The 227,241-nt window shown below is 48.3% G+C and carries 221 protein-coding genes, 1 tRNA gene, 13 pseudogenes, 1 CRISPR repeat array, 1 riboswitch and 1 other annotated feature (2 of these 238 running past the window's edge); of the genes and pseudogenes, 86 read left to right on the forward strand and 149 right to left on the reverse strand.

What is annotated here, in order from left to right; all coding sequences use genetic code 11:
• Positions 1 to 106, reverse strand: partial view of an RNA-guided endonuclease InsQ/TnpB family protein gene (locus LJ046_RS06435; RefSeq protein ID WP_072557718.1) — the 5' portion only. The gene continues 1,307 nt to the left of window position 1, outside the view; only the first 106 of its 1,413 coding nucleotides appear in the window; its start codon is at positions 104 to 106; its stop codon lies off the left edge, out of view.
• A gap of 66 nt (positions 107 to 172) precedes the next feature.
• Here LJ046_RS06435 and tnpA point away from each other — a divergent pair, with 66 nt between their 5' ends.
• From tnpA to LJ046_RS06460, 6 genes and pseudogenes are all read left to right on the forward strand, one after another.
• Positions 173 to 634 (forward strand): IS200/IS605 family transposase, encoded by a 462-nt coding sequence (gene tnpA / locus LJ046_RS06440; RefSeq protein ID WP_003611707.1) that lies wholly within the window; start codon positions 173 to 175, stop codon positions 632 to 634.
• 368 nt (positions 635 to 1,002) lie between these two features.
• Positions 1,003 to 1,320 (forward strand): hypothetical protein, encoded by a 318-nt coding sequence (locus tag LJ046_RS10405; RefSeq protein WP_002878427.1) that lies wholly within the window; start codon positions 1,003 to 1,005, stop codon positions 1,318 to 1,320.
• Positions 1,321 to 1,341: 21 nt separating this feature from the next.
• Positions 1,342 to 1,737 (forward strand): annotated as a pseudogene (locus tag LJ046_RS06450) (GGDEF domain-containing protein); the annotation flags it as partial.
• Positions 1,738 to 1,822: 85 nt separating this feature from the next.
• Positions 1,823 to 1,993 (forward strand): hypothetical protein, encoded by a 171-nt coding sequence (locus LJ046_RS10190; RefSeq protein WP_002878430.1) that lies wholly within the window; start codon positions 1,823 to 1,825, stop codon positions 1,991 to 1,993.
• A gap of 364 nt (positions 1,994 to 2,357) precedes the next feature.
• On the forward strand, positions 2,358 to 2,513 hold the full coding sequence (locus tag LJ046_RS10020) for a hypothetical protein (RefSeq protein WP_196767764.1): 156 nt from the start codon (positions 2,358 to 2,360) through the stop codon (positions 2,511 to 2,513).
• A 15-nt stretch (positions 2,514 to 2,528) separates the two neighbouring features.
• Positions 2,529 to 3,071: a hypothetical protein gene (locus LJ046_RS06460; protein WP_002878432.1), complete on the forward strand. Its 543-nt coding sequence runs from the start codon at positions 2,529 to 2,531 to the stop codon at positions 3,069 to 3,071.
• Between the two features lie 12 nt (positions 3,072 to 3,083).
• On the opposite strand, the gene LJ046_RS06465 is transcribed toward LJ046_RS06460, so the two are convergent.
• A complete protein-coding gene (locus LJ046_RS06465) occupies positions 3,084 to 3,599 on the reverse strand; it encodes a P-loop NTPase family protein (RefSeq protein WP_002878433.1) in 516 nt (171 codons plus the stop codon).
• A 299-nt stretch (positions 3,600 to 3,898) separates the two neighbouring features.
• Between LJ046_RS06465 and LJ046_RS06470 the strand changes: the two genes are divergently transcribed.
• The 8 genes from LJ046_RS06470 to LJ046_RS06500 all read left to right on the forward strand — a co-directional run bounded on the left by LJ046_RS06470 (position 3,899) and on the right by LJ046_RS06500 (position 10,524).
• Entirely contained in the window at positions 3,899 to 4,153 is a 255-nt protein-coding gene (locus LJ046_RS06470; protein ID WP_133281429.1) for a G5 domain-containing protein, read from the forward strand.
• 187 nt (positions 4,154 to 4,340) lie between these two features.
• Positions 4,341 to 5,375 carry a zinc-dependent alcohol dehydrogenase family protein gene (locus LJ046_RS06475; RefSeq protein ID WP_002878436.1) on the forward strand — a complete coding sequence of 345 codons (1,035 nt, stop codon included), beginning with the start codon at positions 4,341 to 4,343 and terminating at the stop codon, positions 5,373 to 5,375.
• A gap of 229 nt (positions 5,376 to 5,604) precedes the next feature.
• Positions 5,605 to 6,360 (forward strand): FAD-binding protein, encoded by a 756-nt coding sequence (locus tag LJ046_RS06480; protein WP_002878437.1) that lies wholly within the window; start codon positions 5,605 to 5,607, stop codon positions 6,358 to 6,360.
• A gap of 20 nt (positions 6,361 to 6,380) precedes the next feature.
• On the forward strand, positions 6,381 to 6,578 hold the full coding sequence (locus LJ046_RS06485) for a YSIRK-type signal peptide-containing protein (RefSeq protein ID WP_002878440.1): 198 nt from the start codon (positions 6,381 to 6,383) through the stop codon (positions 6,576 to 6,578).
• A 336-nt stretch (positions 6,579 to 6,914) separates the two neighbouring features.
• The gene (locus LJ046_RS06490; RefSeq protein ID WP_002878441.1) at positions 6,915 to 7,634 is read left to right on the forward strand and encodes an HAD family hydrolase; all 720 of its coding nucleotides are present in this window, start codon (positions 6,915 to 6,917) and stop codon (positions 7,632 to 7,634) included.
• A gap of 1 nt (position 7,635) precedes the next feature.
• Positions 7,636 to 7,902 carry a GNAT family N-acetyltransferase gene (locus LJ046_RS06495; RefSeq protein WP_002878445.1) on the forward strand — a complete coding sequence of 89 codons (267 nt, stop codon included), beginning with the start codon at positions 7,636 to 7,638 and terminating at the stop codon, positions 7,900 to 7,902.
• A gap of 100 nt (positions 7,903 to 8,002) precedes the next feature.
• The gene (locus LJ046_RS10410; protein ID WP_002878447.1) at positions 8,003 to 8,239 is read left to right on the forward strand and encodes a hypothetical protein; all 237 of its coding nucleotides are present in this window, start codon (positions 8,003 to 8,005) and stop codon (positions 8,237 to 8,239) included.
• A complete protein-coding gene (locus LJ046_RS06500) occupies positions 8,239 to 10,524 on the forward strand; it encodes a YfhO family protein (protein WP_002878450.1) in 2,286 nt (761 codons plus the stop codon). Before LJ046_RS10410 ends, LJ046_RS06500 begins: the two co-directional genes overlap by 1 nt.
• A gap of 127 nt (positions 10,525 to 10,651) precedes the next feature.
• On the opposite strand, the gene LJ046_RS10415 is transcribed toward LJ046_RS06500, so the two are convergent.
• Together LJ046_RS10415 and LJ046_RS06515 are read right to left on the reverse strand one after the other, a co-directional pair.
• Positions 10,652 to 11,272: an NAD(P)H-dependent flavin oxidoreductase gene (locus tag LJ046_RS10415; protein ID WP_002878451.1), complete on the reverse strand. Its 621-nt coding sequence runs from the start codon at positions 11,270 to 11,272 to the stop codon at positions 10,652 to 10,654.
• Positions 11,273 to 12,141: 869 nt separating this feature from the next.
• A complete protein-coding gene (locus LJ046_RS06515) occupies positions 12,142 to 12,600 on the reverse strand; it encodes a hypothetical protein (RefSeq protein WP_231127989.1) in 459 nt (152 codons plus the stop codon).
• 24 nt (positions 12,601 to 12,624) lie between these two features.
• On the opposite strand from LJ046_RS06515, the pseudogene LJ046_RS06520 reads away from it, so the two are divergent.
• Positions 12,625 to 12,777: pseudogene (locus LJ046_RS06520) on the forward strand (NAD(P)-binding domain-containing protein); the annotation flags it as partial.
• Between the two features lie 122 nt (positions 12,778 to 12,899).
• On the opposite strand, the gene LJ046_RS06525 reads toward LJ046_RS06520, so the two are convergent.
• From LJ046_RS06525 to LJ046_RS10420, 5 genes are all read right to left on the reverse strand, one after another.
• Positions 12,900 to 13,343 (reverse strand): DUF1751 domain-containing protein, encoded by a 444-nt coding sequence (locus LJ046_RS06525; protein WP_002878456.1) that lies wholly within the window; start codon positions 13,341 to 13,343, stop codon positions 12,900 to 12,902.
• Positions 13,344 to 13,389: 46 nt separating this feature from the next.
• Positions 13,390 to 13,962 carry an MATE family efflux transporter gene (locus tag LJ046_RS06530; protein ID WP_057709464.1) on the reverse strand — a complete coding sequence of 191 codons (573 nt, stop codon included), beginning with the start codon at positions 13,960 to 13,962 and terminating at the stop codon, positions 13,390 to 13,392.
• A 37-nt stretch (positions 13,963 to 13,999) separates the two neighbouring features.
• On the reverse strand, positions 14,000 to 14,248 hold the full coding sequence (locus LJ046_RS06535) for an MATE family efflux transporter (RefSeq protein ID WP_035176576.1): 249 nt from the start codon (positions 14,246 to 14,248) through the stop codon (positions 14,000 to 14,002).
• Positions 14,249 to 14,305: 57 nt separating this feature from the next.
• Positions 14,306 to 14,728 carry an ABC transporter ATP-binding protein gene (locus LJ046_RS06540; RefSeq protein WP_231127991.1) on the reverse strand — a complete coding sequence of 141 codons (423 nt, stop codon included), beginning with the start codon at positions 14,726 to 14,728 and terminating at the stop codon, positions 14,306 to 14,308.
• Positions 14,729 to 14,981: 253 nt separating this feature from the next.
• A complete protein-coding gene (locus LJ046_RS10420) occupies positions 14,982 to 15,245 on the reverse strand; it encodes a hypothetical protein (protein WP_002878459.1) in 264 nt (87 codons plus the stop codon).
• 54 nt (positions 15,246 to 15,299) lie between these two features.
• Here LJ046_RS10420 and LJ046_RS06550 point away from each other — a divergent pair, with 54 nt between their 5' ends.
• Positions 15,300 to 15,608, forward strand: a complete 309-nt coding sequence (locus LJ046_RS06550) for a rhodanese-like domain-containing protein (protein ID WP_002878461.1) — start codon at positions 15,300 to 15,302, stop codon at positions 15,606 to 15,608.
• Between the two features lie 84 nt (positions 15,609 to 15,692).
• Here LJ046_RS06550 and LJ046_RS06555 read toward each other — a convergent pair whose 3' ends face one another.
• The 3 genes from LJ046_RS06555 to LJ046_RS06565 are packed head-to-tail and all read right to left on the reverse strand — an operon-like array spanning position 15,693 to position 19,638.
• Positions 15,693 to 17,450 carry an ABC transporter ATP-binding protein gene (locus LJ046_RS06555; protein WP_002878462.1) on the reverse strand — a complete coding sequence of 586 codons (1,758 nt, stop codon included), beginning with the start codon at positions 17,448 to 17,450 and terminating at the stop codon, positions 15,693 to 15,695.
• Complete coding sequence (locus LJ046_RS06560; RefSeq protein WP_002878463.1) at positions 17,450 to 19,177, reverse strand: ABC transporter ATP-binding protein; 1,728 nt, start codon at positions 19,175 to 19,177, stop codon at positions 17,450 to 17,452. The genes LJ046_RS06555 and LJ046_RS06560 overlap by 1 nt, the downstream gene beginning before the upstream one ends.
• On the reverse strand, positions 19,177 to 19,638 hold the full coding sequence (locus LJ046_RS06565; protein WP_002878465.1) for a MarR family winged helix-turn-helix transcriptional regulator: 462 nt from the start codon (positions 19,636 to 19,638) through the stop codon (positions 19,177 to 19,179). Before LJ046_RS06565 ends, LJ046_RS06560 begins: the two co-directional genes overlap by 1 nt.
• A 186-nt stretch (positions 19,639 to 19,824) precedes the next feature.
• Between LJ046_RS06565 and LJ046_RS06570 the strand changes: the two genes are divergently transcribed.
• The 3 genes and pseudogenes from LJ046_RS06570 to LJ046_RS10425 all read left to right on the forward strand — a co-directional run.
• Positions 19,825 to 20,775: a 2-hydroxyacid dehydrogenase gene (locus tag LJ046_RS06570; protein ID WP_002878466.1), complete on the forward strand. Its 951-nt coding sequence runs from the start codon at positions 19,825 to 19,827 to the stop codon at positions 20,773 to 20,775.
• A gap of 81 nt (positions 20,776 to 20,856) precedes the next feature.
• Positions 20,857 to 21,117: pseudogene (locus LJ046_RS10645) on the forward strand (IS3 family transposase); the annotation flags it as partial.
• Positions 21,116 to 21,301 (forward strand): annotated as a pseudogene (locus LJ046_RS10425) (IS3 family transposase); the annotation flags it as partial. The pseudogenes LJ046_RS10645 and LJ046_RS10425, both read left to right, overlap by 2 nt.
• Before the next feature lie 81 nt (positions 21,302 to 21,382).
• Here the strand turns inward: LJ046_RS10425 and pgeF are convergent.
• Positions 21,383 to 22,141 carry a peptidoglycan editing factor PgeF gene (gene pgeF, locus LJ046_RS06585; RefSeq protein ID WP_002876977.1) on the reverse strand — a complete coding sequence of 253 codons (759 nt, stop codon included), beginning with the start codon at positions 22,139 to 22,141 and terminating at the stop codon, positions 21,383 to 21,385.
• A gap of 9 nt (positions 22,142 to 22,150) precedes the next feature.
• Positions 22,151 to 23,173: a Gfo/Idh/MocA family oxidoreductase gene (locus LJ046_RS06590; protein ID WP_035176431.1), complete on the reverse strand. Its 1,023-nt coding sequence runs from the start codon at positions 23,171 to 23,173 to the stop codon at positions 22,151 to 22,153.
• 163 nt (positions 23,174 to 23,336) lie between these two features.
• Between LJ046_RS06590 and LJ046_RS06595 the strand changes: the two genes are divergently transcribed.
• From LJ046_RS06595 to LJ046_RS06625, 7 genes are all read left to right on the forward strand, one after another.
• Entirely contained in the window at positions 23,337 to 24,356 is a 1,020-nt protein-coding gene (locus tag LJ046_RS06595) for an alpha-hydroxy-acid oxidizing protein (RefSeq protein ID WP_002876975.1), read from the forward strand.
• Between the two features lie 151 nt (positions 24,357 to 24,507).
• Positions 24,508 to 24,741, forward strand: a complete 234-nt coding sequence (locus LJ046_RS10430) for a Fic family protein (RefSeq protein WP_072557721.1) — start codon at positions 24,508 to 24,510, stop codon at positions 24,739 to 24,741.
• A gap of 194 nt (positions 24,742 to 24,935) precedes the next feature.
• Positions 24,936 to 25,067 (forward strand): hypothetical protein, encoded by a 132-nt coding sequence (locus LJ046_RS10710; RefSeq protein ID WP_418287612.1) that lies wholly within the window; start codon positions 24,936 to 24,938, stop codon positions 25,065 to 25,067.
• A gap of 163 nt (positions 25,068 to 25,230) precedes the next feature.
• The gene (locus LJ046_RS06605) at positions 25,231 to 25,905 is read left to right on the forward strand and encodes a hypothetical protein (RefSeq protein WP_002876973.1); all 675 of its coding nucleotides are present in this window, start codon (positions 25,231 to 25,233) and stop codon (positions 25,903 to 25,905) included.
• A gap of 13 nt (positions 25,906 to 25,918) precedes the next feature.
• On the forward strand, positions 25,919 to 26,275 hold the full coding sequence (locus LJ046_RS06610) for a hypothetical protein (protein ID WP_002876972.1): 357 nt from the start codon (positions 25,919 to 25,921) through the stop codon (positions 26,273 to 26,275).
• 211 nt (positions 26,276 to 26,486) lie between these two features.
• A complete protein-coding gene (locus LJ046_RS06615; RefSeq protein WP_002876970.1) occupies positions 26,487 to 27,011 on the forward strand; it encodes a hypothetical protein in 525 nt (174 codons plus the stop codon).
• A gap of 278 nt (positions 27,012 to 27,289) precedes the next feature.
• Positions 27,290 to 28,201 carry a DNA/RNA non-specific endonuclease gene (locus tag LJ046_RS06625; protein ID WP_002876967.1) on the forward strand — a complete coding sequence of 304 codons (912 nt, stop codon included), beginning with the start codon at positions 27,290 to 27,292 and terminating at the stop codon, positions 28,199 to 28,201.
• A 60-nt stretch (positions 28,202 to 28,261) separates the two neighbouring features.
• On the opposite strand, the pseudogene LJ046_RS10435 reads toward LJ046_RS06625, so the two are convergent.
• A pseudogene (locus LJ046_RS10435) lies at positions 28,262 to 29,149 on the reverse strand (ISL3 family transposase).
• Between the two features lie 148 nt (positions 29,150 to 29,297).
• Here LJ046_RS10435 and LJ046_RS06640 point away from each other — a divergent pair.
• From LJ046_RS06640 to LJ046_RS06710, 14 genes and pseudogenes are all read left to right on the forward strand, one after another.
• Positions 29,298 to 29,495 carry a hypothetical protein gene (locus LJ046_RS06640; protein WP_002876961.1) on the forward strand — a complete coding sequence of 66 codons (198 nt, stop codon included), beginning with the start codon at positions 29,298 to 29,300 and terminating at the stop codon, positions 29,493 to 29,495.
• 11 nt (positions 29,496 to 29,506) lie between these two features.
• Positions 29,507 to 30,745, forward strand: coding sequence for a DNA-methyltransferase (locus tag LJ046_RS06645; RefSeq protein ID WP_002876960.1), 1,239 nt, complete (start codon positions 29,507 to 29,509; stop codon positions 30,743 to 30,745).
• Position 30,746: 1 nt separating this feature from the next.
• On the forward strand, positions 30,747 to 31,295 hold the full coding sequence (locus LJ046_RS06650) for a hypothetical protein (protein ID WP_002876957.1): 549 nt from the start codon (positions 30,747 to 30,749) through the stop codon (positions 31,293 to 31,295).
• Positions 31,282 to 33,420, forward strand: coding sequence for a DEAD/DEAH box helicase family protein (locus LJ046_RS06655; protein WP_002876952.1), 2,139 nt, complete (start codon positions 31,282 to 31,284; stop codon positions 33,418 to 33,420). The genes LJ046_RS06650 and LJ046_RS06655 overlap by 14 nt, the downstream gene beginning before the upstream one ends.
• Positions 33,398 to 33,601, forward strand: a complete 204-nt coding sequence (locus LJ046_RS06660; RefSeq protein WP_002876951.1) for a DNA modification system-associated small protein — start codon at positions 33,398 to 33,400, stop codon at positions 33,599 to 33,601. Before LJ046_RS06655 ends, LJ046_RS06660 begins: the two co-directional genes overlap by 23 nt.
• Before the next feature lies 1 nt (position 33,602).
• Positions 33,603 to 35,597 carry an AAA family ATPase gene (locus tag LJ046_RS06665; protein ID WP_002876950.1) on the forward strand — a complete coding sequence of 665 codons (1,995 nt, stop codon included), beginning with the start codon at positions 33,603 to 33,605 and terminating at the stop codon, positions 35,595 to 35,597.
• A gap of 10 nt (positions 35,598 to 35,607) precedes the next feature.
• Complete coding sequence (locus LJ046_RS06670) at positions 35,608 to 35,985, forward strand: hypothetical protein (protein WP_002876949.1); 378 nt, start codon at positions 35,608 to 35,610, stop codon at positions 35,983 to 35,985.
• Between the two features lie 12 nt (positions 35,986 to 35,997).
• A complete protein-coding gene (locus LJ046_RS06675) occupies positions 35,998 to 37,683 on the forward strand; it encodes a sigma-70 family RNA polymerase sigma factor (RefSeq protein WP_002876947.1) in 1,686 nt (561 codons plus the stop codon).
• Positions 37,684 to 37,837: 154 nt separating this feature from the next.
• Positions 37,838 to 38,035 carry a hypothetical protein gene (locus tag LJ046_RS06680; protein WP_002876946.1) on the forward strand — a complete coding sequence of 66 codons (198 nt, stop codon included), beginning with the start codon at positions 37,838 to 37,840 and terminating at the stop codon, positions 38,033 to 38,035.
• A complete protein-coding gene (locus tag LJ046_RS06685) occupies positions 38,035 to 38,511 on the forward strand; it encodes an N-6 DNA methylase (protein WP_002876944.1) in 477 nt (158 codons plus the stop codon). Before LJ046_RS06680 ends, LJ046_RS06685 begins: the two co-directional genes overlap by 1 nt.
• 512 nt (positions 38,512 to 39,023) lie before the next feature.
• Positions 39,024 to 39,329: pseudogene (gene cas2, locus LJ046_RS06690) on the forward strand (CRISPR-associated endonuclease Cas2).
• Between the two features lie 153 nt (positions 39,330 to 39,482).
• Positions 39,483 to 39,976: direct repeats of the CRISPR family, unit length 36 nt; unit sequence GCTAAAAACTTATCTCCGCTAAAAGGAGACGAGAAC.
• Between the two features lie 570 nt (positions 39,977 to 40,546).
• Positions 40,547 to 41,206, forward strand: a complete 660-nt coding sequence (locus tag LJ046_RS06700) for a DUF3232 domain-containing protein (RefSeq protein WP_002880268.1) — start codon at positions 40,547 to 40,549, stop codon at positions 41,204 to 41,206.
• A 301-nt stretch (positions 41,207 to 41,507) separates the two neighbouring features.
• On the forward strand, positions 41,508 to 41,840 hold the full coding sequence (locus LJ046_RS10440) for a hypothetical protein (protein WP_002880269.1): 333 nt from the start codon (positions 41,508 to 41,510) through the stop codon (positions 41,838 to 41,840).
• 60 nt (positions 41,841 to 41,900) lie between these two features.
• Positions 41,901 to 42,752 (forward strand): Fic family protein, encoded by an 852-nt coding sequence (locus LJ046_RS06710; protein ID WP_002880270.1) that lies wholly within the window; start codon positions 41,901 to 41,903, stop codon positions 42,750 to 42,752.
• 57 nt (positions 42,753 to 42,809) lie between these two features.
• On the opposite strand, the gene LJ046_RS06715 is transcribed toward LJ046_RS06710, so the two are convergent.
• On the reverse strand, positions 42,810 to 43,160 hold the full coding sequence (locus LJ046_RS06715; protein WP_002880272.1) for a P-loop NTPase family protein: 351 nt from the start codon (positions 43,158 to 43,160) through the stop codon (positions 42,810 to 42,812).
• 189 nt (positions 43,161 to 43,349) lie between these two features.
• Between LJ046_RS06715 and LJ046_RS06720 the strand changes: the two genes are divergently transcribed.
• Positions 43,350 to 44,051 carry a TIGR00266 family protein gene (locus LJ046_RS06720; protein ID WP_002880274.1) on the forward strand — a complete coding sequence of 234 codons (702 nt, stop codon included), beginning with the start codon at positions 43,350 to 43,352 and terminating at the stop codon, positions 44,049 to 44,051.
• A gap of 53 nt (positions 44,052 to 44,104) precedes the next feature.
• Here the strand turns inward: LJ046_RS06720 and LJ046_RS10030 are convergent.
• Positions 44,105 to 44,554, reverse strand: a pseudogene (locus LJ046_RS10030) (alpha/beta hydrolase family protein); the annotation flags it as partial.
• A gap of 75 nt (positions 44,555 to 44,629) precedes the next feature.
• On the opposite strand from LJ046_RS10030, the gene LJ046_RS06730 reads away from it, so the two are divergent.
• A complete protein-coding gene (locus tag LJ046_RS06730; protein WP_002880277.1) occupies positions 44,630 to 45,379 on the forward strand; it encodes a class I SAM-dependent methyltransferase in 750 nt (249 codons plus the stop codon).
• Between the two features lie 61 nt (positions 45,380 to 45,440).
• Here LJ046_RS06730 and LJ046_RS06735 read toward each other — a convergent pair.
• The 3 genes and pseudogenes from LJ046_RS06735 to LJ046_RS06745 form a co-directional block, all read right to left on the reverse strand.
• Positions 45,441 to 45,773, reverse strand: a pseudogene (locus LJ046_RS06735) (ATP-binding cassette domain-containing protein); the annotation flags it as partial.
• 102 nt (positions 45,774 to 45,875) lie between these two features.
• Positions 45,876 to 49,076 carry a carbamoyl-phosphate synthase large subunit gene (carB, locus tag LJ046_RS06740; RefSeq protein WP_002880280.1) on the reverse strand — a complete coding sequence of 1,067 codons (3,201 nt, stop codon included), beginning with the start codon at positions 49,074 to 49,076 and terminating at the stop codon, positions 45,876 to 45,878.
• Positions 49,069 to 50,145, reverse strand: a complete 1,077-nt coding sequence (locus LJ046_RS06745) for a carbamoyl phosphate synthase small subunit (RefSeq protein ID WP_002880281.1) — start codon at positions 50,143 to 50,145, stop codon at positions 49,069 to 49,071. Before LJ046_RS06745 ends, carB begins: the two co-directional genes overlap by 8 nt.
• A gap of 388 nt (positions 50,146 to 50,533) precedes the next feature.
• Between LJ046_RS06745 and LJ046_RS10195 the strand changes: the two genes are divergently transcribed.
• Positions 50,534 to 50,692, forward strand: coding sequence for a hypothetical protein (locus LJ046_RS10195; protein WP_002880282.1), 159 nt, complete (start codon positions 50,534 to 50,536; stop codon positions 50,690 to 50,692).
• Between the two features lie 81 nt (positions 50,693 to 50,773).
• Here LJ046_RS10195 and LJ046_RS06750 read toward each other — a convergent pair whose 3' ends face one another.
• A complete protein-coding gene (locus LJ046_RS06750; protein WP_231127993.1) occupies positions 50,774 to 50,965 on the reverse strand; it encodes a hypothetical protein in 192 nt (63 codons plus the stop codon).
• 284 nt (positions 50,966 to 51,249) lie between these two features.
• Here LJ046_RS06750 and LJ046_RS06755 point away from each other — a divergent pair, with 284 nt between their 5' ends.
• Positions 51,250 to 51,891 (forward strand): tyrosine-type recombinase/integrase, encoded by a 642-nt coding sequence (locus LJ046_RS06755; RefSeq protein WP_002880287.1) that lies wholly within the window; start codon positions 51,250 to 51,252, stop codon positions 51,889 to 51,891.
• Between the two features lie 191 nt (positions 51,892 to 52,082).
• On the opposite strand, the gene LJ046_RS06760 is transcribed toward LJ046_RS06755, so the two are convergent.
• Positions 52,083 to 52,553, reverse strand: a complete 471-nt coding sequence (locus LJ046_RS06760) for a GNAT family N-acetyltransferase (protein ID WP_002880289.1) — start codon at positions 52,551 to 52,553, stop codon at positions 52,083 to 52,085.
• 304 nt (positions 52,554 to 52,857) lie between these two features.
• On the opposite strand from LJ046_RS06760, the gene LJ046_RS06765 reads away from it, so the two are divergent.
• The 8 genes from LJ046_RS06765 (at position 52,858) to LJ046_RS06800 (ending at position 60,468) form a co-directional block, all read left to right on the forward strand.
• On the forward strand, positions 52,858 to 53,772 hold the full coding sequence (locus LJ046_RS06765) for an ABC transporter ATP-binding protein (protein WP_002880291.1): 915 nt from the start codon (positions 52,858 to 52,860) through the stop codon (positions 53,770 to 53,772).
• The gene (locus LJ046_RS06770; protein ID WP_035176908.1) at positions 53,769 to 54,629 is read left to right on the forward strand and encodes an ABC transporter permease; all 861 of its coding nucleotides are present in this window, start codon (positions 53,769 to 53,771) and stop codon (positions 54,627 to 54,629) included. The genes LJ046_RS06765 and LJ046_RS06770 overlap by 4 nt, the downstream gene beginning before the upstream one ends.
• 167 nt (positions 54,630 to 54,796) lie before the next feature.
• Positions 54,797 to 56,164: a Rib/alpha-like domain-containing protein gene (locus LJ046_RS06775; RefSeq protein WP_002880293.1), complete on the forward strand. Its 1,368-nt coding sequence runs from the start codon at positions 54,797 to 54,799 to the stop codon at positions 56,162 to 56,164.
• 116 nt (positions 56,165 to 56,280) lie between these two features.
• Complete coding sequence (locus LJ046_RS06780; protein WP_002880296.1) at positions 56,281 to 56,709, forward strand: hypothetical protein; 429 nt, start codon at positions 56,281 to 56,283, stop codon at positions 56,707 to 56,709.
• 12 nt (positions 56,710 to 56,721) lie between these two features.
• A complete protein-coding gene (locus tag LJ046_RS06785) occupies positions 56,722 to 57,120 on the forward strand; it encodes an arsenate reductase ArsC (protein ID WP_002880299.1) in 399 nt (132 codons plus the stop codon).
• A gap of 228 nt (positions 57,121 to 57,348) precedes the next feature.
• The gene (locus LJ046_RS06790) at positions 57,349 to 57,657 is read left to right on the forward strand and encodes a hypothetical protein (protein ID WP_231127995.1); all 309 of its coding nucleotides are present in this window, start codon (positions 57,349 to 57,351) and stop codon (positions 57,655 to 57,657) included.
• A 161-nt stretch (positions 57,658 to 57,818) separates the two neighbouring features.
• Positions 57,819 to 58,571 carry an ABC transporter ATP-binding protein gene (locus LJ046_RS06795; RefSeq protein ID WP_002880304.1) on the forward strand — a complete coding sequence of 251 codons (753 nt, stop codon included), beginning with the start codon at positions 57,819 to 57,821 and terminating at the stop codon, positions 58,569 to 58,571.
• 22 nt (positions 58,572 to 58,593) lie between these two features.
• A complete protein-coding gene (locus tag LJ046_RS06800) occupies positions 58,594 to 60,468 on the forward strand; it encodes an FtsX-like permease family protein (RefSeq protein ID WP_002880306.1) in 1,875 nt (624 codons plus the stop codon).
• Between the two features lie 135 nt (positions 60,469 to 60,603).
• On the opposite strand, the gene LJ046_RS06805 is transcribed toward LJ046_RS06800, so the two are convergent.
• Positions 60,604 to 60,975 (reverse strand): LysR substrate-binding domain-containing protein, encoded by a 372-nt coding sequence (locus LJ046_RS06805; protein WP_231127997.1) that lies wholly within the window; start codon positions 60,973 to 60,975, stop codon positions 60,604 to 60,606.
• A 37-nt stretch (positions 60,976 to 61,012) separates the two neighbouring features.
• Here LJ046_RS06805 and LJ046_RS06810 point away from each other — a divergent pair, with 37 nt between their 5' ends.
• Together LJ046_RS06810 and LJ046_RS06820 are read left to right on the forward strand one after the other, a co-directional pair.
• The gene (locus LJ046_RS06810; protein ID WP_002880309.1) at positions 61,013 to 62,482 is read left to right on the forward strand and encodes an FAD-dependent oxidoreductase; all 1,470 of its coding nucleotides are present in this window, start codon (positions 61,013 to 61,015) and stop codon (positions 62,480 to 62,482) included.
• Positions 62,483 to 62,966: 484 nt separating this feature from the next.
• A pseudogene (locus LJ046_RS06820) lies at positions 62,967 to 63,197 on the forward strand (diacylglycerol kinase family protein); the annotation flags it as partial.
• Positions 63,198 to 63,892: 695 nt separating this feature from the next.
• On the opposite strand, the gene LJ046_RS06830 reads toward LJ046_RS06820, so the two are convergent.
• The 8 genes from LJ046_RS06830 to dapD form a co-directional block, all read right to left on the reverse strand.
• Entirely contained in the window at positions 63,893 to 64,450 is a 558-nt protein-coding gene (locus LJ046_RS06830; RefSeq protein WP_002880314.1) for a GNAT family N-acetyltransferase, read from the reverse strand.
• Between the two features lie 225 nt (positions 64,451 to 64,675).
• Positions 64,676 to 65,212, reverse strand: a complete 537-nt coding sequence (locus LJ046_RS06835; RefSeq protein WP_002880315.1) for an SLAP domain-containing protein — start codon at positions 65,210 to 65,212, stop codon at positions 64,676 to 64,678.
• 31 nt (positions 65,213 to 65,243) lie between these two features.
• Positions 65,244 to 65,831, reverse strand: coding sequence for a peptidylprolyl isomerase (locus tag LJ046_RS06840; RefSeq protein WP_002880316.1), 588 nt, complete (start codon positions 65,829 to 65,831; stop codon positions 65,244 to 65,246).
• A 116-nt stretch (positions 65,832 to 65,947) separates the two neighbouring features.
• The gene (locus LJ046_RS06845; RefSeq protein WP_035176934.1) at positions 65,948 to 67,129 is read right to left on the reverse strand and encodes an aminotransferase class I/II-fold pyridoxal phosphate-dependent enzyme; all 1,182 of its coding nucleotides are present in this window, start codon (positions 67,127 to 67,129) and stop codon (positions 65,948 to 65,950) included.
• 37 nt (positions 67,130 to 67,166) lie between these two features.
• A complete protein-coding gene (gene dapB, locus LJ046_RS06850; protein WP_002880319.1) occupies positions 67,167 to 67,946 on the reverse strand; it encodes a 4-hydroxy-tetrahydrodipicolinate reductase in 780 nt (259 codons plus the stop codon).
• A gap of 1 nt (position 67,947) precedes the next feature.
• On the reverse strand, positions 67,948 to 68,877 hold the full coding sequence (dapA, locus tag LJ046_RS06855) for a 4-hydroxy-tetrahydrodipicolinate synthase (RefSeq protein WP_002880320.1): 930 nt from the start codon (positions 68,875 to 68,877) through the stop codon (positions 67,948 to 67,950).
• A 22-nt stretch (positions 68,878 to 68,899) separates the two neighbouring features.
• Positions 68,900 to 70,054, reverse strand: a complete 1,155-nt coding sequence (locus LJ046_RS06860; protein ID WP_002880321.1) for an N-acetyldiaminopimelate deacetylase — start codon at positions 70,052 to 70,054, stop codon at positions 68,900 to 68,902.
• Between the two features lie 60 nt (positions 70,055 to 70,114).
• Positions 70,115 to 70,828: a 2,3,4,5-tetrahydropyridine-2,6-dicarboxylate N-acetyltransferase gene (dapD, locus tag LJ046_RS06865; RefSeq protein ID WP_002880323.1), complete on the reverse strand. Its 714-nt coding sequence runs from the start codon at positions 70,826 to 70,828 to the stop codon at positions 70,115 to 70,117.
• A 115-nt stretch (positions 70,829 to 70,943) separates the two neighbouring features.
• Positions 70,944 to 71,120, reverse strand: a riboswitch (Lysine riboswitch).
• Positions 71,121 to 71,340: 220 nt separating this feature from the next.
• On the opposite strand from dapD, the gene LJ046_RS06870 reads away from it, so the two are divergent.
• Together LJ046_RS06870 and dapF are read left to right on the forward strand one after the other, a co-directional pair.
• On the forward strand, positions 71,341 to 72,714 hold the full coding sequence (locus LJ046_RS06870) for an aspartate kinase (protein WP_002880324.1): 1,374 nt from the start codon (positions 71,341 to 71,343) through the stop codon (positions 72,712 to 72,714).
• A 1-nt stretch (position 72,715) separates the two neighbouring features.
• Positions 72,716 to 73,702 (forward strand): diaminopimelate epimerase, encoded by a 987-nt coding sequence (gene dapF / locus LJ046_RS06875; protein ID WP_002880328.1) that lies wholly within the window; start codon positions 72,716 to 72,718, stop codon positions 73,700 to 73,702.
• A 46-nt stretch (positions 73,703 to 73,748) separates the two neighbouring features.
• Here the strand turns inward: dapF and LJ046_RS06880 are convergent, their stop codons facing one another.
• From LJ046_RS06880 to pcp, 18 genes are all read right to left on the reverse strand, one after another.
• Positions 73,749 to 75,017: a hypothetical protein gene (locus LJ046_RS06880; protein ID WP_002880330.1), complete on the reverse strand. Its 1,269-nt coding sequence runs from the start codon at positions 75,015 to 75,017 to the stop codon at positions 73,749 to 73,751.
• A 58-nt stretch (positions 75,018 to 75,075) separates the two neighbouring features.
• On the reverse strand, positions 75,076 to 75,276 hold the full coding sequence (locus LJ046_RS06885; protein WP_002880333.1) for a hypothetical protein: 201 nt from the start codon (positions 75,274 to 75,276) through the stop codon (positions 75,076 to 75,078).
• A 347-nt stretch (positions 75,277 to 75,623) separates the two neighbouring features.
• Entirely contained in the window at positions 75,624 to 76,955 is a 1,332-nt protein-coding gene (locus LJ046_RS06890) for a dihydrolipoyl dehydrogenase family protein (RefSeq protein WP_002880338.1), read from the reverse strand.
• A gap of 127 nt (positions 76,956 to 77,082) precedes the next feature.
• Complete coding sequence (locus tag LJ046_RS06895) at positions 77,083 to 77,517, reverse strand: DUF3021 domain-containing protein (RefSeq protein WP_002880340.1); 435 nt, start codon at positions 77,515 to 77,517, stop codon at positions 77,083 to 77,085.
• A gap of 12 nt (positions 77,518 to 77,529) precedes the next feature.
• Complete coding sequence (locus LJ046_RS06900) at positions 77,530 to 77,970, reverse strand: LytTR family DNA-binding domain-containing protein (protein WP_035176936.1); 441 nt, start codon at positions 77,968 to 77,970, stop codon at positions 77,530 to 77,532.
• Positions 77,971 to 78,114: 144 nt separating this feature from the next.
• Positions 78,115 to 78,771, reverse strand: a complete 657-nt coding sequence (locus tag LJ046_RS06905) for a 3'-5' exonuclease (RefSeq protein ID WP_002880344.1) — start codon at positions 78,769 to 78,771, stop codon at positions 78,115 to 78,117.
• Between the two features lie 4 nt (positions 78,772 to 78,775).
• The gene (locus LJ046_RS06910; protein WP_002880347.1) at positions 78,776 to 79,093 is read right to left on the reverse strand and encodes a hypothetical protein; all 318 of its coding nucleotides are present in this window, start codon (positions 79,091 to 79,093) and stop codon (positions 78,776 to 78,778) included.
• A gap of 8 nt (positions 79,094 to 79,101) precedes the next feature.
• Positions 79,102 to 79,875, reverse strand: a complete 774-nt coding sequence (locus LJ046_RS06915; protein WP_002880350.1) for a YdcF family protein — start codon at positions 79,873 to 79,875, stop codon at positions 79,102 to 79,104.
• Positions 79,868 to 80,440, reverse strand: a complete 573-nt coding sequence (locus tag LJ046_RS06920) for a GNAT family N-acetyltransferase (RefSeq protein WP_002880352.1) — start codon at positions 80,438 to 80,440, stop codon at positions 79,868 to 79,870. The genes LJ046_RS06915 and LJ046_RS06920 overlap by 8 nt, the downstream gene beginning before the upstream one ends.
• A gap of 128 nt (positions 80,441 to 80,568) precedes the next feature.
• Positions 80,569 to 81,111, reverse strand: a complete 543-nt coding sequence (locus tag LJ046_RS06925; protein WP_072557726.1) for a methylase — start codon at positions 81,109 to 81,111, stop codon at positions 80,569 to 80,571.
• 20 nt (positions 81,112 to 81,131) lie between these two features.
• Entirely contained in the window at positions 81,132 to 81,281 is a 150-nt protein-coding gene (locus tag LJ046_RS10200; protein WP_002880356.1) for a hypothetical protein, read from the reverse strand.
• 67 nt (positions 81,282 to 81,348) lie between these two features.
• Positions 81,349 to 81,543, reverse strand: a complete 195-nt coding sequence (locus tag LJ046_RS06930) for a hypothetical protein (RefSeq protein WP_002880363.1) — start codon at positions 81,541 to 81,543, stop codon at positions 81,349 to 81,351.
• A 46-nt stretch (positions 81,544 to 81,589) separates the two neighbouring features.
• The gene (locus LJ046_RS06935; RefSeq protein WP_035176917.1) at positions 81,590 to 82,438 is read right to left on the reverse strand and encodes an LD-carboxypeptidase; all 849 of its coding nucleotides are present in this window, start codon (positions 82,436 to 82,438) and stop codon (positions 81,590 to 81,592) included.
• Positions 82,439 to 82,480: 42 nt separating this feature from the next.
• The gene (locus LJ046_RS06940) at positions 82,481 to 83,905 is read right to left on the reverse strand and encodes an RsmB/NOP family class I SAM-dependent RNA methyltransferase (RefSeq protein WP_002880366.1); all 1,425 of its coding nucleotides are present in this window, start codon (positions 83,903 to 83,905) and stop codon (positions 82,481 to 82,483) included.
• Complete coding sequence (locus LJ046_RS06945) at positions 83,898 to 84,872, reverse strand: hypothetical protein (protein ID WP_002880368.1); 975 nt, start codon at positions 84,870 to 84,872, stop codon at positions 83,898 to 83,900. The genes LJ046_RS06940 and LJ046_RS06945 overlap by 8 nt, the downstream gene beginning before the upstream one ends.
• A complete protein-coding gene (locus LJ046_RS06950) occupies positions 84,872 to 85,612 on the reverse strand; it encodes a hypothetical protein (RefSeq protein WP_002880370.1) in 741 nt (246 codons plus the stop codon). Before LJ046_RS06950 ends, LJ046_RS06945 begins: the two co-directional genes overlap by 1 nt.
• Positions 85,613 to 85,722: 110 nt before the next feature.
• A complete protein-coding gene (locus LJ046_RS06955) occupies positions 85,723 to 85,920 on the reverse strand; it encodes a hypothetical protein (protein WP_002880372.1) in 198 nt (65 codons plus the stop codon).
• 147 nt (positions 85,921 to 86,067) lie between these two features.
• The gene (gene pcp / locus LJ046_RS06960) at positions 86,068 to 86,679 is read right to left on the reverse strand and encodes a pyroglutamyl-peptidase I (RefSeq protein WP_002880374.1); all 612 of its coding nucleotides are present in this window, start codon (positions 86,677 to 86,679) and stop codon (positions 86,068 to 86,070) included.
• A 101-nt stretch (positions 86,680 to 86,780) separates the two neighbouring features.
• Between pcp and LJ046_RS06965 the strand changes: the two genes are divergently transcribed.
• The gene (locus LJ046_RS06965; protein WP_002880376.1) at positions 86,781 to 87,533 is read left to right on the forward strand and encodes a PrsW family intramembrane metalloprotease; all 753 of its coding nucleotides are present in this window, start codon (positions 86,781 to 86,783) and stop codon (positions 87,531 to 87,533) included.
• Positions 87,534 to 87,605: 72 nt separating this feature from the next.
• On the opposite strand, the gene LJ046_RS06970 is transcribed toward LJ046_RS06965, so the two are convergent.
• The 4 genes from LJ046_RS06970 to LJ046_RS06985 all read right to left on the reverse strand — a co-directional run bounded on the left by LJ046_RS06970 (position 87,606) and on the right by LJ046_RS06985 (position 92,654).
• On the reverse strand, positions 87,606 to 88,517 hold the full coding sequence (locus tag LJ046_RS06970) for a homoserine O-succinyltransferase (protein WP_035176921.1): 912 nt from the start codon (positions 88,515 to 88,517) through the stop codon (positions 87,606 to 87,608).
• Positions 88,518 to 88,675: 158 nt separating this feature from the next.
• Positions 88,676 to 90,106 (reverse strand): NADP-dependent glyceraldehyde-3-phosphate dehydrogenase, encoded by a 1,431-nt coding sequence (locus LJ046_RS06975; protein WP_002880378.1) that lies wholly within the window; start codon positions 90,104 to 90,106, stop codon positions 88,676 to 88,678.
• Between the two features lie 100 nt (positions 90,107 to 90,206).
• Positions 90,207 to 91,727 (reverse strand): ABC transporter permease/substrate-binding protein, encoded by a 1,521-nt coding sequence (locus LJ046_RS06980; RefSeq protein WP_035176923.1) that lies wholly within the window; start codon positions 91,725 to 91,727, stop codon positions 90,207 to 90,209.
• A 3-nt stretch (positions 91,728 to 91,730) separates the two neighbouring features.
• On the reverse strand, positions 91,731 to 92,654 hold the full coding sequence (locus LJ046_RS06985) for an ATP-binding cassette domain-containing protein (RefSeq protein WP_002880384.1): 924 nt from the start codon (positions 92,652 to 92,654) through the stop codon (positions 91,731 to 91,733).
• Positions 92,655 to 92,983: 329 nt separating this feature from the next.
• On the opposite strand from LJ046_RS06985, the gene LJ046_RS06990 reads away from it, so the two are divergent.
• Positions 92,984 to 93,442 (forward strand): Rrf2 family transcriptional regulator, encoded by a 459-nt coding sequence (locus LJ046_RS06990; RefSeq protein WP_002880387.1) that lies wholly within the window; start codon positions 92,984 to 92,986, stop codon positions 93,440 to 93,442.
• A gap of 27 nt (positions 93,443 to 93,469) precedes the next feature.
• Positions 93,470 to 94,329 (forward strand): annotated as a pseudogene (locus LJ046_RS06995) (SDR family oxidoreductase).
• 335 nt (positions 94,330 to 94,664) lie between these two features.
• Here LJ046_RS06995 and LJ046_RS10445 read toward each other — a convergent pair.
• Positions 94,665 to 95,807, reverse strand: coding sequence for a hypothetical protein (locus LJ046_RS10445; RefSeq protein ID WP_231127999.1), 1,143 nt, complete (start codon positions 95,805 to 95,807; stop codon positions 94,665 to 94,667).
• 386 nt (positions 95,808 to 96,193) lie between these two features.
• On the opposite strand from LJ046_RS10445, the gene LJ046_RS07005 reads away from it, so the two are divergent.
• Both LJ046_RS07005 and LJ046_RS10035 read left to right on the forward strand, forming a co-directional pair.
• The gene (locus LJ046_RS07005; RefSeq protein ID WP_002878394.1) at positions 96,194 to 96,415 is read left to right on the forward strand and encodes a helix-turn-helix domain-containing protein; all 222 of its coding nucleotides are present in this window, start codon (positions 96,194 to 96,196) and stop codon (positions 96,413 to 96,415) included.
• Between the two features lie 384 nt (positions 96,416 to 96,799).
• Positions 96,800 to 97,072, forward strand: a pseudogene (locus tag LJ046_RS10035) (IS110 family transposase); the annotation flags it as partial.
• Positions 97,073 to 97,419: 347 nt separating this feature from the next.
• Here the strand turns inward: LJ046_RS10035 and LJ046_RS07020 are convergent.
• The 3 genes and pseudogenes from LJ046_RS07020 to LJ046_RS07030 all read right to left on the reverse strand — a co-directional run bounded on the left by LJ046_RS07020 (position 97,420) and on the right by LJ046_RS07030 (position 104,656).
• Positions 97,420 to 103,128: pseudogene (locus LJ046_RS07020) on the reverse strand (S8 family serine peptidase).
• A gap of 450 nt (positions 103,129 to 103,578) precedes the next feature.
• Positions 103,579 to 104,082, reverse strand: coding sequence for a GNAT family N-acetyltransferase (locus LJ046_RS07025; RefSeq protein WP_002878402.1), 504 nt, complete (start codon positions 104,080 to 104,082; stop codon positions 103,579 to 103,581).
• 73 nt (positions 104,083 to 104,155) lie between these two features.
• Complete coding sequence (locus LJ046_RS07030; RefSeq protein ID WP_002878403.1) at positions 104,156 to 104,656, reverse strand: hypothetical protein; 501 nt, start codon at positions 104,654 to 104,656, stop codon at positions 104,156 to 104,158.
• A gap of 435 nt (positions 104,657 to 105,091) precedes the next feature.
• Between LJ046_RS07030 and LJ046_RS07035 the strand changes: the two genes are divergently transcribed.
• The 3 genes from LJ046_RS07035 to asnS all read left to right on the forward strand — a co-directional run bounded on the left by LJ046_RS07035 (position 105,092) and on the right by asnS (position 108,462).
• Positions 105,092 to 105,706 carry a DedA family protein gene (locus LJ046_RS07035; RefSeq protein WP_002878404.1) on the forward strand — a complete coding sequence of 205 codons (615 nt, stop codon included), beginning with the start codon at positions 105,092 to 105,094 and terminating at the stop codon, positions 105,704 to 105,706.
• Between the two features lie 63 nt (positions 105,707 to 105,769).
• Positions 105,770 to 106,001, forward strand: a binding site (T-box leader).
• Positions 106,002 to 106,071: 70 nt separating this feature from the next.
• The gene (gene asnA, locus LJ046_RS07040) at positions 106,072 to 107,088 is read left to right on the forward strand and encodes an aspartate--ammonia ligase (protein ID WP_002878405.1); all 1,017 of its coding nucleotides are present in this window, start codon (positions 106,072 to 106,074) and stop codon (positions 107,086 to 107,088) included.
• A 75-nt stretch (positions 107,089 to 107,163) separates the two neighbouring features.
• Positions 107,164 to 108,462, forward strand: coding sequence for an asparagine--tRNA ligase (gene asnS, locus LJ046_RS07045; protein ID WP_002878408.1), 1,299 nt, complete (start codon positions 107,164 to 107,166; stop codon positions 108,460 to 108,462).
• Positions 108,463 to 108,525: 63 nt separating this feature from the next.
• On the opposite strand, the gene LJ046_RS07050 is transcribed toward asnS, so the two are convergent.
• Positions 108,526 to 109,116 (reverse strand): sugar O-acetyltransferase, encoded by a 591-nt coding sequence (locus tag LJ046_RS07050; RefSeq protein ID WP_002878600.1) that lies wholly within the window; start codon positions 109,114 to 109,116, stop codon positions 108,526 to 108,528.
• Positions 109,117 to 109,451: 335 nt separating this feature from the next.
• Between LJ046_RS07050 and LJ046_RS07055 the strand changes: the two genes are divergently transcribed.
• From LJ046_RS07055 to LJ046_RS07065, 3 genes are all read left to right on the forward strand, one after another.
• Complete coding sequence (locus LJ046_RS07055; RefSeq protein ID WP_002878601.1) at positions 109,452 to 110,288, forward strand: site-specific integrase; 837 nt, start codon at positions 109,452 to 109,454, stop codon at positions 110,286 to 110,288.
• Between the two features lie 43 nt (positions 110,289 to 110,331).
• Positions 110,332 to 110,898: a signal peptidase I gene (lepB, locus tag LJ046_RS07060; RefSeq protein ID WP_002878602.1), complete on the forward strand. Its 567-nt coding sequence runs from the start codon at positions 110,332 to 110,334 to the stop codon at positions 110,896 to 110,898.
• 69 nt (positions 110,899 to 110,967) lie between these two features.
• Positions 110,968 to 111,159: an LBP_cg2779 family protein gene (locus tag LJ046_RS07065; RefSeq protein WP_002878604.1), complete on the forward strand. Its 192-nt coding sequence runs from the start codon at positions 110,968 to 110,970 to the stop codon at positions 111,157 to 111,159.
• Positions 111,160 to 111,545: 386 nt separating this feature from the next.
• Here the strand turns inward: LJ046_RS07065 and pepT are convergent, their stop codons facing one another.
• Genes pepT through LJ046_RS07080 form a run of 3 tightly spaced genes read right to left on the reverse strand, consistent with a single transcriptional unit; the run spans position 111,546 to position 114,310 of the window.
• On the reverse strand, positions 111,546 to 112,784 hold the full coding sequence (gene pepT, locus LJ046_RS07070; RefSeq protein ID WP_002878607.1) for a peptidase T: 1,239 nt from the start codon (positions 112,782 to 112,784) through the stop codon (positions 111,546 to 111,548).
• A gap of 43 nt (positions 112,785 to 112,827) precedes the next feature.
• Complete coding sequence (locus tag LJ046_RS07075) at positions 112,828 to 113,625, reverse strand: Nif3-like dinuclear metal center hexameric protein (RefSeq protein WP_002878608.1); 798 nt, start codon at positions 113,623 to 113,625, stop codon at positions 112,828 to 112,830.
• The gene (locus LJ046_RS07080; RefSeq protein WP_002878610.1) at positions 113,618 to 114,310 is read right to left on the reverse strand and encodes a tRNA (adenine(22)-N(1))-methyltransferase; all 693 of its coding nucleotides are present in this window, start codon (positions 114,308 to 114,310) and stop codon (positions 113,618 to 113,620) included. Before LJ046_RS07080 ends, LJ046_RS07075 begins: the two co-directional genes overlap by 8 nt.
• A 144-nt stretch (positions 114,311 to 114,454) precedes the next feature.
• On the opposite strand from LJ046_RS07080, the gene LJ046_RS07085 reads away from it, so the two are divergent.
• Together LJ046_RS07085 and LJ046_RS07090 are read left to right on the forward strand one after the other, a co-directional pair.
• Complete coding sequence (locus LJ046_RS07085) at positions 114,455 to 114,895, forward strand: 8-oxo-dGTP diphosphatase (RefSeq protein ID WP_002878612.1); 441 nt, start codon at positions 114,455 to 114,457, stop codon at positions 114,893 to 114,895.
• Positions 114,895 to 115,701 (forward strand): M23 family metallopeptidase, encoded by an 807-nt coding sequence (locus tag LJ046_RS07090; protein ID WP_002878613.1) that lies wholly within the window; start codon positions 114,895 to 114,897, stop codon positions 115,699 to 115,701. Before LJ046_RS07085 ends, LJ046_RS07090 begins: the two co-directional genes overlap by 1 nt.
• Positions 115,702 to 115,746: 45 nt before the next feature.
• Here LJ046_RS07090 and LJ046_RS07095 read toward each other — a convergent pair whose 3' ends face one another.
• From LJ046_RS07095 to LJ046_RS07120, 7 genes are all read right to left on the reverse strand, one after another.
• Positions 115,747 to 116,028: a methylated-DNA--[protein]-cysteine S-methyltransferase gene (locus LJ046_RS07095; protein WP_418287613.1), complete on the reverse strand. Its 282-nt coding sequence runs from the start codon at positions 116,026 to 116,028 to the stop codon at positions 115,747 to 115,749.
• Positions 115,928 to 116,146, reverse strand: coding sequence for an Ada metal-binding domain-containing protein (locus LJ046_RS10715; protein WP_418287609.1), 219 nt, complete (start codon positions 116,144 to 116,146; stop codon positions 115,928 to 115,930). The genes LJ046_RS07095 and LJ046_RS10715 overlap by 101 nt, the downstream gene beginning before the upstream one ends.
• 105 nt (positions 116,147 to 116,251) lie before the next feature.
• On the reverse strand, positions 116,252 to 117,751 hold the full coding sequence (locus LJ046_RS07100) for an FAD-dependent oxidoreductase (RefSeq protein ID WP_002878615.1): 1,500 nt from the start codon (positions 117,749 to 117,751) through the stop codon (positions 116,252 to 116,254).
• Positions 117,752 to 118,014: 263 nt separating this feature from the next.
• Entirely contained in the window at positions 118,015 to 119,799 is a 1,785-nt protein-coding gene (locus tag LJ046_RS07105) for a DUF2075 domain-containing protein (protein WP_002878617.1), read from the reverse strand.
• Between the two features lie 143 nt (positions 119,800 to 119,942).
• Positions 119,943 to 120,365, reverse strand: coding sequence for a BRCT domain-containing protein (locus LJ046_RS07110; protein WP_133281423.1), 423 nt, complete (start codon positions 120,363 to 120,365; stop codon positions 119,943 to 119,945).
• A gap of 150 nt (positions 120,366 to 120,515) precedes the next feature.
• The gene (locus tag LJ046_RS07115; RefSeq protein WP_002878619.1) at positions 120,516 to 121,352 is read right to left on the reverse strand and encodes an alpha/beta hydrolase; all 837 of its coding nucleotides are present in this window, start codon (positions 121,350 to 121,352) and stop codon (positions 120,516 to 120,518) included.
• Positions 121,353 to 121,481: 129 nt separating this feature from the next.
• Complete coding sequence (locus LJ046_RS07120; RefSeq protein ID WP_002878620.1) at positions 121,482 to 123,377, reverse strand: alpha/beta hydrolase family protein; 1,896 nt, start codon at positions 123,375 to 123,377, stop codon at positions 121,482 to 121,484.
• Between the two features lie 167 nt (positions 123,378 to 123,544).
• Here LJ046_RS07120 and LJ046_RS07125 point away from each other — a divergent pair, with 167 nt between their 5' ends.
• Positions 123,545 to 124,438 (forward strand): alpha/beta hydrolase, encoded by an 894-nt coding sequence (locus tag LJ046_RS07125; protein ID WP_002878621.1) that lies wholly within the window; start codon positions 123,545 to 123,547, stop codon positions 124,436 to 124,438.
• A gap of 56 nt (positions 124,439 to 124,494) precedes the next feature.
• Here the strand turns inward: LJ046_RS07125 and LJ046_RS07130 are convergent, their stop codons facing one another.
• The 3 genes from LJ046_RS07130 to LJ046_RS07140 are packed head-to-tail and all read right to left on the reverse strand — an operon-like array spanning position 124,495 to position 125,661.
• On the reverse strand, positions 124,495 to 124,986 hold the full coding sequence (locus tag LJ046_RS07130) for a diguanylate cyclase (RefSeq protein ID WP_231128004.1): 492 nt from the start codon (positions 124,984 to 124,986) through the stop codon (positions 124,495 to 124,497).
• A 3-nt stretch (positions 124,987 to 124,989) separates the two neighbouring features.
• Positions 124,990 to 125,274, reverse strand: coding sequence for a GGDEF domain-containing protein (locus LJ046_RS07135; protein ID WP_080638357.1), 285 nt, complete (start codon positions 125,272 to 125,274; stop codon positions 124,990 to 124,992).
• A gap of 60 nt (positions 125,275 to 125,334) precedes the next feature.
• Positions 125,335 to 125,661 carry a heavy metal-binding domain-containing protein gene (locus tag LJ046_RS07140; protein WP_002878625.1) on the reverse strand — a complete coding sequence of 109 codons (327 nt, stop codon included), beginning with the start codon at positions 125,659 to 125,661 and terminating at the stop codon, positions 125,335 to 125,337.
• 233 nt (positions 125,662 to 125,894) lie between these two features.
• On the opposite strand from LJ046_RS07140, the gene LJ046_RS07145 reads away from it, so the two are divergent.
• Together LJ046_RS07145 and LJ046_RS07150 are read left to right on the forward strand one after the other, a co-directional pair.
• Positions 125,895 to 126,923, forward strand: coding sequence for an IS30 family transposase (locus LJ046_RS07145; RefSeq protein ID WP_072557729.1), 1,029 nt, complete (start codon positions 125,895 to 125,897; stop codon positions 126,921 to 126,923).
• A 133-nt stretch (positions 126,924 to 127,056) separates the two neighbouring features.
• A complete protein-coding gene (locus LJ046_RS07150; RefSeq protein WP_002880154.1) occupies positions 127,057 to 128,502 on the forward strand; it encodes a 6-phospho-beta-glucosidase in 1,446 nt (481 codons plus the stop codon).
• A 242-nt stretch (positions 128,503 to 128,744) separates the two neighbouring features.
• Here the strand turns inward: LJ046_RS07150 and LJ046_RS07155 are convergent, their stop codons facing one another.
• The 12 genes from LJ046_RS07155 to rpsU form a co-directional block, all read right to left on the reverse strand.
• On the reverse strand, positions 128,745 to 129,881 hold the full coding sequence (locus LJ046_RS07155) for a sigma-70 family RNA polymerase sigma factor (RefSeq protein ID WP_002880156.1): 1,137 nt from the start codon (positions 129,879 to 129,881) through the stop codon (positions 128,745 to 128,747).
• Between the two features lie 35 nt (positions 129,882 to 129,916).
• Positions 129,917 to 131,038: an RNA polymerase sigma factor RpoD gene (rpoD, locus tag LJ046_RS07160; RefSeq protein WP_002880157.1), complete on the reverse strand. Its 1,122-nt coding sequence runs from the start codon at positions 131,036 to 131,038 to the stop codon at positions 129,917 to 129,919.
• A 41-nt stretch (positions 131,039 to 131,079) separates the two neighbouring features.
• The gene (gene rpoD, locus LJ046_RS07165; RefSeq protein WP_002880158.1) at positions 131,080 to 132,198 is read right to left on the reverse strand and encodes an RNA polymerase sigma factor RpoD; all 1,119 of its coding nucleotides are present in this window, start codon (positions 132,196 to 132,198) and stop codon (positions 131,080 to 131,082) included.
• Positions 132,170 to 134,008, reverse strand: a complete 1,839-nt coding sequence (gene dnaG, locus LJ046_RS07170; RefSeq protein ID WP_002880159.1) for a DNA primase — start codon at positions 134,006 to 134,008, stop codon at positions 132,170 to 132,172. The genes rpoD (LJ046_RS07165) and dnaG overlap by 29 nt, the downstream gene beginning before the upstream one ends.
• A 31-nt stretch (positions 134,009 to 134,039) precedes the next feature.
• Entirely contained in the window at positions 134,040 to 136,106 is a 2,067-nt protein-coding gene (gene glyS / locus LJ046_RS07175) for a glycine--tRNA ligase subunit beta (protein WP_002880160.1), read from the reverse strand.
• Entirely contained in the window at positions 136,099 to 137,010 is a 912-nt protein-coding gene (gene glyQ, locus LJ046_RS07180; RefSeq protein ID WP_002880161.1) for a glycine--tRNA ligase subunit alpha, read from the reverse strand. The genes glyS and glyQ overlap by 8 nt, the downstream gene beginning before the upstream one ends.
• 263 nt (positions 137,011 to 137,273) lie before the next feature.
• Positions 137,274 to 138,023, reverse strand: coding sequence for a DNA repair protein RecO (gene recO / locus LJ046_RS07185; protein WP_002880162.1), 750 nt, complete (start codon positions 138,021 to 138,023; stop codon positions 137,274 to 137,276).
• A complete protein-coding gene (gene era, locus LJ046_RS07190) occupies positions 138,023 to 138,928 on the reverse strand; it encodes a GTPase Era (RefSeq protein WP_002880163.1) in 906 nt (301 codons plus the stop codon). Before era ends, recO begins: the two co-directional genes overlap by 1 nt.
• The gene (cdd, locus tag LJ046_RS07195) at positions 138,912 to 139,331 is read right to left on the reverse strand and encodes a cytidine deaminase (protein WP_002880164.1); all 420 of its coding nucleotides are present in this window, start codon (positions 139,329 to 139,331) and stop codon (positions 138,912 to 138,914) included. Before cdd ends, era begins: the two co-directional genes overlap by 17 nt.
• Before the next feature lies 1 nt (position 139,332).
• The gene (gene ybeY / locus LJ046_RS07200; RefSeq protein ID WP_002880169.1) at positions 139,333 to 139,857 is read right to left on the reverse strand and encodes an rRNA maturation RNase YbeY; all 525 of its coding nucleotides are present in this window, start codon (positions 139,855 to 139,857) and stop codon (positions 139,333 to 139,335) included.
• Positions 139,857 to 140,804, reverse strand: a complete 948-nt coding sequence (locus LJ046_RS07205; protein WP_002880170.1) for a PhoH family protein — start codon at positions 140,802 to 140,804, stop codon at positions 139,857 to 139,859. Before LJ046_RS07205 ends, ybeY begins: the two co-directional genes overlap by 1 nt.
• A 153-nt stretch (positions 140,805 to 140,957) precedes the next feature.
• Positions 140,958 to 141,134: a 30S ribosomal protein S21 gene (rpsU, locus tag LJ046_RS07210; protein ID WP_002880182.1), complete on the reverse strand. Its 177-nt coding sequence runs from the start codon at positions 141,132 to 141,134 to the stop codon at positions 140,958 to 140,960.
• 168 nt (positions 141,135 to 141,302) lie between these two features.
• Between rpsU and LJ046_RS07215 the strand changes: the two genes are divergently transcribed.
• On the forward strand, positions 141,303 to 142,160 hold the full coding sequence (locus LJ046_RS07215; protein WP_002880184.1) for a pyruvate, water dikinase regulatory protein: 858 nt from the start codon (positions 141,303 to 141,305) through the stop codon (positions 142,158 to 142,160).
• A gap of 59 nt (positions 142,161 to 142,219) precedes the next feature.
• On the opposite strand, the gene LJ046_RS07220 is transcribed toward LJ046_RS07215, so the two are convergent.
• From LJ046_RS07220 to LJ046_RS07310, 19 genes and pseudogenes are all read right to left on the reverse strand, one after another.
• Complete coding sequence (locus LJ046_RS07220) at positions 142,220 to 142,489, reverse strand: hypothetical protein (RefSeq protein WP_002880185.1); 270 nt, start codon at positions 142,487 to 142,489, stop codon at positions 142,220 to 142,222.
• A gap of 66 nt (positions 142,490 to 142,555) precedes the next feature.
• Entirely contained in the window at positions 142,556 to 143,440 is an 885-nt protein-coding gene (locus LJ046_RS07225) for a YitT family protein (protein ID WP_002880186.1), read from the reverse strand.
• A 222-nt stretch (positions 143,441 to 143,662) separates the two neighbouring features.
• Positions 143,663 to 144,562: pseudogene (locus LJ046_RS07230) on the reverse strand (IS66 family transposase); the annotation flags it as partial.
• Between the two features lie 48 nt (positions 144,563 to 144,610).
• Complete coding sequence (locus LJ046_RS07235; RefSeq protein ID WP_002880187.1) at positions 144,611 to 145,795, reverse strand: aminotransferase class I/II-fold pyridoxal phosphate-dependent enzyme; 1,185 nt, start codon at positions 145,793 to 145,795, stop codon at positions 144,611 to 144,613.
• Between the two features lie 182 nt (positions 145,796 to 145,977).
• Positions 145,978 to 147,288, reverse strand: coding sequence for a diaminopimelate decarboxylase (gene lysA, locus LJ046_RS07240; RefSeq protein WP_002880188.1), 1,311 nt, complete (start codon positions 147,286 to 147,288; stop codon positions 145,978 to 145,980).
• A gap of 158 nt (positions 147,289 to 147,446) precedes the next feature.
• A tRNA-Gln gene (locus LJ046_RS07245) sits at positions 147,447 to 147,518 on the reverse strand.
• Between the two features lie 127 nt (positions 147,519 to 147,645).
• Complete coding sequence (locus LJ046_RS07250) at positions 147,646 to 148,380, reverse strand: hypothetical protein (protein ID WP_002880189.1); 735 nt, start codon at positions 148,378 to 148,380, stop codon at positions 147,646 to 147,648.
• A gap of 149 nt (positions 148,381 to 148,529) precedes the next feature.
• Positions 148,530 to 148,694, reverse strand: a complete 165-nt coding sequence (locus tag LJ046_RS10045; protein ID WP_002880190.1) for a hypothetical protein — start codon at positions 148,692 to 148,694, stop codon at positions 148,530 to 148,532.
• A 585-nt stretch (positions 148,695 to 149,279) separates the two neighbouring features.
• Positions 149,280 to 150,176, reverse strand: coding sequence for an aldose 1-epimerase family protein (locus LJ046_RS07260; protein ID WP_002880191.1), 897 nt, complete (start codon positions 150,174 to 150,176; stop codon positions 149,280 to 149,282).
• Between the two features lie 85 nt (positions 150,177 to 150,261).
• A complete protein-coding gene (hslU, locus tag LJ046_RS07265) occupies positions 150,262 to 151,656 on the reverse strand; it encodes an ATP-dependent protease ATPase subunit HslU (protein WP_002880193.1) in 1,395 nt (464 codons plus the stop codon).
• Positions 151,657 to 151,658: 2 nt separating this feature from the next.
• Entirely contained in the window at positions 151,659 to 152,192 is a 534-nt protein-coding gene (hslV, locus tag LJ046_RS07270) for an ATP-dependent protease subunit HslV (RefSeq protein ID WP_002880194.1), read from the reverse strand.
• A 108-nt stretch (positions 152,193 to 152,300) separates the two neighbouring features.
• The gene (xerC, locus tag LJ046_RS07275) at positions 152,301 to 153,188 is read right to left on the reverse strand and encodes a tyrosine recombinase XerC (protein ID WP_002880195.1); all 888 of its coding nucleotides are present in this window, start codon (positions 153,186 to 153,188) and stop codon (positions 152,301 to 152,303) included.
• Positions 153,188 to 154,507: a methylenetetrahydrofolate--tRNA-(uracil(54)-C(5))-methyltransferase (FADH(2)-oxidizing) TrmFO gene (trmFO, locus tag LJ046_RS07280; protein ID WP_002880196.1), complete on the reverse strand. Its 1,320-nt coding sequence runs from the start codon at positions 154,505 to 154,507 to the stop codon at positions 153,188 to 153,190. Before trmFO ends, xerC begins: the two co-directional genes overlap by 1 nt.
• A 131-nt stretch (positions 154,508 to 154,638) precedes the next feature.
• Complete coding sequence (topA, locus tag LJ046_RS07285) at positions 154,639 to 156,813, reverse strand: type I DNA topoisomerase (RefSeq protein WP_002880197.1); 2,175 nt, start codon at positions 156,811 to 156,813, stop codon at positions 154,639 to 154,641.
• Positions 156,814 to 156,939: 126 nt separating this feature from the next.
• On the reverse strand, positions 156,940 to 157,779 hold the full coding sequence (gene dprA, locus LJ046_RS07290) for a DNA-processing protein DprA (protein ID WP_002880198.1): 840 nt from the start codon (positions 157,777 to 157,779) through the stop codon (positions 156,940 to 156,942).
• A 97-nt stretch (positions 157,780 to 157,876) separates the two neighbouring features.
• Positions 157,877 to 158,647, reverse strand: coding sequence for a ribonuclease HII (locus LJ046_RS07295; protein ID WP_002880199.1), 771 nt, complete (start codon positions 158,645 to 158,647; stop codon positions 157,877 to 157,879).
• Positions 158,637 to 159,494 carry a ribosome biogenesis GTPase YlqF gene (gene ylqF / locus LJ046_RS07300; protein ID WP_002880200.1) on the reverse strand — a complete coding sequence of 286 codons (858 nt, stop codon included), beginning with the start codon at positions 159,492 to 159,494 and terminating at the stop codon, positions 158,637 to 158,639. The genes LJ046_RS07295 and ylqF overlap by 11 nt, the downstream gene beginning before the upstream one ends.
• Positions 159,495 to 159,568: 74 nt before the next feature.
• Positions 159,569 to 159,799 (reverse strand): YozE family protein, encoded by a 231-nt coding sequence (locus LJ046_RS07305; RefSeq protein WP_002880201.1) that lies wholly within the window; start codon positions 159,797 to 159,799, stop codon positions 159,569 to 159,571.
• A gap of 3 nt (positions 159,800 to 159,802) precedes the next feature.
• Entirely contained in the window at positions 159,803 to 160,648 is an 846-nt protein-coding gene (locus LJ046_RS07310) for a DegV family protein (protein WP_002880203.1), read from the reverse strand.
• Positions 160,649 to 160,783: 135 nt separating this feature from the next.
• On the opposite strand from LJ046_RS07310, the gene trhA reads away from it, so the two are divergent.
• Positions 160,784 to 161,446, forward strand: a complete 663-nt coding sequence (gene trhA / locus LJ046_RS07315) for a PAQR family membrane homeostasis protein TrhA (protein WP_002880205.1) — start codon at positions 160,784 to 160,786, stop codon at positions 161,444 to 161,446.
• 25 nt (positions 161,447 to 161,471) lie between these two features.
• Here trhA and LJ046_RS07320 read toward each other — a convergent pair whose 3' ends face one another.
• Positions 161,472 to 162,662 carry a CCA tRNA nucleotidyltransferase gene (locus tag LJ046_RS07320; RefSeq protein WP_002880206.1) on the reverse strand — a complete coding sequence of 397 codons (1,191 nt, stop codon included), beginning with the start codon at positions 162,660 to 162,662 and terminating at the stop codon, positions 161,472 to 161,474.
• Between the two features lie 72 nt (positions 162,663 to 162,734).
• Here LJ046_RS07320 and LJ046_RS07325 point away from each other — a divergent pair, with 72 nt between their 5' ends.
• Positions 162,735 to 163,634, forward strand: a complete 900-nt coding sequence (locus LJ046_RS07325) for a YitT family protein (RefSeq protein WP_002880207.1) — start codon at positions 162,735 to 162,737, stop codon at positions 163,632 to 163,634.
• A gap of 34 nt (positions 163,635 to 163,668) precedes the next feature.
• Here LJ046_RS07325 and LJ046_RS07330 read toward each other — a convergent pair whose 3' ends face one another.
• The 6 genes from LJ046_RS07330 to LJ046_RS10205 all read right to left on the reverse strand — a co-directional run bounded on the left by LJ046_RS07330 (position 163,669) and on the right by LJ046_RS10205 (position 167,413).
• Positions 163,669 to 163,914: a hypothetical protein gene (locus LJ046_RS07330; protein ID WP_002880208.1), complete on the reverse strand. Its 246-nt coding sequence runs from the start codon at positions 163,912 to 163,914 to the stop codon at positions 163,669 to 163,671.
• Positions 163,915 to 164,079 (reverse strand): hypothetical protein, encoded by a 165-nt coding sequence (locus LJ046_RS10450; protein WP_013439714.1) that lies wholly within the window; start codon positions 164,077 to 164,079, stop codon positions 163,915 to 163,917.
• Between the two features lie 715 nt (positions 164,080 to 164,794).
• The gene (locus tag LJ046_RS07340) at positions 164,795 to 166,345 is read right to left on the reverse strand and encodes an RNA-guided endonuclease TnpB family protein (RefSeq protein WP_072557731.1); all 1,551 of its coding nucleotides are present in this window, start codon (positions 166,343 to 166,345) and stop codon (positions 164,795 to 164,797) included.
• Positions 166,317 to 166,976: an IS607 family transposase gene (locus LJ046_RS07345; RefSeq protein ID WP_072557732.1), complete on the reverse strand. Its 660-nt coding sequence runs from the start codon at positions 166,974 to 166,976 to the stop codon at positions 166,317 to 166,319. The genes LJ046_RS07340 and LJ046_RS07345 overlap by 29 nt, the downstream gene beginning before the upstream one ends.
• A gap of 80 nt (positions 166,977 to 167,056) precedes the next feature.
• Positions 167,057 to 167,242: a hypothetical protein gene (locus LJ046_RS07350; protein ID WP_002879946.1), complete on the reverse strand. Its 186-nt coding sequence runs from the start codon at positions 167,240 to 167,242 to the stop codon at positions 167,057 to 167,059.
• Positions 167,243 to 167,272: 30 nt separating this feature from the next.
• Complete coding sequence (locus tag LJ046_RS10205; protein ID WP_002879945.1) at positions 167,273 to 167,413, reverse strand: hypothetical protein; 141 nt, start codon at positions 167,411 to 167,413, stop codon at positions 167,273 to 167,275.
• Positions 167,414 to 167,606: 193 nt separating this feature from the next.
• On the opposite strand from LJ046_RS10205, the gene LJ046_RS07355 reads away from it, so the two are divergent.
• The gene (locus tag LJ046_RS07355; RefSeq protein ID WP_002878880.1) at positions 167,607 to 168,656 is read left to right on the forward strand and encodes an IS30-like element ISL7 family transposase; all 1,050 of its coding nucleotides are present in this window, start codon (positions 167,607 to 167,609) and stop codon (positions 168,654 to 168,656) included.
• Between the two features lie 175 nt (positions 168,657 to 168,831).
• On the opposite strand, the gene LJ046_RS07360 is transcribed toward LJ046_RS07355, so the two are convergent.
• From LJ046_RS07360 to LJ046_RS07370, 3 genes are all read right to left on the reverse strand, one after another.
• Positions 168,832 to 170,604, reverse strand: coding sequence for an ABC transporter ATP-binding protein (locus LJ046_RS07360; RefSeq protein WP_002879606.1), 1,773 nt, complete (start codon positions 170,602 to 170,604; stop codon positions 168,832 to 168,834).
• Positions 170,601 to 172,343, reverse strand: coding sequence for an ABC transporter ATP-binding protein (locus LJ046_RS07365; protein WP_002879605.1), 1,743 nt, complete (start codon positions 172,341 to 172,343; stop codon positions 170,601 to 170,603). The genes LJ046_RS07360 and LJ046_RS07365 overlap by 4 nt, the downstream gene beginning before the upstream one ends.
• Before the next feature lie 315 nt (positions 172,344 to 172,658).
• A complete protein-coding gene (locus tag LJ046_RS07370) occupies positions 172,659 to 173,708 on the reverse strand; it encodes an IS30-like element ISL7 family transposase (protein WP_072557716.1) in 1,050 nt (349 codons plus the stop codon).
• 281 nt (positions 173,709 to 173,989) lie between these two features.
• Here LJ046_RS07370 and LJ046_RS07375 point away from each other — a divergent pair, with 281 nt between their 5' ends.
• A complete protein-coding gene (locus LJ046_RS07375; protein ID WP_002879857.1) occupies positions 173,990 to 174,892 on the forward strand; it encodes a LysR family transcriptional regulator in 903 nt (300 codons plus the stop codon).
• A 69-nt stretch (positions 174,893 to 174,961) separates the two neighbouring features.
• Here the strand turns inward: LJ046_RS07375 and LJ046_RS07380 are convergent, their stop codons facing one another.
• Positions 174,962 to 175,759 carry a hypothetical protein gene (locus LJ046_RS07380; protein ID WP_002879858.1) on the reverse strand — a complete coding sequence of 266 codons (798 nt, stop codon included), beginning with the start codon at positions 175,757 to 175,759 and terminating at the stop codon, positions 174,962 to 174,964.
• Positions 175,760 to 176,031: 272 nt separating this feature from the next.
• On the opposite strand from LJ046_RS07380, the gene LJ046_RS07385 reads away from it, so the two are divergent.
• Positions 176,032 to 176,619, forward strand: coding sequence for a phosphatase PAP2 family protein (locus tag LJ046_RS07385; RefSeq protein ID WP_002879859.1), 588 nt, complete (start codon positions 176,032 to 176,034; stop codon positions 176,617 to 176,619).
• Between the two features lie 96 nt (positions 176,620 to 176,715).
• Here LJ046_RS07385 and LJ046_RS07390 read toward each other — a convergent pair whose 3' ends face one another.
• The gene (locus LJ046_RS07390) at positions 176,716 to 177,552 is read right to left on the reverse strand and encodes a DegV family protein (protein ID WP_002879860.1); all 837 of its coding nucleotides are present in this window, start codon (positions 177,550 to 177,552) and stop codon (positions 176,716 to 176,718) included.
• A 306-nt stretch (positions 177,553 to 177,858) separates the two neighbouring features.
• Here LJ046_RS07390 and eno point away from each other — a divergent pair, with 306 nt between their 5' ends.
• Positions 177,859 to 179,136 carry a phosphopyruvate hydratase gene (eno, locus tag LJ046_RS07395; RefSeq protein ID WP_002879863.1) on the forward strand — a complete coding sequence of 426 codons (1,278 nt, stop codon included), beginning with the start codon at positions 177,859 to 177,861 and terminating at the stop codon, positions 179,134 to 179,136.
• A 72-nt stretch (positions 179,137 to 179,208) separates the two neighbouring features.
• Complete coding sequence (locus LJ046_RS10590) at positions 179,209 to 179,343, forward strand: hypothetical protein (RefSeq protein WP_002879865.1); 135 nt, start codon at positions 179,209 to 179,211, stop codon at positions 179,341 to 179,343.
• Positions 179,344 to 179,392: 49 nt separating this feature from the next.
• On the opposite strand, the gene LJ046_RS07400 is transcribed toward LJ046_RS10590, so the two are convergent.
• On the reverse strand, positions 179,393 to 180,001 hold the full coding sequence (locus tag LJ046_RS07400; protein ID WP_002879869.1) for a DUF4230 domain-containing protein: 609 nt from the start codon (positions 179,999 to 180,001) through the stop codon (positions 179,393 to 179,395).
• Between the two features lie 509 nt (positions 180,002 to 180,510).
• Here LJ046_RS07400 and LJ046_RS07405 point away from each other — a divergent pair.
• Positions 180,511 to 181,251 (forward strand): amino acid ABC transporter ATP-binding protein, encoded by a 741-nt coding sequence (locus LJ046_RS07405; protein WP_002879870.1) that lies wholly within the window; start codon positions 180,511 to 180,513, stop codon positions 181,249 to 181,251.
• A gap of 24 nt (positions 181,252 to 181,275) precedes the next feature.
• Positions 181,276 to 182,778, forward strand: coding sequence for an ABC transporter substrate-binding protein/permease (locus LJ046_RS07410; RefSeq protein WP_002879872.1), 1,503 nt, complete (start codon positions 181,276 to 181,278; stop codon positions 182,776 to 182,778).
• Positions 182,779 to 182,825: 47 nt separating this feature from the next.
• On the opposite strand, the gene LJ046_RS07415 is transcribed toward LJ046_RS07410, so the two are convergent.
• Positions 182,826 to 183,680, reverse strand: coding sequence for a LysR family transcriptional regulator (locus LJ046_RS07415; protein ID WP_002879873.1), 855 nt, complete (start codon positions 183,678 to 183,680; stop codon positions 182,826 to 182,828).
• 177 nt (positions 183,681 to 183,857) lie between these two features.
• Between LJ046_RS07415 and LJ046_RS07420 the strand changes: the two genes are divergently transcribed.
• Together LJ046_RS07420 and LJ046_RS07425 are read left to right on the forward strand one after the other, a co-directional pair.
• Positions 183,858 to 186,116, forward strand: a complete 2,259-nt coding sequence (locus LJ046_RS07420; RefSeq protein WP_002879875.1) for an HAD-IC family P-type ATPase — start codon at positions 183,858 to 183,860, stop codon at positions 186,114 to 186,116.
• Positions 186,117 to 186,176: 60 nt separating this feature from the next.
• On the forward strand, positions 186,177 to 187,124 hold the full coding sequence (locus LJ046_RS07425) for an LCP family protein (RefSeq protein ID WP_002879876.1): 948 nt from the start codon (positions 186,177 to 186,179) through the stop codon (positions 187,122 to 187,124).
• Positions 187,125 to 187,228: 104 nt separating this feature from the next.
• On the opposite strand, the gene LJ046_RS07430 is transcribed toward LJ046_RS07425, so the two are convergent.
• The 4 genes from LJ046_RS07430 to LJ046_RS07445 form a co-directional block, all read right to left on the reverse strand.
• Complete coding sequence (locus LJ046_RS07430; RefSeq protein WP_002878880.1) at positions 187,229 to 188,278, reverse strand: IS30-like element ISL7 family transposase; 1,050 nt, start codon at positions 188,276 to 188,278, stop codon at positions 187,229 to 187,231.
• A 206-nt stretch (positions 188,279 to 188,484) separates the two neighbouring features.
• Positions 188,485 to 189,618, reverse strand: coding sequence for an AI-2E family transporter (locus tag LJ046_RS07435; protein ID WP_002876676.1), 1,134 nt, complete (start codon positions 189,616 to 189,618; stop codon positions 188,485 to 188,487).
• Positions 189,619 to 189,733: 115 nt separating this feature from the next.
• A complete protein-coding gene (locus tag LJ046_RS07440; protein WP_002876681.1) occupies positions 189,734 to 190,759 on the reverse strand; it encodes a branched-chain amino acid aminotransferase in 1,026 nt (341 codons plus the stop codon).
• 201 nt (positions 190,760 to 190,960) lie between these two features.
• Entirely contained in the window at positions 190,961 to 191,848 is an 888-nt protein-coding gene (locus LJ046_RS07445) for a cation diffusion facilitator family transporter (protein ID WP_035176395.1), read from the reverse strand.
• 111 nt (positions 191,849 to 191,959) lie between these two features.
• Between LJ046_RS07445 and LJ046_RS07450 the strand changes: the two genes are divergently transcribed.
• Positions 191,960 to 192,262: an ArsR/SmtB family transcription factor gene (locus tag LJ046_RS07450; RefSeq protein ID WP_002876684.1), complete on the forward strand. Its 303-nt coding sequence runs from the start codon at positions 191,960 to 191,962 to the stop codon at positions 192,260 to 192,262.
• 78 nt (positions 192,263 to 192,340) lie between these two features.
• Here the strand turns inward: LJ046_RS07450 and LJ046_RS07455 are convergent, their stop codons facing one another.
• The 26 genes from LJ046_RS07455 to LJ046_RS07580 form a co-directional block, all read right to left on the reverse strand.
• Positions 192,341 to 192,868: an adenine phosphoribosyltransferase gene (locus LJ046_RS07455; protein ID WP_002876685.1), complete on the reverse strand. Its 528-nt coding sequence runs from the start codon at positions 192,866 to 192,868 to the stop codon at positions 192,341 to 192,343.
• The gene (gene recJ, locus LJ046_RS07460) at positions 192,858 to 195,134 is read right to left on the reverse strand and encodes a single-stranded-DNA-specific exonuclease RecJ (protein WP_002876688.1); all 2,277 of its coding nucleotides are present in this window, start codon (positions 195,132 to 195,134) and stop codon (positions 192,858 to 192,860) included. The genes LJ046_RS07455 and recJ overlap by 11 nt, the downstream gene beginning before the upstream one ends.
• Positions 195,131 to 195,832, reverse strand: a complete 702-nt coding sequence (locus tag LJ046_RS07465) for a class A sortase (RefSeq protein WP_002876694.1) — start codon at positions 195,830 to 195,832, stop codon at positions 195,131 to 195,133. The genes recJ and LJ046_RS07465 overlap by 4 nt, the downstream gene beginning before the upstream one ends.
• Complete coding sequence (lepA, locus tag LJ046_RS07470; RefSeq protein ID WP_002876696.1) at positions 195,813 to 197,651, reverse strand: translation elongation factor 4; 1,839 nt, start codon at positions 197,649 to 197,651, stop codon at positions 195,813 to 195,815. Before lepA ends, LJ046_RS07465 begins: the two co-directional genes overlap by 20 nt.
• 121 nt (positions 197,652 to 197,772) lie before the next feature.
• Positions 197,773 to 198,912: a molecular chaperone DnaJ gene (gene dnaJ, locus LJ046_RS07475; protein WP_002876700.1), complete on the reverse strand. Its 1,140-nt coding sequence runs from the start codon at positions 198,910 to 198,912 to the stop codon at positions 197,773 to 197,775.
• Between the two features lie 82 nt (positions 198,913 to 198,994).
• Complete coding sequence (dnaK, locus tag LJ046_RS07480; protein ID WP_002876703.1) at positions 198,995 to 200,839, reverse strand: molecular chaperone DnaK; 1,845 nt, start codon at positions 200,837 to 200,839, stop codon at positions 198,995 to 198,997.
• Positions 200,840 to 200,898: 59 nt separating this feature from the next.
• Positions 200,899 to 201,516: a nucleotide exchange factor GrpE gene (gene grpE, locus LJ046_RS07485; protein ID WP_002876705.1), complete on the reverse strand. Its 618-nt coding sequence runs from the start codon at positions 201,514 to 201,516 to the stop codon at positions 200,899 to 200,901.
• An 11-nt stretch (positions 201,517 to 201,527) separates the two neighbouring features.
• Positions 201,528 to 202,571 (reverse strand): heat-inducible transcriptional repressor HrcA, encoded by a 1,044-nt coding sequence (gene hrcA, locus LJ046_RS07490; protein ID WP_002876708.1) that lies wholly within the window; start codon positions 202,569 to 202,571, stop codon positions 201,528 to 201,530.
• A 140-nt stretch (positions 202,572 to 202,711) separates the two neighbouring features.
• Positions 202,712 to 203,653: a riboflavin biosynthesis protein RibF gene (ribF, locus tag LJ046_RS07495; protein ID WP_002876710.1), complete on the reverse strand. Its 942-nt coding sequence runs from the start codon at positions 203,651 to 203,653 to the stop codon at positions 202,712 to 202,714.
• A 14-nt stretch (positions 203,654 to 203,667) separates the two neighbouring features.
• Entirely contained in the window at positions 203,668 to 204,564 is an 897-nt protein-coding gene (gene truB, locus LJ046_RS07500) for a tRNA pseudouridine(55) synthase TruB (protein WP_002876711.1), read from the reverse strand.
• 50 nt (positions 204,565 to 204,614) lie between these two features.
• Entirely contained in the window at positions 204,615 to 204,977 is a 363-nt protein-coding gene (locus LJ046_RS07505; protein WP_002876717.1) for a ribosome-binding factor A, read from the reverse strand.
• 12 nt (positions 204,978 to 204,989) lie between these two features.
• The gene (gene infB / locus LJ046_RS07510; RefSeq protein WP_002876719.1) at positions 204,990 to 207,467 is read right to left on the reverse strand and encodes a translation initiation factor IF-2; all 2,478 of its coding nucleotides are present in this window, start codon (positions 207,465 to 207,467) and stop codon (positions 204,990 to 204,992) included.
• 4 nt (positions 207,468 to 207,471) lie between these two features.
• Positions 207,472 to 207,756: a L7Ae/L30e/S12e/Gadd45 family ribosomal protein gene (locus LJ046_RS07515; protein ID WP_002876720.1), complete on the reverse strand. Its 285-nt coding sequence runs from the start codon at positions 207,754 to 207,756 to the stop codon at positions 207,472 to 207,474.
• Positions 207,757 to 207,782: 26 nt separating this feature from the next.
• Positions 207,783 to 208,082: an RNase P modulator RnpM gene (rnpM, locus tag LJ046_RS07520; protein ID WP_002876722.1), complete on the reverse strand. Its 300-nt coding sequence runs from the start codon at positions 208,080 to 208,082 to the stop codon at positions 207,783 to 207,785.
• A gap of 9 nt (positions 208,083 to 208,091) precedes the next feature.
• A complete protein-coding gene (nusA, locus tag LJ046_RS07525; RefSeq protein WP_002876724.1) occupies positions 208,092 to 209,243 on the reverse strand; it encodes a transcription termination factor NusA in 1,152 nt (383 codons plus the stop codon).
• Between the two features lie 19 nt (positions 209,244 to 209,262).
• On the reverse strand, positions 209,263 to 209,739 hold the full coding sequence (gene rimP / locus LJ046_RS07530) for a ribosome maturation factor RimP (RefSeq protein WP_002876725.1): 477 nt from the start codon (positions 209,737 to 209,739) through the stop codon (positions 209,263 to 209,265).
• Between the two features lie 108 nt (positions 209,740 to 209,847).
• The gene (locus tag LJ046_RS07535) at positions 209,848 to 214,185 is read right to left on the reverse strand and encodes a PolC-type DNA polymerase III (protein WP_002876727.1); all 4,338 of its coding nucleotides are present in this window, start codon (positions 214,183 to 214,185) and stop codon (positions 209,848 to 209,850) included.
• A 12-nt stretch (positions 214,186 to 214,197) separates the two neighbouring features.
• The gene (locus tag LJ046_RS07540; protein ID WP_002876730.1) at positions 214,198 to 215,895 is read right to left on the reverse strand and encodes a proline--tRNA ligase; all 1,698 of its coding nucleotides are present in this window, start codon (positions 215,893 to 215,895) and stop codon (positions 214,198 to 214,200) included.
• A gap of 39 nt (positions 215,896 to 215,934) precedes the next feature.
• Positions 215,935 to 217,182 (reverse strand): RIP metalloprotease RseP, encoded by a 1,248-nt coding sequence (gene rseP / locus LJ046_RS07545; protein ID WP_002876732.1) that lies wholly within the window; start codon positions 217,180 to 217,182, stop codon positions 215,935 to 215,937.
• Positions 217,183 to 217,191: 9 nt separating this feature from the next.
• Positions 217,192 to 217,989 (reverse strand): phosphatidate cytidylyltransferase, encoded by a 798-nt coding sequence (locus LJ046_RS07550; protein ID WP_002876734.1) that lies wholly within the window; start codon positions 217,987 to 217,989, stop codon positions 217,192 to 217,194.
• A gap of 5 nt (positions 217,990 to 217,994) precedes the next feature.
• Positions 217,995 to 218,726 carry an undecaprenyl pyrophosphate synthase gene (locus tag LJ046_RS07555; protein WP_035176398.1) on the reverse strand — a complete coding sequence of 244 codons (732 nt, stop codon included), beginning with the start codon at positions 218,724 to 218,726 and terminating at the stop codon, positions 217,995 to 217,997.
• 2 nt (positions 218,727 to 218,728) lie between these two features.
• Positions 218,729 to 219,286 (reverse strand): ribosome recycling factor, encoded by a 558-nt coding sequence (frr, locus tag LJ046_RS07560; protein WP_002876738.1) that lies wholly within the window; start codon positions 219,284 to 219,286, stop codon positions 218,729 to 218,731.
• Positions 219,286 to 220,011 (reverse strand): UMP kinase, encoded by a 726-nt coding sequence (pyrH, locus tag LJ046_RS07565; RefSeq protein ID WP_002876740.1) that lies wholly within the window; start codon positions 220,009 to 220,011, stop codon positions 219,286 to 219,288. Before pyrH ends, frr begins: the two co-directional genes overlap by 1 nt.
• Before the next feature lie 149 nt (positions 220,012 to 220,160).
• On the reverse strand, positions 220,161 to 221,189 hold the full coding sequence (tsf, locus tag LJ046_RS07570) for a translation elongation factor Ts (RefSeq protein ID WP_002876741.1): 1,029 nt from the start codon (positions 221,187 to 221,189) through the stop codon (positions 220,161 to 220,163).
• 62 nt (positions 221,190 to 221,251) lie between these two features.
• Positions 221,252 to 222,013, reverse strand: a complete 762-nt coding sequence (gene rpsB, locus LJ046_RS07575) for a 30S ribosomal protein S2 (RefSeq protein WP_002876742.1) — start codon at positions 222,011 to 222,013, stop codon at positions 221,252 to 221,254.
• A gap of 163 nt (positions 222,014 to 222,176) precedes the next feature.
• Positions 222,177 to 223,187 (reverse strand): GIY-YIG nuclease family protein, encoded by a 1,011-nt coding sequence (locus LJ046_RS07580; protein ID WP_002876745.1) that lies wholly within the window; start codon positions 223,185 to 223,187, stop codon positions 222,177 to 222,179.
• Positions 223,188 to 223,257: 70 nt separating this feature from the next.
• Here LJ046_RS07580 and LJ046_RS07585 point away from each other — a divergent pair, with 70 nt between their 5' ends.
• Positions 223,258 to 223,872, forward strand: a complete 615-nt coding sequence (locus LJ046_RS07585) for a lysophospholipid acyltransferase family protein (protein WP_002876751.1) — start codon at positions 223,258 to 223,260, stop codon at positions 223,870 to 223,872.
• 80 nt (positions 223,873 to 223,952) lie between these two features.
• Here LJ046_RS07585 and LJ046_RS07590 read toward each other — a convergent pair whose 3' ends face one another.
• The 3 genes in view from LJ046_RS07590 to LJ046_RS07600 are tightly spaced (each overlapping or abutting the next) and all read right to left on the reverse strand, a layout consistent with a single transcriptional unit that may run on beyond the window.
• Entirely contained in the window at positions 223,953 to 224,939 is a 987-nt protein-coding gene (locus tag LJ046_RS07590; protein WP_002876756.1) for an aspartate-semialdehyde dehydrogenase, read from the reverse strand.
• A complete protein-coding gene (locus LJ046_RS07595) occupies positions 224,940 to 226,154 on the reverse strand; it encodes an amino acid kinase family protein (protein ID WP_002876758.1) in 1,215 nt (404 codons plus the stop codon). It lies immediately after the preceding gene.
• On the reverse strand, positions 226,147 to 227,241 hold the 3' portion of the coding sequence (locus LJ046_RS07600; protein WP_002876761.1) for a homoserine dehydrogenase. 54 nt of this gene lie beyond the right edge of the window; 1,095 of the gene's 1,149 nt are visible here — the last part of the coding sequence; the start codon falls outside the window, past its right edge; it ends in the stop codon at positions 226,147 to 226,149. Before LJ046_RS07600 ends, LJ046_RS07595 begins: the two co-directional genes overlap by 8 nt.

Below are 227,241 nucleotides of genomic sequence, written 5' to 3' on the forward strand. Positions count from 1 at the left end.
ACAAAGCATTCTGAGTTTTCAACGCTTTCTCATGCTGGATTTTTTGCTTGTCAGTCAGCAACACATGGTATTGTCTGGTAAATCCATACTTTTCTTCATTAGACACAGATGCACACCTTCTTTCGTCCTACTTTATGCTATAATTATACAACAAAGAAAGGTGGCATACACTATGATCGTCCATGAAAGAGGCTGCGTTTATAACTTCAATTTCCATCTAGTTTTCGTGACCAAGTACCGGAAAGAAGTCTTTGATAGCCCAGAAAAGGTTGAAGAAATGAAAGGGCTGCTCCAAAAAAGAGCGGATATGTCGGACATCCAGATCCAGGAAATGGAAGTAATGCCCGATCACGTTCACATGCTTATTTCATTTTCGCCAAAACAGAGGCCCGTAGACGTAGTTAAAGGGCTGAAAGGCTGGACAGCCCGGAAATGGTTCGAGCTGCACCCGGAAACTAAGCAGATGCTGTGGGGCGGCCACCTCTGGTCACCAAGCTATTTTATGAGCACCTTAGGTGACATGAGCAAAGAAGTCGTTAAAAATTACATTGCATCTCAGTACACGGCAGCCATGAAAAAACAGCAGAATGGCAAGTATGGCGAGTTGGAAAGAAAGAGAAGAAAGAGAAACTAAAAAACGCCCCAATGGGGCGTTTTTGCGTGCTTAACTCATGTCTAAAGACACGAGTTTGCGCACACCTTTTAATCAATTTAATTGAGTGGACTTCGGTCATGTTGGATGGCGTCTCGGGCCAATACAGAATATGGTTGGTAATCAACAAGTTTTTAAACTACAGGTTAAAACCATTTCTAGGCTACTTCGTTATTCATATTTGGGTGCGGCATTCAAAGTATGACCGCCTGCTGGCAGTATTGCTGCCGGGGAATGTTCTCTTCCAGCTTGCGTCAATTGCTACCGGCTAGACCTTTTCGATTGACAAGAATAGCCACTATCATCAAGGCCGTTATTACTACGTTTATTTCATTATCTGCATTATCGTGATGTTCGCGATTGTATCTGCCTATCACCAGTTTGAGCAAAAGACTTTCAGCGGCGACCGCCTCTTTATGTTCTATACCTTTTTCGTGGTTTTTCTGGGGATCGTGATCCAGGAAGTGAGCGGGGGAGCTTTGCGGACGACATCATTGACGATTGCGATCGGGATGTGCTTTTTGCTGAACCGCTTCAACAATTTTACCCAGAAGGTCAGCGATTTGAAGATCAGCCGGGACAATGTCGTGATGCGGACGGATATTATGACGGGGATGCAGAACCGCTATGCCTATGATGAGAAGCTGGGCGAGATGCTGACGCTGTAAGGCGGGAAGGAGTTTTTAGCTTTTTCCATTGACATCAACGGTTTAAAAGAGATGAATGACAACCGGGGCCACCTGGCCAGGGATGACTTGACCCGGGAAGTTGCCGCGATTATCAGGGATATTTTAGGCAAAAGCGGAGAATGCTACCGGATTGGGGGAGACGAGTTCGCCGCTATTATACCCGGCGACAGCCAGCAAGGGTCGAAATTAAAGCAGCAGCTAGAAATAGAGGCAGTCAAGTGCCGGATCAATACCGGGCAGAATATCAGTTTTTCTATTGGCCATGCCGACAGGGAATCTCATCCCCAGGCCAGTCTGGAGGGCCTCATGCAACTGGCTGACCAGCAAATGTACCAGGAGAAGGGGAGTATTACAGCCGTCCGGGCAACAACCGGCGGGGCAGAAAGCAGCCGGTAAAAAGCAAGAAGGTTGACAGTCCGCGCCTGCTTGGGTTACCTTAAACTTGTATTTAGGGGATAGAGGACAAGTTGGGGTAACTATTATGTTTACGATTTCGTTTTTGATTTTACTGATATTTTTAACTATTGTGGCCGTGCCGGTGGCGATCGCCGCTTTTCTGCTCAAGGTCTCATTTAAGATCCTGGGCTGGCTAATCGGCATCTGCTTTATTTTGGCCTTGCTGATCAGTTTGCTATTGATTAGCGTGATGTAGGAGAAACGCTTCCTGGAGACCCGGGAGGCATTTTTTGATGGAAAAGGAGATGACAATGAAAGTTTGGATGAGAGTTAGGCGCGACAAGGAAATGAATTCTGGATGTGCCGCACAGTATTAATATCGCTACAGCAATGTATGGCTTCCGGGAATTAGGCGCGGAGATCGTACCATATCACTTTATAGACGAAATTGAGGAAAAAATTGGCATAAAGGACATAGTGCTGGACTATATTGAGCGATGCCAATGGGTGTTTAAAGAATTCGGCCATCCAACTTATATGGACTGCTATCCGGAAATATTAAAGCCGTTTTTAAAGAGAAAGATTTGGCGACCTATGCTTTTGCCAGAATGAAGAAGCTCATGGAAGAAGAGTTTCCGAGCTTTGAAGATGACGATTATGCGCATATGGCCTCGGTACAGATTACTGTTTTGGCAGATATGTTGCAGAGCGGGATTTTGAGTTACAACGATTTGTATCAAGAGACGTTGGAAGTAATCGAACAATTGCTTGGGTAGGAAGAAGGAAAAGCAATGATTTTGATGGACAGTCTGGATGAACTGTATGAGATTGTTGACAAGACGACTAAAGAAGATGAGCTGGTCAACGACTTTACTAAAGTACGGGTTGACGTTGCCCAAGCAAGGAATAAGCTACATTTGCTCCAGGATTTGATGGAATCGAAGAATTTGTCTGAAGAAGAAGCAATGAAGGCATTAGGATACACGCCAGCTTCGCTAGAAAGATGCAAACAGGTAATTGCTGATTTAGGGCAATTAAAGGAAACAGACGATAAATTTAGCGATAAAAAGTTGAGCAAGGAAGAAATGGTTTCTGTTTTGGATTCAATCATGACCATGGGCGGAGGGGATGACTTGCAAGAAGCCATTGAAGAACTCTCTAATGAAGATCCAAATAGCAGCACAAGCATGAATGAAGTATTTACCCAACATACAGCAAAAAGAATTGCCAAAGCAAAGGCAGAGCAAAATAAGCATGCAGTTGAGTATCTGATGCTGTCCATGAATCTCAATAAGGATCAAGCAGAAGCCGCATTAGGACTGGATGCTGAATAAGTTGATTTGTTGCTAGTCTTTTAGATTTTGCAGATATCCGTTAAGTTGCTGCTGATTACAGAGAACGACCACTTTGCTGGGATATTCGTTCTGGACTCGGACATATCGGTCTTGGATATTTTTTGATCGGCCATCCCAAAGAATCCACTTGATGAAGTCAAAATCCAATTTTTCATCGCAACCTACTGCCATATCAGGCCGGGTCTTTCCTTTGTAAGTACGATAGCGGTTGATGCAGCGAAGCAGGCAGTCTTTTCTACTGAATAAGAGTTGGATAATGATGTCCGCTTCAATGATTCCGCGTTCATAGCTGAGTTTGTTGTAGTTTCCATCGATGACCCAGCCGCTAGGATTATCGTTAAGAAAAGTTTGGACGATCTTGCCTTGTTCTTCCGTTGATCTCGTTTTCCAGTTTGGCAAAAATTGGACGCTATCCAAGTGAAGAGCGGGAACTTGGTACAATTCACCTAACTTGCGGGATAGAGTTGACTTTCCAGAGCCACTGTAACCCATTACTGCGATCTTCATGATGTGTTCCTTTTGGTATTCTTTTGATGTTATTCAATATTATATCAATTTAGCTACACAGTAGCTAAATTATACCCATGGATCATCAAACTTTCTTTAGTTTTCTAGATGATTTGTATAGGACTCGAACTAAAAACTAGTGGAGCAATGCGAATGTATTGGGTCTATGGGCCGGACAAGAAGTCCATAACAATTATTGGGTTAGAACCTCACCCGGAAGATAAGAAAAGCGGTGCATATTCTCGAATTCCACTATCAGACCTACCTACGGTCTCACGGTAGATGAGATCCAAAGAAAGATTGATCAAGTAGTTTCTGTTGGTACTAAGTCGGAAGTTGAATACAAAGTTACGCCTTATAAAACGATTCAGAAGTATGATCCTAACCTGCCAAAGGGGACTACGATAGTTACAGGCGGGGAAAATGGCTCAACTAAAAGTATCACGCCTTACTATTTAGATGAAAAAACGGGATATGTCCAAGCAGGTGCTGAACTCGAGGTTAAAAATCCGGTTGATAAGGTCATTGTCATCGGAACCAAGGAAAGCAACTAAACTGTAGTTTAATCAAACTCCATACTAACAAACGGCATCCAGCTCATGGGATGCGGTTTTGCGATCTAAGGGACTATAGATTTCACGTATACCAATATACAAGCTAAGTATTCGCCAAAATTATAGCTAAGGGCTACAATAATCATTAAAGAACGTCAGCGGTTTTTTATACAGAAAGCGAGAAAAAATGAAAGCAGCATATTTCGTAAAAAAGGGCCTGGTTGAAGCCCGGGAAGTTGAAGATGCAACACTTGAACAAGACACCGACGCGGTTATCCGCGTAATTAGAGCTTGCGTCTGCGGATCAGACCTGTGGTGGTTCAGAGGCATTTCTGACCGGCCGGAAGGTACGGTTGGCCATGAAGCCATCGGGATCGTAGAAGCAGTCGGTGACAAGGTTGATAATGTCAAGGTCGGCGATTTCGTTATCGCTCCGTTCACCCACGGCTGCATGAAGTGCAAGATCTGCAAGGCTGGTTTTGACGGCAACTGTCCAAACGTGGAAGTTGGCGGCAACAAGGGTTACCAATCTGAAAAGCTGCGTTTTAAGAATGCCAGCGCCTTGGTAAAAATCCCTGGCCAGCCAAGCGACTACACTAAAGAGCAATTGAATGACCTGTTGACTTTGTCAGACGTTATGGCAACTGGCTACCATGCTGCGGCTAGCGCGGAAGTTAAGCCGGGGGATGCAGTAGCAGTTATCGGTGACGGCGCGGTTGGTTTGTGTGGGGTTATCGCGGCTAAGCTGCTCGGTGCTGAAAAGATCATTCTGCTTAGCCACCACGAAGACCGGGCAGCCTTGGGCAAGGAATTCGGTGCAACTGACATCGTCAGTGAACGTGGTGAAGACGCGGTAAAGAAGGTTTTGGAACTGACTGACGGCTACGGTGCTGATGCTGTTTTGGAATGCGTTGGGGCAAGCAGCTCTATCGATCAGGCTGGTCAGATCGCTCGTGCTGGCGCGATTGTCGGCCGGGTAGGGATTCCGCAAAAGGAACCTGAAACCAACAAGTTCTTCTGGAAGAATGTCGGCTGGCGCGGCGGGATCGCTAACGTAACTACTTACGACCAGGAAGTCTTGCTGGACGCTGTTTTGAAGGGCGAAATCCACCCAGGTAAGGTCTTCACTAAGAGTTTTGACCTTGATCATGTGCAAGACGCATATGAAGCGATGGATCAACGGCAAGCAATTAAGTCATTGCTGGTCGTGGCAGACAAGTAATTTTTTAAAAAAGGGCATTGGGTTATAAAAATGGTGTAGACTCACTGATTGCAATAATCTAGGGAGTCTATGCCAGGACAATCGTTTCTGAAGAAATCAAAGGACTGTTTGGCATAGTAGGTCAGACAGTCTTTTTTTGTACTCAAAATTAGATATACATGTATAGGCTTCTACAAAATGTGATTAGAAATAAATTAAAAAGATAAACTACAAAACAAGGAGAACTATCATGACTGAAGCAACTGCAGAAAAGGGGGTGGATCTCCGCTTTGAAACTATCTTGGTGAACTTGATCAAAGAAGCCGGCCGGGTAACTGGAGCCTTGGTGAAGGACGAATACTACCAAATTAAAGCAAAGAAGGGCGTTGTCCTGACGACTGGTAGCTACTCAGTCAACGTTGACCTGCTTAAGGAATGGAACCCGCTGTCTTTGAAGAAGAACGTCTACAATGACTCACCTCGCTCAAACGGGGCAGGGATTACTTCAGCCTTGAACGTCGGCGCAATCCGCGATGAAGAACCAGCTGAAACGATTTTTGACCGCGGCCTGGTACCAGTTGGCAAAAAGACTGAAGACATGTACTATCAAACCGCTACTTACGACCACTGGCTCTGGATCGGTTCATATCCATTCCTTAAGGTTAACCTGCGCGGTGAACGTTTCGCCAATGAATCTGTTCCTTACCAATTCATCGTCAACGCCGCTGCTAAGGAACTTGGCTACCTGTATGCCATGATTTGGGACGATAACTACGCTGAAACTCTGGAAAAAGTCCACATGCTTGGCTGCGCCCGCTACGGTTTCCCTGGTTATATGAAGGATAAGGAAGCCTTTGTCGCTTACACTGAACAACATGTCAAGGATGGTCTGGTCGTAAAAGCTGATACTTTGGAAGAATTAGCTGAAAAATTGAATCTGCCAGCTGACAAGCTGAAAGAAGCTGTTGCTAACAACAACCAAGCAGTGATCGAATTTATTGTGTGAAAAAAGGGGAGAAGTTTGACATGATCGAAGCGAAGAAATCTGCGAGAAACAAGCTTCAGAAAATGGAGCGAAAGGAACAACATTACAGTTTCAGAAAGGTCAATACAGATTTGGCCTCTGTTTTGCTCGGCTTTTCATTAGGCGGGCTGGCAATTGAATTTACGCCTGGCAAGGTAGCCGTGGCTGACAATACAGCTGCTGAGGTAACGACTACTTAGCAAAAGAGCAGCACAATTACGTCCACTAGCAGTCAGACAACTGCAAGCACAAACGATGCTGCTTCGACTACTACAAGCGATACCGCTGCAGCGACTACAAACGACACCAGTACAAATACTGCAACAACTACTGCCAATGACAGCAGTACAACGACCACTGATGCGACAAGCAGCCCCGTCTCCAATGATACCTACACTAGCCAAGTAACTTGGTGCAAGAAGCGCGATGATGAATAATCAATTTTTCCCTCACTAACAGGGAAGGGAATAGGTCTGTTCTATATGGGCAGGCCTATTTTTTCTGCCAGATGGTATAATGAAAGCGAGGTGAAACTGATGAAATATGAAGCCGCGATTTTTGACATGGACGGCACAATCTTAGACACGAGCGCTGACTTAACAAGTGCATTGAACTATGCGTTTGAACAAACCGGCCACCGGCATGACTTTACCGTTGAAGACATCAAGAACTTCTTTGGCAGCGGGGTCGTGGTGGCGGTCACCCGGGCCCTGGCCTATGAAGCTGGCAGCAGCCGAGAAAGTCTGGTCGCCTTTGGCACCAAGGATGAACAGATCCCGGAAGCCGTTACCCAAACAGAAGTTAACCGGGTCCTGGAAGTTTTCAAGCCTTATTACGCTGACCATTGCCAGATTAAAACTGGTCCCTTCCCAGGCATCTTGGATTTGATGAAAAATCTCCGTCAAAAAGGCGTCAAGCTGGCTGTCGTTTCCAACAAGCCAAATGAAGCCGTCCAGGTCCTGGTCGAAGAACTTTTCCCGGGCAGCTTCGACTTTGCCTTGGGTGAAAGAAGCGGGATCCGCCGCAAACCAGCTCCGGACATGACTAGTGAGTGCGTCAAGGTCTTGGGCGTGCCAAGAGACAAGTGCGTCTACATCGGCGACTCTGAAATCGACATCCAAACCGCGAGGAATTCTGAGATGGACGAAATCGCGGTAAATTGGGGCTTTAGAAGCGTGCCATTTTTGCAAAAACACGGGGCAACTGTGATCGTGGATACAGCTGAAAAGCTGGAAGAAGCAATTTTAGGTGAATAAGATGGAAATCAAGTTTGAAGAAGAGCAAAAGCGGGCCGCGGTATATGATGACGGCAAGCTGATTGGCCAGTGCGTATATAAAGATAAGGGTGATCACTGGATCATCACAACGACTAAGGTAGATCCAGCCTATGGCGGACAAGGCCTGGGCCGGAAGTTGGTTGATACCGTTGCTTCTGCTGCCCGGGAGAAGGGCGCCAGACTGCGGGCGACTTGTTATTACGCGGCTAAGGTCTTAACCAAGCCGGGCTATAAGGATTTACGGTAATCGAAAGAGCATCCCCTCCGCGAATTTGCGGGGCAGGGATGCTCTTTTGCTTTAAGATGGTATAATTTTAACTTGAATCCAGATTGAAGGGGAAGAAAGCGTGAATCTTGTCAAAAAAGTCCTAAAATCCAGGCCAGCCATCGCCTTTGCGGCCACCTTCCTGGTCACCATGCTGATCTTCGCGGCCTTCGGCTACGCGCCATTTGGCCTCAAGTCGGTTGCCGGGGCGGATGCCAATATCCAGTATCTCGATCTTTTTGCTTACTTAAAGGACGTCTTAGCCGGGAAAAACTCTGCCACATATACGATGAGCGCGCCACATTTGCCTATTACTTAATGTCGCCGCTTAACTTGCTGGTCGTCTTTTTTCAAAAGAGTCAGCTGCCAATCTTTTATGACATCTTGCTCGCCCTCAAGCTGTCTTTATCGGCCAGCAGCATGGCCATCTTTTTAAAGCAGAGATTTCCAAAAATTACTGGGAAATTCCAGCTCTTCCTGGCCATGAGCTACGCCTTCTGCCAGTACAATATTGCCCAATCCTGCAATATCCTTTGGTTGGACGGGGTGTACCTGCTGCCTTTAATCTTGCTGGGTATATACCAACTAGTTGCGGTCGACAAGAGAAAAGGCTTCTTCTTACTGACCATCAGCATCGCCTGCAGTATGGTCTTTAACTGGTATACGGGTCTCATCAATATCATCTTTTCCGCCATCTGGCTGGTCGTCGAGGAAGTTCTGTACCTCTATGAGGGCAGTTATGAGTTAAAAGCTTTGTTCAAAAGGCTTGGCAGTTATCTCTCTGCAGTATTTTTGGGCCTGGCCTTGAGCGCCTTTATCTTTTTGCCGAACTATGTCAGCCTGAAAAGCGGGGCAAGAAGCACTTTTGACTGGGACCTGCTCAAGCCAGACTTGATCAATAATCCTTTTACAGTCATCGGCAAGCTGGGGCTAAACGTGATGAGCGACTCCACCAATGTCTCCCTTTATTGCGGCAGTATTGTGGTGATCGCAGTCTTTGCCCTCTTCTTTAGCAAGGAATTGACAGCGAGATTCAAGACAATTATGGCCTTGTTAGGGCTGGGGATGCTCCTCCTCTTTTACTGGCAGCCAGCTAATTTCGCCTTTTCACTCTTCAAGCTGGTCGACAGCTACTGGTTCCGCTACTCTTATCTCGGCATCTTTATTTTGATCTTCATGGCCGGGATTTTCTTCAGCCAGGTCAAAGACAAGGTCCAGCCGCTTTTCTATGGAACGGCAGCGTATCTCACAATTTTTATCATCCAGAACTGGAAAAACTTGACCAGCAAGGGCGTGGTCTATACTGTCCTGTCAACCGTGCTGACGGCGGCTCTGTTGATTTTTTACGAAAAAGCCGGGAAGAAGGGGATGCAAAAGCTTGCTCTTCTGGCTCTGGCCGGCCTGATCTTGACCGAGTTTGCCTACAATGCCAAAAAGCTCTGGGCCACCTACAAGGATGACTATAAAGTAGCTAAAGTTGATGAATTTGCTGCCTACAGCAGCCAGCAGGAAAAGCAGATCGCTGCTTTAAAGAGATATGATCCAGGTGCCTACCGGGTCAGCCAGACCTCTACCAGACTCAAGCTGCGTCTGAATTTAACCGCGGCATACAACGAAGGCCTGGCCTATAACTACTGGCCGATCGCCAGCTATGTCTCCAGCCAGGATCCCAAGCAGCTGAAGTTTTTGGAAAGTGTCGGCTACCGGTCTGCCGCCCAGCGGGTGACCATCGTCAACACTTCAGTCCTTGGTGCTGACTCCTTATTAGGGGTTAAATACGTACTGACCGGTCAAGCTCTTCCAGGCTTGGAGAAAACAGCATTGCCAGTTGCTAATGGGAAATCTGTCTACCGCAACCCATATGCTTTGCCCCTGGCTTTTTCCAGCCAAAATGACGTAAATAACCCGGTCTTTACAGGGAATCCTTTTACCTACCAGGAAGCGGCCTACAGTCAGCTCCTGGGCAAAAAGGTTACCCTCTATAAAAGGGTGGCCTATAAAAAGACGGTTCAAGCAGGCAAGGTAACTTATGTGCTGGATTCCAAGGATAAAAAGAACCCTCTCTACGGCAATCTGCCCTGGAGCCAGGCCGGGGACAATGTCCTGGAAATCAATGGGGAAGTTCTCTACAACTACGCCGGCTGGCTGTCGCCAAGCGTCTTCTTCATCCCGGTCCAAAAGCGGACCAGAGTAACCTTAAAGACCAAGACGCCCGATGCCTACCAGGCCCAGTTCTACCAGCTGGACTTGCAAAAACTGGCAAAGGCTAGTCAGGAAATCCAAGCTAAGGCCATCAAACAGATTTCCTTTAAGGGGTCAAGGATCACCTTTACCGCTATAGGCAAGAAGGGGAAGGCCAGCTATGCCTACTTAGAAGTGCCGGTCAAGAGCGGCTGGAAGGCGACGAATAACGGGAAGAAGGCTGAGATCTTCGGTTACTTGGGCACCTTCATGAAGTTCAAGCTTAAGCCAGGCGTCAACAAGATCCAGTTAACCTACACAATCCCGAAGCTGAAACTGGGAAGCTTGATCAGCGGACTCGCTGCTTTGGTCTTGCTCCTAGTGGCTTTTTGGCCCAAAATTGGGCAAAGAAGCAGGAAATAAGCGACGATACGAATAAAATTCCATCCTAGTAATACCGATAATAAAACCCCTGAAATTATTGTCCTAATTTCAGGGGTTTTATTGTTAAGGTCAGATGAGTATCTTAAGTCGTCATCCGTTCAAGGAATTAGGCAATTACACCGCTGTTCAGGCGGTCGACTACGACGCTGACAGGATCAATGCTGTGAATTGAGCTGATGCCCAGACCGAAAGAGGCAATTCCGCGGCTAAGATCGCCGTCATGCATCCCGTACAGCAGGCAGTTATAGTCACCAGCCGCAGCCCAGATTTCAGCAGCCGACTTGCCTTGCTTATCCATCTCGAGCAGCTTTTCTGGCAACTCACCAGGCAATGACCGGTAGAAGGAATTAGGCGCGCGGAACATAAGCAAGTCATCGGCATCATATTTGAGCATGTCCTGCTTGATGTTTTCAGCTAATGGAGATTCTTCAGTTGCCAAAAATGCGGTCCCAGCATATACGCCTTCCGCGCCAAGGTCGAAGGCTGCTCTGACGGTTCGTTTGTCAACCAGACCACCCGCGGCCACGACAGGAACCTTGCCGTCAGCAGCATCAACGATCAATGGCAAGATGGCAACAATTGAATTAATGATGTTCTGCTTTTCCTGATCAGAAAAGCCAATCCGGCGGTACAGGGCAACGTAGTCTGCAAGAACTTGCTCTACTATAGTAACAATTTGCTCTAGCTTTCGGTTCTTTACATGGATTCGCCTTAAGATAGTTAACAAAGCTAGGCTAACGAGCCAGATGGCAAACGCAATTAATTCAGGATATACACTTATGAGCTTTTCACCTCCGTCCTTTTTAGAATGTGCTAAAATTAGAATATAAATTATTTTTCTAAGAGGTACTTATGGATACTACCGAGAGCATAACCTTTACTAGCAAGCTAACATTCTGGGATAAGTTTAAATGCTTTTATTTGCTGCACCTTTACAGTCTTATTTCTTTATATAACATAAAAAAATGGCAAAGAATATTAGGGCATCTAATTTACATTTTCATTTGTATTATCGTAGCTATCACACTTTTTTCAGACGCTGACCTTGGCTCGAAACTTCTCGATATTTTCTGCTTTCTCTCTTTTTTCTGGATTCCCGCAATAACATCGTTTAAAGTTGCGAGAAACATTCCTAACAACTTACAACTTATTCTTACCCCGGGAAACGCAACTGAGACCTCTAATACCCCAAGTTTAAAGGTTCGTTATTCTGATACCAGAATTGACCGTTTCAAAAATGCAATCTTATTTGATACCACTAATTTCTACATCATCATATACTACAACAACGTAGCAGATAAGAGAGTGCAATTAGTATATAGTATAATTTCTAAAAAGCAAAACAATAACATATTGGCAAAATTCAACTTTGTTAAAACAATTTCGCCAGACCTTAAAAAAATAATCAAACTGCATATCTAAACATTGTTATTGCCGATTCAATATTATTCTACTGCTAGTGCTCCAGACTAAAACATTCCCCGTTCAAAGTCAATGTCTTAACTTAATGACATTGAGCGTGCAATAACTTGCTCTTCTTTATTAAGACAATAATGTTTAGAGAAAGTAAGGAGCAATTATTGAAAGACGAGGCAGTTAGAGAAGTAAGGTCTTGAAAGTTGCATCCTTCGCATTGGCGCTAGTCTGCCGAATACCATCCGTGTTGATTTGAACGGTGAACAGGGAGTTCTTCAGCGTATCGCCTGCGGTGATCGTACCGGACTTGTTGTAGACGTCACCAATGCCATTGCCTTTAAGTATGTCTCTTACGACAGCCATTGAAAGACCGGCATGTCTTTCCAAGGTAATGTCGCTTTGTCCTGCCCGCTGGTAGGAGCTGATTGCTTCGCTGTTTGAAGCGGATTCCATAACAGCAATGGTCACGCCCTTCTTAAGGTCTCTCACGCTAGTCGTGTAAGTAGCGCTGATTTTGACCTTGTACTTGGCCAGTGCCTCATTCCATTTCGAAATAGCTTCTTCTGCCATTTCGAGCATTGAAGGGTCAGCATAGATTGACATGTCAACTGTCCGTGTCCCGTCAAGATCTGTTTGCACGACCGGTACTGCACCATTCAAGCCATTCTGGCTAGCGATGACCAGGAAGCTAAGGGGACCATCAAGGAAGCTTTAGCTGGCAGCCCTTTGCGGGTATTTGACGCCGGCGCCTTGAAGCGGGCAAGAGAACTAGAAGCAACTGGTTTCCTGCAAATGACCCTGGCAGCTAGCGAATAAATCGCCTGGACTGGCGGCTTCGGCATCGTTGAATAAATGAAACTGCTTAGCTGATTTTGTCAATTTTTCCTCAAAAAATAAAATACCCGCTGACTTGTTTTTAGCAAGCTGGCGGGTATTTTTTAGTCCAGGCCCCAGGCATAGATGAGCAGGTTTAAGATTACAGTCAAAATAACAAGGAGAATCAAGCTTATCGAGTAGACCTTCGTGCTAGTCTTGCTGCTGGACCAGAATTCCTTGAAGCTGATCTTCTCGTCAGTGATGAAATAGTCAGTAAAGATAATGCTGATGCCAATTAAAAGGTCCATGGCCATAGTAGAAAAGGTGAGTAACAAGGACGGCTCAAAGTCCGCTAAAAAGTAACTGGCAATTGTCAGAAACAGATAAATTGCGTTTGGAATTAACATGAAAATGTTGGTCCAATACATAAAGCGCCGGCGTTTTGGCCAGAATTGTTCAATATCAGCTCCGCCGATCAAAAGCTTTCGGGTATTGGCCAGTAAGGCCAGGCAGGCGATGGCTAAAAGCAGGCCAATGATTGAAATAATAGTTAAAACAATATGCATATTTAACTCCTCAGATTATTAACAGAATTTCTGAATTATCGAAAAATCAGTCAGCTGGTTTAACTGCCTTCTTGTGCAGGTAGTAAAGCCCGGCTAAGTCGGCCAGGGCCCAGCCGATAGGGATGCTGGCCCAAATTCCGATATAGCCGATTGACGGAACCGCGGACAAGAGGTAGGCCAAAAGAACCCGGGTACCTAAGGAAAAGATGGTCAAAACAACTGAGATCATTGGTTCATCAATTGCCCGGAAGTAGCCATAGAACATAAACAAGAAACCAATCAAGGCATAGAAGCTGCCTTCGATCCGCAAGTAGCCAATACCGATCTGAATTACTTCCGGGTCACTGCTAAAGAGGGCTAGCAAGGGCTTCGCCCAAAAGACGACCAGACTGCTGATAACCAGGCAGAAGGCCAGAATCCACCAACTGGCCTGCCGGTTTCCTTGCTTGATCCGGCCCTGCACCATGAGGATGCCCATGCCCAGGTTCATGATCGATTGCTGCAGGGCTGTCAAGCCGGCTAAAGATAGGATTCTCTTACTGATAGCTTGGTCGTAGACCTTGGCCGCTTTTTTAAACGCAGCTGGGGAAAATGTTTCCAGGCATATATGGTTAAACATAGGCCGGCAAAGTACTGGGAAATGACGGTGGCTAAGGCTAAGACAAAAAGGCTCCGCAGCCCATTCTGAGACCAAGAATGATGGAGGTCAGAAAGATCATTAAGGTATAGGCTGAGCCGACAGCGGCTAAGGCATTTTTACCAATAAAGCGGCCAACGACCAAAGTGTCTGTTAAGTTGTAACACTGCTGGAGAACGTTGCCGGCCATCAGGGGCAGGGCAAATTTGACCAGACCAAGGCTGATGCGGCCAGAGGTCAGATCAATGGTAGATTTGTTTTTGGACATGGATTACTCCCAGATTACTTTTTCGACAAAAAATCCCTGCTATAGCAGGGAGGGCAATTAAGGAGCCGGGAAGAAATTGATCAGGCCGGCAAAGGCAGTGATCACGACAACTGCGATGATCCAAAACTGCTGCCTCTTCTTCAGACTCTTGAAGTAGGCCCACAGGCTCTTGTATCTGGCATCTGTTAAGAAGTCATCGCAGAAGATGACGAATTCTAGCAATAGATTGCCGGCAAAAAGGAGGAGGGCGGTCAAGGCAGTGGCGGAAAAAGCTGAGCTCCAGTAGTTCCACAAGTAGACCATGTTGAACAGAATTTGGATTGCAAAGGCAGAAAGGGTTAGCTTGGAGAAATTGTCGTAAGGTGCAGCTGCTTCTTTGCTGCCAGTAGCCAATTTTTCTCTAGCTTTCAGCAAAATGACCAGGTCGACCAACAATATAGCCAAACTGCCCCCAACTAAAAGTAAAAATACTGTAGTCATAGTTTCCTCCAGAGTGTGTAAAATTACTATATGAATTATAGCATTTATCAGCTGGTAAAAAGTACTGGCCGCACACTCCTAGAAAGGAAATAACTGGTCAAGTTCCGCGAAAGTCGGGTAGGGCGGCAGGCCGGTTAATTTGGCGGAGATGAAGGGGACAAACAGAGAAGAAACATAGATGACAAGCCAAGTCTGGTCTGACTTGTCAAAATAGCTCCAATAATCTTTGATAGTAAAAGATTCTGCTTCGTCATCAAAAAGATATTATGTACAAGCGGGCATCGAATAAGATCAGCAACTCAAAAATTGATAAGATCAATTGCGTCTGTGTGTTGAATTCAAAATAGCTGTAGGTCGAATTGATGAGCGTGATCAATTCAGCCGCGATCATCAGCAAGCTGAGCTCCAGCTGGATCAGGAGCAGGCAAAGCTCAGTGATTAAAGCAGGGATGCTGTCGCCCACCAGGCCATTTCTCCAAGCTTGCGGCAGGGTAAGCAGCTTGCTGATAAAACGCATGGATGAATGATATGCTATAATCCGATATATTAATGCAAATTTAAGGAGGAACACATGAGCCTATTTCAAGCAAATGACATTAACGCCGGCGTTGAAGAATACCAGAAAACGCCGCGGGCTAAACTGATCGACGTCAGAGAAGAGGATGAGTATGCAGCAGGGCACATCCCGGCCAGCATCAATATCCCCTTGAGCAAGATCGAGTCTGCCCAAGGCGAGATCACAGACCTCGATACCCCACTCTTTGTCTATTGCCGCAGCGGCAACCGGAGCGGCCAAGCAGTTGCCTGGCTTAAGCAAGCTGGCTACAGCAAAGTCCAAAACATTGGCGGGATTGCCAACTATAGCGGTAAGACTGAATAAAGTAGAGATCAAGTATCTAAAAACCTAGATAAGAAAAGGACACCCATCACATTACGTGACAGGTGTCCTTTTTGCATGTATCCCTTATTCAAAAGCCATCTGGCTAGTGTAGAGCTTGTAGTAGAAGCCGCGCTTCTTGATCAAGTCGGCGTGCGGTCCTTCTTCAATGACTTGGCCGTCCTTTAATACGACAATCTTGTCTGAGTTCAAAATCGTCTTCAAACGGTGGGCGATCACGAAGCTGGTCCGGCCAGCAATCACGTTGTCCATGGCCTTTTGGATCTTTTCTTCCGTAACCGTGTCGACGTTGCTGGTTGCTTCATCCAGGATCAAGAAGGCCGGGTCGACCAGAATGGTTCTGGCAATTGACAAAAGCTGCTTTTGTCCAGTTGAAAAATTGGCCTGGCCATTCTCAATCGGCGTGTCGTACTGCTTGGGCAGGGTCATGACAAAGTCGTGCAGCTGAGCTTCCTTAGCCGCGGCAATAACTTCATCCATGGTAGCATCCGGCTTGCCGTAGCGGATGTTGTCAGCTACCGTTCCAGAGAAGAGGACTGAGTCTTGCAAAACAATCCCGACATTGCTTCTGAGATTTTCCAACTTAAGGTTCCGGACGTCTGTGCCGTCAAAAGTTACGGACCCGCTGTTTACGTCATAGAAACGGTTGATCAAGTTCATGATCGTGGTCTTACCAGACCCGGTCGGTCCAACGACAGCAACTGACTGTCCCTTTGGCACTTCAATTGATACCCCATGCAGGATTTCCTTGTCTGGAGTGTAGCCAAAGTGCACGTCTTCCAAGCGGACAGCTTCATTTACGCCAGAAATAGTCTTGCCATTAGGAACCGTGTTTTCCTCTTCCTGCTCTTCAACCGTCTCAAGGCGGCGGGCACCGGTCAAGGCAAGTTGGAGCATGGAGTAGATGGAAGTTACTTGAGTCAGCGGCTGGAAGTAAGTCCAGGAATATTCAGTAAAAGTCACGATCAAACCCAGACCAGCTGCCTGGCTGACTTGCTTGGTCATAATCATGTAAGCGCCAGTGGCGATCACGATCGCGAAATTTAACAGCGAGAAGCCGTTAACCAAGGGGTTAAGGATACCAGAGTAAAACTGCCCCTTAAAAATGGCTTCCCGCACCTTAGCATTTTCCTTTTTAAAACCGGCAACTGACTGGTCCCTGAGGCCCTGGGTGATGATCACGTTTTCCCCGTTGAGCTGCTCGTTGATGTAGGCATTGAGCTCACCGACCCGGTCTTGCTGGCGGTCCAGGTAGACCCGGGCTTTTTTCATAATGATCCAGCTCAAAAGCAAGATCAAAGGGGTAGTAGCTACAACACTGAGGGCCAGCTTCCAGTTGATGACGAACATGACAATGATCGTGCCCACGAAAAGGAGAGACTGGGAGATAATTTCAAAAAAGGCATTGTTCAAAGCGTTGAAGATGTTGTCCAGGTCACTGTTGAATAAGGACAGGATCTGCCCGTCCTGGTGAGTGTCAAAATACCGGATGGTCATCCGCTGCAGTTTGCCGAAAAGGCCCTTGCGCATGTCGTTGTTGGCATTGGCATTAAAGCGGGTCATCATCATCCAGGCGATGTAGGTGGCCACGGAGTTAAAGGCATAAAAGCCGGCCATCCAGGCTAAGGCCTGGTAGAAGACGCCAAGACTGCCGTGCCCCTTAACAAAAGCCGACAAGTTCGTAACCGACTGCCCCAAAAGGGAGGGAGCGATGACCTGGGCGATGGTCGCGATCAGATAGAAGGCAATTGAAATTAAGGTCGGCTTTTTGTAGTTTTTCAGATATTTCGTCAAATAAGTAAGCGACTTTTGCTTGTCTGACATTAAAGTTCCTCCTTTCTTTCCTTGGCTTTCTGGGTTTTATAGATTTCCTGGTAAACCGGGGAAGTCTTGAGCAGTTCCTCGTGGGTGCCTTCAGCAACCAGGCGGCCGTTATCAAGGACCAGGATCTTGTCCGCGTGCATGACAGAAACGATCTTTTCCGCGATCATGATCGTGGTCGTGTCAGGCAGCTGCTTTTCCAGGGCTTCCTGGACCAGCTTTTCGCTTTCCGCGTCCAGGGCGGAAGTTGAGTCATCCAGAATCAAAATCGGGCTGCCGGCGATGATCCCCCGGGCGATAGATAGACGCTGCTTTTGCCCGCCGGAGAAATTGGCACTTCTTTCTTCAACTTCATGGTCAAAAGTCTCATCGTAGCGCTGGATGAATTCGCTGGCCTGGGCCATTTGCGCTGCTCGCTCCAGTTCATATGAAGTAGCATCCTTTTTCCCTTGGCGGAGGTTGTCAGCAATGGTTCCTGAGAAGAGAACAGCCTTTTGCAGAACATAGGAAACCGTCTTTCTGAGGGCATTCTCATTAACCTGGCGGAGGTCACTGCCGCCAATCTTGATTTTCCCAGTGGTTGGGTCATAGAGGCGGGCGATCAGCTGGGCCAGGGTCGACTTACCCGACCCGGTTGCCCCGACGATACCGACCATTTGGCCCGGTGCAACAGCAAAGGAGATGTGCTTTAAGACGGGCTGCTGGCCATCTGGGTAGGTGAAGGAGACGTCATCAAATTCAATTGAACCGCCCAAGGCGTCTTCCGGGGCTTTTTCATTGAAGACAACGTCTGGCTGGGTGTCCATGATTTCCTGGATCCGCCGTAAGGAGACGTTACCCCGGGAAATCTGCATGACAGCCATGCCGACCAGCAGGATGGCAAAGAGCATGGTCAAAACATAGTTGACGTATGGAGTGATGACGGAAACGTCTTGGGGATGCTGGAGAATGCTGGTCCCGATCAAGTAGACCACTAAGCTGATGACCAGGTAGGAGATCAGTTGGGCACCAGGCAGGATGGTGGAGAACCAGTAGCCGACCTTGATGTTGACTTCGTTTAATTCGTCAGAATCCTTGTTTAATTTGGCAATTTCCTGGGGACTTTGGTTGAAGGATTTTACCACCCGGACCCCTTGCAAAAATTCCCCGGTCCGGCCAGAGATTTTGTCCATGTACATTTGGAACTTGTCGAACATGGTGGTAATTTGCTTGACTGCCACAACGCCCAGACCCATGATCAAGGCCAGGAGGACGACAACCGCCCACCAGTAGCGGGGGATGGTGACGATGGCCATGATGATTGACCCGATGAGGATCAAAGGCATCCGGATCAGCTGCATGAAGATAGTCATGATCATGTTCATGATTTGCTGCATGTCGTTGATCAAGCGGACGCTGAGGGATTCAGAGGAGAATTGCTGCACATTGGCCAGAGAGAAAGTCTGGATCTTGGCATAGGTGTCTTCTCTGAGGTCGCTGACCACGCCCTGGGTGATCCGAGAGGCGTAGTAAACGTTGAGGACCCCGGTAATAATGGATAAAAGGCCCAGGCCGATCAAAATCGCGGTGTCCCGGATGACGGCCTGCTGCTGGTCAGCCAGTAGTTCATTTTGCACCTGCTGGAGCAGGCGGGGCTGGTAGAGGGTGGCAAAAGCTGAAAAGACGATGGTGATCAAAGTCAGGAAAACGTCTTTTTTATATCGCTTGAAGTATGGCAAGAGAATTTTCATTATTTCTGTTTTTCTTCCTTTAAGTTAGCTATTTCCTTGCTGAGGAGATCAGACCACTCATCCAGAATCTGGCAGGCCAAAGCTGCCCGGTCAAAGCCCAGCTTGTCGATCACCTTTTTCTCGATAGCCAGGATTTCACCTTCTTTTTCCCGGGCATAGGCAAGCCCGGACTCAGTCAAGGCGCAGTACTTGACCCGCTTGTCTTGGTCAGCAGAGCTGATTTCCAGGTAGCCGAGCTCAGCTAGATTGTGGATCCCCTTGCTGATGGATTGCTTGGGGATGCCGCTTCTATAGACGAGCTCTTTTTGTGACAGGCGGGGGTGGGTGAAGAGCTCATATAGAATGATGCTTTCGTACTGAGTGATTCCCATGAGCTTGTCATATTGCTCATACGCGTAAGTCGCCCGGACGCTGGCCAGGGTTACTGATTCTGAAATGCTTTCGTGGTTTTTTAAGTTCATAAAAAAGTCTCCTCGTGGACAATAACTTGATTTTAGTCCCTGTGTAGACTAATGTCAAGAAAATCACTTCAAAAATAGTAAAGTATTTCTATTCTTGGCAAAGAAACGATAAAAATGCGATAATAGTTTTGATGTAGACGCTTTCTCGTCTATGTGTTTGTAAGGTAAAAAGCAAGGAGACAAGAAATGAAGATTGTATTGCTGGAGCCGCTTGGCATTGAGCAGGAGAGCTTGAACAAGCTGGCAGAACAATTGACCAAGCAGGGACATGAATTTGTGGCTTATGACAGCTTTTCAACGGATACTGAAGAATTAAAGAAGCGGAGCGAGGGCGCGGATGCCTTGATTATCGCCAACCACCCCTTGCCAGGTGAAGTGATCCTGGCGGATGAAAATTTGAAATTTATATCCGTTGCCTTTGTCGGGATTGATCATGTTGACCTGGAAGCTTGCAAGGAGAGAAAGATCAAGATTTCTAACACCGGCGGCTACTGCAATGACGCGGTGGCGGAATTGGCGATTGGTTTGACTTTGGATTGCCTCAGAAATATCAGTGCCGGCAATGAGGCTGTGCAAGCTGGTGAGGGCAAGGGCGGCCTGCAGGGACATGAACTGGCAGGCAAAACTGTTGGGATTGTTGGTACTGGAGCGATTGGCTGCCGGACAGCAGAGATTTTTAAAGCCTTTGGCTGCAAGCTAATCGGCTATAGCCGCAGTCAAAAGGCGGCCGCCCTTAACCTCGGCCTGGAATATAAGTCACTGGATGAAGTGATGCGGGAAGCGGATATTGTTTCCATTCATACACCGCTGACTCCGGAAACCAAAGGCTTGATTGGTGAAAAAGAGATCGGCGAGATGAAGGAAGGGGCCATTCTGATCAACACGGCCAGAGGTCCGGTCGTAGATACTGAAGCGTTGGCTGCGGCATTAAAAGAAGGACGGATTAAGGCAGGACTTGACGTCTTTGACCAGGATCCGCCACTGCCAGCGGGTTATCCACTCATCGGAGTTCCGAATTTGGTCTGCAGCCCGCACGTTGGTTTTGATACAAGAGAATCAATTGACAGAAGAGCTGAGATGGCTTTTGAAAATGTGACTGCCTGGCTAAACGGCCAGCAGATCCGGACCATGTTGTAAGATAAATAGATAAAGCGGCCAGTAGCTGGGAAAGATGATATGACCCCCGAAATTAGGACACTAATTTCGGGGGTCATTTTCATGACTAAATACACTAAAGAAATCAAACTTGCTATCTACCACGAATGGGTAGACGATCGCAGAAGGGGCACCTACCTTAGGCGGAAGTATGGGATGGGGCGTAGAGGAACCCAGTATTTGGTGGACTTGATTCAAAAACATGGTGAAGATATTCTGGATCGCCCTCAACAGAAATATACTGCTAATTTCAAGCTTACTGCCATTGATAGAGTTCTGCTAGGCGGTGAAGCACTTAGCCAGGTTTCTCTAGACTTAGGGCTTCTTCGGCTTTCTTAAGCGGGAGATGTTCTACGGGCAAGAACATAAATACAAGGACCTAAATGAGCTTGAGCAAGCTATTCACAAATACATCGATTACTACAACAACGTAAGAATCAAGACAGGACGAAAAAACATGACCCCGATTGAATATCGGAATCATGTTTTAACAACCTTAACGGCTTAATACTAATTTGTCCCAATTTTGGGGGTCACATCAAAGCTGCAGGTCTTTTTTCTACTCTAAGTCAAGTGATACTAACGATTTTTATTTCATGCGGATAATAGAAATATTCCGATAGGGTGATCTGTTCTTCCGGTAGGAGAAGAACAGATCATCGTGTTCAGTCGTGCAATAAGGTGACACTTCAATATTTTCATCAGGTACCCCCAAGTTCAGGAGTTGCTGCTTGATCAGGCCCTTGGAGTCAAGGAGATAGTGGGTAGGGTCTTTTTTGAAATAAAAACTGGAGGTGTCAAAGGACATCTGCTTGACCAGGTCGATGATGTCGTCCATGGCTTCGAAATTCCGCTGCTCTAAACTAGGCCCGATGTAGGCGTGGAAGTAGCGGGGCTCACAATTTTCCTGGTCAATCAGGTATTTAGTGGTCTTGCCCACGATTTCTTGCACGGTGCCCCGCCAGCCGGAGTGGATGGCGCTGATTAGCTCTTCACGCTCATGGTAAAGGAGAACCGGGCAGCAGTCGGCATGGAAGGTGAGGAGAGTCAGGTTCTTGTTCCGGGTGTAGGTGGCGTCAACGGCGTCCAGCTTCTTGGACACGGACCGCATCCCTTCGCCGCCATCAGCCAGGGTGACCTGTTTCAAAACGTCAGTGTGCTTTTGGTTGGGTGCTACCATGTGGTCCAGATCGGTGCCCAGGTACTCAGCTAATTTTTCCCGGTTGGCAATAACTGCGGCTTCTTGCCCAGGGATGAAGCCCATGTTAAAAAGTTTTCCGTCCTCATAGGCTGGAACGGTGTAGCCTTCTACTTTTTCATTATTGTAAGACCATGGAAGAAGTTTCATTAATGCCTCCTACTGGCACTGCTTGATGCCAGTTTCCAAAATTTCCAGTTGCTTCAACGTCTCCTCCGGCTTGACTAGGGGAGCTGCGCCGCTCACGATTGAGTCATAAACGGCCTCGTAGTAGCGGGAGTAGTCGCCGTTGACCGTCTTAATCAGGTCTTCCACGTACTCGTCATGCTCATTATAGTAGTAGGCCGTACCATAGTCGCGCTCGCGGTCAAGGCCAAAGTCGGGGTGGTCTGGCGTTGGCAGGTAGAAGCGCTTCAGGTCGTATTCTTGCCGGTCTTCAGTGGTTTTCACGAACATGCCCTTAGTGCCGTAGACGGTAATTTTTGGCCGAGGCTTGATTCGCATGTAAGAAGAGGAAACGTTGACCTTGAGAGGCGCATCGTAGTAGAGGTCGATGTCAAAATAGTCGTTCATCCGGCCAGATCCCAGCAGTTGCTTGACTTCCGCGTTGTAGTCATGCGGGATGCCGAAGTAGCTGATGGCCTGGTCCAGGGTGTGGCAGGCGTGCTGGTACAAGAAGGAGCCGAAGGGGTCAAATTTGCCAGCATCAACCACGTCTTTGCGGTAATAGTCGTAGTGCATCTCGACTTCGTAAATGTCACCTAGGCGGCCAGATTCAATCACAGCTTGAGCAGTTAAGAAGTCGGAGTCAAAGCGGCGGTTTTGGATGCACATGCAAAGAAGACCTTTTTCCTTAGCTATGTCAAAAAGCTCCTCAGCTTGTGCCCGGCTTTCGGTAAAAGGCTTTTCGCAGACAACATTTTTGCCGGCCAGGAGCGTCTTTTTCGTATATTCATAGTGGAGGACGGGCAGGGAAATCACGACTAAGTCGATGTCCGGATCTTGGAGGACGTCATCGATGTTTTCGGTGTAGACGGCGCCAGGGATCTGCTCCCACTTGACGTGGGAAAGGTTCCGGGCCCAGATGGTTTTGATGTGGAATTTGTCAGTTAATTTAGCAATAAAGGGGCCTTGGTAGCGGTGGGTGCTTTTGCCCGCGCCTAAAAAGCCGACTTGTAGGATTTGTTTGGTCATGGTGTTACCTCGGGTGTTAGTTAGGTTGTATGTCTATCTTACCATTTTCCATATCTCAACACAGGTTATAAGTCTCCTTGATCCTTTTTCTTACGTCATTTCCTCAAAATGCCGTATACTACTAGTAACGAAACAGAAGGAGAGAACAACAATGACTGATGTAACCACTGGCGCCACCGATGCCGCGAGCGCCGCATCCCTGATGGCCAAGCCTGAACCACAGAAAAACACTAATAGCCCTTGGCCGGGCCCGCCGGGGATGATTCCTGTGACCAGCGGCCAGGCCGATGACGCCAACGTCCACGCCCGCGCCTACCTGGACAGCTTACTGGTCGAGATGCGGATCATCGATGCCGTCGAACCTGATTTGACCACGGAGATTTTTGGCAAAAAGTATGCCTTGCCCATGACCCTCGCTGCGGTCTCCCACCTGAATAAGGTTCTGCCCGACAAGACTCGCAAGCCCATGCAGGAAAAAGTCCAAGCTGCCAAAAAGCTTGGCGTTCTCAACTGGATCGGGATGGAACCTGATGACGAGTATGCCGAAATCGTCGAAGACGCTGGCCCAACTGTCCGCATCATCAAGCCTTTTGCCGACCATGAGCGGATCTACCAAGAGATTAAGACGGCGGAGCGCCTTGGCGCGGTTGCTGTCGGGATCGACATTGACCACGTGCCGGGGACCGATGGCCACTATGACGTGGTCGACGGCATCCCGCTTGGCCCAATCACGGCCGCCGACCTGGCAGAGTACGCTGCCCAAACCGATCTGCCTTTTATCGCAAAAGGCGTTTTGTCCATCCGGGATGCCCTGAAGGCCCAAGAGGCGGGCTGTGGCGGGATCGTTGTTTCCCACCACCATGGCCGGTTGCCGTTTGGCGTTCCGCCGCTAGCAGTTTTGCCAGAAATCCGGGATGCCTTGAAGGGCAACGGGATGACCATATTTGCTGACGGATCACTCATGTCTGGCTATGATGCTTACAAGGCTCTAGCTTTGGGCGCTGATGCGGTTTTGATAGGCCGCGCAATTTTGCCAGAGCTTTTACAAGATGGCAGCAAGGGCGTTGAGAACAAATTCGCCCAGCTGACCGCCCAGCTCCGCGAAATAATGATGTACACGGGCGTGTCCGATACCAGCTCTTTTGACCCAACTGTTTTACGGCGGGTGTAATATTAATTGTTGTCACACCAAGCAATTTATTTGCTTGGTGTTTTTTCCTGAAAGGCGTAGGAATTAGAAAAATATGCACCTTTCTTCGTGAATTTTGCGATTTTCGGTGTACTAATAAGTGGATGGTAAATAGCTCCAAGACCAAATAAAAATGATTTGTAGGCAGTATAATGAGGAATTAGCTTCAGAAGATGTTGATCCACTAATATTGATTCCGATATTCATCCATGATTTTCTATGTATCCACCCATTCAGTGATGGCAATGGGCGGATGAGCCGGCTATTAACTACCCTGCTGCTGTATCGTTCAGGTTATGTCGTTGGTCGTTATGTTTCTCTTGAAAAAAGATTGCCGAAACTAAGCAGTTATACTACCAGGCTTTAAACGACAGTCAGGTAGGTTGGAGAGAAGGGACGGAGGATGTCACGCCGTTCATCAAATATCTCTTACAAATCATCATTGCAGCTTATCGTGATTTTGAAGAACGAATTGATATTGTGGATCAGAAATCGACCGCAGTAGACCAAGTTCATAAGGCAATAAATATGAAAATTGGCAAATTTACTAAAAGTGAAATTATGGAACTGTGTCCAGGACTAAGCCGTTCTGCAGTAGAGAAGTCGCTCAGAGAACTTGTTGAGAAGAATGTTATCGTCAAGCGTGGGGTAGGCCGCGGAACATATTACTTGAGATCCGATTCATTTGTATAAATTTGGAGATTATCAAAAAGAAATTATGGCTCATATTTAATTATTCGAAAAGAGTTATGGAAAGCCTTAAAAAATACCGAATTTGCTATTGACAATATATATATATATACTTCTTAAATGAGAAAGCCCTTTAGGCAAGTTTTATATTTAAGGAGTGTTCATTATGGCTGATAAGGAAAATAATACTAAGAAACCTTGGTATAAGAAATGGTGGGTGTGGTTAATTATCGCAGTTGCTGTCTTCATGGTATTCAATTTAATTGGCAATAGTGGTGACAGTGACTCATCTTCATCTGCACCATCTTCTTCAGAGTCATCAAAAACAGGAAAGGCAACAGGTTCAAAGACTAGTTCCTCAAGTTCATCAAGCAATAATAAGGTCTTAGAATACGATTTTGACAAATTGAAATATTCTGACTCCAAGTCATATAATTTAAAATATTCAGATACTTCTTGGAATGCTGCGACTATTAAGGTGGATAAAGTAACTTTTTATAAGTTTGCTTCTACCTATAAGGACTCTGATGGCAATGAATTTAATGGTGCAGTACAACTTCATATGAGTGTTACTGCGAACCGCGACATTAGCTCATATCCTTGTCAAGGGACAATAATTGTTAAGAATGAACAAGAGGAGGATGCAGCAGAAAGCTGGGATGGAGATATTAGCAAAGGTGTTACCAAATCAGGAAATGTTACTTACTTGCTCAAAGATTTAAGTGATGTATCAGGTGTACATAGTTTACGCTTTAAGTTTGATTCTGACTATGATACCGATGATTATGACGATGACAACTCCAGTCATAATTATGACATGACCATTAACTTTAACAGCTAATTGGGAGGATCGAATGAAAACTACCAAATTAGTTGTTGGTATTATGATGATCGTTTTAGCAGCTTTTATATTATTCCAGTCATCAGCAGTTGGCCTGGGTAACGCGTTAGCTAACAATGGCGAAACTAGTGGCTCATCTGGATTTTTGGTTGCAGTGTTATACTTAGCAACTGGAATCGTTTATATCGTGACTCGTAAGCGAGAAGGCTTAGGGGGCGACATTGCTGGTTTAATAATGATGCTAATCTGTGGATTAATGGGTTTTAATGCTGGGAGCTACAGTGACCTAGTAATCTGGAGTGTTTTGGCAGTTATTATTGATACTGGTTTCTTCACTTGGCATCTGGCTGTTAGAGATAAGAACGAGTAAATTTTAATTGATAATTGTGTTTATCAATAGTTCTATAAACGCGTAGCGATTATAGCTCTGTTGACAACTATTTAGCCCTATTTAGGCTTAACCGCCTATCTAGGGCTTTTTCTTTCCTGAAATCTCTGCAAAGGTTAATGACCTTAGGGCAACCTTTCTTGAACCGTCTGCAGGAGAAGGTGTATTCCTTGTAGAAATCCTGAAACGTAAAATGAAAGTTGCCTTCGAAGAAAGTAAGAATATTGCTGAATTTGAAGATAATTCTCTATTAGCTTTGACTTCTCTTTACGGGATTGAGCTAATGGAAGACAATGTTGAAATGATAGTTATGAACATGTTTCAGGAATTTGTTACAGACTATCTTTCTAGGATTCAAACATTAAGTTCTGATGCTAAGCAAAACGAAAGAGTTATTAAGAGTGCTAAAGTTATCATTCGAGCAAATATGGCACAAGGGAATGCATTAACTTACAAGACAAGCACTGATGACCCAATCATTTTTAGTGAGTGGGATACATTTTCCAAGAATGGTCGACTTTATGTTCAGCGTAAGGAGCAAACATTTGAGTCAATTGTAGCACCTCAACAAGAAGAAATGGACTTGTTCAGCTCATACGATACTGATGAGGATGGTGACATTGAAGTAAAGCCGGTTGAGACGATTTATCATCAGTATGAACCTGTTAGAATGACCGACATTTACAAGCAACTTGTCCATATGGAAATAGATGATTAAATCTATAAACCGAAAGATTTGGAGGTGTCTAGAATATCAAAGGTTAAATTGAGAAAGCTTGGTTATTCAAAAGGAGTTACAGTTCCTAAGGAAATAACTCCTGTTGCTGAAAAATATCGTGTTTATCAGAGTTCAGACGGAATGATCCTATATGTACCAGTGAGTATTGATGATTCGTTTGTTAAGTTTGAGCTAAACGATATCATCAATAAGTTTAAAAAGAAGTAGCAGATAAGTATTACTGTGTGACTATCTGCTGCAACATGAGAAGAAAGAAAATGAATAAAAAATTTGCAAAAGTAACTTCTGTTATTACTGTTGCTTTCGCTATGCTGACGTTTGGTGGTAATGTAAATGCTGCTACTAACTTAGCTAATGTTAACTATAGCGGAAAAGCTGTATTTACTGTTGACAATAACAAGCCTAACTTCTCGAAGAAGGATTTATCCAAGAAACGTGGTTCTTGGCAAAAGTGCAGTAATCTGGATGGCTATAACCGTGCTCGTGTAGCCAACGCCTTACTTAACAAAAAGCTGATGCCCACCCAGCCAAGAGAAGCTTTATACTGGGATCCAACTGGTTGGCATAATAAGCGTATTGCTAGTGGTTGGCTCTACAATCGTAGTCATCTGATCGGCTATCAGTTGACTGGTCAGAACAATAATCCAAAGAATCTGATTACTGGTACTCGCCAGTTGAACGACCCAGGGATGCTTAAGTACGAAAATATTGTAGCCAACTACCTACGGTCGTCTAAGTCTCACTACGTACGCTATCGAGTTAATCCTGTGTTCAAGGGGACAGAGCTATTGGCACGCGGCGTGGAAATGGAGGCACAATCCGTTGGCTCAAATGCTGTTCGCTATCATGTTTATGTATTTAACGTTCAGCCGGGTGTGAAGCTGAACTATAAGGACGGCACAAGTGTAGTTTCTGGAACTGTTCGTAAGGCGAAGAAAGCCTATGTTGCTAAAAAGAAGACTGTCAAGAAAGTTGTAAAGAAAAAGTCTTATTCTACATCCAAAAAGAAGATTAAAACGTCAACTACTGGGCGGATTGTTGGTAACCGTCGTTCTAAGATCTACCATGTCCCGGGGCAAGCGGGTTACCGGATGAGTTCAGCAAATGCCGTTTACTTCAGAACTGAGGCGCAAGCAAAAGCAGCTGGCTACAGACGCGCGTTACGATAAATGATTTTGGCTCTCTGTCAAATCTTACTGATGGGGTGTCAAGTCTATTTTTTTGAAGCATCAAGCAAATCGTTTGCTTGATGCTTTTTGAATTGGGACATTCTTTTGTTCAAGGCGAATACGCTTGAGCATAGTTGTCAAATTTCTGTATCCGAAAGTAGTCCGCTGGATCTGTTTGATTTTGCGGTTAAAGCCTTCTAGGCAGCCGTTGGAGTAGCTGAATTTGGCCGCATTAATAACAGCCTTCCGGTTCTTTCTGAAGGTCCTAATCGTTGTCTTTAATTGGTCGCAGTATTGGTTAATATCGCTGTCTAGTAGCTCAGCTATCTTGGTGCTATTTATGTCCTGCAGGGCTATCATAAAGTCTTGCATGAAGTCGTATGATGAGCGTAAAACATCGTCGTATTCAAGTCCTTTATCAACGATTTGAACAGGTGTGTACGAGCACTTTAAGCGCCAGTCAAAAAATTGTTTCTGCCCCTCTAATTCCGTGTATTTCTTCAAAAACAGCTTCCAGCATCCCTTATAAATTCAATGCTTGAGGCCTTTTTCGGGATCCGTACGGTTCTTGTCTGCCTGTTTCATAACTAAGACTCTGTAGCTGTTAAACGATCTAGTAACCATCTGTATAAGGTGGAAGCGATCAATGATGATTTCCGCACTTGGGAATAGTCTACGAGCTAGTACGTCATAATAACAGTTTAAGTCCATCGATGCAGTCTTAACCCGCTCCCGATCTTGAGCTGAATACTTCTCAAAATACCTGATAATGGAGCGCTTATAGCGATTAGGGAGAATAGTGACAACCGTGTATTTATCACTATCAAGACAGATGAAACGGAGTCTCATGCCAACGCCTCTAAATTCATCAAAAGCTAGATACTCAGGCAAGGGATCACTAGGATCAAAAGATGTGGTCGATGGAAAAGAATATAGTGTAATGATCATATTTTATCAATAGAAATGGCAATATTTTTATTGGATGAAAGGATTAATTGTGGAAAATACAAGTATTTTTGATATAATTAAATAGATCCAGTATCTATTAAATAACTATAAGTTAAATATTTGATATCCATAGAAAAGGATTTCATTCATGGAAGAAAATAATTTTGCGGTGTCTGTAAATAATCAGTCTGTACAGGCACCGGAAGATACAAGAGCAACATCCCTTGTATCTATGACGAAAAAAGATAAGGAATATCTTTCTGCTGTGGCGAAGGCACATGGGCTTTCTTTGTCTGCGTTTTTTCGATTGGCTGCAGAGGAGTATATCAAGAATCATGAATGGTAAGGTGAATTTCTATGGGTGAGTTTATTAACGGCGAGTGTCTGGAAGAAATGAAGAAACTTCCGGACAACAGTATTGACTTTATTTTTACGTCTCCACCATATGCGGATCAGATAAAAGACTATGGCGTTACCGGAAAGAGCGTAAAGATAAAGCCTTCAAAGTTCAATGACTGGTTTCTTCCAAGGGCGAAGGAGATGTATCGGATCCTGAAGCCTACTGGAAGCTTTGTACTGAACATCAATGACAAACTAGACGGAAAGTATCAGAGCTTATTTGTATTTAAGCTTGTCGTTTTGCTTTCTGAGAAGGTAGGTTTCCATCTGGTAAGAGATTATATTTGGTACAATCCGGCAACGCCTCCGAATGTATTTTCACGAGGAACCATGGGACGTACGAAGAAGTCTCATGAATATTGTTTCTGGTTCAGTAAATCGGATGAGTGGACTTTTCATATGGACCCGATCAGGAAACCATACGGCGATAGGATGGAAGAGTTGTTTAAGGCTTCTGCGAAAGGAGATCGTGATGCAAATACCAGACCTTCCAGGCATAGCTTTGATCTTTCACATCCGTGGAAGAATAATGGTGGTGCAGATCCAGGAAGCGTTCTGACAATAAGTAATACGAGCAGTAATGATACATTTCATCGGTTATGCAAACAGTTTGGTGTATCACATCCTGCACGATTCCCGATGAAACTTGTTGAATTCTTTGTCAAAGCAGGAACTAACAAAGGAGATGTAGTTCTTGACCCATTTGGTGGGTCTGGGACAACTGCTATTGTTGCAGAGCAATTGGGTCGGGATTTTAAGTATATAGAGATTAATCCTGATTACTGTGAGATGGCCAAGAAATGGCATCAGGTGGAGTTCCATTGTGAAGAAGTTTGGAATAATAATCTGGTGAGATTTATTGATGAGATGCTTCCAAGATGTAAATGGCAGCTTCTCCCATTTGCGTATGTATATGATCTTTTTGAATCGTGGTTTCCTACGGTTGGTTTGTACGAAAAGCCAAGGAATAAGACGTTGTTTTATGATCATTTGAAGGGAATTCTGAAGGACAATGATGAGTGGAAAATTACGGATGGATATGTTGAAGTAAACGACGATAACATGCCACTTCCTGAGCCATTGATTAAAGAATATAACCTGAAAAACTGGATGAACAAGGACTGTGATCCCGATGATGAGACTTCGCTCTGCAGTCCTGCTTTGAATTCAAAGTATATGGGGATCAGAAAGGTGTAGCATGGCGACGCGAAGATTGAAGCAGAGTGAGCTTCATAGTTTGTTTTTGACAGACGTTGGCGATATTGCTGAAAATGTTGAGAGTATAAACAGAAAGCCCCTTCGCGCTCATCTGAAATACCCTTTTAACCGCGATATCAAGGCTTATGTGTTTAATTGCACGGGTCCTCCAGGGGGACGTACGGTAGATGAATGGAAGGTTCAACTGATTATTGACAATCAGAAGCGCGGACAGCGTGGAAGATTTGATGATTCAGACGGTACTACTGTTTTAATCATTGGTTATGCCCAGATTCTAAATGATACTGAGGATGGTGTCTGGGTTTTGTTTGAACTTGATAAGCACAGAGAGTTTGCATATTCGGCAAATATTCAGATATACCTTCGGCAAATTATGAAGGCGCTGGAAACGGGTGTATATGTACACAAGAAGCACAATAACGAAATTGTTGTTATAGCGAAGCGTGAATGTCTTGTTGAAGGGCTGAAGAAGCGGTTTGATATTGATTTGCAGATTATGTTGAGGAACGCAGGTCATGGGGTTACGTGATTACAACTTTAAGCCGGATTACAATAAAACGAATGACGATATCGCAGAAGATTTTTATCTTCCGGCAATGAGAAACTCAGTTCGTTATGACCGGATTTCTGGATATTTCGGAAGTACGATCTATATCATTGCCTGGACTGCTCTTCAGGAATTTGTAGAACACGGCGGTAAGATACGGATTATTTGTTCGCCTGTTATTTCAGATACAGATAAGACGGCAATGGCGGAGGGATATTCGGCAAAGAATGATGCCATTATTCAGCGCAATATGGCAGAAGAATTAAACAATATGTTTTTATCGCCTGAGTTGGAGAAACCGACAAGAGTTCTTGCGTGTCTGATTGCCGAAAACATACTTGATATCAAGATCGCTGTTCCAGAGACTGGAATGGAACCTGACCTTAAGAGACTGTTCCATGATAAGGTCGGCATCTTCACTGATAGTAATGGGGATTCAGTTGGCTTCAGAGGTTCTATGAATGAAACTTATCAGGGACTTTCTGAAGATGGAAATCTTGAGTCTATTGATGTATTCCCAAGTTGGGATGACAGACGGGATTCGTTTCGTGTGGACAGTGCAAAGGACTATTTTGAAAGGTTGTGGAATGAGAAACAGCCAAATGCTTTGGTATATAAATTCCCTGACGCACTAAAGCAGAAACTGATTGATAAAAGCAATGGATATGATTGGAAAGCCTTGTTGTCTGAGATTGCAACCGGAATATCACTTGCTAAGAAATGGTGTTCTGATAAGAAGTCAAAAAAGAAATCTCCAAGAGATCATCAGGTTAAAGCGCTTGAAAACTGGGTAGATCATGACCGTCGTGGAATCTTGGAGCACGCCACAGGATCTGGCAAAACATATACAGCAATATGCGCGATTCGAGACGCGTTGGATCGTGGACAAACAGTTTTAGTCCTTGTCCCGTCGAAAGAATTACTGCGACAATGGAAGAAAGAGATTCTTGAAAATATATCAGATATTCAGCTCAGTATCCTTTTATCTGGCGATGGCAATACGTCATGGCGTGATGGGGATACATTGTCATTATGGACTAGGAAAAGCAGCGGTCAGAATAAGATTACGATCGCTATCATGGATACGGCATGTAATGATTTATTCGTTAAGAATGTATCAGACGGCAAACATTTATTACTTGTAGCAGATGAGGTTCATCGAATCGGAAGCCCGGAACGTAGGAATATTTTGAACATCGATGCCGGAGAAAGGCTTGGTCTTTCTGCTACGCCCATCAGATATGGTGATCCTGAAGGAACTGCCGCAGTATTTGATTATTTTGGTGGTATTGTACCGCCTGTATTTTCATTGCAGGATGCAATCCGTTCTGGTGTATTGACTAAGTATTATTATCATCCGTTGCCTGTACTTTTATCGGAAGAAGAACAGGAGGAATGGGATGAACTGACAAAGAAAATTAACAAGATGATTGTTATTGGAAAATCAAAAGGTTCTTCTTTTTCTTCTATGATGCAGGGGAATACCAGGCTGCAGATGCAGCTTATAGCTCGGGCGAGAATTTTGAAGCAAGCGAAAGCTAAGGTACCTTTGGCACTTGACACGATTAAGAAGTATTACGAAAGAGGCCAACGATGGATTGTGTACTGCGACAATCAGGGCCAGCTTTCAGAAGTTTTGGATCTTCTATTAAGGAATGGATACGATGCTTATGAGTATCATTCTGATATGATAGGAAGTAGAGAGGAAACACTTAAATATTTTTCTTATAATGGCGGTATTTTAGTTTCAATCAAGTGCCTTGATGAAGGTGTTGATATTCCGGAAACAACGCACGCACTGATATTGGCTTCTTCTAAAAACCCAAGAGAATTTATACAGAGAAGAGGTCGTATATTACGGAGGTCAAAAGGTAAGTATTTCGCTCAGCTTTACGACGCAATTGTAATGCCACAGGAATCTTATCAGGAAAATGATAAGAGCAACTCTATTATCGAAGCGGAACTTTCCCGTGCAATACAGTTTGGCGAATGGGCTGAAAATCCATCGTGTACGGCTGATCTTAAGATTATTGCAAGGAAATTTGGTATTGATTATCAGAAGGTAAAAGACGGAGGTTACGAAGATGACAGAGAGGAAGAATCTTGATGAACTTCTTTCGGTTCTTGAAAAGGTGCGTTCAGAAAAATATTCGGATGTTCCTGAAGAACTGATAAGACAGATTGCTTATGCTCAGTATGACAATCAGGACGATAGACAGCAGGCGAGATCTAAAACAATGAGTCTGATTGCCGAGTATATGAACCGGCTTAATAACAGGGAGGGCTGATATGCTTCATTTTACAAGAATGACATTAACAAATTTCGGCCCGTACAAGGGTGAGCAGACGATTGATTTCACAGATAAGTCTGGCGTTATTATCTTCTGGGGGAATAATGGACGTGGAAAAACTACTCTGCTTAATGCTTTTCGCTTCGCTTTGTTTGGAAAAATCCAGAGACGTAATGGCGTTTTAAAACATCTCAAGGAGATGGAGAATACTGAAGCAGCTGATGCTGGTCAGCACGGCTTTAAGGTCGTTCTGGAAATGACAAATGATGGAGATATCTATGCATTGACTCGGCAGTATATGCCAAGGCAGGGCGTCACTGATCCGGCTGGCGATGAAGATTATGAAAAAGTTACTTTCCTTCGTAAGAACGGCGCTATTTTGTCTCCAGAAGACAGAGATCATGAGCTGAAAGTGATTATGCCTGAGCAGGTTTCCAGATTCTTCCTTTTCGATGCAGAACTTCTGCAGGAATATGAGGAATTGGTAAGTTCTGATGACTATTCCGGTGAACAGATAAAAAATTCAATTGAAAAGATTCTTGGCCTTCCAGTTCTCCAAAATGGATGTGTTGATATTGAAGAGTGTTTATCGAAGTATGAAACACAGAAGACAAGAGCTGCAAAGACTGATGATAGGACTGCAAGGTACGGAATTGAACTGGATAGTATAAATGCGAATATCAAAGAGCACGTAAATGCTATTCAGGAGAAAAAGTCGCAGCTTTCGGATCTGCTCGGTCAGAAGACAGTAGTCGAAGAACAGATGAAAGCTACGAATCAGTTGCGTGAGTGGATTATTGAACGTAATAATGCTGAGAAAAATCTGAAGAGCACGGAGGGAAAACTTGTCTCGGTTCAGCAGAAATTATCTGCGTTAATGAAGAATGCCTGGAAGGGCATGCTTCTCACGACAATCCGTGATATGCGGGAAAAACTTGAGACAGAGGAAAAAGTTCTGACATCTAAGAAGCAGAAAAGAACTGTTGCGGAAAGTTTCATCAAAGAGATGAAGAGAGCGGTCGCTGACAGAACTTGTCCTGTATGTGAACAGGATATTGACAGTACTATTATTGCTGAACTCCAGAGGAAGATTAAGGAATCGTCATCTGAGTATTCTGGCCTGACAGAAGTTGAACGTGGTAGACTTTATGATATCCACTCCTCGCTTGATACACTAAGAAAGCTCGGCGTTGATGTCCAGGATGTAAGGCAGAATGTAAAGCTCCTTGAAGATCAGAAGGATCAGCTTTCAATTGAATGTACAGAGTATAAACAACAGATCGCTGAGATGAAGGATCATATTTCGAGATATGGAATGAACGCTGATGAAAATGATGTTTTGAGTATTACTACAAGATATTCGGAGATTGATCAGTCTATTCATGACATCCGCAATGGAATTGACGCAGAGAATAAAAAGCTTAATGAACTTAAACAGCAAAAGGATAAGATTACAGAGGCTATTGATAGGTCTGCAGGAAGCACAGATTACAGGGAGGCAAGCCGTCGCTACGAACTTTGCGATCATATTTTCAAGATCTTTGATGAGAGTAAAGCAAAGTACAGGGACCAGCTGAAGGCAAATGTTCAGTCGGATGCAACGGAATTATTCCTCAATCTGACTGAAGATCCCGATTATGTAAGACTTCAGATCAATGATAATTATGGCCTTGAAATAGTTCATAAATCTGGACGGATTGTTCCAGGGAGGTCTTCTGGTTATGAGCACGTAGTTGCATTGTCTCTTATCGGAGCTCTTCATAAGAACGCCCCGTTGCAGGGACCGATTATCATGGATTCGCCGTTCGGACGTTTGGATCCTACACATAAGGCAAATATAATCAGAACACTGCCGAAGATGGCGGAACAATCTATGCTTCTGGCATACACCGGTGAAATTGATGATCAGGTGGCACGGCAGGAACTTGGGGCAAGTCTGCTTCATGAGTTCAAGCTGGAGCGTGTAACATCTATGCATACGGAGATTGAGTGAGGTAAGGACAATGGTAGAGGATATTACAAACTTACGGCTTTCAAGACTGGCAACTCATGTTGCAACAGAAATGAAGGAATCTGGTTTATTTGAGGACGCATTGACTGCTGCTAAATTTGGTATGGCTTATGCTGTTAAATATAATCTTGATGATGTGAATTCAGATGATAAGATAGCTCAGCTTGATGCGGTTTATGATGCGACCGGTAATAATTACAACGTTGGGTCTGTAGATCCGGATCATTATATCGCTGATTTCATCGGTGCTTTGTATCCGGGATGTACGACTCCGTATCGCTATGCAAGAGTTCTGATGTGCTACGGTTTGAATAAACTTGGGGATTTTCTGGATGAGGGAAAGTTGTTTCCTATTAATCAGTACATGTAATGGGAGTTTAATGTGGCTTACGTAGAGTATGCCTTCCGTGACGATCCATATACGATTGCTCTATTGGAAGATGCTGGAAGAAAAATAAAAGATTGTTGCCAGATCATGACATTTGGCCGGCATCTTGTAAAGCCGGAGATTATGGGACAGTATCTGTTCTTTTTTCCATATGCCATTTGGAATGGTCATGGAAAGTATCATGGCGATGCCAATAAGCTTATGATGCTGATGGAAGATCATGATATCAATCCGGAATACAATTATGTTGCTGTCATTGAATCACAGGTGGAATTCCAAGTTAGATCGGATGCTTTGAAAAACATAAGCCAGTATTATGCCCCTGCATGGAATATGAGATCATACCTCAATTACTTTTCTGATATACCGAGTGGGGTAATATTTTTTCTAAGAGTTTTTCGTATAGATACTGCTGCAGATCTTTCTCTAATGGAGAAAGGTTCAAAGGGAAGTGTTCAGGTATTCCGATTATATGATAGATACGAGAACGAGACTTCCGCAGAGATATCCGGCATGACGCCGGTGATATCAGATAACAGATTTCAATATCTGAAGGACGAGATCATCAGCGATTTAAAGGTTGATGGAGTATTTATTGCTGAATATTCAAATACCGATAAAGGAAAAAGTGATTTGCAGGAACGGCTTGATGCAGCGAAGGCGCTATACGGAGAATTTCACTGGGGCGGTTCTGTAAAAGTTCAGGCCTTGAAAGAAATTGGATACAAGCTTGGTGTTGATGAAGACTTCGATATGGCTCAGCTTGATTATGATGCTATTTTTGACGAAGCAGAAGCAGTATGTCCTGCCATGAAAGGAATGCTGAAAGATATACGGAATATTCAGGCAGCCAGACTTGGGGAATACGATTATAATCTTGAGATGGTTCATAAACGTGGACCTGATGCACAGGATGCTTCCCTTCGCATCTTTGATATGGTACTTCGGTCTTGTGTCAAAGTTGCTTTGTATGCATACAAAGATAACGGCATGGAATTTGAAGATGCCTTCCAAGAGGCCTGTATAGGTGCATGGACCGCAATCTGGAAACACAGTGATAGTGTGGAAGGTCTGTTTCCTTCTTATGCGTCGATGTGGATGAGCCAGGTTATGCATCGTGATCTTCCATATCTCCACCAGACCTGTTACGTGTCGGTTCATACGGTGGAACAAATTAATCAGTATCTGAATCAGATAGAGAAAATTGTTGGCCCGACTGATTTCAATAATTTGTCAGAGAGAGAACTGCATGATCTTCTGAAAAAATATACAGACTGGCCAGAAGAAAGAATCACTCAAGTGCTTTATATTCTGCTGACGCCTGAAAGCATAGAAACGTTACAGGAAGAGACCGATGGTAATGCGTTTGTGTCAGATGAAAATGTGGAAGACGATGTAATTTCCCGGGTTCAATCCGAACAATTGACGGAGCTTGCGCTGAGAGGTCTAAGTGACCGTGAGCGCAGCGTTATTGAGAAGCGATATGGTTTGGCAGATGGGAATGAGCATACTCTTGAGGAAATTGGGCAGGAAATGTCTGTGACGAGAGAGCGGGTCCGTCAAATCGAAAGCAAAGCAAAGAAAAAGATTGCTGCAAAATTTTATGCAAACCATGTAATCTCACATGCGCGGTTTATTTCTGTGGTACCAGAAGGAAATCTGGGTCGTAAGAAAAAATGATCGTAGGCTCTTTGTCAAATCTTACTGATGGCGTGTCAAGCCTATTTTTTTGAAGCATCAAGCAAATCGTTTGCTTGATGCTTTTTGAATTGGGACATTCTTTTGTTCGAGGGTAACCGCCGACCACTTCATTAAGACTAAATTTGCCCGTACGATGTTAGGTGTAAAGAAGGCAACACAACACAATCCTCGTTCAACCTGGGAATATGTCCCACTTCAAGACTTCACGTCAAATTCCGATATCGACTGGTCCAAGTCAATTCCAGAAATCGACCAACAATTGTACAAGAAATACAACCTTACCCAAGATGAGATCGACTTCATCGAAACGAAAGTGCAGGCAATGAAATAATGGCAGACGAACGACTAATCAAGTCTGATGATCGCGTAAAAGACATTGGTGAAGTCTTCACGCCTCAGAGAATTGTTGATCTGATGCTTGATCAACCTGAAATCACTGCCAGGGTTAATGACTTGAAAACTACTTTTTTAGAACCCTCTGCTGGGGAAGGTGTATTCCTAGTAGAAATTCTTAAAAGAAAGATGAAAGTTGCTCTTGAGCAGAGCAAGAACATTACTAAATTCGAAGATAATAGTCTCTTGGCTTTATCATCTCTTTATGGGATTGAACTGATGGAAGACAATGTCGAGATGCTAGTAATGAATATGCTGCAAGAGTTTATAAGCGATTATCTTTCTGGAATTCACGCCATAAATCCAGATGCTAAGCAAAATGAAAAGATCATCAAGAGCGCTAAAGTCATTATTCGAGCCAATATGGCACAAGGGGATGCACTAACTGATGACCCAATCATCTTCAGTGAATGAGAAACTTTTTCTAAAAATGGTCGGCTGTACGTTCAACGAAAGGAGCAAACCTTTAAATCGATCGTTGCCGGTGAAGATACCGTTAATTCGATGGCAGCTTCTCAACAAGAAGAGATGGACTTATTCAGTTCGTATGATACTGACGAGGAGGGCGATCTTGATGATAATTACCGCACTTGCTTTTAAACCGAGACACAAGCAAGGTGGCTGGATATAGACGTGTATTGTAATAAAAAATTGTTAAGTACCAAGTAATATTTGCTTGGTACTTTTTTATTTGGAATTATATTAATTATCAAAGTAAAAATATGGCTGTTTGTCTAGCACACTTGATTTGTAAGTGCTACCATGATGATGGAAGCTAATTTGCTCTTTGATAAGTGTGTAATTGGTGGAAAAATTTTCCGGATAGGGGATGCAATCGAGGAGACAGTTAAGTCTTATATTGCATGTCCGCAAGCAAATAGTGCTAGTAGTTTAAAGCTTCCGACTTTCATCGAAGGAGGCAAGTAATGGTTTTACTTTTGAGCTTTGACTTGCCTCGAAACACAAAAGAAGAAAGAAAAGAGGCTGCGGAGTATCGGAAAAGACTAGTGGAGCTGGGCTTTGATATGAAGCGATATAGTCTTTATGAACGAGAAGTTGAGTCATAGGAAACAAGCAAGCACTTGATCAAGACTTTGAAAGAAGAAGTTCCAGATGATGGAATGATCACCTTGTACTTGTTGCCAAATGAAGTTAACGACAAACAAATTACGATTTTAGGTAGTGAAGTGACACTGTCGACCAACACAAACCCAAAGCTCATCATAATTTAGTTGGTTGTATTGTAAAATATACGTAGTTCTCATTTAGCTGGCTATTTGTCCAATTTTCGGGCAAAAGTTAAGCCATAGTCTGATCACTTGTCCTGATTATGGACATTGAAAATGGTAGATTTTGGCGAAATATCAATGATTGTTTGGTGGTCAGCTAAAAACTTATCTCCGCTAAAAGGAGACGAGAACTCAACGTTAAAGTTGATAATCATTCTATAACTATTATCCTTGCTAAAAACTTGTCTCCGCTAAAAGGAGACGAGAACTCAACGTTAAAGTTGATAATCATTCTATAACTATTATCCTTGCTAAAAACTTGTCTCCGCTAAAAGGAGACGAGAACTTTAAAATGGCAAATCAGTAAATTCAATTCCACGAGTTAGCTAAAAACTTATCTCCGCTAAAAGGAGACGAGAACTTATCTTCAGCAAGAGTTACTTCGCCGTACAGGACTTCATCTGCTAAAAACTTATCTCCGCTAAAAGGAGACGAGAACTAAATTGCTCTGCCCACTCATCGAGGTCACTTCGCTTATAGCGGGCTAAAAACTTATCTCCGCTAAAAGGAGACGAGAACATAATGAAAGCTTGACCATCAATTACAACGCTTACGCTAACAACTTATCTCCGCTAGAAGGAGACTTGAACATCAGCGACGCCATTTTCCAATTCGTATCTTGATTTAGCCTCATATTTAGTTATGGGCGGGTATTACAGCTCAAAGACCGACTTTATTAGGCAGCAGATTAAATGGTTTGATGACTATCATAATCCAGTTATTACTGACAATTATGGCAATATTTCACGATTTGCCTTTGGGGATCCTGATTTAACGGTCAGTCATGAGTTTTTCAATATTTCAGCCATTACGCGCTGGGATCTAGACATGATTGATGACGCTTACGAGTCGATGCTTATCAACGAGTGGATGTGCTCCAAAGGATTCAAGATTGTTAAACTTGCTAACAAGACGGGATAAAGGAGAATTTGGACAAATCCACCCAATTTTAATCTTTTACCAGTATAATAAGGTATATGAGCATCTAATTAAGATGATTCAGCCAGTACGGCTTAATTTGCCGATTCATACCGTTAACGGCCATTCTAAGGATACAGAGCAAAAAAAGCATGATGAAAGCGCACACTTAGTACAACACGAAGCTGCGGTGAAGGCTTAGACTGGCAATGGAGCAACACAAAAAGTAAGGAGAAATTAATATGCCATATAAACTGACCGAGATTCAAAAGCTTGATTTATATATTCACTTGAACAAGTTAAACAGTAAGATAAAGATCCTATCGACTGACGAAGAGTGGGCTAATAACCGTAAGCAAATTGGCGAGGTACTCTACCAACTTAATTTAGTCGAAGATCCAACTGATATGAATGAAGTTGAAAAAGCGAATTTAGACTATATTAGAAAGCGGACGAAATCCATTATTCAGAATAGCGGGCGAAAACCAATGGCTGCATACTTTATCAATCAAAAGGCATTAGACGAATTAGGCAACTTAGTTGACGAAGAAGACGAAAATTTTTACTCTGACTTTCATGACATGTTGGTTAATGATATGATCAAATACGCAACAATTGTAAGAGATTTCGATTTAAAATTAGCTAAAGCCAAAGAAGCTAACGATGCGAATTACTACCGAGAAGAATATGCCAGACTTGATAGTGCTAGACGGCGCCAACATGATGCAGTAATTGCAAATCTTGCGGTCGCAAATAGAACCAACGAGTCGGAAGGCTTAGAGCCAGTATTAGATGTTGGCGATGGCAGATCAGTCCATGATGTGCATCGTACTGATATTGGCAATGCAGTTATATCATGGCTGGCAGAAACCAATCATCAAGATGCCCAAGTGCAAAATTAGATGGAAAAGAATGTAGACGTTGCCTATGATTATAATCACGTATTAAAACTTAATACATTTCCGCTGATTCAAGGCGAGTACAGACGGTAGCTAACAACTTATCTCCGTTAAAAGGAGTCATAATAAAAGCGGCCAGTAGCTGGATAGTATCCAGTTGCTGGCCGTTTTTTCGTATAAAAAATATCCTTTATCCCGTCCAAAATGAACTAGACTGAATAAGATTCGGTGCTATGATGAAGTTAGAAATACTGACAGCGGATACAGAGAAGCGGGCGAGATTGCAATCTTAGGGGGCAGTGAGATGAAGCAGAAAAATACCCGCGACCCCAAGAAAATGACCAGCTACTTCTGGTATGAAGCGCCAATTTTTGTGGTCGTTACTATTTCAGGCTTTATCTACAACATCGGCATGGTGGCTGGACCATACTTTCAAGGGCAGCTGCAGCTCTTGATGATTGCCCGCAGCGTGGTCTGCGATCCGCAGATCCTTTTGCTTGATGAAATGACCGTATCCCTGGATAAGGAAACTGAAGCCAAAGTACTCAAGGCAATCGATGCTGCCAGCAGCGGACGGACAGTTTTGTCCATCTCCCACCGCTCTGGGGCTCACGATGGCCGGATCATCAAACTGTAACGGGAATATGCTACAATTAGTCGGAAGAAGCAGGTAAAGAATAAACGAGGAGGTGAGGGAATGGCTGATTTTGCCAAGCTAACAGAGCTGAAGAATAAAATTGACACTTACCGTCCGCTATCTAAATATGAGCAGGAGCAGCTGGACGCGGATGTGAAAATTGATCACGTTTGGTCATCAAACGCGATAGAAGGCTCAACTCTTACCCGGTATGAGACTGAGGCGATTCTTAAAAAAGGACCGACCATCCACGGGAAAAGCGTTGCCGAAGTATTGGATACGCTCGACTTGAGTGAAGCCTATGACTACATGATGTATTTAGCTAGCCAGGCCCAGAACTTAACCCAGCTGGATATTCGAAATCTGAACAGGCTGGCAATGGCGAAAAGCCGGCCAGAAGACGCTGGTGTCTACCGAAGCGTGCCTGTCCGGCTAGCAGGAGCGGAAGTCAATCCGTATGCTGACCCTTGGGATATTGCTGTCAAGATGGCAGAATTGGTTGACTGGGCAAACGATGCGCAAGACAAGTTCCATCCCGTGGACTACGCTGCCCAGCTGCACTGGCGTTCTGTTATCATTCACCCCTTCATTGATGGAAACGGGCGGATGGCAAGATTGCTGATGAACCTGGCCTTGACTGAGCATGGTTATCCAGTTGTCAACATTCAGCCAAATAAAGAGAGCCGGCTGAACTACATGGAAGTTATGGAAGAATGTGACAGAGCCGGCTCTGCTGACAAATTGATTGATCTCATTGCTGATTACGCTGAAGAAGCCTTGCGGAAGAAGTTAAAGATTTTAGAGCTTAGCGCTAAAAATCATACTGACTCCGGCTACATTATTAGCGAGAGAGAACTAGAAGAGTGGCGGAAAAAGCGAAAGCAGCAGCTTCAGACGAAGAAACACGCTTAGCTTAATCTAAACGTCAAAAAGGCATGACTCCGTTAATTCGGAATCATGCCTTATTTTTTAGCGATTTTTTCTAACGATGCTCTGTTCTACAGAGATAAAGTGATTCTTGCCGTCAACCGTGTGGTCAATCAAGGTGAAGTATGTCGTGTCCTTGCTGTTTTCTGGTACGGCAAGACGGGCATTGTAGCCAGTAGCGATAAAATTGTCCGCGATATCGTAGATGTTCTTCAGCAGCAACTCTTGCTGTTCATCATCGATACCAGAGAATGATTCGTCCATCAAGATGATCTTCGGGGCAAGCGGATTGCTCATCTTCTTTTCGTCCAGTTCCAAGACGATCAAAAGTGGTTCAAGGATCGCCCGGCTTCTTTGCCCTTCAGAGAAGGCATTAAGCTTACGGTCAGTCATCGCTGGACTACTTTGAACCAGATTTCAGCGAGTTAGAAAAATAAAGATAAATTCTCTGTTTTTCTTGATTTTTTAAACAATAATTTTTTTTGCGGGAAAAGCCATTTCTTAATATAATATAGACAAGAAAAAGAATTATTGGCATAAATATCAGATTTTGCTAAGGCAATAGAAAAGCAGAGGGACATCATGAAGTACGAATTAAGCGGCGGGAATACCTGCCCATTAGCAACTGTAACACTCGATAAGGGGGAAAGCATTAAAGTTGAAAACGGCGCCATGGTGTACATGAAAGACGTCACCATCGCCGGTAAGATGAACTCCAGCAAGAAGGGCCTAGGCGGCTTGCTCGGCGCGATTGGCCGGAGCTTGACCAGTGGTGAAAGCATGTTTATCACCCAGGCAACTGGTGATGCGGACGGCGGACAAATAGGGGTTGCACCGGCAATTCCTGGCAAGATTCTAAAGCTTTCCGTTGGTAAGCAGCAGTATTGCTTGAACACCGGCGCCTTTCTGGCAAGTGACGACAGCGTCAGCTACAAGATGAAAAGTCAAAGTTTTAGCAAGGCAGCCTTTGGGGGAACAGGTGGTTTCTACGTAATGAAAACTGAAGGCGAAGGTGACATGCTGATTAACGCTCTTGGTGACTTGGTAGAACTGACCGTAACCAGCGATAAGCCGATCTCAATTGACAATGAACACGTCATTGCCTGGGATGCAAATCTTGATTACGACATTAAAGTGGCGTCGGGGATGTTTGGCTTTACCTCAGGTGAAGGCCTGGTCAACCACTTTACCGGGGATGGCAAGGTTATCATCCAAACTCGTAACCTGCGTTCATTAGCTGAGGCCCTGCAACCTTTTATCGTTGAAAAAAACAGCAATAGTTAATGCAGCAAAAAAGATCGCCACAATCGTGACGATCTTTTTTCATGTCTGTTATTTTACTCAGCAAATTTCCCTGACTCAACATCACTGATGAACTTATATAAGGAAGAGAAAAATGCATCTGGGTTATCAACATGGTGGCAATGGCCCCCATCTGGCGTGACCACCATGCGGGAATTCTTCAAAGTATGGTGCATCCGGCGCACCGCGTCAAGCGGCATTGTGTCAAATTCACCAACAGTCAAGAGGGTAGGGAGAGTTATTTGGGCCAGTTTGTCTCTGAAGTCCCATTCGGTCAGCTGCCAACCATCATGAACTCATTGTTGCCCTGGAAGTAGTTGTAAACCTGGGTATTGGTCCTGCTGACCACATGCCATGCTGAACATTTCATCCCTTTCACGGTTGATGTTGACCGTGTACTCATCCAAATTGTCAATCATCGATTCAATAACTACTGCCTTAAGATGCTGGCCATATCTGACTGCGTATTCCTGTGCCAGTAAGCCAAAGTTATAAATGCTGGGAAGAATTTTAACGCTGTGTTAAACTAAAACTATTAATTACGTGGAGGAAAAACAATTATGAACTATCAAGACATCAACGCTGAAACGATCGACCGCTGGGTCAAAGAAGGCTGGGAGTGGGGGAAGGCGATTGACCACGACACCTTCCAAGCCGCTAAAGAGGGAAAGTGGGAGATCAAGTTAACCCCGGTTAAGTATGTCCCGCACAGCTGGTTTGGTGACTTACAAGGCAAAAAAATCCTTGGCCTAGCCAGCGGGGGTGGCCAGCAGATGCCGATTCTGACTGCCTTAGGGGCAGAATGCACAGTCCTGGACTATTCTGACCAGCAGCTGGAAAGCGAGCGCCTGGTTGCAGAACGGGAAGGCTACGATATTGATATCGTCAAAGCCGACATGACCCAACCTTTGCCTTTTGCTGACGAAAGCTTCGACATGATCATTCAGCCAGTTGCCAATTGCTACGTTGAAAAAGTCAAGCCGATCTGGAAAGAATGCTACCGGGTCTTGAAAAAAGGCGGAGTCCTCTTGGTTGGCCTGGATAACGGGATCAACTACCTGTTTGATAGCGATGAAGAAAAGTATGTCGTCAACTCCTTGCCTTTTAATCCGCTGAAAAATCCTGACCAGATGCTGCAGCTGGAAAAAGATGATTCTGGTGTCCAATTCTCTCATACCTTGGATGAACAGATCGGCGGCCAGCTGGAAGCAGGCTTCACCTTGACCAATCTCTATGAAGATACCAACGGCGAAGGCCGCCTGCACGAATTGAATATCCCGACTTTTATCGCGACCAGAAGCGTGAAATAGCAAAAGCCACCAAGTTTGAGCTTGGTGGCTTTTAATGTATCCAAAATGATTTGCTTTTTTCTTATTCTTCGCTATGTTCAAACTGTGATTGGTAAAGGTCGGCGTAAAAGCCTTTCTTTGCCATCAAGCTGTCATGGTTGCCGACTTCAACGATATCCCCGTCCTTCAAGACGATGATGCTGTCTGCATCCCTAATCGTTGACAAGCGGTGGGCGATAACAAAAGCCGTCCGCCCCTGCATCAGCCGGTCCATCCCAAACATGGACCGTAAATCAGACCACTTCATCTTGCTTGTATCCTGGCCGCCAATCGTCATCTTCCCGCTGTTTAACTCGTAAAAGCGAATCAAGAGCTTGACCAGGGTGGTCTTGCCGGTCCCAGTAGGCCCGACGATTAATGTGCTAAGTTATTACAAGTGGAAATCTGGAAATTTTTTCAAAGAAAAACGCCAGCAAATGCTGACGTTTAAACTATTGAGTAGAGTGTGATGAATTTTTTACAGCTTGGTGATGTCGACCAAGGAGATCTTGTTGTCGTGCTTGGCTTCCAGGGCGTGGATGAGGGCCCGCGCCGTATCAAGGGAAGTGTAGATCGGCACACCGGCTTCTACGGCAAAGCGGCGGATCAGGAAGCCATCCTTCAAGTTGTTGTTTCTGGTTGGGATGTCGATGACCAGGTCGACCGTTTCCGTCAAGATCAAGTCAAAGATGGTGTTCTCCCTGTCATTGATCCGGTTGACCAGGCGGGCAGGGATGCCATGACTCTGCAAGAAGTCGTATGTCCCTTGGGTCGCGTAAAGGTCGTAGCCAAAGTCGTGGTATTCCTTGGCGATTGGCAAAAATTCTTCCTTAGCCGAATCCTTTACCGTGCAGATAACCTTCTTGTGCTTAGGCAGGTCCAGGCCAGTCCCCATAAAGGCCTTGTACATGGCTTCTTCAACGTCTTCAGAAATCCCCAGAACTTCACCGGTTGACTTCATTTCCGGCCCCAAGGCAATTTCCGCCCCGGTAATCTTTTCAAAGGAGAAGACTGGCATCTTGACGGCAACTGTCTTCTTTTCCGGAGCCAGACCGTAGTCATAGCCTTGCTCCTTGATGGACTTGCCTACGATGACATTGGTTGCCACGTCAACCAGCGGAATCCCGGTAACTTTGGAGATATAAGGGATGGTTCTGGAAGAGCGGGGGTTGACTTCGATCACGTAAACTTTGTTTTCGTAAACGATAAACTGGATGTTCATCAAACCCTTGACCTTCAAGGCCTTGGCCAGGCGCTTGGAGTATTCTACGATTCGTTCCTTCATCTCCTGGGAGATCTTTTGCGGCGGGTAGATGGAGATTGAGTCACCAGAGTGGACACCTGCTCTTTCTACGTGTTCCATTATCCCTGGAATCAAGATGCCTTCATCATCGCAGATGGCATCAACTTCACATTCCTTGCCGGCCAGGTACTTGTCGATTAAGATCGGGTGGTCTTCAATGTTGAACTGGGAAGTGATGTGGTCAATAAAGCGCTTGAGGTCGCCGTCATTTAAGGCGATTTCCATCCCGGCCCCGCCTAAAACGTAGGAAGGACGTACCAAAACCGGGTAACCCAGCTCATTAGCGGCCTTTAAGGCTTCTTCAGCCGTAAAGACGGTTTGCCCCTTCGGCCGGTCGATCTGGCACTTTTCCAAAATCTCGTCAAATCTTTCCCGGTCTTCAGCCGCGTCAACACTGTCGGCAGAGGTACCAAGGATCGGCACGCCCATCTTCATCAAGTCCTGGGAGAGCTTAATCGCGGTTTGTCCGCCGAATTGGACGATAGCCCCGTCTGGCTGCTCAAGTTCAATGATGCTCTGCACGTCTTCTGCCGTTAATGGTTCAAAGTAGAGGCGGTCGGCGATGTCAAAGTCAGTTGAGACGGTTTCCGGGTTATTGTTGACGATGATGGTTTCGTAGCCAGCTTCCTTCAGGGCCCAGACACTGTGCACGCAGCAGTAGTCAAACTCAATCCCTTGGCCGATTCTGATTGGGCCGGAGCCAAAGACAATCACCTTTTTCTTGGACCGGTCTGGCTGGATTTCATGTTCACCGCCATAAACGCTGTAGAAGTATGGCGTTTCGGCATCAAATTCAGCCGCGCAGGTGTCGACCGTTTTGAAGGCAGCCGTGATCTTCAAGCCCTTTCTGAGGTAGTAAACTTCATCAGCAGTCTTGCCGGTTAAGCTGGCGATAACCCGGTCTGGGAATTCGCAGTGCTTGGCCAGTTTCAAAAGATCTGGCGTCAGTTCTTCGCTCTTGAGGCGGTCTTCAATTTCAACCAGGTGCTTGATCTTGTCAATGAACCAGACGTCGATCTTGGTAATGGCATGAATTTCCCGGATGGAGACGCCCTTTCTCAAGGCTTCGGCAATTCTGAAGGCCCGCTTGTCGTCAATCTTGCGGAGGTCTTTACGGAGATCATCAGCTGACAGCTGGGCAATTTCTTCATTATAAAGGTAGTAGCTGTCTTGTTCCAGGGACCGGAGGGCTTTCATGAAGGCACCTTCGAAGTTGTTGCAGATAGCCATGACTTCCCCGGTTGCCTTCATTTGGGTGCCCAGCTTGCGGGAAGCGTCGTAGAATTTGTCAAAAGGCCACTTAGGAATCTTGCAGACGATGTAGTCAAGGGTTGGTTCGTAAGAAGCGTAGGTCTTTCCCGTTACGGCGTTGACGATTTCATCCAAGTTGTAGCCCAAAGCAATCTTGGTAGCAAGCTTGGCGATAGGGTAGCCTGTTGCTTTTGAGGCCAGGGCAGAAGACCGGGAAACACGAGGGTTGACTTCAATGACGCAGTATTCAAAGGAGTCTGGGTTGAGGGCAAACTGGACATTGCAGCCGCCCTTGATGTTCAAGGCAGTGATGATGTTGAGGGCAGAGGAGCGGAGCATCTGGTAGTCCTTGTCTGACAAGGTTTGAGATGGCGCTACCACGATACTGTCACCGGTGTGGACACCGACCGGGTCCATGTTTTCCATGTTGCAGACGGTGATGCAGTTGCCGGCACCATCGCGCATGACTTCGTATTCAACTTCCTTCCAGCCGGCGATTGATTGTTCAATCAAACATTCAGTAACTCGGGAGAGGCGGAGGCCGTTAGAACAGATTTCACGCAGTTCTTGTTCATTGTAGGCGATCCCGCCGCCAGTCCCGCCCAAAGTGTAGGCCGGGCGGACAACTACGGGATAGCCGATTTCCTTGGCAAAAGCAATGGCGTCTTCAACGTAGTTGACGACAACTGACTTGGCAACCGGTTCACCGATTCTTTCCATCAAGTTCTTGAATTCCAGCCGGTCTTCAGCCATCTTGATCGTGTCGGTGTCAGTACCGATAGTCTTGACATGGTGCTTTTCCAAAAAGCCTTCATCAGCTAATGCCATGGCGATGTTCAAAGCGTTCTGCCCGCCCATGGTTGGCAGAAGGGCGTCTGGCTTTTCTTTTTCAATCAATTGCTTGACGACTGGCACAGTCAAAGGTTCGATGTAGACGTGGTCAGCCATGTCGCCGTCAGTCATGATCGTGGCTGGGTTGGAGTTGATTAGGACAACTTCGATGCCTTCTTCTCTGAGGGCCCGGCAGGCCTGGGTCCCGGCATAGTCGAATTCAGCGGCCTGGCCAATGATGATCGGGCCGGAACCAATCACTAAAACTTTTTTGATATCGTCGCGCTTAGGCATTCTTGTGTTCTCCCATCATTTCAATAAAGCTGTCAAATAGGTATTCCGTGTCGTGCGGGCCGCCGCAGGCTTCCGGGTGGAACTGGACGGACTTGATGTTTTCCTTTAAGTATTCCAGGCCTTCGATCGTCTTGTCGTTGACGTTCTTGAACCAGACCTTGGCTTGCTTTGGATCAATCGTGTCTTCCTTGATCACATAGTTGTGGTTTTGCGTGGAGATGTAGACCCGGCCAGTGGTCAGATCCTTGACTGGGTGATTGCTGCCGTGGTGGCCGTAGACCATTTTTTCCGTCTCAAAGCCGTGGGCTAATGCTAAGAGCTGGTGGCCCAGGCAGATGGCGAAGATCGGGATACCGGAAGAAGCAAGAATTTTCAGCTGGTCAATGATTTCCGTGCATTCACTCGGATCACCGGGGCCGTTTGAAAGCATGATCCCATCGAAGTTGTGGTCTAAGAGATATTGGGCCGGGGTGTCAGCCGGCAGGACTGTGACACGGCAGCCTCTTTTGGCCAGTTCCCTGGCGATATTGCGCTTGGCACCGAAGTCATAGAGGGCAACTTCGTAGTCACCTTGACCGACATGGTAGGGTTCAAGGCAGCTGCACTTTTCAACGACCCCTTGGATCTTGAAGGCCTTGATCTGGTCAATTACTGCGCTGACTTCGTAATCCTTAGTAGTGATCATCCCGTTCATGCAGCCTTCTTTGCGCAGGATCCGGGTGATGGCCCGGGTGTCGACGCCTTGGATGCCGGGGATGTTGTTTTCAATCATGTAGTCGTTCAGACTCATGTTCATGCGGAAATTGGACCCCAGCCGGGAAAGCTCGCTTACTACAAAGGCTTCGACAAAGGAGTGGGCGGCTTCCTGGTCATCCAGGGGAACACCGTAGTTGCCGATCAGGGGATAGGTCATGACCACGCTTTGACCAGCATATGACGGGTCGGTCAAGACTTCCACATAACCAGTCATCGCCGTGTTGAAGACGAATTCGCTGATAACATCATGGACCGCGCCGAAGCTTTCGCCTTCAAAAACGTGTCCATCTTCCAGTATTAAACGCGCTTTCATTGATTGTTTAACTCCTATAAAAAAAGACATATCAACGAGTGACATGTCTTAAGTGATGAAATATTAATAATTTGAAAAAATGGAAAAGGAACAGCGAATGAAGCTGGGCAGATATCTGGGTTAATGTCAATAAATGCGGCCATTTTTGCTGCTTCCTTTCTGTTTTTTCAATAGTATAAAGGATAGATGCAAGGCATGCAAGTAGTTTTCTTGATCTTCATTAAGAAAGCTGCGTATTTTATATGCATTTAGTTGGTAATCGTTGATTTATCTAGGTGAGAGCTTTACTTGCCTGGATAATCACGAATATTCGCTTTTTTATTATTGAAATGATATTTAAATTAAAAAGTTTTCCGCTTCTATGCTATACTTTTGACTGAGGTAAAAAATGACAGGAATCGGATCAGTAATCAACGTCACCGCCATTATCTGCGGCGGTCTGCTAGGACTTAACTTCGGCTACCTGCTCTACCAGGTAGACAAGGTCATGCGCAAATCCAAGGAGGAATTCTACAAGAAAGCCGAGAACGACCGCCGGACCCGTTAATCTTCTTTCTTTACTACATTTATGACTGCATAGAAAAAGCCGGTATTAACCGGCTTTTTCTATGGCTTCTAAAGCTTGCATTTATTTAATAACCAAGATGATTGAGCCCAAGACGCAGATGATTCTGGTTCCCAGTTCCGCGCTCCAGAAAGCATTAGTCTGAAGAGGCGTTAAAAGCAGCCAGGTCGCGGCCAGCTTAAGGGCTAATTCGCCCAAGTTGCAGTAGAGGTATTCCTTCATCAAAACCATGCTTCTGAGCAATCCTTCATTCAAGAACTTGAAGATGGAGAAAAGCTGGATGCCAACAAAAGCATAGAGGTAAGCGGGAAAAAGGACAAGTAATCATCTCTGAAAATTTGGGCGCAAATGAGAGCTTTTCTCAGCATTTTTGGCAAAAAACCACCGTTTTACTGAATGCGTAGAAATAATCATTTTTACGCATTCGAATCTTGATTAGTTAGGACAGATTTTTTAACAATTTTGCCGCTTCAATGCACCTTTGTGCTAGAATGAATACATAAAGACGCATTCAGTGAGGGGAGGATTTTGCTAGCAAAATGGGCCGAAAAGTTAAAAAAACAGAGAGCAGCAGAAATATCCGGCCGCTGAAAACGGCAAAGGAAATCAACGCTATGAAACGGGCTCTGCAATTTGGGACCGGGACAGTTACCGGGCAAAACAGGAATGGTCTGCGGAATGCTATGATTTTTGTCTTTGGAATCAATACGGGTCTCCGGATCTCCGACATCGTCAAGGCCAAGGTGTCAGACATTGAAGACGGGGAATGGTACAACCTGGTTGAAACCAAGACCCACAAGAACCGGCATGCCTATATTGGCAATATCAGCCAGGACTTGGAAAATTACATTGCCCAGATGCAGCTGAAGCCAAGTGACTGGCTCTTCCCTTCTAGAAAAGGGGAGGGGCATATTGAAGGAAAGTCATTCTATAAAGATTTGAAGCGGGCCGCCCGGCAGTGCGAGATTGATCCCAATACAGTTGGTACCCACACTCTAAGAAAAACTTTTGGCTATCACTACATCAAGAGCGCGACAACCCCAGCAGGTGATCCAGATCCCCGGGCCTTGTACAAGCTGCAGAAGATGCTGAACCACAGCAGCCCAACCACTACTCTGAGATATATTGGCTTGGAAGACGAAAGCATGGAAGAAGATTTGAAGTCTTTCCGTTTGGGATAAAATACACCTTTTTAAGAAGTGAGTTCTATTGCGCTTAAATGTGCAGTTGATCAACTTTAACTTTTTAAGAACAACAGAGTCGCTTTATCAGAACTATACATTTTTAAGTAAACATATATACATAAACTTTGTTATGTAAAGTAATTTGTTGGAATTAAAAACCGGTCTCAAAATTTGAGATCGGTTTTTGCTTACAAAATAAATTCCATATTTGTTTCTTTGACCTTCAAGCCATTCTTCTTATAGAAGTTTATGGCAGAATCATTGCCCTCCCATACATTAAGTGTCACTTCATAGCATCCCAGTCTTTTGGCTTCAGCTTTAATATAATCAAGCAGGGCCCGGCCCACGCCTTGGGAGCGCTGGGTGCTGTCAACACAGAGGTCATCGATAAAGAGTGACTTAAACTGAACCATATTGGTTGAAAAAGGCTGCTCTTGCAGCTGAGTGAATGCATAGCCGAGCACTTGATCATCTTCGTCAACCGCGACAAAAACTGCTTTCTGGTCATCGTTAATGATTGTCGTCAGCTCTTCCACCGTGTACTTGGTTGTGCCTGGAATAAAAATGTCTGGACGAATCGAAGCGTGAATTTCCAAAACTTGGCTCAGCAGCTTCATAATTGCTGGAATGTCTTTAACTTGCGTGCGTCTGATTTGCATGATGCCACCTATAAATAGTATCTAGTTACTGTTAATTTTAACATGAAGCATTGAATTTACAGTACTTGAGACCTGTATCTTAGATCGTAATCTTAACTCTCTCTTGCTGATTGAAATATATCTCGATCAAAATAACTCACTTAACATCACCTAAACGGTCACGCCTAACCAGCGTGGCCTTTTCTTATTCCAGCTTTTTTCGACTCGGCCGCCTTTTTTTGCATCTTACCTAGATTTAACCCAAGAAAATATTAAAAGATGTAGAATTAACTTAGAAAGATAAATAGAAAGGGGTTGCAAAATAGTGAAGAATGCTATTGAGGTTAGAAACCTATCTAAGTCCTATGGGGACTTGAAAGTCGTCAATGACATCTCCTTTGCAGTCCGCGAAGGCGAGCTCTTTGCCTTCCTTGGCCCAAACGGGGCCGGAAAATCTACAACGGTTGACTGCCTGTCGACTTTGACCAAGTTCGATTCTGGTGAGATCAAGTTGGCCGGGCTTAACATGAAGACACAGGCACAGGAGATCAAGCAGAGGATCGGGATCGTCTTTCAAGAAGGAATGCTGGATAAGCGGCTTACAGTGCTTGAGAATTTAACTCTTCGCGCGGGCTTTTACTATCACAGCAAGGCAGAAGTAAAAGCAGCTGTTGCCCGGGCAAGCGAATATACGGAGATTAATGACCTGCTTAAGCGACAATACGGAAAATTGTCCGGTGGGCAAAGGAGGCGGGTAGATATCGCCAGAGCGCTCTTAAATACGCCGAAAATCCTTTTCCTAGATGAACCAACGACGGGTCTTGATCCGCAAACCAGGCAGCACATTTGGGAAACGATCCAGCGCCTGCAAAAAGAGCAGGGGATGACCATCTTTTTGACGACGCACTATATGGCCGAAGCATCCGCAGCGGATTATGTGGTAATACTGGACCACGGGAAGATTGTCGCTGAAGGCAGTCCGATAAGCTTGAAAGAGCGCTACAGCTATGACCGGCTTAAGCTGTATCCGAAGAAAGAGCAGAATTTAGACAATATTCTGTCGTCTTTATCACTTAATTGGAATAAGGTGGCCGACCACTATGAGGTAGAACTGAGGAACACCATGGATGCCATTGATATCGTAGAAGGAATGCGGGACCAATTGCAAAGTTTTGAAGTCCTGCATGGAACGATGGATGACGTATTCTTGAATATTACAGGGAGGAGGCTAAGAGAATGAGCGCGATGGTCAAAAGGAATCTCAAGATTTACTTTAGAGACAAAGCTTCAGTATTCTTCTCAATGCTGAGTGTCATTATCATTTTTGCCCTCTACATCTTATTCATTGGTGATTCGGTGAATAGCGGGCTAAAGTTTCTACCGCATCCCAATCGCTTGATGCGGGCTTGGATGCTAGCAGGGATGCTGGCTTCGGCGTCGATCACTACGAGTTTAGGAGCATATGGGGTGATGATCAGCGACCGGGAGAATAAGGCGATCAAGGACTTTTACTCATCTCCGGTCAGCAGAAGACAGGTCGCGGGCGGCTATATCGTGACTGGCTTCATCATCAGCATCATCATGTCCATTTTTACCTTAATTTTTGGGGAAATCTACCTTGGTCTGGACGGCGGGGCAGTACTGGATATAGAGACTTTACTAAAGCTATTTGCTGTAATTGTCTTATCAGCCTTTGCATCATCGGCGATTGCTTCCTTTATAATTTCCTTCTTGAAGACCAACAGCTCCTATTCTGCCGCAAGCACGATAGTTGGGACCTTGATCGGCTTTTTGGTTGGGGCATACATTCCAATCGGCAGCTTGCCAGACAACGTTCAGTGGCTGGTAAAGTACTTCCCATGTGCTCATTCAGCGGTACTTTACCGGCAGCTTTTGATGAAGCCTGCAATAAAGGCAAATTTTGCAAATCAGCCGGCAAGTGTCTTGAAAAAGATCAAAGAGATCTTGGGAATTGTCTTCGTCTATGATGGCCATACCGCCCCAGCTTGGGTTTCAGTAGCAGTTTTGCTTCTAACCGGAGTAGTTTTCTATTCACTGGCAGTTTTGGTAATGACCCGGAAACAAAATGAAATATAAATACAATTTAACATAATTTCGGATATGGAAAGCCGCGTACGATTGTATGCGGCTCTTTTTGCTTAAAGCCTTTTCATAGACGGATTTTAGGGGTATGATCAAGTTGGATGTTTAAGTTAGGAAAGGTGAATAACATGAAAAGGAAAATACTAGCATTTGTTGGATGTTTGTCCTTAGTCGCTACGACCGTTCAGCCTGTGCAGGCAAGCTACCTTAACGGGTACGACTATGCCAAAATGGCTGACAAGAAGATTGTAGTCACTAAGACTATGAAGGTCTACCGGGTAAAGACTGGTACTTCTGAATCAAAGAACCACTTTTACTCGGCTGGAAAAGTTAAGAAAGGCTCTGTCATTTATCGGTCACAATGGCTGATGAGCACTGGCAGTGGCTGGGTGATTAAGAGCAACAAGTATAAGGCTGGCAGACGGAAGTTTTACTTCGTCTCAGCTCCAGAAAAGACCAAGTGGTTTAAGGCTTACAAGGCTAAGAAGAAATCTGTAGCCAAAACGAAGAAGATCAGCAAAAAGGCCAATAAGAAAGCCGTTAAGAAGGTAAGCAAGAAGAAAGTCACTAAAGCTAAGACTGTAAAAAAGACAGCCAATCCTAAGAAGGCAGTGAAGAAAAGCAGTAAGAAGACTGTGAAGAAAGCTACCAAGAAGAGCACCAAGAAAACAGTCAAAAAGACTACTAAGAAGTCTTCAAAAACGGTAAAGAAGACTAGCGAGAAGCCATTAACGATGGCACAGAAGTACAGCCCAAAGGTTAAAGCGTGGACTACAACGCTTGATTGGGGAGAAACGTTCTCAAACGATGCGTATTCCTACATCACCAATCCCTGGGATCTGCCAAGCGAGACAAACTATACTTTTGTAAAGCCAGTAAACACTAAGAAGGGCGGCTTCTATCAGACTAATATTTTAGTTACCTACCCAGATGGTTCAAAGGAAACGGTAGGGCCAGTTTCCTTTGTAGTCAAGTCTGCACAAGCGGATGCGTACAATGTGACTGTCAAGAACACTACCGTACCGTATGGCCACTATATCGATATTAGAAAGTACATTGTGACTAACCCAGTTGGTTACTTCCCTAATGACCCAGATGAAGTTGAGTTATCGACAACTGAGTTTTACTTCTGCCGTGCAGATGGAAATATATTAGCTAATGATCCAGACACCAAGGTTCCTGGAAGCCATGACTATTATATTCGGGTAGATTATCCAGATAATTCCTACCAAGTTAGCCAGAAGTTTACCTTGACGGTCAGTCAGCCAGATAACCTGGTCTATCATCCAGCTCTGAAGAGCTCTTCAATCACCTTGCCAGTAGGCACGGATATTGAAGCGGACAGCTATCAGTTGTTAAAGCCACAAGACTTTATCAGCAATATTGCTGATATGCCGAAAGAGACCAAGTACGAAATTCGTGACGATTATAACTACGACGAGCAATCTAGCAGCTACGTTACTATCAAGGTTACCTTCCCGGATGATACAACTTGGGAATCGCCAATGTTCTTGCTGGCCTTTAATTAGAATTTTGAATTAAGTTACATTATCAGCATTCATCTGTATTTAGTGCAGGGGATGCTGCTTTTAGTTTATGATAGAGACCAAAGCAATCGGTTACAGTTTGCTAGGAAGGAATTGGTATGTTAGAGAACGAAGCTTTGTTTGACGAGGTAGAAGCCGAACTTAAGAAACATGACTCAATTCAAGATTTTGAAGAAAAATACGGTAAAATCACGGGCAGAATGATGATCACAGAAACAGAGATCCCCGAGGAATTAGGCATTAAGATAAATGATACAGATGTTCATTCTTTCAAAGCCACTTTTGACTTCTATAATACCGCAATAGGCCTGGCGCTTAATGTTAAAACGAGAGAAGCAGCAACAAAATTCTGGCTGACTCCACAAGATGATAGGAATGACGTGCCAACGGACAGCTGGTTTGAATTTTTTGCCATGATTTTGATGGAAGCCTTAGATGAAGGCATGGATAGCATCCCAACTTTCTCTTTCGTCAATGATTCCAGTGACCTTACCATCAGCGGCCTGGGCCTGCTTGAGAAGAAATAACAGGAGAATATCATGACCAAAGCAAAAGTAGCCTTTATTTGCACCCATAATTCCTGCCGGAGTCAAATTGCAGAAGCCTTGGGCAAGAAGCTGGCCGGGGATGTCTTTGAATCCTATTCAGCCGGCACGGACTTAAAAGATCAGATCAATCCCGACGCGATTCGGCTGATCAAAGAGCATTATGGCATTGATATGCTGGCCAACGGACAAAAGCCCAAGACCCTCGCTGACCTGCCAAGCATTGATTACGTGATCACCATGGGCTGCGGAGTCCGCTGTCCTTATTTGCCTGCAAAAAAGCGGGTAGATTGGGGATTAGAAGATCCAACTGGACAAGATGATGAGACCTTTATGCAGGTGATTAAAGAAATCGAAGATAAGGTACTAAAGCTGAAGCAGGAGCTGAGTTAAGAGGCAGTAAGTGCACGCCGGAGTGGTACCTGCTTCAACCAGAAATGGAAGTCAGCTTTAAAGATGATGGCGACAATGTACTAGACCCTGGGCTATTTGCCGAACCCGCGCATCGCGAACCTGGTTAGAGCTGCTCTAGCCAACCTTGCGCAATAGCCTTTTGCCTTTATCAAGTCCATCGATGAAAAAAGGCAAGTCATCCAGCTGGGTTTGGCCATCTATCAAAAAATGACTGAACCCGTTTTAGCCGATATCCCGCACATTGAAAGCTGGCTCTTAGAAACAGACGGTGAAGATATTGTCGGAAAGAGCCGGCAAAAGCACCTTGAAGAAGTCGAAGTAGGGCAGCTCTTGTCTCTGCAGCTAAATTCTCCTTACGAGCAGATTACGGTCTGCCCCCTGGAAGGGAATGAGCTGGGAAAATTAAATCATCCGCTGCAAGGTCAGAATCTTGTTTATCGACCCAAAAAGCCAAGAAAACTGAAGACCAGACAGCCACTGAAGCAAGCAACAGCTCCAGTGGCTTTTTTCGTCTAATCCTGAAACAGACGAAGTTTTTCCACTAAAGGAAGGCTTCGCCTGTTTTTTGTTACAACTTTTTTGCAAATCACTAAAATTCCTATTGACGATTCTTAAAGACTCCAGTATTATTTAGTGTATCACAACAGTAATACACCAATACGATTTAGGGGGTAACTATGGAAAAAGTGATGACTGTCAACAACGTTACAAAGACTTACGGTAAAAAAGGGGAGAAGCAGTTCCAGGCCTTAAAGGACGTCTCGCTCAGCGTAGCCAAGGGCGAATTCGTGGCCATTATGGGGACTTCCGGTTCTGGTAAGACCACTCTTTTGAACATCATGTCGACCTTGGACAAGCCAAGCAGCGGCGAGGTTACGGTTAACGGCAAAAACATCGCCAAGCTGAAGAAGAACCAGATGGCCGACTTCCGGGCTAAAGAAATTGGCTTTATCTTCCAGGACTTCAACCTCTTAGACAACCTGACCGCTAGGGAAAACATTGCCCTGCCACTTTCTTTGCAAGGGGTAAAAAGCTCAGAAATCGATTCTAAGGTCGATAAGATCGCAGCTAAGCTCAACATCAGCGAAGTCTTGGAAAAGTACCCAGCAGCCATTTCCGGCGGGCAGAAGCAAAGAGTTGCTGCTGCCAGAGCCTTGGTTCATGAACCGGCAATCTTGATGGCCGATGAACCAACCGGGGCCCTGGATTCTAAGTCTTCCAGGGCCTTGCTGGACACGATGGAGCTGCTTAATGAGAAAGACCAGGTTTCAATCCTGATGGTCACTCACGATCCGTTTTCTGCATCATTTGCTGATCGGATTCTCTTTATCAGGGACGGCTTGATTGATGAAGAGATCAAGCGCGGGGACTTGAAGCGGCAGGTCTTTTACAAGAAGCTGATCAGCCAGCTCAGCGAAAATACCGACTAGTTGAGTAAAGAAAGGGATTAACATGATTTTTAAATTGTCAATGACCGGGCTGAAAAGCCGGCTAAAAGACTACCTGGTCCTGTTTTCCGGCCTTAGCGCCGCCAGTATGATCTTCTACATGTTCTTGACTCTGGCCGCTAACCCGTCTTTCTTAAAGTCCAGTGTAGCGGGACGGCTGACCATGGGAGCAACTAAGTTTATTTTTTCCTTTGGGATCGTCCTTTTGGCCATCTTGACCCTGGTTTACCTGGCATATGCTAACAGCTTCCTCTTGAGCATGAGAAAGCGGGATTATGGCATGTACATGATGCTGGGGGCAAAAAGCAGCAAGATCGGCCAACTGATCTTCGCTGAAACCCTGGTAACCGGCCTTCTAGCAACCGGGATTGGGATTATCTTGGGCGTGGGGCTGACTGAACTGGTCTCATCCTTGATGGTCAAGCAGCTGGGGCTGACTCTGGCTCACTTTAATCCGCTCTACCTGCCAGCGGTTCTCTGGACCTTGCTTTTCTTTGTCGCCTTGTTCTTCCTGGCCGCTTCCTGGAACGCGGTCAAGCTGACCAAGACTACGCTGATCAATCTTCTAAAAGAAGACCAGAAACCAAGCAAGCTGAAGAACCAGCCAGTCTTACGGACTATCCAGGCTATCGCGGGGGTACTGCTTTTGGCTACCGGCTACTGGGCAATGTGGCATGTGGCGACTTTGCAGCTGAAGGCAATTCCAATTGCTTTAGTAACCATCGTTTTGGGTAGTTTTTTAATCTTTGATGCCTTCTTCGTAGCTGTCATCGACTTTTTGCGGAAGAGACACAGCTTCCTCTACAAAGGGATGCGGCCTTACACTCTGGGCCAGTTAAAGTTCCGCCTGCATGGCTACACCAGAATTCTGTCAGCCATCTCAATTATGCTGGCCTTGGCCCTTGGCGCTATTACGGTCGGCATTAACTTCAACAACTTGAAGAATGCCATGACTGACGTTATGTACTACGATATTGTCTTAGTTGGCAAGCAGAAGAAGGTGGCTGACAAGGTTGAAAGAATCGGTACAGAGGAGAAAGTTACTTACAGCTACAAGGCTGATGAGAAAAATGGCATCCTCTATGTCAAGAAAAGTGAAATTGACCAGACGCCGCTCAAGATCCAAATGTATAACGCGGCATCTTCAGACAAGAAGAAGGCGATTGACAAGGAGGGGCGGATTTACCACACGGTTGAGGTTACTTCCAAGACCTTAACTGGTAAGCAGACTTCAGCTACGGTCAGAAATTCTGCTCAAGCCGCCAGCCTCTTCCCAGAAGATTCCAGCAAGGGCTTTGTGGCCTTGTCAGATGCAGCTTTTGCCAAAAAGAAGCCGACGACTAAGGTCATCACTTTTTACAAGGTTAAGGATTTTGCCAAGAACAACAAGAAATTGCTGAAGCTTACTGAGCAAGAAATGCAGCTGTTCAGCAAGGACTCAATGGCATACGGCTACCTGGAATTCACCAAGCCGTTTCTTTACCAGCAAATCGCGGCAATGTGCTCAGGCTTTGAATTTATGGGCCTTTTCCTTGGTTTGTCCTTCTTAATGATGCTGGCTTCAACTCTGATGTTTAAGATCCTGTCAGCCGCAGCCAGTGACAAATTGCGGTACAAGATGCTCTACAAGCTTGGGGCTAGAAACAGCGCCTTGAAGGCAGCGATTAGAAAAGAAATTGCCATCTTGTTTGTGGCACCGGCGGTACTTGGCAGCCTGGACGTACTCTTTGGCTTGAAGATCTTTACGATTCTTCTGCCAGACCCCTACTACAAGATTTGGATTCCATTCTTAGCATTCTTCCTCTTGTACCTGGTTTACTACTTACTTACTGTCAAGCTTTACCAGGGAATCGTTTTAGAAGAGACTAAGCAAGACTAATAGATTTTTTAACAAAAAAGCGATCGAAACATGATATGGTTTCGGTCGCTTTTTGCATGGATTTAGAAGGTGAAGGCTTTTTGGAAAATAGGCGTTTGCCGTAAGCCATAGACAAAGCCGTCAGTAGGGGTGATTTCAAATGGCCGGAGCAGTTCCCGGCGTTCGGAGTCGGTCTTGTTGATCTCCAGCATTTCGAGATGCAGATGGAGCTACGATTTCCAAATCCTGTGCTGCCAAGTCTTGTAAAGATAGTTGCTTTTTCTTGGCTAAGGGATGACTTGCTGGCAAAGCTACTCGAAGAGGCGAAGGAACAATGGATATGAAAGAGAATTCGTGTTCACTCAGTGGCTCTTTCGCATAAGCCATTTCTAAAATGTCTACTTCAGCAGGTATTTGCTGATAGTCATTTATCTCTCTGAAAGATATTTGTGCTTTAGGATGGTTCTTCCGAAATTGTGGAATTAGGCGACTACTTAAGGTTTGTCCATTTAAATCCAGTTTCTGCAACTGCTAGAAATGTATCAAGTTCAGAAAGGAGAACAAAATGAACTTTGATATCGTAGTAGTAGGAGCTGGTGCTTCTGGCATCAGTGCAGCATTAACTGCATCAGAATGCGGAGCAAAAGTAGCACTATTGGAAAAAGGCGACAAATTTGGCGGTGCAGGGATGTTTGGTGCCCAGGGACTATTTGCGGTTGAAAGCAGGGCTCAAAAAGAAGCTGGAGTGAAGTACAGCCTAAAAGATGCCTACGAGGAAATCATCAATTATACTCACCATTCATCTAATGTGTTAATGGTTAAGGCCATTCTTGAAGAGTCAGCAGCTACAATCGATTGGATGGCTGAATCAGGTTTGGAGACTGAATTAGTAACCAACACTCAAGAAGTCCACCAGGAGCATCCCAGAACATATCACCAATTTATCGATAAGTTTAACGGATTTAAGCGAGTAATGAACAAATTTCTAGAAAGCGGCGGAGTCCTTATGACCGAAACTTCGGCCGAAGAAGTTGTTCAAGAACAGGTTAAAGTAACTGCCGTTAAAGCAAACAGAAAAGGCGAAGAAATCACCTTGGAAACTAAAGCCGTAATCTTGGCTGATAGGGGATTTGTTGGCAATAAGGACGAAATCAAGCGTACTTTAGCAATTGATCCAGATGACCTGTACTCAATGGGTGAACGGAAAGCTACCGGTGATGGCCTGCAGATGCTCAAAGAAGCTGGCGGCGTTAGCGATTACAAGAGAATTTTTGAAAACCATGCGGCAACTGTCTACTCAAAGACGGATCCAAAGTGGCATAACGCAAGTATTTTTGACTTGACCAACATCCCACTCTTATGGGTTAACCGGGAAGGCAAGCGATTTACTAATGAAGACGTAGTATATGATTTCGCATTATGGGGTGATTCAGTTTACCAGATCGGTGGGTACTACTACTTCCTCTTTGACCAAGCAACTGTCGATTATCTCCGTCAGCAAGCTTTGGACTGGACAAGTTCATTTGAAAGAACCTTCCGCCTGCTAGATAAAAAGCCAATGACTTATCAAGTTGGTCCATATCCGCAACTAGACCAAGATTTAAATGAGGGTATCACCCAAGGTGCTATCTTTAAGGCAGATAGCATTCAAAAATTAGCAGAGAAGATTGCGGTTGATCCAGCAAATCTTACTGCAACAGTTAACCGATACAATGAACTGGTGGTAGAAGGTAAAGACATGGATCTTTACAAAGATGACCGTTTCATGACTTTGTCGGTCAAAGAGGGACCTTTCTATGCAGTTCGTGCTAATTCAACTACCCTGGGGACTGTCGGTGGTGCATTAGTCAATGAGCATTTTGAGGCTCTAAATGTGAAGAGACAAGTAATTGATGGTATTTATGCTGTCGGAAATGACGCATCAGGCCTTTATGACTCATCTTATCCAACAATTGAAGGCTTAAGCAACGCTTTTGCATGGAATTCAGGTCGAATTGCTGGCAGGTATGCTAGTGCTTATGCAACAATGAATTAAATAGAACAGAAAAAGCTCTACCTAAAGTTTGGGTAGAGCTTTCGTTGTCAGTAAAATGCCATTATTCTTCTAAGCCATTACTGAATGTATCAAAAATCAATTGATCCTTGATAATCTTGCCGTCATCAGTTAAAGACCATGGAGATCCTGGTTGATGCGTCTTTTGGCTTAATCCAGATGCACTGTAATTAATGTAGGCTTCATTAACTAATCTCAACAGGTGAGAGATATCGCTATCTTTAGAAACCAAGTTGTAATCATCATCTTCAAAAAATTCTGCTGCTAATTAGTAGCGCAACTAAAAACTCACCTCCAAAAGCGGGGGAGGGAACAGGGGAGGCGGTACCTTGCTACCTCCTTTTTGCTACGGCTTCTGTACAAACCAGCGAGTTTGTGTTTACATTAAACTATTGTAAAAGGAAGTCGATATCGTACATGAAGCATGTTTTTCTAATCAAGTCCAGATCAGTCCAGAAATGATTCCCTCATCAAAAACATCGAAAAGGTGATGGAGGGGAGAGATTGCGAGATCTACTTTAGTGAGTACAAGGACCATGTAAAAGAAATCGTTAAAAATTACCCTGAAAAAACACGATTCTATTCAGTTGGCGGAGACGGCTTTTTCAACCAAGTCATCCAAAATCTCGTGCACACAAACCATGGAGTTGTTTGCCTGCCATTTGGGACGGGCAATGACTTTTCCCGCGCGAGATGAGTCCTAAAGCCATCCTCAAAGCGACTTTAGACCAGCCAGCGATTCCAATTGACACAATTTTAGTCAATGATGAGCGCTACTGAGTCAACGTTGGCTGCTTTGGACTTGACGCCTTGATTGCTTGACGTTAAAACGCTTAAAAGCGCGGCATATGTAGCTTCGATTCTGCGCAATATCAGCCGCTATAAGTTTTCCAAAGTAAAGGTCATAGGCCACAAAATGGCCTGCTTTTTTAACGACCAGGTCACGCTCTGTGCCTTCTGCAATGGACATTTTATTCGCGCCATATTATATCTATAAAATTCTGCGAAAGGACCTGATTAGCTGCAAAGATGTAGTAGTGAAACAGGTGAAAGAATGCGTAATAACAACGCCTGCTGCAATGAATCTTGATGGTGAAAAGAAGGGAGCAGCGAAGTATCATCTGGTAGTTCAGCTAAAATCCTTGAACTTGGTCATTTGACAGACTAGCTAGTGAATCTGCCGCAATACGGACAGATTTTTTTGTAGCTTGATAAAACAGAAATCAAAAGCAGAAAAGAAAAATAAAAAATGCTCAAAAACTCAGTAAAATTGCTATAAAGCAAATCCTTGAGCCGAAAGGGTATTTCAAACTTCTGTCATTAAAATTATAGTTTTAAACTAACACACGTAAGAAATCAGTGGTAAAACTTTGAGCTTCAAGCAAGGGTAGCTTAGTACTTTTTCTGCACATCAGGCCATTCTTCAGCAAGAACCGCATACTCATTACTATCATGATAGCCGTCTCTAAGGATCAACCGGCCCTTATGGCAGCCTTCAAACCGCATCCCTAGCCGTTTAGCCACATTATTGCTTGGCAGATTGTCTACAGCGCACTGCAGCATAATTCTGTGTAGGCCATATTCCTCAAAGGCGATATCGATGATAGCCCGGGTAGCCAGCGTCATGATTCCGTGTCCGCGGAATTCTTTGCCTAAAAAGTAGCCGATATCTGCCTCAGAATACATAGCATCAATTGAATTCAAGCTGACTTTACCAGCTAAACGGCCATGATACCAAATGTACAGGTCTAAGGCTTTGCCTTCAGCAAACCTGACTAAATCACGCCTAATAGCGTCAGTCTCAGCTTGCACGTCATGAACGTGGTCAACCCAAGGCAAGTAGTAGGATAAATTGTCCCGGTTTCTGTCAATTAAGTCATACAGAGCTTCACCGTCAGTCAATCTTGGCACGGCTAACTCTAATTCATCGTTGATCTTGTAGCTAAACATAAACTCATCTCCAATCCAAAAGCAATTGCAAAAAAGATTATCTGAATTATATCAGAGCGCAGTATTAAATACTACCGGGCAAAATGATCATCTGGGGCTAAGCAGCGTCCTCTCTCGTGATTTTCGCTACTTAACTTTACATAATATGTATTATTCGAACCATTGACTAAAAACGAAATCGTATCCCCTCCAAACAAAAAAGCACTGCAAATGCAGTGCTCAAGTTTAAGATATTTGCGGTTCAGTTGTTTGGTTCTGCGTGTTTGGATCGCTAGTGACTTCGTCCTTAGGCGTTTCAACGTTGCTTGCCTTAACGTACAAGCCAACGCCGATTGCCCAGTACTTGCTGCCATTGATCTTTTTCTTGCCGCCATAGACAGTTACCGGGCCATTCTTCAGCAAGACACCGGAATTCTTCATCCGCTTGCCACTGCTGGAATAAATGTAGCTGTTATGGTTTAACCGGCAATCCAAGCCAACCACGTTCATATATGCCACGTACTTGTTTTGGCCGATCATGATATATGGCTTGTCACCAACATAATTAATCATGCTGTAGCATCCAACGGCTTTACCGGCCAGGATCTTCTTGTCCTTGGTACGTTTGCCTTTTTCGTCATACACGTAAGTGTTGACCATGGCATTCTTGTAAAACGGTTTGTCAGCATCTGAAGCTGCCGTAGTCTTTGCCTTTGGCGCCAAAATAATGGCAAAAGCCAGTACAAATATTAACTTAACGAGCCAAACCCGTTTTAATTTCACTCTTGCTCACGCAAACCTTTCTTACTTACTCTTAGTCAGCAATTTCAACAGTCGTGATTACCACGTCTTCAAGTGGCTTGTCGTTGCCGTCCTTAGCTACCTTGGCAATTTCGTCAACGACATCCATGCCTTCAGTTACATGGCCAAAAACAGTGTGTCTGTGGTCAAGCCATGGCGTACCACCTTGCTTGTAAGCCTTGACAACTTCTTCTGGGTATTGGGCATCGCGCAATTGTTGAATGAAGCGCTTTGGCATGTTCTTGTTTTGCACGATGAAGAATTGTGAACCGTTGGTGTTTGGACCAGCATTAGCCATTGACAAAGCCCCGCGCAGGTTGAAGAGTTCGTTTGAGAATTCGTCTTCAAAATTGTGGCCCCAGATGCTTTGACCGCCGGCACCAGTACCTTCCGGGTCCCCGCCTTGGATCATGAAGTCGCTGATCACCCGGTGGAAAGTTACGCCGTCGTAGTAGCCCTTTTGTGCCAGGCGGACGAAGTTTTCAACAGTCATTGGTGCTTCTTCTGGGAAAAGCTGAATGACGATGTCGCCGTGGTTGGTCTTGATAGTTGCCTTTGGGCCCTTGGCTTGGTCAAGGGTAAGTTGTGGGTATTCAGACATTATTTATATGCTCCTTGTCATACTAATTCTTTAGATTCTTTCTAAATTATATCATTCGGCATAAAAAAAGACAGCAAACTGAAAAAAGACAACAAACTGCTGTCTTAGGAAAAATATTAGAGCTGAGCAACGTATTCACCAAGCCGCTTGACTACTTCTGCCAGCTTGTCATCGGCTGCCGCGTAAGAAAAGCGGACATAGCCAGCAGATCCTTTACCAAACACGCTGCCTGGAATCAGACCAACTCTGGCTTTCTTAGCCACATCTTTGGCGAAAGCAAAGTCATCACTGCCGAACTTCTCCGGAATCTTGGCAAAAATGTAAAATGCCCCTTGCGGTACGGCCATTTCAAAGCCCAGCTTGGTCAGATTATCAACCATGAAGTCCCGCCGGCGCTGGTAGGCTGCCTTAAATTCTTTTGGATCGTCAAGCCCCTTGGTCAAAGCCTCAATTGCCGCGTCTTGGGCGATATTGTCCACGCAGGTCACCATGAAGCTGTGGGCCTTGGCCACATTTGGCAGTAAACTTGCCGGAGCCGCGATATATCCAAGCCGGTAGCCGGTCATGGCATGTGACTTAGATAAGCCGCTGATCAAGATTACCTGTCCTGGCAGTAAAGTAGCCAAAGAGAAATGTTCTTGGTCATAAGTCAGTTCGCTGTAGATTTCATCACAGATTGCCAGCAAATGGTGCTTATTGATGACTTCCGCTAAAGCAGTTAACTCAGCTTTGGAATAAGTCCGCCCTGTTGGGTTGCATGGATAGTTGAGCATGATTGCCTTAACCTGGTCGCCGGCCGCCTCAATCTCCGCTTCCAGCCGCTCTGGCGTCAAGTTGAAGCCAGTATCTGAGGTGTCGATCATCACCACTTCCCCGCCTGCCATTTCAATGTTGGTGAAATAAAGGGAAAAGACTGGTGTTGGCACTAAAACCTTATCACCTGGATTAAGAAGTCCCAGTAAAGTTGCCGTAATTGCTTCAGTTGCCCCGTCAGTGACAATAACTTCAGTTTCCGGGTCATAGTCAACCTGTCTGCTTGCCGCAAGATACTTGCTGATAGCTTCACGCAGGGCCAGCTTCCCTTTTGATGGCCCGTAGTGGGAGTCATCTGCTTCAATTCCCCGAATAGCGGCCCTTTTAACATGATCTGGCACCGCGAAGTCTGGTTCCCCCAATGTGAGCTTGATGATTCCCGGGATCTGGGAGATTTCTTCGTCAAAAGCCCGGATGGCTGAAGGCGCGATTTTAGCAAGATTTCTGTTGCCTAAATCCCGCAAGTTAGGATCTGTTTCTGGCATGATGATCATCTTTCTATAAAAAAACAAAGAATACTGTCTACAAAATGTTTTCCAGGCCGACATAGAGCTGGTCTAAGTCAGCTGCCTTTTCCAAGGCAACCTTGACCCCGCTCATGAAGGATGACCGGTCAAAAGAGTCCTGCCGGATGGTCAAGGCTTCCCCCTTGCCGCCAAAAAGCACCTGTTCATGAGCGACGTAGCCTGGCAAGCGAACCGCGTGCAGCTTGATGCCTTGGTAATCGCCGCCTCTTGCCCCTGGCAGGCTTTCTGTGGTGTCTGCTGCAGTTTGGTGGGGCTCGCGGACTTCAGCGATTAGCTTGGCTGTGGCCAAGGCCGTGCCTGATGGAGCATCCTTCTTATCTTCGTGGTGCATTTCGATGATTTCCACGTCTGGGAAGTACTTAGCTGCTTCTTGGGCGAACTTCATCAATAAAACAGCTGACATGCCAAAGTTAGGAGCGATCAAGCCGCCAACCCCCTTTTCCTTGGTCAATTGCTTCAGCTCAGCTTCCTGCTGGTCAGTCAAGCCAGTCGTCCCTACGATTGGCCGGTAGCCGTTTTCCAAGGCATAGCGGACGTTTTGGTAGACAGAGGCTGGTACAGTAAAGTCAACCCAGATATCTGCTGCGTCGGCTGGAATTTCATCCAGGCTGGTGTACAGCTTAGCGCTTGCTGGCAGGCCATAGTCTGCTGGATCGTTGCTCTTTAAACGGTGGGCCAGGCCGGCCGTTATTTCAAAGTCTGGCAGGCTTGCTACTAATTTAACGACTTGCTGGCCCATTGAGCCGGCAAAACCAGCCAATAAAATTCTTGGCATCTTAATCTCCTTCTAACATATCACGCTTCAGCTGACCAGCTAATGCATCCTTCGGCAGCTTCAAAGCAGTGGCTAGTTCTTCCTTTTCTTCATCGTTCAAAGCTACAAGCGGCAACCGTAATCCGCCTACTTGGTAACCCATGGCAGCTAAAGCCGCCTTAACTGGTGATGGTGACGGGAACATGAACAGGGCGTTCATCCGCGGGGTCAGCCAGCGCTGCAGGCTGCCGGCCAAGGCAAAGTTCCCCGCGTAAAGTTCATCGTACATTTCCCGCATTCTTGGGGTGTACAGGTGACTGGCAACTGAGATGACCCCGTCAGCGCCCAAAATTCTGGCCGTCAGCGCCTGGGCATCTTCGCCGGTAAAGACGGCAAAGTCTACTGGCCGGCCGGATACGATCTCTTCGATTTCTTCCAGGCTGGCGCACTGCTTGATACCGGCAATATTGGGGTGCTGGGCCAGCTGTAAAATAGTTGACACTTCCATTTTAACCCCAGTCCGGCCCGGAATGTTGTAGATGACTACTGGAATGTGAACCTGGTCAGCAACTGCCGTAAAGTGAGCGATCATTGACCGCTGGTTTGGCTTGTTGTATGGCGGAACGACAACCAAAGCATAGTCGATGCCCGGAATCTGGGCAACTTCTTCAGTAAAAGCAATGGTTTCTGCTGTGTTGTTACTGCCCGTGCCGGCAATAACCGGTACACGCCCATTTACAATCTGACCAAAGCGGGTGTACAAGGCAATCTTTTCGTCATGGGTCAAAGTTGGCGTCTCACCAGTTGTCCCGCCAATCACAAAGCCGTTGCAGCCCTGGTCAATCAAGTTGTTGGTTAATTCAGTCAAGCTGGCAAAGTCGATCTGTCCGTCTTCCGTAAAAGGCGTAATGATTGCTGTCAGTAAGTCCGCGTTTTGTAAGTTTTGGTTCATTGTATTTGCCTCTATTGTTTCCTTAGCCTTCTGTCATCCGGTATTCCAAAAAGCCGGTAATTGCCGCAATGCCGCGGCTGATTGAACTTTCCTGGGGGATTAATGTTGCTGAGTGCAGGGGTGAATCGTCCTCAATACCCAGCCAGAACATGGTTCCCGGGATCTGAGCCAGGAGGTAGCCGAAGTCTTCTCCGGTCATCGCCGGGGCCGTTTCGACATATTCAACCCCGTCAGCCTGCTTCATGTATTTAATGAAGTTTTCAGTTAATTCCGGGTTATTTTCAACTGGCCAGTAGCCGCCTTGGTTGAGTTCCAGCTTGACTTTGACGCCGAAGCTCAGCTCAATTCCCTGGCAGACTTCGGCCAGCCTTTTGTCGATCAATTCGATCATGCTTTGGGTAAGTCCCCGGATCGTGCCTTCAATTCTGGCTGAATCAGCGATTACGTTTCTGATCTTGCCGGCAGTCAACTTGCCCAGGGTGATAACCCCGCTTTGAACCGGATCAATATTTCTGGAAATGATGGTCTGGACCTGCATAATCAAGGCTGCTGCCGCGACAACCGCGTCATTTGACAATTGCGGGAAGGCAGCGTGCCCGCCCTTACCTTGAATATCAATGTTGACTTCAGTCGTTCCGGCAAACAAGGTGCCGTTCCGGCAGCCAATCGCCCCAGCCGGCAGACTTGGGTTATCATGCAGGCCGTAGAATTCATCAACATGCCACTTACCGGTGAAAAGTCCCAGCTGGTAGGCCTTCATGCCGCCGCTCTCGCTTTCTTCAGCCGGCTGGAAGAAGAACAGGAGGTTGTCAGTTGGCTGATGCTCGCTAAAGTAGCTGAGAACACCCAAAGCAACCGTCATATGGATGTCGTGCCCGCAGGCATGCATCACACCTTGGTGCTTGGAAGCATATGGCAGGCCGGTTGCTTCAGTTACCGGCAAAGCATCAATATCCGCCCGGTAGCCGATGGTCCGTTTAGCCTTTGACCCCTTGACCAGAACCAGGAGCGCAGTTGGCAATTCTGCTGGTTCCCTGATTTCCAGGTAGTCTTGCTTCATCTGCTTGATCACATCCAAGAGATAAGCATGGGTTTGATATTCTTTTAAAGCCAATTCCGGGATCTGGTGGAGTTGGCGCCGGATTTGAAGCAACTCGGCTTCGGTCAATACTGCCATTGAAAAACTTCCTTAATGTGGACTAACTTATGTCTGTTTTGTTTACTTTAACTTGACTCTTTACAGCTTACGCAGGTCTTCTTCCAGGCCGGTCTTGCTTTCTGTCTTGGCATCGACTTCCTTGATTACCTTGGCTGGAACGCCGGCAACCACCGTGTGCGGAGCCACATCCTTGGTCACAACCGCACCCGCTCCTACAACTGCACCTTCACCGACGTGGACACCTTCCAGGACAACCGCGTTGGCACCGATCAGAACGTCATCGTCAATGCGGACCGGCAAGGCAGAAGCTGGTTCAACCACCCCGGCTAAGACCGTACCGGCACCGATATGGCAGTTCTTGCCGACGATCGCCCGGCCACCTAAGATCGCGCCCATGTCGATCATTGAGCCGGCACCGATTTCCGCGCCAATGTTAATTACCGCCCCCATCATGATAACCGCGTTATCACCGATCAAGACCTGGTCACGGATAATAGCGCCTGGTTCGATCCGGGCATTGATTTCCTTAAGGTCCAGCAAAGGAACGGCTGAATTGCGGGCCGTGTTTTCCACGCGGACAGATTCAAAGTCAGCTTCGTGTTCTGCTAAAAACGGCTTAAGAACTTGCCAATCGCCGAAGACTACGCCAGCTTGACCGCTGACAAAAGGATCCGTTCCATCTGGGAAAGTGACTTGATCAAGGCCGGCGCCTCGCAAGTAAACCTTAACCGGGGTCTTCTTTGGTGCTGAACCAATGTAGTTGATAATGCTTTGCGCGTCTAATTCTGCCATAATATCTTTCTCTTTCTAATCTGCATCTGTTTCTGTTACTTCGAAGAGACAAAGAAAAAGCTCCAGGTTGCCTTAACAATCTGGAGCCCGAAAAATTCAAAATCAAATTCTCTCGTCAAATTGCAAGCGCAACGCAGGTACCTTCCCTGCGACAGTCCATGGCCTCTTAAGCCATAGCCCAGCCAATCCGCCTTGCCAAAACGGACGCTTCGGCAACCTCCCCTTTCTTGCAAGTTCTCCGCCTGGCTGGCTCCCTTGCCTTACTCTTGTCGGTTGCGCCTCTTCAATTTGTAGTCAGTTTATAATATTGGCCTCATCTTGTCAACAGCTTTTCAGCTTTTTATTTGTATATTTTTATTTCAAGCTTCCTCAAGCACTGGTATCACAATGTTTAGAAGTCGATTATCATGAATTTTCAGAATCTTTCTTTGCATTTTCCAGAGAAAAATGGTAAAGTCCATTCTGATTAAACTTAAATTATGATTAAAGACAAACACGAAAGAGAGTAACCCATGAAAGTTGTTAAGTTTGGTGGCAGTTCCCTGGCTAGCGGTCCTGCTGTAGAAAATGCTTTGAAGATTATTACTGCTGAAGCTGAAAGACAAGTTGTCGTTACGTCTGCACCAGGCAAACGCTTTGACGATGACATCAAGGTCACTGACCTTTTGATCAAGTACGCCCATGAAATCAGCCATGGCAGAAACGGGCTTGAAGTTGCTGACCGGATCTTCCAGCGCTACGTTGAAATCGGCGAGTACTTTAACTTGCCGCTCGAAGAAATCTTGCCCTTGAAAGAGATCCTGTTGAATTTGCCAAAGGATCACTATCCAAACAAGAACTATCTGCAGGCGACCTTTAAGGCCCATGGCGAGCGGCTTAACGCCGAGCTGATTGCGAAGATTCTGCAAAGCCAAGGGGTAAAGGCCCGCTATGTTGATCCTAAAGAGGCCGGGATCATCGTTACCGGTAGTCCAAACAATGCCTCTGTCAACCCGGAAAGCTACCAGCTCCTGGAAAACTTTGCCTATGACGCTGACGAAAAGCTGATTTTCCCAGGCTTTTACGGTTATACTCTGGCTGGCCATATCGCTACCTTCTCAAGAGGTGGTTCAGACATTACCGGGGCGATTTTGGCTAGAGGTTTCCACGCTGACTTATATGAAAACTTTACTGATGTCGATGCTATTTTCTCCGCTAACCCGAAGGTTGTTGACCAGCCCCATCCGATCCACACGATGACCTACCGGGAAATGCGGGAATTGTCTTATGCTGGTTTCTCTGTCTTCCACGATGAAGCCTTGATCCCGGCCATTCAAGGGCAGATTCCAATCAATGTGAAGAATACCCAGCACCCGGAAAAGCGCGGGACCATGATCGTACCGGAAAAAGGCTTCAAGCCTGAAACCGTCATTACCGGGATCGCCAGCGGCAAGCACTTTGGTGCCCTCTACCTGCACAAGTACCTGCTCAACAAGGAAGTTGGCTTTACCCTCCGCATCCTGCAAATCTTAAACAAGTACAAACTGTCCTATGAACATATGCCAACCGGGATTGACGACTTGACTTTGATCTTTGACCGGGACACGTTAAACGATGAATTGATCGACCAGATCTGCAATGAAATTCAAAATGAAGTCAGTCCTGACCATTTGGAATGGATCAGCAATTACGCGATTATCATGCTGGTCGGTGAAGGGATGAGGGACCGGATCGGGGTCATCCGGGATATTGCCACGCCTGTAGCCAGAGAGGGTATTTCTCTCCGGATGGTCAACCAAGGGGCTTCCGAAATTTCTATCATGCTGGGCACGGCAGCTAAAGATGCCGACCGGGCGGTAGCCGCGATTTACGACTACTTTTTCAAGCAAGAAGCACAAGGAGAATAAGATGACTAAATTATTGAAAGTCCATGGCTCACAGAATTCCTTCTTCATTCTGGACCAGACTGAACTGGAAAATCCGCTGACTGATAATGAACTGCGGCAATTGACCCAGACACTTACTGATCACAAGACTGGCCTGCTTGGCGGAGCTGACGGCATCCTATCAGTTGAGGAATCAAGCCACCCAGGCGTTTTAGGCAAGATGCGGGTTATCAACGCTGACGGCAGTGAAGCCTCAATGTGCGGCAATGGTCTTAGAACAGTTGCCCGCTACTTGCACGAAAAGACCGGAGAAAGCCAGTTTAAGGTGGAAACCATGTACGCTGACCTAGCCGTACGGCAAGCTGATGACTTTGCAGAAGGAGTGCCGGCTTTCGGGGTAGAAATCTCCCCTGTCCGCTTTAATAAAGAATCTTTGCCTTTTGACAATTTGGGACATAACCGCCTGCTGGACACTCTGGTACCAGAACTGGTTCCAGGCTGGCGTTTTAGTGCTCTGGCCGTGCCTAATCCCCACCTCATCGCCTTTATCAAAGAAGAAGACCTGAAAAGTCCGGTCTTAGGAGAGCTTGGTGCCTACTTGAATGGCGAAAATCCATACTTCTCAGACGGGGTCAACATCAACTACACCGTTATCCGCGGCGATAGCCAGCTTTTTGTCAGAACCTACGAACGGGGCGTTGGCTTTACTAACGCCTGCGGGACAGGGATGTCAGCCAGCTCATTGGCCTTTGCCTTGACTCACCCGGACCTGGGCCACTTTGAAAAAGAGATCTCTGTCTACAATCCTGGTGGTATGGTCAAGACCGTCTTGCACCAAAAGGATCACGGCTACTGGATCGAACTGATCGGCAACGCGACTGAAACCCATACTATTGAAATCCCAGAAGACCAGCTGCACAGCGGCCAGGTTAAGCTGGAGGCGGTGAAGACCAAAGAAACTGGTGAACAAGCTGCATACCTGGCTTTCGTTGACCAGCTAACCAAGTAGCATCCCTCTAATTAAATACTCTATACCAATTACTAAGCATCCCCAATCAAGCATTCACCGCTTGGCCAGGGATGCTTTTTTCTGCATCCCCCTCTAAAAGCAGGCGGAGATACTTCTTGGTAAACTTGCTGGTCGTCAGCTGCAGGCGGGTTTTTAGGTATTCTCTTGCCAAGTCATGCTGGTCGATAAAGGCTTGATAGCCCTGGTCAACGCAAACCAGGGCGGGATGCTGCAGAAGTTCCTGGCTTAATTTGACAACGTTAAAAGCGGAAAGATCAGTCTTATCTGCAGACTCATTAAGTTCCTTCAGCAAGGCAAGATCTGACCCTTCAGCTGCTTCCGCATTCAGAAATTCCTCAGTCAAATCAGTTGGCACCAATTCATGGTAATAGACATGATAGTCAGAATAAAAGCGTTCCTCAGCCGCGATCAGTCCGTCTTTTTGCATCGCCTCAATTACCTGCAGAATCTCCTGGTTTGGCAGAAAGCGAAAATGTCTGTCATAGTCGCTGTGGTTGATGGCGTCATAATCCGGATAAGACAATCCCCGCAGAATCTTCAGACAATTATTTGGCGTAATCCGCGTCTCATTTCTCAAAGCAAGCTGAGCAATTGCCCGGGCTAACAGGTCCCCCCGCAGGCTAGAAGCAGCAACCTTTTCTTTGATCTTTTTCTTGTAATTCGCCTCTTTCTTCTTCGAATTTGCCAAAAACTTGTCATACTCCTCGTCCATCGCCTCTGGCTCTTTTAAGGCAAAAGCATGCTCGTGATCCTTTCTCCCCGTCAAAGTCACTTCCAGTTTGGACTGGTTCTTGAAATGCCAATTGATCGACAGGTCAGCATGATTTTCCTTGATATGGTAAAGCAGCTTTTGCCAGGACTGGCAATTAGCCAAACTTGTCTTAAAGTGCTGAAGCTGCTGGCGCTTGTTGCTTGGTAAGAAAAGTTCCTTTTTATCAGCTGTCAGTTCCAGGTAAGCCTGCTTGTCTCCTGGAAACAGGTAGTCGCTTGCCAGATCCCAATCTTCTTTAGGCAAATGATTCTTCAGCTTGCCAGGCTCCAGGTAGATCCGCTCCTTCTCTCCGTTATCATGGAAAGACTCTTCCTCAAGCTTGGCTTTCATCCACTCCTTAGTCAGCAATTGGTAAGCCAGGCAAACCTTTAAGCTGCTAGGCCGGAGATACTGCTTAGCCAGGGGCTGGGCCAGCACATCCATGCAATATGGCCGGTCAAAGTAGCTCTCGTAATTCTCAAAGAAGTCGCTGACCAGCTGGTCAGTTTCTTTTTCTGTTAAGACTTTGCTTTCTTCTTTCATCTTCATCCTCAATTCTGTAATCCGCACAAAAATTTGATCAAAGAGGCCGTATGGTTACCTAAGCCAGTTCACTGACATATGGGGTATATCTGCCGATGACTGAGCCTCCGGTATTCCATTTGCTTTTAGCTTCAGGATTAAGCCAGTAGCATTTCTTCACCCGTCGGCACAAATCCTTGAAGATCTTTTCCTCGCTTGGCAAATAGACGCCAATGGTTGGCACCTTCCGCAATACTTCTGTAAGTTCGCCATAGGACATCCCTGCCTTTAAGTTGCAAATTCCTCATGGTTTCTGGCGCGGTCGTGATTTCGTCATTAGCCACATAGCCAGCTTTCTCTAAGCCCTACCAATACGTCATATCATTCTCCTTTCTGTCTTCACATTCATCATTCGACCAAATGTTCGAAGCTCAGTTTTGATTAAAGCAGATTTTTCCTAAAGGAAAAAGCCGCTAGTCACCCTTGACAAAGCCTGGTTTGACGGGCTTTTTACAGGCAAAAAGATCTGTAAAAGCAGCTAAAATCCAATCCGTGTGCAAAGAAAAAAGCAAAGGATAAACCTTTGCTCGAATTCCATTTTTTCAAATTTCAACTTGCTGTCAACTTCTAGCGGAAGAGAACGTCCAATTTGTTGGCTAAAGTCGGGAAGGCGAAGCCCAAATTATTCATGGCAAATTCTGCCGGGTCCTTCCTCCCGATCAGCGGGGCGAAGAGATTGATGTCCTCCCCGGCATTGATGCTGATTTCTGAAGCGCCGACCACTTCACCATCCTTGTTGAAGATAACCTTTAATTCCGCCTCTTCATCGCCTTCTCCCAAAGCGGCAAAAGTCGACCCCAGCTTCATTCTTCTAACCGTATCGCCTTCTGCCATTTCACTTTCCCGCTTGCCTACCTGGGCGACTTGCGGGTAAGTAAAGGTGCTGGTAGCTACGGCCGGGTACTTAATTCCTTCAGTAAGGCCATTTTCGACAAAATCATAAATGTGGTAGGAGTCAACCCAGGCAACCGGCGTCAGATTCATCTGCCCGTTGTCAGCGACATCCCCGGCGGCAAAAATACTCGGGACATTGGTCTGCAAGTGCTCATTGACCGCCACGCCCTTGACCGGATCAAACTTGATCCCTAATTTTTCCAAGCCCAGGCCGTTTACATTAGCCCGCCGGCCAGAGGCGTCGATTACCAGATCAGTTTCAAACTTTTGCCCATTTTCCGCAGTTACTTCATAAGCAGCAGAATTTTTGGCGATTGCCTTAACTGGAGTGTTCAGATGAATCACAATGCCGCGCTCTTCCATTATTTCCGTCAATTTCTCGACATATTCCTGGTCAAAAGCCCTCAGCAACTTCTCAGAGTGCTGCAAGACCGTGACTTCACTACCAGCTGCCTGCAAGATTGTGGACAGTTCCAGGGCAACATAGCCGCCCCCAATGACGACCGCTTTTTTCGGCAATTCATCCAAGTCAAAAAACTCATCATTGCTAATGGCATACTCACTACCCGGCACTTCCAAGTGGTGCGGCAGAAGACCTGTCGCGATGATGATATTTATGCCTTCATATTCCTCTCCAGCTGCCGCAACTGTATGCGGACCAGTGATCACCCCGCTGCCAAAGACAGTATCCACCTGGTCGCTTTCGATGCTGGACCGCTCTTCTGCACGAAATTTTGCCCAGATCTCCTTCTTGCGCTTGATCAAAGTCTTCCAGTCCAGCTGGGCGGCTGCTTTTACTCCCTTGCCGGTCAGATAATATGTGTTCAAGACCGGACGGACGGCGCCTTCAAGAAAAATCTTTGGCTGGCAGCCGGTATTCGGGCAGGTTCCGCCCCACAAGTTGTTTTCAATGACCAGGGCAGTCCGGTCAGTTCTTGCTAATTTGAAGAGCAGGTGGTTAGCCGCCGGACCGCTGCCGATGATAATGTAGTCGTATTTTTTCATTGCATTAGCTCACATTTCTATAGATTGAATCTAAAAGATATACAAACAATACTACTTATTTTTTACAAGTTCAACTTTCCTGTTTATATGAAAAAAGACTGGAATTTCTTCCAATCTTGCCTAATTGTTACTTTTTCAGTTGCTTGATCCGGTTGTTCATCTTCCGGGCCAGCTTCTTTTCCTGCTGGTAAAAAATCAGCCAGACGATAAAGGCAACGGCGATTTCACCGGCAATAGTCAAGAAGGCCGGCCAAAAGCCGGCTTTAACCGGGATCCAGCCAGTCCAAAAGCTGACCAGGGTCATGACCAGACAGCCAGTTCCCATGTGGATTAAGACCTGGTAGGCTGGTGCCAGCTTGTCATTTTGATAAACGATGCTGGGCAGGCCAAAACCGAGGCCGACCAAGATGATGCCGGCCAACATCTGAGTATATTCAGCAACCGTCATGATCAAGCTGCCGGCTCCTTTTGCTAAAAGAAACAAGCTGACCAGGCAGGACGAGACGGCGGCGATGCCAATTCCGATTAGGGAACTGACCAGGATATTTTTCTTGGCAGACATTTTACTCCCCTCCTAGAGCCCCAAATACTGCTTAAAAGCGGGCAGGTATTTGCGGGAAATGTAATCAGACAGGCCATGCTCTAAACGAAGAAACATGGTCCCGTTAAAAGATGCTTCAACGCTTTCCAGGCAGGTCAAGTTGACGACGGCTTGTTTGGAAATCTGCATGAAGTCCTGGCCCAGCTGCTGGTAGACCTCATACAGGCGCTTTCTGGAAAAATACTTGCCTTTTCCGGTGTAGATGACCGTATCGCCGCCTTCGACCCGGACAAGGATGACGTCACTAGGCTTGATGATGACCAGACGATCTTCCTGCTGGGCGATTAACGGGCCAGAGCTTGGGCTGCTTTCCAGGAAAGCAACTGCCCGCTCAACCTCTTCAGTCATTTTGTCGGTATAGATCACTGCCAGGGGCAAGTCCTGGTCTTTATTCAGCTCAACTTTAACCTTCATGCTGGCCATCTTCTTTCTCTTTGGCTCTTTTACAATATTATCGTATCGTTTTTTACCGGTCTTGTCCCAGCTTTTCCGGTAAGATGCAAAAATCGCCCCCTAAGATGCAAATAGAGCCTCCAGAAAAATTCTGAAAGCTCTATTTTATTTCTGTAAAAGCAACATTAAGTCCTCATAGCCGATCACTGCCGTCCCTTTTTCAGCAGCTTTTTTACACTTGCTGGTGACATGATCCAGCTCGCCCTTTAGCAAGTAGTCAGTCATGCCGGACACCGAGCCGGTCACCTTGCCGCCGTGGCTTTGAATCAAACTGGTCAGCTCATATCTGGTTGCCTGGCGGAACTGGCCGGTAATCACAAAACTCTGGCCAGCCAGGCGGGAGTCAACCGGCTTGGGGGTAAAATCAATTATTTCCGTGGCTTTCGCTAAATCGCCATCGCGGAGCTTCTGGTAAACGATATTGTTGGTAATACAGTCGCTAATGGCAATGTGGGAGTTGATATTGATCCCGTAATAATCCTTCAGAGTCGACAGTCTGACGTTAGGGATAGGAGCTGCAAAAAGACCCCTCTTTTTGTAACTATTGGCCAAAAGCAAGGTATCCAGTTTCGGATTAGCCACCGGATAGCCGTTATCGGCCAAAACATTGCAGTCAAAACTAAGTATATTGTGGCCAACCAAGGTATCGTCGCCGACAAAGTCCAAGAAGTCTGGCATAACTTCATCAATCAAGGGAGCGGCATCAGTTTGGTAATTGCTGATGCCGGTCAGATGAGAGACGTAATCATTAATTTTCTCCAAGGGGTTAACATAAGTTGAGAACTTCGCTACGGTTTGGTCGTCTCTGATCCTGCAAAATCGTCCTGTATTCCGCCTTGACTACGGCGCTGAAGCTGCCCGTGTTACTTTCAACGCGGAGTAAAAGATATTCCTCCCCAGTATCAAGATCATAGACGTTACCGCTGACCTTACCAGCTGAAGAAATTCTAATTTTTGCGAGGAAATTAGCACTTTTCAAGGGAACTTCAAGATAATAGTCATCACCATTTTTCTTGAAGCCATAGGCGGCCAGCTTATTAAACCTGCACTGTCTTTTAGCAAAAATCTCTTCTTCTACGTCCATTTTTCAACCTAGCTCTTATATGCCGGGTTAGCCTGGCGGACAGAGCCGCCATATTCCTTAAGCAGGCGGAAAAAAGCCCCTTCAACAGAAGCTGGCAGGTCCACATGCGCTATATAGTCCTTCCCAAGCGGCCCATAACCATCTTTGTTGTCCCTTAAGCGCGGGATCTCACCCATGAGCAGGCTGATATAACGATCCATTGGCCACATGCCAGGGATCTTCTTATCATATGCCAGCTGTCCGTCTTTTTCCAAGACATGAACCTGGTAAGACGCGTAATTAATGATGGTCAGCTCTGGCCGGTACTTACGTAATACGGCGCTTAAGCGCAGCTGCATGGTCGCGTCCTGGCAGAGGATGACCGATGACAGGGCAATATTATACCGGTTAAGCAGATCTAACAAGTAAGTGATGTTGTTGCCAGAATTGGTCGACCGGCATTCAAGTAAATCGGCAGTAATCTGGTACTTTCTTTGTACATAGGCGGCAAAAATCTCCGCTTCTGATAAAGAATCAACTTCCAGATCTGGAAAGACGGCTTTTGCCTGGGCCCGCAAGCCATCAGTCGTGTGGCCATGCCCACCGACGATGATGTACTTTTTGGCAATCTCAGCCTTTTTAGCCGCGGCGAAAATATCCCCGCCGGGCAAAATACTGCCGCCAAATAAAACGAAAGCGTCGGCTTGGGGGATGCCATATTTTTCTTCTAAGGCTGCCGGGGTCAAAGCTGGCAAGTCACGGGGGCCTAAGTAGTCATCCAGGATATTGATGTCGTTAATCATTTTTCATCTCCGGAAAAGGAATGATCGCTGGTGCAGGCACGGTATGCTCACCCAGCATCTTTTCCATCCAGACCATGTCATACCAGCGGCCGAATTTATAGCCGCACTGGTGGAAACGGCCGACAAAGTTGTAGCCTAAGTGCTCATGGAAACGAATGCTGTTGTCATCCAGATACGGATCTTCACCAATAGGAGCAGCAATGCAGGCGTTCAAGTTGAGAATTCCCTGCTTCTTTAAGCAGTCTTCCATCGCGTCATATAAAAATCTGCCTACATGCTGGTGACGGACATTAGCATCAACATAGATCGACAACTCCACGCTATGGTCATAAGCTGCCCGCTCCTTAAATGCACTAGCATAGGCATAGCCAACGATTTTTTCATCTTTAAGCGCGACTAGATAGGGATAGATCCGCAGAGTTTTTAAAATCAGGTTTTGAAATTCGCCAATAGGTGGAACTTCATCCTCAAAAGTGATTGCTGTCTTCTCCACATAAGGAGCGTAGATTTCAAGCAATCTTTCCGCATCCCCTACGTTAGCCCTTCTTAACTCTAATTCAGTCAATAGCCTTCTCCATAAAAAACTAGCACCCACTTACTAACAGCCTTATTTTACCATGAAGGAAAAGCTCCGATAGAACAAGAAAATGCATCCCTGGTATGAAAAATCATACTTAGGGATGCATTTTTCGCTTATTCTTTGTTTGTATCAACTAACTCTTCTTTGTAGACGTCAACAATCTGAACAGGCTTATATTGGAGATAAGAATCCTTCGATTTTACCTCATGGGTATCTGGATCGAAATCAGTAAATAAGTCGAGCTGTGAATCTTCAGGAACGACTAAACCATTATCAGTCTGCTCGCCTTCAACAATCGACTCAAAAGTCTGAGTTGTGCGCTTAACCCAAATCCGGCCTTCTTGCTTATATGAAGCCCATTCACTGAACACGATAGGCTGATCATGAACGTTCTTATAAGTCAGAGTGTTGCCTTGAACCATGTTGGCGAAAATTATGGTTTTAGCACTTTTCAAAACCTTAGGTTTGCCATGTTCTGGTTGCCCCTTTGCTTTGAGTCCTCTAAGATAGTTCACCGCAAAGGTTTGATACAAGTTATGCCGCAACATGCGGTAATTATCTTCCATCAGTTCAATACCGTAAAGAGATGAAAGTCCCAGCAAAATTCTGTCTTCATAATTATCAACTGAAGTACTGCCTTCAAGAGCTACTTGCATCTTACGTGTAAGTATTTCGGTTAAAAAAGCTCCCTCACCAGCTGAACCTCTGGCAGTCCAATACCTTCAACCAGTTCCGTATTGGCAATTTTCCAAACTACATCTGGCAAGAGCCTTTTTACTCCGTCAACGGCCAGATCCCGGTCAACCAGTCTGTATTCGTATTCCATAATCTTCTCCGCTTCAAAACAAAAAGGCGGTCTAGCATTAATCCAGTCCGCGCTTATTTTCCGCCCGTCATACCCCAAAACGATGGTTGTGTTTCAACCAGTCCTTTACCAGTTCCTTAGCTACAGCATAAATGCCGATCAAAAGAACGGTCGCGATCAACAATGCAAACATTTCCTCTGGATAGATAGAAACGACAATTGCAAATACAACGAATGCTACAAAGCATACCAACAAGTCAATAATTTTCTCGCTAAGCATCATAATCACCCGATTTCTACGGGGCTTAGCGGGCGGTTTTATGCTTATATTATACGCCAACTTTCTTGAAAGCGCACTCTTGACCCAGCCTTATTGCCTTAGCATCCGGCCGGTGGCCAATAAATTCCGTCTTGGCGATTGGGACATGTGCTGGCAGCAGGTCCAGGAGAATCTCTGCTGGCAACTGGCTTTCCTTTAACTTGTCCAGCTCACTGAATGTCCCCAGTAAAACGCCGCTGATCTGGTTAAAAATCCCGGTCTCCCAGCATTGCTCAAGTAAACTAGCTACCAGCTCCGGCTGGCCCCGGTAGGCCTCCAGCAGCAAGATGCTGCCAGTAAAATCGGGCCAGTAAGGCGTCCCAGCCAGTTTCAGTAGGCAGCGGAGGTTGCCCCCGTAAACTGGCCCTGCCATTTTACTTCCCCGGACAAAAGTAACTTCTAGCTCATCGAGCTCTTTTGCTGCTTCTTTACCTGCCAACAGGCGGTCAAAATAGCCGCTCTTCAGCAAATCCTTGTTGACCAGGCAGTTGCGCAGCTGGAAGTTGACCGCCTGGTTGTCGTTTTTGGCCAGGGCCGTCAAGATCGTGGTCAAATCGCTGTAGCCGTAAAAGACCGCCTGGCTGTCCTTGATCTGATCCAGATCCAAGTGCCCTAAAACCGTATTGGCCAAGTCCCCGCCAGAAATGTCAAAAATATGCCCCATCTCTGGATCCAGGAAGAAACTTTCCAGTTCCCTGGCCCGCTTTTCTCCCCGGCCGATTAATGTATCATCGGTCAAAAATTGACTGACCACGACTTCCAGTCCCCGGTCTTCCAAGATCTTTACCAGCTGGTCAACAACTGGCCGATATGCTGCTTTTAAAGGATTTGAACACCCAACCAGGGCTGCCTTCATCATGCTGTCTCCTTTTCGCATAAAAAATTATATAAAGCTAATCTGCTATTGCCGCAAACCCTTAGGATAGTAATTCTTCAGCTGTCCCTTGCCAGAGAGTTTCCCAAAGCTGAAAATCATCCCCCGGCAGGAAACCAAGACGAAGCCCTTCAAGCTGGAGTCAACTTGCAGGCTTTCCCCATGCAGGTAGTGGTCATACTCGTCTTCAGTCAGGTCAACCACTCTTTCCTGGTCAACTTGACCTAAAACTTCCGCCAGCTGGTGGCTTGGCTCAAAGCGCTTCTTCTTCAAAATCCCCAGTTCCAGACCGTTGTTAAGGACCTTGATCCCTTTCAATTGTTCAGGTTCAAGGGCCGGGACAAAGACATGATCCTGGCTCTTCAGCATCTGGCTTGGCCAGGAAGCCAGACTTTCCGGCCAGTTAAAGCCGGCTATAGCTTCACTGATATAGCCGTACTCTTCCTTGCTTGGCCGCTCCTGGCTGCTTCTATTCCCTTTATTCTTGCCTTTGACCTTTTTCTTCTTGTCCTCGTTTTTTCTGACCGGAGAAAAAACTTCTCCTGCTTCAGCTGCAAAGCTTTCTTCGCCAGCTGCCTTTTGCAGGCTGGCGACAAACTGCCCTTCACCAACACCGTCCTGTGGCCAAAAACGGGCACAGTTTGCTAAACTAGCATCCCCGTTGCCCCATTCCGGCCGGCCAGGCGCGGCTTTCTCTGCCGCAATTGGCAAAAGCTTAAAGCCATATTCATCCAGCAGCCAGCTGACGATCTCCTCGTCTTCTTCTGGTGAAAAGGTGCAGGTCGAATAGAGCAAATACCCTCCCGGCTTCAGCATCTTAACCGCTTCAGTCAAAATTTCCCTTTGCCGGTCTGCGCAGAGGTCAACATTCTCCTGGCTCCAGTACTTGATGGCGTCCTCGCTCTTTCTGAACATCCCTTCCCCGCTACATGGCGCGTCCACTAAGATCGCGTCAAAAAATCCCGGGAAACGGGCGCTCAAGGCAAAAGAGTCGCAGTTCGTAACGACAGCGTTTGCTACGCCCCACCGCTCCAGGTTTTCCCGCAAAATTTTGGCCCGGGACGGCGAAATTTCATTGGCTACCAATAAGCCCTCACCTTGCAGCTTCTGGGCTAAAGCCGTGCTTTTCCCGCCGGGAGCCGCGCATAAGTCCAAAACCTTGTCACCTGGCTTAACTGGAATTGCCTGGGCCGGGAACATGGCTGCCGGGTCTTGCGAGTAAACCATGCCAGCTGTCCATTCCGGGTCCTTGCCGGAGACTTCACCGTAATAAGCGTTAGGGATGCCGGGCACCACCTCTTCTTGCGGGTATGCCACTGCTCCCTTTTTCAAACTATTGATCCGGTAGGCCTTCTTGCTTGGCTCAGCCAATGACTCAAGCAGCTTGCCGGCTTCTTCCTGGCCAAGCAGACCCGTAAATTTCTCCTTAAACTGGTCTGGGATCTCAATCATCCGCCTGTTTCCCCTTTCTGTACATATAAACCATCATTCCAACATATACTGCCAGTTCAACCACGACTGTCCCGAGCAAAAGCAGGCCTAAAATGCTCTGGTTGCTGTAGTAGGCCTTCCACACCAAGAGGAAGTAGGAGGTAAAAGCTTCCAGGACCATAAAGACGATAAAACGCCCGCTCCGGTTCAAGAGGAGGTTGGGCAACAGGTCTCCCTTAACATGGCTCAAATCAGTTTCTTTCCAAGTCAGCCAGGCAATAAGACCCATCAAAAGGACCCCCACGCCCAGCAAAAAGAGGATCAAGAGGGCTTCTGGCATGAGAAGTGTCAATCTTCTTTGCCGGCCCCGCTTGACGAAGTCCGGCCAATAGGTCTCACTCTTTAAGTGGCTGGCGATCTTGCCGATCGTCTGGCTGCTGGCGTCCACGTACAAGGTAAAGTGGTTTATCCGGCTTTGCCCGGTTTCCTGCTTAACCCCCGTCGTCAAGTAGTAGGCCTTGCTGGACTGGTATGGCACAGCTTTAAGGCTGCCGACAACTGAATAGTACTGGCCGTTGACGATCAAGTAAGTATTGCCCTGGGTCTTGATCTGGGAAGCCGCTGAAGATGGGGAGACCGCCGCGATGGTGACCTGCCCTTTAAAGTCATCTTCACTGAAAAAGCGGCCACTGGAAACAGGGAAGTAGTTGAGGTCCCGGTTTTGTGACCAGATCAAGACCTGGTTCTTGTCCTCCTTGCTCTTGAACTGCATCTGGATGCTTTCCTTAGGGAATTCTTTCTTGATCCACTTAAGGAAGGAGGCAATTGTCATGGTCTTCTTCGGCTTGACGATCCGGGCCTCCATGCTCATCCCCTGCGCCTGCAGAATTTGGTCAGCCAGCTGGGACTGCATGTTGGAGTAGACGATGCCAATCATGATGAAGAGGAAAAAGGTGGACAAAATAACAAACAGTTTGTACCTTTTCATCAGCTCACCTCAATAAACTTTTCCTTGATAAAGTCGTAGGACTTAAAGCTGCGGTTAATCTTTCTCAGTTCGCTTGATTTGGCGAAATGCTTTCTGGTCCAGAATTCCGGGGAATTGGTCACCCCTTTTTCCCCGATGAAAAAGAGGCGCGCAGCTGGAGCGTAGTGCTGCTTGGCAGCGATCAGTTCCAAATCCGCCTGGCCGAAATTCGGCGCCCAGGAGCAGAGAATCATGTCGCAGGTCGCGTACTTCATGACTGCCTGGTCAGCTGGCAGGTTTTCAACTGGGTAAAAAGGCTTCTTCCCGGTCTTTGAGCTCCTGGACCATTCTAAAGAATCCGTGGCCCAGACTTGAATTCCGGCCTCGCTCAAGGCCTTAGACCAGTAGGCGTTGCCAGCCATAACTTCAAGGGCTGTCTCAATCCCTAATTCGTTTTTAAAAAGCTGGGCCGTCTCCATGTTTGGCAGTGACCAGATCCCATATTCCAGGGACAGGTACTGGCGGACATTGTTCAGCAGGTTGTTTAAAGCCCGCAGGTCCTTGATCTGGCAGTCAGGCAGCTCCCAGGTCAGCTCGGCAAAACGGTCATCACTGATGCCTAAGCGGTCTGGCGCGAACAGCAGCATCCGCTGGCTAGATACGCACTCATCGATCATTTTGATCTCTTGCACTTGCCGGCCCAGTTCCGGATCAGCAAATTCCTTGGCTAAGGCTGAAATTTTTTCAATAAATTGTGTCATATGCATTCCTCACCAGTTGATTTTATCATTTACCAACCTTTTGAGGTAGCCTGGACGATTGCAAAAAAATGACCTGGCTAAGAAAGCCAGGTCTAAACTATTCAATTAAATTACAGATCTGCCGCCAGGTCGGCCATTTCTTCGTCGACCCCGTTGGCCAGCAACATGTCACGCGTCTCCAGCTTAGCTGCATTTTTCTTTTGCACCGGCTTTGGAGCTGCAAGACCAGTTGCCTGCTCGGTCATCTTGTTGCTGACGCCATTGGCAATCATGGTGTCCATCAACATGGTTTCTTCCGTGCTTCTCATTTTAACCAGCCTTCTTTCTGTAAAGCGCTTTTTTACTTAAGATTATTATAGCACCATTTTAAGCGTGAAAGCTGATTTTATGCCGATGACAGCGATTTCCTTATTTTCCAAACTTTTGCCGTTATTTTCCCAAAAATTTAACTCTTCCTAGTACCCGCCCGGCAAAAATGCAGCAATTGCCGCGGCTAAGCCGGTCACGATTGTTTCCAAAGCCATTGATGGCTGATTTGGCCGATTGACCACCTGCTCTGGCAAAAAAGGGATATGAATGAAGCCCGCCTGCATCCCCGGATGTTCTTTTCTCAAGCTCTGCGCGTAATACATGACATGGTTGCAGACAAAGCAGCCGGCCGTGGTCGACACTTCAGCCGGGATGCCCGCCGCTTTAACAGCTTTGACCATTTCCTTAACCGGCAGCTGGGTAAAGTAAGCCGCTGGGCCCTCCGGATCAATCGCCTGTCCTTCCCGCTTTTCCCCGTCATTGTCCGCGACCGGGCAATCATCATAGTTGATGGCGACTAGTTCTGGAGTCAAACAGGCCCGGCCACCGGCCTGGCCCATGCTTAAGACAAAGTCTGGCTCTTCTCTTTTAACAGCTGCTTGCAGCTTTTTCCCACTTTTCTGGTAGCTGGTCGGCAGCTTCAGCTTGATAATCTCACAGCCAGCGATTTCCTCTGGCAGCAATTTCACTGCTTCAATGGCTGGATTGATTTTTTCATGGTTGAAGGGGTTAAAACCTGTCACTAATATTTTGGTCATTATTGTTCCTTTCTTGAAAAAAAGCCCCGCTTGCGAGTAAACTAGATTCATATCCAAAGAATAGATAGATTTATATCCAAAGAATAGAAAGTGGGTCCAACATGTTTTTCTTCTTCCTAGAACCAGTTTTATTCTACAACTGGCTCCTTATCCTGGCCGCGGTTACCCCCGCCATCTTCCTAATGATCAAGGTTTACCAATCTGACCGGCTGGAGCCGGAAAGCCCCTACCTTTTGTGGAAAATGGTGACCGGGGGGATCTGGTCAGCGGTGGTTGCCGGCATCCTTGAATGGATCGCCAATGGCGTTTTAACTTCTTATGTCTCGCAAAAAGATCCAATCTACAACGTCATCATGTACTTCGTGATCGTTGCCTACGCTGAAGAAGGAGCCAAGTACTTCTTCTTAAAGCGCCGGTCCTGGTTCAGCCGGGAATTTAACTGCCAGTATGACGGGGTTGTCTACGCTGTCTTCGTGGCCCTAGGCTTTGCCCTCTGGGAAAATATCTCCTACGTCATGATCTACGGCTTCTCTACCGCCTTAGTCCGGGCTGTAACGGCCGTTCCCGGCCACGCCTGCTTCGGCGTCTTCATGGGGATCTTCTATGGCTTGGCCCGCGGCTACGCCTACCTGGGCAAAAACATCCGGTCCAAGTTCTTCCGCGTTTTGGCTATCGTCGTGCCAGCCGCCCTGCACGGCAGCTACGACTACGTGGCTTCCCTTAATTCCGCCGAAGGGCAGTGGATCTTCCTGGCCTTCATCGCCGTCCTTTTCTTCATCTCCTTCTATCTGGTGAACAAGATGTCCAAAAACGACAAGTACTTCCAAATCGACCGGCGGAATTACCGCTTCTAGACTTTATTCACAAGTAAGAAATCTGTCCCTGCCTCCCTGGTAGGGGCAGATTTCTTTTTGTCCAAATTCTTTTTAGTCCAGTTCTGCCAGGTCGTATGGCGTTTCCTGGTAAACGGCGTAGTTGATCCAGTTGCTGAAGAAGGTTGAGGCGGCCAGACTCCATGTCAGGCGGGGCTTTTTCTCCGGATCGTCATCCGGGAAGTAGTTAATCGGCAAAAGCGGATTGATACCGGCATTAAGGTCTCTATGGTATTCCTCAGACAAGGTGTCTCTGGAGTATTCCAAATGGCCAAAGCTGTAGATCTGCCGCAAGTCGTCACTAGCCGCGATTGCAACCCCGACTTCCGGCCCCTCCGCCAAAATCTGCAGACTGCACTTCTTTAATTGGTCTGGGTAAATCGTGGTATAGCGGGAGTGCGGACAGCGGTAGGAGTCGTCAAAGCCGCGAAGAAGGGGGCTGGTCCCCACTACTTCCTGCTCATAAATGCCGGACAGCTTCTTTTCCAGAGGCTGCTTGTCGATCCCAAAGTGATAGTAAAGCCCGGCTTGCGCTCCCCAGCAAAGGTGGAGGCTGGAGTAGACATGGGTCTTGGACCATTCCATCAGCTGGCAGAGCTCGCTCCAGTAGTCGACCTCCTGGAAAGGCAGCTGTTCAACCGGGGCGCCAGTAATAATCATCCCATCATAGCGCTTGTCCTTGATGTCGGCAAAGGTCCGGTAGTAGTTTTCCAGGTATTCGTTGGAAGTATTTTTAGACTTATGACTGGCCATGTAGAGGAATTCCACTTCCAGCTGCAAGGGCGTGTTGGCCAGGTGACGGAGCAATTGCACTTCCGTGTTGGACTTCTTAGGCATCAGGTTCACCACCAGAATCTTTAAAGGCCGGATGTTCTGGGTCCGGGCTCTTTGCGAGTCCATGACAAAAATATTCTCCTGCCTTAACACATCAATGGCGGCTAACTGTTTATCTAAAGTAATTGGCATAGTGCACTCTCCTGTCTGAATTCTTTTGTTTAATTTACCATTATTTCTGAAAAAATGCTAACAAAATAATTAGACTTTTTAAACTTTTACAAAACAAAAAAAGTCCGCCAAAGCGGACTTTCTCAAGCAGACATCTTGTCAAATTTACTGTTTTAAAATTAGCCTTCAATGTTGAAGACAACGGACTTGACCCGGGTCATGGCTTGAATGGAGTACTTGACCCCCTGTACGCCTGCCCCTGAGCTCTTTACGCCCAGGAATGGGAAGTTGTCCGGACCTCTTTGGGTCTTGTTGTTGATGTGGACTGTGCCCACTTCCAATTTTCCTGAAATGGCAAAGGCTTTTTCAAAGTTCCGTGAGAAGACGGAGCTTTGCAGGCCGTATTCTGATTCATTGGCAATCTTGACAGCTTCGTCAGCTGACTTGACGCGGATGAATGGCAATACTGGCCCAAATGGTTCTTCCCAGGCCAGGCGCATGTCAGTCGTCACTTGGTCCATGACCATTGGGTAGATCAGGTTGCCTTCGCGCTTGAAGTCAAACAAAGGCTTAGCGCCCTTTTCTGCGGCTTCTTCAATTAAGCCTTGTACGTAGTCGGCAGACTTAGTGTCGATCAAAGGAGTGATGTCGGCATCCTCTTCTGGCATCCCGACCGTCAAATCCTTGACCAAAGCAGTCACCTTTTCAACCAATTCGTCAGCCACGCTGTCCATGACCAGAACCCGCTTAACGGCGGTACAACGCTGGCCGGAGTAGCCAAAGGCGCCGGCAACGATGTTCTTGGCCGTCAAGTCCAAGTCAGCGTCTTCCAAGACGATGGCCGCGTCCTTGCCGCCAAGTTCCAGCATAATTGGCCGCATCCCGGCCAGTTTGCCGATGTTCTTGCCGACAGCACTGGAACCGGTGAAGTTGATGAAGTTGACTGCCGGGTGTTCAACGATGTAGTCGCCGATAACCCGGCCCCGGCCGGTAATGGTGTTAAAGACGCCGGCTGGCAGGCCAGCTTCGGCGAAGGCTTTGGCCAAAAGCAGACCGGAGATTGCCCCTTGTGTCGGCGGCTTGAAGGCCACCACGTTCCCGCCCATCAAAGCAGGCGCGATCTTTGAGCCGGCCAGGTTAACCGGGTAGTTGAAGGGTGAAATTGCCAAAACCAGGCCGACTGGTTCCCGGCGGACAACAGCCAGCTTGTTCTTGCTTGCCGCTTCAAAGTTGCCGCCTTCCATAACTTCCCCGTCCAAAGTTACGCCGACCTTGGCCGTGTATTCAACGATTTCCGCCGTCCGGGTTACTTCGCCGATAGAGGACTTGAGGCCCTTGGCGATTTCCTTGGACAAGGTAGAACCGATCTTTTCAGCATCCCGGTAAAGGATGTCCGCAGCCTTTTGCAAGTATGCGGCCCGTTCAACGTATGAGAGGGCCCGCCAGGCTGGAAGGGCCTTTTTGGCGCTGTCCATTACGTAGTCCACATCTTCGTGGGACATGGCAGGTACAGTACCCAGGGACTTGCCAGTTGCTGGTTCGAAAATTTCAATCGCGTCAGCGGAGTCCCGCCATTCGCCATTGACATAGTTTAAATAGTGTTCTGTCAAGAGAGCAACTCCTTTCATGGATGTAATCACATCTACATTTTAATGCTTTTCTAACTATTTTCAAGCTTTTTTGCAGAAAAAGTACCTACCAATTTTCTAATTAGAGCAGACCATGCTGCTTCAGGTACTGGCGGGCCACCTTGCTGGCGCTCTCGTGCTTGACGGTCACCTCGTAGTTCATTTCCTGCATTTCAGCTTCAGTAATCTTGCCAGCAAGCTTGTTCAGGCTTTTGACGACGCCGGGATGCTTTTGGGCAAAAGAATTTTTCAGCAAAGGCGCCCCTTGGTATGGCGGGAAAAAGCTCTTGTCATCCTTTAAGGCGACTAAGTCATACTGCTTGATCTGGGGATCGGTCGTATAGCCGTCAACGACTGCGACCTTGCCGCTGGCAATTGCCTTATAGCGCAGAGCAGGTTCCATAGTTTTAACCTTGAAGTTCAGGCCATATTCCTTCTTTAATCCCAGGTAGCCATCCTGCTGGTTGGCAAAGTCCGGGTCAAAAGCAGCGGTTAAGGAAGCGTCCACTTTCGCCAAGTCGCTTAAGCTCTTAATATTATGTTTCTTGGCAAAAGCCTTCGTAACCGCCAAGTCGTAGCCGTTCTGATAGTTCATTGGCGGCAGGTAAGTCAGCTGGTCCTCCTCAGCCATCAGCTTTTTAGCCAGCTGGTAAGTTTTAGCCGGGTCATGCGGAGTGGCCACCTTCTTTTTAGCCAGGCCTTGCAGAACCGTCCCGGTAAATTCCGGATAGATGTCGATTTTGCCTGTCTTTAAGGCATTGAACAGGAAGCTGGTCCCGCCAAAGTTGTTCTTAAGGGTCACCTTGACATGAGGATTGTCCCTTTCAATCAAGTCCTTGTACATGTTGATCAAAATGTCTGGTTCACTCCCCAGCTTGCCAGCGATGACGACTTCCTCTTGCTTCGGGGTAAAATGTTTCGGAGCCTGGCTAACTCCTAAGCCAATGGCAAAAATTGCCAGGACGGCGGCTGTGACACGGAAGTGCTTTTTGGATGAGGCCATGAACTTGAGCAGGCCAGACATGGCCAAAGTCAAGACAGCTGACAGACCAGCCCCGATCAAGATATAGGTGTTGTTGTTTTGCTGGATCCCGATCATGATGTAGGTCCCAAGCCCGCCGGCCCCAATCATGGCAGCTAGCGTGGCTGTCCCAATAATCATGACTAAGGAAATGCTGACGCCGGAAAGGATTATGGGCAGGGCAATGGGGAATTCCAGGCGGGATAATTTTTTCCAGCGGCTTAAGCCAAAGGCATCGGCCGCTTCTTCCAAGTTGGGATCGATATTTCTTAAAGCCGAGTAGGTATTCTGGTAGATTGGCATGATCCCGTACGCAGTCAAGGCGATCAAGGCCGGAGTCGTCCCGATTCCGACAAAAGGAATCAAGAGACCGAGCAGGGCCAGACTGGGGATGGTCTGGATGATACTGGTGATCTGGAAGACCACTTCCCCGGCTCTTTTGCTGTGGGCCAGGAGCATCCCTAAAGGAATGGCGATCAAGCAAGAAAGCAAGAGAGCTTCCATGGATAAGAGCAAGTGCTCACCTAAAGCCTGCCAGATCTGCCCTTGGTGCGACGATATAGTATTGATCAATTCACTCATCTCTTAGTCCCCCCATTTTCCAAAGTAGTGCAACAGGTCGCTGGACTTGATTTGGTAACCTGCTCCCTGGTAGGCAAATTGCAAAAAGCCAGCTTTTTCAGCTAATCCCGTGACTTCTTCGACTTCCTCAACTTCCGGCAGATTCTCTTCTGTAATTCTATTTACGTATGGACTAGCCAAAAGCTCAAGCATAGTGCCCAGCCGTGGCCGGGCGCTCTTGAAGAAGTCAGCCACAAAGGAGTTGGCGGGCTTTTGCACGATTTCTTCCGGGTTGCCGACTTGCAGCAGGCAGCCATCCTGGATAACCCCGATCCGGTCCCCTAAACGCAAGGCTTCCTGCATGTCGTGGGTCACGAAGACAACCGTGGTCTTGCTTTGCCGGTGCAGGTCAAGTAGGAGCTCTTGCTGCTGGCGGCGCAGGACCGGGTCCAAGGCACTGAAGGATTCGTCCATCAAGATCAATTTGGGCTGGCTGGCCATGGCCCGGGCGATAGCGACCCGCTGCTGCTGGCCGCCTGAAAGTTCTTTGGGCAGCCGGGAGATATACTTGTCCCCTTCCAGGCCAACCTGGGCCAGTAATGCTAAGGCCCGCTTCTTTCGTTCAACCTTTTTGACTCCGGCTTCTTCCAGCTGGATAGTGATATTGTCGCCAACCGTTAAGTTAGGAAAAAGGCTGCTAGTCTGAAGGACATAGCCCATATGCAGGCGGAGCTGGCGCAGGTCGTGGTCTTTGACTCTTTTGCCGTCTAAGTAGACATCGCCATGAGTTGGTTCTGTTAAACGGTTGATCATTCTGAGCAAAGTCGTTTTCCCGCTCCCGCTGGGGCCGACTAAGACAAAAAGCTCCCCGTCATTGATTGTAAGATTTATCTGCTTCAAGATGACATTGTCTCCATAGGTCATCCCGACATCGCGGTATTCGATCATTTTCCCCTCCATCTCGCAGGGCATTCATGTAACTTAAATGGTTTCTCGACTTAGCATAAACTCTTTCTTAGCCATTGTAAAGGTAAAAGCTACAGCTTTCCTCTTTTTCTTGGCCAGGAATCTATAATAGTTTCTCATCCTTCTATCTTGGGCCAGCTAGTTATAAGAAAAGTGTAAAAGCAGTACTATGCTTAGTCGATATCGTCCAGGCGGGTATAAGCTTCATTCTGCTCTTGCTGACAAAGAACTTGATTTTAGCAATTTCAGTTACTATACTGGTAATTAGATAAGTTACATGACTTGCCTAATTATTTGGGAGAGAAAAACAAATGAAAGTATCAACCCGCTTTAGTGACAGCATCCACCTTTTGACCTTTCTCGTGATCTACAAAGGAAAGACCACTCTGTCCAGCAACATCATCGCCAGTTCTTTAAATACTTCGCCAGTTGTGGTGAGACGGTTAATGTCGAATTTAAGGGATGCCGGCTTTATCAAGACGACCCATGGGTCACCGGATCCAGAGCTATTAAGGGAGCCAAAAGACATCAGCCTGCTGGAAATCTATCTGGCAACTGAAGGTAAAAGTCCCCTTTTTGCAATCGACCGCGAAACAAATCCGGACTGCATTGTCGGCGGCAACATCCAGCCAACCTTGACCGACTACTTTTCCCACGCGGAGATCGCGGCGGAGGCGGTTTTAGGTAAGATCAGCCTGCAGGACGTGATTGACACAATTTTGGTTAAAGAAGCAGCAAAAAAGCAGGCAGAAAATAGTAAAGAAGAATAAGCGGAGAAAAATTGTAAGGAAGTCAAAATGAAATACACGATTACTGGCGCAACCGGCCACTTAGGCAGAGAAGTCGTTAAAGAATTAAGCAAATTAGCTGATAGCAAGAATATCCGCCTGGCAGTCCGCAGCCCGCAAAAGGCTGAAGATTTTGCAAAAGCCGGCTATGAAGTCATGCACAGCGACTACTACGATGTTCCATCAATGGTCGAAGCTTTTACCGGGACGGATGTCCTAATTTACATTCCTAGCATCACTTATAACGTGAGCAAGCGGATCGAGGAATTCGAGAATTCACTTGAAGCGATGAAGGAAGCCGGAGTCAAGCACCTGGTTGACGTCAGCTTCATGGCTGACCAGGCTAATAATCCCTTCCAGATGGCAGGCTATTACGCCTACCTGCCAGCCCGTTTAGCTTCAGCAAATTGTCCTATGCCGTGGTCAAAAATTCTCTTTACGCTGACCCCTTGGTCCCATACCTGCCGGAGTTGATTGCAAGAGGCAATGTGATCTACCCGGTTGGCGATCAGGCGATTAGCTTTATCTCAAGAAAAGACAGTGCGGAAGCTATTGTCAATGTCGCTGTCCGGCCTTACCTCAGAGACAAGGGGCAGATTTACCTTTTGACCCAGGAAAAGAACTATAACATGGTTGAATTAAGCCGGATCATGACTGAAGTTACCAGAGAAAAGATCGGCTACCAACCGGTCAGCCTAGAAGAATTCGCGAATATCTACCGGGCTGAAGGCGACGGGGATGAACTGGCCTCCATGTACAAGGCAGCAGCCATGGGCTTGATGGACGGAGTTACTGATGACTTCACCCGGATCACGGGCCATACCCCACAGAATATGAAGGACTTTTTGGCAGAAAACTATAAGAAGTAAGATGAATCAGTATTAACAGCAAAGAAATTGGATGTGCGCGGTGAGGCCAAACAGAATTTACAGGCGGAGGATTTGATGGGGTTGTTTTCAGATTAAGCGTGAGGCATGAATCGGTTAGTTTGTGAGCATTAACGTGGTACCGGTAATTATTCCGCTTTTTGGAATGCTTACTGGTGCCGGGTTAAGCGAAACTAGCAGCCTTTTGATCCATGTTTCGGCACCACTAAAAAGCCATGACTATTCTCAAACTGGGAATAGTCATGGCTTTTGCGTTGTGCAGAATAAGTCGTATCTTGACGCGCTACACATTAATGTTTCTTATTATCTATCAGTGGTTACTGAGCGTTTAAAAAGGTAGCGCCAGTCCAAACGTTATTTTGATAACTGTAAATCGTCATGCCACCATCAAAATGGTAGAACCAAGTGGAACCGTTTAGAAAAGGTGCGTCAAGTTTGACGGAAGGGTCGGTTGGCTTAACCACACCGTAGAAGGTGGTGTCTGTTAAAGCGTAGTAATAGCCATCTGGATATAAGCCGTTTGAAGTCAAGCCTTCAAAAGTACCTTTAAAATACAAGTTTTGTCCTTTATAAGTTACGGGTATAGCTGGGTCACCAGCGTTCTTACCGGTTAAGGCCGTTGTAATGCCATCGGGATAAGCAATTACGCTGGTATCACCTTGTAATGGTGTGGCGGCAATGGTAGTTAACTCTTTAGTGGTATATAGGTAAGTATTAGTACCAGTATAAATAGTGTGAACAGCTTTACCGGCGAATGGGGTGTCAACGGTTGGATTAGTAGTTTCCGAGCTAGAAGAGCTATCTACCGTAGCTGATTCAGAGTTGGAACTAGCGGCAGCCTTGTCTGCAGCGGCTTTATCTGCGGCAGCCTTATCTGCGGCAGCCTTGTCTGCAGCGGCTTTATCTGCAGCGGCTTTATCTGCAGCGGCTTTATCTGCGGCAGCCTTGTCTGCAGCGGCTTTATCTGCAGCAGCCTTGTCTGCAGCGGCTTTATCTGCAGCAGCCTTGTCTGCAGCGGCTTTATCTGCGGCAGCCTTGTCTGCAGCGGCTTTATCTGCAGCGGCTTTATCTGCGGCAGCCTTATCTGCGGCAGCCTTATCTGCGGCAGCCTTGTCTGCGGCACCCTTCTTGATTGCCTTCTTCACCGGCTTTTTGGCAACAGGCTTCTTGACTGCCTTCTTCACCGACTTTTTAGTCGTCTTCTTAACTGACTTCTTTGCTGGCTTCTTGGCAGCAGTTTTCTTGACTACTTTCTTAGTAGCCTTCTTCTTAGTAGTCTTTTTGGCTTTTTTCGCCTTTTTAGTACTCTTCTTGACAACTTTCTTTGTAGATTTCTTAGCCTTCTTGGTGGCCTTTTTCGCGGCCATGGCAGTTGGTGCGGCTTCTACTGCAGGTACAGCAGCCCCCAAAAGAGCCAAGGCAACAGAAATCTTGCTGATAGCTTTCAGTTTATTACCCATGATTCTTTCCTTTCACTCATTATTTGATAATTAGACACCCCCCTATTTTTTATCCAACAGTCCTGTTTGTCAAATTACTTTTACGCAAATAAATCATCCATGTATTGCGACCGCTTCATCCCAAGAGTGGCGCACAACTTAAGACGATACCAAAAAAGCATAACTCCAATCTAATATCGGAATCATACTTTAATAGCATAATCTAAATTTACCTAAATCATCACAACACTATTATTTCTTCTTGCGCGAAGATTTCAGAGATTTCTGATAAGCCTTGTAAGCTTTGGACAATTGCTGGTTGACCTTCTTGACCTTCGCTACCTTGGCAGTAGCTTCATCATAAGCTGCTTGACTGCTATTTACATTTTCCTTAGCAGTATCGATCTGTGGCTTACCTCTCCCTCAGCCGGACGGAAGACCGCTTGTACAGCTACTTAAGCGACCTGGCCCTAGCTAAAGGCAGCGACACGATCACCCTGCCGCTGGCCTTAAAGGACCTGGCTGCCTACCTGGGCACAACGCCAGAAACTATCTCCCGGATGTTTGCCAAATTGATTAAAAAAGAGCAAGTTAAAAAGCAGCATGCGAGTCGCTACCAGCTGCTCTAAACTCTCCACAACTCGAAAACGTTAAGTACAAAGTTAACATATCTCAAAATCGCGAAGAATTACTACTCTCAAGACGCCGCCCCAGCCAGGGCGGCGTTTTTTGACTACTTAAACTTCCCACACCAAAAACATACTAATCTAGTGTTGGATGATTACTCGACGGAGTAATCGTTCAACACTTTTTCTTTTACTATTTAAAGTGGAAATGAAGCCAATGCCGTGTGCTGTTTGGACACACGATGTCGTAATAAAAACTGGCAGCTTCACCATTCAATTGAGAATCTCGTCTAAGTATGTTGGCCATTAAAGTCCTGTTGAGAAAATTAGATCTGATTGGATTAGGTGAAGGCAGCTCATCTCCAAGTAAAGCGGAAGTTTATTCTTATGGATTTATTGAAAACTGTTTTCGGTATTGATGTTAGCAGCCGGAAGTCTAACGTATGCATTATGGTCAATGGCCAAAAAGTTAATGACTATGCCATCTCCAACGATACGGGAGGCTTCAATCAGCTGCTAGATGACCTTAAACAGGTTACCAACCCGCAAATTATCTTTGAAGCAACTGGCGTCTACTCCAGAAGACTCCAAGCGTTTTTGGACATGCACGAATTGCGCAATGTCATGATGAACCCGCTGGAAGCCAAAAGAAAGACAAAGTCCATCTCAGCAATCCACATCGGTAGCTCTTTTTCCTTTAAGCCGCCCCACTTGATGGAATTGCCCTGCCGCTTTGGCACATGTGTAAAGTCATATTGCTTTTCTGCCATTTTTGTTACCTCAATAATAAATTATCTTTTTTCGCTATCTATTTTATCTACAAGGTAAGCATCTTCACATTTTGGAAAATTTACCGTCATACATACTTAAGTTCTCTGGCCCTTGTAAAGAAAGCAAAGTCTCATCCAGTTGAGGTATGTAGATTATATCATCAAACTAACAACCCGTTCTCTCTCCTTGCCTATAACGAGAAAAACAGGTTCCTTTCGGAACCTGTCTCCCTCTAATTACAGCACATTTGCCTTAACATATCTGTTTTTGCCAATTCGGTAGTAGTACTTGCCATGAAGCTTCTGTTTCTTGCTTAAAAGCTTAACCTTCTGCTTCTTTTTCAGATGGCCAACTACCTTCCCTTTCTTGTTATAGACCTTGGCATTCTTCCTTGCGCGAACTTGCTTAACCTTCTTAGTCTTTTTCGGCAGGCTGCTTGCCAGAATATATCTGTTCTTGCCAACCCGGTAGTAGTACTTGCCATGAAGCTTTTGCTTCTTGCTTAATAGCTTGACGCTAGTCTTCTTCTTAAGCTTGCCAACTACCTGGCCCTTCTTATTGTAGACTTTTGTCAGCTTAGTCAACTTGACCTTCTTGTAAGTCTTAGTCTTCTTAACTGTCTTCTTGCTTGCCTTCTTAGAAGCCTTCTTGTTCTTCTTAGCATTAGTCTTCTTCGCGCTACTCTTTGAAGTCGTCTTGCTGTCAGTCTTCTTATCATCCTTGTCAGATGACTTACTATCGTCCTTGTTTTCCGGCTTAGACTCGGCAGTCTTTTCTTCAACAACCTTCTTGACTTCGTAAACGACAACAGCAGATTCGTTGTCGTCCCCGTCGCGGTACTTGAACATAGCCCGGTCGCTGTCAGTCAGCTTAACTTTGCCGTCAACCTTTGACCAATCCTTGCCATCAGTTGAGTAAAGCAAAGTTACTTTTCCGTCAGCATCCTTTTCAGCCTGTTCAACGTTGCCAGCCTTAACCTCAACACTCTTATCAGCTTCAACCGTGCCAGTCAAATCTGGAGCGGGCAGCTTCCGTTCTACCTTGACCACGCTGGTGTATACTTGGCTCTCATTGCCAGCGTCGTCATAGCTCTTGAATTCCACAGTTCCGTTGTGAGTCAGCGTAAAGGCATCCTTGTAGTCAGTCCAGGTCTTGCCACCATCAAGGCTGTACTTGATGTGGTTGAAGTCCTGGTCAACATCCTCCTTGTCAAAAGCAAGCTCAGCCTTGACCTTGCCTTCTCCATCCGGAGTCAGCTTCAATTCCGGCTGGGCAGCGACTTCCTTGACGATATTCTTGACTTCATAAGTCGTAACCTTTGACTCATTGCCGTAAACGTCTTGGTACTTGAACTCAACCTTTCCGTTTTCGGCTACCTGAACAGTATCCTTGTCCAGCTTGGTCCAAGTCTTGCCGTCAACTGAGTAGTAGAGATCAGCCGCCTTAAACTTGCCAGCAGACTTTTGTACATCGGACAGATTTTCGACCTTCAGCTGAACAGCTTGGTTAGTCTTCTTGCTTTCTGAAGCGGAAACCTCCGGTGCCTCAAGATCTGCCTGGTGGTTGTACAGGGTAAAGTCTTGTTCAGTTTCGTTGCCACTGATATCAGTCAAAGTGACCTTGACCTTCCGGGATCCGTCTTTCTCAGCCTTGATCGGGTAGCTGACCTTGACTGCATCCCTATTCTTAAAGAAGTCTTCGTTAAACACATCGTAAGTCTTGTCTTGGTAGGCTGTATCGCTGCCAACTTGCAGGGTGTATCCGCTCAAGTTGTCATTGATCGTTGCCTTAAGATCGTAAACATCCTTGTTGGTGTAGACAGCCAACTGGCCATCCTCACCTAAGGACATCCCTTCCAATTGCAGGCTTGGCGCTGTTAAGTCAACCCAGAGCTTGTAGCCCCATTCGACGACTGGCTTGCCGTCATTAAGCCGTGGATCTTGCACCAGAGCAGTCAATGAATTGTTGCCGTTCTTTAAGTCTTTGATCGTGTAGCTGAACTTCAAAGTATCTGGGTCGTACTTAACGTCATCCCCGTTTAACTGGAAGCGGGCGACTGGGTACGCGAGTTTACCCGTTATTGTGAAGCTGTGGTTCTTCTCATCGTAACCCGGCGTCATCTTACCAATAACCGTCAGATCGCTGGCGATATTGTCAAAAGTCAGCATATGCTTATTGTAAGTGTAACTTCTAGCGGTGAAAATCGTTACGTCCTTCTTTGTAACATTGCCATCCGCATCAGTTGCCGTCAGTTCAAAAGGATTGTCACCGTAGTTCAAGTCAACCTTTTGTGAGAACTTGCCGTTCTGGTCAACCGTTAACTCAGTCTTACTCTTGTCAGACAAGTTTGTCAGTTCCAGTTTGCCGATTTCGCCAAGACCAGATACCGTCCCGGATAAAGTATAGGAATCATCCTTAGCCAAAATGCGGCCTGAGCTTTCTTCGTCAACGCTGACTTTCGGTCCTTCAGCCTTAACAGTGAAGTTGACTGCTTCAAGGGTTTGGTCCCCATTCTTGATCAAAAGCTGGTTTTGTCCATCCTTGACTGGCAGCTTAACTTCAAAGTAGCCATCTTCATCGCTCTCTGCCTCGACATCATTAAACTTAAGCTTGGCATTCTTCTTGTAAGTACCGGTTACAGTGTAAGTTTCTTTCTCTTGATCGTAAGCCGTGCTTTGACTAGTGATCTTTTGACCGTCGGCTAAGTTAAAGAGAAGAAGCTTGTTATCAGCATCGTCATTTTGACTGGAGAAAGTTGCAGCATAGCCAACATTGCCGGCATAGTCAGCCAAAACAGTTTCTACTTGGTTCTTGCCGTCCTTAAGTCCAGTCAAGGCAGTCGTTGACTCGTAAACATCACTTTCTCCCTTAACCGGAGCCAGCGCCAGCGTCTGCTTTTCACCGTTTACTGCCGCAACAAACATTGTCATGTCAAGACCGCTGCCGGAATCCTTAGCCTTCAAACGGAGCTTGCCATCTTTGGTAACCTGCAAGTCACTCACTTCTGGCGCTTGGGTATCAACCTTGACAGGGATGTTCAATTCCTGCTTGCTGCCGCCAGTTGCTGGGGTAAATTCAACCTTGTAGATGTATTGCCCATCCTTGACGACTTGGCCGTCAGCGTCAGTGCCATCCCACTTATCCAGTGAGTGGGTTGTCCACTTGCCGCTTGAAGAATTGTAGTAATCTTTAGTTCCCCCTTTGTTAAAGCCCAAGCTCTTAACTTTGTTTCCTTGAGCATCAGTAATCGTTTCCGTGTATTCCTTGTAGTTCCGGTCAAAGAAGAGAACAGGATATGCGTAGTCCCGGCTACCATCGCCATTTGGTGAAATCGCGATCAGATCAGGATCAGTATACTTGCTGTAATCATCACCCTCATAGCCAGTGTAACCGAGAATATCATTGTTGTTAGAAGCCATGACGCCAACCAGGGATTGAACTGTGTTGATTAGATTTGAATTGCCACCTTCATAAAGCATTGGTGCGCTGACACTCGCTTGACTGTAGCTGCCGAAAAAGCCCATGTATGGAAGAACCAGGTTTGGTGTTGCCTGGTCTTCTGCTTCAAAGCCAACATAGCCTTCAACAAAATTTTGCCGCTGGAAACTGTATGGCAAGGTCAAGGTAAAGCTTACATCCACGCTTTCGCCAGGCTGGACAGTTACCTTTGGCGTCTCCGTCGTCAGCTGTCCCTTAACAATCTTTGTGTCATAGATTTCGCCACTCTTCGCTTCGGTTGCCTGGGTGTATGGACCGCCATAATTATCAACTGCATAGGTCTGGGTCTTCTTGCCATAATTGGTCAAGGTAACCTTAAATGTCGTCTGCCGGCCAATTTCTTTCAAGGCTGCTGCCCCGTTGCCGTCGGCTGCCTTAACCTCAACCGTATTGTTGATGGCATCTTTAACATTGATTTCGCCACTCCCTTGCCGGCGGGGAGAAATAATTTCCTTGGTATGCTCAGTGTCATAGACGGGGTGCGAAGTGTTCATGGCTGAATTCTTAGCAAATTGTACTAATTTTTCCCCGGACAAGTTCAAACCTTGTTTCTTGATACCTTGCAAAATTAATGCTTCTGAACCTGCGACAAATGGTGAAGCCATTGAAGTCCCACTCATTTGCTGGTACTTGTTGTCGTTGGCCAGCGAGTAGATCTTCCCGCCTGGAGCAGTAATTTCTGGCTTGAAGTCGAGTTCCGGCGTTGGTCCCCAGCTAGTAAAGTCGCTCATCTTTCCCGCGCTGGGGTTATCGATTAAAGCAGTACCGAATTTCAGCTTGATGCTCTTACCTGCTTTTGCTGCATTAGCCAGAACTTCCCCATCAGCCTTACTCATCCCCAAGGTTGGGAAGGTCTTGTCGTCCAGTGACATTGAAATTAAGCCGTCATCCTTGTTATTGTAAATGACGATCCCTGCCGCGCCAGCTGCCTTGGCATTGGCAGCTTTCTCTGAGAAGGTGTAAGATCCCCGTTCAACAACTGCAAGTTGTCCCTTAACCTCAGCCTTCTTTTCAGCAGTATAGTCATTTGCACCGCCCAAGCCCATGTCAACAAGCTTAAGCTTCTTGGTTAAAACGGAATAGTTGCTTTCCAGCTGGGTTGTTACTGGTGCAACACCCTCTTTTGAGCTAAAGGTGACCTCACCGAGTTCGTCTTTAACTGTGTCGGTGGTCACCTTGCTGTTTTCAGCAGAGGCAACCGTCAGGGCATCTGGCGTAACCCCTGGAGCGCCAACAGTACTGAGTTCACTTGTCCCAGTATTATTGACTGGATTGCCATCTCCGGTCGACCCGGCAACACCGGAGTTCCCAGCAGAGATAACATTAATGACGCCAGCCTCCGATGCCTTTGCTATGGCTTGTTGCTCTGGATCACTTGGATCGACATCTGATGAAACTGAGCCCAAACTCATGTTGATAACGTTGGCCCCCAGCTTAACTGAATCTTCGATCGCGGAAATGATGTCGTCATCATAGGCTCCAGAATTCTTGGCATTGTTGGAGAAGACATTCATCGCCAAAAGCTGGGCATCAGGAGCAACACCTTTGACTTGGCCATTGGCCCCGGCAATCCCAGCCACGTGCTGGCCGTGCATTTCGCCAGACCCATTGTCCACGATTTGGTCGTTCTTATCAGCGTAGTTATAGCCGTAAGGAACCTTCTCCGTGTAATACTTCCCATGACCTAGCTTACTCTTGTCGCTTTCAACCTCACTCTTACTCAATGCGGTGCTGACGCCACTGTCCAACTTCAAGTCCTGGTGGCTGGAGTCAATCCCGGTATCAATGATCGAAATGACCATACCTTCACCCTTGAGCTTTTGTTCTTGCCAAACGTCCTGCACTTGGGCCATTTGATCAGCACTCTCATCGGTCGGGTGGTAAACCTTGACAGGCGTAACGTTTTTAATCTGGGGCAGATCCTTAACCTTGTCGATATCGTCTAAATCCATATCGATTGAAAAAGCATTGACCAAGTAGCCGAACTGCCGGCGGACCTTGTTGCCGGTCATTTCTTCTACCTGCTTGATAACCTTTTCTTGACCATCCTTGACTTGGTCACTTGCCTGCTCAATCTTTTTCACTGAGGCAGCTGATCCAGTCGGCTTACTGGTGTGATCAAATGCCGCTGACTTGTTCAGACTGACAATCACCCGGACCGAGGACTCATTCTTCTTGCTGACATCTTGGCCAGAAGCCTGTCTTTGCTCTTTAGCAGCCTCTTGGAACTTGCTTTAACTATTCTTAGCGTTATAGCGCTGCTCTTGCTGCAAGTACTTAGTCAATGCTGCCCGGCTAGCCGACCGTGGACTAACCGTTTCTTGACTGGCAGCTTGAACAAAAGCGGCTGACTGGAAAGTTCCCGCCAGTGGACTCGCTGATAGGAGCAGTGCTGCCGCTAGTTCAGCCACTTTGTTCAAATGGCGTGCGGATTTTTTCTTCTGCATCTGTTTCCGTAACTCCTTTAGACAAATAAATATTTTTATTAGCAAGCCTTTCATCACACAGCTTTAGCTCACTAACAATTTCATAATCATACCATGGCTTAAATTAAAATTAAGTGTTTTTTAGCAGAATTTTAAATCAAACAGTGGAAAAGTAATTTCTAAACGCCAAAAACAAAAAGCACATTATTTCAGCAATACGCGAGAAAATAACGTGCTATGAAGTTAAAAAATACAAAATACTAACTTAAAGTTGATTCGCTAAGGTTGTGGTATAGTGTTACCTTTTTGATTATAATAACACAGTTCCTATTTAAACATAGTTCTATCAGCTTTTTCATTTAAGAAAAGAATATTGAAAAATTTTAGCTATAGCTCTTTAAGTTAGATTTACATTAAAGCGCTTCACTTATAAAGCAAAAGAAAAAGCAACCAGCACCTGCTGACCGCTCTCTAGTCTTCTATCATTTTGATCATGTTGTACCAGATTTCCCCGGCATGCTCTGACGCAGCTTGTCCGTGATTGACGTAGCCATTCTTTTCGTAAAATGGCACCCGGTCTTCCAGACAGGTCAAAGCGATCCGCCCCGGCTTCATTTCCTTAGCGGTCTCCGCGAATCTATCTAAAAGCTGGCTGCCAATCCCCTGGCCCCGGTAATCCGGATGAACCGCGATGGTCAAGACCATTTGGTTGCTGCCGGGACCTGCCAAACTCTCTGTCTCTTTTTCATACATCCAGTCCTCGATGTAGTCATACTTGCTGTCAACGACTGGCCTGGTAATAAAGCCCACGACCTCTTCTTCCAAATTTCTGGCGACCAAAAAGCTCCCGGTAAATTTCTGAATTCTCTCTTTATACTGAGCCGGACTGCCTGCTTCTGCCTCATTGAAACCAGCTCTTTCAATTTCCACGATCCTGTCTAAATCTGCCGCTCTTGCATGGTCAAATTTCAGCATGCTCTTCTCCTTGAATGCAAAAAGCACGCCTCTGTCAATCCAGAGAACGCGCTATTCTTTTTAAAATTGTCTGTTAGATAGCCATCGCGTTAACTTCAGCAGTCACGCCCAGCTTAGCTGAAACCAAGGCTGGAGTGTTAGCATTCTCAGCTACAGCGCTGCGAACTTGCTGGTTCTTGTCTTGGGCCAGCTTCTTCAGGACAGCTGCGTCTTCGCTCAGCTTAGCTGCCAGGATCCGCAGACTTGCGTAGTTTGAGTTAGTTTGCTTGCCCAAGAGAGCAACCCATTCCTTCTTAGCTACGATTTGGTCCAGCTTCAGCCATTCAGTGACCTTGCACTTGCCAAAGTCAGTTACCTGGCCCCAGCCACTTACTTCGTAAATGGTGATGCCTTCTTCACTTGGGTATTGGCTGGCGTTGACAACAGCGTCTTCCAGCTTTTCGTAGATAGCCAGGTAGCGGTTGTGGTAGGTCTTGCCTGCCAGGTAGCTGCGGCCTTCACGGAAAAGCTTGCCTTCCTTAGCTGAGAATACAAGATAGCCCTTAACTGCTTGTTCGATAGTTACGTTAGTCATATTTACCTCTCCTTGAATAAATTTAATGACTTAGTATAGTACGAATGATATTCAATTTTCCCGGCATCAAGATTCGCCTCTGGCTCGAGAAAAAAGCTTGTAAGCATCTTCTCTTTGTTTCCATCAAGCATTTCCTTAATGCGTTGAAACGATTATAACAGACTCTTTCCTAAAAGTGTGCATAAAAAATATTTTCAGTCTTTTTTTGCTTATTTCAACTTCGCTATAGCCAAAAACCACTTCATTTAGCTTAGTGCTTTAAAAAATAAAGTTAAATGCTTGTAAAGTAATTCCAAATTATCTCTTAAAATCCTTGGCGGAGCCCCCTTTTCCGCTCTTTATTCTGTTATCCTAAATAGGCAAAAGGTACAAGCAAGACAAGCTCCCTTGTACTAAACAGTCACAAACTTAAATAGATTAGAGGTAATACAGGTCATGAACGAGACAATCACGCAGCTGATTCAAAACTATGGCTATGTCGCCGTTGCCTTGTTGATTGCAGCTGAAAATATTTTTCCCCCAATCCCTTCCGAACTGATCCTGACCTTTACCGGTTTCCTGACCCTGTCAGCCAACCTGTCTGTCCCGGGAGCCATCATCGCCTCCACGATCGGTGCCTTCATTGGCGCGGTAACTCTCTATTGGGTCGGCACCTTCTTTGACCAAGACCGCCTTTCCCGCTTCGCCGCCAGCGAGGTCGGCCGCCGCTTCGGCCTCTCCCCGGAGAAAATCACCAAGACGGAAAACTACTTTAACAGCCACGGCCGGGCAGCCACCTTCTTTGGCCGCTTTATTCCAGTCGTCCGCAGCTTAATCTCCCTGCCAGCCGGGATGAGTCGCTTCTCTTTAGCCCGGTTCAGCTTCTACACCATCCTGGGCACGGCAATCTGGAACACGGTCTTGATCTACGCCGGCCGCTTTGCCGGCAATGCCTACCAGCAAGTGGTTCAGGAATTTGAAGGCCTTAGCTTGATCGTGTTAATCGCCTTCTGCGCCATCGCAGCCGCTGTCTACTTGCTCAAGAAGAAGGGCTTGATCTTTAAAAAATAATTTTTTCGCCTTTGATCTTGACAAAAATTAAATCCGTATTAGAATTTTACTTAATCAAATAAGTCAAAAGATGAGAAAGACGAGTAGGAAAGCACAATCTTGCAGAGAGTTGCCAGCTGGTGAAAAGGCAACAGACCCTGGCTTTCTGAATAACACTTTTTCCAGATCGCCGGCTGAAGTCACAGTAAGCCGTGCCGCCTGCAGGACGTTACCCTGCTAGAGCATGTTGGTGCTCGAAGTGGTTCGTTTAGAACAAGGTGGGTGGTACCGCGGAAAGAAGCCTTTCGTCCCTGTAGTTTTTGGGGATGAGAGGCTCTTTTTATGCCCTTTTGGCAAGTATTAGATTTTTTGCAGAGGCAAGAGATATGGCTAAATTAGTTATTCCAAGTGATTACGATCCGAAAACGACCATCCGCGAAACGGAAAAGGCAATCCGCTACATCCGGGAAACCTTCCAGACTGAATTCGGGACCGCGATGAATCTGGAAAGAATTTCCGCTCCTATGTTTGTTAAGAAGTCTTCCGGCTTAAACGACAACCTCTCTGGCTGGGAAAAGCCGGTTTCCTTTACCCTGCACGACGGGGATGAAGGCGAATTGCAAATCGTCCACTCCCTGGCCAAGTGGAAGCGCTGGGCTCTCAAGTACTACGGCTTCGGCCACGGTGAAGGCCTCTTCACCAACATGAACGCCATCAGAAAAGACGAAGAAGTTTTGGACAACCTCCACTCCGTTTACGTTGACCAATGGGATTGGGAAAAGGTCATCGACAAGAGCGAACGGACGGAAGCAACCCTCCGCCAAACTGTCCAGCGGATCTTTGAAACCATCAAGGGGATGGAATACCACGTCCGTGCCCTCTACCCGCAAGCCGCCTACCACCTGCCAGAAGAAATCAGCTTTGTAACCAGTGAAGAACTGGAAGCCCGCTGGCCATCCCTGACCCCAAGCGAACGCGAAGACAAGATCTGTCAAGAAAAGGGCGCAGTCTTCTTGGAACACATCGGCGGCGCGCTCCCGCTTTCCAAGAAACCGCATGACCTCCGGGCACCAGACTACGATGACTGGACTTTGAACGGTGACCTCCTCTTCTGGTACGAACCCCTTCAGCGGGCCTTTGAAGTCTCCAGCATGGGCATCCGGGTCGATGAAGACCGCTTGCAAGAGCAGCTGAAGCTTGCCGGTGCTGAAGACCGGTTAGACCTGCCTTTCCACCAAGCCCTCTTAAAGGGTGACCTCCCTTACTCCATCGGCGGCGGGATCGGCCAGTCAAGACTTTGCATGCTACTTTTGGGCAAGGCCCACATCGGTGAAGTCCAAGCCAGCATCTGGCCTGACGAGATCGTAGAAAAGTGCCAAGCAGCCAAGATCCAGCTTCTGTAAGAAAGCTAGTTAAGCAAAAACAGGAAGAATATAAGAGCAAGATAGACAATAAAATATCGAGGTAAAGAGATAAACATGACAGAATTGATTTCAATCAGAGAATCAAGCAAGCACGTAGATGAAGAAGTCAGAATGCACGTCTGGCTGACCGACAAGCGGTCCAGCGGGAAGATCGTCTTCCTGCAATTAAGAGACGGTACGGCCTTCTTCCAAGGCGTTGTCCGCAAGAACGATGTCAGTGAGGAAGTTTTTGAAGCAGCCAAGGGCCTGCGCCAGGAAGCGAGCTTCTACCTCACCGGGACCATCCATGAAGACGTCCGATCCCACTTTGGCTACGAAATCCAGATCAGCGACCTGGAAGTCGTCTCAAACAATGAAGGCTACCCGATCACCAACAAGGAACACGGGATCGACTTCCTTCTGGACCACCGTCACCTCTGGCTGAGAAGCCGGCGGCCATTCGCCATCATGCAGATTAGAAATCGGATCTTCAAGGCTACGGTCGACTTCTTTGAAAACGAAGGCTTCGTGAAGTTTGACGCTCCGCTTCTGATGCACTCAGCGCCAGAAGGGACCACGGAACTCTTCCACATCGACTACTTCGACCACGACGCTTACCTGTCACAATCCGGCCAGCTTTACGGGGAAGTCGGAGCAGAAGCCTTCGGCAAGATCTTTACCTTCGGGCCAACCTTCCGGGCGGAAGCTTCCAAGACCCGCCGGCACTTGACTGAATTCTGGATGATGGAACCGGAAATGGCCTGGATGCACCAAGATGAATCCCTAGACTTGCAGGAACGCTTCCTGTCTTACGTGGTTGGCCAGGTTTTGGAACACTGCGAATACGAATTAAGCATCCTGGGCCGGGACTTAGACAAATTGCGTCCAGCCGCTGAAGGCAATTATACCCGCTTGTCCTACGATGACGCGGTTAAGATGCTGCAAGAAGCTGGCAAGGACTTCAAGTGGGGCGACGACTTTGGCGCGCCAGATGAAGCCTTCCTGTCAGAGCAATTTGACCGGCCATTCTTCATCGTTAACTACCCAGTAGCAATCAAGCCATTCTACATGAAGAAGAACCCGGAAAACCCATTGACTTACCTCTGCGCCGACGTGGAAGCGCCAGAAGGCTACGGGGAAATCATGGGCGGGTCAGAACGTGAAGCTGACTACGACACCTTGAAGGCGCAAATCGAAGAAGCGGGCCTCAACCTGGACGACTACTCCTGGTACCTGGACCTGAGAAAGTACGGCAGCGTGCCACACTCCGGCTTCGGGATGGGCTTTGAACGGGTTATTGCCTGGATCTGCAAGCTGGACCACGTTCGTGAAGCTGTCCCATTCCCAAGAATGATCAATAGAATGCAGCCATAATATATACGAAAAATAGCTTGGAGAAAATCAATCTCCAAGCTATTTCTTTGCTGTTAGTATCTCTTACTTCTTCCAGTTTAAGTCACTGCTTTTATCAGCTTCAGTGATTTCCCGGATAACCCGGCAAGGGTTGCCAGCGGCCACGGAGTTGGCCGGGATGTCTTTAACAACGACGCTGCCGGCGCCGATCACGGAGTTGTCACCGATTGTGACGCCAGGCACCACCCGGACTCCCCCGCCGATCCAGACATTGTTGCCAACAGTAATCGGGTAGGCATATTCCAGGCCGGTATTTCTTCTGGCCGCGTCCAGCGGGTGGCCGGAAGTGTAGAAGCCGCAGTCAGGGCCGATGAAGACATTGTCGCCAAAGGTCACTCCCCCAGCATCCAGAACGGTCAAATTATGGTTGGCGTAGAAGTTGTCGCCAACCTTGATATTCCAGCCATAGTCGCACCAGAAGTTGGATTCGATGTGACAGTTTTCCCCGCTTTGGCCCAGAATTTCCTTTAAGAGTTCCTTCTTTTCCGCTCCAGCCGGCAATTGGTTGTAGCGGAGGCACTTGGCCTTGCAAGCAGTCAGTTCCGTCACCAGGTCTTCGTCTTGGCCAGGATTATAGACCTGGCCAGCCAGCATTTTTTCTTTTTCAGTCGGCATTTCTTTCCTCCAGCCCCTGCCAAATCTTTTTAACAGTAGCAAGCGACAGATAAGCTGAATAGATAAACATCAAGGCGATCATCTTTCTTACCTCGTTCTGAATGCTTTTTATCCATTTTTAGTTATCTTGCTTGTTATTTTACTCTAAGAGTTATTTTTGATCAATTAACTATTTGGCCAAAGGAGCCAGAAAGTTAATCGAACACTTTATTAAGCCAGCAGACCTTTTGCTAACATTGTTTTGTTGGGCGCGGCAAAGCCGCGCAATGTGTGTTATAATTATTGTAGTAACAATTAGGATAGTTAAAATAGTGGTAAAAAAGAAAGGAGCAACTATGTATCCCCACCAGGAAGGTTTTGAGAATTGGTGCCGGGGTCCGCAAAGACTCAGCCCCAAGTCAATTGAGAACGCCGATTACTGTTTGGACCACTTCTTTACCTATGCAGAAGTGAATTTCCCATCCAGTGACGTTAATGAAATCACGGCCAGCAATGTCCGTGACTACCTGCAGCAGTTGGCGACTAAGGAAAATTTGCAGGTCACGACCGTCAACAAGTATGTCTCCTACATTAAAAAGTACTTCTACTACCTGGCCCTGGCCGGAATTACCCCAAGCTATCGTTTACTAGACCTCAAGGGCTACTCTTTTGAGCGGCGGAAGACCTATGTGATCGACTGGCCAGAGCATTTGCCTGCCCTTATCCCCTATGTCAAGCAGCCGGTGACTCTCTGGCTGCTGCAGCTTTTTGCCCTGGGCTATCAGGCTAAGGAACTCTTAGGGATTCGCTATAGCGAGGTGAAAGATAATTTGGGCGAGATGACTGACTACCTGACTGGCACACTTTCCTTTGAAAAGGACCCGGATCCTTATATCTTCGCCTCCAGGTCCGGTGAACCATATGCCAGTACCAACAACATCATGCAGCTGGTCAAGACCGACAAGGATCTCCTCTCCCCCATGCCAATCACTCTGACCAATCTCCGCCTCTCTTATGTCTATTCCTTGATCAGCCAGCAGAAGTATTCTGACAAGGAACTCCTGGAGATTTTCCGCTGCCCGCCAAAGCGTCTGGCTTACTACCAGTACAACGCTGCCCAGTGTAATCTCATTCCATTTTCTGAAGAGATACTAAAAAAGGCCGGCCCAAACGCCGCCCCTGCAAGAAAATAGGCTATAATAAGTTAATAGTCAGTAAAAGGAGATTTTTTATCAAATGAAGAAAAAGAATAAGCAAGCAGCTGAAGAAGAAAGCTGGGGTAAATTTTTCCGGGACGTCCTGGTCATGTTCCTGGTCTTTGTCTCAATTTATTATGTTGTCTTCTCCTTCTTCTTAGCCAATGAAGTGGTGTCTGGCCCGTCCATGCAACCGACCTTTGAAGACGGCGACCGTTTGATTGCCGTGCGCCACTTCACTCCTAAGAGAAATGACGTTGTCATCATCAAGGCGCCGGACCAGGCAAACGCCATGTACATCAAGCGGGTGATCGGGCTGCCAGGCGACACGGTTCAGTCCAAGAACGACGTCCTCTACATCAACGGCAAGAAGACGGCCCAGCCATACTTGAACAACAAGTACAAAAAGGCTGACCATTTAGCCGGGGTCTACTACACCAGCAACTTCAAGATCAAGCTGAAGAAGAACCAATACTGGGTCATGGGTGACCACCGGGACGTTTCAAAGGACTCCCGCTACTTCGGCCCAATCAAGCGGAGCAATATCTTGAGCAAGGTAGTTCTGCGCTACTGGCCAGTTACCCAGATCAGCAGCGACTTTTACTAAAAAATTCTGAAGCTCCCTCAACAACTTTTCAAAAAATGGTAAAATGAAGTTATTAAGGAGTGAAGATCAATGAAACCAGAAGAACTTTCGGATGCAATTATCGAGTTTCAGAGCAAGCACGCTGTGAGCGATACTACCCTGGCCTTTGCCAGTCACCTCTCAGTGGAAAAGGTGCACGCCATGAAGCAAGGGCGGGGCAACTTTACCAGCGATGAAATCAATCAGATGCTGGACTATCTCCAGAGCTATCTCCAAAGCTAAATGTAAGCAACCGGGCCAAACGGCCCGGTTTTCTTTTGCCCTTTTTTCTCTGCTTTTCCCCTCTCTCATTTCTTTTTATCACTTCATTGTTTCACGCTAACCATTTTGCATTTTGCGTAAAGTGTAAAATAGCAAAAAGCTTGTTATATCAAGGATAACTGCTGTTATTTTCTTAACAGCTGCCATTTTTATCATTTAACTTTAACACACAATCACAAGCGATAGAGCTTGCTATTACAACATTTCTCTTTCCAGCCCTGTAAGCCTTTTTCTCCGTTTTTTGTTCCACGGGCTCTTTTTGCCCTATCCCCGGCCAAGTTATTCACAGGTAAAAAATAAGAGCCGCCCTAGGGCAGCTCTTATTCTACAGTTATTCTCTTCTTGTCTTACTTGTTCCGTTCAGCTTGCAGTTCAGCCATCTTGATCATGACGTCAACAGCCTTCCACATTGATTCCAGAACCGTGTATTCGTAGCGGCCGTGCATGTTTTCTTCCCCGGCAAAGAGGTTCGGGCATGGCAGACCCATGTAAGTCAGTTGTGACCCGTCCGTACCCCCTCTGACTGGTTCTTCATTGATTTCAGTCAAGCCGCAGGCTCTGTATGCATCCCGGGCCAGATCAATGATTTCCATGTGCTTGGCCAGTTCATCAGCCATGTTGTAGTACTGGTCCCACATCTTCAGCTTGATTCTTTCCCCATACTTGGCGTTGAGTTCAGCCACCTTTTCCTTGACCAGGTTCTTTCGGGCTTCCAGGCCGTCGCGCTTGAAGTCACGGATGATGTAGACCAGGTGGGCGTTGTCAACCGTACCAGAGAAGTCCATCAAGTGGTAGAAGCCTTCTTCACCTTCAGTCTTTTCCGGTACTTCGTCTTGCGGCAGGGAGTTCTGGAAGTCGATCCCGACTTGAATGGCGTTGATCATCTGCCCCTTGGCTACAGCTGGGTGCACGTTAACGCCTTGGATGTCCAGTTCAAACTGAGCTGCTGAGAAGGTCCCCCAGTCCAGCTTGCCTGGGCCCTCCCCGTCAACCGTAAAGGCAAAGGCAGCGTTGAAGTCTTCCACGTCAAAATGCTGAGCACCAGTGCCGATTTCTTCGTCTGGCGTGAAGCCCAGGCGGATTTCCCCGTGCTTGATTTCCGGGTGAGCCAGGAGGTATTCAGCAAAGGTGACCAGTTCGGCATCCCCGCACTTGTCATCCCCGCCCAAAAGGGTGTCACCGGAAGCAGAGATAATGGTCTGCCCCTTGTACTTCTTCAAGTTCGGGAAGACGGCCGGGTCCAGGTAGAATTCGCTGTCGCCCAATTGGATCTTGCTTTCCCCGTCGTAGTTTTCAGTAATCTGCGGCTTAACGTTTTCTGAATTGAAATCAGCCGTGTCGCAGTGGGCCAAGAAGCCCATAACCGGCACGTCCCAGTCAACGTTGGAAGGAATAGTTGCGATGACCGTACCGGCCTTTTCATTGTAGTGAACGTCACTTAAGCCCAGTTCTTCCAGTTCCTTCATGATGACCATTTGGTAGTCCACTTCTCTTTGGGTGGATGGGAAGCGGTCAGCATGTTCATCTGACCGGGAGTTGATCTTGACGTACTTCAAAAATCTTGGCAGTAAAGTCGGGTATTCCATCTTTTTCTCCTTATTCTTTACATAAACAAAAATATTTCACTTACTAAAAAATGTTCTGGAAGGGATCGGTTGATTCAGCGCTGATTAAGCACTCTACGCTCCAGCCCTCTTCCTTCTGCCAGGCACTGAGCCGTTTGGCAGCTTCATACTTGAAGAGCTTCTCCGTATAGTGGCCCGGATCAACTACTACCAAGCCTGACGAAATCATGTCATGGCCAGTGTGGTAGTAGACGTCACCGGTGATGTAGGCGTCGCATTTGTCAGCTAAGGCCTGTTTCCAGAACTTGTTCCCGTCCCCGCAGACGAAAGCGACAGTTTCCACCATTTTATCCTGGTCAGCGCAGATCAGGCGAACCATGTCCACCCCCATCTTTTCCTTGACGTAGTGGGCAAAGTCGATCGCCTTCATTGCTTCTGGCAGGCGGCCCTTGCGGCCAATGGCGATGCCGTCCTCGTCTGGGGCAAAGTCGGTTACGTCCAAAAGCCCAAGTTCTTCAGCCTGCCAGTCGCTTGACCCGCCCTGGGCCTTATCGGAATTAGTATGAATGGAGTAAACGGTGATGCCGTTAGCAATTATCTTGGCGTACATGGCCTTTTGCGGGTCGCTGTAGTCCAAGTTGTTAACCGGACGGAAGATCAAGGGGTGGTGGCTGACGATGAGGTCAGCGCCTCTCCTGATCGCTTCATCAACCACATTTGGCCGGACGTCTAAAGTCACCAGGATCTTGTGGACTGGTGCTTCTAGGCTGCCGATCTGCAGGCCGACCGGGTCACCGGCACTGGCGATACTTTCCGGGAAAGCTTCATTCAGTTTAGCTACAACGTCTTTTACTTTAGTCATTTTCCCCACCTAATTCTGTCTTGATCATAGCCAGCAAGTTTTCGACTTCCTTGATCCGGGTCAGGTCCTTTTCCCGGGCCTTGTTGAGGTTAGCCAGCAGCTTTTGGTAGTAGGCTTCCTGTCCCTGCCACTTCTTATAGAAAACATCAGTCTTGTTCTTTAAGAGCAAGGGACCAAATTCCTGCTCGCGGACAGTCAATTCGTGAACCTGGTCAGTTAAACGGGCCTTAATCAGCTCATAGATGTGGCCTGCTTCATAGACGATGTCTTCAGCGACGATCTCGTACTTGTTGGCCATCAGCCAACGGCGGACGGTGTTTTCCCCAATATTGGCTTCAAGGACCAGGCTTGGGTAGTAAACGCCCCGGGAGGCGGCTTCAGAGAGCAGGTTGACCATCAATTTGCCGCCCATGCCGGCGATGACGACCGTATCGATTTGGTCGCTTTCCTTAATGGTTTCCAAGCCTGAACCCAGCCGGGTTTCAATCTGATCAGAAAGTCCCGCGGCGGCGATGTCCGTTTTCGCGTTCTCTAAGGGGCCAGCCGCAACGTCACTGGCGATAGCGTGGCTGATCTTGCCGCTCTTTACCAGGAGGATCGGCAGGTAGGCGTGGTCGGTGCCGATATCGGCCAGGCGGCTGCCTGGATCAACCATCTCGGCAAGTCTGTTAAGTCTTAAATTCATTAGTAAAACGCTCCTTTATCCAAAAGTAAATTCTATCATATGCCAGCCAGCAAAAGACAGTTTCTGCAAAGAAATAATCCACGTGCTATAATTAATTGTATTTTTGTCAGCTTTTTGGATAACAGGAGGAAAGAAAGACAAGACATGGACCGGACGGAGCCTACTACTTTAACTAATATGTGCATGATCGTGGACAAAGACCGGGTTCTGACGATCGACCGGGAGGACCCGGTTTGGCCAGGCCTGGCTTTTCCAGGCGGCCATATTGAAAAGCATGAGTCATTTCATGATTCAGTCATTCGCGAGGTCAAGGAAGAGACCAACCTGGACATAGTCAGTCCCCGCCTGGTCGGCTTCAAGCAGTTTTTTGACAAGCTGGACCGGCGTTACCTGGTCTTCTTCTACCGGGCCGACCAGTTCTCAGGAAGTCTCCACGCTTCAAGGGAAGGCAAACTGGAATGGGTCAAGATCAGCGATTTACCTAAGCGGCAGTTAGCCTACAACTTTGACCGGGACCTGGAAGTCTTTTTAAAGAGTGACCTTGATGAGCATGTATTGTTGGACAAGAAGGACTTTTTATATTAATGAGCAAGAAAAAGAAAAATAATAAGAAGAGCAAGCGGATTTGGGGCGGAGTCGTGACGGTGGCACTTTTTGCTGCCCTCTTCGCTTTCGCGGGCGTGTATATCAAGAATTATCCAGTGGAAAAGGATGTCAAGCTGGTCGCCACCCAGCCTAAGGACTTGAAGGCCAAGAAGACGGTGGCTGAAAAGGACATCTGGGGCTATCCATTCGCCAAGTGCTACACCAAAAAGATCAAGTACTTGTCTGGCCAGCGCTACGGGAAAACCGACGTCTGCCGGCGGGTCTACCCGAAGAAGTCCTACTTCCATGACGGCTGGGACTTTGGCTGGAGCGAGGTCGGCAACAAGGCGGCTGTTTTGGCTATTCACCCGGGGACTGTGAAGAAAGTTGCCTACTGCACAGGTCTAGGCTGGTATATCTGGGTCGTTTCTCCAGACGGCTATGTTGAAGTCTACCAGGAAGGTTTCGCCAACCGGTCAGACATTACGGTTAAGGCCGGCCAGAAGGTTAAGCTGGGCGATAAGCTCGGCCGGCTGACTGACTCCCACCTGCACCTGGGGATCACTAAGACCAGAGCTGACTACATCAGCAAACACGGTCACCCTTACAAGAACTACTGGCGGGACAACGACACCTGGCTGAACCCGATGAAGGTGATTACTGACAGCTTGCAGCTGCAAGAGGATGTTAAGGAATACAACGCTAAGGCAGCCAGCTACAACGAGAAGCTGGCAGCTAAGAAGAAAAAGCTGAAGGTGGAAGAAAGCAAGCACCCCTACCACTACTTGGAGTCATTTATCAAATAAACAGAGAGAAAAAGACGACTGAAATTAAGTAGCCGTCTTTTTTGCTCACTTTTTTGTCCCGCCCTTTTCCAGGTCAAGGAGAAGTTTTTTAGCTGCAAGGCCAGCGGCGTAGCCGGTAAAGCTGCCGTCGGCCCCGATGACCCGGTGGCAAGGAATTAAGATCAAGATCGGGTTGCAGTTGTTGGCCAGGCCGATTGCCCGGCTGGCATTCTTGTCGCCGGTCATTTCAGCCAGCTGCTGGTAGCTTCTGGTCTCCCCGTAAGGAATCTGCTGGAGCTGCTGCCAGACCTTTTGCCGGAAGCTGGTGCCTTCTGGCGAAAGGGGCAGGTCGAATTTTTGTCTTTGGCCGGCAGAAAATTCTTGTTGTCTGCACAGCATAAAAGAACTTGCCGTCATAAGCCGGGTCGCAAGTTTGGACTGCCTGCCACATTTCGTTGTCATCCATAGCTCTTCTCCTCGTTTTCAAACGGTAGAAAGTTTTCAAGAAGCACTTTCAGCCATATGAAACTTTAACATATTTAGCCAGTCTTTGCTTACGAAAAAGGCAGATTCAATTGTTAGGATGAAAAAGGCGACTGACCCAAGTCAGTCGCCTTTTAACTCTATGCAATTGCTTCTCAATGAATTTGGCTGCTTCCAGGCCGGCTATGCGGCCGGAGTTTACGGCAAAGCCCATAGTGTTGCCTGGCAGGGTAACGTTGTAGCTGTCAGCGTAGATGGTGTTAGCATCTGATCCCGCGCTGTAGAGACCTGGAATAACCTGATCTTCGTCATCCAGGACTTGGCAGTTCTCATCAATCTTAACGCCGCCAACCGTGCCATAAGCACCGCTGTAGAACTTGCCAACCAGGTAGCCGCCTTCCCCGGTCAATTTGTGGAGGTAGTCAGGATCTTTGAAAAATTCCCTGTCTTGGCTATGGTCACAATAGCTGTTGTAGTCGTCAATGGTCTTTTGCAGTTTAGCTGCTGGGATGTTCAGCTTTTCAGCTAATTCGCCGACGCTGTCAGCCGTAATAATGGCCTCATATCCATTCTCTTCCGCCTTCTTGATCACCGGATCCAGCATCTTAAAGTCAGCGGCCGGGTGGACGATGTCCATGATGTCTGGGCCGTTTTCCTGGTACTTTTGCAAAATTGCCCGGTCCATGATGACATATGCATAGTGGCCTGGCTGCAGGAACATGGCATTGCCGGAAAAAGTGGTGTTGCCCAGCATCCCTTCATCCATAAAACGGTCACCCTTCTGGTTGATCATCAAGTTTGGCTGGCGCAGCACCCCGTCGGCGACCATGTATTCCAGGTTGTGCGGCAAAATGTAGATCATTTCAACCGTATCACCGTACTTTTGGGCACCGGCATCCCACATCATCTTCAAGCCTTCACCATTGATGCCCGGTACGTTGAAGGTGAAGAAGTCCCTGTCCAGGTTCAAGCCTAAGCGATCCTTCAGCATTTCAGAGTTTGACCCGTAGCCGCCCGTAGCCACTACAACGGCTTTAGCGTGAACGGTGTACTTAGCTGCTTCGCTTTCAGCGACTAAACTAGTCACCTTGCCTTCTTCAGTCAAAAGCCCTTTAACTGGAGTTTCCAAGTAGAACTTGACGCCCAGTTCTTCAGCCCGCTTAGTCAAGGCCTTGTTCATGGCTGAGGCACAGCCTGGCCCGATCTTGCCGTCGCCTGGATCAACGATGTGCCAGGTGGCGTTGGATTCCTTGAAGTAGCGGAAAGCCCCGGCGAACTTGACCCCCATGCCTTCCAGCCAGTCGATTGTTGAGGCGGACTGCTTGAAGTAGAGGGCGACCAGGCGGCCGTTAACCCGGTAGTGGGTGTATTCCATCTGGTTCTTCAAGGCTTCGGCCACTGAGATTTCATTGAAGTTGGCCTTTTGAATCTTGCTATTGATCCCCAGTGGCCCCATACCCATGTTGGCAGTCCCCCCAGTGATCTTTTCCTTTTCAAAAACCAGGACCTTGACGCCTTGTTCAGCGGCAGAAACTGCTGCAGCTAAGCCCGCTGGGCCAGCGGCAACGATGGCCAGGTCAGTGGTCAATTCTTCAAAGGATAAAACACGAGAGATATTAGCATTATCATGAGGAAAATCTTTGTTAATTCTACTCCTAACAATATGGATAAGTTTATATCTATCTCCAACTTTTCTTGAACTGAGTCGCGGCATACTTAGTCTTAGATAGAAACTCCAAAGTATTTATCTTTATTGACGTGAACTCACAAAGCGAGCACAAAAAGCGCGAAATTAGTTTAATCAACATTTTTTCGCGCTTTTTTATACACTCAAATATTAGTGAGTAATCTTTACTCTACAACCCTGTCCTTGCCTGCTGCCTCTTCTAAAGCCTGCTGCAGGGCTGGGTCAACAGCGTGAAGATACAAGCCGTGAACTCCCCGGGTCAAGAGAACATTCAGTTCGTTTGGCAACAGATCTTCCGCAAAGTTTTCCTTAGTCCCATCCGCGAAAGTACGATACTGGACAGCATCTTTATTGCAGCTCTCCGCAGGAACATGGACAATTTTGCCATCCACCAGTTTAACAGAGGGCCCAATTTCAACGCCTACATAGTTGAGGTCAAAGCCTTGGACTGTGTAGGTTGAGCCAATCTCATCAATTGTCACTGGCTGTTGTGCCCACGACAGCTCCTTATAGCTAACGCCATCGTCAGTTCTTCTAGGCTTTTTGACTTGGTAATTCCATGGCATCTTCCAGTCACCTTCACTGACTTGCCAGAATTCAGAGCCATCCTGCGGGCTGCTCTGGCTGGAATATTCCCAGTCGTAAGTTGCAACCATCCGGCTTATGCCACTATTTTGGTCATCGTTCTTTTCTTGGATGGCTTTTTGCATATCTTGGGGTTTCTTGAAGACTTTAATTTCATACTTGCCATCTTCTGGAACCTTGTCAATCAAACCCTTGTTTATGACATTATTCAGCCATTCAATAGTCTGAGGCTCAGCATCGATCCGCATTTGGTTGTGTAAATGGATAATGTTCTCTTCTCCAATGCTGTCTATAAGCTCTTGGAAGGAATCACCTTGCCAAACTTGAGTCTTAGAAAGCACCTGCTTTTTATCATAAATGGCGACAACAATTTTTGCACGCTGGCGAATATCTGTCAGCATGTTAGCCGTATCCGAAGTGTAGCCTTGATTCTTCTGAGTTCTGAGTAGGTGCGCCTCATCAACAAATGCTACGTCTACCGGATCATCTGGAGAATAATGGTTTATAAAGCTAGCTGGTTTAAGAACGCTCTTTTCATCCCCGATACCAAGCTTCTTTGCAATCTGCTGGTAAACTTTGAGCTGTTCATCATGGTTGACCATCATTGACAAAGAAATCTTATTGCCATTTTTTTCAGTCAATTTGGCCAAATCATAATAAACGTTGCTCATCAAGACGGTCTTACCAGCACCGGCATCCCCGGTAACCAAGATAAGCTTGCCTGTCTCATTCTTGTCCAGAGCCTCTTGAACGCGCTGAAGAATCAGATCCTTAGCCTTGTTCTGTTCCTGCGTCAGTTTGTTAAAAGGTGAAGCTTTAAAAATCGCTGAATTTTCAATTTCTTTTCTGGCAGGGAAAAGATACTTGTAGTCTTTTTTCGCTGCTAAAGTATCCCAGATCTTATTGAAAATCGGCACAAACTCATCTTCTGTGTAATACAGCCGCTGAGCGTTTTCACGGCGGTTATTTAAGTGAGAGACCGCATCGACACTACTCAGGTACTGCATCATCCGGTTTTCGATGTCCAGGGTTAGTGACTTGTTGAAGTGCTTGTGACCGATGACAAACATGTGGGCATTATTGGCGTTCTTCAAACCCTGCCAGTCTGTTCTGCGCTCTGCATCCCCATTCAAGTGTTCTAGAGTACGCCGCTGAATATCAATGGTTTCTCCGACGTAAACGGTATAGTCCTGACAGTACTTGCTTTGCTTGCCCGGTTGGTCAATAATATAGACAGTCGGGTAATCGATCAAAAATTCTTGATCTGCCTTGTCTGCGTATGCTTGACGAATCTCTTCATTGATTTGCTTAGCATTGTCATAGCTATATTGAGTTTCGTAGATTATTGGTTCGTCAACTTTCATTTTGCTCCATCCTATCACGTAGTGTATATTCCTAGCTTATACTTTAAAGAGCTTTTGTTAAAAAGGCAATATCTAGGAAGAAAAATCATCCTAGATAGATATAGAAAGATTGACCGTATTTTATAAATTGTCACTTTGGGCGGCTACATAGATTTTCCATAAAGAATCATATCTTCAAGGTCATCAAAACTAATGATTTTTGTCCCGTTCTTAATAGCTTCTCGTTTAGCTCGAGCTGGTCTCCCATTCATCAACCGATCCTTTGTCACATAATCCTTTACCAGATAATCTGTACGACCACTAACGCTCTTTGTAAATATACCACCATGTTGCTCAACTATCGCCTCCACCCTTCTTGGTGATAAACCATATGACATACCCATTGCACAAAATCGGAGCCCAGATAGCTCATCCGTTGGTTGAAATTTTTCAAGATGATTTGTGGCGAATCTTTTGTAGATCTCCAGAATTGTCTTACATTTTTCTAATGCATTATGCTTACCATACGGTAACCCAAAATAGCTTCTCAGTATTTCCAAATCAAAATCTGTTAACTCTTCAAACATCTGCTCAAGCAACCACGCTCAACTAGGTATACCTATTTAAATTATTTCTTGCTTATTGAATTTGACTTTTTCTAGCCAACCTGCTACACAGCGCTTATTTTTTGCACAAAAAATCCTTCCAAGCAGTTTGCTTGAAAGGATTTTATCTTCTTATTCCCACAAAAACTTCTGCAGGACCCGGTCCACCTGGCTGTTTTCATGGAGCCGGCTGTGCTGGCCGCCCTTGCCAGTGATCTTTACTTCCTTGTAGCTCTTGGCCTTGATTAAAAGATACTTGAGGGATCTTGATGAATTGTTGTAGACACTGCCGTCTGACTTTTTACCAGTATCGCCGTATATGTTAAGGACGTCAATCCCCTTTGGGTAGACCTGCTGGAGTTTCGTCAGTTCTTGATAAGTCGAATTCATTTTCTTCGGCTTGCCAGCTGCATCGATTGGGGAATCCTTCTCCATACCAACAATCCCGTTGAAGTGGCCGGCAATATCAACCTGTTTCTTGATCGTTGGGAAATTCTTTTTGGCAGAATAATCCATGATCATGTAGCTGATCGCCATATTGCCCATGGAGTGGCCGACCAGGTTCATCTTGGAAAAGCCCAGCTTCTTCTGGGCTGCCTTAACTGCCTTGTAGGCATACCAGCCATCCTTGTGGTAATCAGAATTCCGGTTGTCGGAAAAGCCGACCAGAACAATTGGGTTCTTGGGATTATCCGCGAGCTTGCCCTTGATTTTGACTGACCCGTTTTCTTCAACCCTGGCTTCTAAAACCTCATTGCTCTTACCTGCCTGTCTGGCCGCTTCAGCCATGTGTTTTTCCGCGTTGATGCTAGACCCGTAGCCATGGAAGAAAAAGGTTACCGTTTCTTTGGCCTGCTCCTTCTTCTCTGCCTTAGTCAGAGGCTTTTGACAAGCCGTCAAGAAAAGCAAGGCGGTCAGCAGAACCGGGATAATTTTGGCCAAAAATTTGCCTCTTGTTTTCGTCTTCATACTTTCCATCTTTCCAATTTGTTTATTTACTCACGTCTATTCTACCTGGATGATTCTTCACTGACAAATAGTAAGCAAAAAAATCCTCCCAAATATCTTGGAAGGATCATTGTCATTTTCTCGTATTTTTTACTCGCCCAAGTGCCCGTCAAACCACTTTTGGATTTCCTGCAACCGGCTCAAGCGGTTCTTTGGCCGCCCGCTTCTGGACAGTTCGTGGTTTTCCCCATGGAAGACCACCATCCGGCTTTCCACGCCGTGAGACATGAGAGCATGGAACATCTGCATCCCTTCTTCAACCGGGCAACGGTAATCCTCATCTGAATTCAAAAACAGGGTCGGTGTCTTCACATTTTTCACGTACTTGAGCGGTGAGTGCAGCCAAACCTTTTCCGGATTATCATCTTCACTGGCCCCCACCTGGTCAACGCAAAATTCTGGGGCGATGTCAGACATATGTTCAAAGCTGAGCCAGTTAGAGATGGACCGCTGGGAAGCTGCCGCCTTAAAGCGGTCGGTATGGCCGATCACCCAGTTGGTCATAAAGCCGCCGTATGAACCCCCGGTAATGCCTAAACGGGTCTGGTCGATGTCTGGATAAGCCGCCAAAACCGCGTCGGTAAACTTCATTAAGTCCTCATAGTCTACCGTCCCATACCGGCCTCGCAGGTCACCGTACTGGTTCCCCTGCCCGTTTGACCCGTGGATATTGCAGAAGAAGACGAAATAGCCGGACCCAGCCCAAACCTGCATTTCATGGAAGAAGGCCTTGCTGTAAGTGGCGCGGGGGCCGCCGTGAACGTCCAGGATCGCCGGGTATTTTTTGCCCGCCTGGTAATCCTTTGGCAAAAGCACCCAGCCGTGCTGGATCCCGTCTTCAACTGATTCATATTCGACTTCGTTGACTTTAGCTACGTATTTGCCGGCTAAAGCCTGGTTATTGTAGCTGGACAATTTTTCCACCTGGTCATGTTTAACCAGGTAGAATTCCAAAAGTTCATTGGCAAAGGCTGCTTCCAGGAAAAATTCCCCTTCCCCAGTCAAACGGAAGCCCCTGATGATGCCGTCCGTGGCAAAAAACGGCTTGACCTCCTGCCCGTCAAAAACGTAGATTTCATCGTGGTCAACGATGGTGGTCACGAAGTAGAACTTGTCGCCATAGACATCAAAAGCATTGCCGCCAATCACCCCGCAGTCCCCGGCAATCGCGCTCTGGCCGGAATTGTCAAAGTTAGCTGCTAATTCCAGGCCATCTTCCGTCAGCCGGTAGAATTCCGGATTTTCGTTTAAGCCGGTCTTTTTATGAGTGTTAGCGAAGCAGTAGACTTGATTTTTAAGAGCAAAAATCGCTGAAACTTCGGCCTTGCCTGCTGGTAAAAGGAGCTTAGCTTCTCCCGTACTTGGGTCAACTTCATAGACTGCCCCGTCAAATGGCCGCCGGGTCTGGTAGCTGACGCCCACCACATAGACTTTCTCCTTGGCTACAAAGGTTTCCATGACCGTGAAGCTTGGGTCATCTTTAAAAAGTTCAGTCAGCTTTTCTTCTTCCAGGTCCCAGACATAGAGGCGGTCGCGGAGCTTGTTGATGTAGCCCTGGCCGTTGAAGTAGTATGGTAGTTCATCCAGGACCTGGTAATCGGTGGACTTTTTCTCAGCTAAATCTACCCGTCTGGACAAAAGGAGATAGCGGCTGGCAACGGAATTGATTACCTGGTAGCCGGCTTCTTTAAAAGCAGCGACTTTTGCCGGACTGGCCTGGTCAAGTTCCTGCTTGTAGAGCAAGCTATTGCTTTTGCCCTCTTGAGCGGTGTAGTAGACACTATTATTTACCAAGGCATAGCTCTTTTCCTTCCCCAAAGTCGTTAAGCGCTTAAGCTCACCATTTTCAAAGACGTCCAGCCAGTTCCAGTAGCCTTCTCCATCGGCTTTGGCCTGGCTTCTAGCCAGTACTGCTCGTTGCCCGCTTGCTTGCAAGTTGCCCAGGCTGACGACTTGATACAGATCTTCTGCTTTAACTGCTTCCATTGTTCTTTTTCCTCCTGCATCTTGTATTTAGGTGACTTCATTATAGCAAAGTTAAAGTATTAAATTCACTCTTAATATGGATTTTTTGTAATAAAACTTATTTTTCTGCCAAAATTGACCATATCGACTATAATTTGGTTAACGCTTACATGCGAAAGGAGAAAAACATGACACTTGATGGCAAAATTTTACAAGCTGTTGAAGAGATGCGGACTGGATCCAAGATGCACGACGACAAGCGCGATGAAGGCTTGCCAACCGAAATCCCAGAAGTTGAAAGAATCAATGACCTGAGCTACGGGCCAGACCCAAAGTGGAACTTGCTGGACATTTACTTGCCTAAGAAGCGGACCGGCAAGGTCCCGGTCATCATCAGCATTCACGGCGGCGGCTGGGTTTACGGGACCAAGGAAACCTACCAGTTCTACGGGCTGGGCCTGGCTAAAGAAGGCTTCGCCTTTGTCAACTTCAACTACCGCCTGGCTCCAGACGTTCAGTTCCCAGGCGAAATGGATGATGTCAACCGCTTGATGCACTGGGTGGCTGAACACGGAGCTGAATATGACCTGGACACGGGCAATGTCTTCTTAGTTGGCGACTCAGCCGGCGGGCAGATGGAAGAGCAGTATCTGGCTATCTTAACCAATGACAAGTTCCGCCAACTTTTTGGCTACGAACTGCCAAAACTAACAGTCAGAGCAGCCGCGCTTAACTGCGGGGCCTACTTCATGCTCACCCCGGGCTTTACTGATGATGCGCCAGGCGCCTACTTTACCCCAGAAGCAGTCAGCGGCAAGGAAGAGATGCTGAACACAGAAAAGGATCTGACGCAAAACTTGCCACCGCTCTTTATCATGACGGCTAACCAGGACTTCCTGCACGATTCTGCTGTCCGCTTGGACGGCTATCTTTTGGCCAAGGAGATCCCGCATGAACTCCACATCTACGGGAATATGGAGAACCCACGCGGCCACGTCTTCCACTGTAATCAAAGAGACGACATCGCCAAGCAGTGCAACCTGGACGAGCTGAACTTCTTCAGAAAGCACTTAAAGCAGTAGCTACAATAAATAAAACGCGCCCTTGTAAAAGGACGCGTTTTCGTTTGTTATTTTTGCTATGGCTTGGGGCTGAGAATAACATAATAGATCTGACCAAAGTAGGGATTTTTGACCATATGAGCCACTGCATCATCGCTGTCCCCCACCTGCTGGTCACAGCTATCTACAGCTTCAGCATAGTCTTCCGGAGCGATCAAGCTCTTGACTTTCCGGCCGATAAATTCGATAAACACTTCCATGCTAGAGCATTCCGTAATCCACATCAGTTCCCTGTTGGCAAAAAGGATCTTCCCGTCATCAACCCGGTAGATGAAGAAGGCACCAGGCAGGTTGACTGCCAAGTCGCGCAGGTTAAAGCCCAGTTGTGCCCGTCCTTCCTTGACCATATCCGGGTGGTAAGCCGCCATCGTTCCCTTCCCGGTCATTTTCACGGCATAGAGGGCCACGTCAGCCTTGTTCAAGAGTTCTTCCCGGCTTGCCCCCTGGTCCCGGGTAAACGGCGAAACCCAGGGAGATCGTATAAGGATAGTCTTTGCCTTGGTAGCCAAAAGTCAACTTTTGCCGGAAGAGCTTTTTTTAAAAATCGCCCGTCCCTCGGTCATTGTCGTCCGCTTCAAAAAGACGGCAAATTCATCCCCGCCGTTGCGGCAGACCTTGCCCAGCTGGCCGAAATTGTCTTCCAGAACCTTGGCAAAAGTCTTTAGCGCCGCGTCACCTGCATCATGGCCATAGAGGTCATTGATGTACTTGAAGTCATCGCTGTCGATCAAGGCACCAACTGAAGGCTCTCCTTTATGTTTATCCAGATATTTGCTTACATCCCATTCAAAGTCAATGCCTTAACTTAATGACATTGTTCCCGAAGGAAACTGCTTTTAGCCAATCTATTCTTTTTGCTAGTCGACGAACTTAATGGCAGTCCCATAAGCTACGACTGACTGCATGTCGCCGGCAATTGAGCCGGAGTCAAAGCGCATCATGACTACGGCGTCCGCGTCAAGTTTGCCTGCTTCTTCACGCAAACGGTCCAGGGCGACTTCTCTTGAAGTCGTCAACATCTTGGTGAAGGCATTGATTTCCCCGCCAATCATGCTCTTAAGACCAGCCCCAAAGACCGACGCGAAGTTCTTTGACTGGGTGGTTACCCCAAAGACTTCACCGATTACTTCATACTTGCGGCCTGGGATATTTTCCGTCGTTACTACCAACATTTTGTTTTCCATTTCAATTACCTCGTTTTCTTCAAACGTTTCCTAGATTGTAGCACAAGGAAAAATTTGGGAAAGAGTTTTTTCTATACTTGGTGTAATATTATAAAGCCGCCGATTGTAAAATTAAACTGAACACTGTTCCGATCCAGTAAGAAAAATCGTTTTCACTGGATCAGAGAACAAAAAATCCATTTCAACCATCTGGTAGAATATGAATTACCACAAACATTTCTAGAGAGGTTAAAATGGATCATTCTTATTCTAACACTAAACTACACCAAAAAGGCAAGCACCTTAAGCTAAACGACCGGACTACAATCCAGGAGCTGCACTCTAAGGGCTACTTTAATCGTGCTATAGCTAGAGAACTTAACTGCTCACCAAGCACGGTCGGATATGAGCTCAAAAGAGGCACAGTATCCCTGTATACCAGCAATGTGAAGCGGTATAAAGCCGAACTACATAGAAGCGAATGCGGCCGCAAGAGCTTGTTTCTTCGCAGACATAAGTTCATCGACTATGTTTCCCACTGCTTCCATAATCGAGGCTGGTCTCTTGATGCTTGCGTGGGTTATGCTTTGGCCAAGGGAATCTTCCAGAAGGATCAGGTCGTATCAACCAAAACTCTGTATAACTACGTTGACTTGGGCCTAATGGACATCAAGAACGGTGATCTTCCAGAGAAGGTCAAGCGCAATACTAAGACTCGTCGTGCCCGTGTAAACAAGCGTATCCTGGGACGAAGCATCGATGAACGTAGTCCTAGAATCGAAAGCCGTAAGGACTTTGGTCACTGGGAATGCGATCTGGTTCTTGGACACAAGACTAAGGACGATGATGTGTTGCTTACTCTGTGCGAACGAAAGACGCGTCAGTTCTTCATGATCAAGATTGAGGATAAGACCTCAGCTAGCGTTATGAAGGCATTTGCTAAGCTTCGAGAGTACTACGGATCCAAATGGAATCAAATCTTTAAGTCTATCACAACCGACAACGGATCTGAGTTCGCAGATCTATCCGATCTTGAGCAAGTTTCCAAGACTCTTGTGTACTACGCTCACCCTTATACATCCTGTGATAAAGGCAGCGTAGAACGGCACAACGGGCTTATCAGACGCTATATTCCCAAGGGAGACCGTATGGATAAGTACAGTGTGGAAGATATTGCCAAGATCGAGGTATGGTGCAACTCTCTTCCTCGGAAGATCTTAAACTACAAGACTCCAGAAGAGTACTTTGACACCGAACTTGACCGCATTTACCGTCGTAGATAGTCAAAATCTGCCAGACGTTATGGTAAGTGTTCAATTTATTCTTGCAATTGGCGAAATGAAAAGAAATCTAAGTAAACACTTGAGTAATAAAAATAGAGAAAAATTGAAAGTGATAAAATGGAGGTTTTGCTCAATGTATTCTGCAAAAATGCCAGAAGGATTTTTATGGGGCGGCGCGGTTGCTGCCCACCAGATTGAAGGTGCCTGGGACGTAGGCGGCAAGGGCGTGTCCGTTGCCGACGTCATGACCGTCGGTTCAGCCACTAAGCCGCGGGAAATCACCGACGGCGTATTGCCGGGGAAGAACTACCCGAACCACTCAGCCATCGATTTCTACCACCGCTATAAAGAAGACATCAAACTCCTGGCCGGGATGGGCTTCAAGGCTTTCAGAACCTCCATTGCCTGGACCAGAATCTTCCCTAATGGTGACGACGCTGAACCTAATGAAGCAGGCTTGAAGTTCTACGATGACCTTTTTGACGAAATGCACAAGTACGGCATTGAACCAGTCATCACCTTGAGCCACTTTGAAATGCCATTCAACCTGGCCAAGAACTACGGCGGCTTCACCAACCGCAAGACCATCGACTTCTTCGTCCGCTTTGCTGAAGTCTGCTTCAAGCGCTACAAGGACAAGGTCAAGTACTGGATGACCTTCAACGAAATCGACAACCAAAGTGCCTTCAACAACGACTTCTTGATGGCTACCAACTCTGGTATCCTCTTTAAAGAAGGCATGACTGATGAAGAAAAAGAAGCCGCCATGTACCAGGCTGCCCACTATGAATTCGTGGCCAGCGCCCTGGCAGTCAAGATCGGCCACAAGATCAACCCTGACTTCAAGATCGGCCTGATGATCAACTACTCACCAGTCCGCCCGCTGACGCCAAGCTCAGAAGACACCCTCTTGGCTGACAAGTTCGAACAGCACCGGGACTTCTTCTCAGACGTCCAAGTCTTCGGCGAATACCCGAAGGCAATTGAAGCCTATATTGAAAAGCACGGCTACCGGCCAGACATCACTGACGAAGACAGAGTCGTCCTTAAAGAAGGGACCGTTGACTACGTGGCCTTCTCTTACTACCAGTCAACTACTGTCTCCAGCGAAAAGGTCTCAGCTGATGAACTGAGCGACCTGGAAAAGGCGGTTGCGGTTAACCCGACTTTGGAAAGAAGCGACTGGGGCTGGGAAATTGACCCGGTTGGCCTCCGCCTGGCTTTGAACCACTTGACTGACCGCTACCACCTGCCCCTCTTCATCGTTGAAAACGGCCTGGGAGCCTACGACAAGGTCGAAGAGGGCAAGATTCACGACCCATACCGGGTTGACTACCTGAAGAAACACATTAGCGAAATGGAAAAGGCAGTTGCTATCGACGGCGTTGACCTGATGGGCTACCTGACATGGGGGCCAATCGACTTGGTTTCTGCCGGGACTGGCCAAATGGACAAGCGCTACGGTTTCATCTACGTCAACAAGAATGACCAAGGAGTCGGCGACCTCAGCAGAACCCCAAAGGACTCCTACTACTGGTACAAGAAGGTCATTGCATCCAACGGGACCGACCTCGACTAATCTTCTCTAATTCTTATTGCTACTTAACCTCTTAACGAAAACGCGAAAAGCGACCAAGATCTGCTATGATCTTGATCGCTTTTTTGTGCTTAGCTAATTTTCTTTTTCTACTTAAAACGGCTGCTGTAAACCGGATCTTTAAAGTCCTTTTGGCCTTTGAGCCAGGCTGAGCATTGCCTTGCCACGTCTTCCGTCATCGTAAAAAAACATGCTTCCAAAAAATGGAAACATGTTTTTTCTGTCTATTCTGCTGAGAAGTAGTCCTGGAGCAGGTCTGAGTGGTGCTTCAACTTCTTGACAGCCTTAGCTTCAATCTGCCGGACCCGTTCCCGGGTAACGCCCAGACTGCGTCCAACTTCTTCCAGAGTGTGCGGCTCATCGTTTTCCAGGCCGAAGCGCAGCTTCAAGACCTTAGCTTCTCTGTCAGTCAGGAACTCACCCATCATGCTGGACAGTTGGTCCTTCAGCATTTCAAAAGCAGTGTATTCTTCCGGGTTGGTTGCCTTGTTGTCTTCCAAAAGGTCTCCCAATTGCGAGTCCCCTTCTTCGCCAACCGGCTTGTCCAAAGAGTCAGTTTCCTGGTTCTTGGCTACCGTGATAATTTCCTGCACCTTCTGCAAAGGTTCATTCATTTCCGCGGCCAGCTCTTCCGGCTTGGCATCCCGGTCCAGGTCCTGCTGCAGAATCCGCTGGATCCGGTTCATCTTGTTTATGCTTTCCACTACGTGAACCGGGATTCTGATCATCCGATCCTGGTCAGCCAGGGCCCGGGTAATGGCCTGCCGGATCCACCAGGTAGCATAAGTTGAAAACTTAAAGCCCTTGGAGTAGTCGAACTTGTCAACTGCCTTCATCAGGCCGATATTGCCTTCCTGGATCAAGTCCAGGATCCCCATCTTCCCATTGTGCTTAGCATAGCGCTTGGCAATGGAGACAACCAAACGGAGGTTGGCGGCGGCCAGTTCATCCTTGGCTGACTCATCGCCGTTTTTAATCCGCTTGGCTACTTCTACTTCTTCGTCCCGGCTCAAAAGCGGGACCTTGCCGATTTCCTTTAAATACATCCGAACCGAGTCGTAAACCCGGTCATTGTCGCTGGAAGCGACCAGTTCTTTTTGTTCTTTCTTTTCAGCTTCTTCTTCAGCCTTGAGGGCCAGAGCAGACGGTTCACCCTGGTCGTCAACGATACTAATCCCATTGTCCGCAAACTCTTCTACCAGCTTGGCAGTTTCGGCATCATTCAGACCATACGGCAGCAAGAGCCGGGCCTTCAAGTCCTTTTCGCGGATCTGCTTGGTCTTCTTTAAACCGGTAATCACCATTTTAACTGCTTTTTCCAGTGGAAAATCATTTACGTTAGAAGCATTTTCTTTTGCCATTCAATCCGCCCTGTTCTTATTCTGCTAAAAATTTACTACTCTAAAAAGTCACGCAACTGGTTGCTCCGGCTTGGGTGCCGCAGCTTGCGCAAGGCCTTGGCCTCGATCTGCCGGATTCGCTCCCGGGTCACGCCAAAGACCCGGCCGACTTCTTCCAAAGTCCGGGGATTTCCGTCATCCAGACCAAAACGCAGACGCAATACATTCTCCTCCCTGTCAGTCAAAGTGTCAAGCACTTCCGCCAGCTGGTCTTTCAACATTTCACTGGCCGCGTGCTGTTCCGGGCTGGTCGCGTCCTTGTCTTCGATAAAGTCGCCTAAGTGGGAGTCATCCTCTTCCCCAATCGGTGTCTCCAAGGAAACTGGCTCTTGGGCCACCTTGAGTACCTCCCGGACCTTCTTGACCGGCAAGTCCATTTCCGCGGCAATTTCTTCTGGCTCCGGGTCTCTGCCCAGATCCTGGAGAAGCTGCCGCTGAATCCGAATCAGCTTGTTAATGGTTTCCACCATATGAACCGGAATTCTGATCGTCCGGGCCTGGTCGGCAATCGCGCGGGTGATTGCTTGTCGGATCCACCAGGTCGCGTAAGTAGAAAACTTGAAGCCCAGCTGGTAGTCAAACTTGTCGACCGCCTTCATCAGGCCCATGTTCCCTTCCTGGATCAGGTCCAAAAAGCTCATCCCCCGGCCAACATAGCGCTTGGCAATGGAAACCACCAGACGCAGGTTGGCACTGGTCAGTTCATCCTTGGCCTCCTGGTCGCCGGCTTCAATCCGCTTGGCCAGCTGGACTTCTTCATCCCCGCTGAGCAGGCTGACCCGGCCGATCCGCTTCAAATACTGGCGGACCGGGTCATTCATCCGGCTGCCTGGGGCTGACAAGTGTTCCAGCTCTGCCTTTTCCACGTTTTTCTGCTTGGCCAGGGCCAATTTGGACGGTTCGCCCTTGTCATCGACAATGCTGATCCCGTTGTCTTCAAATTCCTGCACCAGCTGATCGACCGCCCGGCCTTCGATTTGGTAAGGCTTCAGCAAGCGGTCGGTAAATTCCTTTTCAGAAATTTGCTTGCTCTTCTTGACATCCTTAACAACTAACTTAACGGCTTCAGCCAGGGATACCTGGTCTGCCTTTCCTGTCTGCTTAGCTTTGTCTGTCATTTGATTGCCTTCACTCTATCACAGCAGCATCACGCTACACATTAATCTAAGAAATCCCGCAACTGGCTGCTCCGGCTCGGGTGGCGGAGCTTTCTGAGGGCCTTGGCCTCAATTTGCCGGATCCGTTCCCGGGTCACTTCAAAATGCTGGCCGACTTCTTCCAAAGTCCTGGCCTTGCCATCATCTAAGCCAAAACGCAAACGGAGGACTTCTTCTTCCCGGTCACTCAAGGTATCCAAAACCTCGGCCAGCTGCTCTTTCAGCATCTCATTGGCCGCGTGCTGTTCGGGACTCATCGCGTCCTTGTCTTCGATGAAGTCGCCCAAATTGGAGTCGTCTTCTTCCCCAATTGGGGTCTCCAAAGAAACCGGCTCTTGGTAAATCTTCAAGATCTCCCTAACCTTCTTGACCGGCAAGTCCATTTCCGCCCCGATTTCTTCCGGTTCCGGGTCTCTGCCTAAATCCTGGAGGAGCTGGCGCTGGATCCGGATCAGCTTGTTAATGGTTTCCACCATGTGGACCGGGATTCTGATCGTCCGGGCCTGGTCGGCAATTGCCCGGGTGATGGCCTGCCGGATCCACCAGGTCGCGTAAGTGGAGAACTTGTAGCCCAGCCGGTAGTCAAACTTGTCGACCGCCTTCATGAGGCCCATGTTCCCTTCCTGGATCAAGTCCAGGAAGTTCATCCCCCGGCCGACATAGCGCTTGGCAATCGAGACAACCAAACGCAGGTTGGCTTCAGCCAGTTCCTGCTTGGCCTCTTCATCGCCGGCCTCAATCCGCTTGGCCAGGGCGACTTCTTCCTCACTGGTCAAAAGGTTGACCCGGCCGATTTCCTTTAAGTACATTCTGACCGGGTCGTTCACCTTCATCCCGGTCGGGGCGTTCATATTGTTCAGTTCCGCCTTTTCAATATTTTCCTGCTTGGTCAGAGCCAGCTTGGAAGGCTTGCCGTCCTCATCAACAATGCTGATCCCGTTGTCTTCAAATTCCTGAACCAGCTGGTCGACGGCCTTGCCCTCTAACTTGTAGGGCTTGATCAAGCGGTCTTCGAAAGCAGCTTCAGTGATTTGGTGGCTAGCCTTTACTCCTTCAACAACCAGCTTCACCGCCTTTTCCAGGGACATCTCATTAGCCTTGGTTTGCTTTTCTTCTGTCACTAACTGCCTCCTCTTCCTGCAGCTTCAGTTGCCTTAGCTGCAAAATTGCCTGTGTTTCCAGCAAAATTGCCGTTTGGTCGTTTCGCCGACGCGCGTCTGCAATCGCCTGCATGTGGCGGTCGATCTCATCATCTATCTTGCACAGGTTGAGTACCCGAACCTGCGCCTCGAGCTCTTCCAAGGTGATTTCCCCTGGCAGCCCGGTCATATCAGTACTAACAATTATACTCTGAAGTTCTTCAGGAATAAAATCCAAAAATCCGCTCAATGAAACATTTTCATGAGTTTCAATGTAATTGAGCCAAAGTTTGGCCAGGCGCTCGTATTCCGGGTTTGGAAAAACAAAACCGTTGACGGTCAAGTAGTCCCGGGCCTCATCAGAATAGACGTAGGCATAAAGCAGGCGCTGCTGGGCCTTTAAAGCCCTGGTGACCGGCTGCGGATCCGCGGCTGGAGCCAAGGGGGCCAGCTCGGGCAGGACTTCGCTGCTGGTATGCTGGTCCACCCGGCGCTGCTTGCGGCGGGCCCTGGACAAGTTGACCTTTAAAGCGTCGAGGGAGACTCCGGTTTCCTTGGCCAGGCGGCCTACATAAAGGTCTTGTTCAACCGGGTTGGGCAAGGCGGCGATTTCCGCTACTGCCTCGCTTAAATAGGCCACCTGCTCGCGCTCATTGTTTAAGTTGTACTTCTTCTTCAAGCGCTGCAGGAAAAAGTCAGTGGTCGAAATAGCCCCTCTAATCGCGGCCTGGTAGCTGTCCGGCCCGTACTGCTTGACATATTCGTCCGGGTCGAGCTTGTCAGGCAGGATCACGATGCTCAGGTCAAAGTTGCCGGCCTGCTTGAAGAGGCCCACCGCCCGTTCAGTTGCGTGCTGGCCTGGATCGTCGCCGTCATAGTTGATGACGACTTGCTTGGTGATCCGGCGGATCATATAGACCTGCTGCTGGGTCAAACTGGTCCCCATGGAGGCAATCCCGGTCTTGACCCCGGCCTTATAGGCCGAAATCACGTCCATATGTCCTTCAAACAAGACCAGGTGTCCCTCTTTTCTGGCATGTTTCTTGGCTTCTGAAAAGTGGAAGAGCAGGTCGGACTTGTTGAAGATGCTGGTTTCCGGACTGTTCAAGTACTTGGGTTCTTCCGGGTCATCGCTGATTCTCCGGCCGGAAAAGGCCACCGGGTGGCCGCTTTCATCACTCATCGGGAACATCAAGCGGTCTCTGAAGCGGTCAAAGAGGCGGCCGTCCTGGCTCTTGACAAACAAGCCGCTTTCCGCCAGCTGGTCATCCGTATAGCCTTCGCCTCGCAAATAGGTCAAGAGTAGGTCGGACTTGCCTGGGGCATAGCCGATCTTAAAGTGCTTGAGCAGGTCATCGTCCAAGCCTCTTTTTCTTGCATATTCCAGGCCCCTTTCCCCGATCTTGGTAGTCATGAGAACCTGCTGGTAAAAGTCCGCCGCTTCCTTGTGCATCTGCATCAAAGGATTCAGCTTGACCGGCTGCTCCTGGTATTCCTGGGGCATGGGGATATTGGCGAATTCCGCTACTCTTTCAACGCTTTCTGGAAAAGTAACTTCTTCCTTTTCCATGATGAACTTGTAGACATTGCCGCCTTTATGGCAGCCAAAGCAGTAGAAGAACTGCTTGTCCGGGTTGACGCTGAAAGAGGGGGTCTTTTCTTGATGAAAAGGGCAAAGACCAACATAGTCTTTGCCTCTCTTCTCCAGTGATACATACTGGCTGATCACGTCAACGATATTTACGCTGCCCCGAACTTCATTGATAAAATCTTCCGAAATTCTTCCAGCCAATTTGCCTCACCCTTTATTAAAAATTTGCTTCTTACTTGATAACCAACTTGCTCAAGTCGCCCAAGCGCTTGGCCAGGTCATTGACAGCTGCCAGCTGGCTCAAGCGGTTGTTCTTGACTGCTTCATCCTTGGCCATGATCATGTTGACGTCGAAGTAGCGGTCGATTACCCCTTGCAAGGCAACGAAGGCTTCGTAAAGTTCAGCATGGTCCTTGACATTTGCCAAAGCTTCAACTCCATTATAAAGGTCTTGTTCGCTTCTGTCTTCAAATAAGCTTGGGTCAACCGGACTAGCCTGGCTGAACTTAGCCTTCTTCAAGATGTTGGCGATTCTAGTCAGACTTTCAACGACTGGCTTGAAGGCCTCGTCGTCATGGTGCTGCTGCAGAACCTTGGCAGCGGCCAGGATCTGTCTTGGGTCTTGTTCGCTTGAAGCCAGAACGGCGTCGATAACGTCGTATTGGTAGTTGTTCTTTTGCAAGAACTGCTTGATCCGGTCACGGATGAAGTCAGCAAGCTGCTTGTCTTCTTCCGCCCCTTGCGGCAGCTTGGCCGGAGTCTTGCCAGACAAAAGTTCCACGATTTCTGGAACAACCTGGTCAAATGGCAGGGACCAGTCTTCATTCAAAAGGATCCGGACAATCCCGTAAGCGTAACGGCGCAAAGCGTATGGGTCGTTTGATGATGAAGGAATCATCCCGGCACCAAAGAAGGCGATAATGGTGTCCAGCTTGTCAGCAACTGACAAGAGGGCGCCGACCTTGGTCTTCGGCAAGTCGCCTTCAGCCGTGGTTGGCATGTAGTGTTCCTTGATGGCGACAGAAACGTTTTCGTTTTCGCCAGCCAGGCGGGCATAGTGCATCCCCATAACCCCTTGCAGTTCAGCGAATTCGCCGACCATTTGGGTTACCAGGTCGAACTTGTACAGGCCGCTTACCCGGTCAAAGTCAGCCACTTCTTCAGCTGACAGGCCGAATCTCTTGGCCAGGTAGTCGCCGATGATCCGGACCCGGGTCATCTTTTCTGCCATAGAACCGATCTTGTCGTGGAAGGAAACGCTGTCCATCCGGTCAACAAAGTGGCTGAGCGGGTACTTGCGGTCTTCATCGTAGAAGAATACCGCGTCATCTAGGCGGGCAACCAGGACCTTTTCATTACCGGAAATCACGTTTTCCAAGTGGTCCTTGTTCCCGTTTCTCACGGAGATGAAGTAGTTGATCAGCTTGCCTTCCTGGTCGTAGACTTCAAAGTAGCGCTGGTTGTCCTTCATGGAAGTGATCAGGACTTCGTCCGGGATTTGCAAGTACTTTTGGTCAAATGAGCCGGCAAAAACAGTCGGGTATTCAACCAGGTTGTTGACTTCTTCCAAGAGGCTGGTATCCAGCTTGATTTGCCAGTTGTGGCTGTTTACCAGGTCGTTGATCTGGGAAACGATCATGTCCTTGCGTTCGTCAGCATCAACGATGACGTATTGATCCCGCAGAGCTTCCACGTAGTCGTCAGCGTTGGCCAAAACCACGCTGTCGCCCAGGAAGCGGTGACCGGCAGTCTTGCGGCCGGCAGTGATGTCCAGGAACTCAACTGGGACGACTTCGCTGCCGTAAAGGGCAACGAGCCAGTGGATTGGGCGGACAAATTCAAAGTCTTGGGAGTCCCAGCGCATCTTGGTCGGGAAGGTCATGGCCTTGATTACTTCATCCAGGCCCAAGAGGATTTCCTTAGCTTCCTTGCCGGCCTTTTGCACGTGCACGTAGGCATATTCCACGCCCTTGAGTTCTTCAAAGTAGATGTCGTCGGCGCTCATCCCCTGGCCGCGGGCAAAGCCGACAGCGGCCTTGGTCCAGTTGCCGTCAGCGTCCTGGGCGATCTTCTTGGCCGGCCCCTTCTTGACTTCGTCCACGTCAGCCTGCTTTTCATCCAGTTCCTTGACCAGGACAGTCAGGCGGCGGGGAGTTGAGTAGGTCTTGATTTCCTTAAAGCCCAGACCGTTTTCCTTTAAGAACTTGCCAGTTCTGTCAGCCAGCTGCTTGACTGATTTGCTGACCACGTGGGCTGGCATTTCTTCAACGCCGATTTCAAATAAAAAGTCTTTAGTCATTGCTTACCTCCGCCTTTGCTTGTGCACTCTTCAACAATGGGAAGCCGCGCTTTTCACGTTCTTCCACAAACTTAACCGCTACTTCGTGAGCCATGTTGCGGATTCGGTGCAGGTAGCCGGCCCGTTCAGTTACTGAGACTGCCCCCCGGGCGTCCAGCAGGTTGAAGGTGTGGGAACACTTCAAGATGTAGTCGTAAGCCGGGTGAACCAGGTTCTGGCCCAAAAGGCGCTTGGCAATTCCTTCGTAAGTGTCAAAGAATTCCAGCAGTTGCTTCTGGTCGCTTTCTTCAAAGGCGTACTTGGAGTGTTCGTATTCAGGTTCCTTGAAAATGTCCCGGTAAAGGACGCCGTCGCCCCATTCCAGGTCAAAGACTGAGTTAACGTCCTGGATGTAGGAAGCCAGCCGTTCAACCCCGTAAGTGATTTCGCCCATGGTCGGCTTGACGTCCAGTTCGCCGACAGTTTGGAAGTAGGTAAATTGGGAAACTTCCATCCCGTCCAGCCAGACTTCCCAGCCAACACCGGCACAGCCCATGGATGGGTTTTCCCAGTTGTCTTCAACGAAGCGGATGTCGTGTTCCAAAGGTTCAATGCCCAGAACCTTCAAGGAGTCCAGGTAGTATTGCTGGATTTCCAGCGGAGCCGGCTTTAAAACGACTTGGAACTGGTGGTGCTGGAAGAGCCGGTTCGGGTTGTCCCCGTAGCGCCCGTCAGCTGGCCGGCGGGAAGGCTCAACGTAGCAGGCCTTCCAAGGTTCAGGCCCGACTGCCCGCAAGAAGGTGTATGGGCTCATCGTCCCCGCACCCTTGTTTTCATCATATGACGGCATGATCATGCAGCCTTTTGAAGCCCAGAACTGTTCAAGCTTGAAGATCATGGTCTGAATATCTAATTTTTGTGCCATAGTTACCTCCTATGCAATGCCATAAAAAAAGCCTATGCAATTTCATTTTTGCATAGGGACGAAAAAGTATTCGCGGTTCCACCCTAATTCAGGAAGCCTATTTGCCTCCTGCTCTTAATTAGCTTGGCTAGAGGGGCCTTTTCCCGCTGTATCCTTCCACCAACCGATACTCGCTGCCGCGGTACTTTTTTATTTCCTCATCATTACCAATACACAGTCTATTTTACCACAAATTCCTTTTCTTTTCATATTTTTTAGAAAAATCAGCTGCCCCGAACCTCATTTAAAAAGCGGAGGCTGGGCAGGTGCAAATCCACTGTTGCCTGGTAGATCTGGGCGATGGCCCGCCGGCTTTCCTTTTTCAAATCTTCGCCGATCTGGATCTCTCCTAAACGGCTGATTGGTAAAAGGGCCAGGGTTCTGATTAAGGCAGTAGCCTTTGGCGACAGGTGCAGGCGGCTGACAGAGCGGAAATGGTCGCTGCAGACTACCCCGCCGGCAGTGATTGAATAGTCAAAAATTCCTTTTTCCTTGCCGCAGATCACGCAGGCCCCCAGCTGAGGAGCTACCCCGAAGGCATCCAGGAGCTGCAGCTGGACAATTTGGGCAATAATTTCCGGGTCCTGGCCGGCCACGATCCGGTTAAAGGCCACTAGCAAAAGGTCATAGTAGCCCCCCAGTTTCTGGTACTCGCTGAAGGCATGGTCAGCTAAGTCAAAAAGATAAGAAAGATAGGCATTTTTGTCCAGGTCGGTAAAAAGCTCATCGTGCTGGCTGAGCTTCTTATAGGTCCACAGCTGGCTGATCCCCTTGTAGCGGGTCAAGATGCCAAAAGTCCCTTCCGTAAAGGGCAAAACCGCGGCGGCCAGCTGAGACTTGGGCCGCATCCCACCTTTGGCAATTACGGTGACGATTCCCAGTTCCTTGGTCCAGAGCTTGGCCAAGATGTCAGCCTCTTTATACTGCTGCCTTTTAAAAAGCAGGCCGTGGACATCGAGTAGGTCAGCGGCCATTAAAGTTCCTTCTTGTCATAGCCGATGGACTTGAGGAAGGCCGGGTCCTGCCGCCAGTCGCGCCGTACCTTGACCCAGAGCTTCAAGTTAACCTTCTCGCCCAGAAGATTTTCGATTTCTTTTCTGGACCGCATCCCGATCTGCTTAATCATGGACCCTCTTTGCCCGATAATGATCCGCTTTTGCCCGTCTTTTTCCACAAAAATCGTGGCATCAATCTGCAATTTGCCATTGATCCGCTGGTTCATCTGGTCAACCCAGACAGCGGTTGAGTGGGGAACTTCCTGGTCGGTCAAGCGGAGGATCTGTTCTCTGATCATCTCAGCCACCACGAAGTATTCCGGCCGGTCGGTTACTTCATCTGAAGCGTAGTATTGCGGTCCTTCTGGCAGGTAGTCCTTCAAGGTCTTGAGCAAGTCGTCGACCCCGTTGCCCTGCCGGGCGGAAATTGGCAAAAATTCCGCGAACTTGCCGACGGCCTGGTAGGAGTCGATGATTGGCAAAAGATCATTTGGGTGAACCTGGTCGATCTTGTTGATAACCAAAAATACCGGAATATCCAAATCCTTCAAAAGACCGGCCACGTATTCCTCGCCCTTGCCGGCTTCTTTAGCGTCAACCATGAACATGACTAAGTCAACGTCCTTTAAAGAAGACAGGCTGGCCTTGTCCATGTATTCGTCCAGGTCGGAATGGCTCTTGAAAATCCCCGGCGTGTCGACAAAGACAACTTGCATGTCATCTTCAGTGTAGATGCCGAAAATCTTGTTTCTGGTAGTTTGCGGCTTGGCGGAGGTGATCGCCACCTTCTGCCCGATTAAGCGGTTCATCAAGGTTGACTTGCCGACATTTGGCTGGCCAACCAATGCTACGAAACCTGACTTGTGTTTACTTGTTTGCCCCATCTTGAATGTCCTTTTCTGTGAAATGGTATGGTATCAATTGCTCAACTGTAAAGTGCTCATAGTCCCCCTGGCTGTCGGTCAGAATTACTTCCGTTTCCGGAGCCATAAATTCGCTCATTACCTGCCGGCAGGCCCCGCAAGGGGAGATTGGCCGGTCAGTGTTGCCGATGATCAAAAGGCACTTGATCTTGCCCGGCCGGCCAGCGTTCACCCAGGAGAAGATCGCCGTCCGTTCGGCGCAGTTGGTCAAGCCAAAAGAAGAGTTTTCAATATTGACCCCGGTAAAAATTTCTCCCGCGTCTGTCACTAAAGCGCTGGCCACGTGAAAGTGGGAATAAGGGCTATAGGCATCCGCCAAATGGTCCTTGGCCAGCAAAAAGAGTTTTTCTTCCAACTCGTTCATGCTATTTTCCTCTTCCTTCGTCTAATTGGTCCGGATAAAGGGGCAGGCCATATTCTTCCAAAACCTTGCCCTGGATGCCAAACATTTCCTTGGCTTCGTCTGGCTCGATGTGGTCATAGCAATTTAAGTGCAAGTAGCCGTGCACGATCGTGTAGCCAAATTCCCGGTCAAAGCCGGTGCCATATTCCTTGCTGTGGCGCTCGATGACACTTGGGCACATGAACAAGTCGCCAATGTCTTCGGTAAAGTCCGGGTCCTGGGTGAACATAGCCAGGTCCAGGCCGTCGTCGCCGTCTTCAATGGCGAAAGAAATCACATCGGTTGGCCGGTCTTTATCCCGGTAGTCCCGGTTGATAGCCTGCGACCGGTCTTCGTCAACAAAGTTGATGCTCATTTCCTGGGCATTGTCCTTGCCGATTTCCTTTTTCGCCATGAGGAGCAGCTGCATGATCCAGTCTTCCCAGTCCCGGTCTCCCTTAGTCAAAAAGCCGACTTCATCGCTGTAGCTTACGTCAATTCCCTGCATTATTTTCCTTCCTCTTCATATACCTTGATAATCTTTGCTACGACTGGGTGCCGGACAACGTCAGCCGCACTGAATTCCACGAACTCGATCTGGTCGATCCCCTGCAGGATATTGCGGGCCGTAATCAAACCGCTGTGGGCCTTGCCAGGCAGGTCGATCTGGGTCATGTCCCCGTTGACCACCATCTTGGAGTTAAAGCCCAGCCGGGTTAAAAACATCTTCATTTGGGCGTCAGTCGTGTTCTGCGCTTCGTCTAAAATGACGAAAGCTTCTTCCAAAGTCCGGCCTCTCATGTAAGCAAGAGGAGCGATTTCGATAACGCCCCGCTCCATCAAGCGGTCAGTTGGTCCCTGCCCTAAGATGGCATAAAGGGAGTCATAGATTGGACGCAGGTAAGGGTCAACCTTTTCCTTAAGGTCCCCTGGCAAAAAGCCCAGGGATTCCCCGGCTTCAACTGCCGGCCGGGTCAAGATGATCTTGGAGACCTCTCCCCGCTTAAAGGCAGCAACCGCGCAGACGACAGCCAGGAAGGTCTTCCCTGTCCCGGCGGGCCCTATCCCAAAGACCACGTCGCTCTTGTTGATGGCTTCAACATAGTTCTTCTGGGTCATATTCTTGACCCGGACTGGCCGGCCCTTAGCATCTCTGATCAAGATCTGCTTGTAGAGGTCGCCAAAGTATTCAGTTGTCCCCCGGTCAGCCATTTTCATGGCGCTGACCACATCGGCCGGAGTTAGATTGATCCCGTTGCTGGCTATCCCGTCCAAGGCCTTTAAAACCCGCAAGACGGTCTCCACCTGCTCTTCAGGTCCAGCAACCTTGATCTGACCACCCAGGTCAGTAACGATAACCTCATAGCCTTCTTCGATCAGCTTCAAATTGCTGTCATTTACGCCCACCAGCTTCTGGACATTTTCGCTGCTGTGGGGCAAAAACTTCTTTTCCAATAAAAGAACTCCTTCATTTTCAAACCAGCGGGCAAGCACATCTCTGTCCGCCAGACTATACTCTTCTAAACCAATGATACACGATTTAGGCCAAAAGAGAACACGGAAAATAAGCAAGAAAAAAGCTCCCGTTTTCACGAGAGCTTCAGTCGATTAATAATGTCTACGCTTGCGAGCGGCCTCGGATTTTAACTTTCTACGAACGCTTGGCTTTTCGTAGAATTCACGCTTGCGGTATTCTTGCAAAGTACCACTTCTAGAAACGGAACGCTTGAAACGACGAAGAGCATCATCAATAGACTCGTTTTCGTGAACGATAGTCTTAGCCATGTGTGATCCCTCCTTCCATTTCTTGGCATTGCTGCCATAAACATATGTCTAAATTATAGCAAAAATTGACTAATCGTCAATAGACTGGACAGATTTTTTGAAAAGTTTTTTGGGCTAAGGCCCAGAAAGCGCATTATCCGGTATAATAAAGTTGATGAGGTGATCTATATGACTGAAAATAAAGCAGAAAACAAGCAAACAGAAAAAACTGAAAAGATGGAAGTCAACATTATCATTATTTCCGACTCAGCTGGGGAAACGGCCTTTAACAACGCCCAGGCGGCTGCCGTCCAGTTCCCTGACGCCGAAGTCAACTACCGCCGCTATCCTTTCATTGTTAACGAAACGAAGCTGGCCGCTACCCTGGAAGAAATCGAGCAGTACCCTAACCTGGTCATCGTCTACAGCATGCTGGATGAGAAGCTGCAATTGCCGATCATCAAGTTTGCCCGAGAACACAAGGCTAGGTACATCGACATTTTGTCTCCGATCATTGAGGCTATCAGCCAGACGACCCATATGAAGCCGACCGGCCTGGTTGGGGCTAACCACCAATTGACCAACAAGTACTTCAACCGGATCTCCGCCATGGAATTCGCGGTTATGTACGACGACGGCAAGGATCCGCGGGGCTTTTTGGAAGCAGACGTTGTCTTGTTAGGTGTCTCCCGGACTTCCAAGACTCCCCTTTCCTTGCTTTTGGCTAACAAGGGGCTTAAGGTGGCCAACTTGCCGCTAGTACCGCAGACCCACATACCAAAGGAAATCTACCAAATTGACCCGAAGAAGATCATTGGTTTGACCACCGATCCACAAGTGCTCAACCGCATCCGCCGACAAAGAATGATCAGCTACGGGATGGACCCCGACACTGCCTACTCCAACATGGACTCCATCAATGCCGAACTGGACAGTGCCATGGCCTTATACAAGAAGCTGGGCTGCTTCGTGATCAACGTGGCTGAACGGTCAATCGAAGAAACCGCGGCTTTGATTATGAACCACCTGGGTTACGAAGAAGATTAATTAAATAATTGCGTAAAAAAACGCGCTGCTTACAACAAACGTAAGCGAGCGTTTTTCTTTTACTTCAGCGGACTTTCATCCATTCTGAAGACTTCTCCAGAAACTGGATCAACTAAAATGAAGTATTCATTCTTGCCGTTCTCGCGCAAGCTGTCAGTTACGCTGAAGACGTAAAAATACTCTGACCGCTTGTCTGGACTGGTCTTAGTCATCAGCAGCTTGACATTGTGGTGTCCATGCTGTTTAGCGTAAGTAGTGGCGATCTCAGTCGCCAAATCCAAGCCTATATATTTTGGTTGATAGCGGCTATTGTCCCTTTCATCTGGCATCTATTTCACCAACTCACTTAACCTCCATAACACAAATATAATTTGTTTTTTAACATTTCTCAATAGCTAAACGACTTTTTGTTCTCTAAATCTGCCATAAACTTTCTGGACTTCCGTGACACTCATGAAGACAAAGGGATCACATTTTTCTACTGTGGTCTGGACGTCGTAGAGGTCGTAAGTGTCGATAATTGTTAAAAGGACGGTCTTTTCAGTATGCCCGTAGGCCCCTTCCACGTCGTGGAAGATAGTGATCCCGCGGTGCATTTTTTCTTGAATCCCTTCGATGATGGCATTGGGATGTTCAGTAACAATCATTACCTGCAGCTTGTTGTGCTGAGTGTAGACTGAGTCGATGAAGTGGCCGTTGATGAAAATGTTCAAGGCCGTGTAGAGGGCTCTGGACCAGTCAAAGAGAAAGCCGGCGATCAAAACGATGATCAAGTTGACCAAGATAGTGAAATTGCCGTAGTTCATACCAGTTTTCTTCCTGACCACGATGCCTAAGATGTCCAAACCACCTGTAGAAATCCCACTCTTCAAAGCCATACCAGTGCCGATCCCGTTGACTGCTGCCCCGAAAATGGCGCAGAGGATTGGGTCCAGGCTAACTTGGGTCGGTTGGATGAAACGCATCATGATCGTGGACATAGCAACCGCGAAGATGGTGTAGGCAGTAAACTCACGGCCGATCTTGAACCAAGATAGGATAAAGAGGGGTACGTTCAAAGCAAAGTACATCACTTCTGTTGGGATGGTAAATGGCATGTAGCGGCTGGTCACAGTGTTGACGATCTGCGCGAAGCCGGTGATCCCGGAAGAATAGATGTGGCCGGGATGCCAGAAGAAGTTCAGGGCTACGGCAACCATAACTGAGTATAAAATTGCCGTCCCGATTTTTACCAAAAAGCCGTAATTGCGTGAAAATCGATTTAAATCAAACAGCTTCATTTTTCTGCTTTCCTTTCCGTTGTAACAGGATCAGCAGCTATTGGCTACTGGCCTTGCCCCGCCTATATAAGAAGGCAAAGCGATGAATATCCTTATTTATGATACAGCTTTTTCATAAATCATTAGGGCTTTCCCAACAATTTTTGTAAGTACCCAATAGCAGAGTATATTAAAATCCCATCCTAGCAATGCTAAGATGGGATTAATCAGTTTATGGGACTTTTACTTACAGTGGAGCTGAACATTCTCAGCCCATGGTAAATAGGCTTCCAGACGCTGAATGACAGCTTATTGGGCGGCTTGTCTAGAAGATAGTTGATGTATTTGAATTGATCCAAGCCATTTTGCTTGGCGGTTTCGAGTATGCTCATAATGATTGCCATGGATTTGGCGCCTGTACTACTCTGTGAAAAGAGCCAGTTATTGCGTCCCATGACGATCTCTTTGACTGCTCGTTCTGCTCTGTTGTTGGACAGTTCAAGGCGACTATCTTTTAGAACGTTTATGAACTTGTCTATGTGCTTCATGCAATACTTGAAGGCTGTCCCCAGCTTACCGGAAGGCAACACGGAGATTGATTTCTTGGAGCACCAGTCGGAAAACTTCTCTAGCAGAGGCTTTAATTCGGACTGGCGCTTTTCGTATCTCTCTTCAGCGGAAAGGTCTTCCCAGGCGCGCTCCAGGCTAAACATTTGACTACAGTAGTTGATCCCTTGATTAGCCACCAAAGTCGCGTCGGACTCTATAACCTTGTCTTTAAGCAAGATATTGATCACAATGAAGGTATCCGCTGAAGCCTGCCAGGAAATCCCATGCTTCGGCGCCTTTTCGTGATCCATGGTGATACAGGACAATCTGCTTCTCGGCATGCTTGCCTGACAATAAGGTCCAGACGTAGTCTTTAGCTCTTTCACTGTCTAAGACTCGATATGGCGTCTCATCTGCGTGAATTACATCCTGCTTTAGCAGCTCTTTTCTGGCACAGAAGCTGCCGATCTCTTTCAGCTCGTGCTGGCAGTCTGGACAAGTAAGATCATCCAAACGATGATGAACCTCCTCGCCCGGCAGAGAATCTAAGATGTCTTGCTTTTTACCGACTTGCTTGCGTCTCTTATAGGTAACTTAAACTTCCCACTTACAAAAGTGGGAAGTTTAAGTTAATAAAAATTATTATTCTGCTTCCACAAACTTGGTAATCCGCTTGAGAGCCTCTTTTAAGACTTCATCGCTGGAAGCGTAGGACATGCGGACATAGCCGGCCCCGCCAGCCCCAAAGTAGCTGCCCGGGATCACGCCGACTCTGGCATCCTTTGCCAAGGCCTTGGCAAAGCCTACGTCGTCACCCTGGTACTTTTCAGGAATCTTGGCAAAGATGTAGAAGGCCCCGCGCGGCAAAGCCATGTCAAAACCCAGCTTCTTCAAGCCCTTTTCCATGAAGTTGACCCGGCGCTGGTAGATATCTCTGAATTCCTTCGGGTCATCCAGACCGTTGGTCAAGGCTTCAATGGCCCCAGCTTGCACGTTGTTGGTCACGACCGTGATCATGAAGTCGTTCATCTTGCGAACGCTAGCCATGATTTCAGCTGGCCCGCAGATATAGCCCAGCCGCCAGCCAGTCATGGCGTGGGACTTGGACAGACCGGAAATAAAGATGGTTCTGTCTGGAATGTAAGTAGCCAAAGAGTAGTGCTTGGCATCCCCGTAGATCAGTTCGGAGTAGATTTCATCACTGATCGCGTACATGTGGTGCTTCTTGATAACTTCAGCCAGGCCTTCGATAACTTCCTTAGGGTAGGTTATCCCGGTCGGGTTGGTCGGGTCGTTCAGCATAACAGCCTTAACCCCCTTGCCTTCCCGTTCAATGACTTCTTCCAGCTTTTCCGGGGTCAAAATAAAGCCGGTGTCTGAAGTGTCGACTTCAACTGGAGTAGCCCCAGTCAAGCAGACCAGCTGCATGTACATGGACCAGACTGGAGTAGGCACGATCACCTTGTCGCCATCGTTCAAAAGGGCGGACAAGCTGCAGTTCAAGGCTTCGGTTGCCCCGACCGTGACGGTAATTTCACTCGCCGGGTCATAGTCAACCCCGGTCACGCCCTTAACGTACTTGCTGATGGCCTGGAGCAGTTCCGGCTTGCCTGACTGCGGGCCGTAGTGGCTGTCATTGTTTTCAATGTCCCGGATGGCTGCCTGCTTGATGTGTTCCGGGGTATTTAAGTCCGGTTCACCCAGGGTCAGCTTGACAACATCATCGAACTGGGAAACATACTTGTCAAAACGGCGGATATCTGAAGGAACCACGGCGTCGAGCTTGTGGTTGATAATCGGCAGTAAATCTTGTGCTAATTTTGGCATTGGAAAAAACCTCTTAATTCAAATCAAAAAGAACAATAACTTAACATTTAAGCCTATTTTAGCATAGTTTGTTAAGGAAAGCGGCAGATATTAGCTAACTTTGTCCATTTTTCCTCAAATTAAAAATGATTTTCTTAATTATATACCAGGCAAAAGTTTATTTTGTTAAAAATGTCCCGGGATTATTTTTGATATTTTAAGTCGTTGGCAATCAAATCGTCATAGCTTTCCCGCTTGATCACCAGCTGGTCAATCCCGTCCTCAGCAAAAACCACGGCCGGACGCGGATTGCGGTTGTAGTTTGAGGCCATGGAATAGCCATAAGCGCCGGTACTTAAGAGGGCAACTACGTCACCTGGTTCGGTTTTTGGTAAAGGACAAGACTTGATCAAGATATCCCCGCTTTCGCAGTACTTGCCGACCAGGTTGACCCTTTCTTCATCTTCTGCCTGAGGGCGGTCAGCAACAATGGCTGAATATTCTGCCTGGTAAAGAGCTGGGCGGATATTGTCCCCCATCCCCCCGTCAAGGGCGACATAGCTCGGGTAGCCAGGCAGGTCCTTTCTTGAGCCGACAGTATAAAGGCTAAAGCCCGCAGGGCCGACGATCGACCGGCCTGGTTCAATCCAGATGGCCGGCAATTTCAAATTGTTTTCCTGACACTTGCTTTTGACTTCTTTAACAATGGCCCGGACGAATTCCTCAGCCGGAAGCGGCTGGTCCTGGTCAGTATAGTGGATGCCAAAGCCGCCCCCCACATTCAAGATGTCCGTTTTATAGCCGTATTTCTCTTTCCAGGCACTAGCCAGCTGGCAGAGCTTGTCTGCGCAGCCCACGAAGCCCCGGACGTCAAAAATTTGCGAGCCAATGTGGGCGTGAATGCCGGCCATCTTCATCCGCGGATTGGCCAGGACCAGTTCCAGGGCCCGGTCAGCCTGGCCGCTTTCCATATCAAAGCCAAACTTGGAGTCCACCTGGCCAGTCTGGATATATTCGTTGGTGTGGGCACTGATGCCGGGGGTAACCCGGAGCATGACCTTGCTGCTTGCGTCTTTTTCTTCCAAAATCTGGCTGAGCAAGTCAATTTCATGGAAGTTGTCCAAAATAATGACCCCGACTCCCTGGTCAACAGCCATTTCCAGTTCTGCCCGACTCTTGTTGTTGCCGTGGAAACTCACCTTGTCCATAGGAAAGCCCGCCTTCATGGCCGTCCAGAGTTCCCCGCCAGAGACGACGTCGGTGTGGCCGCCTTCTTCATTGATGACCTGGTAGATGGCCAAGCAGGAAAAGGCCTTTGAAGCATAGCTGACTTCATAGTCTACCCCTTCTTCTTCAAAGACCCGCTTAAAGGCCCGGATTGCCTGGCGGATTTTCCCCACGTCAAAAACCTGCAGGGGGGTCTGGTACTTGGCTGCCAGTTCCAGGGCATCTACCCCGGCAATCTGCAGGTGGCCGGCTTGATTGACATCGCTTGCTTTAATTAATCCGTTCACGCTTTTACCTCAGCTTTTTTTCTAAAAAAATTAATCAACTTAACTAATAAGTTTAGCCTTCTCCACCTGCCTGGTCAAGGCAGACAGGCTGAGAAAAGAAAAGAGCAAGAAAGATAGAAAAAACAAAAAAGACACCCGACTGGGTGTCTTCCTCACAATTGCGTTAGCTGGATTCGAACCAGCGCATGACGGTACCAAAAACCGTTGCCTTACCACTTGGCTATAACGCAATCTTCAATTCAACCAAGGGACGGCTCCTCGCATCCCCCGACCAAGTAATATCATACTTAGCTTTTTAACTCTTGGCAAGCCTTTTTTACAAAAAATTTGCCTTAGCCAAGATTCACTTTAAAAAGATTAACCATTAACCAGCTTTTTGGCCTTTTTCTCAGCCTTCAAGGCTTCAAAATAAGTCCGTTCTTCTTTCACGTTGCCCAAGGCAATCGTTCCCCGCTTCTGGTTGATGCTCAAGTCATCGATAATCGCATCGACCAGCTCCCAGAAATAGGGACTGACAGCGGCTAAATCATCGCTCTCCCCTACGCAGAGGTGGGCTGCCTGGCTCATCAAGAGCCAGGCCCGGCCGGCTTCTTTCTGCATCTTCTGGTGGGCCTTCTCCAGGGTCTGCCGGGAACTGAGTTCCAGGCGCTGAGCCTGCTTTTGAAAGTCTTCTTCACATTCTTCTTCCACTGCCAGGGCAAAAACGATCACTTCGCCCAGGGCCCGGCTGGCAAAAGCAAAGTAGCCTTCCCCGCCCTTTCCCCGGCTGGCCACTAAAGCTGCCCGCAGCTGATTCAAAAGGGGGGCAAAGTCCGCCGCCGGGTCGAGCTGGCTGCTGGAAAGGCTGGCGTAAAAGGCCGCCTGCTGGTCCCCTTCTTCCGCTAAGGCCAGATACAGCTGCCTGGCCTGCTTGAAGCGCTTGGCCCGGTAGGCCTGCTTGGCTTCAGCATAAATCTCCGCCTGGTCGGCAAGGTCAAATTGCCGGCGCAACTGGTCAGCTGAATAGGCTGTCCCACAGGTCTGGCAAACAAAACGGCTGCCTTCTTTTAACAAATCTCTTTGCCCGCAAAGCTCACACTTGATTTTTCTCATTGGCTATTTCCCCATGTTGACTTAATTTATGGGCGACTTGTAACCGCTTACCAGTCGATATTATAGCAAAGGTTTGTGAAAAATACAGATTAAAAAACAAAAAATCAAGACCCATTTTGGTCTTGATTTAAAGAATGATGTTAATAAACTCAGTTGCTCTGCGTGCTTTCTGCTCCCGGGGCAACCTCGATCATGAATTCTGAACTGGTCCAGGTCGACTTGTCTGGGTAGGTGACCAAAAAGGCAGTGTAGTAGCTCCCGGCCCACTTGAAGTTTGGCACTCGGGCAAAGCGGAAACTGGTCTTCTTAGGCACTTTTGCCCGCTTGGTGATCAGGCGCTTGGACTTCTTGCTCTTCTTATTAGCTTTTTATGCTTTTTGGCCGTCTTCTTCGCCTTCCAGGTATGGTCATAAACGCTGACGGTTACTTCCTGGCTGGTCTCCATTGAATTGTCCGGATAAAGCAGGCGGATCCTGGTCTTATATGTCCCCGCCTTGGTGAAATTGGGCTCGGGCACGAATAATAAACCGTATTAGCCGGTAGGCTTTTAGCATTCTTGACCAGCTCCTGGGCAATCCGGTATTCGCCTTCCCGTACCTAAAAGTTTCTAACTTCTGGATTATATTCATCTGCCTGGCTGTCTTGGCTTTCCTAGCCGGCCAAAAGGCAAAGGGACATAAGGGCAGCGGCCGTTAGGACGCTATATAGCTTCGTCATTTTTTATTCTTCCAAAACAGAATTCAAGCACTTTTTTGCAAGCACATACTTTATAAGTTAATTATAGTCCAAATCGTTTTATTTTTTTGTCCGCTTTCAGAATGTTTGGCCAGCTTTTTTCCATAAAAAAAGCTGCCAGAATCTGGCAGCTCATGCAAAAAATTATCTTTACTTTCTAACTCTTATTCGCTCTGGACCTTGCTGTGGAAGGACATGCGGAAGCTGGCTTCGAAGTCTTCCCCGCTTGCCAGCCGGTTCATCCCCTTCTTATCTTCCAGGTCCCCGTCAGTATCGGTAAGGTCAGCGATCCCCCACCATGGTTCGATGCAGACGTAATCAGCCGTCTTTGGGTACTGGGACCAGATGCCCACGTAAGGAGCTGAATCAGTTCTGACATTGATGTGGAAGCGGCTGGTTTCCGTCTTGATGGAGAACTTGTTGTCCGGGTGCCGCATCACCAACACCATGGCATCATCCTTAAAGAGATCGTCAGTGATCGTGATCAAGGATTCAGTTGGGGCCAGGAACCGCTTTTCCCAGTTGAGCAGGCCGCCTTCCAGCGGCACCTGCACCCGGGGCTTGGCCGGATTGACCTGAAGGTAGAAGTCATCCTTCTTGACCCCGTCTTCAACCGGCAAGGCAAAGCCCGGGTGGCCGCCGACGCCGAAGATCATGTCCCCTTCACCCTTGTTAGTGACGTGGAAGCTTTCCTTGATCATGTTGTTCAAAAGCTCATAGCTGACCCGGAATTCAAACTTGAAAGGGTAGACAGCTCTGGTTTCTTCTGTGTCGGTCAAAAGGAAGGTCAGCTTTTCCTTAGTCTGCTCTTCCAGGGCAAATTCCATGTTGCGGGCAAAGCCGTGCTGTCCCATGTGGTAGGTCTGGCCCTGGTAGCTGTATTCATCATTCTTCAGCTTGCCCACGATCGGGAACAAGACTGGAGCATGCCGGCCCCAGACTTCCGGGTCAGCCTGCCAGATGTATTCATTGCCGATGTGCTTACCAATGACGCTCTGCAGCTCTGCCCCGCGGCTTGATACCGTAACCTTCAGAATCTCGTTTTCGATAGTATAATCCATTATTTGCCCCTTGATACTCTTATTTTTTCTAAACTCAATCGCATTTTTACACTAATTCAGGAACAATTTGATAAAAATCCCTCCTTTACAGGATGAACTTGGTCAGGTCCTTGTTCTTGACGATATCGCTCAATTTCTGTTCGACATAGGCCTGGGTGATGGTGATTTGTCCCATTTCCATGTCCGGCCCTTCATAGAGAACTTCTTCCAGCAGCTTCTCCAAAATCGTAGCCAGGCGGCGGGCACCTATATTGTCCGTCCCCTGGTTGACTTCAAAGGCAATTTCAGCAATCTTGTCGACTGCTTCAGCCGTGAAGACCAGGTCAACCCCGTCAGCCTTCAGCAAGGCAATGTACTGCTTCAAGAGGGAGTTTTGCGGGTCCTTCAAGATTCTGACGAAGTCATCCTTGGTCAAGGCGTCCAGCTCAACTCTGATCGGGAACCGGCCCTGCAGTTCCGGAATGAGGTCGCTCGGCTTGCTTTCAGCAAAGGCCCCGGCCGCGATAAAGAGGATATGGTCGGTTGAAAGCGGACCGTACTTAGTGCTTACGGTTGAGCCTTCAACGATCGGCAGGATGTCTCTTTGAACCCCTTCTCTTGAGACGCCGGCGGAGTTGCGCTTATCAGCCGCGGTAATCTTGTCGATTTCGTCGATGAAGATGATCCCGCTCTGCCCGGCCCGGTCCATGGCCTTTTGGTAGATGTCGTCATAGTTGACCAGCTTCTTTTCTTCTTCTTGGACCAAAAGCTTTCTGGCCTGGCTGACCGGCAGGGTCCGCTTGACTTTCTTCTTAGGAAGCATGTCACCCAGCATGCTGGACATGTCCATCCCCATCTGCCCCATCATGTCGCCCATTGGGTTGGCCTTTGGAGCTTGTTCAACTTCGATGGTGACTTCTTCGTTTTCCAAAAGCCCCCGGTCCAGCTTTTCAGCCACGCTGAGTCTTTGGTTTCTGATCTCGTCAGTAACTTCTTCTGTTTCTTCCGGCATCCCGCCGCCAGCCAGCAGGCTCTGAATCATTTCCTGCATCTGCTGCATCTGGTTTTGCCGGTTGTTGCGCTTAACGCCTGGTACCAGCAGGCGGACCAGGGTCTTGTTGGCCTGGCGGATGGCCTGGCTTTCAACCTTGACAAATTCTTCTTTTTCCACGATCCGGACAGCTTCATTGGCCAGGTCCCGGACCATGGATTCAACATCCCGGCCCACGTAGCCGACTTCGGTAAACTTGGTAGCCTCAACCTTGACAAAAGGCGCGTCAACGATATCAGCCAGGCGGCGGGCGATTTCCGTCTTCCCGACCCCGGTTGGCCCGGCCATCAAAATGTTCTTTGGCGTAATGTCCTTTTGCACATCTTCTGGCAGCTGGGCCCGGCGATAGCGGTTGTACAGGGCGATAGCCACGGACTTCTTGGCCTCATTCTGCCCGACGATGTACTTGTCCAGCAGGTTAACGATCTGCTTTGGAGTTTTCTCTCTCATCCCTATTTTTCCTCGATTTCATCCGTAACAATCTCGTGGTCGGTAAAAACATCGATGTCCGCAGCTATGTTGACTGCTTCCTTGGCGATTTCACTGGCCGTCATCCCGCTGGCATGCCGTAGCATCCCCACGGCCGCTGCCTGGGCATAGTAGCCGCCTGAGCCGATGGCCACCACGCTTTCGTCTGGTTCGAGCACTTCCCCGTTGCCGGAAATCAAGAGCAGGTCCTGGTCGTTAAAAGCAATAACCATGGCTTCCAATTTCTGCAAGGTCTGGTCTTTCCGCCAGGACTGGGCCATTTCCACGGCTGCCCGGCGTAAGTCGCCGCTGTAGCTTTCCAGCTCTCCTTCCAGCATTTCCTGCAGGCTGACGGCATCCGCCACCCCGCCGGCAAAGCCGATCACCACTTGGTCGTGGTAAATGCGGCGGATCTTCTTGGCCGTGGTCTTGGCGATGATGCTCTTGCCCAGGGTCACCTGGCCGTCGCCAGCAATCGCCGTCTGGCCATTGTATTTTACTGAACAAATCGTTGTCATTTTCTTCCTCCGTTTGTTTGCTTTTCTATTGATCGCGTTACTTAAAAATCTTGCTAAAAAGCGGAAATGATTGCCGCTTTCCAAACATTTTCATAATAACACTTTTCCTCATTTTCGGGGAAAATGCTGGCGATATTCCGCCGTAAGATGCTGCATGCTAACATGAGTATAGATCTGGGTCGTAGACAAGTCCTCATGGCCCAAGAGCTCCTGCACGCTCCTGAGGTCTGCCCCGTTGTTGAGCATGGCGGTGGCGAAGCTATGGCGGAGTTCATGGGGGTGGGCACCAGCCGTCAAGCCTGCTTTTTGAAAAATTTGCTGGACGGCTTTGGCAATCCCCCGGCTGGAAATTGGCCTACCGAGCTTGTTTAAAAAGACTGCCTCGGTATCTGGCTCATTTTTCAATAAACTTGGCCGGGCTGCCTGCAGATATTCCTCCAAGTACTTTTTGCTCTCTTGGTCAAAAAAGACATAACGGTCCTTATTGCCCTTGCCGTGCACCAAAATCATGCCGTTTTCCAGGTCAAGCTGCTTAATTTTCAAGTCAGTTAGTTCGCTCAGCCGCATCCCGGTCGCGTAAAAAAGCGCCACAATTGCCCGGTTGCGGACTGTTAACGGTTTGCCATCGTTTAGCGAGCGGATGACCTGGCCGACTTCATCTTGGTAGAAAAATTCCGGCAGCTTTTTCTTCCCTCGCCTAAGCTGAATGGCCACGGTCGGGTCAGCTTTGACCAAACCCCGTCTGGTCAAAAGTCGGTAAAAAGACTTAAGGCTGGATAATTTTCGGGATAAAGTGCTGGATGCCAGCTTTTGCCCGGTTGCCAGCAGGTAAATTTCCAGGTCCCGGCGGGATATTTGATCCCAGCCTGGAAAGCCCCCGTTTTCCTGCCAGAATTTCTTAGCTGCTGCCAGGTCCTTTTGGTAGGCCAGGACGGTTTTGGGGCTGTAAGAGCGCTCATTTTTCAAGTAGGAAAGAAACTGCTCTTCAAGGGTCATTAGTCAGCCAGCTTCTCTGCCTTAAAGGCGGCCAGGTCGGCCAGGCCCCGTTCACTGATCTTTTCGTGGCGCTCGCGCTTGTTTCTGATCTTCTTGCCCTCCAGGCCCGGAATCAAGGCAAAGCTGGCGTTCATTGGCTGGAAGTGCTTGGCATCAGTGGTCGTAATGTAGTGAGCCATAGAGCCAAGGGCAGTGGTTACCGGGAATTCAACCGTCTCTTGCCCCAGGGCTTCTCTAGCCGCGTTAATCCCGGCGACCAGGCCGCTGCCGGCACTTTCCACGTAGCCTTCCACCCCGGTCATCTGGCCGGCAAAGAAGAGGCCTGGCCGCTTTTTAGCTTCATAGCTGGCCTTTAAAACTTTCGGGCTGGCCATGTAGGTGTTCCGGTGCATCTTGCCGTAGCGGACGAAGCGGGCGTTTTCCAGGCCAGGGATCATTTGGAAGACCCGCTTTTGTTCCCCGTACTTGAGGTGGGTCTGGAAGCCCACGATATTGTACATGGAGGCAGCAGCGTTGTCCTGGCGGAGCTGAACGACAGCGTAAGGAGTCTTGCCGTCCTTCGGGTTCTCCAGGCCGACTGGCTTTAAAGGACCAAAGAGCATGGTCTTGGCCCCCCGGGCCGCCATGACTTCGATCGGCATGCAACCTTCAAAGACCTCGCTGTTTTCAAAGCCGTGCATTTCAGCAGTTTCCGCGTGAACCAGGGCATTGGCAAAGCGATCGTATTCTTCCTTGGTCATCGGGCAGTTGAGGTAGGCGGCTTCGCCCCGGTCATAACGACTCTTCTTGTAAACGATGTCCATGTCAATGGAGTCAGCCGCGATAATTGGAGCGGCCGCGTCAAAGAAGTGGAGGCTTTCGGTGCCTTCAAAGTCCTGGATCTTTTCTGCCAGGCTATCGCTGGTCAAAGGACCGGTCGCGATAACGGTGATGCCTTCACTTGGCAGGTCAGTGATTTCTTCATCGTGAATGGTCACTTCCGGCAGGCTGGTCAATTTGTCGGTCACATACTTGGAGAAAAGCTCCCGGTCAACGGCTAACGCCCCGCCGGCTGGAACCTGGCAGGCATCAGCCGCTTGCATGATCAAGGAGTCCATCTGCCGCATTTCTTCTTTCAAGAGGCCAACAGCGTTTGAAAGCTGGTTGGACCGCATGGAGTTGGTGCAGACTAATTCCGCAAAATTGCCGCTTTCATGGGCCGGAGTCATTTTCTTTGGCCGCATTTCGTACAAGTCAACCTTGATCCCTCTTTTGGCCAGCTGCCATGCTGCTTCGCTGCCGGCCAACCCAGCGCCAATTACCGTAACTTTTTCTGTCATTTGATTCAATCCTTCGCTTAAAAATTATTTACTTACCATTTTACCGAAAAAGCTTCTCCCTGCCTAATCGCACGCTCTGAGCAAAAAATGCCACCAAGGGCCTTGGTGACATCTTTGCTTTAACTTTCAACTTATTCGGCTGCTTCGTCTTGTTCTTCTCTTGGCTCTTCCTTGTAGTCGCCATTCGGGCAGAGGACGACCATGCCGTCCTTGCGCTTCTTTTCGACCAGAAAGTGGCCATCGTGCGGGCAGACCCGGCTGATCGGCTTGTCCCAGGAAACAAAGTCACAGTCTGGATAGCGGGAACAGCCATAGAATTTCCGGCCCCGCTTGGACTTCTTTTCCAGAACTTCGCCTTCCCCGCACTTCGGACAAGTCACGCCGACCTTCTTGACGATGGTCTGGGTGTGGCGGCAGTCCGGGAAACGGGAACAGCCGTAGAACTTGCCGTAGCGGCCCATCTTGACCAGCATCGGGGCCCCGCAGACTTCACAATCAAAGCCAGCTGGCTGGTCCTTGATCTGGATCTTCTGGATCTCGCTGTCGGCTTTCTCCAGTTCTTTGGAGAATGGCTTGTAGTACTGGTCGACCACACTGACCCAGTCTTTCTTGCCTTCTTCGACTTCATCGAGTTCATCTTCCAGCTTGGCCGTGTAGTCAACGCTGGTGATGTCCGGGAAGAACTGCTCAACCAAGCCGTCGACGATTTCCCCCAGTTCAGTTGGCACGATTGCCCGCCCTTCCAGCTTGACATAATTCCGGGACTGGATGTTCTGGATGGTCGGCGCGTAAGTTGACGGCCGGCCAACCCCGTTTTCTTCCAGAGCCCGGACCAGGCTTGCTTCAGTATAGCGGGCCGGCGGCTGGGTGAAGTGCTGCTTGTTGTCTGACTTGGTCAGCTTGACCTCGTCGCCCTCTTCCAGGGCTGCCAGGGCCACGTTCTTTTCACTCCGGTTGTCATAAACCTTGGTGTAGCCGGCAAACTTCATAACTGACCCGCTGGCTCTGAAGGTCACCCCATTTTGGGTCAAGTCATAGCGGACCGTGTCAAAGACGGCCGGAGTCATTTCACTAGCCAGAAAACGGCTCCAAATTAAGGTGTAAAGGCGGAGCTCATCCTTGGTCAAAACCTTTTCCAGGGACTTCGGTGTCCGGTAGACACTGGTCGGCCGGACAGCTTCGTGGGCATCCTGAGCGTCGCCTTGATTCTTGAAGTGGCGCTCCTTCTTGACCGCGAAGTCGCTGCCGTATTCCTCAACGATGAACTGAGCTGCTTCCTGGCGGGCAACTGGTGAGATCCGCTTGGAGTCAGTCCTCATGTAGGTGATCAAACCGACCGTGCCTTCCTTGCCCAGGCTGATCCCTTCATACAGGTGCTGGGCAATGTTCATGGTCTTTGAAGTCCGGAAGTTCAGCCGCCGGTTGGCTTCCTGCTGCATGGTGGAAGTGGTAAACGGCGCGGCTGGCTGCCGGCGGACTTCTCTTTTAACTACCTTACTGACCGTAAACGGCTGCTTCTTGTCAAACTTAGCCAGCAGCTTCTGGACGGCCTCGTTATTTGGCAATTCCGTCTTTTTGCCTTCTTCGCCGTAAAAGCTAGCCTGGAACTTGTCCTTGCCCTTGGCAAATTCAGCGTCAATCGTCCAGTATTCAACCGGCTTGAAGGCCTTAATTTCCTTTTCCCGATCGATAACCAGCTTCAAGGCAACTGACTGCACCCGGCCGGCTGACAGCCCCTTCTTGACCTTGGACCAGAGAATCGGCGACAAAGAGTAGCCGACCAAGCGGTCCAAGACCCGGCGGGCCTGCTGAGCGTTGACCATGTCCATATCGATGGTCCGGGAGTGGTTGAAGGCATCCTTGACCGCGTCCTTGGTAACTTCGTTAAAGGTTACCCGGTTATCTTCTTTTTCGTCCAGGCCTAAAACATGGGCCACGTGCCAGGCAATAGCTTCCCCTTCCCGGTCGGGGTCGGAAGCCAGGTAGACTTTGTTGGCCTTCTTGGCTTCAGCCTTCAGTTCCTTGATGATGTCACCCTTCCCCCGGATGGAGATGTATTTTGGCTGGTAGTCGTGTTCAATGTCGACCCCCATCTGGGACTTGGGCAAGTCCCGGATGTGCCCTTTAGAGGCGATTACGTGGTACTTCCGGCCCAGGTACTTCTCGATAGTGTGGGCCTTGGCTGGAGATTCCACGATAACCAGGTCTTTTTTCACCTTGCTCTTTTTCCGCTTCGGGCTGCTCTTCTTGGCAGCCGCGGTCTTTTTACTGCTCTTGCTTTTATCTTCTTTTGCTGTAGCAGGCATCAAATGCCCCTTTCACTAAATTCGAAATTAAATCTTCTTCAATATAGAAATAATTTCCGGAATTGTCAACCAAAAGAAAATTAACTTAAGGGAGCAGACAGGCAATTTTTGCAAGAATTTGATCTTTCACAGGTCAATTTCCTTGTCGATAACCGGGGTTGCCCCAGCTGAAATCAGCTGGTTGGTGCCGGCCGACAAGGGGCTGGTGATTACACCAGGGACGGCAAATACGTTCCGGTTTTCCTGCAGGGCCAAATTGGCCGTAATCAACGAACCGGAATGGGCTTTGGCTTCAGTCACGATCACGTTCTTGCAAATCCCGGCCAAAATCCGGTTGCGCTCTGGAAAGCGGAAGGGCCTTGGCGGCGTGTCGGGCAGGTATTCGCTAAGCAGGAGACCCCGGGCGGCAATTTGCTGCTGCAAGAGCGTATTTTCCCGGGGGTAAAAATAGTTCAGGCCATTAGCCACAACCGCGATGGTCTTACCGCCAAAATTCAAGGCATTCTGGTGAGCCAGGGCATCAACGCCCTTAGCCAGGCCACTGGCGATCACCTGTTTTTTCTTTAGCAAAACCGGCATGAGGTTCTCAATCACCTTGCCGGAATATTGACTTGGCGTTCTTGACCCCACGATTACCGTCACCTCTTTTTCCAAAAGGGACAAGTCCCCCTTGGCAAAAAGCAAAATCGGCGGACGATAAATTTCTCTTAATCGTACTGGATAAGCATCGTCAAAGAAACTAATTATTTTGAAATTCCTTTGCAAGTTTTCAATGGCACTTTCGTAGCGGTCACTTAAAAAGGCCCGCTCCACCCGGTAGAGGATTTCATCAGGCAGTTCCAGGCAGTTCAGCCATTCATGGTCCACGTCCTCATCCGGGGGCATCTGCTGCATGACCTGCAATATTTTGAGATAGCTGAGGCCCTTCTGCAGCTTCAGGCGCAGTAAGAATTCGGTTTTATTCATTTTTTCCCTCCACTTACTATTACGCCAAAAAGCGGGAATTTTTCTTTTTCTCAAAATTTTTATTTTTTCTTTTTTGACCAAAAAGAAAAAGACCGATCTAGTCAGCCTTTTTAAGTCCAACCATCTCGCTCACCGGACTGAAGGTCAGGCGGTGAATCGGCGTTGGGCCGTATTTTCTTAATGCTTCCAGGTGGTCCTTGGTTCCATAGCCGGCATTATGGTCAAAGGCATAGTCTGGATAAAGACGGGCGTAATCATCCATCAAAGAGTCTCTGAAAACCTTGGCCACAATTGAGGCCGCGGCAATCGAGTTAGACTTAGCATCCCCCTTGATCAATTCTAGCTGGGGCAAGTCCACCGGCACGTTCATGGCATCGACCAGCAAAGCATCTGGCCTGGTGCTCAAAGCTTCCACGGCCTGCTTCATGGCCAGGCGGTCAGCCTCGTAAATATTGATCTGGTCAATCACTTTGTTGTCCATGACCCCGACGCCGACAGCAACAGCCTCTTGCAGGATCTTGGGATACAGGGCCAGGCGCTTTTGCGGACTCAGTTTCTTTGAGTCATTGACTTCCAGTAAGGAAAAATCTTCCGGCAAAATGACGGCAGCCGCCACAACCGGGCCAGCCAAAGGACCCCGGCCGACTTCATCGACTCCGGCTACGAGCTGCCCTTTAGCCCAAAAATCCTTCTCGTAACTGAAGCGGCCCAAGAATTCTTCCTTTTGCTTAGCCAGCTTTTCCTGCCGGCGCTGGTAGCTGACCAGCAGCTTCTGGACCCCCTTGCGGTCGTCTTTGGCTAATTCCGCCAGAATAGTTGGGTCGATAGAATCCGCTTGCAGCAGGTCTTTAATTTCATTAATTTTCATTATTCGCGCTTGGCCGGTCCAGGCTGATCCTGCCTAGCTTGCCCTTTCTTAATCGCTGCAGCATGAAGAGGGAGAAACGGTCATAGTCGTCCCGCATCCCGCTGTTTTGAGTCATGGCCAAAAGCAGGTCAGTGTCGCCGATATTTTCCAGCTTATCCTTAGTGCAGTTGGCGAACTTGGCCAGATAAGCCGGGTAGTACTGCCGCAGCTGCCGGATGACAAAAAGTGCAACGTCGTCAGCGTGGAAAATCGTGTCCTTGATGGCCCCAAAAGCAGCCAGCTTGTAGCCTACGTCCTGGTCTTCAAACTTTGGCCAGAGAATCCCCGGCGTGTCCAGGATCTGGATGCCATATGGGGTCTTCAGCCAGGCCTGGCCCTTGGTTACCCCCGGCCGGTCCCCGGTCATGGTGACATTGCGGCCAACCAGGCGGTTGATGATAGTGGACTTGCCGCAGTTAGGCACGCCAACTAGGCAGACGCGGATGATCGGGTTGGAGGCCCCTCTCTCTTCCAGCTTCTTGACCTTTTCGCTGGCTGCCTTCTTGATCAAGGTGATCAAGGCCTGCATATTAGTGTTGTGCTGGGCATCCATTGCCATGACCAAGGTGCGCGGGCCCTGCAATTTCTTTTGCCAGAGCTTGGTCATCACCGGGTCAGCCAGGTCGCTCTTGTTTAAAATGATCAGGTGCGGCTTGTCGCCGACCAGTTCATTGATCATCGGGTTTCTGGAAGCGCTGGGAATCCGGGCGTCCAAAACTTCAATAACAACGTCAATTAAGTTTAATTTTTCTTCCAGCTGATTCCTAGCCTTATTCATGTGGCCTGGATACCATTGAATTTTAGTCATTTTTCCTCCCAAAAACAGCAGAAAAGGAAGCCGGGGCTCCCTTTCGTGCTTGTCACTGAATCCTAAAAATTATCCTAGTACTGCATTTTCTCTTCATAAGCCTGGTAAGCATCGTCAAAAATCGTCATGCTGGGCAGGTAAGCGGCATTTTCCTCCAGATATTCTGACAGCCTGGTCCGGTCCTGCTCCTGTCTGGGAAAGGTAGAATCAAACTGGGCGTTGTTGGCAAACTGGGCCAGGTCGCCATTTGAATCCGGATCGCGCAAAGTCATCAAAAACTGGTAAAAACTTTGTCGGTAGGCCATATATTACTCCGTATAAAACATGACCGCGTAGGCCCCATGGCCGGCGTGGGTGATGATGATCGGGCTGGTTTCCTGGACCAGGATCTCCAGGTCCGGGTTGACCTCCTTGAAGCGCTGGGCGAGCTCTTCCATCTTGTCTCTGGTGTCGACATAGGAGATGCCGACATACTTGACCTTGTCGCCCAGTTCTTTCAACTGGTCGACAAGCATGTCGTCAAACTTCTTGATGAATTTCTTCCCCCGGCCCCGGTAAGGGACATTCAAGCTGCCCTCTTTCATGGTTAGGCCGACGTGGAAGTTCAAAGCTGAAACCACCCGGCCGGCCCACTTGCCCAAACGGCCGCCGGCTAAAATGTTCTGCAGGTTGGGCACCATCATTTCCAGGTACATATTCTTGCCGATCTGGTCCAGGTGAGCCAGGATTTCATCCATTTCCTTGCCCGCTTCCGCGTCCTTGGCCGCCTCAATGCAGTAGTAGCCTTGAGAGCGGTCAGTATAGCCGCAGTCGATGACCGTGATCTTGCCGGCTACCATTTCAGCGGCCTGGCGGGCGGAATCAACTGTCCCCGACAGGGTCTTGGCCATGAAAATCCCCAGGACTTCACTGCCGTCAGCCGTCAGTTCCTCCATTCTCTCCACGAACAGGCCGACCGGGGGCTGGCTGGTCTTGGGCAGCTTCTCTGCCTCATCCATCTTTTGGATAAAGTCAGCCCGGGTAATGTCAACGCCATCCGTGTAGGTATGTCCGTCGATTGTCACCGACAGGGGCACCACCGTAATACCGTATTTTTCAATTTCTTCCGGACTCAGCTGTACTGAGGAATCCGTCATGATCTTGATCTTAGACAATTTAACTGACCTCAATTTACAAATTATCCTATCAGCTTCTCAGTTGTGATAGAATTAGACTTAATACAGACTTTAGTATAGCAAATTTTCGGCTAAAAATTATAATTAATTGATCAAAACTGAAAGGGACTTTATATGGCTTTCAATCCTTGGCAGCCGGTCGAAGACCGGCCCAAATCTTACTATATTATTGACAATATTCTCTCAGCCGTCGTGCACGGGATCGGCTTCGGCCTCTCAATCGCCGGCCTGGTTATTTTAGTGGTCCGGGCCGCCCACAGCCACAGCGCCCTCAGAGTGACAACTTTTGCCATCTACGGGGCTTGCATGATCCTGCTTTACCTCTTCTCGACCCTCTACCACAGCCTGGTCTTTACCAAGGCGAACAAGGTCTTCCAGATCTTCGACCACTCTTCAATCTTTATCGCGATTGCCGGCTCTTATACCCCTTATACCCTGGTCACGATCGGCGGGGCTAAAGGCTGGGTCATGTTCGGCATCATCTGGGCCCTGACGGTCTTTGGGATCCTCTATTATATCTTCAACCAGGGCAAGCACGTTATCGGCGATACCATCCTTTATATCGCCATGGGCTGGATGGTGATCCTGGCCGGCAGCCAGCTTTATTTCAGCCTGGGGCCGACCGGATTCTGGCTTTTAGTCTCAGGCGGGATTGCCTACACCTTTGGCTGCCTCTTCTTCTCTATGCGGGGCCTGCCATATAGCCACGTCATCTGGCACTTCTTCGTTTTGCTGGGCTCCATCTTGATTTTCTTTTCGGTTTTATTTTATGTATAAAAAAGGCGCTGGTGACCAGCGCCTTTTAGATTGCCAAAAATTCCGCGATTGCCGCCTGGCTGTTCTCTACCTGGCCGCTGACCACGCCCTCAAGGGCTTTGCGCAAAAGCTGGCCCAGTTCCGGTGAAGGCTTAATCCCCTCCTTGATCAGCCACTGGCCGTCAATGGCCAGCTCCCCTGCCGCCTTGATTGGCAGACGGTTATAGCGGTCTAACAAGGCCTGGCTGGATAGAGGATTGCCCAAAAGCCCCGCTAGCTTTAAAGCCGCCTCCAGGTTCTCCTGGCCGATTTCAAAGAGGTCAAAATCGCTCTCTCCCCCCCGGCTCAAGAGGTCAAAGGCGGCCACGATCTGTCTGACTTGCTGGTTCATTGCATTGGAGTTCTTCCAGGCCCGCATGAAAGGCGAAATCTTGTCAGCCGGCAGGTTGATTAAAACGGCGATCAAGCTCCAAAAGACTGCTTCGTCATCCGGACCAGCCTTAAGGTCGGTGAAGACAGAGAGCTGGTCCTTTTTCCCGGCCAGACCCGGGCATTCCTCGCTTAAGCCGGTGGCCAAAAAGTCCTTAAAAGCCTGCCGGCTGTTCTTGCCCAGGGCCAGCTTGACAAATTCTTCCCTGATTCTTTCCACGGAAATCTTGCTTAAAAGCTCGTGATTGTTGATAATAGCCTGCCTGGTCTTTTCTTCCAGGCTGAAAGAGAGCTGGCTCATGAAGCGGACTGCTCGCATCATCCGCAAGGCATCCTCATGGAAACGGTCTTCAGCCACGCCAACAGCCTTGATCACCCGCCGCTTCAAGTCGCCTAAACCATCGAAAAGGTCAATGATCTCCCCTTGCCGGTTCATGGCCAGGGCATTGATGGTAAAGTCCCGCCGCTTTAAGTCCTCGTCCAGGTTCTGCACGAAGGTGACCTTGTCTGGCCGGCGGAAGTCCTGGTAGCCGGATTCCGTTCTGAAAGTCGTGATCTCGTAGCTGGATCCCCCATAAAGGACGGTCACTGTCCCGTGCTGGATGCCAGTGTCGATACTTTTGGCAAAAGTCTCCTTGACTTCTTCCGGGTAGGCACTGGTCGCGATATCCACGTCATGAATCGGCCGCTCTAAGAGCAGGTCGCGGACGCAGCCGCCGACGAAGTAAGCTTCAAAGCCAGCTTCTTCCAACTTTTCCAGGACCGGCATGGCCTGGGTAAAAACTTCCGTTATACGAATATTAGTCATCTTTTTCTCCACCTCGACTTTTTTTTGCTAAAATTGATTACGCATGGGAATAATTAAGAAAGGAGTGTCGAAATGAACAAGCCAAAATTCAAATGGGCCACTAGTGACACGATCAACATCCTGATGATTGCCCTGGGCTCGGCCATCTACGCCTTCAGCGTGGATATGGTGTCGATTCCCAACAAGCTGGCCGACGGGGGATTGTCGGGTTTCACCCTGATCATCCGCCACTTCTGGGGGGTCAACCCCGGTCTCAGCACCTTCATCATCAACATTCCCTTGATCTTTTTAGGCTTTAAATATATGGGCAAGCGGGCCATGATTTATACCGTCTGGGGAACCCTTTGCCTGTCCTTCTTCTTAAGCATGTGGACCCTGCAGTCTATTATAGACCAAGTTCCCCTCCATCACGACCCCTTCCTGGCTACTGTCACGGCCGGCTGCTTGTCGGGGCTGGGACTAGGACTGGTCTTCCACTTTAACGGGACCACCGGGGGCAGTGATATTGCCGCCCGGGTCTTGCAGGAAAAATATGGGATCACGCCCAGCAAGGGCCTTCTGGCCCTGGACTTCTTAGCCCTGGCCTGCTCCCTGTCTTACCTGGACTTCTTCCATGTCGGCTACACCATGGTCTCCTGCTTCATTTTATCCAAAGTCATGGCCTTGGTTACTGAAGGCGGGACCCGGGCCAAGGGGGTCTTTATCATTTCCCAGAATTACCGGAATATCGCCAAGCTGATTGACCTGCGCTTAGAGCGGGGCTTCACCTATATTAACGCTGAGGGCGGCTATTCCAACGAACCCCGCCACATGATCTACCTGGTCCTGTCACCAAGAGAAATCCCAGAATTAAAGAAAATCGTCAAGCAAGAAGACCCGCATGCCTTCATCATCTTCTTTGACGTCAACGAAGCTTTGGGCGAAGGCTTCAGCTACAAGACCAAGTCGCCAAGCTTATTTATCAGAAAGTAAAAGGAGTCACCAGCGTGACTCCTTTTTTCTTGCCTTAATCTTGCTTAATCCTGAGAGCCGCGTCCCGCAGCTTCTTGCTAAAGACAGGCGCCAGGTGCTGCAGAAGGCTGACCGGATTAATTTCGCCCTTGTCATAGACATTAGTCAGAAGCAAATAGGCTTGGATCTCACCAAAGTCATTCTTAACCGGAACCAGCAGAATGCGGTCAATATCATTCTTGGCGCAGAAATCCCCTTGTTCAGCAAAGTCAGCCTCTCGAGCTGAAGTATCTCCGGTCATTTAGGAGCTGCTGGTTGACCTCGAAAATTCCACGTCAGTTGCTGCGATCCGCTTGAATTCCGACTCACCGCCTTCATCCAGGGCAAAGACCGTCACCACGCGGTTTGGCATGGTCGAGGACTTGGTATAGTAATTGACCCAGCTGCGCAGGCCCCGGCGGGTCAATCCACCGGCTCAGAGCTTCCAGATTGCAGACCTTATCAGTCAAAGTCCGGATAACCGGCTGAAAGTAAACCTGGATCCAGCCCTTTTCCAGGGCCTCGTCAATGTGGCTAAGCACATACTCTTGCAGGCGGTGTCTTTGGTCCAGCTTGTCATCATAGTAAACTATTCCGGACTTAAAAAGATCTTCCAAGGACTCACAGGCCATATTCCTGGCAGTAGGTATAAAAGCGGTCTTCACCCGACCGGGTGCAGGCCTGGTCACCAAAACTGTCCTTAAGACAAGCTCCCACAAAGCGCAGCTGGTCATCCCCCTGCTTAAAGCCGTATTGGTTGTTGTAATCCGAATCATAAAACTTACTAAATCTTGATAATCACATCAATATTGGTAAGTTTTTCTGATATTCCTTTCTAGTTAAATCTATGGGTAGATTCAACTTGGCAAAAGAAATCAGATTTTTAACCTTTTGAAGTTAAGGTCAGTGAGTACGGTTGGCTGTCAAATAACGCCGAATAGCGTCATCCAATAGCTTTTTATCTGCCCCACTGAAAACTTTTAGCATGGCAGTCGGAAAGGCATCTTGCCCGCAAAAAGCAGGCAAGCATATCGTGATGCATCTCGAAGCAGTCAAGCCGCGATTTTAATACCCCGAACTGAGTTCGTTAAAGCTGACTGCTCTTACATGCTAGAGCCTTCAACTTCGTAGTATTACTTAGCTTATGCTTCTTTTACCCGACTGACAAGAATCTCCTTAACTCGCTTGTAAGGCGTGTAAAGCGTGATTTCTTCGTCAGTTAATCTACTCAATATGTTTTTGGCTGCGGCGATATTCGCATTCATCTCGCCGCATTTCTTGCATTTGGTCAATTCATGATGACTGCCGTATCTTTCCTCAAAATGCTGCCCGCAGATCGGACAGTACTGAGAAGTATATGCCGGATTGACATCATGAGTTTCAATCGAATTCTTGCTTGAAAGATATTCAATACGTTCATCCAGTTGGCCCTTAGTCCATGAATTCAAGCGTTTGCGTATCTTTCTTGCGAATCTGCTGTTATCTGATTTGACGCCTTTTTCTTTTACGAATGTCAAGTCTTCCTTAGCAATGACCGCCGGATGCTCTGTCTCGATCATCCTGTTTATCGCATGGTTGATAAAGCTTCTGACAGTTTCTTGCGCTGAGCGGTAGCTCTTGTCATACGACTTTCTGCCGATATTGTTCTGCTCCAGATTCTTAAGCTTGCCAAGCAGTTTTATTTTCTTCCTCAAAGCAGTCTTAGACAAAGGTTGGTTTGCCTTCTCCAGTTGCTCAAGCTGCTGATTGAGCTGCCAGCGCAAACTCACATATGGCTGGCGATTTGCGTTTCGCTTGCCGTATTTGTCAACGATGGCATTGGCAAGCTTGCTGAAGTTTTCACCATATTCATTGCCGCTGCTGCAGGAAAGCAGGGTGGCAAGCCCCTTGTCAATGCCGATTGCCTTCTTTGAATCATTGCTGTAACGCTTGCTAGAGATCAGCTTATGAACTTCAAGGCGCTGCTTGATGCGGTCAAGCACCACGGTGATATCGCCGGTGCGTGGATAATTCCACGAACTGGTCATCTCTACAGAAAACTGCTTTCTAGGCACATCGGAACTGAATGAAAAAGTATTTCCTTCAAATGCCCAATTCAAGTCACACTTCATGCTAGAGCCAAGCTTGCCCGACTTGCGTGCCCGGTAGTGGTAGCGGTACGTAATCCGGCGCAGGTAGCTGTGCGCTTGCTTGATTTGCTTATCCGTCAGTTTAGCTTCTATTTCAGTTAAAGCTTCAGTGTATTCTTCTGGCAGCTCAATTGGCTTGTGAAGAAGAACGGCTTGCCATGCGCTCTTAAATTTCAAAATAAAGAACAGAAGGTGGCGCTGATCTGCAGAAAGATTTTCATTTCCTTGAATCAGCTTCTTCAAACGGTTAGCCAGATTCGACCACATGCTCTTTATGTTGGCACATGCCTCACGGAGAGCACCAACCCAGTGCTTGGTCTGAAAGTTGTAGACTGTTTCTAGCTTGCCTTTCGAACCTTTAACCGGCTTGTCCCACTTGCGAACTTGGTTGCGCAGAGCCTGCCAGTTATTAACCGCTAGCATCGACTTGATGCCGCAGTAGCGGTTCAAAAAGAAATGCCGGCACCTGCCGTATCTTTCAAAAAAGTCGGACATTCTGGCAAATTCTTCATCGCTTAACTTTTTGTAGTAGACTCTAATCGTCTTGGGCTGAGTCTTTGTCACTGTCTGCTTGACTGAAGAGTTTCTTGCTTTCTTGGATGACTCTTGCATTCTGATGTGACCTCTTTCCATACAGCTTAGCTGAGAAAACGGTGATTATAGATAAAACATCTTCTACAAGTTCTGAATTTGGATCAACGTTATCTGTCTGATTGATGACAACCAGCTCTACATCGTTTGCCTGACAGATTGTCTCAATCATTTCAAAGCCAAAACGGACAAGCCGGTCTTGATAATTTACAACGACTCGCTCGCACTGCTTCTTGCAGATCATGTTGATCAGCTCTGTCAAGCCCTTTTTCTTATAGTTGAGACCAGATCCAACGTCTTGAATGATCTTAAACTGATAGCCATTGACTTCGCAATATCTAGACACTACATCCTTCTGCCTTTGGAGGTCTTCTTTTTGATGGCCAGAAGAAACCCGGCAATAGCCGATGGTCAGCAGCTTCTTAGGCTTAGCTGCTTTCATATTGCCTTGCAGAACCTCATCTAGCATTTCTTTAGTGTAGCGACGTTGATTGGAGGCAGTTCTAAGCGGAGTAATCAATCCCTCAGCTTCCCAATTGCGGAGAGTTGACTTGGCAACGTTAAGATATTCAGCTGCTTTTGATATGGACATGTATTCGCTCATCGTTTCTTCCTTCCAATCTTTTGATACCGGCATTATATCATGAATTGGTAAGAAATATTACTATTTAGTACTGGATGAAATTAATACTTTTTAACAGTCACAACCTTCATCCCCACCAGGTCAAAGGAAATGATCGAAACACGCTCGCCTTCCTTGATCCAGTCCCTTGTCCGGCTTTGGCCGACTTCTTGGAAAGAGCGCAGGTCCAGCAGGCCGGTCAAAAAGGTCCGGTTGCTGTTGATCGGCGTAATGTAGCACAGGTGCAATTCCCGGCCAGCAACTTCAGCCTTGCGAACCTAAGCATTAAGCAGGTGCTCTTGCCCCTTGGCATCTGCAACTGTCATGTGTTCAAATTCGGCATGATCACCGCTTAGACCTGTAGTCAGCGGGAAGAGCTTTTCCCAGGCAAAATCAGTCAGATCATCTTTTTCAATCATATTACCAGCTTCCATCTAGCTGTTTTTTGTCATTAGAGACTTGTACAAAGTAATTATCGCCGATTGTAAAATTAAACTGAACACTGTTCCGATCCAGTAAGAAAAATCGTTTTCACTGGATTAGAGCACAAAAAATCCATTTCAACCATCTGGTAGAATATGAATTACCACAAACATTTCTAGAGAGGTTAAAATGGATCATTCTTATTCTAACACTAAACCACACCAAAAGGGCAAGCACCTTACGCTAAACGACCGGACTACAATCCAGGAGCTGCACTCTAAGGGCTACTCTAATCGTGCTATAGCTAGAGAACTTAACTGCTCACCAAGCACGGTCGGATATGAGCTCAAAAGAGGCACAGTATCCCTGTATACCGGCAATGTGAGGCGGTATAAAGCTGTCGAAGGGCAAAGCACTTACGAACTACATAGAAGCGAATGCGGCCGCAAGAGCTTGTTTCTTCGCAGACATAAGTTCATCGACTATGTTTCCCACTGCTTTCATAATCAAGGCTGGTCTCTTGATGCTTGCGTGGGTTATGCTTTGGCCAAGGGAATCTTCCAGAAAGATCAGGTCGTATCAACCAAAACTCTGTATAACTACGTTGACTTGGGCCTAATGGACATCAAGAACGGTGATCTTCCAGAGAAGGTCAAGCGCAATACTAAGACTCGTCGTGCCCGTGTAAACAAGCGTATCCTGGGACGAAGCATCGATGAACGTAGTCCTAGAATCGAAAGCCGTAAGGACTTTGGCCACTGGGAATGCGATCTGGTTCTTGGACACAAGACTAAGGACGACGATGTGTTGCTTACTCTGTGCGAACGAAAGACGCGTCAGTTCTTCATGATCAAGATTGAGGATAAGACCTCAGCTAGCGTTATGAAGGCATTTGATAAGCTTCGAGAGTACTACGGATCCAAATGGAATCAAATCTTTAAGTCTATCACAACTGACAACGGATCTGAGTTCGCAGATCTATCCAATCTTGAGCAAGTTTCCAAGACTCTTGTGTACTACGCTCATCCTTATACATCTTGTGATAAAGGCAGCGTAGAACGGCACAACGGGCTTATCAGACGCTATATTCCCAAGGGAGACCGTATGGATAAGTACAGTGTGGAAGATATTGCTAAGATCGAGGTATGGTGCAACTCTCTTCCTCGGAAGATCTTAAACTACAAGACTCCAGAAGAGTACTTTGACACCGAACTTGACCGCATTTACCGGCGTAGATAGTCAAAATCTACCAGATGTTATGGTAAGTGTTCAATTTATTCTTGCAATTGGCGACAAAGTAATTATACTAAATCCTTCTATCTTTTTCTCAAAAAATAATAGTATTTTTGCAATTATTTTGCAAATTAAAACCGCTCTCACTTAGAGAACGGTTAAAAACTTAAAAAGTATTCAGTTATGATGGCAATTTCGCGAACTGGCTGCGGTAAAGCTGGCTGTAAAAGCCGCCCCGGGCCAAAAGGTCAGCGTGCTTGCCGCGTTCAATAATCTGCCCGTCCTTCATCACCAGGATCAAGTCAGCATTAACGACCGTGGACAAACGGTGGGCCACGACAAAGCTGGTCCGGCCCTGCATCAACTTGTCAAAAGCAGCTTGAATCAGCATTTCTGTCCGGGTGTCGATAGAGCTGGTTGCTTCATCCAAAATCAGCATTGGCGGGTCCAACAGCATGACCCTGGTAATACAGAGCAGCTGCTTTTGCCCGGCGCTTAAGCTGTCAGCGGAAAGGGGCGTGTCCAGGCCCTGGGGCAGGCGGCGGATAAAGCCCCAGCTGTGGGCAGCTTTAGCCGCTGCGATGATTTCCTCGTCAGTAGCATCTTCCTTGCCGTAAGCCAGGTTATCCCGGACTGTCCCCTCTTCCAGCCAAGTGTCCTGCAAGACCATGCCGAAATTTTTTCTTAAGGCATGGCGGGACATGTCCTTGATATTTCTGCCGCCTAAGTAAATTCCGCCGGAATCCACGTCATAAAAGCGCATGAGCAGGTTGATGGTGGTCGTCTTCCCGCAGCCGGTCGGCCCGACCAGGGCAACCCGCATCCCCGGCTTGGCATTCAAGTTGAAGTCCCTGATCAGAGGCTTGTCCGCCTGGTAGGAGAAGTTGACATGGTCAATGACGACTGAACCGGTCTTGACTTCAGACAAATCGACATCAGCCTTGTTCAAGTCAACCGGATCAGCTTCCGGCTCTTCATTGATCAGTTCAAAGACCCGGCCGGCGCAGGCAGCCGCGTTTTGCAGCTCAGTAATCACCGAGCTGATGTCGTTAAACGGCTTCATGTACTGGTTAGAGTAATTCAGCAAAACGCTGAGCCCCCCAACCGTAAAACGTCCACCCATGATGGCAAAAGCACCCGCCAAGGCGACCAGGGCATAAATCAGGGAATTGATAAAGCGGGTGGCCGGATTGGTCAGGCTGGAATAAAAGGTCGCCTGCTGGCTGTATTCTTGCAGGCGGTGGTTTATTTCAGCGAAGCGGCTTGAGGCGTTTTTTTCATAACCAAAAGCCTTGACCACCTTGACTCCGCTCACCATTTCCTCAATCAAGCTGGTCTGCTCGCCCCGAGTCTGGCTCTGCTTTCTGAACATCTGGTAGGACCGGCTGGCAATAAAGCGGGCCACGATGAAACTCAAAGGAGTCAAGACCAAAACCAGGAGGGTAATTTCCACCGACTGGCTGAGCATGAAGGCTAGGGTAGCCACAATAGTGATCAAGCCGGAGAAAAGCTGGGAAAAGCCTAGGAGCAGGCCGTCAGAGAGCTGGTCGGTGTCGGCAATGATTCTGGAAACAATGTCCCCGCTTGGGTGCTGGTCCAGATATGACAAGGGCAAAAGCTGCAGCTGCCGGATGGCCTTTTCCCGGATATCCTGGACGGTCCGGTAGGTCAGTTTATTGTTGATCAGGCCCATCATCCAGGTGGCGGCGGCTGAGACAATCACCAAGATTAAAATCTGGACCAGGTCCTGGCCAATAGCTGGAAAGTTAACTTTGCCAGGGCCGACAATCTGGTCAATGGCCCGGCCAAAGATGATCGGCACATAAAGCTGGAAGATAACGGAGACTGCCGCCAGAATTATGCTGATGAATAAAAGAAGGCGGTAGCGGCCGATAATTGGCAAAAGCTGCTTCATCGCCTGCCAGCTGGCCATTTTCTTGTCTTGCTTTTTCATCGTCTCCCCTCCTTATCTTCTTTTGCTTCTTTTTCCTTCGGGAACTGGGAATAATAGATTTCCTGGTAGACCTGGCAGTTGGCCAAAAGCTCTTCGTGCTTGCCGCTAGCCACCAGTTTGCCATCGTCTAATACTAGAATCTGGTCAGCCTGCATGATGCTGGAAGCCCGCTGGGAAACCAGAATCTTAGTTACGTCCTTCAAGCTGGCCAGAGCCTGCCGCAGACGCGCCCCCGTTGCCAGGTCCAGGGCGCTGTCGCTGTCATCTAAAATCAAAAGCGGAGCCTGCTTGACCAGGGCCCGGGCGATGGTCAAACGCTGCTTTTGCCCACCGGAAAGGTTTCTGCCTTCCTGCTCGAGCTGAAAGTCCAGCTGGCCGGGCTTAGCCAAGACTACGTCTTTCGCCTGGGCCAGGCTGAGGGCCTGCCAGAGTTCTTCATCACTGGCCTCCAGCCTGCCCATCAACAGGTTGTCCCGAATGCTGCCGGCAAAAAGCTGGGCCTTTTGCGGCACCAGGGCATACTGGTTCAATAGTTCCTCTTGGGTCAGTTCCTTTATGGAAACGCCGCCCAGTTTGATCTCCCCTTCCCCGCAGTCATAAAAGCGGGTCAACAGCTTCAAGAGGGTGCTCTTGCCGCTGCCCGTCCCCCCGATAATGCCGACAGTCGCGGCCGGCTTGATCGTAAAGGTCAAGTTTGAAACGGCTGGCGCGGAGGCTGCCGGATAGGTAAAGGAAACATTTTTAAAGTCAACCTGGCTGTTTGTGACCTTTGGACCTGCTTTAGGATAAGTCAAGTCATTTTCCGTGGCCAGAACCTGGCCAACCCGGTCTCCGCAGGCCCAGGCCCGGTTGATGGTGATAATCAGGCTCGCCAGCTTAATCAGTTCCACGATTATTTGGGCCAGGTAGTTGTAAAGAGCCACCACTTGCCCTTGAGCCATTGCTCCGGTATTTACCTGGACGGCGCCAACTTGAATCAAGACAATGGCCGCGATGTTGATCATGACATAAGTCACCGGGTTCATGGCGGCTGACAGGCGGCCGACGAACTCGTTCAGCTTGGTCATGGCGGAAACTTTTTCATCAAATTTGGCCACGGCGGCTCTTTCTTTTCTGAAGGCCCGGATGACCCGGACCCCGGCCAGGTTTTCATTGCTCAAGCGGGTAATTTCATCCAGCCGCTTCTGCACCTTCCGGTAAAGGGGGATGCTGACCAGCATGATGCCAAAAACGACCAGGGACAAAAGCGGAATCACTATGGCAAAGATCAAGGCCGCTTTAACATTGACCGTAAAGGCCGCGATCATTGACCCAAAGACGATAAAAGGACTTCTTAATAAGAGGCGCAAAGCCATGTTGAAGCCGGTCTGCACCTGGTTGATATCACTGGTCAAGCGGGTGATCAAGGTGCTGGGCGGCAGCTGATCCAGGTTGGCAAAACTGAACTTTTCCACCTTGTCAAAAGCCGCCTGCCGCAGCTGGCTGGCCAGTCCCACGCTGGCCTTGGCGGCAAACCACTGGGCAGTAATGCTGGCCGTTATCCCTAAAAGGGCCAAAAGGGCCAAGAGGCCAACCTGCTGGAAAACATAGGCCTGATTTCTTTCTTTGATCCCGTAATCGATAATCCTAGCCACGACCAGGGGAACGAACAGGTCAAACAGGGCTTCCAGCAGCTTGAAAAGCGGGGCCAGAACGCTTTCTTTTTTATAGTCTTTGAGGTAGCTAAAGACGTATTTCATGTTCCACTTCCTTAATTTATTTGATGTTTCGAAACTATATCATACTTTATTCTTATTAAAATCAACAAGTACAAATTTATAAATTTATTCTAAATCGATCATTTTTCCGAGTTTACCACTTGATTTTTTACAGGATTAACAATAAAGTTTAGTCATGATGCTAAGAATGAACACTTTTTCATTGTTAATACCTCAATTTCTTTTGCCTGGCAGCACTTTTTAACCGGGAAAATTAGAAATAGTTAGGTAAATTTTTTTAAAACGCCAATTGCAAAAATAAATTGAACACTTACCATAACATCTGGTAAATTTTGACTATCTACGCCGGTAAATGCGGTCAAGTTCGGTGTCAAAGTACTCTTCTGGAGTCTTGTAGTTTAAGATCTTCCGAGGAAGAGAGTTGCACCATACCTCGATCTTAGCAATATCTTCCACACTGTACTTATCCATACGGTCTCCCTTGGGAATATAGCGTCTGATAAGCCCGTTGTGCCGTTCTACGCTGCCTTTATCACAGGATGTATAAGGGTGAGCGTAGTACACAAGAGTCTTGGAAACTTGCTCAAGATCGGATAGATCTGCGAACTCAGATCCGTTGTCGGTTGTGATAGACTTAAAGATTTGATTCCATTTGGATCCGTAGTACTCTCGAAGCTTATCAAATGCCTTCATAACGCTAGCTGAGGTTTTATCCTCGATCTTGATCATGAAGAACTGACGCGTCTTTCGTTCGCACAGAGTAAGCAACACATCATCGTCCTTAGTCTTGTGTCCAAGAACCAGATCGCATTCCCAGTGACCAAAGTCCTTACGACTTTCGATTCTAGGACTACGTTCATCGATGCTTCGTCCCAGGATACGCTTGTTTACACGGGCACGACGAGTCTTAGTATTGCGCTTGACCTTCTCTGGAAGATCACCGTTCTTGATGTCCATTAGGCCCAAGTCAACGTAGTTATACAGAGTTTTGGTTGATACGACCTGATCCTTCTGGAAGATTCCCTTGGCCAAAGCATAACCCACGCAAGCATCAAGAGACCAGCCTCGATTATGGAAGCAGTGGGAAACATAGTCGATGAACTTATGTCTGCGAAGAAACAAGCTCTTGCGGCCGCATTTGCTTCTATGTAGTTCGTAAGTGCTTTGCCCTTCGACAGCTTTATACCGCTTCACATTGCCGGTATACACGGATACTGTGCCTCTTTTGAGCTCATATCCGACCGTGCTTGGCGAGCAGTTAAGCTCTCTGGCTATAGCACGGTTGGAGTAGCCCTTAGAGTGCAGCTCCTGGATTGTAGTCCGGTCGTTTAGCTTAAGGTGCTTGCCCTTTTGGTGTGGTTTAGTGTTAGAATATGAATGATCCATTTTAACCTCTCTAGAAATGTTTGTGGTAATTCATATTCTACCAGATGGTTGAAATGGATTTTTTGTGCTCTAATCCAGTGAAAACGATTTTTCTTACTGGATCGAAACAGTGTTCAGTTTAATTTTACAATCGGCGAATTTTTTTAAAAGTTTCGATTTTTTAATAACAAGTGTTTTCATTTCTTGAGGAATTGATATATTATTATATCGGAACTGTTTGATACGCGTAGCATATATATCTGACATTTCAATCTTTTTATTATGAGGAGCTTAGTAAACCCGTGAGAATCGAACACCTAGAGATTTTTGTAAACGCCGCGCAGACGCAGAGCTTTACCAAGACTGCACAAAATATGAACATGTCCCAGCCAGCGGTTTCCCTGGCCATATCCTCAATCGAGAAGCAACTGGGCTACCAGCTGTTCAGCCGCTCCCGCCGCAAGATGCTGCTGACCCCAGCCGGCCGGTCTTTGTACAACAGCATCAAGAGCGAATTGAACGACTACCGGACCGCCGTTTCCAAGGCCAAGCGGATCGCCATGTCAGAAGGACAAATCACCTTGAAGGTCGGCTTAATCGGAATTCTAGCCGAACAGCTGATCCTTCCTGGCTTGATCCGCCAGTTCCGCAGGAGCCGCGACACCGTCAACATCGAATTCTTCGTTGAAAGCAGCCCGGTTCTCTTTGAGAAGCTGGCCTCCCACGAGCTTGACCTGGTCTTGTCAACTCCGGAAGCCATGCCGAGATTCCCAGACTTCACCGCCTACACGATAGGCAAGTTGAAGTGGTGCACCCTGGTGCCAAATGACCACCCTCTGGCTGAAAAGGACCTGCTTTCAGAAAAGGACCTGGACGGCAAGGACCTGGTCTTCCTGGACCTTTCTTGTTCATCACCGCTGATTACCCTGATGCAGGACCGGATTGAAAAGAACTGCAAGCAAAGCCGGATCTTCTTTGCCAACAATGTCGTGGCGCAAACCATGATGGTTTACACCCAGCAGGGCCTGGCTATCCAGCCGTACACCGGCCCGCTTGATGACGACAATTGCGAAGTCAACGGCCTAAAGCGTGTTCCCCTGGACGTCAAGGTCAGCTCAGACCTGACCCTCTTCACTTGCAAGGACGTCCTCAACGAACACGTCCTGGACTTGATGAACTGGCTCAAGGCACAAAAGCTGGGCTAAGATTATAAGTATACATAAAAAATGCTCATCGGCTGATGAGCATTTTTCATTGCTTTTTTTCGACTTGAGTTATTTGATTTCATTAAAGGACTTGTTGCAGTAGTTGATCAGCTGCCGCATGTCCTGCTTGCCCCAGTTCCAAGCCCGGAATTCCTTCAAAAATTCCTCTGAGCAATAGTTTAAGTAGTTGTCCTCTGCTTCTTCCAAAATCTGCCGGGGATCCATGGCCTTGATTTCTGCCAGCCGGCTTTCCCTAATATAAGCCGGGTCGTTTAAGAGAGACTTGCGGCTGACCGGCTTTAACTGGCAGCCCCAGCTGGCTGCCCGGGCGCTTGCCAGGTGCAAAAAGGCAGCGTTGTGGGTAATACAGTCTTGCAGGATCTGCTGGCCCCGGCCAGATTGTCTGGGCATCTCCAAACTGAAGCAATACTGCCGGTCTAAAGTCAGAAAAAGACCGTGATTGTCAAGGCACTCAAACAGCTTCATCTGGTGCAGGCCCACCAGGTCAAGCGGCTTGTGGCGCATGATGAAAAAAGAGAAATAGGCATGTGAGCCAAAGGACTGCACATACTGGTCCGACATTCCGATCTGCCGACAGAGCTGCTTTTTAATAGTCAGTTCGTGGGCTGGCTCCTTCTTTCTCAGTTCATGGACCAGGCGGCGGCATGTCTTCTTTTCAAGCAAGACCCAACCGGCATCGGCGTCATAAATGATCGTCCGGTACTTGCCCAAAAGCAGGTCCATCTGGAAGTCGTAGGCCACTACCGTCTTCTGGTTTATCTGGTAGTCCTCGTCGGCCTGGGCAGCTATTTTCCCGCTAGCCAGTAAGGCAGGCAGATTCTGCCGGTCAACCACCGCCACATTCATATCGCAAATTTTCTTTCTCGTTCTCATTTTCTCCTAAACAAGCTCCTAACACTATTTACCGTTTATATGTTGCTATTTTTCTCCTGGTCTAATTTAACAAAAAGGCCCTTGCGAAGCAAGCGTTTTCACAGATTTCGGCCAACTTTTATCAACTTTGTATACGCTTCCTGTATTGGTTGATTTTCCAGCTGGGGACGTGTAGAATATTTTCCGTAAAAGTCCGGTTGTTTTTATCTGGACAAGTCAAGTTTTGCTAGAAGGAAAATGAAAATTTGCAAGTCGACCTTATCTCACTGACAATCTCAGGGCTGGTCCTGCTGGTCTTGATCCTCAACATTCTCTATTCCCCGGCTTTCAACCGCCTGGACCGGAAGCTGCACAAGAAACTGGTGCGGACGCAGAAGAATATTTTTTGGAAGATCATCGCCTTCATCAACGAGCCCAAGCTGGTCATTGTCTGGGACGTCTTGATTGCCGGCCTGCTCTTAAACGAAGACAATTACCGGCTCGGCCTTTGGGTCCTGGCTACCTTAGGCGTGACCGATGCAGCCGGTTTTATCGTCAAGCACCTGGTCAAGCGGAGCCGCCCTCATGCCCACCTGTCTGAAGAAGAAGGCTACAGCTTCCCCAGCGGCCATGTCTTAGGGGCAACGACCATGTGCCTGATCCTTTACGCCCTGCTCAGACGGGAATTTGATCAGTTATTTGCCGTAATTCTTTTGATCTACTGGCTCTTTGTGGTTATCTCCCGCCTTAACCTCCGGGCCCACTACCCGTCAGACGTCCTGGGAGCCGTGGCCTTGTCGGTCTTCTGTTTTACAGTCGTGCAGACAATCTATGCTGCCCTCTTTTTGAAGTAGAACATAATACATAACAGAGACGATAACGATATATAGGAGCAAAAAATCCAGAGTTCTAACTTAACAGAACCCTGGATTTTTTTATTTTGCAGCTTATTAATTGTGAAAGCCGACCATAAGCCCCCCTCTTTCCGCGTAGAAAGAGCACAGGCCCCGCATTGGCCGAATGGTAATCTCAGCTTCCGGATATTCTGCTAGCAGCAGTTCCTTCAGCTTCTCAGCATCAGCTTCATTTTCGCAGTGGTCAATCACGACCCGGCCGCCCTGGTACTTCTCTTCCTTCATCTGCTTGACCAGTTCCCGCAGGGCCTTCTTCATTCCTCTTGCCTTGGTCAAAGGCTGCAAGTCACCGTCAACGCTGGCCGTCCCGATTAAATTTATCTTCAGTATCCCCGCAATTTTGGCCACGGCTGGCAACACCCGGCCGTTTAAGGACAGGTTTCGCAGGGACTGGAGGACGAAAAGCAAGTGAGTCTTGGTCCGGTACTCGGCAATTCTGGCTTCCAAGTCAGCAAAGCGGAGCTTGTCATCTTTAAGAATGCTTTCGATCCCTTCCAGGATTACTTCCAGTTCCGGACCGGCTGACCGGGAGTCAACGACCACAATCTGGGCATGCGGGTGAGTCTCTAAGTAGATGTCTCTGGCCTGCAAGGCGGAAGAGTAGGTCCCCGACAAGCCGCTGGTCAGCGTCACGATCACTGCCTTCTCGCAGCCCTCCAAACTATCCAGCCAGCGCTGGATGCTTGGCGCGGCAGTCTTGCCTGCCTCCTGGCTGGCCTCCATCTTGTTCAAAAATGCGCCCATGTCTAGCTGCTCGTCATCCAGCCAATTTTCCTGGCCGATGGTCAAAGTCAAGGGCACGACCTCAAGGCCGCGGCTTGGGTCGGTCAAAGTATTGGCGCTTGAATCAACTATCAGTCTCACGTTTTCCATAATATTATCCCGATTCTATATTGTCTCTGGCAGCTTTTCCTGCCTTGTCTGTTTCTAAATCTATTTTAACAGTTTTTCCTTAACCGGGAAATTTTTTCACTAACCGCTTTCGAACTTGGATTTTGACCAAACTTGCTTAGCAAAAAGTAAAATTTGTAAAAAAGCGGTTTTTGGAATCGTTTTCAAAAAACTGGCTGTTTACGGATTCACAAGCTTATACTATAATGAACTTGTAAATAATTACAGAGCGAATGCTCTTGCTGTCGGAGAATTCCTCCGCCAGCGTATTTTAAGGAGGATTTTTTAATGACCAAGGTTGTTATTGAAAACGTTCATGCTAGAGAAATCTTTGACTCACGTGGTAACCCAACTGTTGAAGTTGAAGTTACTTTGTCAAACGGTGTAGTTGGCCGCGCTGAAGTTCCATCTGGTGCTTCAACTGGTGAAAACGAAGCTGTTGAATTGCGTGACGGTGGCTCACGTTTGGGCGGCAAGGGTGTTATGAAGGCTGTTAACAATGTTAACACTGCCATCAACAACGAACTGCAAGGCGCAGACCCATTCAACCAACCAGCTATCGACAAGGCTATGATCGAACTTGACGGTACTCCAAACAAGGGTAAGTTGGGCGCTAACGCTATCTTGGGTACTTCAATGGCTACTGCTGTAGCAGCTGCTAAGGCTACCCACCAACCTCTTTACCGTTACCTTGGCGGTACTGACTTGTCAATGCCTCAAACTTTCCACAACGTTATCAACGGTGGTGAACACGCTGACAACGGCATCGACATCCAAGAATTCATGATCACTCCAGTTAAGAAGACTTCATTCCGTGACGGCTTCGAAAAGATCGTTAACACTTACCACACCTTGAAGAAGGTTTTGGAAGAAAAGGGTTACGAAACTGGCTTGGGTGACGAAGGTGGTTTCGCTCCTAACATGAAGGACTCAGAAGAAGCTTTGAAGGCTTTGCACGAAGCTATTGAACGTGCTGGTTACGTTCCTGGCGAAGACATTGCCATCGCTTGTGACTGTGCCGCTTCATACTACTACAACAAGGAAGACGGCAAGTACCACCTGGAAGGCAAGGTTCTTGACGGTGACCAATTGGCAGAATACTACGACAAGTTGCTCGCAGAATTCCCAGAATTGATCTCAATGGAAGACCCTTACGACGAAAACGATACTGAAGGTATGGTTAAGTTCACTCAAAGCCACAAGGACCGTCTGCAAATCGTTCTTGACGACTTTATCTGCACCAACCCACGTTTGCTGGAAAAGGCCATCAAGGAAGGCGCAGGTAACGCTTCATTGATCAAGCTGAACCAAATCGGTACTGTAACTGAAACTTTGGAAACCATCCGGATTTCACGTAAGCACGGCTACAACACCATGATTTCTCACCGTTCAGGTGAAACTGGTGACACCTTCATCGCTGACTTCGCTGTTGCTACTAACGGCGGCCAACTGAAGACTGGTGCCCCAGCTCGTTCAGAACGTGTTGAAAAGTACAACCAATTGTTGAGAATCGAAGAACAACTCGGTGACGGCGAACGTCTCGACTTCTTCCCAGCTCAAGACTAATCATTAAAAGATTAGCTCAAGAAAGATCCGCATAAGCGGATCTTTTTTTGTACGCAAAATTCCCTTGGAGAATTGACAGTTTTTCCCCTGCTCTTTATACTAGTTCAGACCAACTTGCCAGACGAGGCAGTTAAAAAGCGGGCAAAAGCTGTTTTTGCCAATGGGAGTATTATTTTGGTCGCGCTTTTAGCCCTGCTGGCCATTTGACAAAAAATAATACGCTCAGATCAGCTTGATTTGAGCGTATTTCTTTGCTTTATTCTTCCGTCTTGATGACCAGCTTGCGGCTATCCAGGGTCCCCTGGAGCAGCTGCCTGATCAGTTTCTTGGCATTTTTTTGCGACCGGGCCAAGAGGCCGGACTTTTTGGCCACGCCTGTTGCCCTCTTTAAGGCCGCCTGCTCAGCCTTGGTAATGTCTTCTTTTTGGTTCCAGTTAAAAAGAGCATAGCTCTGGTCATAGAACTTGATTGAGGACGGGTCGATCTTCTTGTCCAGCAGCTGGCTTTGCGGCAAAGTCACGGTCACCTGGTCTTGATTGACTTGGACCTTGATGTCCTTGACCTTGACCCCGGCTTTAAAGTTGGCTGTATAGACCATAGTGAAGCCCTTCTTGGTGATAAAAGGAATCTGCCCGTTAGATAGTTTGTAAATGCCAGTATAGGTGTACTGCTCAGTCGCCAGCTCCCCAATAGCCTTCAATTTAGCGGAAACCGTGGCCACCGTTACCTGCTCCCGGCTTTTCATGGGCAAATGCTGGCCTATCATGATCCCGCCAGCCAGAAAGATCACGGCGATCAAGAGGGCAGCCAGCTTTTGGAGAAATCCGGTCCTTCTGCCAGACCCTTTATCTGTTCTTTTTTGCAAAAAAGTCCCCCCTTACGTGCCCCCTATCATAACAAGGGCGGCTAGAAAAAACAATCAAGAAGCCAGTGATTTCTAAATATCTTAGCAACTTACCCCCAAAAAGCTTCTTTTCTTAGCTTTATGCGAATATCTGGCTATTTTACCTATTTTTACAATCTTTTTCATAAAAGTTGTCATTTTCCCTTGCATCAGCTTCCCTTTTACGCTAAAATTAAAAAACCAATAATAGATTTAATTTCAGATTTATCTTTACTTTTATTTTTAAAGGAGCAGATCATAATGAGGACGAGGACTTATCACCACCGAACATAGCACCATCCACGATGGTGACTGAAGCTGTTTCATTGCAAGGCGAGGACTGGCAATGAGAAGCTGTCATAGTCATAAGTCGCTCATTGGCTCCAGTATTTCAATTACTGTCAACTTGATCAATTTTAAGTACTCTTGCCCGGAACTTTGCCGCTTGTCAGCTCTTCATTGCTTGTGTCCTTTTAGACGAAGGATTAAACATGAACAAGATCATCGAAGTTAAGCATCTGAAGAAGAATTACGGCGACAAGGAAGTTCTCAAGGACATCAATGCCGTCATCGAAAAAGGAAAAGTCATCACGGTTATTGGTCCATCCGGTTCAGGCAAGAGTACTTTTTTGCGCTGTCTGAACCTGCTGGAAAAGCCAACCAGCGGCCAGGTCATTTTTGAAGGAACGGAACTGACCGACCTTAAAGAAGAAGAGCTGGACCAACTCCGGCAGAAGATGGGCATGGTCTTCCAAAGCTTCAACCTCTTCCCTAACATGTCCGTCATTGAAAACGTCAAGCTGGCGCCGATGAAGGTCAAAGGGATGAGCGACCAGGAGGCCGGCGACCTGGCTCATGAACTTTTAGCAAAAGTTGGCCTGGATGACTTTGCTGACCACTCCCCGGCCAGCCTGTCCGGCGGCCAGCAGCAGCGGGTTGCTATCGCCCGGGCTTTAGCCATGCAGCCGGACATGATGCTTTTTGACGAACCGACCAGTGCCTTAGACCCGGAAATGGTCGGGGAAGTCTTAAAGACCATGCAGGATTTAGCCCAAACTGGGATGACCATGGTTGTGGTCACCCACGAAATGGGCTTCGCGCGAAAAGTCGCTGATGAGGTCTGGTTCATGGCTGACGGTTATCTTTTGGAACAGGGCAGCCCCGACCAGGTCTTTGACCACCCGCAAAGTGACCGGGCCAAGGACTTTTTGGCAAAAATTTTGGAAGCCTAGCTAGCAAAGGAAGAATGAAGCAAGATGAAGAAACTTATTAAAATTATGACCGCCCTCCTCCTCTTGGCCGGGCTCTTTACCGCGGCAATTCCAGCAGTTGATGCCGCCAGCAGCAAGAAAATGGCCAGCGGCACGGTCATGAAGAAGATCAAGAAGTCCGGCAAATTAGTTGTCGGCATGTCCGCTGACTACCCGCCATTGGAATTTACCAAGAACGTCAACGGCAGAAACAAGTATGTCGGCGTTGATGTTGAACTGGCCAAGCAGATCGCCAAGGACCTGGGGGTCAAGCTGGAAATCAAGAACATGGACTTTGACTCCCTCCTGGTTGCCCTGGAAACTGGCAAGATCGACGTGATCATTTCCGGGATGACCCCAACGGCCGAACGGAAAAAGAGCATTGACTTCTCCAAGATCTACTACGCTGAAAAGTCCGACTACTTTGTCATCAGCAAGACCAACAAGGCCAAGTATACCAGCACCGCCTCCTTTAAAGGCAAGACAGTTGGTGCCCAAACCGGTTCGCTTCAGTACACTTCCTTGAAGAAAAACGCTGCTAAGAGCGGGATCAAGGTCAAAGGGCTGGCAAAGATCAGCAACCTGCTCATGGCGCTTAAGTCCGGTAAGGTTGACGCTGTTTTATTAGGTGAACTGAACGCCAAGACTTACGCCACTAACGACACTTCCCTGTCTTTGGTCAAGTCCAGCCTCAGCCAGGCTCAGATGGGCAACGCTGTTGGGGTGGCCAAGGGGCAAGGCGACCTGGTCAAGGCCATCAACAAAACCATCAACAATTGCCAAAAGCAGGACCTGTTTAACAAGAAGTACATCCCGGCCGCTGCCAAGGCCATGAAGCAGGCCTTAAGCAAGACCAACAACTCCATGAGCAAGTACGCCGGCTACTTCGCGACTGGCCTGGGCTACACCATGATTATTACGATTTGCTCCATCACGATTGGTTTAGTCCTGGGTGTCATCTTCGCCTTGATGCGTCTGTCTAAGAACAAGCTTTTGCACGCCATTGCCGTTTGCTACATTGAGTTCCTCCGGGGCACTCCGCAGATGGTTCAGATCATGTTTGTCTACTTCGGGGTCGGGATGCTGATCAAGAATATGCCGGCCCTGGCCGCCGGGATCATCGCCATCGGCCTTAACTCCGGGGCTTACGTGGCTGAAGACATCCGGTCCGGGATCAATTCCGTGGCCAAGGGGCAAACGGAAGCTGCCCGGTCCCTGGGCCTCAGCCAGGCCAAGACCTACCGCTACGTAGTCTTCCCGCAAGCCTTGAAGAATATCTGGCCAGCCCTGGGCAATGAATTCATTACCTTGACCAAGGACAGCTCCCTGGTCTCCGTCATCGGGGTCGGGGAATTGATGTACGAGACTGGCCTGGTCCAAACCGCGACCTACCGCGGGGTCATGCCGCTTTTTATCACCATGTGCATCTACTTCGTGGTCACCTTTATTTTGACCCGTCTGCTCAACTACTTTGAACGGCGGATGAACCTAACTTCAAGCCGGGCATAAAGACAAACAATAGAAAGAAACTGGAAACCTAGATTGGCTTCCAGTTTTTATTTTGCATATAGGGCAATAATTTGCCGCATTAAGGGGGTAACCACCCGGTCTTTGCGCCAGACCAGCTGCAGGCGGGTCCGCCACTTAGCCGAGTCGATTGGGTAGATGTGGCCTTTGGCATAAGTTTTGGCGATTGATTCCGGCACCAGGGCAATCCCCAGGCCAGAGTCGCTCCAGCGGATAGCGGTTCTGGAATCATCGCACTTAACCACAAAATTTGGGGTGAGACCTTTTTCCGCGAAGGCTTCCTTGAACATGTCCTCAAAGCGCCGGTAGATGACCAGGGGCTGGCCGGCCAGGGCCTGCAGCCTTACTTTTCCCTTGCCAGGGAAAAAGTCCTGGCAAGTAACCGCGGTCATCGGCTCATCGCTGATGTCAACAAAGTTCAAGTTGACCCGGTTGTAGGGGGTGCGGACGATGGCCAGGTCCAGCAGGTTGCCCTGCAGCTTGTCCAGGATGCCGAAAGTGTTGTCTTCGTAGATGTCAAAGGAGACGCCGGGATGCTGGCGGGCAAAAGCCGTCAATTTGGCGGAAGGAAGCTCGCCGATTGAAGAAGAGACGGAACCTAATTTAACCCTTCCCCGCCCGCCCCGGTCCAGCTCCGTAATTTCGGTTTGGACGTTTTTGGCTAAGGTCAAAATCTGACCAGCGTAATCCCGCAGCTTTTTTCCAGCCTCGGTCAGTTCAATTCCGTAAGGCTGACGGATAAAGAGCTTAGCCCCTAGCTCCTCTTCTAATTGCTTTAATTGGTAGCTGATGGCTGGCTGGCCGACAAAGAGCCGCTTGGCGGCTGAAGTAATCTGCCCTTCCTCGGCTACGACCAGAAAGTAATTGAGCTGCTTGAAATTCATTTTCTTCCCTCTCTTTTTAATGATCTTTTAGCTTAGTAGATATCAACTCTTTAGATATCTAACATCATAAATCAGTATTTTATTTATATCAACCTGGGAGCTACAATGAACAGTGAGAAAAATAACTTCTAAATGTAACACGTCACGACTGAAGAATAATTATAAGGAGATCTTTGCATGAAAGTAAAAGGCTTGACGCAGACTGAAGCTGACCTGCGCTTAAAAAAAGACGGACTCAACCAGGTGCCGGAGCCGGAATTCAGCTTCTGGAAGGAATTTGCCGGCAAGCTTTGGAATCTCAGTGCCTGGATTTTGGAGGCGGCACTCCTCCTGGAATGTGCCCTAGGCAAGTGGATCCAGTCCCTCTTCGTTTTGCTTATGCTGCTCTTTGCCGCCTACAACGGGGCCACGCAGAAGAAGAAGTCCCGCAAGGTCCTGAGTTCAATTTCCCAGCAGCTGACCCCGGTTGTCGCTGTTTTAAGAGATGACCGCTGGCAAAAAATTGACTCCAAATACCTGGTAGTCGGCGATATCGTCAACCTGCAAAAAGGGGATATTTTGGCCGCCGACATTGACCTTTTGGACGGGAACTTGACCTTAGATGAATCCTCAATCACCGGGGAAGCCAAAAATGTCCATAAAAAAGCCGGGGCGACAGCTTTTGCGGGCACGACCGTCATGGACGGCGAGGCTCTAGGCAGAGTCAGCGCGACCGGGACCAATTCAAGAAGCGGGCAGACCATCAACTTGATCAACAAGTCCGCGGCACCTGGCCACCTACAGCAGCTTTTGACCAAGATCATCTACTACCTCTGCCTCTTAGACGGGGTTTTGACCGTCATCCTCTTGATCGCGGCCGTAATCCGGGGTGAAAATATCTTGGAAATGCTGCCCTTCCTGGCCATGATGTTTATCGCTTCTATTCCAGTAGCTATGCCGTCAACTTTTGCCCTCTCCAATTCCTTTGAGGCCACCCGCCTGTCTAAAGAAGGAGTTTTGACCAGTGACTTAACCGGGATTCAAGACGCGGCCAATCTGAACCTGCTCTTACTGGACAAGACCGGGACCATTACTGAAAACAAGACGGCTGTCGCCTCTTTTGCTAATTTTTCAAAGCTCTCAGATGAAGAAGTTCTAGCCTTGACCAGCCTGGCCATCGACCAGCGCAACCAAAGCGTGATCGACCTGGCCTTAATGGACTTTCTGCAAGAGAAAAAGATACCAGTTAAAGAAGCAGAAGCCTTTACCCCCTTCACTTCCAGCCAGGGCTATTCTGAAGGCCGAGGAGAAGGCCACGACGTTAAGCTGGGTTCAGTCAAGCAGTTCAGTAAGATTGATCCAGCTATTTCTGAACAAATGGCAGCTGTCGACCTCAGTCTGGGCCGGTCAGTCGGGATTTTGCTCGACGACCGTTTGGCGGGTATTTTTATCACTAAAGACAAGGTCAGAGCTGATTCAAAAGCCGCCCTGGCCGAACTGGTCAAGCGGGGAATCAAGCCAGTCATGCTGACCGGGGACAACCAGAAAACCGCGGCCAGCGTGGCTGAAGAAGTCGGCTTGACTGGCAAGGTCATCTCGATCAGCGACTTTAAAGAGGGGGTAAAGGCGGAAGACCTGGCCGGGATCGCCGACGTTTTGCCGGAAGACAAGCTGGATATGGTCAAGTACTTCCAAAAGGCTGGCTATATCGTCGGCATGACCGGGGACGGGGTTAACGACTCCCCTGCCCTCAAGCAGGCCGAAGTCGGCATAGCTGTATCAAATGCCGCTGACGTGGCAAAAAAGAGCAGCAAGATGGTTCTTTTGGATGAGGGCCTTAGCCCTATCGTCAAGATCTTGGATGCCGGCCACCGGGTTTACCAGCGGATGACCACCTGGTCTTTGACCAAACTAGCCAGAACGGCTGAACTGACCATGCTCTTGACCTTCTCTTATCTTATTTTCGGCTACCTGCCGATGGCCTTAAATGCCATGGTCATCTACACGATCATGAACAACATGGTCACCATGATGATCGGAACCGACAAGACTCACATCACTTACAAGCCGGAGAACTGGGACATGGGCAAGCTGGCTAAAATTGCCTTCTCCTTGGCCGGAGCCTGGACAATCATCGGTTTTGCCTTCGTCTCTGCCTTAACAAAGGCCGGAGTAAATCATGATCAAGTTGGAACCATGGTCTACGTCTTCTTAGTTATGAGCGCCATGATGATCGTCTTGATCACCCGGACCAAGCGCTTCTTCTGGCAGTCTGCCCCATCTAAGCCGGTAGCCAGTGTCCAGATCGCCGATATCCTTTTGACCTGCCTTTTAGCACTTTTGGGCATCGCCATGCCGGCCATCGGGATTAAGGAGCTCTTGACCACTTTGGCCGTAGCCTTCCTGGCCGCCATTTTGATCGACCTGGTCTACCAGCCGGTCATGAAGAACAAGTAACAAATAAATGTGTGTTTAGCTATTTTTTGCCAATTAGCTTTACAGGGAAAGAAGAATTTAATGCGCAAGAGAATTTTTAGAATCATCATGAGTCTGGCAATTCTGTTGCTGGTCATCTTATCCGGCATGCTGGCCTACAGCTACTTCAATGTTGAAAGAGCCGTCAGCCGGTCCTATCAAAAAAGCGGCTTAAAAGCCGCTGAAAATGGGAGCAAGGAAGAAGTATTAAAGGGAAAAAAGCCCTTAGTCGTCCTCCTGCTGGGGACTGACACCGGGGCCCTGGGCCGGGACTACAAGGGACGGACCGACTCCATCATGGTTTTAGTCCTTAATCCCCGGACCAAGAAGTCGACCATCGTCAGCATCGAGCGGGACTTCCAGGTCAACTTCCCGCAATATCCTCAATACTCCCCTTCTAAGATCAATGCCGCCTATACTTACGGCGGGGTCAAGCTGCTCAGCCAAACCTTAGACCGGTATTTCAAGATTCCAGTCAATACTTATGCCTTGATCAACATGGGCGGGATGAAGTCGATCATCGACCAGCTGGGCGGGGTCGACATTACTCCCCTTTTGAGCTTTGACTACGAGGGCTATAGCTATAAAAAGGGCGTGACGACCCACATGAACGGGGACAAGGCCCTGGAATACTGCCGGATGCGTTATGACGACCCTGAAGGCGACTACGGCCGGCAAAAGCGGCAAAGACAGGTCTTGACCGCGATTATTAAAAGTGGGGCTGACGTCCAGAGCCTCTTAAAGCCGGCCTTCCTCAACTCTGTTTCCAGCCAGGTCAGAACTGATTTGACTTTCAGCGACTTGACCCAGATGGCCAAGTCCTACCGGGCAAGCGGCGACCAGCTGGAAACCGACTACACCCACGGGACCGGCTTTAACCAGGACGGGGTCTCCTACCAGCACATCAGTCTGGCAGAGCGGCAAAGAATCAGCGACCTGGTCCGCCAGGCTGCTGGCCTGAAAAAAGTTCAGCTGGCTAATGGCCAGTAAGACAAACTATATCATCTACTAAATGCTTTATACTTATTACTGTTTAATCTGCGCCAATTGCAAGAATAAATTGAACACTTACCATAACATCTGGTAGATTTTGACTATCTACGCCGGTAAATGCGGTCAAGTTCGGTGTCAAAGTACTCTTCTGGAGTCTTGTAGTTTAAGATCTTCCGAGGAAGAGAGTTGCACCATACCTCGATCTTAGCAATATCTTCCACACTGTACTTATCCATACGGTCTCCCTTGGGAATATAGCGTCTGATAAGCCCGTTGTGCCGTTCTACGCTGCCTTTATCACAAGATGTATAAGGATGAGCGTAGTACACAAGAGTCTTGGAAACTTGCTCAAGATTGGATAGATCTGCGAACTCAGATCCGTTGTCAGTTGTGATAGACTTAAAGATTTGATTCCATTTGGATCCGTAGTACTCTCGAAGCTTATCAAATGCCTTCATAACGCTAGCTGAGGTCTTATCCTCAATCTTGATCATGAAGAACTGACGCGTCTTTCGTTCGCACAGAGTAAGCAACACATCGTCGTCCTTAGTCTTGTGTCCAAGAACCAGATCGCATTCCCAGTGGCCAAAGTCCTTACGGCTTTCGATTCTAGGACTACGTTCATCGATGCTTCGTCCCAGGATACGCTTGTTTACACGGGCACGACGAGTCTTAGTATTGCGCTTGACCTTCTCTGGAAGATCACCGTTCTTGATGTCCATTAGGCCCAAGTCAACGTAGTTATACAGAGTTTTGGTTGATACGACCTGATCTTTCTGGAAGATTCCCTTGGCCAAAGCATAACCCACGCAAGCATCAAGAGACCAGCCTTGATTATGAAAGCAGTGGGAAACATAGTCGATGAACTTATGTCTGCGAAGAAACAAGCTCTTGCGGCCGCATTCGCTTCTATGTAGTTCGTAAGTGCTTTGCCCTTCGACAGCTTTATACCGCCTCACATTGCCGGTATACAGGGATACTGTGCCTCTTTTGAGCTCATATCCGACCGTGCTTGGTGAGCAGTTAAGTTCTCTAGCTATAGCACGATTAGAGTAGCCCTTAGAGTGCAGCTCCTGGATTGTAGTCCGGTCGTTTAGCGTAAGGTGCTTGCCCTTTTGGTGTGGTTTAGTGTTAGAATAAGAATGATCCATTTTAACCTCTCTAGAAATGTTTGTGGTAATTCATATTCTACCAGATGGTTGAAATGGATTTTTTGTGCTCTAATCCAGTGAAAACGATTTTTCTTACTGGATCGGAACAGTGTTCAGTTTAATTTTACAATCGGCGACTGTTTAATCTGACAAAAAGGACTCGCAAAAGCGAGTCCTTTTACTTAGTTCTTATATCTACTTTCTGCTTACTCTTCACTTGCCTCTTTGCTCTTTTCCAGCTGCTTTTGCCGGTAGGCAATCAAGCGCTCGAATTCCGTTTTCAGCAAGGCCCCTATCGGGACGGCAATCAGCATCCCCACAAAGCCGCCCATGGCCCCGCCGGCAATCACGCAGGCGATAACGTACAGTGGGTGGATGTGAATGGCTGAAGACAAAAGCTTAGGATTAAGAATATTGCCATCAATCGCCTGGATCAAGAGGAGAATAATCATCCCCACGATCAAAGCTGTCATATTCTGGCTGAGGGTGCAGGCTAAGATAACCATCCCATAGCCTAAAATCGGACCAAAGTATGGGATTAGGTTACCCAGCCCAGTTACCAAGCCGATCAAAAGGCCATATGGGACCTTGGCAATCAGCATGGCCAGGCTAACTAAAAGGCCAACGATAAAAGCATCGATAATTTGCCCTCTGATGTAGCCGGAGAAGGCCCGGTCAGCGTCTGCTAAGAAGAGCTTGATTCCCTTGATCACCTTTTTGTTTAAGAGGGTGCCCAGGTTTCTCTTCCAGTATGCCGCGATCTGCTGGCCATCGTAGAGGAAGTAGATGGCAAAAATCACCCCGAAGAAGAAGTCGCTCAAAAAGCCAGTTACCCGGCCGACCCCCTTTTGCATATAAGAGACCAGGCCGCTGGTCGACCAGCCCTGCTTTTGCAGGTAGGCTAAGATTTCGTTGATAAAGCTGCTGTACTGGGATTTCAGTTGGTCATAGAGGCTTTCTAAGCTGCCCAGGCTGAAATGGCTCATCTGCTTGGAGAAGGTCACGAAAACCGCTGTCGCGGCCAGTAAAATAACCAGCAAGAGCAAGAGCAGGGTCAAGGCCACTGCGGCTGACCGGCTGGCCGTCGCCACTGCCCCCCGGCTGCTGCCCTTGGAAAACTTCCGGTCAAAGAAGTTGGTCAAAGGCAGCAAGAGATAGGTTAAAACTAAGCCGTAAGTCAAAGGCTGGGCAATTGCTGCCAGAATCTTGCCTACCCGGACCCAGAAGCCAGTTGACTCATAGGCTAAAAGCAGGATAAAGAGACCGGCAAAGACCGTGCCCAGACAGTAGAGGGCAATCTTAAAATACTTCTGATCAATGTGGTTCCAAAATTTGTTCATCATACACCTCGCTAGTTTGACTAGCTTTTATTATAACAGTTTCCGGCCCTGGCCAAAGCAATAAAAAAAGCAGTTGCGAAAACTGCTTTTTTTATCTTCTTCTCAATTATGATTTTTACATCACGTGGTGGATCCAGCCTTCTGGGGCTTCGACTTCCCCATTTTGGATGCCAGTCAAAGTGTTGTAAAGTTCTTCCATGAACTTGCCTGGCTTGTCCATGCCTGATGGCAGATCGATGACCTGGTCGCCATTGACGATGCGGCCAACTGGTGACAATACGGCAGCCGTGCCGACCAAAGCACATTCCTTGAAGGATGGAACTTCGTCGAAACGGACTTGTCTTTCTTCAACCGTCAAGTTGAGGTAGTGTTCAGCCAAGTATACAATGGAGCGTCTAGTGATTGATGGCAAAATTGAATTTGACTTAGGAACGACCAAGTGGTTGTTTTGGTCGATGAAGATAATGTTTGAGCCACCCGTTTCTTCAATGTAAGTTTGGGTAGCTGGGTCCAGGTACATATTTTCAGCAAAACCTGCCTGGTGGGCAGCGACAGTCGCCTTCAAACTCATGGCATAGTTCAAAGCGGCCTTAACGTGGCCAGTCCCGCGAGGTGCAGCCCGGTCATATTGGGCAACCTGAACGGCAACTGGAGTAGCCCCGCCCTTGTAGTATGGGCCAACTGGAGTTGCAAAGATTCTGAACATGTAGTCAGTTGCCGGAGCAACACCGATGATTGGTGTAGTGCCGATTTCGTATGGACGCAGGTAAAGAGTCGCGCCTGAACCGTATGGCGGTACCCAGTCAACATTGCCCTTGACTACTTGGTCGATTGCTTCAACGAACTTGTCCTTTGGATAAGGCTGCATTTCGATCCGCTTAGCGGAGTTGTACATCCGTTCCGCGTTTTGGTCTGGCCTAAAGACAACAACAGATCCGTCCTTCCAGGTGTAGGCCTTCATCCCTTCAAAAACTTGCTGGGCGTATTGCAGGGTTTCAGCACATTCATTCAATACGACATTAGGGTCGTCGGTCAGCTTGCCGCCTTCCCAAGCACCGTCGTGGAAATAGTCCACGTAGCGCTTGTCGGTTTGATGATAGCCAAAGCCGATATTTGCCCAATCGAGATCTTTTTTTGCCATGATATTACCTCCTAAAAATTCAATCACTAGTTTTTATAGTTGTAACTATAATACTCTTTCTGAAGGTTAGCAAGGCCTTTTTAAAATCATTTTCATTTTCTTGCTATTTTTTGCTAACTTTAATTCTTCTAAGGCCTAAGCCTTGCGAAGACAAGCATTTTGACCCTAATTTTCTCTTTTTTTAAGTTAGCTAAGCTTTTCTTAATTTTCCTTGTTGGTTGACAAAAGGTCCTCGTCCAGGCCCCGGCTACATTCTGCCTGCAGGGTAACGTGGTTGATGGCAAACTTTTCCTTCAGACAAGCAGCAATCTCTTCATCAAGCTCTTCAATCCGCTTGGCAGTTAAACCGGAGTCAACCACAATGTGGGCGTCCAGCATGATGGTGTCATCACTGTAGCGCCAGACATGCAGGTGGTGGAGCTGTATTACCTCCTTAAAGGCCAAACCAGCCTCTTCAATGGCTTCCAGGTCCAGGTCGGGGTTAGCTTCCATCAAGACGTTAGCTGAGTCCCTGGTGACTTCAAAAGCTTCTTTCAAGAGGAAAATTGCCGCGGCCATAGTTAAGACCGGGTCCACCAGGGTCCAGTTTTGGTAGTAAATTAAGAGTGACCCCACCACGACAGCCACGCTGGACAAGGTGTCCGACATCATATTCAAAAAGAGGGCCCGGGCATTCAAATTCTCCTTGCTCCCCTTGCCCAGGATCAGCATGGAGATCAAGTTGCCGGCCAGGCCGATCAAGGAGACGATGAACATGACGCCCCCTTCAATCGGTTCAGGCTTGCTGAAACGCTTAATGGCTGAAATAAATAGATAGATGCTGATGGCCAGCAAGAAGAGGCCGTTGGTGTAGGCAGCCAGGGTTTCGGCCCGCTTGTAGCCAAAGGTCTTGTGCTGGTCCTTGCTTCTTTTGGCGATCAAATTAGCCGCAAAGGCAACCACGATGGAAACAACGTCACTCAAGTTATGCAAAGCATCTGACAAGAGGGCCAGGGAACCGGAGATAATCCCGCCGGCAATTTCCGCGGCAGTAATGATGACATTGAAGACAGTCACCCACAAATACCTTTTTGATGCTTGGTCTTTCATGATTTTTACCTGCGCAATCTTTTATATATCGTTTTTGGTATATTTACACTTGCCTACACTATATTACAAAAACGATATATAATCAAGGGGGAAATTGGAAAGGAGACCCGCATGACACACGAAGAACAGATCGACCAGGCGGCCCGCCTTTTCAAGGTCTTGGGCAGCAGCCTGCGGATCCATATTCTCTTTTACCTGAGAAAACACGGCGAAAGCCCGGTTTCGGCAATCGTCGGCCACCTGGGCGTCTCTCAGCCGGTAATTTCCAAGCAGCTCGGTATTTTGAAAAAATACGATTTCGTGCAGAAACGCAAAGCAGGCACTTTTGTCTACTATTCAATCAACGACCAGGACATCGTGCAGATCATCGACGCGATGACCGAGCACCTGGACCACCTGGACCGGCTGCAATAGTTTTACTTTTATTTTTAATACAAACAAAAACGGCTTCTACCTTCCGGTAAAGCCGTTTTTTCTGTCTTGCTCGTAAAATTAAGCGCCGGTGTATTGAACCAGGGAGAAGATGTCCACGTCCGGGAACTTTTCTCTGCCCTTAAGGTCGGTCAGTTCAATGTAAAAGGCTGCCCCGACAACCTTCCCGCCCAGGCGTTCAATCAATTCCTTAGTGGCGTGCAGGGTGCCGGCCGTAGCCATCAAGTCATCGCAGATGACTACTCTTTGGCCAGGCTTGATCGCGTCCTTGTGCATTTCCAGGACGTTTGACCCGTATTCCAGGTCGTAAGCCGCAGCTTCTACTTCCCGTGGCAGCTTGTGGGGCTTACGGGCTGGCACGAAGCCGATACCCAGTTCGATTGCTACCGGAGTCCCGACTAGGAAGCCCCGGGCTTCCGGCCCCACGATCACGTCAGCTTGCCGGCTCTTGGCGTATTCAGCAAGTTCGTGAGTAGCTGCCGCGAAGGCTTCACCGTCTTGCAGGATCGGGGTAATGTCCCGGAAGATGATTCCTTCATTCGGGAAGTCTTTGACGCTGGCAATGTACTTCTTAAAATCAATTGACATTTTGTAATCCTCCATTTGCTAGACCACTGGCATAGCGAATTAATTCATCCGAAGAGATTGTTCGTAATTTGTTAGCGAAGGCATATTCTGCTTTCACTGACCGGTAATAGGCTGAATCGTCCAAAGACTTCTTTGTCGGACTCGGTTTAGGGAGCAATCTGTCCTCTTCCATTTTAACAAAATCAAGGGTAAAAAACACCCTCAAAATAAACATGATGCTGTCCGGATCCATCCCCAGCTGGCCGGCAGCCTGCATGTAATCATTCGGTTTTAGTCCCGGGTGGGCTAAAAAGTACTGCCAGACCAGGCCAAAGTTGCGCCGGCTGGGCAGGGTCTCCCCTGGCAGCTGGTCCAACTGAAAGCGCAGGTAGAGCTGGCGGTAAGGCTTGGCCAGGACAAAGTTCAGCTGGGCCTCATTGGCCGGCACGTCAAGAACTGACACGACCTGCTGGCTGAGGTCTTCATTGTCCTTGGCCAGGGAAATCTGCTCTTTAGTTATGCCAAAATGATTAATGGCCTGGCTGAGATTTTTCTCATCAAATAAGAGATACTTGTCCGCAAAACCCAGCAAATTCTCCTGCCCGCGAAAGTCCACAATCCGGGCGGATGGCGCGTACAAGGACTGGCCGTAATGCAGGTCAACAATCCGGAACTGGACATTGGTCTTGCCTTTAAAAGTGTTAGAAGCAAGCTTAACCAACATCTGCTGCAAATAAGGCAGGACAGTTTGGTTTAAGCCGTGGTCAAAGTCCACCGCCCTGACCGGGCCCACCATGAAGCTGCAGCCCTTCCGCATAGGGCGGAAGTTAGAGATCTGCGGCTTGTCAAGCAAAAAGACCGGCTGGGGGTTGTCCGTGCCAAAAGGCCCGGCCTGGGCCAGGTCATAAACGCTGGTCAAATCAACATCTAATGGACTGATCGTGCCATCATATTCCTGGACCTTTTCCGGAGCCTTCTCCCCTGCCTTATAGCTTTGGTTAAAGTCGCGCCTAAGCTGGTTCAGATTTTCCTCAGTCGTCGACAGGCCGCAGGCAAAGTCGTGGCCACCAAACTGGGTGATGGACTTGCCTTCAAAAGGCTTCAAGGCATTGAACAAGTTGAAGCCCTGGCTGGACCGGCCAGACCCCTTGACCAGGCCGGCCTCGTTTTTCGTCAGCATCAAGGTTGGCTTGTGGTATTTTTCCACGATCTTGTTGGCGACTAAGCCCATGACCCCTTCATGCCAGGCCGGGTCATACAGGGTCAACGTCGCGTCTTTCTGGTAGCCCCGGCTCTTAATTTGAGCCTCAGCCGCCTGCATGGTCGCTTGGGTCAGGTCTTTTCGCTCATTGTTCAGCTTTTCAATCTGATCGGCTAATTCCTGGGCCTCGCCCGGGCTTTCCGCCAAAAGCAGCCTTACGGCCAGGCTGGCATCAGCCAGGCGGCCGCAGGCGTTTAAACGGGGAGCGATGCTAAAGCCGACGTCTTCTTCATCAATCATCCCCGGGGTAAGGCCGGCATTGCGGATAAGAGCCTCCAGGCCCGGCCGGGAGCTTTCATTCAGCATCTCCAAGCCCCGCTTAACGATAACGTGCCCTTCACCGGAAACTTTGACCATGTCCCCAATGGTCCCGATCATGGCCAGTTCCAAAAATTCGCTGGCCGTGTCTTCTAAGACTGCCCGGGCAATAGTATAAGCTACCCCGGCCCCGCAATAGTCGTCAAAAGGATAAGCCTGGCCTGGGTAGTTGCAGTGCACCAGGGCATAAGCGTCAGGCTTTTCCTCCTTGAAGGTGTGGTGGTCGGTAACGATCACGTCCACGCCGTGAGACTGCGCATATGCCACTTCTTCAATCCCGGTTACCCCATTGTCAACGGTGATGATCAATTTCGTCCCGTCTGCCACAATATCCTTGTAACGGTCTAAACTTGGCCCATAGCCGTCCTTGAAGCGGTCAGGAATGAAGTAATGAACATCAGCCCCCATGATGGTCAGCATTTCCGTCATTATGGCCGTGGCGGTGATCCCGTCAGCGTCATAGTCCCCGTAAATAGTGATCTTTTCGCCCTCGTCCAGGGCCTGGTTGATCCGGCCGACTGCCTTGTCCATGTCATGCATCAAAAAGGGATCAGCCAGGTCATTTTCACTGGCGTGGAGCCAATAGTCGATTTTTTCCTCGTTGTCAATTCCCCGCAAAGAAAACAACTTAGCCGTTAATGGGCTAAGTTGAAATTCCTCAACCAGGTCACTGGCCAAAGGATCAGCTGTTCTTTCTTGCCATTTCATCGAAGTTTAAACATCTCCAAATTCTGCTTGCTTGCCGGCTTGACCGCGGTCAGCTTCCCTCTTAAAGACCAGCGGTTTACCCCGCCATCGGCACAGGTGATCAAGGTCACGATCTTCTTCTTGGTGTTGGCAACCAGCCAGACGGCGCTGGGGTCAACCACCTTCTTGTAGTAGATCTTGTATGCATAGACCTTCTTTAAATCAGTCAAATAGACCATGCTGCCCAGCTTGACCCTTTCAAGGGGTGAAAAAAGGGCCCCCTGGTCGGTCATGTAGTGGCCGGCCAAAGGGTAGTTCCCCTTGCCCATCTTCTGGTCAGCCCGCATGGTGCCGCCCCCTTTTGACAAAGCCGCGTCTGAGAGGCCCTGCATAACTGGCAGGTAGAGCTTGACGCTGGGGATGGAAATTGCCCCAATTGCGCCAGCTGTGTTCTTGACCCGGCTGCGGGTGGTCTGGGCAAAGTCAATTGACTTGACCTTCTTGAAGTCATACATCCCCTTCTTTTTCTGGTTCTGCACGACCTGGTCCCGGGTCAGGCCCTTTAAAGCCGCGGTCTGGTTCTGCTTGACCAAAAATGCGCTGATCTGCTGGTTAAAGACCAAAGCCAGGCCCAGCAAAAAGAGGATTACGGCAACTAGGCGGAGAATAATGCGGCGGACTGGGTGGTCTTTTGTATTTTTACTTGCCGTTGATGTCATCGTCATTCATCCGTAATACTGCCATAAAGGCGTCCTGCGGGACTTCCACCCGGCCAACTGACTTCATCCGCTTCTTGCCCCGCTTCTGCTTCTCCAGAAGCTTGGCCCGCCGGTCCGGGTCACCGGTGTGGATCTTCCAGGTAACGTCTTTTCGGTAAGGCTTGATCGTAGCCCGGGAAATGATCTTGGACCCGATTGCCCCTTGGATGTCGACTTGGAAGTTTTGCCGCGGGATCAGCTTCTTCAACAGGCTGCACATCTGGACGGCCCGGTCCCGGGCTTCTTCGCGGTGGGCGATGAAGCTCAAGGCATCGATTGGTTCCTTGTTCAAGAGAATGTCGATCTTGACCAGGTTGGTGGCCTTGTAGCCGATGATTTCATAGTCCAAAGAAGCATAGCCCTTGGTTGAAGACTTAAGCTGGTCAAAGAAATTGTAAATAATTTCTGCCAGGGGCATTTCGTAGATCACGTTGACCCGGTACTTGTCCAGGTAGTCCATGGTCTGGAATTCTCCCCGTTTGCCTTCACACAGCTGCATTACAGCACCGACGAAGTCGTTTGGCACCATGATTTCCGCCTTGACGTAAGGCTCTTGCAATTCCTTGTATTCACCGGCATCCGGCAGGTCAGCCGGGTTGTCGATCAGCTTGACCTCACCAGTAGGCATGATAGCGTGGTAGTCAACTGACGGCGCGGTCATGATGAGGTCCAGGTCAAATTCCTGCTCCAAGCGCTCTTGCACGACGTCCATGTGCAAAAGGCCCAAAAAGCCGCAGCGGAAGCCAAAGCCCAGGGCCTGGGAAGTTTCCGGCTCAAATTCCAGAGACGCATCGTTAAGCTGTAATTTCTGCAGGGCTTCCTTCAAGTCGTCATAGTCCCGGTTGTCGGTTGGATACATACCAGAGTAGACCATTGGCGGAATCTGCCGGTAGCCTGGCAAAGCTTCTGCCGTCGGGTTTTCAGCGCTAGTGATGGTATCCCCGACCCGGGTTTCCCGGACAGACTTGATGTTGGCAGTAATATAGCCAACGTCCCCGGCAATCAAGATGTCTTCTTTAACCGGGTGGGGGCTGGAAACGCCGACTTCGGTTACTTCATACTTTTTGCCGGTGTTCATGATCATGATTTCGTCGCCTGGCTTAACCGTGCCTTCTTCAATTCTGACTGACATGACCACACCCCGGTAGTCATCATACTTGGAGTCAAAGATCAAGGCCTTGAGGGGCTTGGTCAAGTCCCCAGTCGGCGCTGGGATGTCGGTCACGATTCTTTCCAAAAGTTCCGGAATCCCTGCCCCGGTCTTGCCGGAAACTTCCACGGCGTCGCTGGCGTCTAAGCCCAGCATGTCGCCGATTTCGCTCTTGGCCATGTCCGGGTCGGCGCTTGGCAGGTCGATCTTGTTTAAAACAGGCAGGATTTCCAGGTCGTTTTCCAAAGCCAGGTAAGTGTTGGACAGGGTCTGGGCCTGGACACCCTGGGAGGCGTCAACGACCAGGACAGCCCCTTCACAGGCAGCCAGGGACCGGGAAACTTCATAGGAGAAGTCGACGTGGCCAGGGGTGTCGATCAAGTGGAAAATGTAGTCTTCCCCGTCATTGGCGTGATACTTGACCTGCACCGAGTTCATCTTGATGGTGATCCCCCGCTGCCGTTCAAGGGGCATATCATCCAGCATTTGATTTTTCAGCTGCCGCTTGGAAACCGTGTCCGTCAGTTCCAGAATTCGGTCGGCAATCGTTGATTTGCCGTGGTCAACGTGGGCCACGATTGAAAAATTGCGGATGTGCTTTTGGTAGTCTTTTAATTTTTCTAAGTCCATATATTTTCTCGCATCCTTACTAAAGTACTAAACAATTATACCCGAAAACAAAGCATTTGTCTTTTCCCAGTTATCAAAAAAGGCAGTCCTTGCAGACTGCCTACTTAATTTGCTTAAAAATTTAGCTCAGCTTCTCCTTCAAGCGTTCAAAGAAGCCTTTTTCCTGAGGGGCAATGGAGCCACCGCTGGCCTTGACGAATTCCAGCAGGGCCTTGCGCTGAGCCTCATTGATGGACTTCGGAATCACGATCTCAACCGTGGTTACCTGGTCACCAGTGCTGCCGCCGCTCAGGCTTGGAACACCCTTTCCCTTTAAAGTAAACTTCTGGTTTGGCTGGGTGCCGGCCGGAATTTTCAGTTTCGTGTCGCCGTAAACTGTCTTAACGTTGATCTCGTCACCCAAGGTTGCCTGGGCAAAGGAAATCGGCACGGTCGTGTAGATGGTCTGGCCACGTCTGGTGAAGTCCTTGCTTGGCCGCACCCGGAAGACGATGTACAGGTCCCCGTATGGGCCACCGTTCTTGCCGGCTTCGCCTTGGCCGGCCAGGCGGATCCGCTGGCCGCTGTCGATGCCGGCTGGCACCTTAACCTGCAGGGTCTGCTTCTGGGTCTTGACCCCCTTGCCGTGGCAATTCTGGCATGGATGCTGGATGATGACCCCGCTGCCCCCGCACTTGTCACAGGTCGTCTGCCGCTGGATTATGCCCAAAACGCTTCTTTGCGTAATGGTCATCATGCCGCTGCCCCCGCACTTGTCGCAGGTGATCGGGTGGGTACCCTTTTCAGCCCCGGAACCCTTGCAGACTTCACAGGTGGTTGACCGGCTGTAGCTGATTTCAGTGGTCTTGCCCTTGATGGCATCCATAAAGTCGATCGTCATGGTGTAGTCCAGGTCAGCCCCCCGCTGCGGAGCGGTCGGGTCTACCTGCTGGCGGGCACCGCCGCCAAAGAAGCTGCTAAAAATGTCACCAAAGTCACCAAAATCAGCTCCGCCAAAGCCCTGGCCCCCATACTGGCCGCCAAAGCCGCCCTGGCCGTTCATGCCAGCCTGGCCAAATTGGTCATACTGCTGCCGCTTCTGCGGGTCATGCAGCACTTCGTAAGCTTCGTTGACTTCCTTGTACTTTTCTTCTGCCCCTGCTTCGTGGTTTAAGTCCGGGTGATACTTCTTGGCCAACTTCCGGTAGGCCTTGCTGATTTCTGCGTCACTGGCATCCCGGCTCACGCCTAAGACGTCATAATAGTCACGGTTTGCTGCCATTTGTTTATTATTGCTCCTTTTACTAACAAAGGAGAAGAACTACATCAAGCAGTTCTTCTCCTTTTGTTTGATTATAGTCGCTTTACTTGTCTGGGTCTACCTTGGTGAAGTCGCCGTCAACCGTGTCGCCGTTTGCGCCATTTGAACCATCGTCAGTTGGGCCTGCTTGACCGCCTTGACCTTGCTGGTTTTGGGCGTTTTGCTGGTAGAGCTTGACAGCCAGGTCTTGGGCAACCTTGCTCAAAGCGTCCTTCTTTTCCTTCATTTCGTCCAGGTTGTTGTCCTTTTGGGCCTTCTTCAGGTCTTCCAGGGCATCCTTAACTGGTTGAATGTCGCTGTCTGCGAGTTTACCGTCAACTTCCTTCAAAGTCTTTTCGGTTTGGAAGATCAAGCCGTCAACTTCGTTTCTGAGGTCAACTTCTTCCTTCTTCTTGGCATCTTCTTCAGCGTGTTCTTCAGCTTCCTTCTTCATTCTTTCGATTTCTTCGTCTGACAGGCCGGAAGCTGATTGGATGGTGATCTTTTGTTCCTTGCCAGTCCCCATGTCCTTGGCTGAAACGTTAACGATACCGTTCTTGTCGATGTCGAAGGTAACTTGGATTTGTGGCACGCCACGTGGAGCAGCTGGAATGTCAGTCAGTTGGAAGCGGCCCAAAGTCTTGTTGTCAGCTGCCATTGGCCGTTCACCTTGCAAAACGTGGATGTCAACAGCTGATTGGTTGTCAGCGGCAGTTGAGAAGATTTGGCTCTTGGAAGTTGGGATAGTGGTGTTTCTGTCGATCAGCTTGGTGAAGACCCCGCCCATGGTTTCGATACCCAGGGAAAGCGGAGTAACGTCAAGCAAAACGATGTCCTTAACGTCACCGGAGATAACCCCGCCTTGGATTGCGGCACCCAAAGCAACGGCTTCGTCTGGGTTGATTGAGTGGTCTGGTTCCTTGCCGGCCCATTGCTTTACAGCTTCTTGAATTGCTGGAATCCGGGTTGAACCACCGTTCAAGATAACCTTGTCGATGTCGCCAACTGACAGGCCAGCGTCACGCAGGGCGTTGTCAAATGGGATCTTGGTTCTTTGCACTAAGTCGTCAGTCAGTTCGTTGAACTTAGCCCGGGTAAGGTCTGCTTCCAAGTGCAGAGGACCTGCTTCACCAGCAGAGATAAATGGAAGGGAGATGTGGGTTGAAGATACGCCTGACAAGTCCTTCTTGGCCTTTTCAGCCGCGTCCTTCAAACGTTGCATTGCCATCTTGTCCTTGGACAAGTCAACGCCGTTTTCTTGCTTGAAACCATCAACCAGCCAGTCGATGATCTTGTTGTCAAAGTCATCCCCACCCAGGTGAGTGTCACCGTTGGTTGACAGAACTTGGAAGACGCCGTCACCTAATTGCAGGACGGAAACGTCGAAAGTACCACCACCAAGGTCGTAAACCAGAACAGTTTCGTCGTCTTCATCCTTGTCCAAGCCGTAGGCCAGGGCTGAAGCAGTTGGTTCGTTGATGATCCGTTGCACGTTCAAGCCCGCGATCTTGCCGGCGTCCTTGGTTGCTTGCCGTTGCGCGTCGTTGAAGTAGGCTGGAACAGTGATAACCGCGTCAGTAACTGGTTCACCAAGGTAGTCTTCTGAGAACTTCTTGATGTATTGCAGGATCATGGCTGAAATTTCCTGTGGGGTGTAAGCCTTGTCGCCAACCTTAACCTTGTAGTCACTTTCGCCCATGTGTCGCTTGATGGAAACAATGGTGTTCGGGTTGGTGATGGCTTGCCGCTTGGCAATTTCACCGACTTGAATTTCGCCGTCTTTGAAGGCAACTACTGAAGGGGTAGTTCTAGCGCCTTCCGGGTTGGTAATAATCTTTGGTTCCTTGCCTTCCAAAACTGCAACTACTGAGTTGGTGGTACCTAAGTCAATCCCAATAACTTTAGACATTGTCTTTTTATCTCCTTTGATTTATTTTTGCTTGTTTATTGCTTTGTTAAAAAATTGCCTTACTGGGCAACGACAACCATGGCTGGCCGCAGGACACGATCCTTGTAGACGTAACCCTTTTGCAAGACCTGAACGACATGGCCTTTTTGATCATCATTTTCAGCTGGTACGCTTTGGACCGCCTGGTGCAATGTCGGATCAAACTTTTCGCCGTCAGCCTTGATTTCTTCAATGCCGTTGTCCTTCAAGGCTCTGACCAGGCCTTCCAGGGTCATTTCGATCCCCTTCTTCAGCTGTCTGGAAGCCTCGTCGTCGGCCTTGACCTGCAGAGCCCTTTCCAAGTTGTCCACGCTGGACAGGATATCCTTGCCCAGACGTTGGGACTCGTACTTGACCAGGTTGGCTCTTTCCTTGCTGTAGCGGCGCTGGGCGTTTTGAATCTCAGCTTGGCTGCGCAAGTACTTGTCTTCCAGATCCTTGTTCTTCTGGGTCAAAGCGGCAACTTCAGCCTTGAGCTGATCCAGTTCTACATCAGCTGGCTTGGCTGCTTCTTCTTTGTCATCTTTTACCTTTTTGTCATCTTTTACGCCGGCCTTGTCAGCTTCAGCTGACTTGGCTTGCTTTTCCTGGTCTTCTTGCGGCAAATCTTTCTCAATTGGAAATTCTTCTTTGCTCACGACAAACCTCCTTATTTAAATCTGCCATAGTAATCTAACAACTTGCGGGCCAGTTCCTGGCGGAAGTATTCCATCAATCCGATCATTTCCGAGTAAGGCATGTGTCTCGGCCCCAGTAGGGAGATCGTCCCCCGCCCGTAGCGGCCAACGCTATATTCAGCCGTTACCAGGCTGAAATCCTTCAGCAGGTCGTTCTCTAGTTCCGCTCCTAAGCGGACATGGACAGGGTAATGGCTAGGACTGTCGCTCAGCTCGATCAGTTCTCCAGCCAGAGAGCTGGAATTGATCAGTTCATATAGCGACTTGATAGCTTTTAAATCGCTGATTTCAGTATTGTTGAGCAGGTTCAGCTGACCGTCAACATACATCTGCTCGCTTTCCGCGTCCTTAATGACAGCTTCCAGAAATTCCAGAAATTCCGGGGCATTCTTGCCCACGATCTGGCTGCTGGACAGCTGATCAAAGGTCTGCTTGTTGATTTCGCTTAAATTCTTGCCAACCAGCTGGTCATTGATCAAGCGAACCACCTGTTCAATTTCATCCCCTGAGATGTGCCGCGGCAAGGCGTAGATCTGGTTCTTGACGCTGCCATCGCTGGTTACCAGAATAGCCATGACCTGCCGGGGAGCCAGGGGCACGATTCTGAAGCCAGTGACGCTGACATTCTTGGCTTCCGGCCCTTCTGCAAAGGCCGTGTAGTCAGTCAAGTCTGACAGGATCTTGGCGGCTTCCTTGATAATTTCGTCCACTTGGTTGAACGGCTGGTCAAACTGGTAGCCAATTTGATTGTACATTTCTTCCGGCAGTTGCAGCGGCTGCACCAAATTGTCCAGGTAATAGCGATAGCCCTCAGTCGATGGCATCCGGCCACTGGAGGAGTGGGTCTTTTCAATCAAGCTATGCTCTTCCAGAACCGCCATCTCGTTGCGGATTGTCGCGCTGGACACTTTAATCGGTAATTGATTCATGACTGTCTTTGAGCCAACCGGCTCATGCGTCTTGGTAAAGTCTTGAATAATTGTCTTTAGAATAAGTTCTTGACGTTCGGTCAACATAACATAACATCGTCCTCACTTTTAGCACTCACAACTTTCATGTGCTAACATGGCATAGATTAGCAAGAAATTAGCAGTTAGTCAAGGAGAATGCTAAAAAATCCCGCAAAAAAACGGTCTTGCTTAAAAGGCCGTTCTTATTACTGCTCAATCAGTGAACTAAAATAGTTTTCACTAGCTACTTGGTCCAGCTTCAGCTGCTCGCTTAAAGCCGCCATGTCGGCAAACTTTTCTTCCCCGCGCAAGTATTTGTACCAGGCGATGGTGATTTGCTGGCCGTAAATGTCCTGGTCAAAATCAAAGATGTTGGATTCGATGTAAATCTTCTTCTCATCATTGAAAGTGACATTGTAGCCGACACTGGTCATTGACTGGTACCATCTGTCCCCTACTTGGGTCATGGTCGCGTAGACTCCGATTTTCGGCAAAACTTTTGGCCAGTCCAGCTCCAAATTCGCGGTTGGGAAGCCCAGCTTGTGGCCGTTTCTGAAGCCGTGGACGACCTTGCCACTAGTCAAATACGGGTGGCCCAGAAGTTCTGTGGCCAAGCGGAGATTGCCGCTTTTAACAGCCTGGCGGATTTCAGTTGAACCGATTTTTTTCCCGGCAAAGATCTGCTTTGGAACCACCTTGATGTCAAAGCGGCCCTTGGCAAAGGCCGGCAGATTTTCCATATTGGCCACGTCCTTTGGGCCGTAGCTGTAGTCAAAGCCGGCTACCACCGTGTCTGCTTTCAGGCCCATGATGATCTCATCAACGAATGCCTGGGGAGCCAGGTGGCTGAACTCCGGCGTAAACTTGAGAATCACCAGGTAGTCGACCCCGATCTTGGACATTTCGTAGGCCTTTTCCTCCGGTGTGTTCAAGTACTCAAAGTCCTTAACTCCGGCATAGACCTCCTTGGGGTGGCGGTCAAAGGTCAGCACCATCAATGGTAGATCCTTCTCAACTGCAATTATCTTGGCTTCCTTGATCAACTTCTGGTGGCCGATATGAACTCCATCAAAAAAGCCCAGGGCCAGCACAACCTTGCCGGCCGTCAGCTCTTTCTTGAACGGATAGCTTAGATTTATCACTTTCAAACTTAATCCCTCAATTACTCATTACTTAAAAGCATTAAGTCCGGACAGTAAAGACCTTGTCCCTTGGCCCGGTAAATCGCTTTAACTGTTTTATTATACCGCAAAGCGACCTTGTCTGCATTAAGAGGGAGTTTGATCCAGGCCCCGTTTTTAACCTGCTGCCATAAGTCGGCATCTAAATCAACTTGCTGGTAGTCAGCGAAAAAGCTGTCGATTGGCTGAATATAATCTTTAGCGTGGTTCAAATTATCCGCCAGTTCTTCCAAAGTAACCGCGTCTTGTAGCTTGTAACCAGAACTGGCCGTCCGCCGCAGTTTGGTCATCACTGCCGGCAGGCCCAGTTCTTCGCCTAAGTCGTTAACCAGGCTGCGGACATAGGTCCCCTTAGAGCATTCAACTTCATAAGTAAAAGTCTGCCGGCCCTTCTCTGGGTCGAACTGACTTGGCGCCGTCAAGTCGTAGCGGAAAACCTGGACAGTCCGCTTGGGCCGCTCAACTGGGATCCCTTCTCTGGCGTATTCGTAGAGCCGCTTGCCATTTACCCTGACGGCAGAATAAATCGGCGGCTGCTGGACGATTTCCCCGGTAAACTTTTCCATTGCTGCTTTGATAGCCTGGTCACTGACTGGCTGAGACAAGGCTCTTTCCGCCAAAATCTTCCCCTCCAGGTCATAAGAGTCCGTGGCCAGGCCCAGCATCCCTTCACCAACATAAGCCTTTGGCCGCTCATGCATCAGCTCGATAAGTTTGGTTGCCTGACCCAAAGCAATTGGCAAAACTCCGGTGACTTCCGGGTCCAGAGTTCCGGCATGGCCGATCTTTTTTTGCTTTAAGAGTCGGCGCAGCTTATAAACCACATCCCCGCTAGTCATCCCTGCTGCCTTGTCGATTACGATAATTCCATTGAACATCTTTTTCTCCTCTTCTATAAACGAAAAAAAGCGCCCGAAGGCGCTTTTTACTAGTTTTGGCGATCTTGTTCCTGCTTCTTCAAGTCAGCAAGCAAACGGTCGATCTTGCTGCCGTAGATCACGGACTGGTCCCGCTTGAAAATCAGTTCCGGAACCTTGTACATGGTCAAGCTCTGGCCGAGCAAGTGTCGCATGGTTCCCTTAGCCTTTTCCAAGCCGGCTTCCGCTTCCTTTTGCGCCTGTTCATCTTCAGTCAGCAGACTGTAGTAGACAGTCGCGTATGAAAAATCATTGCTGCACTCCACGGCGGTAAAAGTCACGTTGCTGACCCGGGGATCGCGAATGTTCTTGCGGATGATCTTAGTCAGTTCCCGCAAGATTTCGCCTTCAACCCGTCCTTTTCTGTGCTTCATTTCAGCCTCCTGTTAACCTGGCTTAACTTCCTGCATTTCGTAGGCTTCCAGTTCGTCGCCTTCCTTGATATCGTTGAAGTTTTCAATGGTCAAACCACAGTCAAAGCCTGCCTTGACTTCCTTGACGTCGTCCTTGAACCGGCGCAGTGAGGCAACCTTGCCGTCGTACTTGACCACGCCGTCTCTGATGACCCGGATGCCTGATTCTCTGGTCACGTAACCGTTGTCGACAAAGGCACCGGCGATGGTCCCGATCTTGGAGACCTTCCAAGTTTCGCGGACAGTAAGGTTACCGATAACCTTTTCTTCGTAAGTTGGTTCCAGCATCCCTTGCATAGCGGCCTTAACGTCATCGATCGCCTTGTAGATGATACTGTAAAGGCGGATATCGACGCCTTCTTGGGCAGCCTGGCTCTTGGCCGTAGCCGTTGGCCGGACGTTGAAACCGATGATTAAGGCGTTTGAAGCGCTGGCCAGGGTAACGTCACTTTCATTGATGGCCCCGACACCGGAGTGGATAATGTTAACCCGAACGCCTTCAACGTCAATCTTTTGGAGGGATTGAGCCAAGGCTTCGGCAGACCCTTGCACGTCAGCCTTCAAAACGATGTCAACGGACTTCATGCTTTCCCGCTTCATTGTGTCAAAGAGGTTGTCCAGAGTAACGTGCTGTACGTTTTCCCGTTGCTTTTGCAGGGATTGCTGTGCCCGGGCTTCACCAACCGCGCGGGCAGTCTTTTCATCGGCAAAGACAACCAGCTTGTCGGCAGATTCCGGCACGTCGTTCAAACCAGTAATTTCAACGGGCATTGATGGCGTAGCCTTCTTGACCTGGTGGCCCTTGTCGTTGGTCATCGTCCGAACCCGGCCGAAGGTGTCACCAACAACGATTGGGTCACCGACCCGCAGAGTACCCTGCTGGATCAAAACGTCGGCAACTGGCCCCTTGCCCCGGGACAGACGGGCTTCAATAACCGTACCGATCGCCTTTTGCTTCGGGTCAGCCTTCAGTTCCAGCATATCAGCTTCAAGGATGATGTTTTCCAAAAGTTCATCAATCCCCATCCCGGTCTTGGCTGAGATGTTGACGAAGATAGTTGAGCCGCCGTAGTTTTCCGGAATCAGTTCATACTGCATCAATTGTTCAGTAACGTGGGCAGGGTTGGCGCCTGGCCGGTCCATCTTGTTGATAGCCACAATGATTGGCACGCCCGCGCTCTTGGCGTGGTCGATGGCTTCGATAGTCTGCGGCATAACCCCGTCGTCAGCGGCAACGATCAAAACGACAATGTCGGTGATTTCCGCCCCGCGGGCCCGCATGCTTGAGAAGGCCGCGTGACCTGGAGTGTCCAAGAAGGTGATCAAACGGTCGTTGATCCGGACCTGGTAGGCCCCGATGTTCTGGGTAATCCCGCCGGCTTCGTGTTCAGAAACCCGAGTGTGACGCAGACGGTCCAGCAAGGTAGTCTTACCATGGTCGACGTGACCCATGATAGTTACGACTGGCGGACGGACAACCTGGTTTTCAGAGTTCTTGGACTCTTCCATTTCCTGGGCAAAAATATTGTCGATGTCGGAAATGTCTTCATGGACCTTTTCAACAGCTTCGATGCCGTAGTCAGCAGCCAGCAGTTCAATGGTGCCCTTGTCCAAAGACTGGTTCTGGTTGATCATGATCCCCAGCATGAAGAGCTTCTTCACGATTTCAGCTGGTTCCCGGTGGAGGATCTTGCCCAGGTCTTGGGCGTTCATGCCAACTTCGTATTCAAAACTTTCTGGAAGTGGACGTTCCTTTCTTTGGGTAACCTGCTTCTTAACTTGCGGAGCACTTTGGTGCTTCTTGTTCTTGCGCTTGCGCTGTTGACTGCGGTCGCTATTTGCCCCTCTGCCTTGGTTAGCGTAAGAGTTTTGCCCCTTGCGACCTGGCTTGCCACTCTTTCTGCGGCGGCCTTCCTTGTTTTCCGGCATTGGCGCTTCAGTGAAGCTTGGCCGAGAACTTGACCGGCGAGAAGATGAAGGCTTGGCAGCAGGCTTTTCACTGTTTGCCTGGTTTTGTTTCAAGCGGGCTGGGGATGGCTTCAAGATCTTTGGCCCACGGACCTTTGGTGCTTCAGCTGCGGTTTCAGCAGGCTTTTCGGCACTTTCGACCTTCTTGACAACCGGCTTGCTTTCGCTGGCCTCAGCCTTGTTCAAGGACTTCTTGTATTCATGCTTAGCAGCCTTGCTTTCCTGGTCCAGACGTGCTTCGTCAGCCCGCTGCTTTTGCTTGAGGTCCTTCAGCAAATCCTGGGCAGCTGGCCGGCGGCGCTTGCTGTGGTCGTTAGAGTGGTTGTTAGCCCGGCGGCGGGTGTTTGATCTCTTGCCCTCAGTCTTCTTTTCGCCCTTGCGAATAGCACTGACTGAAATCTTTATTTTACCAGACTTGCCGCTGGTTTTCTTGTTATCCATGCCCAATTCCTTTGAACTTTCGTTTTCTTGTTTCTTGGTCATTAGATCACACTCCTTCTTTAATCTTATCCAGCAAGGTTTTCGCAAAACCACGATCTGTTAATGCCAAAACTTTGCGTTTCTTACCTACAGCCTGACTGAGTTCAGCTTCCGTAAAGACGTCGACCAATGGCGTTGGGTGGGCCTTTACAGCAGCTTCAATCTTGCCGCGGCTGTTTTCTGCTAAATCATTCGCGATGATAATGCACTTAAGCTTGCCCTTCTTCAATTTGGCCAAAACGATGTCCGTGCCCGAAACGGTCTTCCCCGCCCGGGTGGCCAAACCAAGCAAATTTAAGGCTTTCTCTCGGTTGTTAATTATTTTTGATCACCAAATAATTCTTTTCTTGCCTTCTGGTGGTCCACGTAAGCGAAGAGCTCGTCGTAAAATTCATCGGCTACCTTCACGCCCAAACTGCGTTCCAGCACCTTTGACTTTCGGGCGGCAGCGATCTTCTCCGGTTTTAAGGAAACATAAGCGCCGCGGCCCGGCTTCTTGCCGCTTGGATCAACAGAAACATTCTTTTCCTTGTCAACGACGATTCTGACCAAATCCTTCTTCGGCTGCATCGTATCGGTCAACAAGTCCTTCCGCATGGGGATTTTTCTTTTTTTCAAGGAAATCACCTATTCTTCATCGTCAAGATCCAGGTCTTCTGCTTCTTCAGCTTCTGTTTGCTGGAGATCTTGATCTTCTGCTACTTCAGTTTCATCTTCTACTTCGCTTTCGTCAACAAATTCGACTTCGGATTCTGGCCGGATGTCGATCTTGTAGCCAGTCAAGCGGGCGGCCAGGCGGACGTTTTGCCCTTTCTTGCCGATAGCCAGGGAAAGCTGGTAGTCCGGCACGATCACGAAGGCTTTCCTTTCATCGTCTTCGTCTTCAAACTGGACAGCGATGACTTCAGCCGGGTTCAAGGCATTGGCGATGTAGTCAGATGGGTCTTCTTCGTACTGCACGATGTCGATATTTTCCCCGCCCAGTTCGTTGACCACGTTCTGCACCCGGCTGCCGCGTGGGCCAACACAGGTACCAACCGGGTCGATGTTCGGGTCGTTGGACTTAACGGCAATCTTGGTTCTTTCGCCGGCTTCCCGGGCGATGGAGATGATTTCAACGGTCCCGTCAAAGATTTCCGGCACTTCTTGTTCAAAAAGCCGCTTAACGACATCCGGAGCGGTACGGGAAACCCGGATTTGGGCTCCCTTGCCGTCAGCACCGACCTTGGTGACCAGGACGCGGACCCTGTCTTGCGGGTTGTAGTGTTCACCTGGAATAGTGTCACGCTTGATGTCCATAACTGCCTCAACATTGCCGATGTTGACGTAAACGAAACGGTTGTCAGTTCTTTCTACTGTCCCGGTGACCAGTTCATCTTCGTATTGGGAGTATTCGTTGACGATGTGGGCATTTTCCGCTTCCCGCAGGCGCTGCATTACGACCTGCTTAGCCGTAGCTGCCGCGGTCCGACCGAAGTCCTTTGGGGTAACTTCGAACTTGATCGTGTCGCCGACTTCGTATGCCCGGTTGATGGCCAGGGCATCCTTTAAGCTGACTTCCACCCGGTCATCTTGCACTTCGTCAACCACCGTCTTCAAAGCCATGACCTTAAAATCGCCCTTCTTTTCATTAAAGTCGATTTCGACATTTTCCGCTAGGCCGTAGTTCTTCTTGTAGGCAGCGGCCAAAGCAGCCTTCATGGCTTCAACGATAACGTCTTGTTTGATACCCTTGGTCTTTTCCAAGACGTCAAAGGCTTCCAGCATTTCTTTTGACATAAGTTTTGGATCACTCTTTCTAAAATTCGATTGCAAAACGGGCGCTGGCGATCTGCTTGCGTGGAATAGTCAGCTGCTTGCGCCGGGTCTTGATCTTAATTTCCAGTTTAATCTCCTGGTCGTCCAGGTCAAGCAAATGACCTTCAAAGACCTTCTCGCCTTCCAATTTCTGGTAGAGGCCGACATGGATGTACTGGCCCTTGGCCTTCTCCCAGTCCTGCTCCTTCTTGATCGGTCTTTCCAGGCCCGGTGAGGATAGTTCCAAAATATACGGGTCTGGCAGCGGATCTGGCTGCATTGAGTCCAATTTTTCTCCAACCAACTCACTCAGCTCCGCAATCGTTTCGATGTCAATCCCGTTTGGCTGCTTGTCAACGTAGATTCGCAGATAGTATTGACTCTTTTCCTTGACGTATTCCAAATCAACAAGTTCACAGTCATGACCGATAATGACCGGTTCGATTGCTTCCAGGATAGGTGTTAAGTTTTTTGGCAAAATTTTCCTCCGTAATAAAAAGAGTGAGCATCGCTGCTCACTCGAATTTACCATATTCGATCTAAAGAAATTGTAACAGAATTTTTCTCACTTGTAAATAAGAAGCTCTTAGAAGAGGGAAAGTTGGTTCTGGTCAGGCATCCCCTCTAAGACATTGTTGTTTTCAAAGAAGTCCATGATCTTCTGGGAAACCTTGCCACGAACCTGCAGGTCTTCCTTTGACAAAAATGGCGCTTCACTTCGGGCAGCCACGATCTGCTTGGCTGCGGAGTCACCTAAGCCGTCAACGGCGTTAAACGGTGCCAGAATGGTGTGCTTGTCCACGATCTTGTAAGTCGTAGCTTCAGACTCGTTGATGTCGACCATCTTGAAGTTGATCCCCCGCTCAATGGCTTCGTTGACCAGTTCCATGTAGGTCTGCAGGTCCTTTTCCAGCTTGGTCGCTGCCGTCCCTTTTTCCTTGATCCGGTTGATCAAGGCCACAACCGTGTTCTTGCCCCGGCTCATGGCTTCCAGGTCGACCTTGTCGGCTCTGACTGAGAAGTAGGCGGCATAGTAGATCTCTGGATAGTAGACCTTGAACCAGGCCACCCGGAGAGCCATCAAGATGTAGGCGGCCGCGTGGGCCTTCGGGAACATGTACTTGATCTTCAAGCAAGACGGAATATACCAGTCAGGAATGTTCTTATTTTCCTTTAAGACGGCCATGTTCTCATCAGAAATCCCCTTCCCCTTCCGGACAGTTTCCATGGTTGAAAAGGCAACTTCTTCCTTAACTCCCCAGCGAATCAAGTCAGTCATGATGTTGTCCCGGCAGCCGATCACGCTCTTTAACTTGCAAGTGCCGTTGTTGATCAGTTCCTCGGCATTGCCTAGCCAGACGTCCGTCCCGTGTGACAGGCCGGAAATCTGCAAAAGCTCGGCAAAGGTCGACGGCTTGGTCTCTTCCAGCATACCCCGGACAAAGGGGGTCCCGAATTCCGGCAGGCCCAGGGTCCCGGTCTTGGAATTGATCTGCTCTGGAGTAACGCCTAGGGCTTCCGGGCTGGAGAAAAGGGACATGACCTTAGGGTCATCAGTTGGAATCGTCAAAGGATCAATCCCGGACAAGTCCTGCAGCATTCTGATCATGGTCGGGTCCTGGTGACCCAGGATGTCGAACTTCAAGAGGTTGTCGTGGATCTGGTGGAAGTCAAAGTGGGTCGTCTTCCATTCCTTGGAGATATCGTCTGAGGGATACTGCAGGGGAGTCAGTTCATAGATGTCCTTATCATCCGGCAAAACGACGATCCCGGCCGGGTGCTGGCCGGTCGTGGCCTTGACCCCGGTAACCCCGATGGCCAGGCGGTCAACTTCCGCGTTGTTCATCTTGATTTCCGGGTGCTCGTCTTGATAGTGCTTGGCATAGCCAATCGCCTTTTTATCGGCCAGGGTACCTACGGTGCCGGCCTTAAAGGAGTGGTTTGGCCCAAACATAACTCTGATGAAATTATGGGCAACTGGTTGGTAGTCACCAGAGAAGTTCAAGTCGATGTCGGGCACCTTGTCACCATGGAAGCCCAGGAAGGTTTCAAATGGGATGTTCTGCCCGTCTTTAACCATCATGACCTGGCAGTCAGGACACTTTTTATCCGGCAGGTCAAAACCGGAGGCGTATTCGCCGTTTTCAAAAAATTCTGACTGCTTGCACTTCGGGCAGCGGTAGTGAGGCGGCATAGGGTTGATTTCAGTGATACCCATCATGGTGGCAACCAGGCTGGAACCAACGGAACCCCGGGAGCCAACCAAGTAGCCGTCCTTAACTGACTTGGCCACCAGCATCTGGGAAATGAGGTAAACAACCCCGTAGCCGTTACCGATAATGGCATCCAGCTCCCGGTCCAGACGGGCCTGGATATTGTCCGGCAAAGGATCACCATAAAGTTCGTGGGCCTTGTCATAGGTCAGCTTGCGTACCCGTTCAGCCGTATGCGGGATCTTTGGCGGGAAGCTTTCGTCTTGGACCGGCTGCACTCCCTCATCGATCATGGCATTGATCTTGTTCGGGTTGCTAATGACCACTTCTTTAGCAATGTCTTCGCCCATGAAGCTAAATTCATCCAGCATCTCCTGGGTGGTATAGAAGTGCAAGTCAGGGTGCTGCTTGTTGCGGTTTGGGTTACCCCTTTGAGCAGCCAGCAATACGTCCCGGTAGATGGCTTCATGCTTGTCAATGTAGTGGGCATCGCTAGTTGCCACGACCGGCTTGTTCAGCTCCTTGCCCAGCTTGTAAATATTGGTCAGAATTTCTTCCAGCTGGGCTTCATCAGCAATCAAGCCATCGGCAATTAAGCTGGAGTAGTTTGACGGCGGCTGGATTTCCAAAAAGTCGTAGAATTCCGCCTTCTTTTTGGCTTCTTCATAGCCCTTCTGCATCATGGCAATAAAGACTTCCCCCTGGCTGCAGGCAGACCCGTACAAAAGGCCTGCGTGCAGGCGGCGGAGTTCTGACTTAGGGGTTCTCAGCCCCTTGAAGTTGTATTTGATCCCGGCCAGGGAAACCAGTTCATATAAATTCCGCAGGCCTGGCTTTTGGTTCTGGGCTAAGACCGTAATATGGGTCGGCCGGGCCCGCTTGTAGCCTTCCCCGTTGCTGTAGTCGTTCATCTTGCCCAGGTCATCTTCCTGGTACTTGTCGTTAAAGGCATCCAAGAGCTTGAACATCAGGTAGCCGGTTGCTTCAGCGTCCTGGTTGGCCCGGTGGTGGTGCTCCAGGGCCACATTGTACTTGCGGCAAAGCGAATCCAGAGTGTGACGGGACTGTTCCGGGTGCAGGAGGCGGGAAACTTCCAAAGTGTCGACGACCGGCTGGCTGATTTCCGGATAACCGCAGCGCTTCAAGGCCGCATTAACAAAGCCCACGTCAAACTGGACATTGTGCCCGCAGAGCGGGTCATTGCCGTAAAAGTCCATGAACTGCTTAATTACGACAGCTTCGTCGTCAGCCGCCTGGACCATCTCGTCCGTAATTGAAGTCAAGTTAATCGTAGTTTCAGACAATGGATGGTGAGGGTTGATGAACTTGTCAAAGCGGTCGATAACTTCACCGTTTTTCATCTTGACCGCCCCAATTTCGATAATCGTATCGTAAACAGAAGACAGACCGGTCGTTTCAACGTCGAAAATGACGAATTCCTGGTCTTCATACTTCATGCTGGCGGGGTTTAAAACCAGCAGGCCGTGGTCTTCAACCATGTTGGCCTCCAGGCCCATGATGACCTTCATCCCGGTCTTTTTGCCCGCTTCAAAAGCATTCGGCAGGGCCTGCAAGCCAGCATGGTCAGTGATGGCGACGGCCGGCTGACCGAACTTCTTGGCTGTCTTGATGATGTCTGCTACATCGCTAGTCGCGTCCAGCTGACTCATGTTGGTGTGGACGTGCAATTCCACATGCTTTTCTTCACCTTGGTAGGCTTCTTGCCGGCCCACGTGCTCGGTTAATTCCATGCTGTAGATGTTGAAGATCAAGTCATGGGCATACTGGTCATCCTTAAGGCTGCCCTGCATGCGGATCCAGACACCAGGCTTAATGCCTTTCAAATATTCGATTTCTTCCTTGTCGGAATCACGGACGAACTTCTTAAAAGAAATAGAGCCGGTATAGTCAGTCATTTCCCCGTAAAAAATAAAGGAGCCCGACCGCAGTTCCTGCATTTCCGCTTTGAAGACATGGCCTTCGACAACCGCGCTGCGCTGGTCTTCTGACAAGTCTTTCAACTGGGTAATCTCTGCCTTGTCGCTAATGGCGCCTGGGCCAAAACTGGTCTTCTTCCCCCGCCGGCCCTGGTAGTTGGGCCGGGGAGCTGGCTTTGGCTTGACCGGGGCCTGCTGGAAGGCTTCCTGCATGTTCTTCTCATGGGCTTCCACCAGCTGGGCCAGGCTTTCAAAGTCGCTTTGCCCGCCCTGGTCAGTAACTTCCGTCAAAAGCTTGACGTTAAAGAAGCCGTAATCGCGCAGCTCTAAAGAGAAGCTGTCCAAGAGCCGCTGCTCCAGCATCTTGTCAAAAAGCTGGCCACTGATTGGAATAACCCAGCGGCCACTATCTTCATGGGGCACCTGCCCGACCAAGAAGTTTTGGGCTGCCGGATTGGCGGACAAGACTTCTGAATTTTCAACCGCGTACTGCCAGTAGTCTGGCAGGTATTGCTGCTGGCCATCAGCCGTTTCAACTATGAGCCGAGTATCAACAAAGTCATTAAATTCATGCTTAATTGCCTGGTTCAAGGCATTGTAGCTTTCAAAACGCAGTGGAGTAGTAAAAAAAACGTGGATATCCCATCTACGTTCTTTTCTGTAGACATCCACGTTTTTTATCTCCCCTGCCTGTAAAACCGCTTCGTCAGCTCCCCCTGTCGAAAAGCCGACTTGTTTTAACAATTTGAGAAAAAGTTGGTTTTTATCAGTCACGAGAGTTCAATCCTAATCTAATTCGTTGGCAATAAAGTCTTCCAAGTCGGCAACGGCCAGCTTTTGTGCCTGGTCGTCGCCTGGACGCTTGACTTCAACGATCCCGTCAGCCGCGTCGCGGCCAACAGTAATTCTGATTGGCGCGCCAACCAGGTCAGCATCGTTGAACTTGACGCCTGGCCGTTCGTTACGGTCGTCATAAAGGACGTCATACTTGGCAAACTTGGCTTCCAGGTCTTCGGCCAGCTTGCTTTGGATCTCATCCTTCATCTTCATCTGGATGATGTGGATCCCGAATGGCGCGATTTCCTTTGGCCAGGCAACCCCATTTTCAGTCGCGTGCTGTTCAACGACGGCTGAAAGCAGGCGGGTAACCCCAATCCCGTATGAGCCCATGATGACTGGCTGGGACTTGCCGTTCTGGTCCAGGAACTTGGCACCCATGGTTTCCGTGTAGTAGGTCCCCAGCTTGAAGATATGACCAACTTCAATTGAGGTAGTAAACTTGAGCGGTTCATGGTCAACCGGGTCAGGTTCGCCTTCGTTGGCAACCCGGAGGTCAGCAAAGCGGTCAGCCTTGAAGTCCCGGTCCAAGTTAGCGTTGATGAATTGAGCATCGCTTTCGCCAGCACCAACGACCACGTTATAGAGGCCCTTGACAGTTTCGTCAGCCACGATTTCGTCAGCCCAGTCAGCATTTACCGGGCCAACGCCGCCCTTTCCGGCCCCGGTCAGTTCCTCCAGGTCGCTAGTTTCAGCAACCCGCAGGCTGTCGCAGTCCAAAAGGTGAGTCAGCTTGACTTCGTTGACTTCCTTGTCAGCCCGGATCAAAACCAGAACCTTCTTCTTTTCATCAGCGATGTAGAGGACGCTCTTGACAATTCTGGTGGCTGGCACTTGCAAGAATTCTGCCAGCTTGTCAATGGAGTCACAGCCTGGAGTAGCAACCTTTTCCATCGCCTTCAGTTCTTCAGGCTCTTGCTTGAAGGTATCAACGCTGACGGCCATTTCCAAGTTAGCGGCGTAGGTACCGGAAGCGTTGGTTGCAATAGTGTCTTCACCAACAGCGGCAGGTGCCTGGAACTCAATAGAGTTCTTGCCCCCCATAGTCCCGGAGTCAGCGATAACTGGCCGGACTTCAACGCCTGTGCGCTTGAAGATCTTGAGGTAGGCTGCCTTTTCATCATCAAACTGCTTGTCCAGCTGTTCTTGGCTGGCCGCGAAGCTGTAGCCGTCCAGCATTACAAATTCTCTGCCCCGGAGAAGACCGAAACGTGGCCGGTTTTCATCCCGGAACTTGGTTTGAATCTGGTAAAGGTGCAGGGGCATTTGCTTGTAAGACTTGAGGCTCTTAGCCACCACGTCAGTGAAGGTTTCTTCGTGGGTTGGCCCCAGCAGCATTTCCCGGCCATGCCGGTCCTTCAGACGGAACATTTCCGGGCCATACTTTGGCAGACGGCCTGATTCTTCCCACATTGAAGCTGGCAGCATGTGCGGCATGATCATTTCAACGACGCCGGCATTAGCCATTTCTTCTTCAATGATCTTTTCAGTCTTGCGCAAGACCTTGTAACCCAGCGGCAGGTATGAGTAGACACCAGCCGTAACCTGCCGGATGTATCCGCCCCGCAGCATTACTTGGTGGCTCTTTGCAACCGCGTCAGCTGGAGTTTCCTTCAGCGTCGGCATGAAAAAGATTGATTGACGCATAATTAATTAAATTCTCCTAAACATTTATTATTTCAAGGACTACTTGATAAAGTAGCGGTAGATGTCGTTGCCAGTTACGGCGATAATCAGAATCAGCAAGAAGACCACTCCGATCAAGTCAACGACTGTCTCATGCTCCTCTGGAATCGGCTTGCCCCGCAGGAGCTCGATGAGTTCCAGCAAAAGCTTGCCCCCGTCCAGACCTGGAATTGGGATCAAGTTAACGATCCCCAGGTTGATGGACAGCATGCCAACAAAGGCCAGCATGTAGGTCAGACCCATGGAAGTTGCCTTTGAAGTTTCCGAGTAGATCCCGACTGGGCCAGACAATTTGTTTAAGCTGAAGTGCTTGAACAAGTTGCCCAGGGCCTGGAAGATCATTCCTGTTACCTGCCAGCTCAAGTCCCAGCCCCGCTTCAGCTTGGCGGAAAATGAGTTATCGGCCTTAGCCACGATGCCAACCAGGTATGACTTGGTCTTCTTTGAGTACTTTGGCGTCAGCTGGACTGACTTTTCGCTTCCCTGCCGCTTGACCTTGACCGTCAGGGTCTTACCCTTAGAAGAGTCAATCGCCTGGCTGACCTGGTCAAAATTATTAATCTTCCGGCCGTTGATGGCCACGATCTGGTCGCCTTTTTGCAAAACGTGCTGGGCCGGGGAGTTTGCCGCTACCTGGCCCACGGTCGTTGTTGCCGGGCCAACTGAAGCAAAGCTGTAGATCATCAAGACCACAAAGCCCAAAACAACATTCATAAACGGTCCGGCAAAAGAGGTTGCCAGTTTCTTCCATGGTTTGGCTGCCGGCAGCTGCACGTCCCGGGGGGTAATCTGCAGCTCGGTGCCTGTGTCGTCGATCATGGTCGCGTCATGGTCGACCTTGTAGGTCACCAGCTGGCTCTCATCGCCATTTTCATACCCTGCAATGGTCAGGTCATCAACCAGATCGGCCTTAGTCACCCGCAAGGGACGGCCTTCGATCGGCAGGTCTGATTCTGAAGCATCGATTCGCGTAACAATTCCAGCCTCATTCAGTTCCAAGACAACTGCCGTCCCCGGGTCGATTTCACTCTGCTCGTCAGGACCAGCCAGGCGGACATAGCCGCCCAGCGGCAGCCAGCGGATGGTATAAGTCGTTTGACCAGGCCGCCACTGAACCAATTTTGGCCCCATGCCGATTGAAAACTCGCGCACCAAAATACCGGCCTTTTTCGCCACGAAAAAGTGCCCGAATTCGTGGACAAAGACCACCAGGCCAAAAACTATAATGAAGGCTAGAATACTTTTCACAGCGACCTCCTAAATTCCAAAGATCAAGGCAACGATTGGCAAAACGAAAAGCGTGCTGTCAAACCGGTCCAGGATCCCGCCGTGGCCCGGCAGGATCTTGCCGGAGTCCTTAACCCCGTAGAAGCGCTTGTAGGCTGATTCAACCAGGTCGCCCATCTGGCCAGCGATTGACAGGAAGAAGGAAGCAATGATCAAGCTGGTCTTGTCGCCGCCGACTGGAGCCAGGTTGACATAAATTGCCGTCACGATAACCGCGATGATCACGGCCCCGATTGACCCTTCCCAAGTCTTGTTCGGGCTGATTACTGGCCAAAGCTTGTGCTTGCCGAACTTGCGGCCAACCATATAGGCAGCCGTGTCAGTAGTCCAGACAATCACGAAGGCAAAGAGCAAGCGCCACAAACCATGGACTGGATCGCTGTTTCTGATCGCAGCCAGGTAGTGGAAACCAGTCCCGATGTACAAACTTGACAGGACGTAAACGCCGATATCGTCAAAAGTCGTCTTGTTCTTAGACAGAACCGTCCAGGTCAAAAGAATCATTACGAAGGCATAGAAGACGCCCCACTTGCTCCAGTTTTTTGGCAAAAAGCCAAAGAAGGAGTTGGGCACGGTCCAGGTCAAGGTGGCCAGGGCAGCCAGGGTAAAGCCAACTGAGACCAGGATCTGCTTCTTCATCAAGAAGACTTCACTGATGCCGACGGCAGCTAAAAAGGCAGCCAGCCAGTCAATCCACATTCCCCCGGCAACCAGGACCGGGATAAAAATCAATAAAGCAACAACTGCTGTAATTACTCTTTGTTTCATATTACCTAACCATCTGTTTCATCTAATTTACCAAAGCGCCGATCCCGGTGCTGGTAGATCTTAACCATTTCGGCCAAGTCGTTTTCGTCGAAGTCCGGCCAGGCCTTGTCCGTAAAGGCAAGCTCTGAGTAAGCAATCTGCCAGAGCAGGAAGTTGCTGATTCTCTGCTCGCCAGATGTTCTGATCAAGAGGTCTGGATCAGAATAAGGTGCAAACTTGGCGGTCATCAGCTTGGCGGAGACCATGTCTTCAGTAATTTCTTCCGGCGTGATTTCCCCGCTGGCGGCCTCTTTTACCAGAGCCTGCACGGCTGAAACAATTTCTTTTCTTGACCCGTAATTAAAAGCGAAGTTTAAAACCAGACCGGTATTGGCCGCGGTTTCCGCCATGGCCCGCTCAACCACTTCCCTGGTTGATTTCGGCAGGGCATCCAGATAGCCCATGATGTTGACCTTAACATTGTGGGCCTGCAGGCGGGGCATGAACTTGTCAAAGAACTTGACCGGCAGGTTCATCAAATAATTGACCTCATCCTTGGGCCGGGCCCAGTTTTCCGTCGAAAAAGCATAAAGAGTCAGGACTTTAATTCCTAACTCATCTGCCGCGAGCGCAATCTTTTCAACGTTGTCCATCCCGGCCTTGTGGCCCATGAAGCGCGGCATTTTCCGCTTCTTTGCCCAGCGGCCATTGCCGTCCATGATGATCGCCAAATGATTCAGCTGCTTATTCTTATCCATAATCAACCCTGAGTGATTTCCTTGCGCTTGTTGTCAGCCATCTGGTCAATCTTCTTGGTTGATTCGTCAGTAAGCTTCTGGACTTCCTTTTCCAGGCGTCGTTCTTCGTCTTCAGTGATTTCGCCGTCTTTTTCCTGCTTCTTCAAAGCCTTCATGGCTTCCTGGCGGACATTGCGGACAGCAATCTTGGCTTCTTCAGCCAGCTTGCCGACTTCCTTGGCAATTTCCTGCCGCCGTTCCCCGGTCAGTTGCGGGATAACCAGGCGGATGACGTTACCGTCGTTAGCTGGCGTAAGGCCCAGGTCTGAAGCCAAAATGGCGTGTTCAATATCGTTCAAAGAAGTCTTGTCATATGGAGTGATTACCAAAACCCGTGGTTCTGGAATGGTGATCCCGGCCAGTTGCACCAGCGGAGTTGGTACCCCGTAGTATTCAACCATCACCCGGTCCAAAAGGGAGGCGTTGGCTACCCCGGCCCGGACAGTTGCCAGATTGCTCTGGTAGACTTCGATCGACTTGTTCATGTTGCTCTTGGCTTTAGCAATCGTTTCGTTGTTCATTACTTATCACCTCTGATAATCGTCCCGATGTTTTCGCCTTCAACTACCCGCTTGATGTTGCCTGGAGTGTTGACGTTGAAGACGATCAATGGAATATGAGTGTCCATGGACAAGGAGCTGGCAGTTCTGTCCATAACTTGCAGGCCCTTGGAGATCATGTCCAGCTGGGTCAGTTCAGCAAACTTCTTGGCACTTGGGTCCAGGTTCGGGTCAGCAGTGTAAACCCCGTCAACCCCGTTCTTGGCCATCAAGATCACGTCAGCGTTAATTTCCGCTGCCCGCAAAGCAGCCGTGGTGTCAGTTGAGAAGTATGGGTTGCCAGTGCCGCCGCCGAAGATAACGACCCGGTTCTTTTCCATGTGGCTGATTGCGACCCGGCGGATGTAAGGTTCAGCTACCTGCCGCATGGAGATTGAGGTTTGCAGTCTGGTCTGCACGCCAGCAGTTTCCAGGCCATCTTGCAGGGCCAGGCCATTCATGATCGTGGCCAGCATGCCCATGTAGTCAGCTTGAGCTCTTTCCATGCCCAGCTTGGCCCCGGTTTCCCCGCGCCACATATTGCCGCCGCCGCAGACGACGCCGATTTGCACGCCCATTTCATGAACCAGCTTAATTTCGTGCGCCAATTTCTTGATCACAGTTGGGTCAATGCCAGTTCCCTTTTCCCCGGCCAAAGCTTCGCCGGAAATTTTCAAAATGATACGATTATATTTAACTTGACTCATAATGCCCTCCTAATTAGCTCTAACTATTTTACCATAAAACAGAAAACTGTCTCTCCTATTTATCCTATTTCACCAGCTTAAATTTGTAAAAGCAAATTTGCCGACAAAAAAAGGATGGGTTTTCCCATCCTTTTTCTTGCTAGAAGAAATTAGTTCTTCATTTGTGCAGCAACTTCAGCAGCAAAGTCTTCTTGCTTCTTTTCGATGCCTTCGCCGACTTCGAAACGAACAAAGCTTACTACGGAAGCGTTGACTGATTCAAGGTATTGTTCAACAGTCTTGCTGTCGTCCATAACGTAAGGTTGAGCGAGCAAGGTGTTTTCTTGGTCAACTTTAGTGTTGTCCAGCATGAAGCGGGCCATCTTGCCTGGGATGATCTTGTCCCAGATCTTTTCTGGCTTGCCTTCAGCCTTCAGTTCTGCCTTGATGTCTTCTTCAGCTTGAGCAATGACTTCGTCAGTCAATTGTGCCTTTGAACCATACTTAAGGTGTGGCAAAGCTGGCTTGTTGACCATGGCACGTGATTCGTTTTCTTGGTCAATCTTGTGGTTAAGTTGAGCCAGTTCTTCGAGGACGAAAGCTGGGTCAAGTTCCTTGTAGGACAGAACCTTTGGGCTCATTGCGGCAATGTGCATTGCAATGTGCTTAGCCACGGCTTCGTCGCCGCCTTCAACAACAGTCAAAACGCCGATGTGGCCGCCATTGTGTTGGTAAGCGCCAAAGTGTTGGTCATCAGTCTTTTCAAGAACAGCGAAACGGCGGAAGGAAATCTTTTCACCGATAGTCGCAGTAGCATTTACGTATGCTTCTTCAAGGCTTTCGCCTGAAGGCATGGTCAATGCCAAAGCTTCTTCGTTGTTAGCTGGCTTGCCCTTGGCAATAGTTTCAGCAGTTTCGTTGACCAAAGTCTTGAACTGTTCGTTTTGCGCAACGAAGTCAGTTTCAGCGTTGACTTCAACGATAGCAGCAACGTTGCCGTCTACGTAAACGCCAGTCAAACCTTCAGCAGCGATCCGGTTAGCCTTCTTGGCAGCCTTTGCTTCACCCTTTTCGTGGATGATTTCGATAGCTCTTTGCATGTCGCCTTCGGCTTCAACCAGGGCCCTCTTGGCGTCCATGACGCCGGCACCAGTGGTTTCACGCAATTCCTTGACTTGCTTAGCAGTAATGTTTGCCATTTAAAAAAGTCCTCCAGGTCAAACTAAATAACAGAATTCTTCCAAAGATAGTTTACGACAAATTATTCAGCGTCGTCTACTTCTTCAGCAGAGTTTTCTTCAGCGCTTTCAGACAATTCCTTTTCAACGTCGGCGTTATCTGCACCTTGCTTGCCTTCGATTACGGCGTCAGCCATAGCACCGGCGATCAAGCGGATAGCACGGATAGCGTCATCGTTTGAAGGGATGATTACGTCGATCGGTGTTGGGTCAGTGTTGGTGTCAACCATGGCTACAACTGGGATACCAAGCTTGTTAGCTTCGTGAACGGCGATCTTTTCCTTCTTAGGGTCAACGACGAACATTACGTCAGGAATCCGAGGCATGTCTTCGATACCGCCCAGGAACTTTTGCAGCTTGTCCATTTCCTTGGTCAGCAAAGAAACTTCCTTCTTTGGCAGTACGTCGAAGGTGCCGTCTTCAGCCATCTTCTTCAAGTCCTTCAGACGCTTAACCCGGCTTTGGATAGTAGTCCAGTTGGTCAAAGTACCACCCAACCAGCGTTGGTTGACGTAGTATTGACCTGCACGGGTAGCTTCTTCAGCGATTGCTTCTTGAGCTTGCTTCTTGGTACCAACGAACAGGAAAACACCGTCGTCTTGAGCAACAGCCTTAACGTAGTTGTAGGCGTCGTCAAGCATCTTGATGGTCTTTTGCAGGTCGATGATGTAGATCCCGTTTCTTTGAGTGAAGATGTATGGCTTCATCTTCGGGTCCCATCTTCTAGTTTGGTGACCAAAGTGTACACCAGCTTCAAGCAATTGCTTCATAGATACAACTGACATAAATAAATTCCTCCTAGGTTATTTCCTCTCAAGCGTTCATTTCAGCATTCAACCGTTTGTCTTTAGGCACCTGAACACCGATCGCTCTTGATGTGTTTTCTAGCGTACAATCGCACGCTTATCTAGCTTACTCGATTTTTCCTTTAAGCGCAAGCTTTTCCGCCTAAAATTTAACCCCTTGCTCGTGCAAAAATTTTTCCTTCCAGGTCCGGTCATGATGCTTGAACCAATATTCCCGCTGCATGGCCGTCCGCTTGTCGTCATATTCTTCAAGATAGATCATTTCAACCGGCCGCCGGCTCTTAGTGTACTTGGCCCCTTTACCAGAATTATGAGCCTCCAGCCTTTTCTTTAAATCATTGGTGTAGCCGCCGTAAAAGCTGCCGTCGCTGCATAAAAGGACATAAAAGTAATGCTTTTCCTCTGGCAATTTGGCCTCTAAAATTTCCTTGATGGCCGGGGTATTGCTGCCGTCTGCCTCATGGACTTCGATGGCGTCGCGCAGAACCAGCCCGTCGCCTTTCCCGCTTCTGACCGCTTCAACGATGACTAAATTGGCGTCTTGCCCTCTTCTGGAGACAAAGGGCTGAACAGTCTTAACGGCCAAGTCATGCTTAAAGCCGTAATTGATGATCTCACCCAGCCGCTCTGGCCGGTGGACCATGAACATCTTCCCCTTCATTTTCAAGAGGCCGGCGGAAACGGCGATGATTTCTTCCAGGTTGATCTCCAATTCATGGCGGGCAATGGCTTTAGACCGGTCCGGGTTCAGCTTGTGGCCGGCCGGGGCCTTGAAATATGGCGGATTGACCACGACGACGTCATAGCTGTCTTTTCGCAAAAAGCTGCCCGCGTCTTTGACATTGCCCCGGTGGACCGTGATCCGGTCCTGCATGTCGTTTAATTCAACCGACCGCCGGGCCTTGGAAACCATGTCTTCTTGCAGTTCAACATCGTCGTAATGGGCCTTGTTAAAAGCAGCCATGTAGAGGCTGGCTGCCGCGTTGCCGCTGCAGAGTTCAACCACCTTGGACCGGTTTTTGATAGCTTCTTTGGCCCAGTAAGCCAGAAGCAGGGTATCCAGGGAAAAGGCAAAAGACTGCCCGTCCTGGATGATTTTCAGCTGCTCGCCCAGCATGTAATCGATACGTTCATTTTCCTTTAGTTCAATCATGTAGTTCTGAAGCCCGTCCCTTATTCTTAGATGTGTTATAATTTATTCTACATCATTTGGAGGTTCTTTTATGCTTTATCGTATTTTCAGACCGATCGCCCGCTTCATCGTCTGGGTCTTAAACGGCCACCTGCATGTCCACCACAAGGAAAGACTGCCCGAAGGCACCTACATTTTGGTTGCCCCCCACCGGAACTGGTGGGAGCCGATTCTTTTCGCCCTGGCCGCCAGCCCTACGGAATTCATGTTCATGACCAAGCAGGAGCTGTTTAAAAATCCGGTCCTCAGCTGGATCTTAAACAATGCCCACGCCTTCCCGGTCAACCGGGAGCATCCAGGTCCTTCCGTTATCAAGATCCCGGTCAAGGGCTTAAAGTCAGAAGGCCTGTCTTTGATCATGTTCCCATCCGGCACCCGGCACTCAGCCTCCCTTAAGTCCGGCGCCCTAGTTATCGCCAAAATGTCCGGCCGGCCCCTGCTTCCGGCTGTCTACCAGGGCCCGCTTACTTTTAAAGGGGTCTTACAAAGAAAAGGCATGGAAATCAACTTTGGCAACCCGATCGTCATTGACCGCAAGACCAAATTGACCCCGGAAACCGAAGCTGCCTACAACCAGCAGCTGGAAGACGCCTGGAAGCGGATCGACCAGGAACTGGATCCGGATTTCCACTATGAAGCTAAATAATTAAAAATGACAAAACAACAAGAAAAAGGATTGAGCATGAACGCTCAATCCTTTTTCTTTATGCTTTTTACTGCTACTTATTACTTGTTATTTTCCAGGTATTCCATAATCTGGACGGCGTTGGTTGCCGCCCCCTTTCTGATCTGGTCGCCGGTGCACCAAAGAGTAAGGCCGTTAGGGTTGGTCAAGTCCCGGCGCAGGCGGCCGACTTGCACGATATCCTTGTCGGAGTTTTCCAGGGGAGTTGGAGTGTGATCAGTAACCAGGAGGTCGCCGTCAAAAGACGCGATGGCATTTTCAGCAGCTTCAACTGAGACCGGTTCTTCAGTGACAACCGTCACCGCAATTGAGTGGGACCGGTAGACCGGGACCCGGACGCAGGTGCAAGTCACCAACAAGTCTGGCAAGTGCAAGATCTTTCTGCCTTCATTCTGCATCTTCATTTCTTCAGTCGTATAGCCGTTTTCCAAAGGACTGCCAATGTCAGCGATGACGTTAAAGGCGATCTGGGCCGGGAAGACCTTGGCTTCCACGCTCTCGCCCTTGGTCAAAGCCGTCACTTCATCCTTCAGTTCGCTGATCCCGCCCATGCCGGCACCGGAAACGGCCTGGTAGGTGCAGGCGTTGATAGCCTTGATCGGAGACAACTTGGCAATTGGAGCCAGAGCCATCAAGGTAATGGCAGTTGAACAGTTGGGATTGGCAATCACGCCGTGGTGGTCTAAAGCATCTTGGCCATTAATTTCAGGAACTACCAAAGGCACGCCGTCTTCTTGCCGGAAGGCTGAGCTGTTGTCAATGTAGACTGCCCCGCTTTTTTCGATCAGGGGCCGGTATTCCTTAGACAGGCTGTTAGAAACTGCCCCCAAAACGTAGTCCAGGCCATTCAATCTTTCCTGGCTGACCACTTCCAGGGTCAATTCCTGGCCAGCAAAGGGCAGCTTTTTACCCTTGGAGCGCTCGGAAGCAAAAATGCGCAGTTCTTCAACCGGCAATTGTCTTTCTTCAATACATTCCAACATCTGCCGGCCAACGGCCCCTGTAGCTCCTAAAATACCAATTTTCATTTATCGTTCCACTCTTTCTTCACTAATAAACTGCTGATAAATCGCCTTGATTGCCGGCACCAGGTCCTGGTTGTTGACCCCAATGACGATGCTTTGTTCATCGCAGGCCTGTTTGATGGTGCGGATATTGATCTGCTGGTCACCCAGTGTTGACAAAATTTTGCCCGACATCCCCGGCATTTGCCGCATGGCCCGGCCAACCACGGCCAGCATGGCCTGCTGGCTTTCGACCTGGATATCGTCCAGGTGCAGGTCCTGCTTTAATTCCGCCACGATCTCATAGAGATAGCGCTCGATTTTCTTGGTCTGGACCACAATCGAAAAGGTATCGACCGTGACCGGAACGCTTTCAATCGAGATCTGAAATTTTTCAAAAACGGCTAAGACCTTGCGTAAGAAGCCTGCCTCAGCTGAAACATGCGACTTAACCATGGTGATGACCGTAAAGTCCTGCTTGCCTGTAATCCCGGTGATGACATGAGGCGGCTCTTGCGCGTCAAGTTCACTGCAATCATTCATGATCATGGTGCCAGGATTTTCCGGATGATTGGTGTTGCAGACATTGATCGGGATGTTTTTCTGCCGGACGGGAAAAACCGCGTCGTCATGCAGGACATTGGCTCCCATATAGCTCATCTGCCGCAATTCTGAGTAGGTAATCCGGGGAATCTGGACAGGATCTTTGATAATGCGCGGATCGGCCACGTAAAAGCCGGGGATCACCACCCGCCGGCCCGGGTCAACCTGGGCTTTTAACAGTTCCTGGCTTTTATCCAGGTCAATTGAGCCGTCATAATGGAAACGGATCACCCAGCTGGCGTCAACAAAGTCTGCGTCCAGGTATTCAGCCAGGCAAAGGCCGGTCAAGTATTCGCCCCGGGAAACCAGGTAGTCCAGGTTCAAGTTCTGGGCCATGTTCTGCCGGATCTTGGCGAATTCTCCCGCCAAGTCGATTTTAAGGCCCAGGCTGCGCTTGATTTCCATGTACTTGTCCACGATAGACTGGAAAATCGACTCATAGCTGACGTCATAGGTAATGTGGGCCGCGCAGAGGTAGAGGAGGTCGGTGACCTTATGGTCCTCCTGCCCGCTCTTGCCGCAGGCGCTGGTCACCACGTACTTGCGGTCCGGATCAGCCAAAATGATTTGCTTGACCTTCTTAAACTGTTCGCTATTGGCGACTGAAGAGCCGCCGAATTTGACTGCTTTACTCATCTGCCACTCCCGCCAAAAAGGCCGCCGGGTCCCCGCTTTCCTTGACCAGGCTTGAAATTTCCGCCAAAGTCAGCTTTTTGGTCAAAAATGCCTTTTCGCTGATTCTTTCTGCTACTACATCCTGGAAAGAATCCGCCCGGTTAGTCCGCAGGTAGAAAGTCTGCTCTTCTTCATCAGTCAGCTGACCCGGTTCAGCACTTTGCACGATTTCCTTTTTCCCTTCAGCCAGATCCAAGAGGTCTTGGACAGCCGCGTGGGCGGTTGGCAAAGACCCTGCCCCCTGGCCCACGAATGTTGCCGGACCCAGGGAGGCGGAATCAGTTTCCAGGGCATTGAAGTTAAGGCCCACTCCGGCTAAAAGGCTGGTCTTTTTCAGCATGACCGGCAAAACCTGCAAGGATAGCTTTTCACCTGTCTGCCGGCCCCGGCCCAGCAACTTGATGGTCCGGCCATTTGCCTTGGCCCAGGCAAAGTCTTCCTTGGTCAAATGCCGTATCCCCCACTGGTCAACCTGGCTTGGATCAGCAATTTTGCCAAACGCAGTCAAGGCTGACAAGCAGACCTTGTAGCAGACGTCCCCGCCGTCGATGTCATCGCTGGGATCCTTTTCCGCGTAGCCCAGCTCCTGGGCTTCTTTTAAGCAAGCAGCAAAGTCCAGGTCCTTTTCTGCCATCTGGGAAAGGATATAGTTGCTGGTCCCGTTAAAAATCCCCTGGAAGGCCGTGACCGGCTCCAGGCGCTGAATGTGCTTGATGTTGTCAATCCAGGGGATGCCGCCGCCAACGCTGGCCTCATAGGCCAATACCAGGCCCTTTCGCCTGGCTAAGTCAAATAGCTCGCCGGCATAGACCGCCAGCATCTTCTTATTAGCCGTCACCACGTGCTTGCCGGCTTCCAAGGCCCACTTAACATAGCTGTGGGCCGGTTCTACCCCCCCGATGCACTCGCAAACCACTGAAATTTCCGGATCGTTCACGATTTCCACAAAGTCAGTCGTATGCTGGTCATCCAGGATCTGTTCATCTCTGTGGACCAGGATCTTTTTTATTTTAATCTTCCGCAAAAGCGGAGTTTCAGCCTCTTCAAC

The organism is Lactobacillus delbrueckii subsp. jakobsenii ZN7a-9 = DSM 26046 (assembly GCF_001888925.1).
In the GTDB taxonomy this organism is placed as follows: domain Bacteria; phylum Bacillota; class Bacilli; order Lactobacillales; family Lactobacillaceae; genus Lactobacillus; species Lactobacillus delbrueckii.

Excerpts from the sequence above, each read along its gene's own strand:
- LJ046_RS07450 (WP_002876684.1), top strand. The coding sequence starts at position 191,960 with ATGACACACGAAGAACAGATCGACCAGGCGGCCCGCCTTTTCAAGGTC.
- LJ046_RS10190 (WP_002878430.1), top strand. The coding sequence starts at position 1,823 with ATGTTTACGATTTCGTTTTTGATTTTACTGATATTTTTAACTATTGTG.
- LJ046_RS07260 (WP_002880191.1), bottom strand. The coding sequence starts at position 150,176 with ATGGATTATACTATCGAAAACGAGATTCTGAAGGTTACGGTATCAAGC.
- trhA (WP_002880205.1), top strand. The coding sequence starts at position 160,784 with ATGGCTTTCAATCCTTGGCAGCCGGTCGAAGACCGGCCCAAATCTTAC.
- LJ046_RS07455 (WP_002876685.1), bottom strand. The coding sequence starts at position 192,868 with ATGTCAATTGATTTTAAGAAGTACATTGCCAGCGTCAAAGACTTCCCG.
- LJ046_RS06495 (WP_002878445.1), top strand. The coding sequence starts at position 7,636 with ATGGAAATCAAGTTTGAAGAAGAGCAAAAGCGGGCCGCGGTATATGAT.
- LJ046_RS06460 (WP_002878432.1), top strand. The coding sequence starts at position 2,529 with ATGATTTTGATGGACAGTCTGGATGAACTGTATGAGATTGTTGACAAG.
- LJ046_RS07330 (WP_002880208.1), bottom strand. The coding sequence starts at position 163,914 with ATGACCGGAGATACTTCAGCTCGAGAGGCTGACTTTGCTGAACAAGGG.
- LJ046_RS07435 (WP_002876676.1), bottom strand. The coding sequence starts at position 189,618 with ATGAACAAATTTTGGAACCACATTGATCAGAAGTATTTTAAGATTGCC.
- LJ046_RS06710 (WP_002880270.1), top strand. The coding sequence starts at position 41,901 with ATGGCTGATTTTGCCAAGCTAACAGAGCTGAAGAATAAAATTGACACT.
- LJ046_RS10440 (WP_002880269.1), top strand. The coding sequence starts at position 41,508 with ATGAAGCAGAAAAATACCCGCGACCCCAAGAAAATGACCAGCTACTTC.
- LJ046_RS07465 (WP_002876694.1), bottom strand. The coding sequence starts at position 195,832 with ATGACATCAACGGCAAGTAAAAATACAAAAGACCACCCAGTCCGCCGC.
- LJ046_RS07320 (WP_002880206.1), bottom strand. The coding sequence starts at position 162,662 with ATGACTAATATTCGTATAACGGAAGTTTTTACCCAGGCCATGCCGGTC.
- LJ046_RS07345 (WP_072557732.1), bottom strand. The coding sequence starts at position 166,976 with ATGAGCGAATACATGTCCATATCAAAAGCAGCTGAATATCTTAACGTT.
- LJ046_RS07150 (WP_002880154.1), top strand. The coding sequence starts at position 127,057 with ATGTATTCTGCAAAAATGCCAGAAGGATTTTTATGGGGCGGCGCGGTT.
- rpsU (WP_002880182.1), bottom strand. The coding sequence starts at position 141,134 with ATGGCTAAGACTATCGTTCACGAAAACGAGTCTATTGATGATGCTCTT.
- LJ046_RS06795 (WP_002880304.1), top strand. The coding sequence starts at position 57,819 with ATGGAAAAAGTGATGACTGTCAACAACGTTACAAAGACTTACGGTAAA.
- LJ046_RS06845 (WP_035176934.1), bottom strand. The coding sequence starts at position 67,129 with ATGCCAGAAACAGATCCTAACTTGCGGGATTTAGGCAACAGAAATCTT.
- LJ046_RS07550 (WP_002876734.1), bottom strand. The coding sequence starts at position 217,989 with ATGAAACAAAGAGTAATTACAGCAGTTGTTGCTTTATTGATTTTTATC.
- dapF (WP_002880328.1), top strand. The coding sequence starts at position 72,716 with ATGACTAAATTATTGAAAGTCCATGGCTCACAGAATTCCTTCTTCATT.
- LJ046_RS07405 (WP_002879870.1), top strand. The coding sequence starts at position 180,511 with ATGAACAAGATCATCGAAGTTAAGCATCTGAAGAAGAATTACGGCGAC.
- LJ046_RS10020 (WP_196767764.1), top strand. The coding sequence starts at position 2,358 with ATGGAAGAAGAGTTTCCGAGCTTTGAAGATGACGATTATGCGCATATG.
- dapD (WP_002880323.1), bottom strand. The coding sequence starts at position 70,828 with ATGGCAGAATTAGACGCGCAAAGCATTATCAACTACATTGGTTCAGCA.
- LJ046_RS06485 (WP_002878440.1), top strand. The coding sequence starts at position 6,381 with ATGATCGAAGCGAAGAAATCTGCGAGAAACAAGCTTCAGAAAATGGAG.
- LJ046_RS06610 (WP_002876972.1), top strand. The coding sequence starts at position 25,919 with ATGAAAACTACCAAATTAGTTGTTGGTATTATGATGATCGTTTTAGCA.
- LJ046_RS06465 (WP_002878433.1), bottom strand. The coding sequence starts at position 3,599 with ATGAAGATCGCAGTAATGGGTTACAGTGGCTCTGGAAAGTCAACTCTA.
- LJ046_RS06925 (WP_072557726.1), bottom strand. The coding sequence starts at position 81,111 with ATGCAAGTAGCTCTTGAAGGCAGTACTTCAGTTGATAATTATGAAGAC.
- cdd (WP_002880164.1), bottom strand. The coding sequence starts at position 139,331 with ATGAACGAGTTGGAAGAAAAACTCTTTTTGCTGGCCAAGGACCATTTG.
- LJ046_RS06870 (WP_002880324.1), top strand. The coding sequence starts at position 71,341 with ATGAAAGTTGTTAAGTTTGGTGGCAGTTCCCTGGCTAGCGGTCCTGCT.
- LJ046_RS07050 (WP_002878600.1), bottom strand. The coding sequence starts at position 109,116 with ATGCCGACTGAAAAAGAAAAAATGCTGGCTGGCCAGGTCTATAATCCT.
- LJ046_RS10195 (WP_002880282.1), top strand. The coding sequence starts at position 50,534 with ATGACAGGAATCGGATCAGTAATCAACGTCACCGCCATTATCTGCGGC.
- LJ046_RS06560 (WP_002878463.1), bottom strand. The coding sequence starts at position 19,177 with ATGAAAATTCTCTTGCCATACTTCAAGCGATATAAAAAAGACGTTTTC.
- LJ046_RS07085 (WP_002878612.1), top strand. The coding sequence starts at position 114,455 with ATGGACCGGACGGAGCCTACTACTTTAACTAATATGTGCATGATCGTG.
- LJ046_RS10200 (WP_002880356.1), bottom strand. The coding sequence starts at position 81,281 with ATGGAATACGAATACAGACTGGTTGACCGGGATCTGGCCGTTGACGGA.
- LJ046_RS07590 (WP_002876756.1), bottom strand. The coding sequence starts at position 224,939 with ATGAAAATTGGTATTTTAGGAGCTACAGGGGCCGTTGGCCGGCAGATG.
- LJ046_RS06490 (WP_002878441.1), top strand. The coding sequence starts at position 6,915 with ATGAAATATGAAGCCGCGATTTTTGACATGGACGGCACAATCTTAGAC.
- LJ046_RS07295 (WP_002880199.1), bottom strand. The coding sequence starts at position 158,647 with ATGAAAATTAATGAAATTAAAGACCTGCTGCAAGCGGATTCTATCGAC.
- LJ046_RS10405 (WP_002878427.1), top strand. The coding sequence starts at position 1,003 with ATGTTCGCGATTGTATCTGCCTATCACCAGTTTGAGCAAAAGACTTTC.
- LJ046_RS06955 (WP_002880372.1), bottom strand. The coding sequence starts at position 85,920 with ATGAGAAGCACGGAAGAAACCATGTTGATGGACACCATGATTGCCAAT.
- LJ046_RS07505 (WP_002876717.1), bottom strand. The coding sequence starts at position 204,977 with ATGAAGCACAGAAAAGGACGGGTTGAAGGCGAAATCTTGCGGGAACTG.
- LJ046_RS07140 (WP_002878625.1), bottom strand. The coding sequence starts at position 125,661 with ATGGAAAACAAAATGTTGGTAGTAACGACGGAAAATATCCCAGGCCGC.
- LJ046_RS07120 (WP_002878620.1), bottom strand. The coding sequence starts at position 123,377 with ATGGAAGCAGTTAAAGCAGAAGATCTGTATCAAGTCGTCAGCCTGGGC.
- LJ046_RS06525 (WP_002878456.1), bottom strand. The coding sequence starts at position 13,343 with ATGCATATTGTTTTAACTATTATTTCAATCATTGGCCTGCTTTTAGCC.
- LJ046_RS06970 (WP_035176921.1), bottom strand. The coding sequence starts at position 88,517 with ATGCCAATTACTTTAGATAAACAGTTAGCCGCCATTGATGTGTTAAGG.
- era (WP_002880163.1), bottom strand. The coding sequence starts at position 138,928 with ATGGGGCAAACAAGTAAACACAAGTCAGGTTTCGTAGCATTGGTTGGC.
- LJ046_RS07105 (WP_002878617.1), bottom strand. The coding sequence starts at position 119,799 with ATGAAAGTTGACGAACCAATAATCTACGAAACTCAATATAGCTATGAC.
- LJ046_RS06670 (WP_002876949.1), top strand. The coding sequence starts at position 35,608 with ATGGTAGAGGATATTACAAACTTACGGCTTTCAAGACTGGCAACTCAT.
- LJ046_RS06900 (WP_035176936.1), bottom strand. The coding sequence starts at position 77,970 with ATGAAGGTTAAAGTTGAGCTGAATAAAGACCAGGACTTGCCCCTGGCA.
- dprA (WP_002880198.1), bottom strand. The coding sequence starts at position 157,779 with ATGAATAAAACCGAATTCTTACTGCGCCTGAAGCTGCAGAAGGGCCTC.
- recJ (WP_002876688.1), bottom strand. The coding sequence starts at position 195,134 with ATGAAATGGCAAGAAAGAACAGCTGATCCTTTGGCCAGTGACCTGGTT.
- LJ046_RS07440 (WP_002876681.1), bottom strand. The coding sequence starts at position 190,759 with ATGGCAAAAAAAGATCTCGATTGGGCAAATATCGGCTTTGGCTATCAT.
- LJ046_RS06840 (WP_002880316.1), bottom strand. The coding sequence starts at position 65,831 with ATGTCTGAATACCCACAACTTACCCTTGACCAAGCCAAGGGCCCAAAG.
- LJ046_RS07065 (WP_002878604.1), top strand. The coding sequence starts at position 110,968 with ATGAAACCAGAAGAACTTTCGGATGCAATTATCGAGTTTCAGAGCAAG.
- LJ046_RS07580 (WP_002876745.1), bottom strand. The coding sequence starts at position 223,187 with ATGATTGAACTAAAGGAAAATGAACGTATCGATTACATGCTGGGCGAG.
- LJ046_RS06785 (WP_002880299.1), top strand. The coding sequence starts at position 56,722 with ATGACCAAAGCAAAAGTAGCCTTTATTTGCACCCATAATTCCTGCCGG.
- dnaK (WP_002876703.1), bottom strand. The coding sequence starts at position 200,839 with ATGTCTAAAGTTATTGGGATTGACTTAGGTACCACCAACTCAGTAGTT.
- LJ046_RS10420 (WP_002878459.1), bottom strand. The coding sequence starts at position 15,245 with ATGCGTTTTATCAGCAAGCTGCTTACCCTGCCGCAAGCTTGGAGAAAT.
- LJ046_RS06530 (WP_057709464.1), bottom strand. The coding sequence starts at position 13,962 with ATGTTTAACCATATATGCCTGGAAACATTTTCCCCAGCTGCGTTTAAA.
- LJ046_RS06860 (WP_002880321.1), bottom strand. The coding sequence starts at position 70,054 with ATGGCAGTATTGACCGAAGCCGAGTTGCTTCAAATCCGGCGCCAACTC.
- glyS (WP_002880160.1), bottom strand. The coding sequence starts at position 136,106 with ATGACTAAAGACTTTTTATTTGAAATCGGCGTTGAAGAAATGCCAGCC.
- dapB (WP_002880319.1), bottom strand. The coding sequence starts at position 67,946 with ATGCCAAGAATTTTATTGGCTGGTTTTGCCGGCTCAATGGGCCAGCAA.
- LJ046_RS06950 (WP_002880370.1), bottom strand. The coding sequence starts at position 85,612 with ATGACACAATTTATTGAAAAAATTTCAGCCTTAGCCAAGGAATTTGCT.
- lepA (WP_002876696.1), bottom strand. The coding sequence starts at position 197,651 with ATGGACTTAGAAAAATTAAAAGACTACCAAAAGCACATCCGCAATTTT.
- glyQ (WP_002880161.1), bottom strand. The coding sequence starts at position 137,010 with ATGGCACAAAAATTAGATATTCAGACCATGATCTTCAAGCTTGAACAG.
- LJ046_RS06550 (WP_002878461.1), top strand. The coding sequence starts at position 15,300 with ATGAGCCTATTTCAAGCAAATGACATTAACGCCGGCGTTGAAGAATAC.
- ylqF (WP_002880200.1), bottom strand. The coding sequence starts at position 159,494 with ATGACTAAAATTCAATGGTATCCAGGCCACATGAATAAGGCTAGGAAT.
- LJ046_RS06685 (WP_002876944.1), top strand. The coding sequence starts at position 38,035 with ATGGCAGACGAACGACTAATCAAGTCTGATGATCGCGTAAAAGACATT.
- frr (WP_002876738.1), bottom strand. The coding sequence starts at position 219,286 with ATGAACAACGAAACGATTGCTAAAGCCAAGAGCAACATGAACAAGTCG.
- LJ046_RS06965 (WP_002880376.1), top strand. The coding sequence starts at position 86,781 with ATGTTTTTCTTCTTCCTAGAACCAGTTTTATTCTACAACTGGCTCCTT.
- LJ046_RS06595 (WP_002876975.1), top strand. The coding sequence starts at position 23,337 with ATGACTGATGTAACCACTGGCGCCACCGATGCCGCGAGCGCCGCATCC.
- LJ046_RS06500 (WP_002878450.1), top strand. The coding sequence starts at position 8,239 with ATGTCGCCGCTTAACTTGCTGGTCGTCTTTTTTCAAAAGAGTCAGCTG.
- LJ046_RS06660 (WP_002876951.1), top strand. The coding sequence starts at position 33,398 with ATGACAGAGAGGAAGAATCTTGATGAACTTCTTTCGGTTCTTGAAAAG.
- LJ046_RS07025 (WP_002878402.1), bottom strand. The coding sequence starts at position 104,082 with ATGCTGAAATTTGACCATGCAAGAGCGGCAGATTTAGACAGGATCGTG.
- LJ046_RS10430 (WP_072557721.1), top strand. The coding sequence starts at position 24,508 with ATGATTTGTAGGCAGTATAATGAGGAATTAGCTTCAGAAGATGTTGAT.
- LJ046_RS07325 (WP_002880207.1), top strand. The coding sequence starts at position 162,735 with ATGAACAAGCCAAAATTCAAATGGGCCACTAGTGACACGATCAACATC.
- tsf (WP_002876741.1), bottom strand. The coding sequence starts at position 221,189 with ATGGCAAACATTACTGCTAAGCAAGTCAAGGAATTGCGTGAAACCACT.
- LJ046_RS06745 (WP_002880281.1), bottom strand. The coding sequence starts at position 50,145 with ATGAAAGCGCGTTTAATACTGGAAGATGGACACGTTTTTGAAGGCGAA.
- LJ046_RS06645 (WP_002876960.1), top strand. The coding sequence starts at position 29,507 with ATGGGTGAGTTTATTAACGGCGAGTGTCTGGAAGAAATGAAGAAACTT.
- pyrH (WP_002876740.1), bottom strand. The coding sequence starts at position 220,011 with ATGAGTCAAGTTAAATATAATCGTATCATTTTGAAAATTTCCGGCGAA.
- LJ046_RS06770 (WP_035176908.1), top strand. The coding sequence starts at position 53,769 with ATGAGCGCGATGGTCAAAAGGAATCTCAAGATTTACTTTAGAGACAAA.
- LJ046_RS07155 (WP_002880156.1), bottom strand. The coding sequence starts at position 129,881 with ATGGCAAAAGAAAATGCTTCTAACGTAAATGATTTTCCACTGGAAAAA.
- hslV (WP_002880194.1), bottom strand. The coding sequence starts at position 152,192 with ATGACAACGATTTGTTCAGTAAAATACAATGGCCAGACGGCGATTGCT.
- LJ046_RS07090 (WP_002878613.1), top strand. The coding sequence starts at position 114,895 with ATGAGCAAGAAAAAGAAAAATAATAAGAAGAGCAAGCGGATTTGGGGC.
- LJ046_RS07370 (WP_072557716.1), bottom strand. The coding sequence starts at position 173,708 with ATGGATCATTCATATTCTAACACTAAACCACACCAAAAGGGCAAGCAC.
- LJ046_RS06570 (WP_002878466.1), top strand. The coding sequence starts at position 19,825 with ATGAAGATTGTATTGCTGGAGCCGCTTGGCATTGAGCAGGAGAGCTTG.
- LJ046_RS06985 (WP_002880384.1), bottom strand. The coding sequence starts at position 92,654 with ATGATCGAATACCGCGATGTCGGGATGACCTATGGAGACAATGTCATC.
- LJ046_RS07555 (WP_035176398.1), bottom strand. The coding sequence starts at position 218,726 with ATGGATAAGAATAAGCAGCTGAATCATTTGGCGATCATCATGGACGGC.
- hslU (WP_002880193.1), bottom strand. The coding sequence starts at position 151,656 with ATGAGAGAGAAAACTCCAAAGCAGATCGTTAACCTGCTGGACAAGTAC.
- LJ046_RS07080 (WP_002878610.1), bottom strand. The coding sequence starts at position 114,310 with ATGAATTTAAGACTTAACAGACTTGCCGAGATGGTTGATCCAGGCAGC.
- infB (WP_002876719.1), bottom strand. The coding sequence starts at position 207,467 with ATGACCAAGAAACAAGAAAACGAAAGTTCAAAGGAATTGGGCATGGAT.
- pepT (WP_002878607.1), bottom strand. The coding sequence starts at position 112,784 with ATGGAATACCCGACTTTACTGCCAAGATTTTTGAAGTACGTCAAGATC.
- LJ046_RS06910 (WP_002880347.1), bottom strand. The coding sequence starts at position 79,093 with ATGGACGTAGAAGAAGAGATTTTTGCTAAAAGACAGTGCAGGTTTAAT.
- LJ046_RS06945 (WP_002880368.1), bottom strand. The coding sequence starts at position 84,872 with ATGAAAAGGTACAAACTGTTTGTTATTTTGTCCACCTTTTTCCTCTTC.
- eno (WP_002879863.1), top strand. The coding sequence starts at position 177,859 with ATGACCAAGGTTGTTATTGAAAACGTTCATGCTAGAGAAATCTTTGAC.
- LJ046_RS06940 (WP_002880366.1), bottom strand. The coding sequence starts at position 83,905 with ATGATTGAGATCCCAGACCAGTTTAAGGAGAAATTTACGGGTCTGCTT.
- LJ046_RS06990 (WP_002880387.1), top strand. The coding sequence starts at position 92,984 with ATGAAAGTATCAACCCGCTTTAGTGACAGCATCCACCTTTTGACCTTT.
- LJ046_RS06535 (WP_035176576.1), bottom strand. The coding sequence starts at position 14,248 with ATGTCCAAAAACAAATCTACCATTGATCTGACCTCTGGCCGCATCAGC.
- LJ046_RS07585 (WP_002876751.1), top strand. The coding sequence starts at position 223,258 with ATGCTTTATCGTATTTTCAGACCGATCGCCCGCTTCATCGTCTGGGTC.
- LJ046_RS07420 (WP_002879875.1), top strand. The coding sequence starts at position 183,858 with ATGAAAGTAAAAGGCTTGACGCAGACTGAAGCTGACCTGCGCTTAAAA.
- LJ046_RS06720 (WP_002880274.1), top strand. The coding sequence starts at position 43,350 with ATGAAGTACGAATTAAGCGGCGGGAATACCTGCCCATTAGCAACTGTA.
- LJ046_RS07215 (WP_002880184.1), top strand. The coding sequence starts at position 141,303 with ATGACTGAAAATAAAGCAGAAAACAAGCAAACAGAAAAAACTGAAAAG.
- LJ046_RS07250 (WP_002880189.1), bottom strand. The coding sequence starts at position 148,380 with ATGAGAAAAATCAAGTGTGAGCTTTGCGGGCAAAGAGATTTGTTAAAA.
- LJ046_RS06655 (WP_002876952.1), top strand. The coding sequence starts at position 31,282 with ATGGGGTTACGTGATTACAACTTTAAGCCGGATTACAATAAAACGAAT.
- LJ046_RS07445 (WP_035176395.1), bottom strand. The coding sequence starts at position 191,848 with ATGAAAGACCAAGCATCAAAAAGGTATTTGTGGGTGACTGTCTTCAAT.
- ybeY (WP_002880169.1), bottom strand. The coding sequence starts at position 139,857 with ATGCAGGGAATTGACGTAAGCTACAGCGATGAAGTCGGCTTTTTGACT.
- LJ046_RS07380 (WP_002879858.1), bottom strand. The coding sequence starts at position 175,759 with ATGAATGTGGCGGTGGTTGACCGGCAGAATCTGCCTGCCTTACTGGCT.
- asnA (WP_002878405.1), top strand. The coding sequence starts at position 106,072 with ATGGCTAAATTAGTTATTCCAAGTGATTACGATCCGAAAACGACCATC.
- LJ046_RS06760 (WP_002880289.1), bottom strand. The coding sequence starts at position 52,553 with ATGCAAATCAGACGCACGCAAGTTAAAGACATTCCAGCAATTATGAAG.
- LJ046_RS07235 (WP_002880187.1), bottom strand. The coding sequence starts at position 145,795 with ATGCCAAAATTAGCACAAGATTTACTGCCGATTATCAACCACAAGCTC.
- nusA (WP_002876724.1), bottom strand. The coding sequence starts at position 209,243 with ATGTCAAAAGAAATGCTGGAAGCCTTTGACGTCTTGGAAAAGACCAAG.
- LJ046_RS06665 (WP_002876950.1), top strand. The coding sequence starts at position 33,603 with ATGCTTCATTTTACAAGAATGACATTAACAAATTTCGGCCCGTACAAG.
- LJ046_RS06605 (WP_002876973.1), top strand. The coding sequence starts at position 25,231 with ATGGCTGATAAGGAAAATAATACTAAGAAACCTTGGTATAAGAAATGG.
- LJ046_RS06755 (WP_002880287.1), top strand. The coding sequence starts at position 51,250 with ATGGGCCGAAAAGTTAAAAAAACAGAGAGCAGCAGAAATATCCGGCCG.
- LJ046_RS07390 (WP_002879860.1), bottom strand. The coding sequence starts at position 177,552 with ATGGAAAACGTGAGACTGATAGTTGATTCAAGCGCCAATACTTTGACC.
- LJ046_RS06880 (WP_002880330.1), bottom strand. The coding sequence starts at position 75,017 with ATGAAAGAAGAAAGCAAAGTCTTAACAGAAAAAGAAACTGACCAGCTG.
- LJ046_RS07110 (WP_133281423.1), bottom strand. The coding sequence starts at position 120,365 with ATGTTTGAAGAGTTAACAGATTTTGATTTGGAAATACTGAGAAGCTAT.
- LJ046_RS10715 (WP_418287609.1), bottom strand. The coding sequence starts at position 116,146 with ATGGATGACAACGAAATGTGGCAGGCAGTCCAAACTTGCGACCCGGCT.
- LJ046_RS07425 (WP_002879876.1), top strand. The coding sequence starts at position 186,177 with ATGCGCAAGAGAATTTTTAGAATCATCATGAGTCTGGCAATTCTGTTG.
- LJ046_RS10205 (WP_002879945.1), bottom strand. The coding sequence starts at position 167,413 with ATGATTGAAAAAGATGATCTGACTGATTTTGCCTGGGAAAAGCTCTTC.
- LJ046_RS07055 (WP_002878601.1), top strand. The coding sequence starts at position 109,452 with ATGTATCCCCACCAGGAAGGTTTTGAGAATTGGTGCCGGGGTCCGCAA.
- LJ046_RS06890 (WP_002880338.1), bottom strand. The coding sequence starts at position 76,955 with ATGAAAAAATACGACTACATTATCATCGGCAGCGGTCCGGCGGCTAAC.
- LJ046_RS10710 (WP_418287612.1), top strand. The coding sequence starts at position 24,936 with ATGGAACTGTGTCCAGGACTAAGCCGTTCTGCAGTAGAGAAGTCGCTC.
- LJ046_RS06715 (WP_002880272.1), bottom strand. The coding sequence starts at position 43,160 with ATGACTGACCGTAAGCTTAATGCCTTCTCTGAAGGGCAAAGAAGCCGG.
- LJ046_RS07145 (WP_072557729.1), top strand. The coding sequence starts at position 125,895 with ATGGATCATTCTTATTCTAACACTAAACTACACCAAAAAGGCAAGCAC.
- LJ046_RS06480 (WP_002878437.1), top strand. The coding sequence starts at position 5,605 with ATGACTGAAGCAACTGCAGAAAAGGGGGTGGATCTCCGCTTTGAAACT.
- topA (WP_002880197.1), bottom strand. The coding sequence starts at position 156,813 with ATGCCTGCTACAGCAAAAGAAGATAAAAGCAAGAGCAGTAAAAAGACC.
- LJ046_RS06980 (WP_035176923.1), bottom strand. The coding sequence starts at position 91,727 with ATGAGTGAATTGATCAATACTATATCGTCGCACCAAGGGCAGATCTGG.
- LJ046_RS07415 (WP_002879873.1), bottom strand. The coding sequence starts at position 183,680 with ATGAATTTCAAGCAGCTCAATTACTTTCTGGTCGTAGCCGAGGAAGGG.
- LJ046_RS07035 (WP_002878404.1), top strand. The coding sequence starts at position 105,092 with ATGAACGAGACAATCACGCAGCTGATTCAAAACTATGGCTATGTCGCC.
- LJ046_RS06640 (WP_002876961.1), top strand. The coding sequence starts at position 29,298 with ATGGAAGAAAATAATTTTGCGGTGTCTGTAAATAATCAGTCTGTACAG.
- truB (WP_002876711.1), bottom strand. The coding sequence starts at position 204,564 with ATGTTCAATGGAATTATCGTAATCGACAAGGCAGCAGGGATGACTAGC.
- LJ046_RS07365 (WP_002879605.1), bottom strand. The coding sequence starts at position 172,343 with ATGAAATACGTCTTTAGCTACCTCAAAGACTATAAAAAAGAAAGCGTT.
- LJ046_RS07355 (WP_002878880.1), top strand. The coding sequence starts at position 167,607 with ATGGATCATTCTTATTCTAACACTAAACCACACCAAAAGGGCAAGCAC.
- xerC (WP_002880195.1), bottom strand. The coding sequence starts at position 153,188 with ATGACCCTTGAAGAGCAGTTTCTTTCCTACTTGAAAAATGAGCGCTCT.
- LJ046_RS06885 (WP_002880333.1), bottom strand. The coding sequence starts at position 75,276 with ATGTCCTATGGCGAACTTACAGAAGTATTGCGGAAGGTGCCAACCATT.
- LJ046_RS06830 (WP_002880314.1), bottom strand. The coding sequence starts at position 64,450 with ATGTTTAGCTACAAGATCAACGATGAATTAGAGTTAGCCGTGCCAAGA.
- LJ046_RS06790 (WP_231127995.1), top strand. The coding sequence starts at position 57,349 with ATGACTGAACCCGTTTTAGCCGATATCCCGCACATTGAAAGCTGGCTC.
- LJ046_RS10445 (WP_231127999.1), bottom strand. The coding sequence starts at position 95,807 with ATGGGTAATAAACTGAAAGCTATCAGCAAGATTTCTGTTGCCTTGGCT.
- LJ046_RS06935 (WP_035176917.1), bottom strand. The coding sequence starts at position 82,438 with ATGATGAAGGCAGCCCTGGTTGGGTGTTCAAATCCTTTAAAAGCAGCA.
- LJ046_RS07225 (WP_002880186.1), bottom strand. The coding sequence starts at position 143,440 with ATGAAGCTGTTTGATTTAAATCGATTTTCACGCAATTACGGCTTTTTG.
- LJ046_RS06615 (WP_002876970.1), top strand. The coding sequence starts at position 26,487 with ATGAAAGTTGCCTTCGAAGAAAGTAAGAATATTGCTGAATTTGAAGAT.
- LJ046_RS06565 (WP_002878465.1), bottom strand. The coding sequence starts at position 19,638 with ATGAACTTAAAAAACCACGAAAGCATTTCAGAATCAGTAACCCTGGCC.
- LJ046_RS07125 (WP_002878621.1), top strand. The coding sequence starts at position 123,545 with ATGACACTTGATGGCAAAATTTTACAAGCTGTTGAAGAGATGCGGACT.
- LJ046_RS07360 (WP_002879606.1), bottom strand. The coding sequence starts at position 170,604 with ATGAAAAAGCAAGACAAGAAAATGGCCAGCTGGCAGGCGATGAAGCAG.
- LJ046_RS07595 (WP_002876758.1), bottom strand. The coding sequence starts at position 226,154 with ATGAGTAAAGCAGTCAAATTCGGCGGCTCTTCAGTCGCCAATAGCGAA.
- pcp (WP_002880374.1), bottom strand. The coding sequence starts at position 86,679 with ATGACCAAAATATTAGTGACAGGTTTTAACCCCTTCAACCATGAAAAA.
- LJ046_RS06915 (WP_002880350.1), bottom strand. The coding sequence starts at position 79,875 with ATGATTAACGACATCAATATCCTGGATGACTACTTAGGCCCCCGTGAC.
- rpsB (WP_002876742.1), bottom strand. The coding sequence starts at position 222,013 with ATGTCAGTTGTATCTATGAAGCAATTGCTTGAAGCTGGTGTACACTTT.
- LJ046_RS07305 (WP_002880201.1), bottom strand. The coding sequence starts at position 159,799 with ATGGCCTACCGACAAAGTTTTTACCAGTTTTTGATGACTTTGCGCGAT.
- LJ046_RS06540 (WP_231127991.1), bottom strand. The coding sequence starts at position 14,728 with ATGACTACAGTATTTTTACTTTTAGTTGGGGGCAGTTTGGCTATATTG.
- LJ046_RS07075 (WP_002878608.1), bottom strand. The coding sequence starts at position 113,625 with ATGACTAAAGTAAAAGACGTTGTAGCTAAACTGAATGAAGCTTTCCCG.
- LJ046_RS06555 (WP_002878462.1), bottom strand. The coding sequence starts at position 17,450 with ATGTCAGACAAGCAAAAGTCGCTTACTTATTTGACGAAATATCTGAAA.
- LJ046_RS06810 (WP_002880309.1), top strand. The coding sequence starts at position 61,013 with ATGAACTTTGATATCGTAGTAGTAGGAGCTGGTGCTTCTGGCATCAGT.
- LJ046_RS07030 (WP_002878403.1), bottom strand. The coding sequence starts at position 104,656 with ATGACTAACGTAACTATCGAACAAGCAGTTAAGGGCTATCTTGTATTC.
- lepB (WP_002878602.1), top strand. The coding sequence starts at position 110,332 with ATGAAGAAAAAGAATAAGCAAGCAGCTGAAGAAGAAAGCTGGGGTAAA.
- dapA (WP_002880320.1), bottom strand. The coding sequence starts at position 68,877 with ATGAACCAAAACTTACAAAACGCGGACTTACTGACAGCAATCATTACG.
- hrcA (WP_002876708.1), bottom strand. The coding sequence starts at position 202,571 with ATGTTGACCGAACGTCAAGAACTTATTCTAAAGACAATTATTCAAGAC.
- dnaJ (WP_002876700.1), bottom strand. The coding sequence starts at position 198,912 with ATGGCAGCAAACCGTGACTATTATGACGTCTTAGGCGTGAGCCGGGAT.
- LJ046_RS06895 (WP_002880340.1), bottom strand. The coding sequence starts at position 77,517 with ATGTCTGCCAAGAAAAATATCCTGGTCAGTTCCCTAATCGGAATTGGC.
- carB (WP_002880280.1), bottom strand. The coding sequence starts at position 49,076 with ATGCCTAAGCGCGACGATATCAAAAAAGTTTTAGTGATTGGTTCCGGC.
- pgeF (WP_002876977.1), bottom strand. The coding sequence starts at position 22,141 with ATGAAACTTCTTCCATGGTCTTACAATAATGAAAAAGTAGAAGGCTAC.
- LJ046_RS06680 (WP_002876946.1), top strand. The coding sequence starts at position 37,838 with ATGTTAGGTGTAAAGAAGGCAACACAACACAATCCTCGTTCAACCTGG.
- recO (WP_002880162.1), bottom strand. The coding sequence starts at position 138,023 with ATGGCCGCTGACCTACTCGATGTCCACGGCCTGCTTTTTAAAAGGCAG.
- LJ046_RS07540 (WP_002876730.1), bottom strand. The coding sequence starts at position 215,895 with ATGCGTCAATCAATCTTTTTCATGCCGACGCTGAAGGAAACTCCAGCT.
- LJ046_RS06625 (WP_002876967.1), top strand. The coding sequence starts at position 27,290 with ATGAATAAAAAATTTGCAAAAGTAACTTCTGTTATTACTGTTGCTTTC.
- LJ046_RS07430 (WP_002878880.1), bottom strand. The coding sequence starts at position 188,278 with ATGGATCATTCTTATTCTAACACTAAACCACACCAAAAGGGCAAGCAC.
- LJ046_RS06780 (WP_002880296.1), top strand. The coding sequence starts at position 56,281 with ATGTTAGAGAACGAAGCTTTGTTTGACGAGGTAGAAGCCGAACTTAAG.
- LJ046_RS06700 (WP_002880268.1), top strand. The coding sequence starts at position 40,547 with ATGCCATATAAACTGACCGAGATTCAAAAGCTTGATTTATATATTCAC.
- tnpA (WP_003611707.1), top strand. The coding sequence starts at position 173 with ATGATCGTCCATGAAAGAGGCTGCGTTTATAACTTCAATTTCCATCTA.
- LJ046_RS07410 (WP_002879872.1), top strand. The coding sequence starts at position 181,276 with ATGAAGAAACTTATTAAAATTATGACCGCCCTCCTCCTCTTGGCCGGG.
- LJ046_RS07220 (WP_002880185.1), bottom strand. The coding sequence starts at position 142,489 with ATGCCAGATGAAAGGGACAATAGCCGCTATCAACCAAAATATATAGGC.
- LJ046_RS06730 (WP_002880277.1), top strand. The coding sequence starts at position 44,630 with ATGAACTATCAAGACATCAACGCTGAAACGATCGACCGCTGGGTCAAA.
- asnS (WP_002878408.1), top strand. The coding sequence starts at position 107,164 with ATGACAGAATTGATTTCAATCAGAGAATCAAGCAAGCACGTAGATGAA.
- trmFO (WP_002880196.1), bottom strand. The coding sequence starts at position 154,507 with ATGACAGAAAAAGTTACGGTAATTGGCGCTGGGTTGGCCGGCAGCGAA.
- LJ046_RS06930 (WP_002880363.1), bottom strand. The coding sequence starts at position 81,543 with ATGATGCTTAGCGAGAAAATTATTGACTTGTTGGTATGCTTTGTAGCA.
- LJ046_RS06800 (WP_002880306.1), top strand. The coding sequence starts at position 58,594 with ATGATTTTTAAATTGTCAATGACCGGGCTGAAAAGCCGGCTAAAAGAC.
- rpoD (WP_002880157.1), bottom strand. The coding sequence starts at position 131,038 with ATGACAGACAAAGCTAAGCAGACAGGAAAGGCAGACCAGGTATCCCTG.
- LJ046_RS07115 (WP_002878619.1), bottom strand. The coding sequence starts at position 121,352 with ATGAAGACGAAAACAAGAGGCAAATTTTTGGCCAAAATTATCCCGGTT.
- LJ046_RS06650 (WP_002876957.1), top strand. The coding sequence starts at position 30,747 with ATGGCGACGCGAAGATTGAAGCAGAGTGAGCTTCATAGTTTGTTTTTG.
- LJ046_RS06475 (WP_002878436.1), top strand. The coding sequence starts at position 4,341 with ATGAAAGCAGCATATTTCGTAAAAAAGGGCCTGGTTGAAGCCCGGGAA.